Source organism: Mesorhizobium sp. WSM3859 (assembly GCF_002295065.1).
Taxonomy (GTDB): domain Bacteria; phylum Pseudomonadota; class Alphaproteobacteria; order Rhizobiales; family Rhizobiaceae; genus Mesorhizobium.
Window position 1 is genome coordinate 57672 of record NZ_NSGG01000011.1, and the last position, 169795, is coordinate 227466.

Genomic DNA, 169795 nt, shown 5'->3' on the forward strand with positions numbered 1-169795 from the left:
GCTTGATCGAGGCTCTCGACAAAGGCGCTGAAAACGTCGACCAGGAGGATGCCGCGAAACGCTGGCTGGTTGACAGCGTCACACTCAGCACCGCACTGGATACGTATTTCGAGCGGTTGGGTACCGGGCAATACACGCCGACAAGCGGGTCGATTTTCAAGCGACCGAAGCTGTGCTGGCTTCCAGAACCGCCTTCGGTCGACTTCCGCGTAGCCGTGAGCCCGGACATGGCGGTCAGCAAGACCGAAATCTCGCTCACCAACCGCGGGACCGGCCTGATAAAAAGGATTCCGGCATCCACAGCGGACCATCCTTATCAGGTAGAAATGCAAGCTGGTATTTATGAGCTGCTTGCCAAGTCCGACGGCACCTTTCCAGACCGCAGCGACTTTCAGCTTGTCAATCAGCAATTGCCGGTATGGTCGGTCGTGATGGGTTAGCCATGGGCAGGAAGCTCCGTCTCCAGGTACCAAAGGGCTTCGAAACCGTACGTGCGCTGGTATCGATCCTTGCGAGCGACCTCACGGTCAAGCGTTCGACCACGCTCAAAGAGGCGGCGGGCGGCATCGTGCTCGATCCAGGCGTCTATGCTGCACGCGCGGTGCTGGCGGATGGCCGCGTGCTGCAGGCGGCTTTCCAGCTGGACAAAGGCAGAAAGGAGGCAGTGGTCGAACTTGCCGCCATGCCGGCGCGACAGCCGCTTGCGGCTGCTGGTTCGTCATTGCAGCGAGGCGAGGAAAGCGATGTCCGTCAGGTCGACACGGTGCTGGAGAGCGCGGTTCTCAACCAGCTTGCGCGGCCTTTCGACGTACCGACGCTGGAGGTCCCCACAGATCTGATCTCTCCCCTCGAGCCGCCGTTGCTATCGCTGGCCACACTCGATCTTGACGGCAATACTGTCGGGGCAGAGTTTCCGTTGGTGGCGGATTCGGCAGGCAAGGCTGTCGTTTCGCGAGATGCCAGCCCCCGGTTTGTCAGAGCACGGTACCCTGCCGGCGAGTTGCTCGTCGCCGCACCTACCAGCTCCAGCGAGTCGGCGACGCTGGTGCTCACGCCTGGCAGTCCGCGGGAAGTCCACATCGACCTTGAGGACGACGATGCGGATCTTCTGCTCGCCTACCTCGACGGTCGTCGGGTCGAGCAGCTTTCGCAACTCGTCGAAGGCTACTGGGAGCGCTCGCGCGAACTCCTCGAGCACAAGTACGAACACCCGGTGGCAGCTGCTATCGGTGCGTATGTGATGGTGCTTGTCGGTTCGCCCCATCTAAGCGAGGCCGATTGCCTCTCGTCTGGCAACTGGTTGGATCGCTGGACCAGCAACCTGTTCTACGACTTTCCCTGGTTGGTCGACGGCCTATGCATTCGCGGCGAGATCCTGGCCAGGCGCGGCGAGCACGAGGAGGCTGTCGAGCTGTTTTGCCAAATGCCCGGGCGCGGATTGCCGATGTTCACATTCGGCTTCCGCTTTGCGCTCGACCGCTTGAGCGGCTATCGCAATGCCGCCGCCAAAGGGTTGCTAGCAAAGGACCACCTGACGCGCATTGACGTCGTCCTGAAGCGATTGCAAAGGCTCGCCGTGACGGTTGACTTCCGCCGCCCCGTGCTGAGTTCATGGCGCCCTTCTCCTGTAACTGGGCAGGCCGAGATGGGCACGCCAACAGCTGGTGACCCACCTAGTCAGGACGTCCCCCGGCGCACGGTTTCCGGCCCGACTGTCAAGGAATTGCAGCCTCGGTCATCCGCGACCGTGGGCCTGGCAGGCATCAACGCCGCATCACCAGAAGTGAGGGAAACTTCGATGACCGAGGCATTCGAGCGCGAACGCAGGCGCAATGCGCGCGCTTCGCGCAACGAGGAGTTCGTGCAGCGGCTGCTCGCCAGGCACTCCGAGGCGAGTGCACGCTACCGGGGCATGCTCCAGTCGGCTTCCGCGGTGGAAGAATCTGTGCTGGATGAAATGGACTCCGACGCGGCCGGGCCCTCGGCGGCGGGCCGCGAAGCTGTCCTGGAAACGATTGTGCGCAAAGAGCGCCCGGTGCTTTTTGTTTCCAACGATTGGCTGGACGTTGTCAACGTCACGACCTTCGGCGTCGAGGCGGAAGAACTGGTGCGCGACCTCAACGCGCGCCGCACCACCTTGCAGCCACTGATGCCGCTGGTCGGACGCATCGATGTGACCTCCTTCCCTGGCGCCGATTTCGTTGGCACGGGATGGTTCGTTGACAGCAACATCGTCGTCACCAATCGGCACGTGGCCGAGTTGATCGCCCACAGGGACGGCCGCAGATATGCTTTCACCCGCGGCGTCGGCGGAACGATCGCAGCCTCGCTTAATACTCTGCACGAGTTCGACGACCTCGCCGTCGACGCTGCGCGCGCCTTCGCGGTGGAGGAGGTGCTCTACATCGAGCGTGATCCGGCGATCGACATCGCATTCCTCAGAGTGCGTCGGCGCACCGACGGCGCGCGCCCAGATCGCATCGCAATTTCAGCAGCCGATGCGGTTCCGGATTCTTCGGTTGTGACCGTGGGTTATCCGGCGCGCGCCTCCAAACGTATCATACCCGACCAGCAGTTGATGGAGGATCTTTATCGCGGCCGCTATGACGTCAAGCGAGCGGCCCCCGGCCTGGCACTGCCGCGCGACGGTGCCTCCTGGCGCCACGATTGCACCACACTCGGCGGCGCCTCAGGCTCGCCTGTGCTCGATCCCACGACCGGGATGGCAGTAGGCCTGCATTTTGCCGGCCTCTACGAGGAGGCCAATTTCGCTGTCCCCGCTTCGATCTTGCGAGACTACGTGTCGAAGAAGCGCTGGACGACACCGCCGCCGGAAATCGAGACCTCCAGCCCGCCAAAGCCACAAATGGCGGCTAAAACGCAGGCGGCAGTCGGCGCCACATCCGCGCTCAGCGCGGGTGTAGTGAGCATCACCATTCCGCTCACCATCTCCGTCAGCCTTGGGCAGCCGGCTGCCGGAACCAACACAACCGCAGCTGTGGCCACGGTCGGCAATTCGGCCACCGAGGCCGAAGCCGCAGTCAAGGCGTTTTGGGCCGCCAGGCCAGACGGCGTGATCGCCGCACGAATAGGATTTGGCAGTGTGGCTGGCGCAATCGGCGATCAGCCTTACATCGCGGCCGCTGCGCCTGCGGACAAGTTGGCCGAGGTGACACGGCGTGGGCCGGCAAGCTTCGCTGGCTACGAGGTGCGCTATCAACCGGCCAACGCCACAGAGATGATCGACGGCCTGGCACTTGCCGAGTCGGTCGATAGCATTTCCTATGACGACGACGCCCGAACCGGACCGGCTTTCTCATTCGATCAAGTCAACGAAGAGATGACTGTCAGGGCACATGTGGGGCCGGAATATTCCTGGGACGAGCTCAAAGCCTTCCTGTCAGGTGACAGTAGCGAGCTTGTCTCGGCGATCTATGAATTCCACGCACCACAAATCAAGGACGCCATTGAGGTGCGGCTCGATAGCGGTGCGGCGCTGACACTGGTCTGTGACAACGTTACCTACGCTCCCGTCAAGAACCCCAGAGAGGAGTTCGATCGAGACCGCGTTTTCAACGACTGGAACAACCGCTTCCACGGACATTTTCAGCGCGTCGTGCCGCCGGAGGGCCGCGCGGGGCTGATTTCGGACGCTTACCACATCAAGGTAACCGTAAAAGACGATGAGAGCTTCTGGCTGTCTTCGGGGAACTGGAAGGCTGGTTCGAGCCAGCCCGTCATCACTCAGGCCCAGCGCGACGATGCGGCCCGCGTCGATCTGCCGGGTAATCGCGAGTGGCACGTGGTGATCGAAAACGCCAAACTGGCCGGCCGCTTCCGCAGCCACATCCTGCAGGATTTCCATCGTTCACAGGACCTCGGCGGCGGCGAGCGGCCGCGACAGCGCGAGGCGTCGGACATCCTTGTCGACGTGGCTCTCGACCAGCAAATCCTGGAGGAGCGCCCGCCGCCCAGCCGACTGCTCGAGCCCAGAACCTTCTCTGGCCGCATTCGGACTAAACCCCTGCTCACCCCCGACCAAGAAGGGGCCGTCTATTCAGAGGCGGTGCTGGAACTGATTCGGTCGGCACGCCAGAGCCTGCATTTTCAAATTCCCTATATCGCAATGCCATCGAACCCGAACGCGGATCGCGGCTTTATTGATCGGCTGATCGAAGCCCTGACAGACAAGCTCCTGTCGCTTCCGGACGCAAAGGTGATCCTGCGCTCGGGCGGGTCGAAATTCTCCGCCCCTACCCACGCTGCGTGGTTCTTCAAGTCGAAGGGCGTGGATATCGAAAATCGCCTCAAGCAGATTGAAAACCATCACACCAAGGGCATGGTCGTCGACGGTAAGCAGGTGCTGATCGGGAGTCACAACTGGAGCAAGCCGGGCGTGACGCTCAACCGCGACGCCTCGCTCATCTTCGCCGATCCTGACATCGCCAATTATTTCGAGGAGGCGTTCGATATCGACTGGCAGCGCGCCAGCCGTATTCGACCACGCGAGTTTAGCCGCGAATCCATCCGTGGGGCCGTTAGCGATGCCCCTCCCCAGGGGTTCATGCGGATTCCGCTGTCGGAGTTGCTCAAGGACGAGGACTAGGCACGAACGAAGGCGAGCGTCGCCGCCGCTTGTCTCCTTTTTGGGTCACGACTGGCGACGCTTTTCAGATCAAAGCCAACTTGGAGGGGAGCCCATGCCGCCTGTGATCACCGACAACAACTTCCCTGGATCCGATGACGGACTGGCCGTTCCCGTGCGGCGCCTTGTCGATGGCCCTTTCGGGCTTCGCATCGAAAATCTCGATCGAACCGATCCACCAACGCCCTACAAAGCAGGCGGCGTACCGCGCTCCGGCGCCTTTAACACCAACGTGCTGACGCTACCCGTCGGCGGCGGCATGCCCGAGCTTAAGGTGTTGTGCAAGATTTCCGGCTTTGATCCTTCCGCAACGCCGATCCTCTGGCGGCTGCAGACCAGGCATGTGCTGGGGCGCTTTCAGCGCAGTGGCGGCACGAAAAATGATCCGAGCTACAAGTCCAAGGTCGTGTCGCTCAGCGACGAATGGCGCGGCCAAAGTAGCGCACCAGGCTTCACGCTGTTTGCGAAGAGCGAGGCTGCGGCCGATCATGTCGGCGGCGGCCACGCCATCCTGAGCGTCGCGGTGAAGCCGCCGGGCGCGACCGCTTGGCTGCAGGATTTCACCCATTTGCGCATCGTCGGCGCCAATCCGGACCGTGATGCAGTGAAGGTTTATATCCGTGCAGCGTTACCCAAGCGCGACGCTAATCTCTGGTCGATGCTCGACGCGATCTTCGCCTGGGAGGCCGGCTACAAGCAGTTCCGTCCCAAGAGTTACTCCGGCGACATATACAAGGGTGTCTCGTTCAAGTGGCCGGCCGATCCTAGCTGGTTTCCGCTTTCATCTTTCGACTTCGGCGTCGGACTTTCTCAGTTCACCCACCCCGACCAGTTGACCGCATCGATCGCCTGGGACTGGCGCGACAACATGAGTTCGGGCATCAACATCTTTCTCGATGCGCTTCGCTCGAGCCACAAGCCGGGCGTCACCTGGATCGACTGGGCCATTGCCGGCTGGACACGCTATAACGGCAGTGGCGATTACGCTGCCAAGCGTGCCAAATCCGATGACGGCAAGCTGGTTTCGACCAAGGCCACTCCGAACAATCTCGATCTTAAGGCCCTCACGTCGAAACTGAAGCTGATCAAGGCACCGACTTGGCCGGCCTGGCCAGCCGATACGCTATTTGCCAGCACCACTGCAGTATTTGAAAGCGTTGCCGGGGTTTCGCGCTCAGGCGTCGAAGCGATCGTCGAAGCAGTCAGCGCCCGGGTGACTGACCGCGACACGCTCCTCTGGGTGTGGCCGCAAATCGAAGCTGAGGTACTCTCGTTCGATTCGCACTTGGAAACGCCTCTCTTTCCCGGCATCGACGCGGAACTTGTCGAAGATCTGCGCAGCCAACTCAGCCGAGCGGAACTTCAAAGCGCCCTGCAGCATGCACTCGTCACTGCCCTGCAGCAAATCGAGCGCTCAGCGAGCCGAGGAAGAATGTCCGGCCCAACGCTTGAGTCAACGATGGAATTGTCAGATGCCGCGGCCTCAGGCAGCGCGCAGGCCGAGTGGAACAAACTTTCGATATTCGTCAGGAAAAACATCGGACGCGGTTTTGCGGGATATATAGCGGTCCGAACGAACCTGCTGAGCCAATTCGGCGCACCCAATGATCCGGATAAGGCGATCAGGCGGATCAATGCTTATTATGGACAGTTAACCGGTGCCGCATTTCCAAAGCCCAACACGTCGGCGCCTGTACATCCGGATCTCAAGGCGCGCCTCGACAAAGGGAAGGCGCTGGCGGCGGCCAAAAATGCGTCGGCAGCGGTCGCATCCATCGGCAAGATCGGCGGATTCAATATCAGACCGAATGCCAACGATGGCAGCAAGCTGAGCTTCCACTCCTTCGGCTGGGCGGTTGATATAGACTGGGATTTCAACCCCAATATCAAGAGGGATGCCCTGCCCCTCGGTCTGATAAAGGCGATTACCGGTGTCGATCTCTACGGCCCCGAAAGCACCTCGCTGCGGACGCCTGCAGCGTATGACAAAATGTTACCTGCGGCTCAGGTCCTTTCCAAGGCCAACACGGATTTCAAGGCGGCCTTCGCGTCCGCGTCGGGTCTGAAAAGCGCTATGGGTGACGCCGTCAAGCGGCTTTGCGGGATCGCTCTATCCTCCGTTGACCTGATGACGATCAACGAATTCGCCACTGCACAGCCGCCTAAACTGGACAAGGTCCAAGGCGTACTCACAGGCCTCGGTGTGGCGTCGGCAAAAGCGAAAGCCGCCGCCAAGCTACTCGTCGATGCGGCAAATCTTTTCCGGCGTGCGGCAACTCAGCACACGCCGATCGCCAACGGGGCGACAGATGCGACAGTAGCCCATTACGGGTTCTTCAATCATGCGCCCGAGTTGGTGGCAGCACTGTCGAGTAGCGAAGGCGCGGGGCTGCGCTGGCTCGGCGCTGCGATTGGAACCAAGGACTACATGCACTTCGAGTTGTTCCCGCCAGATCAGCCGAAGCTCTTCTGAGCGCTGTGGGTTTTTGCGGCACAGATAGAGATGTGCCTTGGTCGCACTCAGGGAACCCTATCTTGAGACCCTTGGACCATGTCGCTAATCGCGCCGGCGGGCAACCAGTTCGCTGCCGCGATCATTCCTGAGAGATTAATAATCCTCATCATGCATCACTGGCTGGACCAGTTGCTCTACCGTCGCGGCCAGAACGGTGTCCAATGTTTAGGCGTCAGCGGAAAGAGCGGCGGCCTCGCCCAGTTGGATGGTGATTTGAAGCGGAACGGACAAGCGAACGGTGGCGCCTAGATCGGATAAACCGGCAGCGGCGATCGGTTGTTTCGGCTCGTTTCCCTTTCCTGAGCCGTTTCGCGCGGCAGTGGCCTGGACCTCCCCGGTGCGTTCCCAGTAGCCATGATATGGGCCGCCCTGTGGCTGCGGATTGCCTTCAAAAGTCACGCCGGCGTCGACAATCCGAGCATCCTTGGCCAGTTCACAGGCAGGCACACCGCAATTGAACTTGAGGTACTCGCCCGCAAAATGTAGTCCCATGACTTGACCGGATCCTGGATCGACGATCGCTGATCCTGAATTGCCGCCAAGCGTGGAAGCGTTGTGCAACATCGTGGGAACGAGCTTGTCGTAACTCTTATAGTCGAGGCGGGCTTGCCGGGCAGTTGCCCCCGAGCCGCCGATGGTTCCGGGCTGCAGGCGCTTGACTTGAAAGACACCGCCGAAGACCTGGTTCGTGACGTCGAGCGGATTGCGCGGGTCGGCTGCCGGATAGCCGATGACAACTATGTCTTGATCGAGCATGTCGTCCGGCGCCCGCAACGACAGCCGCAGCCGGTCATGCCCCTTGGGCAGATCGTCGATACGAAGCAAAGCCATGTCCCAATAAGGGTGGACCATGACGACCTCCGCGACCGGGAAGAGGCTTTGCTGCTTTTCGTCGACGTCGCTTTCCGCCTCACTTTCGGCTTCCCTGAGGAAGTCGACCTGCGTCTTCATGTCGGGAATGAGCGAGATCCTCCTGCGGCCAAGGCCGGAACTGAACAGCTCCGCCACGTGCCGGTTCGTCATCAGCAGCCCCTCGCCCACCAGAAAGCCTGTGCCGGCATAGGGAAGGCTCGGATGACCGGGGATCTCGATCCGGCAGACCGCGGCGATAGCCGGCTTGAGAACGGAACGCACCTTATCGCTGTCGATATGTTTCCAGGTGGCGTTGTCGATGCGGTAGTCGCCACCCTGTATCAGAAACGTGGGCCGCTTGTCGGGAATGATGATCGCCTCCAGGGCGAATGCCTCGGCCTCGTTGAGCGGCTGGCCCTCCACGATCTTGGTTGCCGCCGCTTCGGCGTGGACCTGCCAACTGCGTGGTATCGTGCCGGATGCCAGGGTGTCGCGCGCTTCAGCCGTGCCTTCAAGCGCGCCTTGCGGCACGATGGTTCTCAAAAATTCCCGAGCGTTGTCCTGACGTGCGTCCGACATGAATACTCCTCATCGAACCTTCTGTATTACCGCATCTTCGCCGCCGTTGTTTTGGCCCACACATTCTAGCTTGGTTGCTTGCCCTCGTCGTCAGAATAGTTAGTCCCATTGGCCGGACTGTATGGCTTTGATTGCGGGGTGAGCGGCCCAGGCTGAAAGCAGCACCGCCTCGTTTTGCATCCCCGGGCGACCGAAATAATGTAACCCTATCGGAACGGTGCTGCCCATCGCCACCAGCGGGCTGCCGGATGAGCCGTTGGTCGTGCTGCAATCATGCGCCAGCACATCGGCATCAAGCTGACCGATAAGCTTGCCTGGACTGAAGCGCTTCGTGCCGTCGAGAGCGCCGAAGGACAACGCGACGTTTGCGGCGTCGTCCTGGAGGTCCGCGATCGGATGCCCGACCGTATAGACTATCTTGCCGGACCGGTCTCCTTGCGTTGGCGGCACAAGCTCGAGCTTCAGAGGCTCGGGCATGGCGAACTCCGTCGACGGCGCGATTTGAAAGACGGCAAGGTCCGGATGCTGCGAGGTCTCCACGTGGAGCACATCTTCGATGGGCACGCTGATATGCTTGTTCGCATCGCCGATATTGCCGTGCTCGAAGCGGAAGGCTGCGGTGAAACATCGCCCGCTCGCCATGCGCCAGCGATCCCGCGGGTCGCTCGGCGACAGACCCGGCTTGCGGTAACAGAGGTTAAAAGCAACGTGGGCGTTGGTGACCAACGTGTTTGTCGCGGCAAGCCACCCGGTGCCGATCGGGGCGCCGTCGATCATGATCGCGGCGACGCTCGAGCAGACCTTTTTGACGCGCACGCGCTCGCCTTCGAACCTATCGCGCCAAAGACCGTCCAAACCATCGTCGATGGGGCGGATGTTGACTAGATAGTCGTCATCTTCGACATACCAAGAGACGCGCTCGACCGCATTGATGACAGCTTCGAGGTTGAGAAGTCCATCGGTACTGTCATCACCAAGTCGCCCCCCGCCCTCGGCGACGTGTCGAATTGCCTCGATGCCGCTTGCGACGATCTGCTCCAGTGAGGTCGCTGAAAGCGTGTTGGACGGACCGTCGAACGGAGAGGCGCGTCTTATCAACGAAGATCCGGCTGCCTCAATTGTCATCGATTCGCCATTCGGCTTTGTAAGCAACCCTCCCGGCGCGATCTGCTTAAGCCGTTCCTCTAGGCGCGCTGCTTTCGCATCCAGAGATTCTGGATGCCTTGGGCCGGAGCCGCGAGAGCTCATTGTTTGCCCCTCTGCAAGCTGTCTTGCAAAATGGCTTGGATCGGAATGCCTTGATTGTACCCTCCTGACCTGTTTGCTCCCTGATGCAGGGAGATCAACGAGCACTTAGGCAGCCGGTAGACGCCTGACCCTGACGTCCCCGCCTCTGTATCCGCGTCGTATCGCACACGCGTCTGTGCGCCGTCATTCTGGACTGTCTTTCCAAATGAAGCACTCAGACGCTCCTGGCCTGGATAATGCACAACCAATATCGGCACCCCCGCCTCGAATGGATCGATATTGGCTGGCTTTTCGAAACACCGCTTCTGGCCGTTCGTCAACGCCGGATGCGCCGCAAGCCTCACCAGGGCATAGTCCAGGTCCTTGGTGGGCGATGAAGCGGCAGCCTTGCCATTGGCAGCCTTCGGACTAAGGGCGATCACCCAGCTTTCACTGGCGGCAAGTGGAGCTACCACACTGGATTTATCAGTGCTTGAATAGCCGAACTCGCAGGCAAATCCTGCGGGGGGCATCATTCGCTTGCCAGTAAAATCAGGGCCAATCACGGCCTCAAGCACATGGCAATTGGTCAAGACGAGATCTTCGGCGACCAGAACGCCGGTGCCTATCGAGCTCCTACTCTCGCCCTGAGGTAGGATGAAGCGACAGGTTGCCTCCTTGATCTCCGCCAAGCGCTTCAAAAGATCATCGAAATCGACGATTCCGAGCCGGTTGGCGGCGCCCTGAAATTCGAAGCCCTGTATGCCGGAGATGGAAACCTCGGATGCTCCAACTTCCACCAGATCGGCTAGGTTGCGAAAGGTTACCGACCCAAGTTTGATCAGTTGCAGTCCTTTTACAAGAGACCCTAGCCGCTCATTTTCGACCGCCAGAGCAATGAGATCACTGAGCCGCTGCGCAGCACTCTCAGCCGCAGGCAGTTCACTATCTTTCCGTGTTAGGGTATCGAGACTGTCACTAGGCCGAAAGCCCATCGAGATAGCACGATCTATTTCGGTACGCTTGCAGTTGCGCAACAAGATGCCGGCCAGTACCTTTTGCTTGTCGGGATCGAGCGAATTCCAATCCATCACACCCTCCGTTGCTTACAAGACTTGCGCGACCGTTCCCATAGCGTTACACTTTTTAGTGCTACTATCCCAGGAGGGCGGTCGCGTGGTGGCCTGGTACGGTCCAAGTATTCAGAGTCAGTTCAGCCAGGTGCTGGAGCGGGCTTTCCCAGACATTGGCGTGTTTAATGCCATCATCAAAATTGAGCCACGCCCTCCCCTTAACCTTAGTTCAACTATCGCAAAGCCAGACGAGGATGGAAATTTCCAGGAAGTCGACCGGCCCGCAATTTTGAAAGATATTGCAGCTAAATCATATAAAAATCCGGAAAATATGCAGAAATGGTTGGAAGTAATTTCCGACAGATTTAAAGGCCAGCCTTTGGTCAAAGAAAAAATAGACAGGCAAATAGATTATCTTACAAAAGAGAAAGAAAAGGGAGCTTTGTGGATTATTGATGACAGTAATGGAAATATATCGGTATTAAAGAGTGAATTTTCAGACGCGATAAATCTTGAATTGTACGTTACTAAGTATTATAGAGAAGACGAGTTTACGTCGATTGCGGACCGAAAAGTCCAGGGAAGTTTCGACGACGAAAGGCCCGACTTTGAATACGCGAAATGCATTGTAATTTCTTGTATGCAAGGACTTGATGGTCCAGCGGGGCATGTGATCAGAAACATCTTTAATCTGGCTCTTGATGCCGCAAGTGACAGAAGATCGTATCCGAAGATAGCCTTTATCGGAGCCAACAAAGATCGATGCGATTCATTCTGGAACGAACTTCAGTTGAAATGGGATTTCCAAGTTTTACCGTTTCTATTTTTGTTTAACACCAAGAATCGGGTCGAGTTAAGAGCGCAGAAAGCGAAAGTGAAGAAATTTTTCTCGACAGCAGAACCAGATGAAGAAGGCGATATAGACATTAAAATACCATCAGGTTATGTAGAATTAGGGACAGCAGATGATCAGGTTTTGGCTAAAGAGGGGGTTGCACCGTCAGAGCTCGAGCCCATAGTCGCTTCGCCGCCAGGCGACCAGCATAGTCCAAAAGAAACTTTGGTTCCCGCGAATCCAAGCGCCGACACTTCAGGCGTAAAGCCCTTGCCCGCTGAGAACGACCTAGTCATTGTGGTGGGCGGAAAGATAACTGCCGAAGGCGATCTGGGGCGATTCAACGCGTTGAAGGAGGCGCTGGGCCAGGACAACTCGTTGGCGATCATCGACCCCTGGGATGACGGGGGTGAGGAATTAACACTTCATAGCGATCTCCAGGCGAAGTTCGATACGGCAAAAAATCCGCTGTTGATTGAGCATGTCGGCGAGAAGGATTTGGAAGACAAGGCAACTGCCTTTGAAGATTATCTCCATCTGTGCAGTTTAAGGCCGCTCGGTCTATTGAAATCATTGGTCGCCAGGGCCTCGGAGCGTCGATTGCTCTGGAAGCCCGACAGCACGCGATCCAGGAGGCAGGACGGAGTTGAAATTAATAATGATACTCCGAAGGACTTCGCACTACTGGTTCGTCGGCGCGCTGGACTGGAGAAGGCTGAAAGTCCGAAGGCCTTTGTCGCGGTAGAGGAGGTGATCGTCGACGGAAAGTTGGATACCAAGCTCAGGAAGGCGCTCAAGAGGCATCTCAGCCTTCTGGTGGGCGGCAACGGAGAACCGCCGGAGGACGAGTGCGTTGTGCCATTCTCATTCCAAGTCGCCGGAACCGATGACCCTTTGTACGAGGCCGCCCTAAATTTTGGGCGGCGCCCCCAGAAGAACATTGTTGCCACTTGTGATGTTAGCCGGGGGACACGGCGCCTTGAAGACTACCTTACGAGTATCACCGCCCGTATCCGCGACGGGGTGGCAAAGGGTTTCCGGGATAAGGGGGACCTGTTTCCAGATCGCATCTTGCACATACTTGTGATGATAGAAGGCAAACGGCTTGATACCGAACTGACTGACCGTGCCAATGGAAACTGGCGAGTGGTGAAGTTTCGGCAGGAGGCGGGTGAATATCAGCCCGACGAACGTGCTTTCAATGGGGCGAAGGCATGGATGAAAGCTCAATTGGACGCCTAGACGGGAAAGACAAAACGCGATTTCTCGCCAGATGACGATATCGGATGCCCTCATCAACGTGAACCAACGTTCGTCGTCAAGGAAGGCGGCTTTCCGCGCCAGCAAAGCCTTTCGCGCCAGGAAGGCCGCCTTCCGTGCCAAATGGCGTGAGGAGGCCAGTCGGCCACAGTCGACGAAGGTCAATCCATATCCCGGGCTGCGCAGCTTCAACGTTAACGAAGCTCACATTTTTCGTGCACGGACCAATCAAATCGAAGCATTGCGTGCGGCGCTCGGCGGGACTTCGGCAAATGGCAACGCCCGGCATGTGATCATGGTGATTGGCGGATCGAGTTCGGGCAAGTCTTCGATCGTCAAAGCAGGGCTGCTCGCCGACATTCATTCGCTGCGGATGAAGGATGGCGGGGGGAACTGGTATGTCGCCGAGTGTCGGCCCGCCGAACTCCCTATGCAGGAGTTTTTGTCTGCACTGGCGACGATGATCGTTGGCGCGATTTTCCGTGAGGTTCAGGCTCAGGAACCGAACCTTACCGAGAAAAGCCCAAAATTTGTGAAGAAAGTCAGGCGGGCGCTTGATGTGATCGAGGCGCATGTTGCTCCGTCGACAGGCCCTGGCGACCTTCGCGCTACCGCCACACAAAGTGTGGAAGCGCTCTTAAAGGTACGGCTGTGGAGCCCTCGTCATCAAAGGCAAACAACCTCGGTCGCGCCAGCTCTGGCTCTGTTTGTTCAGGAGGAACTGGAGAGGTTGGACCGTCACCTCCACCCACGTCGCGCCGGCCCCCCCCGTCTGCTGGTGAGCATCGATCAGTTCGAGGAGATATTCCGCTGTCCTGACAACTCGGAAAAGTCGGCGATTTTCGATTTCATCCGATTTGTCGATCAGGCCGAGCAGCAGGGAGCGCCTGAGCTTTATCTCGTTGCCTCAATGCGCAGTGAGGAACTCCACCGTTGCTCCGAGTTGGAAGGCATCTCGGACGTCGTCAATCGCTCTGTCCACCTTGTGGAACTGGTATCACATGACAATGTGAGGCAGGCCATCATAGAACCTGGCAGGCTGACCCTGCAAGGCTTTGATCTCTTAGACAGCCTGGGCGTCAACTGGCCTTACGAAGAGAAAGCCGTCGATGTCATTGCCGACTCCTACAATGAATTTGCCGGTGGCAAGGCGGACCACCGCGCCGACGCGCTCCCGCTCTTACAGCACTTCCTCAGACTGTTGTGGGACAGTTCGGTCGGCGCATGGCTGAACGAGGCGAATGACGACACCCGCCTCACAATCGATAGCGCGTCGTTGTCGGCCATCCCCGAATGGGAAGATCTAGTCCAGAGGAGGCCCGCAAAAAGAAGAACTGCGCTGCCCCCCGACGGCCCTCCCAAAGAGCAAAACCGCCTCGCTCGCGTCCTCAACAGCCGTGCCGATACGGTATACGGAAAGGCGATCAAAGCCTGGTGCAAGGTTGCCGGGGATCCGTCGCGCGAGACACAGGATTTGGCGCGGACGGTGCTCAAGGGCGCGTTTATTAGCATGGTTCGCCAGGATGATCGCCGCAGAGTGGTTCGCGATTGGCAATCGGTCGACGAGATGCTCTCGGTCTCGAGTGAAGTGGAAAGGCTCGTACCGCCCAACGGCGAAGGCCAGCAGGTTGAGCGAGCGGCCAGGTTCGAGAGGCCGCTCATCGCCGCGCTGAGGGAGTTTGAGTACGCTACCCTGATTGAGAAGCGGACCGACCCAGGCTCGCGTGAAAGCGGCGAACCTGTATCCAAATATTCTGTATTCCACGAATCTTTTATCCGCAATTGGAGGCAATACTCGGATTGGGTGGAGGAAGCGGGCAAGGCCTCCAACATTCTTCGTGTGGTCTACACAGCACTGAACGCCCCCCCGAAAGTTCCCGTGCCAGAGGATATCGTCACTGCCAGCGGCGAAGCGGACCTAAGCGCGGTGATCGGCGATATGGAGGGGGACGCGCAGCTGGCTGTCCCTCCGGTTGAGAAGTCTGCAGCATCTGAGCGGACCGTCACTCGATCCGGTTGGGCGAGCCAGGAATGGATCAGTAACGAGATCCGACGTTTCCAGACAGCCAGCATGCCGTTCGATGCATCCCGATTTCTCGCACAGCTTCATAGTGTTCGCACAGGTGCGAGCCAGGCCCGCAGGAAGCCCTTCGAATTGGCCACCCAAGCTGCTCTGGCTAACGAGAGAGCTGCGAAGGCCGAGACGGAGATGGCCGCGGCACAGACCAAAGCTGCCAACGCCGAAGCGGAAAGAGCAAGAGCCGAAAGCCGAGAAGCCGAGGCAAAGGCCAACGCCGCAAAGGCTGCGGCGGAGACGGCCAGCGCCTACGCAGCGACGGCTGAGGCCGAAAGGAAAGCGGCAGTAACCGAAAGGTTAAAAGCTGAGCGCGACAAGAAAATAAGTCAGAGACGTCTTGCTGTCGTTTCTGCCATTTCCTGTATTCTTGTATTTTGTTTCGCGGCAATATACTATCTAAATGGACAAAAAGAACTTAATCTATTTAGATTCACGATAGCAAAAATCGGACTGGTTGGGTTCGAGGCAACTGAGATAGGTGGGGGCATTAGCAGACCCCTGTATAGAGACCGTGACCTGTGGCTTGCGCTAAACGCACTCGAATCCAGCGACGACTGGAACGGCGCCGACAGCGAAATCGACAAAGAGCGCAACAAGATGCGGGGCAGAATCATGCATCGCGCGCGCCAGGTGCTGAGCGATCTCACTTTTGTGCCAGTTGACTCGACTTTCGCCCAGAGCACAAGCCAATCCCTTGGCGGAGGCAACTTTAAACACGAAAAGGCCACATGCCTGTCGCCTTCTGCCGGGAAAGAAGCGCTTTTCAGTAGAAAGGACGGGCGCACCGGACCCACTGAGGTGCGTTATACATTCCACAATGGCGTCCTGCAGTACGCGAGTGGGAAGTCTGAGGAGTTTCGCGATTTTGATGGTGTAAACGAGCTTGGATCGATTTCGGAGCTTTGTGCCTCCAGCGACTCAGCAACGATGTTGGTCATAAGCAATAAGGGCTCTCAACCTCTTCAACCATATGTCATATTAACTCAGTGGAACCAAACGACAGGTAATAGTCCGAGGTGGTATCTGCAGGCTTACGCAACTCGGCCGCTTCAATCATGGTCCTCCCTTGCATTGTTTACAGATTATCCGATAGATTTAACCAATATAGAAACATCATACTACGTAAGTAACGACACTGTGGTCGGCTTCGTTGTCCCTGTCAAAAGCATCCGCAAAGGGTCGCGCGAAGTGGCAAATGTCGGACCGCAGATGGGCGTCCTGTGGACGAATAGGGGCTACTCGACCCAGATGGTCGACTCGGATGCCTTTGGCAAATTTGAAACTCTCTCCCCTGCTTGTGGAGTAGGCGGATTGCCAGAAAGCCGGGAGTGCAGGATTGCGAAACAGGTGAGTACAGTTGAAAAAATCGTCGGAAAGTATACTGAACTCTCTTCAAACGACACGGCATGCGTCGACAACTCTGAGTATTGCCAGGTCCAGTTGCAGGTGTTTGAAGGTGATGATCCAAATCCGGTAGATGAGTTTAATTATATCGGTAGGCGACCTGTGAATTTTGATTCAGACGGAAATTACTTGTGGATTCAGAGCGACGATCGGATTGTACGGAAATTTGATCGGAGGCCCCAGGTGGCCAAGGATCTAATCGCTTCCCGGTGGCAGAACCTGACTTGCGAGCTAGGCCGTAATATTCTCGGGCACTTTAATGACACGTCGCTGGGTGTGAACGAGATTCCGCGCTTCTATCTGCAGAAACTTCCGCCATATCCAGACGGACAGGATTGTCATCCTGCTCAGGCAGGTTCCCCATGACACCGACACGCAGCCTCGCCCTGTTGGCCGCACTGGCGGCGATATCGACTGACGCCAGGGCCCGCGAGGCCGTAGACCCGCCGCCGACGCCGGCGGTCGAACGCCTGTCAATCATTCGCCAGCGCTACCTCGATACTCTCGGCTTGAAGCTGCAGCCACTAACCGACGAGGAGATGCAGCTGACGCAGTTTCCGAATTTTCCCAATTTCCCGAACTTCCCGAATTTCCCGAATTTCGCGAACTTCCCCAATTTCCCCAATTTCCCGAACTTCCCCAACTGGTTCAACGGATGGAGCAATTTCTGAAGGCGGGTGATTTTGCGGGCGTGACCAGGCTGCTGATCATGCAGCCGACGGCGTTTTGTAATGTCGACTGCGACTATTGCTACCTGCCGCATAGGGGCGACCGGCGGGTGATGAGCCATGAGACCGTAGCCGCGGCGGCCCACTTCATTTTCGAGGCCAATCTGCAGGCCCGCGACTTCACGGTAGTCTGGCATGCCGGCGAACCGCTGGTGGTGCCGCCCGACTGGTACGCCGAGGCTTTCGCGCGCGTGGCCGCCGAGGCGCCTATGGGCTCGTCCGTCCCGCACGCGATCCAAACCAACGGCATGCTCATCAACGATGCCTGGTGCGATCTTTTTCTGGCGCATGGCGTTCGCGTGGGCGTCAGCATCGACGGGCCCGCCTTTCTACATGACGCCCGCCGGCGCACCCGGTCGGGAGGCGGCACCCATGCCAAGGCGCTGAGAGGCTTGCGGCTGTTGAAGGCCCGGGGCGTCGCGCTGCATGTCATCTGCGTCATCACCAATGCCTCGCTCAGCCATGGGCGCGAGCTGATGGAATTTTTCCGCGACGAGGGCATCGAGGACGTTGGCTTCAATATCGAGGAGGTCGAGGGCGCGAATGCCGGCTCGAGCCTGGCGCGCCCGGGTGTGGTCGACGACTTCCGCGCGTTCTTCGAGACCGTGCTTGTGGAGTCCGACAGGATGGCGCCCCTATTGCGCGTGCGCGAATATCGAAACGTCCTGGCAATGCTGAGGCATCCAGGACTGGGCAGCGTGTCGGCGAATTCGCAGAACATGCCCTTTGCGATGGTGACAGTCGGCGTCGGCGGAGAGTTGTTCACCTTTTCGCCGGAGCTTGCGGGGCTATCCAGCAAGACCTACGATGACTTCATCATCGGCCGGCTGCCGGATGCGACGCTCGCATCTGTTCTCAAGAGCGCCTCCTTCGAGAAACTTCGCTCCGATATCTGGCAGGGAATAGCCCTCTGCCACCAGTCCTGTCGGTATTTCACAATGTGCCTGGGCGGCGCGCCCGTCAACAAACTGTCCGAGTGCGGCACCTTCATCGCCACAGAGACCCTGGCCTGCAAGCTGACGCAGCAGGTAATAACCGACGTCTCTCTCGAAAGGCTGGAGAAATCGCTGGCCAGCCCAGCGGCATAGCCCAACCTTCTTCCACCTATGTCCGTTCTTTTCATCATCTGGCCTCGACGTGAGGCAGGGCCAAGGTCCTAATTGTGTGGGCGCCTAAACCGTCGATTTGGCTTAGGTTATCGGTGACTTTGAAGTCGACGATCACCCGCGAGATGAAGCTGACTAGTAGTCAAACGTGCTTGGGAGGGAGCTGCTGGGCGATGTCCTTGGCTTGTCAATATGTCTGAGACGGGCACTGAGTTCGTCATTTGAATGGTGCGCAAAGCCAATCTAAGTGCATGTCCGGTTCTCGGTCACAAGATTTGTCTATCATTTGGGCGCGCTACGTCGGGCCGTAAAATAACTCTGTGGATAAGTGACTGTGACGGCCTTGTGTCGTATCAGGCAAGTGCGGATTGAGTATCGATAAGCAACTTGGCTTGGGGGTTTCATGAAGCGGTTGCTTGTTGGCGCGGCAGTGCTTGCCGCGGGCGTCGTCGGCGCGGATGTTTCTGTTGTCTCTTATATTAGCGAAAGTGCGGGCGCAGTAGCGGTTGCGCAGGAGCAGCAAAGCTCTCCGGGCAATACAGCTGCGCCGGCAAATGGCTTTGGCAATGGCGGGGCAGGGTTCGGATCGGGTGCGACGGTCCCTGATGGCTCAGGGGCATCCGATCAGTCTCAGGCCGCCGGTTCCGGCGGTACGCAGTCGAGCCCGGACGAAGCAGCCAAGATCGGCGCCGCGCCATCGGATGCAGCTTCGGCCGGCAATGGGGCGGACAGTGACGCCGCCAAGTCGGGCACGGCAGCGGCGAAGACCACCGATGGCGAGGCTGCGCCTGAGGAATCGTCCGCCGCAACGGCGGCGGCGACTGCAGCCGCAACAACCACGACAACCAGCGGCGATCCGGAGGCGATCGGGACGCCGAAGGTGGACCTGCCCAAGGCCGCCGGCAACGGCAACCTCGGCTATTCGATTGCGATCGATGCGCCGGCCTTCCACGACATCGAGCCGCAGATCGCGCTCAACTACAATTCCTCGCGCAAGACCAAGCTCGGCGGCCTCTACCAGGGCTGGCTCGGCTATGCCTGGGGGCTCGACGGCATCGATGTCATCGAGCGGGCAACACCCGGCTACGGAATGCCGGCCTACGATGCCAACGACATCTATCTGCTCGACGGCCAGGCGATGGTGGCCTGCGTTGCCGGCATGGTTTCTCCTTCATGCTCGACCGGCGGCACGCATGCGACGGAGAATGAGAGCTACCGCCGCATTGCGCTGAACAGCACCACCAATGAATGGAAGGTGACCGACAGGGACGGCACGGTCTCGACCTTCCGCTCGGTGGGTGCCGTCGCCAACCTCAATCCGGGAGCGGGAACGCCGGCCTACGATCTCGCCTTCAGTTATCGCTGGCTGCTGACCTCGGTCACCGACACCAACGGCAACACGGTCACCTACAGCTACACCTGCCCGGCCAGCCCCACCTGCTATCCGTCAAGCATCACCTATAACGGCGCCAGCATCCAGTTCTACTACGAGACCCGTCCCGACCTGATCCTGATGGGCAATGGCCGCGACATCTCGGCGACCGACAAACGCATCAAGACGATCGGCATCACGGTGTCCGGCGCGGTGCGCGGCGCCTACAAGCTCATCTACGACCAGGCGCCGTTCTCCAACACCTCGCGGCTGACCCAGGCCACCCGCTACGGCACCGATGCTACCATCGCCGCCGACGGGACCATAACCGGCGGGACGTCAAAGGTCATCGCCCAGATGACCTATCAGAATGCTGACGGAGTGTATGCGACGGTAAGTGGCGCGCCCACGAGGCTAGAACCGGGGCAGGTCGGCGATTTGGACTTTGATGGTCGGGACGAGGTCTTCGGTGTGTTGTCTAGCAGCACATACGACAGCGGTGGTCACGACGGTACGCCTAGCACGACCTACACACAGACAGAATACCTTTACAAATTCGCTGCTACCGGATCGCTGTCTACGACGAACAAGATTGTGCTCGGCTCACAAGCCGACAATCCGCCGAGCCTTTTCATCGAACCGGGCCGTTTCCTTGCGACAAAGAACACAATGGATTTCGCGGACTCCGTAACAACGTCGTACACAAACGGTGCAACAGGCCATACCACTACTACCACGACCAAAGCGATCGTTAAGACTGATGCTTCTCTGGCATTGACCAAGGCGGCCTGCTCGCCGACGGCGCCAACAGGTTACGAAGCGGTTTGTAACGCTGTTGCCGCCAGAGCAATAGTTGCGGACGCTGATGGAAACGGGGTTGATGCCGTAAACCCCAGCGGCTCCACTTACCGCGTCAACGGCGTCGGCGATTTCCTTGGCAACGGCAAACAGCAGCCGCTCTACTGGGGCCCCAACGGAACCTCAACGAAGGGTGTGCTGTCGAACGGCAAATGGCAGCCGGGCGGTACGTCGTATGGCATTGCATGCTCCGCCGGCGCCTACGATGGGGGCATAGGCAGTTGCGCGCTCGCCGACATCAATGGTGACGGGGCGACCGACGTCCTTCTCTACAACGGCACCAACGGCAACAGCCAAGTCTGGCTTTCGACCGGGGTTGGTTTCAAGAGCTATACGGTCTCTCCGATGGCAGGCGCCTCTGCTGTGGTGCGCGATTTCGACAACGATGGACGTACTGACGTCATCACCATTGGCGGCACAATAACGAGCCAGCCGGGTAGAACCGGCACGGTGAGAGTGTTCTCGCTGCGCCCCTCGTCGACAACGATGACGCCGGTGCAGTTCACACTGCCGGTTTCGCTGACGGCGGGCACTGTTGTCGGCGACTTCAACGGGGATGGGCTGCCGGACTTCACCAACTACAGCTCGATGATCATCTCGAACGCCGGGACGGGCAACCCGAACCTCATCAAGCAGATCGTGACGGAGCTCGGCGGGACGGTTGCGGTCGAGTACAGGCCGTCGTCCACCTGGACGAACAACTATCTGCCGCAGGTGGTGCATGCGGTGACGAAGCTGTCGGTAAGCGACGGCCGTGGCCAGACGGCGGTGAGCACCTACGCCTATTCGGGCGGCAAATACGATCCGGCGGCGCGCAAGTTTTTGGGCTTCGCCTCGATTGTCGAGACCAGGCCGCTGGCCAATGGCGAGACGGCGGCACCCACCGTGACGACCACCTATCGCCAGGATCTGGCGAGCTACGGCCTGCCGTCGCTGACAGTGTGGAAGGACGGTGCCGGCACCCTGCACAAGCAGGTGGCCGAGACCTATGCCGTCAACACGGCGACAAAACCTTACACCGTGCAGAACACGGCAACCGAGACAACGCTGACCGAGAATGTCACGCGCACGCTTCGGGTCGAGCGCGGCTTCGATGCCTATAACAACATCGTCAGCCTGAAGGACTATGGCCGCACCGATGTCAGCGGCGACGAGACCTGGACCGAGCGCTTCTTCTCGCCAAACACTACGGCCTATATCGTCTCTTCGCTGATTGCCGAGCGGACACATGCCGGGCTCACCGCCAGCGACCCCTATGTCGCCTACAAGCACAACTACTATGACGGCAGCACCGATGTCTGGGCGGTGCCCACCAAGGGCAACCTGACCTGGGTGCAGGCCTTCACTGATCCCGGCCTGACCAAGACGGTGAACCAGTATTTTGCCTACGACGCTTACGGCAACAAAATCGCGGCCACCAACGGTCTCGGCCACAAGACCGAGTGGGACTATGACGCGACCTATCATCTCTATCCGGTGACGGAGCGGGTGCCGCGCTATTTTGCCACCGGCGGCCAGTCTGCCGACACCCGCTTCGTCTCGACCGCGACCTTCAACCCGGTCTGCGGCCTGCCGGCGACCAAGACTGATGTCAACGGCCTGGTGAGGACCTTCACCTACGATCCCTTCTGCCGTCCCTACCAGGTCTCGCAGAGCGTCACCGGCGCCTATATCGCGACTCGCTTCGAGAACGAAGGCAATCCGGGCCTTCAATCAATCACCACATACACGCCGCTGCCCAACGACGCCGGTTCAGACTATCACCGCACGTACTATGATGGGCTCGGCCGGGTCTGGAGGCTGGAGAGCCCCGGAGAGACGGCGACAGGGCCGCAACGCATCACTGAGACCGCCTATGATGCACGCGGCAATGTTTTGCGCACCGCCTTCCCGCGCTTCAACGGCGATACGGCGCAGTGGACGACCAACTCCTATGACTGGGCCGACCGGTTGACGCTGACGGTCAATCCCGATGCCAGCCAGCGCACCTATCTTAACGAGCTCTCAACAGGCACCGGCGTCAACCCACGACTGAACGCGGTGACTGCTACCGACGAGCTCGGTCATCCGACCAAGACAGCATGGACAACGCATGGGGACATCGCGGCCATTGTCCGCGATGCCGGTGGGCTCAATCTGCCGGAGAACCGCAGCTACGACGCGCTCGGCCGGCTGATCGGGGTGACCGATCCGGGCGGCTCCAACTGGTCCTACAGCTACGACATGCTGGGCAACCGGCTGTCGGCAACCGATCCCGATCTCGGCAGCTGGACCTATGTCTACGATGCCGCCAATCGGCTCATCAGCCAGACCGACGCTAGGGGCACCGTCACCAACCTTTCCTACGACCAGATGGACCGGCTGACGCTGAAGACGGCAACACCTTCCGGTGGCAGCGCGGTGACGCTGACGCAGAACAGCTACGATCAGGCATCTGCCGGCTCCTACAACATCGGCCAGCTCACCACCTCGACCAATCCCGCCGCCACGCAAAGCTTCAAGTATGACGGTTTTGGCAAGGTTGCGCGCCAGGATGCCACGATCGGCACGCTGACCCATATCACCGTCACCACCCGCGATGCCTCAGGGCAGCCGATCGCCACGCAGTACCTGCCGGTTCAGCTCGACTTCGGCACTTCCGCCGCACCGCTGCAATACACGGCCTGTAACAAGCTTGCCTCCGCCTCCGGCTTCATCACCTCGACGCTCTATGAGGCCGATGGGCAGACGAAGGAGATCAACTACGCCAACGGCGTGAAAACCAGCTTCACCTATTCGCCGACACGGCGCTGGGTGACGCGTGTCACCACCTCGAAGGGCGCGACCGTCCTCCTCGACGATCAATATGCCCGCGACAACCTTGGCCGCATCACCGGCACGACGGGGCTCACCGCCTCCGACAGCTGGACCTATGGCTATGACAATGCCGACCGGCTGACCTCGTCGGACAATCTCGGCGACAACACGCTAGACGAAACTTTTGTCTATGCCGCCAACGACAATCTCACCTCGCGCACCCGTGTTGCGGGCACCTATGTCTATCCCGCCGCGAGTGCACCAAGGCCGCATGCGCCAATCAGTGTCGGCGCCAACGCCATGGCCTATGACGCCAACGGCAATCTGACTTCCGACGGCTCTCGCACGCTGACCTGGGACGAGGCCAACCGGCTGAAGACCGTCAGCCTCGCCTCCAACACCGTCAACCTCAGCTATGGTCCTGACGGCGCTCGAGCCAAGAAAGCCTCGACCTTCGCCACCACGCTCTATCCCGACGCTTCCGTCGAAATCGACCCCGCGACACCAGGAGCGGAGATCTACACCCGCTATCCGCATCCCGACATCAAGGTGGTCGGAGCGGCAAAATACTTCCTGCACCGCGATCACCTGGCCTCGGTGCGCATGGTCACCGACGGCGCCGGCGCCATCACCGAAGCCACCAACTATGCCACCTATGGCGAGCGCCTCAACTCAGGCTTCCAGACGCAGAAAGGATACATTGGCGAGCGCTTCGATCCGGAAACCGGGCTGCTATACCTCAATGCCAGATACATGGATCCTGTGCTGGGGCGCTTCATCTCGCCGGATGATTGGGACCCGACGCTGCCGGGCGTTGGTACCAATCGGTATGCCTATGCTCAGAATGATCCTGTCAACAAGAGTGACGCAAATGGACACATTATCGACACCGCATGGGATGCCGCTAACATAGCATACGATGTTGGGGTGATTGGCTATGGTTACTTCGCGGACGACAACGAATCTTGGCAGAATGGTTGGGTTGATTTAGGCGTCGATGCTGTTGCCGCTGCTATACCGGGCCTTCCGGCCGGATCGAGCAAGGTTGCGAGGGCTCTAGCAAAGGCTGAGGTAAAAACCGGAGTAAAGATTGCCGTCAAGGAAACCAAAACCCCGCCAAATCCTAATGGAAGCAAGGGGGCGATCGACCATCAGCAAAAGGTGAAGGACCTTGCAGACAAGGCACAGCAGGAAGTAGACAAAGGTCTACACCCTCCAGGATCTACGGTCGCTGTAGAGAGCCCTCTTGGAGGTTATGATTCAAACAGGCGACCAGACGTACAAGTGCAGGACGAAAACGGCAAGACACAGAAAGTTTTTGAAGCTGAACGTAGGCCGAATGGCAAAAGAAATCGTGCACGTGAAGACGAGTATGATCGCCTAGGCATCCCAAATGAAACCCACGGCGTCGGCCAAGGGCAAGGGAAAGGGAAATCCGATGGAAATAGCAACAAGGTAGAGCCTCCAGCCACTGACACATCAGGGCAGTAGGAGTGAACCGACTATTGGTGACGCCAAGGTAAGCAAGAAACAGGTTAATATGGCAATATGTGAATTTATCCTAATCGAAGAAGACTATCGAAAGATGCTTTCCCGCTTGCTCGCCTACGATTCGCAAATATGGTACATTCGAGCCAACTCAGATTCGGTAAAGAGTATTATTAGCAACGGTGTCGATGATCTAACTTCATCCGAAAATACATATATAGCTATCAAAAATCCTAGTTTTGCCCAAGATCTGCCAAAGGTAGCAAAGTTCGAAAAAGATGGCCATAAGTGGAGTATGTTCATCGAGCTGGAAGGCGACGGGCACTTAAAAATGAGATCGAGGAGGTTCGCTGCCCTCCAAGGATTTTTCTTCTACATTTCGATAGGATATACTACTTTTTTTGTAAGAAGCAACGGTGAGCACATACGTCCCCATGAAAACCTCATTGCGCTGTATAAAGATATTACCAATTTTACAAAAAATATTTCAAAAAGGGTGTCTTTTGGGAAAAGGACCGTGTACGTATCAAAAAGTGTACAAAGTAGCAATTTTGACTGGCATAGGGAGTTGAAAGAGAAGTCCGGTATTGTATAATACATATATGACACACATTAGTCGATTTGTGGAGTTGTAGCGACAGTGCACCCAGTCACCTGCCATGCTCGCTGTTGAAGTCCGTCGCCCCTGAACTAAGCATGTGGCTCGTCTTGCCCGGATCATCGTTCCCGGCCTGTCGCACGCAACGCAGCAATGGGGAGGACAATAATTACGGTGACGGTGCACTAATTGCCTGTCATGCTCGCAGTGGGAGTTCCTCGCTCCTGAATTGCGGTGACAGTGCACTTATTTCGGCGCTAACTGATTGAACCTCCTCAAAACCCCGCCTGATCCCGAAAAAGCTCCGCATTGTCGAGCTTCGAAACCTCGATCGCCGCCTGCGTCCTGCTCTACACGTTGAGCTTGCGCAGGATCTCCGAGACATGCGCCTTGACCGTCGTCTCGCCCGCCTGCAGCTCGTAGGCGATCTGCCTGTTGAGCATGCCTTGGTGCAGCATCTGCGGCACTCTCAGCCGCTGCGGAGTCAGCCTGACCAGCCGCAGCACCATGTCGGCGCGGCGGTGCTGTCGGGGTCCGGCGGCTGACCCTCGTACTTCTCCGGCACATAGACGGCGCCATCTATCACCGAGGATTACGGTGCCAGTGCAAACCTTTTTATCAGCCGATTTCTCATCGCCTCTCCCAAAATGCCTCGCGTCCGTGAGGCAGCGCACGCTCAGACTGGACTATTCCAAAAGGGCACCGTTGCAGTGGAAGAGGACCGTCTCACCGGCGGCATAGGTTAGCCTTAGCCCAGGCAGTCCGCGCTCGCCACAAACCTGTGATTAATAAGCCTCGTCCCCATCTTGTTTCACACGCGCGCCCAACACCGCCTGTAAACTACAAACGCACGCCCGGCCGAGAATCAGCCGCGGCTACCGGGTGGGGCGTCATGGCGACGTACAAGGCACAGGTCCTGGATGGGTTCGACTGGTGGCGCGATGAGCTTTGCGCTGCCTGGACGAGCCTTGCCCGCATGACAAGGCAGCCGAAACCTTCCGACTTCACCACTACCATTGCCGACGACGGCATCCGCGTGCATGCGGCGGGTGGGCCTGAATTCCAGTCGCCGCCGCTGCCGCTCGATGCCACCCCGGACGAGATCGCGGCACTCCTGCGCTCCGGCCGCAGGCATCCTTCTGTAGCCATCCGCGTCGACAGCGCGATTCTGCTTAAGCGGCAGCTTGGCGCGCGGCGGCTGCCCGTGCGGCAGGCGCGCGACATGGCCGAGCTCGACCTGATGGCCTCGACGCCGATCGACCTGTCGAAGGTCCATATCGTCTTTGCCGACAGGGCGGATGGCGGCTCGTCCTACCTCGTCGTCAAGAAGAGGACCGTGGCGGCGGCGCTGGAGGCGATCAAGGCGGTCGGCGGCGATCTCGCCTCGCTGAGCATCGCAGATGCTGGACAGATGCTGAGGCCCGACGCGCTCAGCCTGGCGGCGATCTGCCCCGCCCGCGCGCGCGATCGGTTTGCGCGGCGCGCCTGGACCGCTGCCGTCGCAACCGTCCTTCTTGGCTTTGTTGCGACCTATGGTCATGCGCAGTGGCGCAGCTGGCAGGCCGGCAGCGTGTTGGACGACGAGATCGCCAGGGCTCAGGTCGAAGCCCGGAAAGCGCGGGCCTCGCTGCAGAAGCGCCAGGCCGAGCTCGAGCAGACCGAAAAGCTGCGCGCCGAGAAGAAGAACGCGGTGCCTGTGGTGCGCATTCTGGCGGAGCTGACGCGGCTCCTGCCCGACAGCGCTTGGGTGAGCGATCTCTCCTCAAAGGGCGATCAGCTGACGATCACCGGCTTCTCCACCTCCGCCGCCGACTTGATCCAGCCCATCGACGCCTCGCCGCTGTTTTCCGCGCCGGAATTCTCCTCGCCGGTGACCAGGGTTCCGGGACAGACCGGCGAGCGCTTCACCATCACGGCCAAGGTGGAGGAGCCCTGAACCGATGCTGACCGCGATCCTCAACAGCCGCCTTTTGGTCCGCCGCTTCCTGGCCCTGACTATCGCCGCCTTCGGCGTGCTGATGGCCGGCTGGCTGATCTTTGCCGCGCTGGGCAGCATCGCTTCGGCAAGCGCCGACATCGACCAGAAACGCGAGACGCTGGGCCAGATCGAGGCCGTGGTGGCGTTGGCCAAGACGATGGAGGCCTCCGCCTCGCCGGCCGCGGCCGCCGGCAATGGCGAGTTCCTGTCCGGCGAGAGCGAAGCGGTCATTCGCGGCGCCCTTCAGACGAGGCTGAATGCGATGGCCGCCTCGAACAAGCTAGTGGTGCTGTCGGCCGGCAACGCGCCGGCGCTCAACGAGGACGGCGTCGCCTATCTCGGCCTGCGCGCCAATGTCTCGGGCACGGTAGAAGGCGTTCACGGCCTTATGCTCAGCCTCGAAACCACGCTGCCAGTGCTGTTCGTCCGCGAAGCCACCTTGCGGGTCACCAACGTCGTCCCATCCGAAACTCCGAACGTCGAGCCGGAGATCTTTGGCGAAGTGCTGTTCTATGGCGCGCTGCCGCCGGGCATAGCCACGGCCGCGGCAGGGGCGGCGCCATGATCCGGCTCGGGGTGGCGCTCGGTCTCGGTCTTGCCGCCGCCGCGCTGGCGCTCACCAATGTCTTGCTCTACGAAACGCCGGTCGACATCTCGCCGACCGCCCCATCTGCGCAGCGCAACATGCGCGAAGCACCGGCCGGCGCCCCGGGTCTGCCTGCAGCCGCAGATAGCACCGGCTTTGCCGAGACCTTCGCGCGCCCATTGTTCACGCCGACGCGGCGCAAATTCGTCGCCGTCGCCGAACGGGCGCCGGCGCCTGCCCAAGTGGCGTCGGATTCCACTCCGCCGGCCCAGCCGGTGGCGAGCGCGCCGCCCCTTCAGGCGCCCGCGCTGCTCGGCATCAGCATCAATGGCGCCAGTGCGCGCGCCCTGCTCAAATCGGCAGGCGCTGAAACGGCCAACTGGTACGGCAATGGCGAGACCATCGACGGCTGGACGGTGGCAAACGTCGAGAAGGATGCGGCGACCCTGGAGCAGGGCGGGAAATCGGCCCGCATCCTGCTCTACCCGCCGGCGCCGACGGCCACCGGAGGCGGCGATGGCCTTTGATCGGTACAACGATGCGGGTTTCGCGCTGGTTGCCGTGCTGGTGTTCATGCTGATCGTCTCCGCGATCGTCGCCCCCTTCGCGCTGACTGCGCGCGGCCGGCTGATGATCGCTGCCAACGAGACTGAGCAGCAGCGGCTCGCGATGGTCGCCGACGGCCTGGTCAATGTCGTGGCCAGTGAGTTGTTCGACGGTTCGGCGACGTCGAAATTGCCGCAAAATGCCCAGCCCGTGCGCTGCCATGCCGGACATTTCAGCTTCGAGCTCAGCGTCCAGGATCACCGCGGCCTGATCGATCTCAACGCCGCCACCGACGAGTTGCTGGCGCAAGGCCTTGCGTCGTTCGGCTTCGATCCGCGGATGGCGGGCGAGATCGCCAAGGCCATCGCCGCCTTCAGAAGCCCGCCCACCGCCTTTGCCGCCGGCACGCAGCCGCGCTCTTCGCTCGGCCCAAGTCAAAACAAGTTCGCGGCCTTCGAATCCGTATCGGAATTGCGGGAATTTTCCGAGCTCGCCTCGATCCCTTTGCGCGATCTCTACGCAATCTTCACCGTCGATCTCAAACAGGGAGCGATCCTTTTGGCCAAGGCTCCGAACAGGCTGCGCAATTTCGTCAACACGGCGTCGCAGGCCGAGCAGCCAACCGATCCGGACAAGAACGGCGGCAGCCTCTATACGGTCGAGGTCACCGCACGTCGCGACGATTCGGGCATTGCCGGCCAGGCCGGGCTCGTGGTCGAGAGATCGGCGCTGGCCGCCACGGGCTTCGTCCGGCTCTTGCGCATGCCCGCCGCCGGAATCGACAGCCCTGCCGCATCGGTGCCCGCCATCGGTTGCGACGGACTTTTTGGCACGACCGTGGCGCAGATATTGGCCCGCTGGAGCTAGACCATGAACGCCGCGCTCCAGACTTCCCGCATCGAAGCTTTTCTCGCCTTCCTGGAGAGCGAAAAAATCCTCACCGCGCACAGCGTCCAGCGGGCCCTGGGCGCGGCGAGCACATCGGGGCATCCGTTCGACACGGTGATGACCGAACTCGGCCTGATCGGCGAGCAGGAGCTGGCCAGCAGCCTATGTCGTTTCCTCGACGTGCCAATGCTTGCCGAGCTGCCGGAGGAGCTGAGGCCGCAGATTCTGGCCAGCGTGCCGCTCTCCTATCTCAAGGAAAACGCCGTGCTGCCGCTGGAGATGGACGAACGCCAGCTGGTCGTGGCGGTGGCGGATCCTTTTTCGTCGGCGACCATCGATGCGCTGGCCTTCCACTGGGAAAGGACACCGTCGCTGCGCGTCTTGCCGCGGCGCATGATCGGCGAATGCATCGACCGGCTGGAGCGCTCGGCGGCGGAAGCGGTATCGCTCGAAGCCGGCAGCGCCGGGCTGGCCGATTTCGGCTCGGACGATCTCGAGCGTCTGAAGGATTTCGCCCGCGAGGCGCCGATCGTTCGCTTCGTCGCCGACACCATCCACCGCGCCGTCGATGCCAAGGCGACCGATATCCATATCGAGCCGCTCGAGGACCACGTTCGCATCCGTTTCCGCAACGACGGCATGCTCTCCGTTGTCGACACGGCTCCGTCGGCGATGCTGTCCGGTGTCTCGACACGCATCAAGATCCTGGCGCGGCTGAACATCGCCGAGCGACGGCTGCCGCAGGACGGGCGCTTGCGCATTGCCGTGCGCGGCCGCGATGTCGATCTGCGCGTCTCGGTCATCCCGTCGATCCATGGCGAGGCCATCGTGCTGCGTATCCTCCACCGCGCAGGCGTCGAGCTGCGCCTGGAAAAGCTCGGCTTCGACGAAGCCGCACAGGCCAAGATCCGGCAGATGTCGCGTGGTGCCAACGGCATCGTGCTGGTGACCGGCCCGACCGGCAGCGGCAAGACGACGACGCTTTACTCGGTCCTGGCCGAGTGCTCCCGGCCCGATGTCAAGGTGTTCACCGTCGAGGACCCGGTCGAATACCGCATGGCCGGCATCACGCAGTTGCAGGTCAACCCGGCGATCGATCTCGATTTCGCCACGGCGCTGCGCTCGATCCTGCGCCAGGATCCCGACATCATCCTGCTCGGCGAAATTCGCGACCGCGAGACGGCGCAGATCGCCATCCAGGCGGCTTTGACCGGCCATCTGGTGTTTTCGACCTTGCACACCAACAGCGCGGCCGGCGCGCTGACGCGCCTGCGCGACATGGGCGTCGACGGCTATCTGCTCGGCGCCACCATTCGCGGCGTAATCGCACAGCGCCTGCTGCGGCGCGTCTGCCCGGCCTGCCGCGGCGCCGACAATGTCGCGTCCTGCAAGAGCTGCAACGGGTCCGGCTATAGCGGGCGCACGGTGACATACGAGATGCTGCAAGTTTCACCGCGCATCGCGGCTCTCATCGACGAGGGCGCCAGCGAGCTGGAGATCGGCAAGGCGGCTTCGGAAGCCGATCTGATACCGATGGCCGTGCACGTGGCCACGCTGGTCGAGCGTAGAGTCACCACATTAGAGGAAGTGCGGCGCGTCATCGACCTCGGTGGAGGCGGCTGATGCCGGCATTTGCCTATCGCGCCTATCTCGCCGATGGCGCCCGGGAGAGCGGAGTCGTCGAGGCGCCGACCAAGCAGGAGGCCGCCCGCAAGCTCGCCCAGCAGGGCCGCCGCTCCTACCATCTGGTGCCGGCAAGCGAGGAGAAGGCGCAGATCAGGCTGCCGGGCAAGGCCAGCCTCACGCTGACGCGGCGCGTCGATCTCAGCCGGCTTTTTGCCGAGCTTTCGGTGCTGCTCAATGCCGGTTTCACCATCGACCGCGCCTTGAACGCGGTGATTTCCGGCGAGGGCAACGCTGCCAGGCGCCAGCAGCTGCAGACCGTGTTGGACCTCACCACAGGTGGGCGCTCCATCGCCGATGCCTTCCTGACCTTGTCCGGCATCACGCCGGATGTCGCCGCCCTGCTTGCCAGCGGCGAGCGCAGCGGCAAGATGGCCTTTATCTGCCAGCGCCTGGCCGATGCATTCGAGGCCAGGGCCAAACGCAGGACTTCGATCATAGAGGCGCTGACCTATCCAGCCTTCCTGCTCCTGGTGATGTGCGGCGCCATGGTCATATTGGCGACGGTGCTGGTGCCGGCGCTGGAGCCGATCTTCGAGGGGTCTTCCGCCCGCAAGCCTTTCACCATGCGCATGCTCTCCGCCTTCGGCCGCGTCTTCAACGACTATCCGTTCGTCTTCCCGCTCGCTGCCTTGCTGGCGCTGCTCTTCTATCTCGCCCTCTCGAAGTCTCCCGCGGCGAAAAGCGCCTTCTCGCGCTGGCTTCTCAAAGTGCCGGTGATCGGCCCGCTGGTCCTCAACGCGGTGCTTGCCCGCTATCTCGAAACCATGTCGCTGCTGCTGGGTAACGGCGTCACGATGAGCGAGGCGCTGCGGCTGGCGACCAATGTTTCGCAGCAGGCATCGTTGAAAGCGAGCTTTGCCGCCATCGAGGAGGAAGTGGCGAATGGCGCGCGGCTGCACAATGCCGCCGCCAATGCCAAGCTGTTCGACAATGCCACAATGTCGCTGATCTCGCTTGGTGACGACGCCAACGCGCTTCCCGTCGTGCTCGACCGCGCCGGCAAAATGCTGCAGTCGGCGGTGACGCGTCGCATCGACACGCTGCTGAAGCTGCTGACGCCGGCGATGACGATCTCGCTCGGCTTCCTTGTCGGCAGCCTGGTTGTCTCGGTGATGACGACGATCCTCAGCATCAACGATCTGGCGCTGCAATGAGGACATTCGCCGCCGCGCCGCAACGAGCGGAGACCACTGCCGGCTTCACCTTGATCGAGATGATGGTCGTGCTGGCCATCATTGCCGTCCTCGCTGCAATAGCGGCACCCGGCATCGTCCAGCGATATCGGTCGGACAGTCTAGATACGCTATCGAACGAAATCGTTTCGCGCATGCGCATGTCGCGCATGCGCGCGATCGCCACGGCCCGGCCGCAGCAGATCGTCATCGATATCGGCGGCCGCACGATCCGGTTTGCGGACAGGCCTCTGCTCGGTCTGCCCGCGGATGTCAGGATGACCGTCACCACCGGCCACGAAACGGTGCAGGGCGACCGCCAGGCGGCCCTGACCTTCCTTCCCGATGGTAGTTCGTCTGGCATTGAAATCGACCTGCGGCGCGGCGGCCAAGCGTCGCATATCGCGGTGAACTGGCTGACCGGGCTCGCCAGCGGGACGATGAAGCCATGACGCCGGCGGACAGCGAAGATGGATTCTCGATCCTCGAAATGATCGTCGCCATGACCATTCTGGCGTTGGTCCTCGGCATCGCCAGCCAGACGATCGTGCTTGCCAGCCGCAGCATCGTGGCCGCGCGGGAACAGTTGGAAGCGGCACGCAAGGTCCGCGCCATCATGGCGCAATACGACGCCGATGCCGAAAGCGGCGGAACGGCCGGACTCGGCGCGCTCGCCCAATCCGGCTGGACGGTCAAGGTTCGGCCGATGGGGGATGGCAAGGCAAAGCTCGATGCCATCGTCATTGAAAAGAGCGGGACAGCGGCGGGAACATTTCTCACCTTCGTGCCTGCCGGGCGGCGGGGTCCGCAATGAGCGGCCTGTTTTCTCAGGCGACCTCGTTCCTCGCAGCTTCGTCCCATCGAAGGACGCAGCATCTCCAAAGGAAAGCGCCTACCGGGCGAACGCACCGGGCAACCGACCGATCTTCGATCGAGGGATTTGCGCTGATCGACGTACTGGTTGGCCTCGCCCTTGTGGGCGTGGTTTCCGCGCTGATGGTCACCTTTCTCGGCCATGCGCGAACGATGATACGTATCCAGAACGCCACCCAGATGCAGATGGAGGTGGACTCCGCGGCACGGTTTCTCGAAACCGCGCTCGGCAATGCCGAGGCCCTGCCTCTCATGCAGTCGACACCCGACGACGTGATCTATTTCAGCGGCGGACCCGACCGGCTGCAGTTCAACGGCATCATGGCGATCGGCTTCGGCTCGTCCGCGCTGAGGCAGATCGTGATCCAGCCCACCGGCAACAGCCTGACCGTCATTCAGATGCCGCGGCGGGGCGGCGCGGCGGGGGCCGATGACAAGACGGGCAATGTGACCGTGCCGCTGATCGCCGGCGTGACCGGCATGCGCTTCGAATATCTCGACGGCTCGAAGGGATCATGGTCAGCCGATTGGAAGCTCAACCGCCGCCTTCCGGCCGCCATCCGCTTCAAGATATCCGTCGCCAGGGATGGCGCGACCTATGCGTCCGACGGCTTTGCGCGGCTGAACCTGGCAAGCCTGCAGGGCGGGCGCGATAACTGACGGCAATCTCTTGTTCGCCCCGGCTCTGCCCGGCTCCAATCAGAACGCGTTCATCAGTTCGCTACGTCCTGATCCTCGCCGGCCCCGTCAGGGTTGCCGTCGCGGCCTAAGCTTCTGATCACGACACCGCTGGCATCGGCCTTGAGCTCATAGATATACGGCTTCCCCCACGGATCGGTAAGACCACTGGTCGTCTTCAGATACGGACCGTTCCAATGCGTTTCGCCGGGCGGCGCCGTCACCAGCGCCTTGAGGCCTTCGTCGTTGGAGGGGTATTTGGCGTTGTCGACATAGTAGAGTTCGAGCGCGCTCTCGATGTTCTTGATCTGCGCTTTGGCCGCGCTGGTGCGGGCGGAACCCAGATAGCGCAGCACCTGCGGCGCCACTAGCGTGGCGATCAGCGCGATAATGGCCAGCACGACCAAGAGCTCGACCAGGGTGAAGCCGGCTTCGCTATCGTGGGGCCGTTCGCTTTCGGTCCTGCCCCGTTTGTATCCGGTCAAGCCGATACGATGGAAAACCTGCATCACAGCATCCCCAAATTCAGTCCGAAAAATTGTTCGAGCATCCAGCTGCAAGCCAGTCCGAGCGCGATGAACGGCCCGAACGGAACACGCATTCGCGCCGCTGCGGGCCCAGCGGCAACGACTTGCCCGCCGACAAACAGCAGCGCGGCAGCGCTCGCGACGAACAGCAGCACCGGCGATAGCAAAGGGTTGATCCACAGCGCCGCCGCGCCCAGCATCTTCACGTCGCCAAGGCCGAGGCCGATCCTGCCCGTGAGCAGGAAATGACCGCGCCGCAGCGCCCAGAAGACGGCCAGCGTCAATGCGGCGATGAGCACCTGCATGACCGCATTGTCGCGCTGGACGCTCATCTGGAAACCAAACCCGCTCACCGCGAGCGCGATGTTGAGTGGGTCGGGAATGACCTGCCGCCTGAAGTCGACGACGGCAATGGCCATCAGGATGTTGGCCAGGACCAAGCCGGCGACGATCAGGATGGCGACATCCGTTTGCATCGTCAGTAGGCCAGTCTCTTCACATCCTGCCGCAGCTTGGTGCCGCCGCGCCGCTGCTGGATTGGCGTTTGCAGATTGATCTTCCCACGGAACTCTTCCGTCACCTCGCGGGCCTCGTTGATATCGCGAACGACATGCGGCTGGATGAAGATGATCAACTCGGTCCGCTTGATGCCGTCATCCTTCTGCTTGAACGCGTTGCCGATAACCGGAATGTCGCCGAGGATCGGCACCTGGGTGCGGCCGACGCTGTTTTTTTCCTGAATGAGGCCGCCAAGCGCGAGCGTCTCGCCATCATTGACCATTACGCGCGTTTGGACCTTGCGCTGCTGGATTGTCGGCGAATCAATGCCGGAGCTCCTCGTTGGGGTGGCGTCGCTGACCTCCTGCTGGATGTCGAGCATGACGCGACCTGCGTTGTTGATGCGCGGCGTCACCGTCAGGATGACGCCAGTGTCCTTCATCTCCACCGAGTTGATGATCGGCGCGGTGCCGTTGCCGGTGTCCTGGGATTGCTGGGTCAGGATCGGCACCTGGTCGCCGACCTGCAGGATCGCTTTCTGGTTGTTGAGCGCCATGATCGTAGGCGCCGAAATGACGTTGACGTCGGTTATCGAGGAGAGTGCGTTGAGCGTCACCTGGATGTTGTCGGTCGCGTAGCTCCAGCTGAAACCTCCCATGAAGGCGGAGGCGGCGCCCTTGGCCAGGTCGGACACCGAGACCTTGGTGCCGCCATTCTCGAAGAACCAGCGCAGGCCGTATTTCAAATCGTCGTCGAGCGTGACCTCGGCGATCACCGCTTCCAGCATGACCTGCGTCGGCAAGACGTCCACCTTGGCCAGGATCTGCTGGATGCGCTCATAGTCGCGCGCCGTGGTCTGGATCAGCAGCGCATTGTTTTCGACATCGGCGACGACCGTGGCATGGGCAGGGCCCTCGCTGTCCTGCTGAGGCAGTGAAGGCGATGGCCCGGTCAGCGGCGCCGGCGTGACGCCGTCCGACTGCATGGCGATCGGCGTCATGTCGGGCGACACATTGGAGCCGGCTGAGCCTCCTTCGGTCTTGACCGTGGTGCCGAGAACCGAACTCAGCACGGACGCCAGTTCCTTGGCCGGCCGGTTCTGGATCTGGTAGACGAAAAGCTGCTGCTCGTTGGTCTCGGCAAGCCGGTCCAGCTTGCCGATCCAGGTCGCGGCGCGCGCCAGATAGGCGGGACGCGACGTGATCACCAGCACCGAGTTCAAACGATCGTTGGGGATGAACTGGATCACCTTGGCGCCGGGACCGTCCTTGGTGCCGAAGATGGAATCGAGCTCCGTCGCCACGGCCTCCGGCTTCGAGGCCTTGAGCGGATGCAGCGCCACCGACATGCCCCGCATCCAGTCGACGTCGAACACCGAGACCGCCTCGCGGATTGCCGCGAGATCGGTGTTGTTGCCGGCGACGGTGATGAGGTTGCGCGTCGAATCCACCCGCAGCACTGAACCCTGCCGCGTGATCGGCTCGAGGATGGTCTTCATCTCATCGGCGGCGATGAACTGCAGCTGGATGACCTGTACTTTCACGCCGGGACCAGACGGCGAGACGGAGGGCACGCTGACCGCCGGCGTGCTCGACAAAGTCTCCGACAGCGGCACGACCTGGTAGGTGCCGGCGCGCTTGACGATGCCGGCGCCGTTCACGGCCAGCGCCGATTCCAGAATATCCGACAGTGCCTCCTTGGACACCGGCTTCGAGGTCTGCAGCGTCACCGTGCCCTGGACGCGCGGGTCGACGACGTAGTTAACCTGAAGCGCATCGCCAAGCACCGCCTTGGCCGCTTGCGCCACCGGCGCATTGACGAGGTTGAGCTCATACTTCCCGCTGCCGTCGCCCGTCACCTGGGCGACCGGCGCGGAGGAACCGACGAAGTCGCCTGACCCCTGATACTGCGCGCCATTGAAGCGCTGCGCCCGCTCCGCCGCCAAGCCGATGGTCGCGGGTCCGGTATAGCCCGCCCGCAGGGGCGAATTCTTGGCATGCAGGCTCTCGACGGTCTCGGTGAAGAAATCCCCGCCCGACGGCGACTGGCAACCGCCGATCGCCACCAGCAAGCAAAACACGACGCGACTGACTGACTTCCCTAGCATCCACCCGATTCCCCCGGTGGTTTACTTTAGGGCTTCGTGCGGGCGGATGTCGGGATTGATGGAGATGTTCGGAGTCTATCCACAGGGTTGGTGGGTTCAGGTCGGATTAGGGCAGTCCCTGTCAATAGAAACAAACTTTCGGTGCTCAGCTGCATTGTCGGGACCGCTAGTCCGGCCCCGGTCACGATCAAGCCGGCAAAGGCACAGAATTACTGTATCAACTTCTGCATAAATTTATGTTAAATTCAGGAAAGCTCGATACTGCCCAACGGTTCGAAGGAATCATATTTACCAAAATATAGCTTTAATTTATCTCCGATATTTACCACGGATGACGTATCAACTTTAACTGGCTCTCGAATATCGGTAGAGAACATCACGCCAATCCGACGCAACTCAGATTGTGCTCCTTCTGGCGTTCGCCAGATTTTGTCTATGTTAATCTTCAATGCGCTCTCAGTGAATTTTCCCCGCAATATTAATGCCTTTTTTGAGAATTTGAATGCTTTAAGTCGTATGAAATTGAAAATTCCTACGTTTCACGTGTCATTATATAAGCTTCAAGCGGTCCATATCCAATATAAAAGTTCAAAGCTCCTCCCGGCGAAAATCCCCAATGTTCGGGAGGGCCGACCTCGTTCCCAACTTCACTTAAATTCCTCCCTATTGAGAACGTGCCAATCGATGCATCATTGATGATATCACGCATTCCTATTTCATTTATTATTGGCATTGTTTCCGCCTTTGTCACTGTTGCCGCCGCCGCCGTCGTTGCCGTTTCCATTGCCATTATTGTTGTTGTTTTTTTGTCGGCCTTTACTAGCATCCAGCGGCCACAAGCACGCCTCAAGAAGAATTTTGATTACCATTGTTCGAACTTTTCGACCGCTGCTTCCATCAAAGTTGGACGACAAACCTTGCGATCAGGAAAGTCCATACTCAGTCCAGGTAACCTGAAGATAAGAGAGGCGCTTGAGGCGGGCCTAGCCAGCGCCGATATAGAATCGGAATTCGGGCGAATTGGGCCCCGGAACCATAAGGAACGATACGGGAAAATTCGCGTTTTGGTGCCCACGAAAAAGATAATAAAATCAGCTGCTTATTGACGTCCTCCGGGCCCACCAACTATTACGTATCAAAGCCTTACGCTTATTTCCTCGGGAATTAAGCGGGCGCTGCCAGATAAATTGATGAGTTTTGGATCGAATGATTTTGGGCCCGTTGGTTAATTTCTCCGTGGGCTATGCAAAGACCGCCTTCTATCACAGCCAGCGCGATCTCCCGCCGACGCAGTGGCGCGGGACGGGGCATTCTCTTGGATGTCCATTCGGACCCTCCGACGCGTGCTGAAGCCTGGTAACTCCAGTCTCCTCGGTCCGGTCCGAATAACCTCCTGAAGCCACGCCTAGATCACCGTCTCTCCTCCATCGATAACCAGAATCTGGCCCGTCATGTACGAGGACCGGTCGGACACAAGAAACAGCACCGCCTCCGCGATTTCCTCGACGCTTGCCCAACGACCAAGCGGCACTTTTTCGCGGATGTAGGCTTCGATGGCCTCCCGGCCTCCCATCTGGGCGATGAAAGGGCCATTGAAGGGCGTGTCGACCCAACCGGGGCAAAGCGCGTTGACGCGAATGCCGAAGCGGCCATAGTCGCCCGCCATCTGCTTCGTCATCGCGATCACCGCGTGCTTGGTCGTCGTATAGGCGATCATCTCGCGGTCGTAGAGCACGCCGGAACTCGACGACGTGTTGAGGATGACCCCGCGACCCTCCTTTTTCATGAACGGCATGACGATGCGGGCGCCGAGGAAGTGAGCACGCACGTTGAGCGTCCAGGACGTGTCGAAGCCTTTGACGCTCACACCGAGCACGTCACCCTCTACCTGTACGCCGGCATGATTGTGCAGGATGTCGATCCTGCCTTGTGTGTCGATGAAATTGCGGAAACAGGCTTCAAGCGCCTGATCGTCGGTCAGGTCGAACACAAGCGCTTTCGCTCGGCCACCAGCAGTAACAATCTGGTCGACGGTCGCGTTCGCGCTGTCAGCGCTGCGGTCCGCCACGCCGACCACCGCACCCTCGCGCGCGATAATCAGAGCTGCCGCCCTGCCGATGCCCGATCCTGCCCCGGTGACGATCGCGGTCCTGTCCTTCAGGATCATCTTTCAGCCCCTTTCTCCCTGGCCCGTAATCCTGCATCATCCGGCGAACGAGCCTCGCCAGCTTGGGTGCGCGCCGATCAACCTCTGGGGGAAAAAACAGGTATGTACGACTTCGGCCCCTTCAAGTTCGAGTCGAAGCAGGATTTTTTCGACAAGGCAATCCGTTTCTGGAATCCCGACAAGACCAGGTTCTGGCAGAAAGCCGGGATCGATCTGGTGATCGGCAGGCGGGAAGGTTATTTCCTCTACGACATGTCGGGCCGCCGCCTGATCGACCTGCACCTCAATGGTGGCACCTACAATCTCGGTCACCGCAATCCGGAACTGGTCGAGACGCTGAAGAGCGCGCTCGATTGTTTCGATATCGGCAACCACTGGTTTCCCTCCGTGGCGCGGACGGCGCTGGCCGAATCCCTCGTCAATGTCTCACCGGGAATGAGATATGCGATCTTCGCGCCGGGCGGCGCCGAGGCGGTGGACATCGCCATCAAGAGCGCTCGCTATGCCACCAAGCGGCGCAAGATCGTGTCAATCATCAAGGGTTATCACGGGCATTCGGGGCTCGCGGTGGCGACCGGTGACGATCGCTTCACCAAGATCTTTCTTTCCGACCAGCCGGAGACGTTCATCCAGGTTCCCTTCAACGATATCGACGCCATGGAGCAGGCGCTGAAGGGCGAAGACGTCGCGGCGCTGATCATGGAGACGATCCCCGCCACGTACGGCTTCCCGATGCCGAAGGACGGCTATCTCAGCGCCTGCAAGGCGCTGTGCGAAAAGCATGGCGTGATATACATCGCCGACGAGGTTCAGACCGGCCTGATGCGGACCGGCAGCATGTGGGGCTGGCAGGCCTATGGCGTCCAGCCGGATATCATGGTGACGGCAAAGGGCCTGTCCGGCGGCCTCTATCCGATCAGCGCGACGCTGGTGGACGACAGGGCCGGTGGCTGGCTCAGCGAGGACGGGGCGGCCCATATCTCGACGACCGGCGGGGCCGAACTCGGCTGTGTCGTTGCTCACAAGGTCATCGAGATGCTGCAGCGACCCGAGCTGGTGGCCAATGTCGGCACCGTGACCGAGTTCATGGCGCAGGCCATGCGCGAGATGCTGATTCGGCACGCCGACATCTTCACCGGGGTGCGCCAGAAAGGCGTGATCCTCGGCCTGGAATTCAGCAATCACAGCGAAGGTGCCGTCTTCGTGTCGCGTGCACTCTACGAGCAGGGCGTCTGGGCGATCTTCTCCTCGCTGGACAAGCGGGTGCTGCAGTGGAAGCCCGGCGTGCTTCTGGATCGCGAAACCTGCCAGGACATCATGGATCGTTTCGATGCGGCAATGCCGCGCGCCCGGGAGCTGCTGCATCAGGCAGGCAAGGCGAATTGACATGGTCCAAACCTAGTTGAAACTGCCAGGCCTCCAGTGCGGGCTGGCGGTTGGACTTGCTGGGATCGCAGGGTTCCGGCAGGGGACAAGGGTGCAAAGATAGGGCAGGACGGACAGTGACGGATTTCGACGCGCTCACCCATGACCAGCGACTCAGCATCCTGCAGGAGACGGCTGAGGCGGCCATCGCCAACTACGATCTGCCGGCGGACGTCTCCGTCGCGATGATCAACCTGTCGGAGAACGCAACCTATAAGGTTGCGGCTCCCGACGGCCGGCGCTGGGCGCTCCGCATCCATCGCGACGGCTACCATTCAAGGACGGCCATCCAGTCCGAACTGGCCTGGCTGACCGATTTGCGCCAGACCGGGATCGTGCCCACCCCCGTGCCGGTGGCGGGCAAGGATGGCGAGCAGATCCAGCGTGCCGGCCATGCCAGGCTGGCGCAACCCCGCAATGTCGTGCTGTCGCAATGGGAGACCGGTTCGGAGCCGGGCATAGGCGAAGCGCTCGCCGAACCTTTCGAGGTGCTTGGCGAGGTGACGGCTCGCATGCACATCCACGCCCGGCAATGGAAGCGCCCATCTTGGTTCACTCGCCATGTGTGGGATTTCGAGACAAGTCTCGGCGAGGAAAACCCCCATTGGGGGCGCTGGCGTGACGGCATGGGCGTCGACGCCGCGAAAGCCAAACTCTTTGGCCGCACCGCGGAGCTGATCTGCCGCAGGCTCGCCGCCTTCGGCAAGGGTCATGACCGCTTTGGCCTCATCCATTGCGACCTGCGGCTCGCCAATCTTTTGATCGACGGCAAGACGGTCAAGGTCATCGACTTCGACGACTGCGGTTTCGGCTGGTTTATGTACGACGCCGCTACACCCGTCTCTTTCTACGAGCATGAGCCGCAGGCAACCGATCTCATCCAGTCGTGGACGACCGGCTATCGCCGCGTGCTTGACCTGCCCAGGGCGGACGAGGACGAAATCCCGACCTTCGTGATGCTGCGCCGCCTGTTGCTGGTTGCCTGGATCGGCTCGCACGCTGAAACGGACCTCGCCAAGTCGATGGGCTTCCCATACACCGAGGGAACGGTCGGGCTGTGCGAGGCCTATCTGAGCAAGTTTTCCTAATGCATGTCGCCCAGAAGTGTGCGCGGTTCTGGTACAACGACATGCATCAAAACAGAGACTTAAAGCGCGTCTCCTGAATCCGGTTCAGCGCGACGCGCTTTAAGAGCAATTCCAGGAAAGTGTGAAACGGTTTTCGGTGCGGAATAGCGTCAAAAAATTGGAGATAGAGCGGTTCGCGACGAACAGCTTTATGCCAGGGCCTCCAAGCTCTCCGGCAGGATCTGGCCGCCATCGACGATGATCGTCTGTCCCGTCACGTATCCGGCTTCCTTCGACGCAAAGTAGAGTGCGGCGTAGCCGATGTCCTCCACGGTTCCAAGCCGCTTGAGCGGGACAGAGGCGGCCATCGTCTTCTGGTAATCATCGCCCAGGCCGACTAGGCCCTCGGTGATGATGTTGCCCGGCATAACGGCGTTGACGGTGATGCCGTATTTGGCCAGCTCGATGCAGGCGGTGCGCATGAAACCGAGCTGCCCCGCCTTGGTGGCGCCGTAGTGCGACCAACCGGGGAAGCCGGTGACCGGGCCGGTGATCGACGACGTCAGCACGATGCGGCCCTGGTCGGATCTCTTGAGGTAGGGAACGACTGCCTTGACCGCGTGGAAGGTACCCTTGAGGTTGGTGTCGACAACCTCGTCCCATTGTTTTGAAGTCATGTCCTCGAGCCGGGCCTGCGGGAAAATTCCGGCATTGGCGCACAACACGTCGATGCCCCCGTTTCTCCCGGCCACTGTCCCAAAAGCGCTCTCGATGCTGGCGAGCGAGGTGACATCGCCAACCACGCCAAAGGCGCCGTGGCCGATCTCGGCGGCAGCGGCTTCGGCCTGGTCGAGATGGCGCGCGATGATGGCGACCTTGGCGCCAGACAGCGCGAACACCCGCGATATGCCCTTGCCGATGCCTTTCGATCCGCCGGTAACAACGACGGACCGGCCCTTCAAAGACTGGGTCATGATCTGAAGCTCCAAAATGAGACGGGGACAGAGTGATACCCTGTCCCCGTTGTCGCAAGGATTTCTGGACGGTAGCGCTTTAGCCTTCGTTCACCATGTGACCGATGTTGTCGTACGCCTTGGGGTTGGCGGACTTCAGCACGAAGCCCCAGATCAGGCCGACGATAAGGATCGCAAGCCCGACATAGGGGATGCTCCTGGCGAAGCCATTGGTGCCGCCGAGCGTCGCGAGATTGGCCACCAGCGTGTAGACGAGGACCAGTTGGACCACGAGCGAGATCAACGGCGCGATGACCGTCGTCAGCATGCTGCCGCCGCCGTTCTTCTTGAACCACATGTAGATCGCCAGCGAGACAACGGCCTGCAGCACCAAAAGCAGTCCGGTGCCAAGCACAGCAAACAGCGTATAGACGCCAAGCCAGGCCTGTCCTGACGGATCGTCGAAGCCGTAGGCCAGACCGTAGAGCAGCACCCATACTGCCGCCAGCACCGACTGCAGCGCCGAGGCCTTGTGTGGGCTCTTGTGGTGATCATGCGTCTCTGCGATCGCCTGCGGCAGGACGCCTTCGCGCGCCAGCGAATACAAATAGCGTGAAGCGGTGTTGTGGAAGGCCATGCCGCAGGCGAAGGAACTGGTCAGGATCAGAAGCGACATCAACTGGTAGCCCCAGCTGCCGACAAAAGTCTGAATGGGCGTCAGGAAGAAGTTCACCCCGTCGGAGAAGGCCTTGGCCACCATGTCGGCCTCGGTGGGATAGGCCGCCACCGCGCACCAGCTGACGAAGGTGTAGAACAGGCCGAGGCCAATGACCGAGATCAGCAGCGATTGCGGAATGATGCGCTTGGGATCGCGGGATTCCTCGGCATAGTTCGGCGCCATCTCGAAGCCGACCCAGGACCAGAACGCCATGAAGATGCCGACGGCCGCCGCGCCCGCGGGGATGGCCACGGTTCCGACTGTCTGCTCGGCGACAGGCGTGAACACCTTGAACACATTCAGCGAGTCACCGGAAAAATTCGTCCCGCCATGAGCGAAAAGCACGCCCAGCGAGAAGATCACAAGCATGATCACTTCAAGAATGAGGGCGATCCCGAGCAGTCGTGCCGACACCTTCACGTCGCGATAGGCGAGTGCCGCGATGACCACGATCATGGCGAGCGCGAGCACGATCCACGGCACGTTGATGCCGAAGTGCTGGGAAATCCAAAGATTGCCGAAAAACGCAAACAAACCAGTGAGCGAGGCCTCGAACAGCGAGTAGCAGGCGAGCGAGCCAATGCCGGCCGACATGCCGACCTCGCGGCCGAGCCCTTGGCTGATGAATGAGTAGAAGCCACCGACGGACGATACCCGCGATGCCATCGCCGCATAGCCGACCGAGAAGATGGTCAGCACGATCGTCGCCATCAGGAAGGCGGCCGGCGTGTATTTGCCGATACCGTAGCCTGCCGCGAACGGCACATTGCCCAGCATCGCCGACATTGGCGCCGCGCCGGTGACGGCCAGAAAGAGCACCCCCGCAAGCCCCACGGCTTTCGAGTGCAAAAGGTTGATGCTGTTACTCTTCGAGACGTCGATCGTCCCGCTTGCAGTTTCCGTGACCATGAAGCCCTCTCCATTCGTGACAGCTGTATGCAGTTCCCCGCACGTGGCGGCCGATGTGTCCCGGCCTGCGAGTGCTGCATTGACACTACGGACGCGGCATCACTTTGCCAAGGCCATGATTTTGCAGAGCTCGGCGCTCGACATGACGTGGCAATAGATCATGTTGATGATTTCGAGCTCCTTGCGATGAAGCTCGTCGGTCGCCGCCGCGCAGCAATCCTCGATCACTATGACGGCAAAGCTTTCATCCGCCAGGCTGCGCACCGTCGAAGACACGCACTGGTCCGTGAAGATGCCGCAACAGATGACGTTCCTGATGCCGAGATTGTGAAGGATGAGGCGCAGATTCGTCCCGGTCAGCGCGGAATCGGTGGTCTTGGTCACCACGATTTCGTCGCCTGCCGGCTGAAGCTCGGCAACGAGCTGCGATGCCGCGTCGTTCTTTGGCAGCAGCAAATTGTTCCAGCCCGGCATTTTTTGGGAGAGCGAGCGGTCGCGCCCGTCCTTGGTATGGCAGGCGATGCGGGCGAAAAGGCATTCGATGCCATTTGCCCGTGCCAACTCCAGCAATCTTGCCGTGTTCGGTATGACCGCGCCGTGCATGCGCTCGTGGAACGGCGTCCACAGATCGTAGCGCTGCTGTTCCTGCGGTGAAAGCGACGCGCGATCCGGCCGTTCCAGGTAGGTGTTTTGAACGTCGATGATCAGGATGGCGGTCTGTGCCGGCACCAGCACCGGATCATCCGGCTCGGGTGCGCCGAGGTAGTAGAGCGAACGGAATCCGGTTTTCCAGCTCATGCGGTCCTTTCAGAAGCGGGCGGTCCTTCAGAAGCGGAACGTGAAAAGGCCGCGCGCCGCGTAGGTCTCGGCGGCTTCCTCGATGAAACGGGCGATGCGTTCGGCCTGGTAGGTCTCGCGCATCGTGGCGGCGGCCTCGAGCAATTCTTCCTTGGACTTGGCGCGGCCTGGGCGCAGCAGTTCGTAGACCTGCATGATGAAATCCTGCGGCACCTCGACCAGCTCTGCCCCGCGCTCGAAGTTGAGGGCGAGAGTCGGCCGGCCGACATCGCGCGCCACGTCGGCCTGCGCCTGCAGCGCTTGCGGCGTGATGCGAAGGTCTTCCATCGTCACCTCGCCGGCAAGCACCGCATCCAGCGTTATCTCCGGAAGCGCCTTGCCGTGCTTGCCGGTCACGGCGCCAGGCTGGGTTTCGGCGAGCGGATAGTCGGCACGCGTAAGGGTCACTATTTCGCTCCCGTCAGGACGACGTCGACCTCTTCGGGAGCCGCGCCGGCCTCGGTCAGCCCGGTTTCGATGGCGTAGATGAGGGCGACGCGCGCATGGTGGCGCGACCCCATGGCCTCGCCTCGCTGCGGCACCACGATGGGCTCCGGCATTTCGCCCAGCGCATAGGCCGCCGCATTGGCACCGAGAGCGCGATAGTGCTCGAGCCTGGTGATCGGGGCATTGGAAAACAGTTCCAGATTGTTGTGCGGCTGGCGGTCACGCTGATGGATGACGGCCGTGCCCTTGGCCTGGATGCCGATGCCGATGCCGCTGCCGGCAAGCCGGGCGGCGGACAGGCCAAGGAAGGAAGTATCGGCCGTATGGCGGAAGCGGACGACGCGCGCCTTGAGCCCGCGCGCGCGGATCGCATCCAGCATGGCGCCAAGCACTTCGGACAGCCGATGTCCGGCCGTCGTCCGGTAGAGCTTCAAGCCGAAGGCCGGGCTGATGCCGATGACCAAATCGTCGGTCGCCGACCCGTTGGCTGCCGGCCCAAGGTTGCGATAGCGGATGTGCCTTGCCTCGTCCTTCTCGTGCAGGGCCTCCGAGCGCAGCACTTCTTTCTGATCCAGCACATCGCGGATGTCGTTGAGCTGCAGGCGCCGTTCTTCGGACACGCGATAGCCAGAGCCGGGGCCGAGATAGTCGTTCGGGTCGTTGACCGCGCTGACGATCCGCCCATTGCGGATCATGGCCGAGGTCTGGAGATAGTCGCCGGAAAGGCGCAGCTTCACCACGTTCAGGAGGTTCTCGGCCTCTTCTCGGAAACCGCGGTTGGCCAGCGCCTTGATCGCGTCGATCACGGTGATGCCGCGCTCCTTGATGGCCTCGCTGATGAAGCTCACGTCGCGCGGCATCAGGCTGCACGTGTCGTCGGAACCGGAGGCATAAACCACGCTGGTCTTCATGTCCTCGGTCGGTGTCGACAGGCCGAGCTCCTCGAACACCGCGGCGATCGCCGCCACCGCCCGCTCGCGCAACTCTATCGCGCGGGACTCGGGCAGCGGCGTCAACCCGCCATCGGCCTCGAAATCGCGCTGCAGCACCAGATAGTCTTCCAGTTCCTCGCCGTTGATCAGCGAAGGGTTGAACGAATTGTCGTATTTCAGGATCGATCCCATCCCGGAGCAGATCAGGTCTGAGCCGGCAATCAGGTAGGGAAGGATCTTGGCGCCGACACGAATTTCCGATTCGGTGGAGCGCGCATCATTGCCTGATGCGCATTCGAGATCGAGCCAGACGGCGATGAGGTTCTCAGCCATCAACTCGCGGACGCCGCCAGGTATGGTGGCGGTCAAGGGCGCGCCGTCAATGCCGCCATTTTGTGTGCCCTGCACTCCCATGCCGCGCTGCAGGCAGAGGCAGCGCGCCTCCAAGTAAAGCAGCGATTTTGCTTCATGGAAGCCCATCAGCAATTCGGAGCCGGCACCCGACGTACACCGCATCTTGACGCCGCGCGAGGCATAGGCAGCGGCGAGAAATGCTTTGGACCACGGCGTATCGTCGCCATCGGTGAACGATTTTTCGGTGCCGTAGACGGAAACGGTTTCGGCATAGGACGTGAAGCCGGCCATGGCGATGCGCAGCTCCTCCGCCTCCTCGCTGGAGCATTGGAACAGCGTTCCCCAGCGGCCGACGGCGCCGCCCACCGCACACGCCACCGCGTTGGACCAGGCGTTGCGCGACACGCGCATCGTAGTCTCGATCTCGTCGAAGCCCAAGGCGACGGCGGTCGCGGCATCTGCGGCGAGCTGCAGCGGGTCGTCCTTGGCGTTGGTGACATGCGCCTGGTTACCCGGTGTTTTGCGTGCCCGCATCTTTGAGTAGGCGAAGGCGATCTCCAACGCGTTGAGCTGCGACACGACCTCGGCGAGTTTGGCGGGTGTCATGCCATGCGCGAGCCGCACCAGTGTTTCGCGCGGCACGTTCATGTCGACCAGCCAGCGTGCGACGGTCGCCGAGTCCAGCGCCATCGCTTCAGACGCCACCTCCGGGTCGATGTGATGGCGGGCTATGAAGCGGTCGATCATGTCGTAGTCGTGCTCGAGCACTCCATCAAGGGATACGACGCGCCCGCCCTTGATGCCGATGCCGGGTTTGGGGTCGGCCGGGCTGGAGAAGGCGGAGAAGCCGTTGGTAGGGTCTTCCGCCGCGAACTTGTCCAGCCGCAACGGCCGCTCGTCCCAGTCGGCGAAGCGCTTCCAGCGGTTCAGTTTCGGCGTCATGCGTGCATTCCTCGACCCAACGGAAAGACTATTGAATGCCCGATCGTCACACAATGGCCTGCATCGAATCTCGCCGAAGGGCTTGCCCTGGCTGCCATCACCACCGGAACCTTGGAGATAGGCGCGGCGCTCACGGAAATGAGTAACCGCCGGGATTTCGAGACCTGCCTACGACCTAGTCAAGATGTCAGTGCTCGCAGACAACATGCGCGGCTGTTGTTCAACTTGAGTGAACTTGCCCGATTTTGAGTGACTTGCCCGCTCTTCAGTGCCCTTTTTGGTTCATTTTGGGAGGCGTGTCTATTGGCGCAGGGCATAGGGTGGCAGCGAGAACCTACGGAACGATACGGGAAGGTTTTCGATTCTGGCCCGCGAAAAAAACAATGAAATCAAACTTCCCGCGGCATCCTCCGGGCCTACCAAATTTTGAATATCAGTCACTTCCCATCTACTTGCTTCACAAGAAGACGTAGCTCTCTCAGCCAACATCATAGCGTTCCAATGAAACTGGTTGGGCCTCTGTCCGTAAGTTTTCCTTTTCTTCGAAACCACTGGACGCAGACCTAACTCAAGAATTCTGGCTCCGAAAGACTTCGCTGCGATGCGTGCGGTGATCGGCGGCAATGACGTTCGAATAGGCGGGTTTCGACCCTAAGGCGGTCTTCGAGGCGATAGGCGACCACGGTGTCCGGTTGAATTATTTTGTCCAAACCCGCTCCCGACGAGATGCCCATTGAGCTAACATCGAATGTCTGAGGGCGCTGCAAGATGCTGGGAGGAAAAGAAGACGTTCCCGAGAAGCGGCGGCTGGTAGCCATAATGGCTGCCGACATCGTCGGCTACTCGCGGCTCGTTGAAGCGGACGAGAAGGCGACGCTCGACGCCATCCGTTCGCTGCGCTCCGAGGTGATCAATCCCCAGATCGTCGCGCATGACGGTCGCATCGTCAAGTTGATGGGCGACGGGGCCATCGTGGAATTCGGCTCAGTCGTCGACGCAGTGGCTAGCGCGGTCGCTATCCAGATGGGGGTGCGCGCGCGGCAGCGTGACAAGCTTCCGGATCGCCGCCTCACCCTTCGCATCGGCGTAAATCTCGGCGACGTCGTTGTTGAAGGCGATGATCTGATGGGCGACGGCGTCAATGTCGCGGCGCGGCTGGAACAACTCTGTCCGCCGGGCGGCTTGCTTGTCGCGGCTGCCGCGTACGACCAGCTGCAAGGCAAGCTCGACGTTACCTTCGACGATGCGGGCGAGCAGCAGGTCAAGAACATCGCGCGACCGGTGCACGTCTACAGCGCCCGGATCGATGGCGTGGCGCACGCGCTGCCGCGCAAGTCGCGGCAGCGTCGCCGGCTCCTGCCGATCGGAGCGACGGCCGTGCTGGCACTTCTTCTGGCGGCCGGCGGAACGTGGTGGTTTTGGCCAACTCCACCGGCCGACACGAAGCCCTCGGTCGCGGTGCTTCCATTCAATAACTATGCGGGTGACGAGGCTACGGGTCGCCTCGCTGACGGGCTCACAGAGGACATCATCACTGATCTCGCGCGCTATCCGGACTTCGAAGTCGTCGCCCGCAATTCGACAGAAGTCTACAAGGGCAAGCCGATCGATATTCGCGAAGTCGCGAGTGCGCTTCATATCAACTATGTGCTGGAAGGCTCGATTCAACGCCAAAACGGCCGGGTGCGAATTACTGCGCAGCTGATCAATGCAACGAGCGCCAACCATCTTTGGTCGGATCATTGGGACCGCCCGGACGAGGACGTCTTCGCCGTCCAGACCGAAATCGCTCAAGAGGTTTCCAATCAGCTCGGCGGTGGCGTCGGATTGATCAATCGGGCGGCGCGAGATGCGGCGCGGCGCAAGCGTCCCGGCAATCTTACGGCATATGAGTTGTATTTGCTGGGTGGCGAAAAGGTTGAACAGGGAAATAGCGCAAGCCTGAAGGAGGCTATCCCGCTCCTTACCCGGGCAGTCGAGCTCGACCCAGGACTGGCTCGCGCTTGGGTCAGCCTCTTCTTCGCCTACAACGTCTTGGCATTCGCTGGCGTTGATCAGGAACGCAATTGGAAGCTGGCCGGAGAAGCCGCAGAGCACGCCGTCAGCACGGATCCTGGCGACGCAATGGCACATGTTGCGCTCGGATCGAGTTTCGGAATCCAGAACGATCTCATCCGCGCCAAGGCGGAATTCGACACCGCCTTGCGCCTGGCGCCAAGCTCGGCTGAGGTTTTGATTCAGTATTCTTTTTGGGCCGCCACGCTCGGGCAGCCGAAGCAAGGTGGCGAAATGGCCGACCGGGCGATCAGGCTCGATCCGAATTATTCAATGGCGGCGGCAGGCCGATTCTCATATGCCTATTTTGCTGCGGACCGCTACGAGGACGCATTGAGCGTACTTGATCGCGCGACGCTGGATAGCTACTCGCCCGACAATTGGGTTGTACGCCCGTCAGCGCTGGCTGCCCTCGGCCGAATCGAGGAGGCGAAGCGTTGGGTCAAAGAAGCGCTCTCGCGCTCCGCGGACCTGACGATTGAAGGCTGGGCCAACCAACCTGGATACAGTGACGCCGAACGCCAGCGTTTTATCAAGACTATGGCGCTCGCAGGCTTTCCTGCCTGCGCTAAGCCAGATGTGCTGGCGAAAATTGCCAATCCTCTGCGCTTGCCAGAGTGCGCGAACCGGAGCCCGGCAAAATAGAGGAGGAATGAATAATACCCTAAGCGGGGCGCGAAGTCCGCTACTGGCGCGAAGGAGGCATAGGAAGATCGCGATTTGAGCGCGGCGGTGGCGAAACCATACGGAACTATCGATGCCGGAGCTGCGGCCACGACCATCCGATCACCGCCGAGGGGTATGACGATCGATCGATGCCTCGTGCCCAGCGTGCGGGACCGTGTTCGGCAATCGCGGAAACTTGGTCCGATACGCGATGTGGCTGGCGCTCGACGAGTGGACCTATGGGGAGCCGCAGCGCTTCAGGAAAAAGGACCAATGAGCGCCGAGCACATATCCCCATATCACGTGACCGGGTAGCGCCGGCGCACCACCCAGCAACGCTTTGCCAAGGATCCGGTCGTGGCCGCCTTCCTGGCACGTGGAGAACGCGGCACAGGGACCGAGCCGGTCGTGGCTTGTCCGCCAAAGGCACCGGTGCTGATCGACGGCGCAGCCGAGAAGGTCGAAGAGAAGGCCAATGCGTGAACAGGATCATATCGCCATCGTCGATGCCATGGCCGAGCTCTCTCACCTTGAAAACCGCAGTGGCCGCGCTGAGCCTATGAGAGTCGCCATTGCGCAAATGTGCGCAGGGGCACTATTTATCGAAGCGCAAGCCGGCAAGCAGCGGGCCGACCAGGTCATTGGCGCGCTCTGGCGCTCACAGCTGCAAGGCGATCCGGTTCCGCAGCGTTTCCCGCGCCCACGGCGGCAGACATGACGATCGTCACCTCGAGCTTTTTCACGCAGCTCCCGCCGCAGTTCGCGCCGATCTCGATCGCCCGCTGGGCGCCGCATCGATGCCGCGGCATTCCGACGATGCGCGAGTTGTCACCAGGCGAGTGGTTCAGGAGCGTCGACGCCGACGAATACCGCCGGCGCTACCTCGAGCAGCTCGACCGGCTGGATCCTGCCGAGACGGTCAGGAAAATCGAAGCGCTGTCGGCCGGGAGGCCGGCGGCGCTGCTGTGCTGGGAACGACCGAGAGACGCGCAGTTCTGCCATCGCGCCTACGTTTCGGTATGGTTGCACGACACGCTCGGGATCGAGGTGCCAGAGCTCGGCCTGGCCGGCTGCGGGCACTACCATCCGAACCTGCCGCCGGCTCACCGATCTGGGCCGGAGGAGCCTACGCTTTGTCCCGAAATGTGTCCTGATCGGCAAGGACATCGGATGGGAGACGGGATCTCGGCGCAACCCCTTGGAAAACTTGGTGCCGCTTGCGTGACTCGAACACGCGACCCCATCATTACGAATGATGTGCTCTACCAACTGAGCTAAAGCGGCCCGGGAAGCGAAGCGCTTCCAGAATGGGCTGGGTGATAGACTCAACCGCTCGCTAATTCAAGATGGGCAGCGGCGAATTCCGGCTCAGAGCCCGGCAATTCCCCTTTACGGTTAGCGCGCGACGGACGCGGCTAAAGGTTATGGCCGAGCGCAAGCCGACCTATGAACGAAGGCCCGGCCGATGGATTGCGGCGGCGCCTGCGAGGAAAAATGTTGATTCTTCAACAAAAAATGCCGAAATGGCGTTGAACGCGGCAAGGCAGCCGCTCGCCCGTTGATTGATCGGTCGCCTGCGGCTAACGATCGGGCGACCGGGAGCGGACGCTGAGAGGGAGCTCGCTTGGACCCCATCGAGAAAGCTATCCGCAATGCCTTCGAGAAAGGCAATGCCGAGGACCGGGCGTTCCGAGAGAAGGTCTATCGATCGGCCTTTGCCGCGCTGGACCGTGTGTTGCAGGCCAATCCGAACGTCACGGTCGAGGCCGCCATCGGCCGCCGCAAGGCGGTGCAAGCCAAGATCACCGAGATCGAATCAGAGTTCCTACCGGCCGTCCCCGATGTGACGCTGCCGCCGGAAAACGTCGTGCCGGCCGGCAATGGCGCGCCGGGGCCCCGCGTCGAGGCGCCGGCCGTTTCGGCCGCGCCTTCGGTCGATGCGCCGCTGCCGCCGTCGCAATCAGCACGCTCACCCTCGATCACCGTCGACGGGCCGGTGCAGCCGGATGCCTCGGACCAGCCGCGTTCGCGCGTGCTGCCGCGCGTGCCCGACATCATGCCGGACGAAACCGCGCTCCCCAACGCGCCGTCACTCGACGATTCGCCGGGCGCTCCCGTCGGCAACGGCGCCGAGGTCACGCCCGATCGCGACGAGCGGCGGATCAGGGGCCGGCGCCTGCCGCTGACCGCGATCTTCGTCGTCGCCACACTGCTCGCCGCCGCCGGCATCGGTCTCTACTTCGCCAAGCAGACCGGTGTCTTCAAGACGGCGGCCGAGCTCAACACCGGCCCGCCCGAACCGACACCGACGCTGGACGATGAGGACTCCTCGGAGCCGGCCGACACCGGCTCGCCGCAGAAGCCGGGCGAGGCGGACCAGTCGAAGAACTGGATCAACGTCTTCTCGCCCGCCGACCCGACTCATGTCAGTGCGCCATCCGACGCCGGCGCCGAGGTGATGAAGGACGACACCGGCCAGTTCCTGCGCATCCGCTCGGGCGCTTCCGGTTCGGCCATTGCCTTCGATGTCGGCCAGGGCGTGCTGGAGAAGCTTGTCGGCAAGCACGCCATGTTCGACGTCGTCGCTCGCTCGGAAGAGGGCAAGGAGACGCAGATATCGGTCGATTGCAATTTCGGCGATCTCGGCGATTGCGGCCGGAAGCGCTACGCCGTCGGCCACGAGCGCAATGAATATCTGTTCGACGTGCAGTTCCCGGACAAGCATCCGGGCGCCGCCGGCACCATCGCCATCAACTCCGATTTCGACAAGCAGGGCAAGTCGGTCGACATCTACGAGATACGCGTTTCGATCGCGCAGTGACCCGTGCGCTCTACCTATCAACGCTGGCGCTGCACCCCACCCGGCGCTTCACGCCGACCTCCCCATCGAGGGGAGGTAGGATGTAGCGCCAACCCCTACCTCCCCTTGATGGGGAGGTCGCGCCGCAGGCGCGGGTGGGTGAAGCGCCGACGTCGGATTTTTAGCCCTTAGCCATCCAGCAAGGCCTGCAGCGTCTCGATGCGGTCGGCTTCCGCCGCCGGCTTGTCCCAGCGCAGTCGCGAGATGCGGGGAAAGCGCATCGCCACACCCGATTTATGCCGGGTCGAGCGGTTAAGGCCTTCGAACGCCACTTCCAGCACCAGCCCGTTGCGGCGGTCGGCGCGCACCGAGCGCACCGGTCCGAAACGCTCTATCGTGTTGTCGCGTACATATTTGTCGATCTCTCTCAGCTCCTCGTCGGTGAAGCCGAAATAGGCCTTGCCGACCGGCACCAGCTCTTCCGAGCCCTCGGGGCCGGACCACACACCGAACGTGTAGTCGGAATAGAAGCTGGAGCGCTTGCCGTGGCCACGCTGCGCATACATCAGCACCGCGTCGATGGTGTGCGGGTCGCGCTTCCATTTGAACCACGGGCCTTTCGGCCGGCCGGCAAGGTAGGGCGAATCCCAGCGCTTCAGCATCACCCCTTCGATGATCGGATGCGGCGGCGCCTGGCGCAGCCGCTCCAGCGTCTCCCAATCGGAAAACGCGACAAAGGGCGAGAGATCGAAGCGGCTGGGATCGAGCGTCCCGACGAAGGCTTCGAGGCGGTTGCGGCGCTCCGCGAAAGGCAGCGCGCGCAGATCCTCGCCGTCGATCTGCAGCGCGTCGTAGCAGCGCATGAAAGCCGGATAGCGCTGCTGGATCTTTGGCGACACGCTCTTGCGGTTCAGCCGCTGCTGCAGGTCGGAGAAGGTTCCGGTCGCCTCGCGCGGATCGCCGACCAAAAGCTCGCCGTCGAGCGCCGCTTCGAAAGTCATCGCCGCGGCAAGGTCCGGGAAGGCGCCGGACACGTCGTCGCCGGTGCGCGAATAGAGCCGGCGCACGCCGCCCTCGCACACCGCCTGCACCCGGATGCCGTCCCATTTCCATTCAGCCACATAGTCGGCCGGTTCGAGCTTTTCGAGGTCGTTGTCGTCGACGGCGTTGGAAAGCATCACCGGCCGGAACAGCGCGAGCGCTGCGCTCCTCGGCTTTTCCGCCCGGCCTTCCAGCCAGGCGAACAGTTCGGTGTAAGGCGGCGCCAGCCCGTGCCAGAGCTCCTCGATCTCGGCGACGTCGACCTTGCCAAGATCGGCCAGAGCCTGTTTGGCGAGCCGCGCCGACACGCCGATGCGCAGGCCGCCGGTCACCAGCTTGATGATGGCGAAGCGCGCCGAGATGCTGGCGTCGTCGAGCAGCCGCGCCAGCACCTTCGGTCCGTCGGAACGGCTGGCGGCCTGCAATTTGCCGACCACCTCGGCAAGCGTCGGCACCTGGTTGGGAATATGCCTTTGCGGCTGCGGCCAGACCAGCGACACCGTTTCGGCGAGGTCGCCGACATAGTCGTAGGAATAGCCGAACAGCACCGGATCCATGCGCTCGACCACCAGCGCGCGCAGCATCGCCGGCTTCACCGCCGCGATGTTGAGATCGCCCGTGATCGCCGCCAGCGCCAGCCCGCGGTCGGGATCCTCGACGCTGTGGAAATAGTCTCTAAGGAGCGTCAGCTTGCCGTTGCGCGACGGCGTCAGCACCAGACGGTCGAGGAGCTCGGCGAACCGGTTCATGGCTGGGTAGGCCTGGTCAGTAGCGAAAGCCTGCGCGAGGCCCCCCTCTCTGGCCTGCCGGCCATCTCCCCCTCAAGGGGGGAGATCAGATGTCGCCACGGCTTTCGCCAATCTCCACCGCCGCGGGAGATGCGCCGGCGCTGAAGCTGCCAATCTCCCCCCTTGAGGGGGAGATGCCCGGCAGGGCAGAGAGGGGGGCCGTAGAACTCGACGGTGGCGATTGGCGAACACGGTCCCATCAATCGCCCTCGTCCTCGTAGCCCACCAGATGCAGCGGCCTTGCCGCGATCCCCTCCAGCTCGCACCAACGCACCAGCGCTTCCTCGCGGCCATGCGTGACCCAGATTTCCGCAGCACCCGTTTCCTTGATCGTGATGATCAGCTCGTCCCAGTCGGCGTGGTCGGAAATGATCAGCGGCAGCTCGACGCCGCCTTGCTTGGCGCGCTGGCGGATGCGCATCCATCCCGAGGCGAAGCAGGAGATCGGGTCCGGGAAACGCCGCGCCCAGCGGTCGGCGAAGGCGGAAGGCGGCCCGACGACGATGGCGCCGGCGAAGTCGGCTTTGGTCCCGCTCTCCACCGTCCCTGGCTCGAGCCGGCCAAGATCGATCCCCTGGCTCTGATAATATTCGCTGAGCTTGGCCAGCGCGCCGTGGATGTAGATCGGCTTGTCGTAGCCGGCGTCGCGCAACAGCCGCATCACGCGCTGCGCCTTGCCGAGCGCGTAGGCGCCGATCAAATGCGAACGTTCGGGAAACTGCGCCGCCGATTTCAGCACCCTCGCGATCTCCTCATGATCCGGCGGATGCCGGAACACCGGCAGGCCAAAGGTCGCCTCGGTGATGAAGACGTCGCACCGGATGGGCTCGAACGGCAGGCAGGTGGCGTCCTTCTGACGCTTGTAGTCGCCGGAGGCGACGATGCGCATGCCTTTGTATTCGACGCAGATCTGCGCCGAGCCCAGCACATGCCCGGCCGGGTGGAAGGTCACGGCGACGCTGTTTATGTCGAGTGTTTCGCCTGGCACTGCCGCCTGCGTCTTTCCGGCGAAATCCTCGCCATAGCGCAGCCCCATGATGTCGAGCGTCTCTTGCGTGGCGAGCACCGAGCTATGGCCGGAGCGCGCATGGTCGGAATGGCCATGCGTGATCAGCGCCCGCTCCACGGGCCGCACCGGATCGATGAAGAAATCGCCGGGCGGGCAATAGAGGCCCTCCGGCCGGGATTTGAGCAGGTCGCTGGCGCGCATGGCTTTGAACATAGTGGCTAAATTTGCTGCGGGAAGCCCGTTGCAAGAGACTGCTGACTCATCTTAAAGCCAGCCGCCGGCGGCCCCCGCCGGCAGGAAATTTGCGCAATGAAACCGCTTCAGGCCTCGTCCGGTGATTTGAACGCCGACCGTCGCGCCGATTTCGCCGAGATGCTGCTCGCCTCGGGCGAGCCGGCGCAGGCGGCGGAGCTTCTGCTCGGCGCCCTGGAGCTCGCGCCGCAATGGGCCGCCGGCTGGTTTCGCCTCGGCGAGATGCAGGAGGCGGCCGGCCTGCCCGACCAGGCCGCGCAGGCCTGGGTGATGGCGCTGAAGCTCGACCCCGCGGATCGCCTTGGCGCCGCGCTCAAGCTTCAACTGATCGGCAAGGAGCCGGCGGCCCCGGCGCCTCCCAGCGCCTTTGTCGAGACCTTGTTCGATCACTACGCCGACAGTTTCGAGGACTCACTTGTCGGGAAGCTGGGCTATCGACTGCCGGACTTCCTCAGCCAGGCCATCCGCAAGGCAAGGCCCGGACGGTTCCGGCTGGCCATCGACCTCGGCTGCGGCACCGGCCTGATGGGCGAAAGGCTGCGCCCGTTCGTCGACCGGCTGGACGGCTACGACATCTCGGCCGCCATGCTGAGGAAAGCGAAAGCCAAAGGCATCTACGACCTGCTGGCCAAGGCCGATCTTCAGCGTTTTTCCCACACCGGCGGGCGGGCCGACCTTGTGGTCGCGGCCGACGTGTTCATCTATCTGGGCGCCCTCGAACGCATCGTCGGCGCGGTCGCAAATATGCTTGCCCAGAATGGAATATTCGCCTTCTCGCTCGAGACGCTTGCCGGCGGCGATTTCGCCCTGCGGCCGTCACGGCGCTACGCCCATTCCGAGGCCTATGCGCGGCGCGTGCTCTCCGCCAGCGGGCTTGCGGTCCTGTCTCTCGAAAGCATGGTTATCCGGCACGACCGGCGTGATCCGGTCGAGGGCCTGGCCATCGTGGCCGGCTTCCCCGCCGCATTTGCCGAGGTGAGCAATCCGGCATCCGCATGAGCCCGACCTTGCTGCGAAAAAGCCTGAATGGCATGGTCGGGGTGGCTCGGGGCAGACATCACGAGGAGAAATCCATGCGCTGGACCATGGTTGTGTTGGCGTCCTGCCTGACGATCGCCGGCTGTGTCGGCGGCACGTCGATGGCCGAGCGCCAGGACGAGGATGTCCAATCCTCGTTGCAATATGACGATGTGCCTTGCGATCAATTGCTGGCGCAGCGCAACCAGCTGGCGCAGCAGAACAATCTGCCGATCACGGCCAAGCCGGGCTTCTCCAATCCGGCGATGGGCTTTGGCCCGTTCACGCCGGATATGCGCTCCAAGGCGCAGCGCACCAGCAACAAGGCGAGCGGCGAGATCGACGCCATGAACCGCTCGATCGAGCGCCGCGACTGCGGCAAGCCGAAGAAGAAGGAGACGTTCGGGCGGCCTGCTTCGAAACCGGCTTCGCCGCCTCAATAACCCGCTTCGCGGTCGACCAGGTTTTCGAGCTTTTGGCCGCGCTCGAAGGCAGCCATCTGGCGCAGCATGATCGGCACCAGATGGGCCGGGTCCGACGTCGCCGCCGCGTGCGGCGTGACGAACACTTTCGGATGGCTCCACAGCGGGCTGGTCTTCGGCAGCGGCTCGACCTCGAACACGTCGAGGCTCGCTTCCTTCAGCGTGCCGTCGTCCAGCGCGCGCAATATGTCGGCGTCCTTCTGCAGCCGTCCGCGTCCGGCATTGATCAGCACCGAGCCGCCGAGGCCATTGCGCTTGCGCAACTCCTTCAGCACGCCGTAGTTGACGATGCCTTTCGTGTCCGGCGTCAGCGGCAAAAGCACGACGAGGATGTCGGTGGCGTTGAGGAACGGGATCAGCCCGGTCTCGCCGGAATAGGTCGAAACGCCCTTCATCGGCCGCTCGCTGCGTGACCAGCCGTTGACGGCAAAGCCGAGCGACAACAGCGCCGAGGCCGCGGCACGGCCAAGACTGCCAAGCCCCATGATGCCGACGGAGATGTCTCCGGCCACCCGCTGCGGCGGCTCGTGCCATATCTTCTTCTGCTGCTGGCCTCGGTAGAGCATGGCCTGGCGATGGTGGTCGAGCACCCGCCAAACGACATATTCGACCATGTGCTGAGTGAGATTGTCGGCGACGATCTTGACGATCGGCACGTCGGGCAGGCCGGGATCGGCAAAGACGTGGTCGACGCCGGCGCCGATCGAAAAGATGACGCGCAGATTGGGCAGCGACGACAAAAGGTTGGGCTTCTGCTTCCACACCACCGCATAGGTGATCGACGGATCGTCGGCGCCATTCGGCTCCAGCACGACCTCGCGCTCGGCCGAGAGCAACTCATGCCAGCGCTGTGGGTGGATGCCGGTGAGAGCAAGCAGGATTTTGCCTTTTTCCATTCGCGGATTTTTCTTCCCTGTTTTGTCGGTCCCGAAACAATTCCGGGAAAAGTGTAGCGGTTTTCCGTCGGGAATTGCGCGAAATAGATAACTATTCGCTGACCACGCCGGTCGGCGCCGTCTCGATCTTGAAGGCCGCCGCCATCAGCGCCCGCGTGTAGTCGGTCTGAGGGCTGCTGAAGATCTGTTCGGAAGGTCCCGCTTCGACGACCTTGCCATTGCGCATGACGATGACGTCATTGGCAAGGGCGCGCACGACCTTGAGGTCGTGGCTGATGAAGAGATAGGCGAGATTGTGCTTGGCCTGCAGGTTGCGCAAAAGATCGACCACCTGCGCCTGCACGCTCATGTCGAGCGCCGAGGTCGGCTCGTCGAGCATGACGAAGCGCGGATTGAGCACCATGGCGCGCGCGATCGCCACGCGCTGGCGCTGGCCGCCGGAGAACTCGTGCGGGTAGCGATGGCGCGTTTCGGGATCGAGGCCGACCTCCTTCAGCACGGCGACCACCTTGTCGTCGCGCTGGTCGGGTGAGAGCTTCGGCTCGTGGATCTTCAAGCCTTCCTCGATGATCTCCGAGACCGACAGGCGTGGGCTGAGCGACCCGAACGGGTCCTGGAAAACGATCTGCAATTCGCGCCTGAGCGGCCGCATGGCGCTAAAGGAAAGCTGGTTGATGTCGCGGCCGTTGAAATTGACCGTCCCCGTCGAGGAGATCATGCGAGCCAGCGCCAGGCCGAGCGTGGTCTTGCCGGATCCGGACTCGCCGACGACGCCGAGCGTCTGGCCGGCCCGCACCGTGACGTCGATGCCGTCCACGGCCTTCACATGGTCGACGGTCTTGCGGAAGAAGCCCCTTTTGATCGGGAACCAGACCTTGATGTCCTTGCCCGTCATGACGGATTTGGCGCCCGGATCGGCTGCCGGCGGCTTGCCTTTCGGCTCGGCCGCAAGCAGATGCTTGGTGTAGGCATGCTGCGGATTGGCGAAGATTTCCCTGGTCGGACCGCTCTCGACGATCTTGCCCTTGGTCATCACGCAGACACGGTCGGCGATCTTCCTGACGATGCCGAGGTCGTGGGTGATGAACAGCATCGACATGCCCTTGCGGCTTTTCAACTCCGCGAGCAGTTGAAGGATCTGCGCCTGCACGGTGACGTCGAGCGCCGTCGTCGGCTCGTCGGCGATCAAAAGCTCCGGCTCGTTGGCGAGCGCCATGGCGATCATCACGCGCTGGCGCTGGCCGCCGGAGAGCTGGTGCGGATAGGCGTCGAGACGTTTTTCCGGCTCACGGATGCCGACCTCGTTGAGCAGCTCCAGCGTGCGCGCGCGGGCCGGCGCGTCGCGCATGCCTTGATGCAGCTGCAGCACCTCGACGATCTGCTGCTCGACCGTGTGCAGCGGGTTGAGCGAGGTCATTGGCTCCTGGAAGATCATGGTGATCTTGTTGCCGCGCACCCCGCGCAGCGCCTTCTCGTTCATTGCGAGCAGGTCTTTGCCACTGAACAGGATCTTGCCCGAGGGATGGCTGGCGGCGGGATAGGGCAGAAGCTTCAGCACCGACAGCGCCGATACCGATTTGCCCGAGCCGGATTCGCCGACCAGGGCAACCGTCTCGCCCTTGTCAATGTCGAACGAGATATGGTCGACGGCGATGGACTGCTTGCCGCCCTGCGCAAAGGCGACGCTCAGATCCTGGACGGACAGCAGGGCTTCGCTCATTTGAACGTCTTGCGCGGATCGAAGGCGTCGCGCGTCGCCTCGCCGATGAAGACCAGCAGGGACAGCATCAGCGAGATGACGATGAAGCCGGAAATGCCGAGCCAGGGGGCGTTGAGGTTGCGCTGCGCCTGTTTCAGCAACTCGCCGAGCGAGGCCGAGCCGGGCGGCAGGCCGAAGCCGAGATAGTCGAGCGAGGTCAGCGTCGAGATCGAGCCTGAGAGCAGGAAGGGCAGGAAGGTCAGCGTCGCCACCATGGCGTTCGGCAACAGGTGCCGGAACATGATGGTAAGGTTTGGCACGCCGAGCGCGCGCGCCGCGTTGACATATTCGAAGTTGCGGGCGCGCAGGAATTCGGCCCGCACCACGCCAACCAGGGCAACCCACGAGAACAGCAGCATCAGGCCGAGCAGGATGAAGAAGCCGGGCGGCAGGATGGCCGAGACGATAAGCAGTAGGTAGAGCACCGGGATCGCCGACCAGATCTCGATGAAACGCTGGAAGAGAAGGTCGGTCCAGCCGCCGAAATAGCCTTGCACCGCGCCGGCCGCGACGCCGATCAGCGATGAGCCGAGCGTCAGGATCAGCCCGAACAGAACCGAGATGCGGAAGCCGTAAAGCACGCGCGCCAGCACGTCGCGGGCTTGGTCGTCGGTGCCCAGCCAGTTCCAGTTGCCGACGGTGCAGTTCTCGTCGGCCTCGCCCTTCGGATACTGGCTGCAGCGCGTCTTCTTGTCGTAAAGCCAGGATGGTTTCGCCGGCGCCGGTTCCGGAATGGCGTTGTTGACCGTCTGATAGGAGTAACGGACCGGCGGCCAGATCATCCAGCCATTGGAATTGATCTCGTCCTGGATCACCGGATCGCGATAGTCGGTGACGGCATAGAAACCGCCGAACTTCTCCTCCGGATAGGCGACCAGGACCGGAAACAGGATCTCGCCCTTGTAGGAGGCGATGATCGGCTTGTCGTTGGCGATCAGTTCAGAAAACAGCGACAGCACGAACAGGAGAAGGAAAATCCAGAGCGACCAGTAGCCGCGCCTGTTGGCCTTGAAGTTCTGCAACCGCCGCTGGTTGAGCGGCGACAGGAATGGCCTGCGAGGCCTGGCCGGCGCGCTTTCGATTGCGGCCTCGGCCATCAGATGTCTCTCCGCTCGAAGTCGATGCGCGGATCGACCCAGGTGTAGATCAGGTCGGACAACAGGCCGACGAACAGGCCAAGCAGGGAGAAGATGTAGAGGGTGGCGAACACCACCGGATAGTCACGGTCGATCACCGATTTGAAGCCGAGCAGGCCGAGGCCGTCGAGCGAGAAGATGTTCTCGATCAGCAGCGAGCCGGTGAAGAAGGCCGAGATGAAGGCGCCGGGAAAGCCGGCGATGACGATCAGCATGGCGTTTCGGAAGACGTGGCCATAGAGCACCTTGCCCTCCGACAGGCCCTTGGCGCGCGCCGTCACGACATATTGCTTGCGGATCTCCTCCAGGAAGGAGTTCTTGGTGAGCAGGGTGGTCGTTGCGAAAGCCGACAGCACCAGCGCCGTCAGAGGCAGCGTCATGTGCCAGAAATAGTCGGCGATCTTGGCGGGCCAGGAGAGTTGATCCCAATTGTCCGACACGATGCCGCGCAGCGGGAACCAGTCCCAGAACGAACCGCCGGCGAACAGCACCATCAAAAGGATGCCGAACAGGAAGCCGGGAATGGCATAGCCGACGATGACGACGCCGCTGGTCCAGACGTCGAAGGTCGAGCCGTCCTTCACTGCCTTGCGGATGCCGAGCGGGATCGAGATCAGATAGGATAAAAGTGTGATCCACAGGCCGATCGAGATGGAGACCGGCATCTTCTCCAGGATCAGGTTCAGCACCGAGATATCGCGGAAATAGCTGTCGCCGAAATCGAAGCGGATATAGTTCCACAGCATCATGCCGAAGCGCTCGAGCGGCGGCTTGTCGAAGCCGAACTGCTTTTCGAGCTTCTTGATGAATTCGGGGTCGAGCCCCTGCGCGCCGCGATATTTCGAGCCGACATCGCCGGCAGCGTCGAAATTGGTGCCGCCCGCGTCGCCGCCACCGCCGCCGAGGCGGTCGTTGCCGCCCTGGTTGGTCAGCCGGGCAATTACCTGCTCGACCGGGCCGCCCGGCGCGAACTGGATGACCGCGAAGGAGATCGCCATGATGCCGAACAGCGTCGGGATCATGAGAAGAATGCGGCGCAGTATATAGGCGCCCATCAGGCGTCCGGCTCCGCGCAAACGTTCATGTCAGGCTTTGCCAATCTTTGCCGCCTTGCCTTTGTCGAACCACCACAGCGCCTCGACCGGAAAGCCGAAATCGGGCTTCTGTTCGGGGAAGCCGAACATGTCCCAATAGGCGCTTCGGTGATTCGCCAGATACCAACTTGGAATCCAATCGCGTCGCGCGCGCAAGGCCCGGTCCAACGCGCGCATGGCAGCGGTGAGGCTTTCACGGTCCTTGGCGGCGCCGACGGCATCGATCAGCGCATCGACGGCCGGGCTTGCGATGCCCGACAGGTTGCGCGAGCCCGATATTGCGGCGCTGCGCGAGTGGAAGAAGATTTCCAGGTCGTCGCGGGTCGGCGTGGCGCTGAAATTGAAGGCGGCCGACAGCAGATCGAAATCGAATGTCGATTGCCTGAGCTGGTACTGCGCAGAATCCACCAGGCGGATCGAGCCATCGATGCCGATGGCCTTCATGTTGGCGACCCAGGGCGAATAGACCTGCACGAAGGTTTCGTCGTCGACCAGGAATTCGGCGGTCAGCCGGCCGCCCTTGTCATTGAGCACGAAATCGCCGGAGCGCTTCCAGCCGGCCTCGGCGAGCAGCTTCAGCGCTGCGCTCAGTTGCTTGCGGTCTCGTCCGGATCCGTCCGATGGCGGTTGCATCACCGCCTCGCCGAAGGTCTCCGGCGGCAGTTGGTCGCGCAGTGGTTCCAGCAGCGCCAACTCCTGCGGCGTTGGCATGCCCGCGGCCCGGAAGTCGGATTTCTCGAAGCAGGACTGCGAGCGTTCATAGGAGCCATAGAAGAAGTTGCGCCGCGTCCATTCGAAATCGAAGCAGAGCGCGATCGCCTGCCGCACGCGCGGGTCCTTGAATTGCTCACGCCGCTGGTTGACCGCGGTGGCCTGCATGGAAGGCGTGGTTTCGGCCGAGAACTCATGCTTGATCACCTTGCCGGCGGTGAAGGCCGGAAAGTCGTAGGCCGTCGCCCAGACTCGTGACGTGAACTCCTCTCGGTAGAGGATCTCGCCCTTCTTGAAGGCCTCGAATCCGGCCGTGCGATCCTGGTAGAACTCGATGCGGATACGTCCGAAATTGTTCTGGCCGCGGTTGACCGGCAGGTCATTGCCCCAATAGTCGGCCACGCGCTCATATTCGATCCAGGCGCCCGCCGACCAGCGCCCGACCTTGTAGGCGCTTGAGCCGAGCGGCGGATTGAGCTGCGAGGAATCGAACGGGTTGGCCGTGAAGAAGGCTTTCGAAAGGATCGGAAAAACGACCACGTTGAGGATGGTGCGGGCCGATTGCTTGCCGGAGAATTTGAGCTCGACCGTGTGGGTGTCCTTCGCCACCGCATCATCCAGATGCGTCAACGACAGTGCGTAGTCCGGATGCCCTTTGTCCTTGAGCAGCTTGTAGGTGAAGGCGACGTCGTCGGCGGTGAGCGGCGTGCCGTCATGGAAACGCGCCTGCGGGCGCAGCGAGAAGGTGAAGCTGTTGCGGTCGTCCGAGATCGTGACGCCGTCGGCGATCAGCCCATAGACCGCGTCAGGCTCGTCGAGCGCCCGCACCATCAAGGAGTCGAAACACATTTCGATGCGCTGCGGGGAATCGCCCTTGGGGACGAAGGAATTCAGCGTGTTGAAGGTCTGCGGGCTCTGGTTCGCGCCCCAGTTGGGCGGTGAGAAGTTGAAGGTGCCGCCCTTGAGCGCATCGACATTGACATAGTCGAAATGCGTGAAGTCGGGCTTGTATTTAAGGTCGCCGAAGGCCGACAGGCCGTGCAGCTTGACGCCGGCCGGGATGTCGGCGAAGGCGCGGCCGGGCAGCAGCGCGGCTGCCGTCGCAGCGATGCCGAGCGCCAGGAAGTCGCGGCGAGGAAGCATAGTCCGCCGCTCCATCAATTGAGGCCCTTGTATTTGGCGGCTAGAGCCTTTTCCTTCTCGGGGTCGATCCACCAGGAATCGATATCGGCGCCGCGGTAGGTGGGCTGCTTGTCCGGCATGCCGAACTTGTTCCAATAGGCAAGCCACAACACTGCGCGGTAGTATTGCGGGACGACGTAGTAATTCCACAACAGCACCCGGTCGAGCGCATGGGTGGCCGCGACTAGATCGTCACGATCGGTGGCGAAGATGATGCGGTCGACCAGTGCGTCGACCACCGGGTCCTTGATGCCGGCATAGTTGCGCGATCCGGGCGAGTCGGCGGCCTTCGAGCTCCAGAAATCGCGCTGTTCGTTGCCCGGCGATTCCGACTGCTGCAGCAGGTTGGTGATGACGTCGTAGTCGAAATTGTTGACGCGGTTGACGTATTGGCTGGGATCGATGATCCGCAGCGTCGCATCGACGCCGATCTTGCGCAGATTGGCGATGTAGTTGCCCGCGAGGACCTGGTCCGTGTCGGACGTGCCGAGAATCTCGAATTTGAACGGCGCGCCGGTCTTGGCGTTCACCATCTTGCCGCCCTTGATCACCCAGCCTGCCTGGGCGAAGAGGTCCACTGCCTGCTTCAGATATTTCCGCTCCGCCTGCGGCGAGTCATAGACCGGCAGCTTGAATTCCTGGGTGAACAGTTCAGGCGGCAGCTTGTCGCGATACTTTTCCAGGATTTCGAGCTCCTTGCCTTGCGCCAGCCCGCTCGATGCCAATTCGGTGCCCTGGAAATAACTGTGCGTGCGCGTGTTGGAATTGAAGAACAGCGTGCGGTTCATCGTCTCGAAATCGTAAGGATAGGTCAGCGCTTCGCGCACCCGGCGATCCTGGAACAGCGGCCGGCGTTGGTTGAGCATGAAGGCCTGCATCGGCTCCGGCGAGGTTGTCTTGAATTCTTTCTTGATGACGTCGCCGGCGCTGATGGCGGGAAAATTATAGGCCGTCGCCCATCGCCTCGAGCTGTTCTCCGGCTTGATGTCGTCCAGCCCGCCCTTGGTGAAGGCCTGCCAGGAGGCGTTGTCGTCGAGGATGTAGGTGAACCGCTGGGTGTCGAAATTTTCGCGGCCGATCTTCACCGGCAGTTTGGCGCCCCAATAATCCGGGACGCGCTGCCAGACGATCTCCGAGCCCGGCTTGAAGCTGGCGATCTTGTAGGCTGCGGAGCCGAGCGGCGGCTCGAGCGTCGGCCTGGTGATGTCGCGCTTCTTGCCGCTTGCGTCCGTGCCTTCCCACCAGTGCTTCGGCAAAACGACGAGATCGCCGAGGATCTTGGGCAGCTCGCGGTTGCCCTTCTGATTGAAATGGAATTCGACCTCGCGATCGGAGATCGCCACCGCATCGGTGACGTTCTCGAAATAGCGGTTGTATTGCGGGCTGTTGGCCTTGAGCACCTGGAAGGACCAGATCACGTCGTCGACTGTGATCGGCTGGCCGTCATGCCATTTCGCGCGCGGATCGAGCCGGTAGGTCGCGGATGAATAATCGGAAGGGTATTTGTAGGCATCGGCAACCAGCGGGTGGCTGACGCTGCCCTCGTCGGTCGCCTGATCCATCAGCGTGTCGTAGAGCAGCCCGCCGCCGAACCCGACCAGCCCCGCGGCCGGCGATCCTTGCACGATATAGGGGTTGAAGCTGTCGAACGTGCCGGTGACCACGGAGTTGTAGCTGCCGCCCTTCGGCGCATCCGGATTGACGTAGTCGTAGCGCTGGAAATTCTCGCCGTATTTTGAAGGTCCGATCAGCGACGATGTCGTGCGCCATTCGTCGGCGAAGCTGGCCTGCAGACCCGAGGCTAAGGCAAGCGCGAATGCCGATGCGAAAAGCGTGCGGAAGCGGCCAACCTTCATGCGTTCTCCTCGTCGCTGGTTCCAACCACCCGCAATCTAGATCATTTGACGCTGGTGGAAACCGCAAGGGCCGGCTTTGTAGCGGTGCATGCAGGTTTCCTAACAGAAAAGCCGGGACGAACCCGGCTTTTCTGAGGATGCTTCGATTACAAATTGTTTATTGAGCGGGCGCCGCCGGCTTGGCCGGCGCTGCGCCTTCGGCGGGCTTGGCAGGCGCTGCACCTTCCGCCGGGTTCGCGGCTTCGGCCGGCTTCGCCGAGGCGTCGGCGGCGGCGCCCGGCTGAGGCAGCGGCTTCGGATTGTCCGACAGCGTGCGCAGATAGGCGATCACATTGGCCCGGTCTTCTTCCTTCGGCAGGCCGGCAAAGCCCATCGCCGTGCCCTTCACAAACTTCTTCGGCGAGGTGATGAAATGGTTGAGATTCTCGTAGGTCCAATGCTCCTGGCCGCCCTTGGAGAAATCCTTCATGCCGGACGAATAGGCAAAGCCCTCGTGCTCGGCGACGGGGCGGTCGACGATGTCCCAGAGATCCGGGCCGACCTTGTTCGGGCCGCCCTTTTCGCCGGAATGGCAGGCCTGGCACTTCTTGAAGATGGCGGCGCCCGCATCGGCGCTGGCGCTGGCAAGCAGGTCAGCGATCGGCTTTTCAGCCGCGGCAGGCGCGGCCGCGCCGCCTTCGGTCGGCTCCTGCGCCTCGATGGCGAAGCCGGGCTTCTCGGGGGCGGGCGAGGCAAACAGCCCGTCAGAGACGAGGCCTATCGAAAAGACGATGAAGCAGGTTCCCAGAAATCCGCCGAGCAGCTTGTTGACTTCGTTGGAATCCATACGCCCCTTGCTCCCTTTTCCGGCGGACAGTCCCGTCCACTCCGTCCGTCGGTATCGCGAACTGCCCTGAAAGGCCAGTCAAACCGGGCGGAAACTAGGTCTTTTGCTCTGGCGTTGCAACACCTATAAGGGCGCTTCCAGTGAGACCTTTTGCCACTTTTCCATCCCCGTTTTTCAACCGCTCCAAAATCCGATGTCAACCTTGATCCTGATCCCCGCCCGCATGGCCTCGACGCGCCTGCCGGGCAAGCCGCTGGCCGATATTGTCGGCGCGCCGATGATCGTCCATGTCGCCCGCCGCGCCGCCGAGGCCGGGCTTGGCCGCGTCGTGGTGGCGACCGACACACAAGCGGTCGCCGAAGCCGTACGATCCCACGGCTTCGAGGCGGTCATGACCCGTATGGATCACGAATCGGGCTCCGACCGCATCTTCGAGGCGCTGACCGCTCTCGACCCCGAAAAGCAGGTGGAAACGATCGTCAATGTCCAGGGCGACCTGCCGACAATCGACCCCGAGATCATCGGCGCGTCGCTGCGGCCCTTCGACGACAGATCGGTCGACATCGCCACGCTCGGCGTCGAGATCGTGCGTGACGAGGAGAAGACCAACCCCAATGTGGTCAAGATCGTCGGCTCGCCGCTGTCGTCGACACGGCTGAAAGCGCTCTATTTCACCCGCGCCACCGCGCCCTGGGGCGAGGGGCCGCTCTACCATCACATCGGCCTTTACGCTTATCGCCGTGCCGCGCTCGAACGCTTTGTCGCGCTCAAGCCCTCGCCGCTGGAGCGTCGCGAGCGACTGGAGCAATTGCGCGCGCTGGAAGCCGGCATGCGCATCGACGCCGAAATCGTCAAATCGCTGCCGCTTGGCGTCGACACGCCCGACGATCTTGAGCGCGCAAGACAGATCCTTTCAAACTGAGACGTCTCCATGACCGCCAAGACCAACAGAATCTCCTTCCAGGGCGAACCCGGCGCGAATTCCGACACGGCCTGCCGCAACATGTTCCCCACGATGGACCCGTTGCCCTGCCCGACCTTCGAGGATGCTTTCAACGCGGTCGAGACCGGCAAGGCCGAGCTCGCCATGATCCCGATCGAGAACACGATCGCCGGGCGCGTCGCCGACATCCATCACCTGTTGCCGGAATCGAAGCTGCACATCGTCGGCGAATATTTCCTGCCGATCCATTTCCAGCTGATGGTGTTGCCGGGGGTGAAGCGCGAGGAGATCAAGACCGTGCACAGCCACATCCACGCGCTGGGCCAGTGCCGCAAATACATCCGCAAGAACGGCTGGAAGCCGGTGGTCGCGGGCGATACGGCAGGTTCGGCCAAGATGGTGTCGGAGGTCAGGGATCGCACCATGGCCTCGCTGGCGCCGGCTCTGGCGGCCGAGCTCTATGGCCTCGACATTATCGAGAAGAATGTCGAGGACACCGATTCCAACGTCACCCGCTTCGTCGTCTTGACCAAGAACAAGCAATGGGTGGAGCGGCCCGCGCCGGACGCCAAGATGATGACGACCTTCATCTTCCGCGTCCGCAACGTGCCGGCCGCGCTTTATAAGGCGATGGGCGGCTTTGCTACCAACGGCATCAACATGACCAAGCTCGAGAGCTACCAGTTAGGCGCCTTCACCGCGACGCTATTCTACGCCGACATCGAAGGCCACCCGGACGATCCGCTGGTCAAGCTGGCGCTCGACGAGCTGCGCTTCTTCTCGCGCGAGATGCGCATCCTCGGCGTCTATCCGGCGAGCGCCTCGCGCGAGCAGTGGAAAGTGGCGGACTAGCGCCAGCCTCGACTACGAGATTGGCCGAGACGCTCAAGCTTCGTCATTCACGGGCGAAGCAAGGAGCGAAGCGACGCGCGCAGACCCGAGAATCCATGCCGTGACTTCGACGCGTTGCGGCGGTCCAGAATTCTGCACCGCTGCGTCTCTCGGCTGAGGTAACGGCATGGATTCCAGGGTCTGCGCTTCGCTCCGCCCTGGAATGACGACGTCACGGAGGTCTGCGCCAATCTCCGACGTCCGCGCTCAACTCAATCTCAGCCAAACCCCAGCGGCACGTAGTCTATCTCCAAGAACTTCTCGACCTCCGGCACCCAGCGGTCGCGAACGAAGGCGACGTGGTCGGGATGCTCGTTGTAGCGCGTGTAGGCCGCCTGGTCGGCGAACTCCATCGAGAAGCCGAACTGGTAGTCGTTCTTCGGGCTCACCTGCCGCAGCTGCTCGAAATGCGTGACGCCCTTGATCCCGGTCAGGATCTTCTTCGCGTCGTGCAGGAAGCGCTTTGTCTCCAGCGAATGCGGCTCGTGCTTCAGCGTGAACACCACGGTGTGACGGATCATTCTTGTGCTCCTATTCGCTGTCGACCCAGGCGCGGATGAGGTGATGGGCGATCGCCCCTTTCGGCGGCGTAATCAGGCCGTCGGCATGCGTCCTGTCCAGCATCGTGCGCACCTCGTCGCGGAAGAACCAGCGGCAGTCCTCCAGCTCGTTGAGGTCGGCCTGGATATCCTCATTCAGCGGCTCGCCGAAGCAGCCGATCATCAGCGAATAGGGAAACGGCCAGGGCTGGCTGGCATGGTAGACGACCCGGCCGAGCCGGATACCTGCCTCTTCCAACGTCTCGCGCCGCACCGCCGCCTCGATCGTCTCGCCCGGCTCGATGAAGCCGGCAAGCGCTGAATACATGCCCGGCGCGAAATGCCGGCCGCGCCCCAGCAGGCATTTTTCGCGCGTCGCCGTCAGCATGATCGCCACCGGGTCGGTGCGCGGGAAATGATCGGTGCCGCAGGCCGGGCAGTGGCGCCTGTAGCCGCCGGCGCGCATCTCCGAGCGGTTGCCGCATTTCGAGCAGAAGGCGTGGCTGGCGTGCCAGGCGAGCAGCGCCGCCCCTTGCGCCAGGGCGCCGGCGGCCGCCTCGTCGATCAGCCCCTGCATATAGACCGAGCGGTAATCGATCGCCTTGACCGTTTCGGGGAGATTTTCCGGCTCGATGCCCGCAGGGACGGCCACCACCGGGCCAGCGTCGGACAAGCCGAGCAGCACGCCATGGTCGAGCGAGACATCGAAGGCTTCGCTCTCGGCGACGTTGAACCAGGGGTCGAATTTGCCGTCGTCGAGTTTGAGATAAAGCCGGCCGGCATGCATCAGCATCAGCCGCGTGGTCCGGTCGGCGAGCGCCTTTTCGACCGCGTCGTCGGCGCGGTTCTCGGATTGCCGGTCGATCCGGTTGCCGGCGAAGCCGACAAACTGGCTCGGCTCGCGCAAGGGCGCGTCAAACAGGCGGAAGCTCATGGAGACTCGGAATGCGCTGGTGGACACTGGTCAGCTTATAGCGCCGCCTTGATCGTTTCGGCAAACCGCCTGATGTCGGATCGCTGATAGGGCTCGCGTATGCCGTGCCCCCAGACCGGACCCGGCCAGCCGGGATCGCCCTCGGAGCGGGCGACGACATGGACATGCAGCTGGCGCACGATGTTGCCCAGCGCGCCGGTGTTGATCTTGGTGCAGCCGGTCACCCGCTTCAGCGCCTGCGCCACCATATTGGTCTCGAAGGTCAGCATCGCCTGGTCGAGCGGCGTCATCTCGTGGATTTCCTCCACGCCGGGCCGCTGCGGCACCAGCACCAGCCAGGGCCAGCGGCGATCGTTCATCAATCTGAGTTCGCAAAGGCCAAGCCACATAAGCTGCTCGCTGTCCGCCTCCAGACGGGCGTCCAGCGTGAAACCGGCCTTGAGGCCAGGCAGCATGGGCGTTTCCTTTGTCTTTTGTATCATTCTTCAAACCAAGGAACGCTAGAGCGGCGGCAAGGTGGCTGCAAGCGATTCATTGACCGCTATTGGCGATTTGAATGACTTCCCGGTCTCCATATGGCACAGGTTTCGGCTCTCCCCTTGCATTTCGCCGCTGAATTGCCGATATGGAGCGCGGGAGGTTGGTGGTGGACGATCCACTCGCCAACCGGGTCAGGTCCGGAAGGAAGCAGCCCTAACGAGCCCGGAACGGGTCATTGTTCCAGCCTCCCGCCTCTTCGCCTTTCTCCCGCGACATTGACGGCGCCAAGCCGTGCGGGCGAGACTATGCGCAGGAATCGGCCGCCTTCCGTCGCGGTCCTGGGAGCTTTTGACGGCGAATGAGCGAAGCCGGAAATTCAGGGCCAGAAAGCCTGGAAACAGGAAAGGCCGGCGCCTATCGCGTCCTGGCGCGCAAATATCGCCCCTCGAATTTCTCCGAGCTGATCGGCCAGGAGCCGATGGTGCGCACGCTGACCAATGCCTTTGCCACCGGCCGCATCGCCCAGGCCTGGATGCTGACCGGGGTGCGCGGTGTCGGCAAGACGACGACCGCGCGCATCCTCGCGCGTGCCCTGAATTACAAGACGGCGACCGTCGACCAGCCCTCCGTCGACCTTTCGATCCCCGGCGAGCATTGCCAGGCGATCATGGAGGGCCGCCATGTCGACGTCATCGAGATGGACGCGGCCTCGCACACCGGCATCGACGACATCAGGGACATCATCGATCGCGTGCGCTACGCGCCGGTCTCGGCCCGCTACAAGGTCTACATCATCGACGAAGTGCATATGCTCTCCACCCAGGCCTTCAACGGCCTGCTGAAGACGCTGGAAGAGCCGCCGCCGCACGTCAAATTCATTTTCGCCACCACCGAAATCCGCAAGGTGCCGATCACGGTCCTATCGCGGTGCCAGCGCTTCGACCTGCGCCGCATCGATGCCGGCGCGCTGGTCACGCATCTGTCCTCGATCGCCGCCAAGGAAGGCATTTCCGTCGACGACGACGCGCTGGCGATGATCGCTCGCGCCGCCGAAGGCTCGGCGCGTGATTCGCTGTCCATCCTCGACCAGGCGATCGCTCATGGCAGCGGCACTGTCAGCGCCGATGCGGTGCGCGCCATGCTTGGCTTGGCGGACCGCGCCCGCATCATCGACCTGTTCGAGCATGTCATGAAGGGCGATGTGGCGGCGGCGCTCGCCGAATTCCGCGCGCAATATGATACCGGCGCCGATCCGGCCGCCGTGCTCACCGACCTTGCCGAGTTCAACCACCTCGTCACCCGCCTGCGCTTCGTGCCGTCGGCCGCCGACGATGCCTCGCTTTCCGAGGACGAGCGCCGGCGCGGCGCCGAGTTCGCCGGCACGCTCTCGGTGCGCGTGCTGTCGCGAACCTGGCAGATGCTGCTCAAGGGCATTCCCGAGGTGCAGTCCTCCAACCGGCCGGTCAGCGCCGCTGAGATGGTGCTGATCAGGCTGGCGCATGCCGCCGACCTGCCGACGCTGGACGAGGCGCTGAAATCGCTGGAAGGCGCAGGCCCGCTGCCGAATGGCGCGCCGCGCGCCAATGGCGCACCCGCAAATCCGGGCAATGGCGGCGCAAGCGCCGTCGCCCAGGCGCGGATGCCGGCCTCCACCGGCGGGGGCGCGCAGACGATGCGGCTGGTCGAGGCGCAGCCTGTGTCGGAGGCCTACGTTCCGGCGCCGGAGCCGGTCGCCGAAGCGCCCGTCGTTCCGGTGAAATCGCTGGCCGACATCGTCGCGCTCGCCGACGCCAATCGCGACATGGCCTTCAAGGTGTTGCTGAAACGCTGCGTGCGGCCGGTGCGCATCGAGCCTGGTCGTCTCGACGTCACCCTGACCGATGACGCGCCGAAGATGCTGCTCAACGACCTGACCTCAAAGCTGCGCGCCTGGACCGGCCGCAACTGGCTGGTGTCGCTGTCGAAGGAGGAGGGCGGCCAGACATTGGCCGAGATGGAGACGACGAAGCGCGAGAACGCCTTCTCCGACGCAAAGAGCGATCCGACGGTCGCCGCCATTCTGGCCCGTTTTCCCGGCGCCAAGATCATCGACGTGCGCATCCCGGACGTGCCGGACGTTGAAGAGGCCAAGGCCGAAGTGCCGGTCGAGCCCGCGGCCGACGACGACGAAATTTAGAGCATGATCCACGGCCGGTTCCGGTCGGATCACACCTGCGAGCAACAAAGAGGAACCACAAGGATGAAAGATCTTCTCGGCCTGATGGGCAAGGCAAAGGAAATGCAGGCCAAGTTCCAGGCCATGCAGGACGAGATCGCCACGCTCGAAGCCACCGGCCAGGCCGGCGGCGGCCTGGTCAGCATCACGCTCACCGGCAAGTTCGAGATGAGGGCGCTGAAAATCGATCCGTCGCTGATCAAGGCGGATGAAGCCGAGATCCTCGAGGACCTCATCCTGGCCGCCCACAATGACGCCAAAAATAAGGTCGAGCAGGTCATGCAGGAGAAGACCAAGGCGTTGACCGCGGGCCTGCCGATTCCCCCCGGAATGAAATTGCCGTTCTGAGGCGACGTCCGCCAGTTAATTGATTGTGAACGGAAATCGGTCCCGGGCGGCAATATTAACCGTTTTGCCGGCAATGCTCACGGGCTCATTTCGCGGCTTTCATAAAGTTTTACCCAAGTCCAGAAGTTGCTAACCTTATAGCCATCTTTTTGCCCGAAAGAGTCTCATTCTTGCCACATCTCGGGGCGGGCTGGCATCTTGGACATGAGGCTTTTTTGTTGATCGCGACGCGATGGAAGACGCCGCTGCTGCTTATCGGCATCGTCACTTCCCCCTTGCTCCTGGCCGGCTGCAGCCAGACCACTTCCTCCCATGGCATGTCGGTGGCGGGTCTGACCGACGCTCTCACGCCGAGTTTCCTCACCACCCGTTCAAGCCACTCGCTGAAGGACAAGGAATGCCTGCAAAGGGCGATGTTCTTCGAGTCCAACCGGTCGAGCCGCGACGGCATGATCGCTGTCGGCACGGTCGTGATGAACCGCCTGCGCTCGGGCCAGCATGGCAGCACCATCTGCGAGGTGGTCGGCGAGCCGGGCCAGTTCGCTCCGGGCGTGCTGACGCGGCCGATGAATTCTCGGGCGCTGCCCGATGTCGAAGCAGCGGCGGATGCCGTGCTCAAGGGCGAGCGCAAGGCCAAGCTCAAGAACACGATGTATTTCCACACCGCCGGCCTGCGTTTCCCCTACAAGAACATGCATTACACGATGGTAGCCGGCGGCAACGCCTTCTATGAGAAGCGCGGTCGCAATTGGCAGCCGCTGCCGGATGAGCCGATGGTCGCCATGGCCTCCGACAAACAGCAGAAGATCGACCCCGCCGCTCCGGTCCTGGTGGCTTCCGCCGAGCCGGTGGTCAAGACGATCGTGCGGCCGGATCCGGCCAAGGCGGCCGCCATGGCCGCGCGGACCGAGGCTGCTCCGGTCGAACAGACATATGTAACGGCTGCTGCGGCGCCGTCCGTCCCCTCCGCGAAGTCCAGCCGCCTCGCGCAGAAGCAGGTCGTTGTGGCGATGCAGGAACCGATGGCCGAACCGGACGCCTCGCGTTTCGGCGGCACGCTCAAGGGCCGCTACATCACCTCGGTGCCCAACGCGCCGCAGGAAGCGTCGATGGGCTTCCAGTCGACGCCTGAGAACACAGACGCCATCGGCGCGATGATCGCCAGCCAGGACCGGCCGCTGGAAACCAACTGAACCCGATTGCATCCAACGCAGGGCCCGTCATGGCAGCATGGCGGGCCCTGTGTCGTTGCGGCTGTTCCAAACCGCTCGGAAAAATCCTGGATCAGTCCGCCGTTTCACGAAACGACGAACTGATCCATCTTTTCGCTTTCACGCAATTCCGGACGGAAAACCGCTTCGCACTTTTCCTGGAATTGCTCTAGATCAAGGCGATGTCGAAGAGAATCGCCGGTCCGGAAATCGAACGCCTGATCCAGCTCCTGGCCAAGGTGCCGGGGCTTGGGCCGCGTTCGGCCAGGCGCGCCGCACTCCATCTCATCAAGAAGAAGGAACAGCTGCTCGAGCCTTTGGCCGCAGCCATGGGCGAGGCGGTCGACAAGGTGCGTATCTGCTCGACCTGCGGCAATGTCGACACCTCCGACCCTTGCATGATCTGCACCGATCCGCGCCGCGACGCCGGCACGCTGATCGTCGTCGAGGACGTCTCCGACCTCTGGGCGCTTGAGCGCGCGGCGGCCATGAATGTGCGTTACCACGTGCTCGGCGGCACGCTGTCGCCGCTCGACGGCATCGGTCCCGACCAGCTCAACATCCGCTCCCTGGTTGACCGGGTCGCCGGCGGCGAGGTGAAGGAGGTCATCCTTGCCGTCAACGCCACCGTAGAGGGGCAGACCACGGCACACTACCTCACCGACCAACTGTCAGGCTTCGAGGTCAAGGTGACGCGGCTTGCGCATGGCGTGCCGGTCGGCGGCGAGCTCGATTACCTCGACGAAGGAACGCTGGCAGCGGCGCTGCGATCGAGGACGGCGTTTTGAGGTTATTGGGGGGCAACCTGGAGATGACGGCATTCCTGCGCGTATTCGGCACCGTTTTCCTTTTGGCCGTCTTGGTTTTCTCTTTCACCATCCCCTCCCGCGCTGCACCTATCGACGACCAGTTCCAGGCCTGGCTTCAAACCGATCTCTGGCCCGAAGCCAAATCCAAAGGCATCTCGAAAAAAACCTTCGACGAAGCCTTCCTCGGCGTGAAGCCGAACCTCAAGCTGCCCGATCTCGTCCTGCCCGGCGAAAAGCCCTCGACGCCCGAGAAGCAGCACCAGGCCGAGTTCGGCCCGCCAGCCAACTATTTCGCCGAAAAAATCGTCCGTGCCGTCACCACGGGCGGGCGCACACGCGAGAGCGCCAATTCAAGGGTGCTCGGTCTGATCGAGAAGCGTTACGGCGTGCCGGGCGAGATCGTGCTGGCGATCTGGGGCCGCGAGACCGGCTTCGGCGCCGCCAAGATGCCTTACGATGCCTTCGAGGTGCTCGGCACCAAGGCCTTCATGTCGACGAAAAAGGATTTCTTCCGCACCGAGGTGCTGGCGGCGCTGGAAATCGTCGAGCGCGGCCTGGCGCCGGTCAATGCGATGAAATCGTCCTGGGCCGGCGCGCTTGGCCAGCCGCAATTCATGCCGACATCGTTCCTCAAGCACGCCGTCGACTTCGACGGCGACGGGCGACCCGACATCTGGAATTCGACGCCGGATGTGCTCGCTTCGATCGCCAACTACCTTGTCCACTACGGCTGGGTGAGGGGGCGCGGCTGGGGCGTCGAGGTGATCGTGCCGGCAAACGTTTCCTGTGCGCTCGAAGGTCCCGACCAGGGCAAGAAGATTTCCGACTGGGTGGCGATGGGCATCAGGCGCGCCGACAACAAGGCGTTTCAGGCCAGCGAATTGAGGGCCGAAGGCCTTCTGCTGATGCCGGCCGGGCGCAGCGGACCTGCTTTCATCGTCACGCCGAACTTCTATGTGATCAAGCAATACAATAACAGCGATCTCTACGGCCTGTTCATCGGCAATGCCGCCGACCGCATCGCCAAGGGCGACGCCAGCTTTGCCGGCAGTTGGGGGCCGGTCGGCGACCTGCACCGCTCCGACATCGCCGCGCTGCAGCGGGCGCTGGAAGCCAAGGGCTACGACGTCGGCAGCGCCGACGGCCTGCCCGGCTTCAAGACGCGCCGCTCGATCGGCGTCTGGCAGGCGAAGAACGGCAAGCCCGCCACCTGCTTTCCCGACGCAGGCTTGGTCGCGCAACTGAAATAACGGCTACTTCATGGCCAGGGACCCTGGCAAATTTTTCCGGATCGGTTGCTCCATTTAGTCGGCGCATGAGTCGACGGATCGCCACTCGTTCGGTCCGATATGCCGTCTCGCAAAATGCTTGTTGCGGAGGGGGGCACCGTCGAATAGGGAGTTGACCAACTGGACAAAAACCACGACGGTAAGTGGTCCAAGCCGCTGCCGGCTTCGCAAAGAATAATCAAACCCTGAGCCGGGAACTCAGGTCAACAAAAACAGGGAACGATCACAATGATGCTGGAAAAGTTTGCCGTCCGTAGCTTGCTTGCGGGTGTGGCGATGACTGCGCTTCTCGCAACGCCCGCTTTCGCGGTCACGCCCGCCGACACGCTGGTCGAGGGCTTCGCCATCGACGACATCATCTCGATGGATCCGGGCGAGGCGTTCGAGCTGTCGACGGCCGAAGTCACCGGCAACACCTATGATCTCCTGGTCCGTCTCGATCTCAGCGACACCTCCAAGGTCAAGCCCGACCTCGCCGAGAGCTGGACCGTTTCCGACGACGGCCTGACCTACACCTTCAAGCTCAAGCCCGGCATGAAGTTCGCGTCCGGCAATCCAATCACCGCGGCCGACGTCGCCTATTCCTTCGAGCGCGCCATCAAGCTCGACAAGAGCCCGGCCTTCATCATCAACCAGTTTGGCATCAGTGGCGACAACGTTACCGAGAAGGCCAAGGCGGTCGATGACACCACGTTCCAGTTCGTCGTCGACAAGGCCTATGCGCCGAGCTTCGTGCTCAACTGCCTGTCCGCCACCGTCGCCTCCGTCGTCGACGCCAAGCTGGTCAAGGAGCATGTCGCCGCCGCCACGCCGAGCGCGGACTATAAATGGGACAACGACTTCGGCAATGCCTGGCTGAAGACCGGCTATGCCGGTTCGGGCCAGTACAAGTTGCGCGAATGGCGCGCCAACGAAGCCGTAGTTCTGGAGCGCAACGACAACTACAACGGCGAGAAGGCCAAGCTCGCCCGCGTCATCTACCGCAACATGAAGGAAAGCTCGGCCCAGCGCCTGGCGCTCGAAGCCGGCGACATCGACGTCGCCCGCAACCTCGAGCCGAACGACCTCGACGCTATCGCCAAGAATGCCGACCTCACCACTACCAGCGCGCCGAAGGGCACCGTCTATTACATCAGCCTCAACCAGAAGAACCCGAACCTCGCCAAGCCCGAGGTGCGGCAGGCGTTCAAATATCTGGTCGACTATGACGCGCTGAGCACCACCATCCTCAAGGGCATCGGCGAGATCCACCAGTCCTTCCTGCCCAAGGGCGACCTCGGCGCCATCGACGACAACCCGTTCAAGCTCGACGTCGCCAAGGCCAAGGAACTGCTCGCCAAGGCCGGCCTGCCGGACGGGTTCAAGGTGACCATGGATGTGCGTGTCGGCCAGCCGACCACGGGCATGGCGGAATCGATCCAGCAGACGCTTGGCCAGGCCGGCATCCAGCTGGAGATCATCCCGGGTGACGGTAAGCAAACGCTTACCAAGTACCGCGCCCGCAACCACGACATCTATATCGGCAACTGGGGCCAGGACTACTTCGATCCGAACTCGAACGCCCAGACCTTCGCCTCCAATCCGGACAATTCCGACGCCGCTAAGATCAAGACGCTAGCCTGGCGCAACGCCTGGGATATCCCGGACCTGACCAAGCAGACCGAGGCGGCGCTTCTGGAAAAGGACTCGGGCAAGCGCGCCGACATGTACAAGGATCTGCAGAAGAAGATTCTCGACACCAGCCCCTTCGTCATCATCCACCAGCAGCTGGAAGTGGCGGGCTTGCGCAAGAACCTCAAGGGCTTCGCGCTCGGCCCGAGCTTCGACACCAACTTCGTCGGTCCGGTCTCGAAGGAATAGCGTCCGCGGACGCGCCTAGTGAGCGTAGCTGAAAACCAGGCGGCGGCAGGGCGCGGCAGCGCCCGTGCCGTCGCTATCCTATCCTCGCTCGGCCGCTTCCTGGTCGTCGCGGTGACGACCTATCTCGGTCTTCTCGCGGTTACCTTCTTCATCGGCCGCGTCATCCCGATCGATCCGGTGCTGGCCGTCCTCGGCGATCGCGCGCCGACCGCCGTCGTCGAGCGCACGCGCCGCGAGATGGGCCTCGATCTGCCCTGGATCGAGCAGTTCTATCTCTATGTCAAAGCAGCGCTGAGAGGTGACTTCGGCACCTCGGTGCTGACCACCAATCCGGTGATGTCAGACATCCGCCGGGTCTTTCCGGCAACCATCGAGCTGGCGACGCTGGGTACCCTGATCGGCGCCGTCCTCGGCGTGCCGCTCGGCGTGCTGGCCGCCGTCAAACGCGGCAGCCTGATCGACCAGATCGCGCGCATCATCGGCCTGATCGGCTATTCCGTGCCGATCTTCTGGCTGGGGCTGCTCGGGCTCGTCCTGTTCTACGCCAAGCTGCAATGGGTCGCCTTTCCGGCACGGCTCGACGTGGTCTACGAATATACCTTCACGCCGATCACCGGCTTCTACCTGCTCGACTCGGCCATGCAGGGCCAATGGGACGTCTTTTACGACGCCTACCGCCACATCATCCTGCCGGCGGCGCTGCTTGGCTATTTCGCGCTCGCCTATATCAGCCGCATGACCCGCTCCTTCATGCTGAACGAGCTGGCGCAGGAATATATCGTCGCCGCGCGCGCCAAGGGCCTGTCGGAGACGCGCATTATCTGGGGCCATGCGCTGCGCAACGCGGCGGTGCCGATGGTGACCGTGATTGCGCTTTCCTATGCCAGCCTGCTCGAAGGCTCGGTGCTGACCGAGACCGTCTTCTCGTGGCCCGGCATCGGCCTCTACATCACCAATTCCCTGACCAATGCCGACATGAACGCCGTGCTCGGCGGCACCATCGTCATCGGCTCCGTCTTCATCGCCATCAACCTTCTGTCGGACTTGCTTTACCGGCTGCTCGATCCAAGGACGAAGGTCGGATGAGCGCCGAGGCAATCCAGTCACGTCGCGAATGGTTGCTCAGCGACCGCCCGGCCTCGCGCCTGCAAGCGAAACTCGGCCGCGCCTATGTCGCCTGGCGGCGATTTTCCGCCAACCGGCTGGCTTTGGTCGGGCTGCTCATCATCCTCGCGCTGGTGGTGGTTGCCGCCCTTGCCGATGTGCTGGCGCCTTACTCGCCGACCGTCGGCGACCTGAAGAACGCCCGCCTGCTGGCGCCGAGCGCCGCGCATTGGTTCGGCACCGACGACCTCGGCCGCGACATCTATTCGCGCATCGTCTACGGCTCGCGCTGGACGCTTTATGTCGTCATCCTCGTCGCCATCATCGCCGCGCCCATTGGCCTTTTGGTCGGCACCGTCGCCGGTTACGCCGGCGGCTGGACCGACACGATCCTGATGCGCATCACCGACATCTTCCTCGCCTTTCCCAAGCTGGTGCTGGCGTTGGCTTTCGTTGCGGCGCTCGGCCCCGGCATCGAGAACGCCGTGCTGGCAATCGCCATCACCTCCTGGCCGCCTTACGCGCGCATCGCCCGCGCCGAGACGCTCACCGTCCGCAACTCCGACTACATCAAGGCAGTGCAATTGATGGGCGCCTCGCCCTTCCGCATCGTGCTGCGCCACATCATGCCGCTCTGCATCTCTTCGCTGATCATCCGGGTGACGCTCGACATGGCCGGCATCATCCTCACCGCCGCGGGCCTCGGCTTCCTCGGTCTCGGCGCGCAGCCGCCGCTGCCGGAATGGGGCGCGATGATCGCCTCCGGTCGCCGCTTCATCCTCGACCAATGGTGGGTGGCTGCCGCGCCCGGCGCCGCCATCCTCATCGTCAGCCTCGGCTTCAACCTGCTCGGCGATGGGCTGCGCGACGCGCTCGACCCCCGGAGTGGTGACCAATGAGTGGCGACCAATGAGCGACGCGCTCCTCGACATCGACGAACTGCGCGTCACCTTCCCGACCCGCACCGGCCTCGTGCAGGCGGTGCGCGGCGTGTCCTTCTCGCTGGGCCGCGAGCGTCTCGGCATCGTCGGCGAAAGCGGATCCGGCAAGTCGCAGACTGGCCGCGCCATCATGGGGCTGACCCCGCCGCAGGCCGAGGTTTCGGCCAAGAAGCTAGCCTTCGACGGCATCGACCTGCTCTCGATCTCGCCACGCCAGCGCCGGTCGCTCAGGGGAAACCGCATCGCCATGATCCTACAGGATCCGAAATATTCGCTGGATCCGGTGATGACCATCGGCCGCCAGATCGTCGAGACGCTGCGCACGCACGAAAAGGTCTCCAAGGCCGAGGCGCGGGAGCGGGCGCTGGCCATGCTGCAGGCGGTGCAAATCCGCGATCCGGCCCGCGTCTTCGACCTTTATCCGCACGAGGTCTCGGGCGGCATGGGCCAGCGCGCCATGATCGCCATGATGCTGATCACCGGACCCGAGCTGATGATCGCCGACGAGCCGACCTCGGCGCTCGACGTCACCGTGCAGCTCGACGTGCTCAAGATCCTCGACAAGCTCGTCGCCGAGCGCGGCATGGGGCTGATCTTCATCTCGCATGATCTGCGCCTGGTGTCGTCCTTCTGCGACCGCGTGGTCGTCATGTATGCCGGCAAGGTGGTCGAGCAGATCAAGGCGTCCGAACTGCGCGATGCCCAGCACCCCTACACGCGCGGCCTGCTCAACTGCATGCCGAGGATCGGCTTCGAGCGCCATCCGCTGCCGGTGCTCGACCGCAAGCCGGAGTGGGCTGCATGACCGCCGCGATCGCCATCGAGGGACTGGAAGTGGTCTTCGACCGTTTTCGCGCGCTGAAGGGCGTAAGCCTGGAAGTGCGCGAAGGCGAATCCTACGGCCTGGTCGGCGAAAGCGGCTCCGGCAAGTCGACGCTGCTGAAGGCGATCACCGGCCTTGCGCCTGTCGCTTCCGGCACCGTCACCGTCAACGGCAAGCCCCTGGGCAAGACGCGCGACAAGGCCTTCTACCGCGAAGTGCAGATGGTCTTCCAGGACCCGTACGGCTCGCTGCATCCGCGCCAGACTGTCGATCGCCTGCTGCAGGAGCCTTTGGCTATCCACGGCATTGCCGATGGCGAAAAGCGCATCGAGCGCGCGCTGGACGAGGTCGGCCTTGGCAAGGGTTTCCGCTTCCGCTATGCGCACCAACTCTCCGGCGGCCAACGCCAGCGTGTCGCCATCGCGCGTGCGCTGATCCTCGAACCTTCGATCCTTCTGCTCGACGAGCCGACCTCGGCGCTCGACGCCTCGGTGCAGGCAGAGGTGCTGAACCTGCTGGAAGAGGTGCGGCGGCGCCACAAGCTCACCTTCCTGATGGTCAGCCACGACCTCGCCATCATCACCCATATGTGCGAGCGGCTGATGGTGATGCAGAATGGCGAGGCGGTGGAAACGCTGACCGCAAGCCAGTTGATCGGGCATCGCGTCAGCGAGGATTATACGCGCAACCTGCTCAGGGCGAGCGAGGGGTTCGTGCGGACGGCTTGAGATGGTCCTGTTGGCGCATAGCCATTTAGGAGATTTCGCATGGAGCGATGGGACTTCGAAGACCCACCGAACGTCGCGGTCTTATCGGACACGGGCATATTCAGACACGGCGACTGGATCGCATACGTTGTGCATGAAAATGACGATGACGACGACGATAACGACAACGATGAAGGGGGCAGTTGGCAGTTCTACAGCAGCGACACGCGAGATCGGAATGAAAGCGACATGATGCTCGTAGGCTTGCGAGAGGTGGTTGACCGGGACAAAAGCATCCTGGAATTGGCCGATTTGCCAAAGGGTTGGCACGCTTGGCGCAGCTCAAAGTCATCGCCGTGGCAGCGCGCCAAGTCGCGTCCTCTCGGCCTACGCGATGACGAATGACGCCTTAGGTTGGGGTGGTCTGCGTCAGATCTCCGGTCTCTGAAACAGCCATGCTTTCCCTATTTTTCGGTTCCTTGACCCTGAACCACGTCACGTAAAGCGCCGGCAGGAAGAGCAGCGTGATCGCCGTGCCGGCGATGATCCCGCCCATCATCGCATAGGCCATCGGCCCCCAGAACACTTCGCGCGCGATCGGGATCAGCGCGAGACTGGCAGCCGCGGCCGTCAGCGCGATCGGCCGCATGCGATGCTCGGTCGCCTCGATCACGGCCGCCCAGCGGTCCTTGCCTTCCTTGACGAGATCCTCGATCTGCACGATCAGGATGACCGAGTTGCGGATCAGGATGCCGATCAGCGCCAAGACGCCGAGTATGGCGACGAAGCCGAGCGGCGCGCCGCTGGGCACCAGCGCCGCCACCACGCCGATCAGGCCGAGCGGCGCCACCGCCACCACAAGGAACAGGCGCTGGAAGCTCTGCAACTGGATCATCAGGATGGTCGCCATGACGAACAGCATCAGCGGCACCACCGCCGCGATCGGTCCCTGGCTCTTGGCGCTTTCCTCGACCGAGCCCGCGGTCTCGACCGAATAGCCGGGCGGCAGCTTGGCGATGAAGGCGTCGACCGACGGCTTCAACTCGTTGACGACCGTCGCCGGAAGCACGTCGCCGACCAGGCCGGCGCGTACGGTGATCGTCGGCGTGCGGTTGCGCCGCCAGACCGTCGGCTGTTCGAGGTCGTAGCGGAAGCTGGCGATTGCCGCCAAGGGGATCGACTCGCCGGTGCCGGTCGGCAATTGCAAGTTCTGCAGCGTCGAGATCGAGCTGCGGTCCGCCTCGCGCGAGCGCGCCACGACATCGATCAGATAGGTGGCGTCGCGCACTTGGGTGATCGTCGAACCGCCTACCGTGCTGTTCAGCGCGCTGGCGATGTCGGATGAGGTGATGCCGAGCTGGCGCGCCTTGTCCTGCAGCACGTCGACCCTCAGCACGCGCTGCGGCTCGTTCCAGTCGAAGGTCGGCGCGGCCAGCTTCGCATTGGCCGAGATCAGGCCGGCAAATTGCTGCGCGAGTTCCCGCACCGTCTGGATATCGGGGCCGCCGACGCGGTATTGCACGGGGCGACCAACCGGCGGGCCGAGCTCGAGCGGCTTGACGAAGGCGTCGGTGCCGACGAATTCCTCGCGCAGCAGCTTCTCCAGCGCCGGCTTCACCCGGTTGCGTGCCTCGATGCTCTTGGTGACGATCACGGTCTGGCCGAAATAAGGATTGGCCGGCTGCACGTCAAAGGCAAGCAGGAAGCGCACCGCGCCCTGGCCGATATAGGAACTGAAATGATCGATATCGGGATTGCCGACCAGCGCCCGCTGTTCAAAGCGCTCCATCTGGTCGCGTGTCTCGGTGATCGAGGAGTTCTGCGGCAGATTCCAGTCGACGATCAGCTCCGGCCGGTCGGAGGGCGGGAAGAACTGCTGCTGGACGAGGCCGAAGCCTGCGACCGAGGCGGCGAACAGAAGCACCGTCACGATGATCGTCAGCCAATGGCGGCGCACGGAGAAGACAAGCACGCGCCGGAACAGCGAGGTGAAGCGCCCGGGTTGGTCGTGATGTTTCTCCTTCATCGTCGCCGGCAGGATGGTGACGCCGAGCAGCGGCGCGAACAGCACCGCCACGATCCATGACACCAATAGCGACACGGCGATGACGACAAACAGCGTGAAGGTGTATTCGCCGGCGGCGCTTGAATTGAGCCCGATCGGGATGAAGCCGGCGACCGTCACCAGCGTTCCCGTCAGCATCGGAAAGGCGGTCGACGTATAGACAAAGGTCGCCGCCTTGCGCAGATTGTCGCCGACCTCCAGCCGCGCCACCATCATCTCGACCGCGATCATCGCGTCGTCGACCAACAGGCCGAGCGCGATGATCAAGGCGCCGAGCGAAATGCGCTGCAGCGAGATGCCGAGATATTCCATGACGGTGAAGGTGATCGCGAGCACAAGAGGTATCGACAGCGCTACGACGAAGCCGGCGCGCATGCCGAGGCTGACGAAGGAGACGGCGAGCACGATCGCGACGGCCTCGAACAGCGCCCGCGTGAAGCCCGAGACCGCTTCCTCGACAATTACCGGCTGGTCGGCCACCAGATGCACGCCGACGCCGACGGGCAGGTCGGCCAGCACCTTCTGCATCTCCTCATGCAGCGCCTCGCCGAATTTGAGCAGATTGGCGTTGGGCTTCATGCCGATGGCAAGGCCGATGGCATCCTGCCCGTTGAAGCGGAACAGGGTCGTCGGCGGGTCGACATAGCCGCGCCGGATCGTCGCCACATCGCTCAGCCGGAAGAAGCGGTCGTTGACGCGCAAATTGATGGCCCGCAGGCTCTCCTCGGAGGTGAACTGGCCGCCGACGCGCACGCTGATGCGCTCCGGTCCGGACTCGATGACGCCGGAGGGCGTGATCGCGTTCTGCGCCTGCAGGCTGGCGACGATTTGCTGCTGGTTGAGGCCGAGCGCCGCGATCTGCCGGCTCGAGAATTCGAGGTAGATCGCCTCGTCCTGCGCGCCGATCAGATCGACCTTGCCGGCATTCGGCACGGTCAGGATCTTGGTGCGGACATCCTCCACGTAATCGCGCAGCTGGCGCGGCGTCAGCCCGTCGGCGGTGAAGGCGTAGATGTTGCCGAAGACGTCGCCGAAGCGGTCGTTGAAGAACGGTCCCTGTACGCCTTGCGGAAGCTGCGCCTTGATGTCGTTGACCATGTTGCGCACCTGAAGCCAGTTCGGCACGACGTCGCGCGCCTTGGTGGTGTCCTTCAGGTTGACGAAGATGACGGTCTGGCCGGCGGTGGTGACGGATTTGGTATAGTCGAGGCTATCGAGCTCCTCGAGCTTCTTCTCGATGCGGTCAGTCACCTGCTGCACCGTCTCCTTGACCGAGGCGCCCGGCCAATTGGCCTGGATGATCATGGTCTTGATGGTGAAGGCGGGATCTTCCTCGCGGCCGAGATTGAGATAGGAGAAAATGCCGGCCACCACGAAGACCAGCATGAAATACCAGACCATGGAGCGGTGGCTGAGCGCCCAGTCGGAGAGGTTGAAGCCCTTCATCAGACGCCGCCCTCCGGCACTTTGACCTTCTGGCCCTCGGCCAGGCTGTGGGCGCCGGCGGTGACGACGCGCATGCCTGCTTCTAGTCCTTTCGCCACCGTGAAGGAGCCGCCATTTTTCGAAGCGACCTTGATCTCGCGCGCGCTCACGCTGGAGGATTGCGGATCGACGATCCAGACTTTCTCCGACCCATTCTTTTCGAGCAGTGCCGACATCGGCAGTTCGATCGTCGGCGCGACCTTGGTCATGCGCGTCGCGGTGATCGTCGAACCGAGCCGGAACGCCGTCGGCGGATCGACCAGCGTCAGCTTCACGCGCCGTGTGCGGGTAGCGCCTTCCGACTGCGGCGCGATCTCGCGCAGCTTGGCCTGCGTCTTGATCGTCGGCAGCGATTGCAGGACGATCTCGAAGGGCATGCCGACGGTGAGATCGCCGGTCAGCTGGTCGGGGATGTCGACCACGGCCTCGCGCGGGTCGGTGCGCGCCACGGTGACGACGGTCTGTCCCGGCGAAACGGTCTGGCCGACCTCGGCGCCGACCGCGGTGACGACGCCGTCGAAATCGGAGAACAGCCGGGCATAGCCGAGCTGCTCCTGCGACTTGGCCAAAGCGGCATTGGCGCGCTCGACGCCGGCTTCCGCCGCCTGCCGCGCCTGTTTGGCGGCATCGAATGTGGCTTGTGAGGTGTTGGCCGAGGCAAGCAGCTGGCGCTGGCGATCCTCGCTGGCGGCGGCGTTGACGAACTGTGCCTGGGCGTTCGACAGATCGGCTTTCGAAGCCTGGACGGCAAGCTCCAGTGCAGTCGGATCGAGCGCCGCGATGGTCGTGCCCTTGGTGACGAGATCGCCGACCTTGACGTCGCGCGAGACGACGCGACCGAGCAGGCGGAAGGCAAGGTCGGCGCTGTATTGCGGTTCGACCGAACCGGCGAAGCCGAAGGTCTCGACGGTCTTGGGCTCGATCACCACCGACAGCACCGGCCGTATGACCTCCGGAAGCTTCTCTTCCGAACGCGAGCAGGCGGCAAGCGTGGCAAGGATCAGCAAGGGAGCGATGCGCGGCAACCGGTTCATTGGCTGGCTCCAGCGACCTCGACGGTCTGTCCGGGGCTGAGCAATTGTCCGCCGGCGGTGACGACGCTCTGGCCCTCCTGCAAACCCTTGTCGACGGCGACCACGCCGGAATCGAAGGCGAGCACCTCGACCGGCGCCGTGCTTACAGCCTTGCTCGACGGATCGACGATCCAGACGGCGGGCTTGCCGGCGGTCGAAGTCAGCGCCTGCCAGGGCAACAGGATGGCCTTGACCGGCTTGGCGCTGACCGTGCCGATCACGGCCGCACCCAGCGGCATGCCTGCGGGCGTCTCGGGGATGCCGACCTTGACCCGGATCGACCCAGACTGGGTGTCGACCGCCGGCGAGACCTCGCGCACCTTGCCGGTCGCGCGCACCTGCGGGTCCGACAGAAGCGTGATCGTCACCGCCGGAGAAGGAGGTGTCTGGACAACCAGTGTCTCGTGTACGTTGAAGACAGCGTCGCGGTCGCCGTCCTCGGCGATGGTGAACACGGTCTGCGCCGCCTGCACCACCTGCCCGGCCTCGACCTGGCGCGCCGTGATGACGCCGGCGGCCCCAGCCTTGAGCTCGGTGTAGGACAGGTTTTCCTTGGCATTGGCCAAGGCGCTCTGCGCGGCATCGACGTTGCCCTGTGCCACTTTCAGCGTCTGGTCCGCGGTGTCGAAATCCCGTCTCGTCGTAAACCCTTGCGAAAGCAGCGTCTTTTGCCGCTGGTACGTGGCCGCGGCCTGGGTGAGCTGCGCCTGTGCGGCGTCGAGGTCGGCCTGCGCCGATCGCAGGTCCGATTGCTGTTCCTGCGGATCGATGCGGGCAAGCACCGCGCCCTGGTCGACATGCTGGCCGACATCGACCAGCCGCTCGGCGACGCGGCCGCCGACCCGGAACGACAGATTGTTGAGTGTGCGGGCCGCGATCACCCCGGTCAGCGAGGTCCGCGGCGCATAGTCGGCGAGCGCGACCGTCTGCGTGGTCACCAATACCGGCAATTTCTTCTCCGCCGCCTGCTGCTTTTGGCAGCCGGATGCCGAGATCGCCGCGCCGGCGCAGGCCAGCAGCAACAGCGTTTTTGAATGACAAAGAAGGCGGAGCGGCGAAGACCGCAACGCGGACGATGTCGCGTTCCTGTTCATGGTTCCCTCAACCCGTGGGAGTCGCTCCTGAGATTAATCGATGGGCGGGAAAAGGAAACCATTTCTGCGGTGCCTATCGGCAGGCTGGTTAAAGGCCTTTTCCGGGCCTGGCAGGCCCAATCGACTGGGCCATAGTGCCGACTTGAGGAAATCGTGAAATAAGGTCAGAAGGGTTTCGATCAACGGAACGGGGCCGATCTCGACGAGGGACGGCCCGATGAGGGACGCGATGAAGAATTCAGCCATTTCCGAACGCAAGAACCAGTCGATCTCGCGCGGCGTCGGCATGACGACGCAGATCTACGCCGATCGCGCCGAGAATTCGGAAATCTGGGATGTCGAGGGGCACCGCTACATCGACTTCTCCTCCGGCATCGCCGTGGTCAACACCGGCCATCGCCATCCGAAAGTCATCGAGGCGGTCAAGGCGCAGCTCGACCGCTTCACCCACACCTGCCACCAGGTCGTGCCCTACGAAAGCTATGTACGGCTGGCCGAGCGGCTGAACGGCATGCTGCCCGGCAAGTTCGAGAAGAAGACGGTCTTCGTCACCACCGGCGCCGAGGCGGTCGAGAACGCCATAAAAATCGCCCGCAACGCCACCGGCCGCCAGGCGGTCATCGCCTTTTCCGGCGGCTTCCACGGCCGCACCTTCATGGGCATGGCGCTGACCGGCAAGGTCGTGCCCTACAAGGTCGGCTTCGGCGCCATGCCCGCCGATGTCTTCCATGCGCCGTTCCCGGTCGCGCTGCATGGCGTTTCGGTCGCGGACTCGCTTGCCGCGCTCGACAAGCTGTTCAAGGCCGATGTCGATCCGAACCGGGTGGCCGCCATCATTGTCGAGCCTGTGCAGGGCGAGGGCGGCTTCTACGAAGCGCCGCGCGATTTCATGGCAGCACTGCGTAAGATCTGCGACCAGCATGGCATCCTGCTCGTCGCCGACGAGGTGCAGACCGGCTTTGCACGCACCGGCAAGATGTTCGCCATGGATCATCATGACGTGGCGCCCGACCTCACCACAATGGCCAAGAGCCTTGCCGGCGGCTTCCCGCTGTCGGCCGTCACCGGCCGCGCCGAGATCATGGACGCGCCCGGGCCGGGCGGGCTCGGCGGCACCTATGGCGGCAGCCCGATCGGAGTCGCCGCCGCGCATGCCGTGCTCGACGTGATCGACGAGGAAAAGCTCTGCGACCGCGCCAATGCGCTGGGCGCCCGGCTGAAGCAGCGGCTGGAATCGATCCGCGACGATGTGCCGGAGATCGTCGACATCCGCGGCCCGGGTTTCATGAACGCAGTCGAGTTCAACGACGTGAAGAAAGGCCTGCCGTCCGCCGAATTCGCCAATGCGGTCAGGTTGAAGGCGCTCGACAAGGGTCTGATCCTGCTCACCTGTGGCGTCTACGGCAATGTCATCCGCTTCCTGTCACCGATCACCATCCAGGACGGCGTGATGACCGAGGCGCTGGATATCCTGGAGAGCTCGATCCGCGACGCACGGGGGGCCTAACCAGCGGCTCTTGCCGGCTCGCTTTCGCTGAAGGTGGCAAGCGCGGCCTTCAGCGCATCCGGCCCGCCTCCCACCGTTTGCGGCGTCGGCGAGAAGCCCGCGCCGAGCATCTTGCGGCCAAGCATGTGGTCGGCCGGGCGGTTGACGGATTCGATGCCGAGCAGCCGGCTGCCGGCATAGTGGTAGATCGAGAATTTATTCTCGGCGGGATCGCCGAGCACCACGTGGCTGTCCCCGCCTTGCGTCAGGCCGACCATCTGCAGCTTCATGTCGCCGATATCCGACCAGAACCACGGGACGGCAGAGAAAGGCTCCACGTGCTCGAGGATGGTGCGCGCGGCGAGCCGCGCCTGGTCGGTGGCGTTCTGCACCGATTCCAGCCGCACGTCGCCGCCCGTGAACCAGTGCCGGTAGGAGGCCGCGTCGCCGATGGCGAGGATTTTGGGAACAGAGCTCTGCATGTGCTGGTCGACGCGGATGCCGTTTCCGATGGCGAGCCCAGCGGCCTCCGCCAGCTCGACATTGGGCACCACGCCGATGCCGATGATCACCATTTGCGCCGACAGGCGCTCGCCGCCGGATGTGATCGCGGCCGAGACGCGGCCGTTGTCGCCTTCCAGACGGGCAACGGTGGTGCCGGTCAGGATGCGTACGCCGATCGCCTCCAGGCGCTGGCGCACATGCGCGGCGATGACCGGCGCCACGGCGCGGCCGAGCAGCCGGTCGACCGCCTCGACGACGGTGACGTTGCGGCCCGCGGCCCTGAGCGTCGCCGCGATCTCAAGACCGATGAAGCCGCCGCCCAGAATGACCACGTCCTGGCTTTGCGCGCTGAACTCGCGGATCAGGCGCGCATCGGCCAGCGAGCGCAGCGAGACCACGCCGGCAAGGCCGACACCGTCGAGCTTGAGCAGCCGCGGCCGCGAGCCGGTCGCAAGCACCAGCCGGTCGAATCCGAGCGTTCCACCGCCTGCCACATTCAACCGGCCCAAGCCGGTATCGATGCTGTCGATGCGCACGCCTGGCCGGTAGTCGATGGTATTGCCCGTATAGAAGGCCTCGCCGCGCAAGGGCTGCGGCTTGGCTTCGGGGTCCTTGATGAAGGTCTTGGACAGCGGCGGTTTGTGATAAGGCAGTTCCTGCTCGTCGCCGATCAGGACGACGGGCCCTTCATAGCCCTCTTCGCGCAGGCTGGCTGCAGCCTGCACGCCGGCATGGCCCGCACCGACAATCACAACCCCGTTCGTCATCGCAATCCTTTTTTGCCTTGAAATCTAGGCTGTTGCGCCAAGTGGCGATTGTCTGCCGCCGCCGCAAGAGCCGCCGATCGGGTCGCACCCAGAACGGCTGTCTGTCAATCGAGCCACTGGCGAACTTTTCCTGCCTCGGCCGGCCTTAAAGTTGACATTTGTAGTTTAGAATAATTCTAAACTATTGTTTCAATTGAATTTTTCCTGTGGCGCCAGTTGACTTCCGGTCTTTCCATCGCTTTATGGAGAGCTGCGCGGAAAGCGCATCCCCTTTGATGTCTGGGCCTTGAACCCTTTCGATTGGAGGCAAGTGAGTGTCTTTTTATCGCGAACCGCGCATCGGCGCGGGCACCATTTTTCCCGGCATGCTCATGCCTCGGCGCGGGTGGACACATGCGCCTTTTGTCAAATTCCGAAAGAACTGGAGAAGCATAATGACGGCACGTAATGGCGGCAGGCTGGCTGCGATCTGCGCCACGGCTGCACTGACGGCGGCGGTGTTCGTGTTGCCGGCGAAAGCCGAGACCGACGCCAAAGCGGTGATCAAGACCTATGCCGACATCGCTTTGGCCAAATACGAGGATTCGCTGACCACCGCGCAGGCGCTGGACAAGGCGGTCGACGCGCTTGTCGCCAGCCCCTCCGCCGACACGCTGAACGCCGCGCGCGAAGCTTGGAAGGCGGCGCGCATTCCTTACCAGCAGACCGAGGTCTATCGCTTCGGCAACAAGATCGTCGACGACTGGGAAGGCAAGGTGAATTCCTGGCCGCTGGATGAGGGCCTGATCGACTATGTCGCCAAGAGCTACGGCACCGAGTCGGACGAGAACGCGCTCTACACGGCCAACGTCATCGCCAACAAGGAAATCGAGATCAACGGCAAGAAGGTCGACGCCTCGAAGCTGACGCCGGAATTCCTGTCCGGCACGCTGCAGGAAGCCGGCGGCGTCGAAGCCAATGTCGCAACCGGCTATCACGCGATCGAATTCCTGCTCTGGGGACAGGACCTGCACGGCACCGGTCCGGGCGCGGGCGAGCGGCCCTATACGGACTACGACCTCAAGAACTGCACGGGCGGCAATTGCGATCGCCGCGCCGAATATCTGAAGTCGGCGAGCGACCTTCTGGTGTCCGACCTGCAGGAGATGGTCGGCAACTGGAAGGAAGACGGCGCCGCGCGCAAGAACCTTACCGATGGTGACGCAAATGCCGGCATCTCCACCATCTTCACCGGCATGGGCTCGCTCTCCTATGGCGAACTGGCGGGCGAGCGCATGAAGCTTGGCCTCCTGCTGCACGATCCGGAGGAGGAGCACGACTGCTTCTCTGACAACACCTATAACTCGCATCTTTATGACGCCGTCGGCATCCGCGACGCCTATCATGCCAGCTACAAGCGGCTCGACGGCTCCGTGGTTTCCGGTCCGTCGGTGTCCGACATGGTGAAGGCCGCCGACCCGGCGATCGACAAGGAGCTGTCGGGCAAGCTCGACACCACCGTCGCCAAGATGGAGGCGATCAAGGCGCGCGCGCTGGCCGGCGAGGCCTACGACCAGCAGATCGCCGAGGGCAACACCGCAGGCAACGCCACAGTGCAGGCGGCGATCGACGCGCTGATCGATCAGACCAAGTCGATCGAGCGCGCCGTCGGCTCGCTGAAGCTGAACCAGATCGCCTTCGAGGGTTCCGACAGCCTCGACGCGCCTGACAAGGTGTTCAAGTAAGGTTTAGACGTAGCCGCTAGCCAAGCGGCGCCGGACCGGCGCCGTCAGCCAGAGCAAGTGAAAATGCTGATCTGCCATTGCAACATCATCACCGAGAAGGAGATCGAGCAGACGATCGTCGGCCTGCTGGATGAGGATCCCTGGCAGCTGATCGTGCCCGCGAAGGTCTACCACGCGATGCGCAAGCGCGGCCGCTGTTGCGGCTGTTTCCCAAATGTGGTGGAAACGATCATTCGGGTCACCGAGCACTACCACGCCCGCTCAGAGGTGGACGGCGTGGACATCGTTTCACACCTGGATCGCGTGCGAGGCTTGCGCGGCCAATACCGGAGCAGAACCCATGAAAGGCGAACCGCAGATCATCGAGCGGCTTAACGAAGCTCTGTTTCTAGAGCTTGGGGCCGTCAACCAGTACTGGGTGCATTACCGTCTGCTCGAGGATTGGGGCTACACCAAGCTGGCAAAGAAGGAGCGCGCGGAATCGATCGAGGAAATGCATCACGCCGACCGGCTGATCGCGCGCATCATCTTCCTCGAAGGACACCCGAACCTGCAGTCCGTCGCGCCGCTGCGCATCGGCCAGAATGTCAAGGAAGTGCTCGAATCCGATCTGGCCGGCGAATATGACGCGCGCAGCGCCTACAAGCGCTCGCGCGAGATCTGCCACGACGAAGGTGATTTCGTCTCGATGAAGCTGTTCGAGGACCTTTTGACCGACGAGGAAGGGCATATCGACTTCCTGGAAACGCAGCTCGACCTGCTTGCCTCGATCGGCGAGGAAAAGTACGGCCTGCTCAACGCCGACTCGGCCAACGAGGCGGAGTAAGGACATGCGGGAATGCGGCGCCCCGTAGATTCTTTGCGCCGCGCGTGGCGGGCCGCAATCGACGGCCTGCCGCTTCAGCAGACCCCGCGAGACCGTATTGGTCGCGGGGCTTCGCTTTTGCTGGCGACCATGCTTTCCATGCCTGTCTGGGCCGGCGAGCCGGCGGCTCTGCCGACGAGCCGCACCGATCTGACGCCGAAGGATCAGGCGCGGGTTCTGGCCGTCACCAGGCCAACGACCGACTTCACCAGGCCCGAGCCGTTCGAGCTGATGCAGGGCGGCGCCGGCACGTCGGAGAAGGACGTCAACCGCGATGCCTTCTCGCAATCCTCCGCCAACCTCACCTTCGAGGAGGAGGGCAATTTCAAGCTCGGCAATGCGCTGTTCCGCAAGAACTGGGTGTCGTCGCCGTCTTCGACCCAGGCTTCGGACGGCCTTGGTCCCCTGTTCAACGAGCGCGCCTGCCAGAACTGCCATTTGAAGGATGGCCGTGGCCGTCCGCCCGAAGGTGATGCCGGATCGACATCGATGTTCCTCAGGCTTGCGCGCGACGCGAGCAGCGCAGAGGAAAAAGCTGCGCTCGCCGACCACAAGGTGCTGAACTTTCCTGATCCTGTTTACGGCTCCCAACTACAGGAGCTCGCGGTCCCGGGCCTCAAGGGCGAAGGCACGATGCGCGTTGACTACCAGGAGCAGAAGGTCACGCTAGGCGACGGCGCAATCGTTTCGCTGCGCAAGCCGCGCTACTCGGTCGAAGATCTCGGCTACGGTCCGCTCGATCCGCGCACCACGCTCTCGCCGCGCCTGACGCCGCCGATGATCGGGCTCGGATTGATCGAGCAGATCGCGCCGACCGATATCCTTGCCAACGCTGATCCGGACGACCGCGACGGCGACGGCATTTCGGGCCGGGCGAACATCGTGCGCGACGAGCTGAGCGGCGCGGTGACCTTGGGCCGCTTCGGCTGGAAGGCGCAGACCGCCTCGATCCGCCAGCAGGCGGCCGATGCTTTTGCCGGCGATATCGGCATCTCGACCCCGGAAATGCCGAAGCATTGGGGCGATTGCACCGAGGCGCAGAAGGCTTGCCTTGCCCTGCCGAACGGTGTCCAGGAACGACTGGGCGCGGTGGAAGCGCCGCCGCCCGTAATGGACCTGGTCACCTTCTATTCGCGGAATCTCGCTGTGCCGGCGCGTCGCGACATCGACAAGCCCGACGTCCTTGCCGGCAAGAAGCAGTTCTACGGGATGGGCTGCGTTGCCTGCCACACGCCGAAATTCGTCACCACGCGAGGCACGCCCAACAAGGCGCAGGCCTTCCAGCTGATCTGGCCCTATTCCGACTTCCTGCTGCATGACATGGGCGAGGGCCTCGCCGACGGGCAGCGGGTCGGGGAGGCGACCGGCAGCGAGTGGCGCACCCCGCCGCTCTGGGGTATCGGGCTCACCGCGACAGTCAACGGCAACGCTTTCTATCTGCATGACGGCCGCGCCCGCACGCTTGCCGAGGCGATCCTGTGGCATGGCGGCGAGGGGCTGAAGGCCCGCGACCGCTTCGCCGGCGCCGCCACCGCCGATCGTGACGCGCTGATCAAATTCCTGGAGTCCCTCTGATGTCAAAACGCGTCGCTCTGATGTCGAAAAGCCTGGCCCTTGTTCTTCCGCTTCTTCTGGCCGCCGTGCTGCCCGCATCGGCCGCGGTCAAAGCCTCCGATGTTATCGGCCGTGCGATCGACGGGTTCGTTCGCCCGGCCTATGCCAGCCTCGACGAGCATGCGGTGGGGCTGACCAAAGCGATGCACCAGCTTTGCGAAGCACCGTCCGAACTGAATCTCGAAGCGGCGCGCTCTGCGTTTTCCGGCACCGTGGAGGCCTGGTCGGTGGCCGAGATCATCGCCTTCGGGCCGATCAAGGAAAGCAACCGGCTGGAGCGTATGCTCTACTGGCCGGACCGCAAGAGCATCGGCATGAGGCAAGTGCAGGCCACGATCGCATCGAAGGATCCGTCAGCCACCGATCCGGCGCAACTGGCGCAAAAGAGCGTCGCCATGCAGGGCCTCGGCGCGCTTGAATACGTGCTCTATGGCGACGGCGCCAACACGCTTGCCGGGAAGGACGATCCTTACCGCTGCGCCTATGGCGAGGCGGTTGCCGGCAACATCGAAACCATGGCCGCCGAGGTGCGCGACGCCTGGCAAAAGCCCGATGGCTTCGCTTCGCTCTGGGCCAATCCGGGGCCGGACAACCCGCTCTACCGCGACGGCAACGAGGCGGTGACGGAACTGGTCGGCGTCTTCATCAACGAACTGGACATGATCCGCGATGTGCGGCTCAAGGGCTTCCTTGGCGCCAAGCCGGACGCCGACAAGCCCAAGCAGGCAATCTACTGGCGCTCGCGGAACACGACCGTCTCGCTGGCCGGAAATCTCTCCGGCATCGACCAATTGTTCCAGGCCTCGAAGCTTGGCGATGCGCTGCCCGCCGATGCGCGATGGATGGCCGAGTCCATCCACATCCAGCTCGCCAACGGCGTGACAACAGCGAAATCGGTAGTCGGCCCGATCGACAAGGCGCTCGCCGATCCGGCGTTGCGCGACAAGCTCGAACACTTCGCGCTGATCACCTCCAGCCTGTCGACCCTGATCGGCACCAGGATGACCGCCGAGTTCGGCCTGACCGCCGGCTTCTCGTCGCTGGATGGGGACTGATGCCTTGAGAACCGCCCTCATCGACCGCCGCGATTTCCTGCGGGCTGCGGGCGCAAGCTTTGCCGCCGCCATGGCGCCGCGCGCCTGGGCCGAAACGCTGGCGGCGGACGCCGTCTTTGCCACGGCTTTCGTCAAGCGCGACGGGAGTTTTGGCGCCGCCGTGCTCTCCGAAGCGGGAAAAATCCTGCACACGGTCGACCTGCCCGATCGCGGCCATGACGTCACCTTCGATCCGGTGTCGAAACGCTCGGTGGTCTTTGCCCGTCAGCCCGGCACTTTCGCCGTCGTCTTCGACCATGCCGGCCGCGACAAGCCGCTGACCATCGCCAGCATCGCCGGCCGGCACTTCTTCGGCCATGGCGTGTTCTCGCCCGACGGCGCCTTTCTCTATGCGACCGAGAATGACTTCGACAATGCGGCAGGCGTCGTCGGCGTCTACGATGCGAAGGCAAGGTTCAACCGCGTCGGCGAGTTCCCGACCTATGGTATGGGTCCGCACGAACTGCTCCTGCTCGGCGATGGCCGAACGCTGGCTATCGCCAATGGCGGCATCGAAACCCATCCCGACTATGGCCGCGCCGAGCTCAACATCGCGACGATGAAGCCGTCCTATACTCTGGTGGACCGCGTGACCGGCGACCTGATCGAAAAGCATGAATTGCCGCCGGCGCTGCATCAGCTGTCGATCCGGCACATGGATCGCGACCAGGCGGGCACCGTCTGGTTCGGCTGCCAATATCGCGGGCCGGCGACAGACCGCCCGGCGCTGGTCGGCCGCGCCGCGCGCGGCAAGGAACTCGCGCTTCTCGAGATGCCGCAGGACGTGCTCTGCGGCTTTCGCAACTATATCGGTTCGGTCGCCGCCAATGCCGCTACCGGCACGGTCGCCGTCACCTCGCCGGAGGGCAATTCGCTGGCCGTTCTCGACGCCGTCAGCGGACGCGTGGTCGCGACCAGATCGCTGGCCGAGGTCTGCGGCCTCGCGCCCGATGGCGCTGGCTTCATGGCGACGACCGGCGCCGGTGAGATCGTAGGCGGCGCCGCCGCCCGTTCCGAGCCGGACTATGTCTGGGACAACCATATGCTGCGCATTGTCGCGACGGCGTGATCGCCGCGCCTAGAGCAATTCCAGGAAAAGTGTGAGCGGTTTTCCGTTCGGAATTGCGCCAAAACCTAGAGCAATTCCAGGAAAAGTGTGAGCGGTTTTCCGTCCGGAATTGCGCCAAAACAAAGAGATAGAGCGGCTCGCCGTTTCCGTGAAACGGTGAAACGCTCTAGAAGCAAAGCCGCTTAACATTTCTCCGCCCTGGCCCTTGCGGCGGCGGCACATGCCGGGCAGAGGGAATTGTGTTTCGATCCAGTTCGTCAATCGGCCTATGAAGCTGCCCGTATGAAGCTGCTTGCCATCGACTGCGCCGCCAATCTCTGCGCCGCCTGCGTTTATGACGCAGGCGCGGGTAAGGAGCTTGGCCGACAGGTGCGCGATCTCGGCAAGGGCCATGCCGAGCATTTGATGGCCGTCATCGAGACGGCCTTGCAAGGCGGTGGCCTCGGCTATCACGAGCTCGACGCCGTTGCCGTCTCGGTCGGGCCCGGCTCCTTCACCGGTCTGCGCGTCGGCGTCTCGACCGCGCGCGGCCTGGCGCTGGCGCTCAAGATTCCGGCGATCGGGGTGACGGCGCTGGAAGCCCTGGCGGCGGAGGGTGCGAACGCCTTTCCCGGGCGCGCGGTGCTTGCCGCGCTCGACGCCGGCCGCGAGGAAATCCACGCGGCGCTATACGATAAAGAGTTAGCGGAAACTTACGGAGCATCCGTAGCTACGCTTGCCGAGGCGGTGGCCATGGCTATCAGCGCCGAAGCGGTCCTTGTCGGAACCGCCGCGCCGCGGATTGCCCAGGCGGCAGGTCGCGCCTTCGACACCGGCCCGGTCGCTGCCACCGCCGATATTGCCACCTATGCCAGACTGGCCGCCGCAAGGGGACCCGGCGAGAAGCCGAAGCCGCTCTATCTGCGTGGCGCCGACGCCAAGCCGCAGGCGGGTTTCATCCTGCCAAGGCAGGACAAGGGAAGCGAACCCTGATGCGCATTCCGTTCTTTCAGCCGCGCCGCAGGGATTACGCGCTGGAACCGCTGACGGTCGCCGACAGCGCTGCTGTTTCGGTGCTGCATCGCGAGGATTTCGTGCGGCCCTGGACCGACGGCGAGTTTGCGGCACTCCTCGAACAGGACACGGTCTTCGGCTATGCCGCGCGGGAAACCGGCCAGGGCTCCAAGCCGCCGGTCGGCTTCGTGCTCGCCCGGCTCGCGGCCGGCGAGGGCGAGATCCTGACCGTGGCCGTCGCCCGTAGCCATCGCCGCCAGGGCCTTGGCTGGCGATTGATGGACGCTGTGCTGCGCGAGCTTCATGCGCAACGCGCCGAAGCGCTCTTCCTCGAGGTCGACGAGACCAATGCGCCCGCGATCGGGCTTTACCGCAGGCTCGGCTTCATCCAGGTCGGTCATCGCCCGAACTATTACCGTTCGACCGAGCACGGCTCGACCGGCGCGCTTGTCATGCGCCGCGATCTTCGCTAGCCAATCCGCGCGATACGGCATGATCCCGAAAAGTGGGAACCGGTTTTCGGAAAAGATCATGCTCCACAGAGAGTTAGATCAGGACGACGATTCAACGAAGCATCATCCTGATCTAGGGCCGGACCGAATGATCAAGAAATTGCGGATTTTCCTGGCGCTCTTCTATGTCGTCGTCTGTTCCCTGGTGCTGGTGCCGCTGCAGATCCTGTCGATGAAGACGGGGCTCTGGCCTGAGACCTTCATTCTGAAGATCTGGCACGGCATGATCCTGCGGGCGCTGGGCATGCGGGTGCATGTGAAGGGCGCGTTGGCCAAGGATCGTCCGCTGCTTGTGGCGGCCAACCACATTTCCTGGACCGACATCATGGTGCTCGGCTCCTTCGTCGATGTGAAGTTCATCGCCAGGGCCGACATGGAAGGCTGGCCCCTGATCGGCATGCTGTCCAAGCTGCAGCGCACCGTCTTCATCGAACGCGAGCGCAAGCGCACTTCCGGCGACCAGGCAAGCGAGATCGCCAAAAGGATGGCAAAAGGCGACGCCATGGTGTTGTTCGCCGAAGGCTCGACCGGCGACGGCAACCTCGTTCTGCCGTTCAAGAGCACGTTGTTCGGCGCGGCCTCGATGGCGATTTCGGAAGGCGCCGCGGAGCAGGTCTTCATCCAGCCCGTGGCGATCGCCTATACGCGCCTGCATGGCATGCCGATGGGCCGCCGCCATCGGCCGATCCCCGCCTGGATCGGCGATCAGGACCTGATGCCGCATCTGAAAACCCTGCTTGCCGAAGGCGCGATCGATGCCGAGGTGCATTTCGGCCAGCCGGTACCGTTCTCCAAGGGCTCGAACCGCAAGGAAACGGCGAGGCTGATGGAAGCCAAGGTGCGCGAGATGATGCAGGCCATCCTCGCCGACCCGGCCAAAAGCCGGTGAGTACGGGGCTGCGCGGCGCGTTTCGGGCAGAATCGTCTGTTTTTTGTCACGGAAAGGCGGTAGAAGCCGCCCAATGGAACTGAACACGATTGAAAGCCACGGCCTCGGCGCTGCCGCCGAGCGCTCGGCCGGCATTGACCGCACGGCAAAAAAGGTCTTCGTCAAGACCTATGGCTGCCAGATGAACGTCTACGATTCCCAGCGCATGACCGATGCGCTGGCCGCCGACGGCTATGTCGCCACCGACGCCGTCGAGGACGCCGATCTGGTGCTGCTCAACACCTGCCATATCCGCGAAAAGGCGGCGGAAAAGGTCTATTCCGAGCTCGGCCGCATTCGCGACATGAAGGCCGAGCGCGCCGAGGCTGGCCGCGAATTGCTGATCGGCGTCGCCGGCTGCGTGGCGCAGGCCGAGGGCGCCGAGATCATCCGCCGCGCTCCGGCGGTGGACCTGGTCATCGGCCCGCAGACCTATCACCGGCTGCCGGACGTGCTGGCAAGGGTGCGTGGCGGCGAGAAGATCGTCGAGACCGAATACGCCATCGAGGACAAGTTCGAGCATCTGCCGCAGCCGAAGCGCGCTGAGCTTGCCAGGCGCGGCGTCACCGCCTTCCTGACGGTGCAGGAAGGCTGCGACAAGTTTTGCACCTTCTGCGTGGTGCCCTATACGCGCGGCTCGGAGGTCTCGCGCCCGGTGGCGCAGATCGTCGCCGAGGCCGAGCGGCTGGCCGAGGCCGGCGTGCGCGAGGTGACGCTGCTCGGCCAGAACGTCAATGCCTGGCATGGCGTGGGCGAAAACGGCGAGAAATGGGGTCTCGGCCGCCTGCTGTTCCGGCTTGCGGAAATTCCCGGCCTGGCGCGGCTGCGCTACACCACCAGCCATCCGCGCGACATGGACGACGAATTGATCGCCGCGCATCGTGACCTGCCCGCCTTGATGCCCTATCTGCATTTGCCGGTGCAGTCGGGATCCGACAGGATTTTGAAGGCGATGAATCGTAGGCACACGGCACGCGACTATCTGGCGCTCATCGAGCAGATCCGCGCCGCCCGTCCCGATATCGCCATGTCCGGCGACTTCATCGTCGGCTTCCCCGGCGAGACGGAGGAGGATTTCGAGGCGACGCTGAAACTGGTGCGCGAGGTGGGCTATGCCTCGGCCTTCACCTTCAAATATTCCCCACGTCCTGGCACGCCGGGTGCCGAGATGGACGGCCATCTTTCCGAAACAGTGAAGGACGAACGGCTGCAGCGCCTGCAGGCACTGATCAACGAGCAGCAGCAGAATTTCATAGCCAGCGTGGTCGGCCGCACCGTCAGCACGCTGATCGAGAAGCCAGGTCGCCGCCCCGGCCAGGTTGTCGGCCGCTCGCCATGGCTGAACCCGGTGATTGTTGACGACAAGGCCGGTGGAATCGGTGACATTATTGATGTGCGAATCACGAAGACAGGCCCCAACAGCCTGTTCGCCGAGTTGGTCTGATGCATGTCGCCCAAAAGTGCCCGCGGTTTTGGGACAACGACATGCATAGCCACAAGCCTCGGCAGATGAGGAGAGACGGTTGAGCGCTGCTGAACTGAAGAATCCGCCCCAGAACCAGGCGTCCGGGGCTTCCGATATGGCGCACATCGTACTGACCTTCGACAACAACAAGCTAGCCAGCGCCCTTTACGGCCAGTTCGATGAGAACCTCGCCCGTCTGGAGCAGAAGCTCGGCGTCGATATCCGATCGCGCGGCAACCAGTTGACGATCAAAGGCTCGGCCGCTGCCGCCGAGCAGGCGCGCCGCGCGTTGGATACGCTCTACGGCATCCTGCAGAAGGGTGTCGACATCGGCCAGTCGGATGTCGACGGCGCCGTGCGCATGGCGATCGCCGCCGACGACCAGCTGACGCTGCCCACGATGGAGCGCAAGGGCAAGGTCTCGGCCGCCCAGATATCGACGCGCAAGAAGACGATCTACGCCCGCTCGCTCAACCAGGATGCCTACATGCGGGCGCTGGAGCGCTCCGAAATGGTCTTCGGCATCGGCCCGGCAGGCACCGGCAAGACCTATCTGGCGGTGGCGCATGCTGCGATGCTGCTCGAGCGCGGCATGGTCGAGCGCATCGTGCTGTCGCGCCCGGCCGTCGAAGCCGGCGAGCGGCTTGGCTTCCTGCCCGGCGACATGAAAGAGAAGGTCGATCCCTATCTGCGGCCGCTTTACGACGCGCTCTACGACATGATGCCGGCCGACAAGGTCGAGCGGGCGATCGCCGCCGAGGTCATCGAGATCGCGCCTCTGGCCTTCATGCGCGGCCGCACGCTGGCGCATGCGGCGGTGATCCTCGACGAGGCGCAGAACACCACGCCGATGCAGATGAAGATGTTCTTGACCCGTCTCGGCGAGAACTCGCGCATGATCGTCACCGGCGATCCGACCCAGATCGACCTGCCGCCCAACACCAAGTCGGGGCTGGTCGAGGCGCTGCGCATCCTCGACGGCGTGCCCGGCATCGTCACCGTCCGCTTCAACGAAGGCGACGTGGTGCGCCACCCGCTGGTCGCCGAGATCGTCAAGGCCTATGACCGCGACGGCAAGCTGGCGCGGGGCCTGGGCGCCGAAAGCTGATCAAAAGGCTATATGGCTGACAATCCAGCATCCAGCGGCGAGAAGCCGGTCGATATCGATATTTTCGTCGAGGCTGGCGATTGGCCTGCCGAAGCCGAGCTGACGCGGCTGGTCGATCGCGCCGTTGCAGCCGCCTTCGCCCAGACGGGCACGAACGGCACCTCCGAGCTCAGCGTCGTTTTTTCGGACGATGCTCATATCCGGACGCTCAACGCCGAATGGCGGGGCAAGGACAAGCCAACCAACGTCTTGTCTTTTCCGGCTTTTCCATTTCCGAAAGGCGGCAAGCTGCCGCCGATGCTGGGCGACATCGTGCTGGCTTCCGAGACGGTGGCGGACGAGGCCGCACTGGAAGACAAGCCGCTTGAGAACCATATCACCCATCTCGTTGTCCATGGCCTGCTGCATCTTTTGGGTCATGATCACGAGACCGACGCCGAGGCAGAGGAGATGGAAGCGATCGAGCGCGCCGCGCTTGCGAGGCTTGCCATTCCCGATCCCTACGCGTAACAAAAAAGCTCAATTGACCTGATGGCGATGAACGACACACCAGAAACTGCCGCCCGCCCGGACGCCGGCAGTGCTGCCAAGCCTTCCGAAAAGACGGAAGAGGGCTCGAGTCCGAGTATTCCCACCGGCAGCGCGGCGGCGGAGCCGACGCATGCCGGTCCTTCCCTCTTCGACCGCGTGCTCGGTCTGTTCCGGCACCGCAACGGCACCAGCCTGCGCGAGGAGATTGCCGGCGCGCTTGCCGAAACCGCGACCGATGCCGGCGCCTTCTCGCCCGGCGAACGCGCCATGCTCAACAACATCCTGCGCCTGCGCGAAGTGCGGGTCGAGGACGTCATGGTGCCGCGCGCCGATATCGAGGCGGTCGAGATCAACACCACGCTTGGCGACCTGCTCGGCCTTTTCGAGCAATCCGGTCATTCGCGCATGCCGGTCTATTCCGAGACGTTGGACGATCCGCGCGGCATGGTCCACATCCGCGACGTGCTCGCCCACATCACCAAGATCGCCCGCGTCAAGAAGGGCCGCGCCAGGGCGAAGGCGCCGGTGACGACGGCGCTCGACCTTGCGCAGGTCGATCTCGCGCGAACCATCGGCGATCTCAATCTGATCCGCCAGGTGCTGTTCGTGCCACCCTCGATGCTGGCCTCCGACCTCATGGGCCGCATGCAGACGACGCGCACGCAGATGGCCCTGGTCATCGACGAATATGGCGGCACCGACGGCCTCGCCTCGCTGGAAGACATCGTCGAGATGGTGGTCGGCGACATCGAGGACGAGCATGACGACGACGAGCCGATGATCACGCAGACCGGCGACGGCGTCTTCGTCGTCGACGGCAAGGCCGAGATCGACGAGGTCGCCAAGATGATCGGCGAGGATTTCGCCGCCGGCGAGCATGGCGAATATGTCGACACCATCGGCGGCATGATCTTCAACACGCTCGGCCGCGTCCCGGCCAGGGGCGAAGTCGTGCAGGCCATTCCCGGCTTCGAGTTCCATGTGCTCGACGCCGATCCGCGCCGCGTCAAGCGCGTGCGCATCGTGCAGAGCCCGAAGGGCGAACGTCAGCGTCGCCGCGCCGCCCGCACCGAACAGGCCTGACGTCGTCTGCATGCCGACCGACGATCCGTTCAAGCATGCGGTCCTGGGCTCAGGCGTTTTCTACCGCGATCCGCGCGCGGCTTTGTCCTTTCTGCTGGCGGCCTTCGGTTTTTGAGCCGAGCATGCTGGTGAGCGATGCCGACGGCCGGCTCGCGCATGCCGAAATGCGCTTCGGCGACGGCTATATCATCGTCGATTCCGAGTGGGCCGATCATGTCGCCAGTCCGGCCTCCGTCGGCGGCATGAACGCGCAAGCCGTCTATGTCCGTCTGCAACAAGACCTCGACGCGCATTGCGAAAAAGCACGCGCTGCGGGCGCGGAGATCGTCGAGGAGCCCGCTGATCATTTCTACGGCGAGCGCCAATATCGCGCCCGCGACCCCGAAGGCCATGTCTGGACATTCACCCGGACAGTGCGCGTCGTGCCGAAGGACGAGGCCGAGCGGCTGACCGGCCTGCGGATCGAAGGCTGGCATAGCTGAACATTTTGCAGCCAAGCGGAATCGCTTGGCGTTGCAGAAATGCGGCTAAACAAGGAGCTGTGGCGGGATACTTGTTCCCGCGATAGCGCGACCGTGTATCAGGCCGCCCCTATCTGGGTTTGGAACGCCGGGCCCAGCCTGTTAAACCTCTAGCTCCCTGATTCGCGCGACTTGGGAAGCTTGATGCAGCGCTTTGCCGGCCGGATAATTCTGCTGTGGGGGTGGCGGCGGGCGCTGGTGGCCTTTGCCGCCGGAGCGCTGGCGGTGGTTGCCCAGGCGCCGTACGACTTCTTCGCCGTCTGCTTCGTCTCGTTCCCGGTTCTGGTCTGGCTGCTCGACGGCGCCACCGGCGAGGCTTCCGATGGCTGGTTCAGGCGCCTGAGGCCGGCTTTCGCCACCGGCTGGTGGTTCGGCTTCGGTTACTTCCTGGCTGGCCTGTGGTGGATCGGCCAGGCATTGCTGGTCGAGGCCGACAGTTTCGCCTGGGCCTTGCCCTTCGCCGTCGTCGGCATCCCCTTTGCGCTCGCCTTCTTCTATGGCTTTGCCGCCGTCGTGGCGCGGCTGTTCTGGAGCAGCGATATCGGCCGCATCGCCGCCCTTGCCTTCGGTTTCGGCCTTGCCGAATGGTTGCGGGACTTTCTCTTCACCGGTTTTCCCTGGAACGCCGTCGGCTACGCGGCGATGCCGGTGCCGCTCCTGATGCAGAGCGTGTCGGTGACCGGCATGATCGGCATGAACGCGCTCGCGGTCTTCGTGTTTTCGCTCCCCGCGCTGGTTGCCGCGCGCCGGCATCTGAGGCTGGGCCTTGCCCTGTTCGTCATCCTGGTCGCCGGCCATGTCGGCTTCGGCTATGCCAGGCTCGCGGCCCCGGTCGAGCCGGCCCGCTCGATCGACGTTCGCATCGTCCAGCCATCGGTCGATCTCAGCGAAAAGTGGGACGCCTCGGTGCGCGACCGCATCTTCGCGACTTTGCTGGGGATATCGGGGAAAGCGCCGGAAGAGGGGCACGCCAAGCCGCAGCTCATCCTGTGGCCGGAAACATCGGTGCCCTTCCTGTTCACCGAGCGTCCGGACGCGCTGACGGCGCTGGGCGACATGCTGGCCGACGGCCAGATGCTGATTGCCGGCGTCGTGCGCGAGGAGGGCGGATCGGCGAATGCCGGCAGCCGCTATTACAATTCCGTTGTGGCGATCAACGACAAGGGCGAGATCGTCGATGCCGTCGACAAGGTGCACCTGGTTCCCTTCGGTGAGTATCTGCCCTTCGCCGATCTTTTCCAACGCTTCGGCATAGGCCAACTCGTTGCCGGACCGATGAATTTCGCCGCCGGCAACGAACGGCATCCGATCGGCTTGCCGGGCGGCCTGCGCGCCGCGCCATTCATCTGCTACGAGGTGATTTTTCCCGATCTCGTCGCAGCCGACTCTGAGTCATCTGACGTGATCGTGAACGTCACAAACGACGCCTGGTTTGGCGACACGCCAGGCCCGTACCAGCACTTCAGGCAGGCCCAGATTCGCGCGGTGGAGAACGGATTGCCGCTGCTGCGCGCGGCCAACAACGGCATCTCCACAGTCGTCGATTCACGCGGGCGCATCATCGATGCGCTTGCAGTCAACGCGCGCGGCGCCATCGACGCGCATGTACCGGTCTCTGGGCGCGCCCTTCTGCCTCCCGAACAGCGGCGAATTAACGGATTGCTGATCATGTTGCTGTTTGCGCTGGCGGCCTTCACATTGAATGTAAGGCAGCGGCTACGGGTGAATTGACAGTCGGCACATTAGAAACTCATACTGTAACGCCTAAAATTTTCTCGAAGTCGGTTGGAGGGTTCTGTTGGGGCAGGTGGCTCCGGCTTCATATGGGCGGAACAAAATAGAAAAAGCCGGAAAAATTCGGCGAGGAAAAAATGACAGAAGAGAACAAGAAGAAGCCGAATCCGATCGACATTCATGTCGGGAGTCGCATTCGGCTGCGCCGCAATATGCTTGGAATGAGCCAGGAAAAGCTGGGTGAAAATCTCGGCATCACCTTTCAGCAGATCCAGAAGTATGAAAAGGGCACGAACAGGGTTGGCGCGAGCCGTCTGCAGGCGATCGCCTCCATCCTGAGCGTTCCTGTCGCCTTCTTTTTCGAGGATGCCCCGGGCGAGGAGACCGGTGGCGGCAATCGGGGATTTGCCGAAGACTCCTCGATGGCCTTCGCCATCGAATTCTGTGGCAGTCCCGAAGGGCTTCAGCTCAACCGGGCTTTCGTCAAGATCGGCGACGTGAAGGTGCGCCGCCGGATCATCGATCTAGTGAAGGCGCTCTCCGCCGAAGACGCCGATTGATTTTTACCTATGCCGCCGGCAGCGCCTGCCGCCGGTGGCATAGCGGGCCTCGCCTACATTCATGCCAGATCCGTCGCCCCGCTTGACGAGCGGCGCCCGGCACCGCTAACACGTGGCGCGCCAAAAATCGGCAACCTGCCGATTTTTTTTCGAGAGGGGACACCCGTGACGCGGCAGAATTATCTCTTCACCTCGGAATCCGTCTCCGAGGGTCATCCCGACAAAGTTTGTGACCGCATCTCCGACGAAATCGTCGATCTGGTTTATCGCGAAGCCAAGAAGACAGGCATGGATCCGTGGAAGGTTCGCGTCGCCTGCGAAACGCTGGCCACCACCAACCGCGTCGTCATCGCCGGCGAGGTCCGCGTCCCCGACACACTCTTGAAGAAGGACAAGGCGGGCAACGTCCTCAAGGATGCGTCCGACCATCCCGTGGTCAATCCGACCAAGTTCAAGTCGGTTGCCCGCAAAGCTATCCGCGAGATCGGCTACGAGCAGTCCGGCTTCCACTGGAAGACCGCTAAGATCGACGTGCTGCTGCACGGCCAGTCGCCCGACATCGGCCAGGGCGTCGACAATGCCGCCGACCGCCAGGGCGAGGAAGGTGCCGGCGACCAGGGCATCATGTTCGGTTACGCCTGCCGCGAGACGCCCGACCTGATGCCGGCGCCGATCTATTACAGCCACAAGATTCTCGAATTGCTTGCCGCCGCGCGCCATGAAGGCAACGGCGAGGCCGGCAAGCTCGGCCCGGACGCCAAGAGCCAGGTCACCGTGCGCTATGCCGACGGCAAGGCGGCGGAAGTCACGCAGATCGTGCTCTCCACCCAGCATCTCGATGCCAGCTGGGACTCCAAGAAGGTCCGCAAGGTCGTCGAGCCCTATATCCGCGAGGCGCTTGGCGAGCTGAAGATCGCCGAGGACTGCAACTGGTACATCAATCCGACCGGCAAGTTCGTCATCGGCGGGCCTGACGGCGATGCCGGCCTCACCGGCCGCAAGATCATCGTCGACACCTATGGCGGCGCGGCACCGCACGGCGGCGGCGCTTTCTCGGGCAAGGACACCACCAAGGTCGACCGTTCGGCCGCCTATGCGGCGCGCTACCTTGCCAAGAACGTGGTGGCGGCCAAGCTCGCCGACCGCTGCACGATCCAGCTCTCCTATGCCATCGGCGTCGCCCAGCCGCTGTCGGTCTATGTCGACCTGCACGGCACCGGCAAGGTTGACGAATCGAAGCTTGAAGAGGCGCTGCGCAAGGTGATGGACCTGTCGCCGTCGGGCATCCGCCGTCACCTCGACCTCAACAAGCCGATCTACGCAAAAACCTCGTCCTACGGCCATTTCGGCCGCAAGGCCGGTCGCGACGGTTCCTTCTCCTGGGAGAAGACCGATCTCGCCAAGGCGCTCAAGGACGCCGTCGCCGCCTGACGCCAGCGAACGCAAAGGACAGGCCGAGCCGGGCGACCGAAGGATTCTTCGGCCGCCGGCACGGCAAGACCATACGCCCGCAGCAGGCGATCGCCCTCGAAAGCGGCTTGCGCGAATACCGGCTCGACCTGACGGCGCAAGCGCCGGCGGATCTACGGACCTTGTTCAAAGCCGAGGTTTCGGCTCTGCAGCTGGAGATCGGCTTTGGCGGCGGCGAGCATCTCCTGCACCGCGCCAAGGAAGCACCGGGGACCGGCTTCATCGGCGTCGAGCCCTTCGTCAACGGCATGGCCAAGATGATGACGGCGCTTGCCAAGGCCCCGCTTGGCAATCTGAGGGTCTATGACGACGACGCCACGCGCCTGCTCGACTGGCTGCCGTCGGGCTCGCTCGACGGCATCGACCTGCTCTATCCCGATCCATGGCCGAAGAAGAAGCACTGGAAGCGCCGCTTCGTCGGCGCTGCCAATCTCGGCCGCTTCGCCCGCGTCCTGAGGCCGGGCGGCAGGTTCCGCTTCGCCTCCGACATCGACAGCTATGTCAACTGGACGCTGCTTGCCTGCCGCGCTCACGGCGCCTTCGAGTGGCAGGCAGGAGAGGCTGCGGATTGGCATCGACCCTATGAGGGTTGGCCCGGCACGCGTTACGAGGCCAAGGCGATACGCGAGGGACGGCGGCCTGCCTATCTGACGTTCATCCGGAAATAAGCCACAAGATACCGAAGCAACCGCCTCAGTAGCGGCCGATCCTGTCGAAGGCGGCCGGATCGATGCCGAGCTTCCTCAGGTCACTGTGGCGCGGCTTGCGGCCGGCTTCGACGGCCCGCGCCGCGGCTGCTGCACTACCAAATGTGTTGAAGAAGTCACCGATGACGAAAAACAATCCACGTTCCATATGAATATCCTCGCGCGCCACCGCGCGCGTCCTTTCCTTTGCATTGCAACATAGATGGGCGCCGCCTGCGGCCCTTTACAAGGCAGCCGGCCGCATGGCCGCCATGCCCGGCACGCAACCCTGCGCCTCGGCACGAACCTCAGCCGGAGCGGAATGATTCAGCGTGTTCGACCCGAAATCTGAATCCGGTTCCAAATTGAAGCATGATCTCGTCCGAAAACCGCTTCACGCTTTCGGCATCGTGCTCCGCGCTGCCTGCAGGCTTGAAACGCCGGCGGCAATCGTCTATATCAGCGTCAAATTCTTGGTCGGTATGACGAAGAGTGGGTCCACCCGGTCCCGCTCTTTTTTGTTACCTGCCGGCCGGAAGCCAAGAAGCGACAGGGATCCGATGACTGCAGCGGCAGGCGAGGCCGACGACCGTATCATCCGCGAAAGCGGCATCGATGCGCGCATTGCGCTGATCGTACAGCCGGTGCTCAAGGCCATCGGCTTCCGTCTCGTGCGGGTGCAGCTGACCGGTCAGAACGGGCTGACGCTGCAGATCATGGCCGAACGCGAAGACGGCACCATGACCGTCGAGGATTGCGAAGAGGTCAGCCGTGCGGTGTCGCCGGCCCTCGATGTCGATGATCCGATCGAAAAGGCGTATCATCTCGAAGTGTCCTCGCCCGGTATCGATCGGCCGCTGGTGCGCAAGTCGGATTTCACCACCTGGACCGGCCATCTGGTCAAGCTGGAGACATCCGTCCTCATCGGCGACCGCAAGCGCTTCAAGGGCAAGATCGCCGAGGCCGACGCCGACGGCATCCTTATCGAACGCGACAAGGCTGCCTATGGCGAGCAGCCGACGGTGCGCGTGCCTTACGACGCGATCGCCGAGGCCCGGCTGGTGCTGACCGACGATCTCATCCGCGATGCCCTGTCGAAGGACAACCGGGCGCGCAAGGAAGCCAGGAAACGCCGCGGCGAAGCAGAAGACGCCGCCGAGGAAAACGAAACCGAACAGGAAAGTTGATAGCGCCGCCGGGCTGAAGTCCGAGGCGAAATCGGGAGAAAGACAATGGTTGTAAGCGCCAACAGGCTTGAACTGCTGCAGATCGCCGACGCGGTCGCGCGTGAAAAGTCGATCGACAAGTCGATCGTCATCGCCGCCATGGCCGATGCGATCCAGAAGGCGGCGCGCTCGCGTTACGGCCAGGAGACCAACATCCGCGCCGACATCAACCCGAACACCGGTGAGATGAAGCTGCAGCGGCTGATGGAAGTGGTCGAGAAGGTCGAGGACTACGCCACGCAGATCGCGCTTTCCACGGCGCGCGAGCGCAACCCCGACGCCCAGCTCGGCGACTTCATCGCGGAGCAGCTGCCGCCGATGGACTTCGGCCGTATCGCCGCCCAGTCGGCCAAGCAGGTCATCGTGCAGAAGGTGCGCGAGGCCGAACGCGATCGCCAGTATGACGAATACAAGGATCGCATTGGCGAGATCGTCAACGGCACCGTCAAGCGCGTCGAATACGGCAACGTCATCGTCGATCTCGGCCGCGGCGAGGCGATCATCCGCCGCGACGAGCTGATCCCGCGCGAGAACTATAAGTATGGCGACCGCGTCCGCGCCTATGTCTACGACGTGCGCCGTGAGCAGCGCGGCCCGCAGATCTTCCTGTCGCGCACGCATCCGCAGTTCATGGCCAAGCTCTTCACCATGGAAGTGCCGGAAATCTACGATGGTATAATCGAGATCAAATCGGTCGCGCGCGATCCGGGCTCGCGCGCCAAGATCGCCGTCATCTCGCGCGATTCCTCGATCGATCCGGTCGGCGCCTGCGTCGGCATGCGCGGCAGCCGCGTCCAGGCGGTGGTCGGTGAATTGCAGGGCGAGAAGATCGACATCATTCCGTGGTCGCCTTCGGCCGCTTCCTTCATCGTCAACGCGCTGCAGCCGGCAGAAGTCGCCAAGGTGGTGCTCGACGAGGACGCCGAGCGCATCGAGGTGGTGGTGCCGGACGACCAGCTCTCGCTGGCCATCGGCCGCCGCGGCCAGAACGTCCGCCTGGCCTCGCAGCTCACCGGCTGGGATATCGATATCCTGACCGAGCAGGAAGAGAGCGAGCGCCGCCAGAAGGAATTCGTCGAGCGTTCGGCACTGTTCATGGAAGCCCTCGACGTCGACGAGATGGTCGGCCAGGTGCTTGCCTCCGAAGGCTTCACCAGCGTCGAGGAAGTCGCCTATGTCGACTCGGGCGAAATCTCCTCGATCGACGGCTTCGACGAGGACACCGCTTCGGAAATCCAGACCCGCGCCCGCGAATATCTGGAGAAGATCGAGGCCGAGCATGACGAAAAGCGCAAGGCGCTGGGCGTCACGGACGAGCTGCGCGACATCCCCGGCGTCACCACCGCCATGATGGTGACGCTCGGCGAGGACGGCGTGAAGACGATCGAGGATTTCGCCGGCTATGCCGCCGACGACCTGATCGGCTGGAAAGAGCGCAAGGACGGCGAGACCAAGGTCTATCCGGGCGTCCTGGCCTCTCACGGCGTCTCGCGCGCCGATGCCGAGCAGATGGTGCTCGCGGCCCGCAAGCAGGCCGGCTGGATCACCGAGGAAGAACTTGCCGCCGAAGAGCCGGTGGCCGGCGAAACCGTCGGTGCGTGAGGTGACCACCAATCGCAAAGCCCGTGGACGAGATGAACGATCGCACTTGCATCGTTACGCGCAGGCAGGCCGAAGCGGATGAACTGATCCGCTTCGTCGTCGGCCCGGATTCGGCCGTCGTTCCGGACATCAAGAGAAATCTGCCCGGCCGCGGTTGCTGGGTCACCGCCGATCGCCTACATATCGAGAAGGCAGCGGCGAAGAACCTGTTTGCCCGCGCATTCAAGGCGCAGGTGACCGTTCCGGTCGATCTCGGCGGCATGGTCGACGGGCTGCTTTCCAGATCCGCTCTGGGTATGCTTGGCCTTGCCCGCAAGGCTGGCGCCGTCGTTCTTGGCGCCGCCAAGGTCGAGGGTGCGGTGCGCGACGGGCAGGCGCTGCTCGTGCTGCATGCGGCGGAGGCGTCGGACGACGGTGTCCGCAAGATCGGTCAGGCGCGGCGGGCGACCGTCCATCTTGGCGGTCCCGCTATCCTTGCCTACAAACTTTTCTCCGAGGCCGAGTTGAGCTTGGCATTGGGGGGTACAAATGTGATACATGCTGCCGTCCTCGCGCAGGACGCGGGACTGGCGGTTGAGAAGCGCGTTGTTGCGCTCGACCGATATCGGGGCGGTACCCCGAACGATCTGGCAATGCTTGCGGCCGTTGCCGACGAAGATGATGCCGCAGAGGATATGGAATGAACGATACGAAATCGGGCGACGACAAGACGTTGAGCGTTACGCCGAAGAAGACCTTGACGCTGAAGCGCCCCGGTCTCGAGCAGAGCACCGTGCGCCAGAATTTCTCGCACGGCCGCACCAAGTCGGTCGTCGTCGAGACCAAGAAGCGCAAGTTCTCGCTGCCCGGCGACAAGCCGGAGCCGGTGGCGCCGTCCGTGTTCACGCCGAAGCCCGCCGCGGCCGCTCCTGTCGCCGCCGCGCCTGTCGTGCAGGAAGCGCCGAAGGCGCCGCCTCCGCCGCCGGAACGTTCGGGCATGGTCCTGAACGAGCTGTCGCGTGGCGAGATGGAAGCGCGCCGGAGGGCCCTGGAGGGCTCCAAGGCCCGCGAGGCCGAGGATCGCCAGCGCGCTCAGGAGGATGCCAAGCGCCGCGCCGAGGAAGAGGAACGCCGCAAGCGCGAGCGCGACGAATCCGCGCGCCGTCAGGCGGAGGAGGAAGCGCGCCTGCAGGCCGAGGCCGAGTCGCGGCGTCGTGCGGAGGAAGAGGCTCGCCGTCGTGCGCCGCAGGCAGCCGATATCGCTACGGCCGATGACGAGGAAGAGGCCAAGCCGAGGCGCACGGGTGCCGGCGGTGGCGCGGGCGCCAGCGCGCCGCCGCGCCGTCTCGCGACCCCGGAAGTGGCCCGTCCGGCCAAGCCGACCAAGGGCGAGGAAGATCGCCGCCGTGGCAAGCTGACACTGAACTCCGCGCTGTCTGATGACGACGCGCGCGCCCGCTCGCTGTCGTCGATGCGTCGTCGCCAGGAAAAATTCAAACGCGCGCTCCACAACGAGCCGCGCGAGAAAGTCATGCGCGAAGTGATCCTGCCCGAAACCATCACCATCCAGGAACTGGCGCAGCGCATGTCCGAGCGCGCCGTGGACGTGGTCAAGTTCTTCATGAAGCAGGGCCAGATCCTGAAGCCAGGCGACGTCATCGACGCCGACACGGCCGAGCTGGTCGCTTCCGAATTTGGCCACACGGTCCGCCGCGTTGCAGAGTCCGACATCGAGGAAGGCCTGTTCAACATCGCCGACCGTCCGGAGGATCTGGTGTCGCGTCCGCCGGTCGTGACCATCATGGGCCATGTCGACCACGGCAAGACCTCATTGCTTGACGCCATCCGCAACGCCAATGTCGTCTCCGGCGAGGCCGGCGGCATCACTCAGCATATCGGCGCCTACCAGATCGAGAAGAACGGTCAGAAGATCACCTTCATCGACACGCCCGGCCACGCCGCCTTCACGGCCATGCGCGCCCGCGGCGCCCAGGTCACCGACATCGCCGTGCTGGTGGTGGCGGCGGATGACAGCGTGATGCCGCAGACGATCGAATCGATCAACCACGCCAAGGCGGCCGGCGTGCCGATCATCGTGGCGATCAACAAGATCGACAAGCGCGACGCCGATCCGCAGAAGGTTCGGACCGAACTGCTGCGCCACGAGGTATTCGTGGAATCGATGGGCGGCGAAGTGCTGGACGTCGAGGTTTCGGCGACCAAGGGCACCAATCTCGACAAGCTGCTCGAAGCGATCCTGCTGCAGGCCGAAGTTCTCGACCTCAAGGCCAATCCCGACCGCACCGCCGAAGGCGCGGTGATCGAAGCCAAGCTCGACAAGGGCCGCGGTCCGGTCGCCACCGTTCTGGTGCAGACCGGCACGCTGATGCCCGGCGACATCATTGTCGCCGGCAACGAGTGGGGCCGTGTGCGCGCGCTTGTCGACGACCGCGGCGAGCATGTGCCGGAGGCGCCGCCGGCGATGCCGGTCGAGGTGCTTGGCCTTCAGGGCACGCCGCAGGCCGGCGACCGCTTCGCCGTCGTCAACAACGAGGCCCGCGCCCGCGAGATCACCGAATACCGTCAGCGCCTGGCGCGCGACAAGGCGGTGGCCAAGCATGCCGGCCAGCGCGGCTCGCTCGAACAGATGATGTCGCAGTTGCAGACGAGCGGGCTGAAGGAGTTTCCGCTGGTCATCAAGGGCGACGTGCAGGGATCCATCGAGGCGATCAACGCCGCTCTCGAAAAGCTCGGCAACGACGAGGTCAGGGTGCGGATCGTCCATTCGGGCGCCGGCGGCATCACCGAAAGCGACGTCTCGCTGGCCGAGACGTCGGGTGCCGCGATCATCGGCTTCAACGTCCGCGCCAACGCGCAGGCGCGCACCGCGGCGGCCGCCGCTGACATCGAGATCCGCTACTACTCGATCATCTACAACCTCGTCGACGACGTGAAGGCGGCCCTTTCCGGCATGCTTTCGCCGGAACGCCGGGAGACCTTCATCGGCAATGCCGAGATCCTCGAGATCTTCGACATCTCCAAGATCGGCAAGATCGCCGGCTGCCGCGTCACCGAAGGCAAGGTCGAGCGTGGTGCGGGCGTGCGTCTGATCCGCGACAACGTCGTCGTCCACGAAGGCACGCTGAAGACGCTCAAGCGCTTCAAGGACGAGGTTTCGGAAGTACCAGCCGGCCAGGAATGCGGCATGGCCTTCCAGAACTACGAGGACATGCGCGCCGGCGACGTCATCGAATGCTTCCGCGTCGAGATGGTGAGCAGGACGCTCTAAATTCGGGTATACTTGCCGAAATGAAACGGGCGGCGGCCGCAAGGCTGCCGCCCAGACCGCTCATGCATTTTGAGACATGCGGCGTGGTCCCATCCCGCGCTTCACGATTTCAGGACCGAAGAAAATGTCCCGTTCGACAACGTCAGGCCCCTCCCAGCGCATGCTGCGCGTCGGCGAGCAGGTGCGCCATGCCCTTTCCGAAACGCTGCAGCGCGGCGAGATCATCGATCCGGTGATCGAGAACAGCGTCGTCTCGGTCTCCGAGGTGCGCATGTCGCCCGATCTCAAGATCGCCACCGCCTTCGTCTCGCCGCTTGGCGCGGGTGACGACAACGCCGTGGTCGAGGCGCTCAACAGGCACGCGAAATTCATCCGCGGCCGCGTCTCCGGCGCACTGAGGCAGATGAAGTACATGCCGGAGTTCCGCTTCCGGCTCGATACCTCCTTCGACAATTTCGCGAAGATCAATGAACTGCTGAAATCGCCCGAAGTGGCGCGCGATCTCGGCGACGGCAAGAACAGCGACAAGGACGAGGAATAGTGGCGCGCCGCGGCAAAAAGAAGGGTCGGCCGGTCTCCGGCTGGGTGGTGCTGGACAAGCCGGTCGGCATGGGCTCGACCGAGGCCGTCTCCAAGATTAAATGGCTGTTCCAGGCCGAGAAGGCCGGCCATGCTGGCACGCTCGATCCGCTCGCTTCCGGCATGCTGCCGATCGCGCTTGGCGAGGCGACCAAGACCGTTCCCTATGTGCAGGACGGCGCCAAAGTCTACCGCTTCACCGTCGCCTGGGGCGAGGAACGCTCGACCGACGACCTCGAAGGCCCCGTGACCAACAGCTCCGACCGGCGCCCGGCCGAGGCCGAGCTGCGGGCGCTGCTGCCGAAATACACCGGCGTCATCATGCAGACGCCACCGCAATTCTCGGCGATCAAGATCGCCGGCGAGCGCGCCTACGACCTTGCCCGCGACGGCGAAACGGTCGAGATACCCGCGCGGGAAATTGAAATCGGCCGTTTGGATATTATCGAGCACAGTGCCGACAAGACCGTCTTCGAGGTCGAATGCGGCAAGGGCACCTATGTGCGCTCGCTGGCGCGCGACATGGGCCGCGATCTTGACTGCTTCGGCCACATCGCTGAATTGCGCCGCGTCGAGGTCGAGCCGTTCACGCCGGACGATTTCGTCACGGTTGCCGAACTGGAAGCGGCTCGTTTTGGCGGCAAGACCGAAGAAGGTCCGGATGAGGCCGAGGCGCCCGTCGATTTCAGCGCCATCGATGCGCTGCTGGTCGAAACGGCGGCAGCGCTCGATTGCCTGCCGCAGGTCGCGGTCAGCGACGACGCGGCGACGAAGATCCGCCTCGGCAATCCCGTCATCATTCGCGGCCGCGATGCGCCGGTCGAGGCGGAGGAGGCCTGCGCCACCGCGCGCGGCAAGCTCGTCGCCATCGGCGCCATCGAGCAGGGCATGTTCAAGCCTAAGCGGGTCTTTGTCGGCTGAATCCGGCGCAAGTGTCTGTTATTTATCCAATTCCGAACGGAAAACCGCTGCACGCTTGTCCTGGAATGCTCTAATCTCGGCCGAGCGCGGAAGCCCGGGGAACTCATGGCCCCAGGAAGAACATGGCTGATACAGGCAACAAGAGGGCGCCGCTGCGAACCCGTCGGCCGCCGGTCGGGGCGTCGCCCGGCACGCTGATCGCCGATCCGGCGGCACGGCGCAGCGAGCTTCGGCTGACATTGATCTCGCCTCAGAAATACGAGACCATCGACAATGCCTCGATCGATGACCTCAACACCCATTGCCAGAAATGGCCTATCGTCTGGCTGGACTGCACAGGGCTTGCCAACATTCCGCTGATCGAGGAGATCGGCCGTATCTTCAATCTACACCCGCTGGCGCTGGAGGACGTTGTCAACACCGGCCAGCGGCCGAAGGTGGATTTCTTCGAGGACCATGCCTTCGTCGTCATGCGCATGATCGACGATGTCACCTCGCATCGCTACGAGCAGATCGCGCTGTTCTTCGGCCGGAATTTCGTCGTCACTTTCCAGGAACGCGAAGGCGATCCGTTCGATCCGGTGCGCAAGCGCATCGCGGCCGCGATGCCGAACCGGCTGCGCTCGCGCGGCGCCGACTATCTTGCCTATGCGCTGATCGATGCCATCGTCGACAGCTATTTCCCGCCGATCGAGGCGGCGAGTGAGCTGGTCGACGGCATCGAGGACGAGATGCTGAACAAGCCGCACAAGCATCAGATGCGGCAGTTGCATGAACTCAGGCGCGACGCCAACGTGCTCAAGGGCGTGCTGTGGCCGATGCGCGATGCGCTGGCGACGCTGATCCGCAACGACGTGCCCTTCGTGAAGGCCGAAACCAAGATCTTCTTCAACGACACGCTCGACCATTCGCTGCGGCTGATCGAACTGGTCGAGAACCAGCGCGACATGCTCACCGGCCTGATCGAGATGCATCTCTCGCTGTCCCAGGCCCGCACCAACGACGTCATTTCCTATCTGACGATCGTCTCGGTGATCTTCATGCCGCTGACCTTCCTGGTCGGCGTCTGGGGCATGAATTTCGATCCGGAAAGCTCGCCCTGGAACATGCCCGAGCTGAAGGCCTACTACGGTTACCCCGCGTCGCTCGTGTTCATGGTGATCATTGCGATCGGTCTGATCGCGTTCTTCAAATGGAAGAAGTGGCTGTAGCCTTTGCAATCTCCTGTTTTCGCAACCGGAACCTGCGACAAGCCGGCTTGACAATTGGGCTGGTGTTTTTTCCGGAATTGCACTATATGCGCCGCAGCTTCGCGCCCTGACGCGTCGCTTGCACTGGCCCCTGCTGGACGACATCCCGGCTGTGGGCGTCCCGTTTCCTCCAACAGATAAGGAAAAGCACGATGTCGATCACTGCCGATCGCAAGAAGGAATTGATGACCGAATACGCAACCGCAAAGGGCGATACCGGGTCTCCGGAAGTCCAGGTTGCCATCCTTTCCGAGCGCATCAAGAACCTGACCGAGCACTTCAAGGACCACAAGAAGGATAACCATTCCCGTCGTGGCCTGCTTGCTCTGGTTTCCCAGCGCCGCAGCCTGCTTGATTATCTCAAGCGCAAGGATGACGCGCGCTATCAGACGCTGATCGACAAGCTCGGTCTCCGTCGCTGACCAATTGACCGGCGGGCTCTCCAAGGGAGCCCGCCGGTCGCGCATTGGCGCATCGGATGGTCCGGTGTCTCGATGCTGGAGAAGGAAATTTCCCTCCGCGCGTGGCGCGTTCCGGAGACAGCGGTTTCCGGCGTCATGCGCAAGGCCGGCCGACCAATCGGCCAATCGGGTTCCGGACTTGCAGAGGGCTATCCGGAACCGCCCATGGACGGTCATGGGGCAGGATTGCAGGATGCTCGCTCGGCCTTGAGCCGGATCTGTCGAGCTTCCCGTTGTCTTGCCCGTGGCTGCCCGAAGGAAGCCAGGAAAGGGAGAACCCGCGACCGTCGAGACGGTGCGGCCCTTTCCGCATATGAAGGACAAGATATGTTCAATCATCACAAAGTGGAAATCGAATGGGGCGGCCGTCCGCTCATTCTGGAGACCGGCAAGATCGCGCGCCAGGCTGACGGCGCGGTGCTCGCCACCTATGGCGAGACCGTGGTTCTGGCCACCGTCGTCTCGATGAAGGAGCCGAAGCCCGGCCTCGATTTCTTCCCGCTCACCGTCAACTACCAGGAAAAGACCTACGCCGCCGGCAAGATCCCTGGCGGCTATTTCAAGCGCGAGGGCCGTCCGAGCGAAAAGGAAACGCTGGTTTCCCGCCTGATCGATCGCCCCATCCGCCCGCTTTTCGCCGACGGCTACAAGAACGACACCCAGATCGTTGTCACCGTCGTCCAGCATGATCTCGAGAATGATCCGGACATCCTGTCGATCGTCGCCACCTCCGCCGCGCTGACGCTTTCGGGCGTGCCCTTCATGGGCCCGATCGGCGGTGCCCGCGTCGGCTACATCAACGGCGAATATGTGCTCAACCCGCACATCGACGAGATGCAGGAATCCAAGCTCGACCTCGTCGTCGCCGGTACCGCCGACGCTGTGCTGATGGTCGAATCCGAGGCCAAGGAACTCTCCGAGGACCTGATGCTCGGCGCAGTCGTGTTCGGCCACAAGAGCTTCCAGCCGGTGATCGAGGCGATCATCAAGCTGGCCGAGGTCGCCGCCAAGGAGCCGCGCGACTTCACGGCGCCGGATTACTCCGCCCTCGAAGCCGAGATGCTGAAGATCGTCGGCGATGAGCTGCGCGAGGCCTACAAGATCACCGACAAGCAGAAGCGCTACGCCGCCGTCGACGTCGTCAAGGCAAAGGTCAAGGCCGCGTTCGCGCCGGCCGAAGGCGAAGAGGCCAAGCACACTTCCGAGCAGATCGGCTCGGTGTTCAAGGAGCTCCAGGCCAAGGTCGTGCGCTGGAACATCCTCGACACCGGCTCGCGCATCGACGGCCGCGACCTGAAGACGGTCCGCAAGATCGTCTCCGAAGTTGGCGTCCTGGCGCGCACCCATGGTTCGGCGCTGTTCACCCGCGGCGAGACCCAGGCGCTGGTCGTTGCCACGCTCGGCACCGGCGAAGACGAGCAGTATGTCGATTCGCTGACCGGCATGTACAAGGAGAAGTTCCTCCTTCACTACAACTTCCCGCCCTATTCCGTCGGTGAGACCGGCCGCATGGGCTCGCCGGGCCGCCGCGAAATCGGCCATGGCAAGCTCGCCTGGCGCGCCATCCGCCCGATGCTGCCGAGCGCGGAGCAGTTCCCCTACACGCTGCGCGTTGTTTCGGAGATCACCGAATCCAACGGCTCGTCCTCGATGGCCACCGTCTGCGGCACCTCGCTGGCGCTGATGGATGCCGGCGTGCCGCTGGCAAAGCCGGTCGCAGGCATCGCCATGGGCCTGATCAAGGAAGGCGAGCGCTTCGCGGTGCTCTCCGACATCCTCGGTGACGAGGACCACCTCGGCGACATGGACTTCAAGGTCGCCGGCACCGCCAACGGCGTCACCTCGCTGCAGATGGACATCAAGATCGATGGCATCACCGAGGAGATCATGGGCATCGCGCTTGCCCAGGCCAAGGACGGCCGCCTGCATATCCTCGGCGAGATGGCGCATGCGCTGTCGGGCGCCCGCGCCGAGCTCGGCGAGTTCGCGCCGCGCATCGAGGTCATGCACATCCCGACCGACAAGATCCGCGATGTCATCGGCTCCGGCGGCAAGGTGATCCGCGAGATCGTCGAGAAGACCGGCGCCAAGATCAACATCGAGGACGACGGCACGGTCAAGATCGCTTCGGCGAACGCCAAGGAGATCGAGGCGGCGAAGAAGTGGATCCACACCATCGTCGCCGAACCGGAAGTCGGAGAGATCTACGAAGGCACCGTCGTCAAGACGGCGGACTTCGGCGCCTTCGTCAACTTCTTCGGCCCGCGTGACGGTCTGGTCCACATCTCGCAGCTCGCCAATGAGCGCGTCGCCAAGACCTCCGACGTCGTCAAGGAAGGCGACAAGGTTTGGGTCAAGCTGATGGGCTTCGACGAGCGCGGCAAGGTTCGCCTGTCGATGAAGGTCGTCGACCAGGCGACCGGCAAGGAAATCGTCCAGGACAAGAAGAAGGCCGAAGGCGAGGAAGACGCCGCCTGATCGGTCTGGCTGGATAGTTTAAGACGGGCGCGCCGCGAGGTCGCGCCCGTTTTGTTTCACGAGCAGATGAATGACCGCGGAGCCATTGAAGACGCTGTTCTACCCTTTCGAGGCCGAGGCGCTGCCTCTGCCGCGAAAGGATGCCCGCGTCCTGTTTCTGGGCGCCGAACCCGGCTTCCGCTTGCCTGAAGGCTTCGATGCGGCGCTGCACCTCGTGCAAGGCTTCCGACCGCATTTCCGCGCCTTGCAGGCCTCAGGCCATGATGTGATGCCGCGCGCGGAAGGCGAGGGCTATGACATGGCTCTCGTGCTCGCCGGGCGGCATCGCGGGCAAAATGAGTTGCGCATCGCCGAGGCCATCGAGCGCGTCGCGCCGGGCGCGCTGATCGCGGTTGCGGGCGGCAAGGACGACGGCACCGATAGCCTGCGCAAGCGGATCAACGCGCTGGCGCCGCTCGACGGCCATCTTCCGAAACATCACGGCGTGGCCTTCTGGTTCCGTCGGACCGGCCCGGAGATGGCCGCAAGGCTGCGCGCCGGCAACCCCGACCTGGTCGTCGAAGGCGGCTTCAAGACCACGCCTGGCATGTTCTCTTTTGACCGAGTCGACGCCGGTTCAAAACTGCTCGCCGCGAACCTGCCCGACGATCTCAGAGGCAATGTCGCCGATTTCTGTGCCGGCTGGGGTTACCTGGCGATGGAAGTCCTGCAGCGCTCGCACGGTCTCACCGCGCTCGATCTCCATGAAGCGGATTTCGATGCCCTGGAAGCGGCCAGGCTGAATGTCCATGGCGCCATCGAGCCCCGCCTTTTCTGGATCGATCTTCTCACCGAGGCGGTCGAACGGCGCTACGACGCGATCGTCATGAACCCGCCGTTCCACAGCGGCCGCGCGGCAGAGCCCGGCATCGGCGCCGGCATCATCCGCGCGGCGTCGAAGGCGCTGAAGCCGGGCGGCCGCCTGTTCATGGTCGCCAACCGCCAGCTTCCTTATGAACAGGTGCTGTCCGCGGCCTTTGCCAGCCATGCCGAGATCGCCCGCGACGGCATGTTCAAGGTGTTTTCGGCGCGGCGCTGAAAGCAATTCCAGGAAAAGTGTGCTGCGGTTAGGCTCGGCGGCTTCGCCGTAGCCTTCCGTTCGGAATTGCGCCGGGAGAAAGCGCTCTACTGCAGGCTGACGATGCGGGCGGGCTCGCGCGCGTCGAAAGCGGATCGCGCTTCGCCGAGCTCGACCGTGAGCGGCGCCGGCCGGCCGAACAGATAGCCCTGGACCACCTCACAGCCCGCGGCCCTGAGCAGCGTGGCCTGGTTCTCGGTCTCCACGCCTTCGGCGATGATGCCGACACCCAGCGCCCGCGATAGACCGACAATGGTCGAGACGATCGCGCCGGAACTGGAGTCGGTGTCGATGCGGCTGACGAAGGAACGGTCGATCTTCAGCTTGCCGAAGGAGAAGTCGATCAGGTAGCTCAAATTGGAATAGCCGGTGCCGAAATCGTCGACGGCCACCGAAATCCCCATCTCGGCAAGCTGCTTCAGGATCGTGGCGGCGCGGTCGCGATCCTGCATCATCGCCGTCTCGGTGACCTCGAGCTCCAGCCGCGACGGCTTGATGCCGGTCGATTCCATCACCTCGCGCACGATGCCGACGAAATCCCTGGTCATGAACTGGACCGGCGAGATGTTGACGGCGACGAAGCAGTCCTGCGGCAGATGCTTGGCATCGCTGCAGGCCTTGCGCAGCACCCATTCGCCGATCGGGTTGATCATGCCGGTTTCCTCGGCGATCGGAATGAACTCCATCGGCGGGATCATGCCACGTTCCGGGTGCTTCCAGCGGATAAGCGCCTCGTAGCCGACGACACGACCACTCGGCAGATTGAGCTGCGGCTGGTAGTGGAGGCTGAAGTCGCCGCGGTCGAAAGCGGTCTTCAGCTCCGACTCGATCCATTGCCGATAGTCGGCCACGCGGCCCATGTCGGCGTGGAAGACAGACCAGTTGCCGACGCCGCTGGCCCGCGCATTCTGCAGCGCCAGATTCGAGCGGCGCAGGACCTGGACCGGGTCGACGCCGTCCTTCGGCATCGCCACGATGCCGACGGACAGGCTGACCGACTGCAGGTGGCTCTGCAACTGATAGGGTTCCATCATTTCGTTGATGAGCTTCTCGATGAGCCGCTCGATCGAACCACTGATGTCGCGGTCCGGCAGCAGCACTCCGAACTCGCCGGCGCCGATCCGCCCGATCACCGCATCTTTCGGCATGCTCTCCTTCAGCCTGCTGGTGAAGGCGCGGACAAGGTCGTCGCCATGGCTGTAGCCGATGGCGTCGTTGATCTGCTTGAAGCGGTCGATGTCGATGTCGATCAGGAACACCGGCTCGCCGGTTCGGATCGTCTCCGAGGCGGCATCGGCTATCTTGCCGACCATGGCCTGGCGCGACAGAAGTCCCGTCAGCTTGTCGAAATGGGTTTCCTTGACGACATAGGCCACCGATTCATCGACGCCGGCGAAGAACGACATCGCCGCGCCACCGGCGGCAAGCGCGCACAGCGCGGCAATGGCGCCGATCATCGTCTCGGCCGGCATGCCGGCCATGCCGTCGCCGAAGCCGAACCGCAGCCCCCATAATCCGAGGATGAAACTGCCCATGCCGGAGCTGGCGATGGTGATCAGCCGGAACAGCGGTGTTCGCTTCGGGTTACTGACTGCAGACATGCAAGGTCCCTGGATTAAGGGGCCTTATAGCGGAAATCTCCTTAAAATGAGTTTCCGCCGATGCATCCAATTTTACTGGAAAATACTCTTTGCCTTAGCGAACTATTCGCGACCACCGTCGTTCTGCTTCAGCTCCTCCAGCGACGGCATCGAAACGATGTGATAACCGGAATCCACATAATGGATCTCGCCGGTAACACCCGACGAAAGATCGGAGAGCAGGTAAAGCGCCGCGCCGCCGACTTCGTCGAGGGTCACGGTGCGCCGCAGAGGCGAATTGCGCTGCTGATAGGAGAACATATGGCGGGCGTCGGAAACGCCCGAGCCGGCCAGCGTGCGCACCGGTCCGGCCGAGATGCCGTTCACCCTGATGCCGCGCGGCCCGTAGTCATTGGCAAGATAGCGCACGCTGGCCTCGAGCCCGGCCTTGGCGACGCCCATGACATTGTAGTTCGGCATCACCCGCACCGACCCTGCATAGGTGAGCGTGATCATCGAGCCGCCATTGCCCATCAGCGCGGCGGCATTGCGGGCGACCTCGGTGAAGGAATAGCAGGAGATCACCATGGTGCGCACGAAATTGTCGCGGCTGGTGTCCGCATAGAGGCCCTTGAGCTCGTTCTTGTCGGAAAAGCCGATGGCGTGCACCACGAAGTCCAGCCCGCCCCAGGCCTTGCCGAGGGTCTCGAAAGTCGCGGTGACCGAGGCGCTGTCCTCGACATCGCATGGCACGACGAGCGAAGCGCCGAGCTTCTCGGCCAGCGGCTTGACCCGCCGCCCGAAGGCATCGCCCTGGTAGGTGAAGGCAAGCTCCGCCCCGTGCTCGGACAATTTCTTGGCGATGCCCCAGGCGATCGAGTGATCGTTGGCGACCCCCATGACAAGCCCGCGCTTGCCCTTCATCAACCCTTCCATGTGCGGCAGATCCTTATGCGGAATAGCGCTGGAAAATCAGCGTTGCGTTGGTGCCACCGAAACCGAAGGAATTGGACAAAACGGTGTCGATCTTGGCGTTGTCGATGCGCTTGCGCACGATCGGCATGCCCTCGAATTCCGGATCGAGTTCGTCGATATGGGCGCTCTCGCCGATGAAGCCGCCCTGCATCATCAGGATAGAATAGATCGACTCCTGCACGCCGGCCGCGCCCAGCGAGTGGCCGGTGAGCGACTTGGTCGAGGTGATGTAGGGCATCTTGTCGCCGAACACCTCGCGGATGGCGCCCATTTCCTTGGAATCGCCGACCGGCGTCGAGGTGCCGTGGGTGTTGATGTAGTCGACCGGGGTCGAGACGGTGGTAAGCGCCTGCCGCATGCAGCGGATGGCGCCTTCTCCCGAAGGCGCGACCATGTCATAGCCGTCGGAGGTCGCGCCGTAGCCAACGATTTCGGCATAGATCTTGGCGCCGCGCGCCTTGGCGTGCTCCAGTTCTTCCAGCACCAGCACGCCGGCGCCGCCGGCGATGACGAAACCGTCGCGGTTGACGTCATAGGCGCGCGAAGCGGCCGATGCCTTGTCGTTAAACTTCGACGACATGGCGCCCATGGCGTCGAACAGGTCCGACATCGTCCAGTCCAGGTCTTCGTGTCCGCCGGCGAACATCACGTCCTGCTTGCCCCACTGGATCAGTTCGTAGGCATTGCCGATGCAATGCGCCGAGGTCGAGCAGGCCGATGAGATCGAATAGTTGACGCCGTGGATCTTGAACCATGTGGCCAGGGTGGCCGATGCCGTCGACGACATCGCCTTCGGCACGGCGAATGGACCGATGCGCTTGGGGCTGTTGTTCTTGATCGTGGTTTCGGCCGCTTCGACGATGGTCCGGGTCGACGGGCCGCCGGACCCCATCACGATGCCCGTCCGCTCATTGGTGATATCGCTTTCGCTTAAGCCCGCATCGGCGATCGCCTGGTCCATGGCGACGTGGTTCCAAGCCGCGCCCTGGCTCAGGAAGCGCATGGCGCGGCGATCGATCATCGGGGTGGGATCGAGCGTCGGCGCGCCCCAGACCTGGCAGCGGAAGCCGTGCTCGGCGAAGGAATTGGAAAAGCTGATGCCGGATTTGGCATCGTAAAGCGAGCTCTGCACCTCGTTGGCATTGTTGCCGATCGACGACACAATGCCGAGCCCTGTCACTACGACCCGTCTCATTCGCAACTCCTTCCGGCGTATCCGGGCGGAAAACCTAGCCGGTTTTCACCTGTGATCATACGCAAATAAACTGACGTGGCGCCCATGGGTACGCGGACGCCGTGGCGAAAAACGGTCAGGCGGCCGACTGCTTGGACAAGCCGACCTTCAGATCCGTGGCGGCGTATATGGGTTCGCCATCCGCCTTAAGCCAGCCGTCGGCGATGCCGAGCACCAGCCGGCCGCGCATCACGCGCTTGAAGTCGACGCCGTACTCGACCTTCTTCACCGACGGCGTCACCATGCCCTTGAACTTCACCTCGCCGGTCGAGAGCGCCATGCCCTTGCCGGGTTCGCCCAGCCAGCCGAGATAGAAACCGGTCAACTGCCACATCGCGTCGAGGCCGAGGCAGCCCGGCATGATCGGATTGCCGATGAAGTGGCAGGCGAAGAACCACAGGTCCGGCTTGATGTCGAATTCGGCGCGGATGAAGCCCTTGTCGAAAGCGCCGCCGGTCTCGCTGATCTCGGTGATGCGGTCGAACATCAGCATAGGTGGGTAGGGCAGCTGGGCGTTGCCTGGCCCGAACAGGTCGCCGCGGGCGCAGGTGAGCAGTTCCTCGTAATCGTAGCTGGACTTTTGATCCGCCATCAAATTTCCGTCCCCGTGTTCTTCGCGGGCGGCAGGGCGCCCTTGTCGTTGGTTTCCTAACACACTCTGTTTGCGGCCGGAAACCGGCGTTTGCGCTTACCCCGTGCGCCTGCCCGGGTCAATGCGCGCTATTGATCGCATTCAGACTACAGAATATATGTCGGCTGATGTCCGGTTTTGGCTTTCGACGTCTTTTTGCCACTCTGGACCTGTTGGTGGGCTGGGCAACAAGCTTCGAAGCGAAGAGATGGATTCGGGCTACCGGAAGGAAAATGTCGCTGTGGACAAGCGGGTTCGCGAAGCCGGCCTGAGGCCGACGCGCCAGCGCATCGCGCTGGCCGATCTGCTTTTCGCCAAGGGCGACCGCCACCTTTCGGCCGAGGAACTGCATGAGGAGGCGATCGCCGCCGGTGTGCCGGTTTCGCTGGCGACGGTCTATAACGCGCTCCATCAGTTCACGGAGGCCGGCCTGTTGCGCATCCTGGCGGTCGAAGGCTCGAAAACCTATTTCGACACCAACACCTCCGACCATCATCACTTCTACGTCGAGGGCGAGAACCGGATTTTCGACATCGAAAGCGGACCGGTCACCATCTCCAACCTGCCGGCACCGCCGGAGGGCATGGAGATCGCCAATGTCGACATCGTCGTGAGGCTTCGCCCGAAGCGCGGCGACTGATCTCGTGGCGACGCGGCCCGTCGACCTGATCGTCCGGTTTGAGTGGGGCACCGTCGCCGCCTTGGCCGTCGTTTGCTACGCACTGGCCGGCTTTTCCTGGTGGCTGTTTGCGCTGCTTATCCTGGCGCCGGACCTGTCGATGCTGGGCTACCTCGCCGGGCCGCGCGTCGGCGCCGTTACCTACAACGCCTTGCATATCCTGATTGCCCCGCTCGTCCTTCTGCTCGCGGGCGCGTTGCTCGCCGGCCCGCTCACGACCGCCGTGGCGCTGATCTGGATAGCGCATATCGCGATCGACCGCGCCCTGGGTTATGGGCTGAAGCTGCCGACAGGCTTCCAGGATACGCATCTCGGCCGCATCGGCCGCGACCGCAGCGGCGCGACCGACTGAGGCGTATCGAGATTCAGGTCAGGCCGAGTCGAGAATGATGGTTTGCGAAAACCGGCCTTCGCCGGCCGTAGCCTGCATCGGCGGAAACACTTATGAGGCTTCGGCCGGCGAAGGCGGGAAGCGCCGTAGGCCGGCCTCACCTGAATATCGACACGGACCTTAGTTCTTGAACTTCTCGCCCGGATAGGCGCCCCAGACCTGCGACTGGGCCATCCAGCCGGTGTGGCCGTCAAAGGTCATTTCGCACCATTGGCCGTCGCATTTCTTGATCGAGCCGATCACGCCCGGCTCGATGATGGCGATGACGCCGGCATCCTTGTCGGGCTCGTCAAGCAGGTTCACCTGCCCGCCCTTGCCACGCTGCCAGGGCGCGACGATGGCGGTGCGACGGCCGGAGAGCAGCGACTGGTTGATCCAGCCTTCCGAGCCGTCGGCATCGCGCACGCGGCGCCAGGTGTCGAATTCCTGGATGACTTCCATCGGCAGGCCGGCCTTCATGTACATCCAGTTGACGGAATAATTGGCGCCGGGGCCGACGCGCGAATTGACGCGGGCCGGTTTCAGGCTGACGAAGCGCGGCAGCGGCAGGCCGCTCGGGCCAAGCGTTATGGTTTGTGCCGGCGCGGCCGCGCTTTGCGCGAATGCCTGCGGCGCGCAAAGGAGGGCGCCAAGGATGGCTGCGCTGAAGGCCAGGCGAAGCGACGCGAAACCAGACACTTTCGTTCCTTTCGGCGCCGGTCCGTCGGATGAGCGCCCCTTTTTCTTTGTCTTCGGCGGCACCGCTTGTTACAGGAGTGGGCTGATGCCGCGACTGGCTACAAGTTTCGCCGGTCTTGGTTAAAGAGGTCTCAACGAGATCGGTTTCGAGAGCATGATCCCGAAAAGCGGGAACAGGTTTTCGGAAAAGATCATGCTCCAAAAAAGAGTAGGATCAGGATGACGATTCAACGAAACGTCATCCTGATCGAGGAAGCTTCGGGGATAAAATGCCAGGCAAAAAACGGCCCCTCGTCGTCATCACGCGCAAGCTGCCCGACCCTGTCGAGACCCGCATGCGCGAGCTGTTCGACGCAAGGCTGAATGTCGAGGACCGGCCGATGACCCAGCCTGAGCTGGTGGCGGCGGTCAAGGAAGCCGACGTGCTGGTTCCCACCATCACCGACCACATCGACGCGGCGCTGATCGCCCAGGCCGGCGAAAACCTGAAGCTGATCGCCAATTTCGGCAACGGCGTCGACAAGATCGACGTCGCGGCGGCCGCCAAGAAAGGCATCACCGTCACCAACACGCCGAATGTGCTGACCGAAGACACCGCCGACATGACCCTGGCGCTGATGCTTGCCGTGCCGCGCCGGCTCGCCGAAGGCGCCAATGTGCTGACGGGCGAGAAGAAATGGGCCGGCTGGTCGCCGACCTGGATGCTCGGCCGGCGCATCTGGGGCAAACGTCTCGGCATCGTCGGCATGGGCCGCATCGGCACGGCCGTCGCCAGGCGGGCCAAGGCCTTCGGCCTCTCGATCCACTACCACAACCGGCACCGGGTGCTGCCGGCGGTCGAGGAGGAGCTTGAGGCAACCTATTGGGAAAGCCTCGACCAGATGCTGGCCCGCATGGACATCATCTCCGTCAATTGTCCCTCGACGCCGGCGACGTTCCACCTTTTATCCGGCCGTCGGCTGGCGCTGATGCAGCCTTCGGCCTACCTCGTCAACACCGCGCGCGGCGACATCATCGACGAGGAAGCGCTGATCAAGCTGATCCACGACGGCAAGATCGCCGGCGCCGGGCTCGACGTCTATGAGCACGAGCCGGCGCTGAACACCAAGCTGTTGAAGCTTGCGGCCAAGGGCAAGGTGGTGCTTCTGCCGCATATGGGCTCGGCCACGCTCGAGGGCCGCATCGACATGGGCGAGAAGGTGATCATCAACATCCGCGCCTTCTTCGACGGCCACCGCCCGCCGGACCGCGTTCTGCCGCTGAGGGCCTGAAGGCCTAAACGGCCACGGCAACCGCGCCGTCCGCGCCGACGCTTACCGCGCCTCCGCGGTAGGCATCGAACGCGCCGCGGTCGAGCCGCACCGCGATTGGCGTTTCCCAGCTCATCTCGCGGGCGACGATCAGGCCGAGCAGCAGGATGGCGTCCGGCTCGTGCAGCACCAGGGCCGCCGGCGCGCGGCCGTTGTGGACCAACTCCATCAGTACCGCCGAAGCCGATGATGAGCCGATCGTGCCCGGCAGGAACAGCACTTTGCCTGCAATGACCTCGCCATGCTGCGGATGGCGGACATCGGCGATGCGGCCCGTCTTCGGGTTGACGCCGCCCCAGAAGCTGATTGGCGCCGTCAGCACCAGCGCCTCGCCTTCGCCCGCTCTGCCCGGCACCAAGATCTCGGCTGCTGCGCTCATGCGGCGATATCCGTGAAGACCGGTCTGCCGAGGACTGCGCTTTCGACGCAGTCGGCGAGCGAGGCGTAGAGCACCGCATAGCCGGTGTTGCCCGGCGCGTAATGCGCGAACTTGCCCGAATTGGTCATCAGCACGCCATTGCCGATGTCTGGCATGATCGGCGTCACCACCACGCATGTGTCGGCGACGATGACCACGCCGCTGGCCTCGAGCCTTTTGCGCCGGCCGTCCTTGTCTAGCGAGGCAAGCGCGTGACGGCCGGTGCAGGCATAGATCGGCACGGCTAGCCGCCGTCCAGCGATCAGTCGCTCCAGGCTGTCGAATTCGATGGCTGACAAATGCGGGCTGCCGATTGCCACCGCATCGATCGTCTTGGCCGCCGCCGCGGTGGACAAGCCGGCGCGCGCCTTGGCAACCATCTGAGGCGTCACGCGGATCACCGCCTCCGGCTCCGGTCCGGCCAGAATGGTTGCGACGTCGGGAGCCTCGGGCGTGACGCCGGCGATGTGGAACAGGCCGACCGCGCCGGACGATGCGGCCGCCGCGCCGAAGGCTTTCAGCGCGTCCTCGCCGGGATGACCGGCCACGCCCGTGACGACACCGATCGCGTTGCCGACCTCGCGGCCGTAGAGGCTGCCCAGGACAGGCCAGGCGATCTCCGAGGCAAGGAAGGAAGGCGACAGGCACGAGACATCGAAAATGAGCCGCCCCCGGCGATTCTCGGGCCGGTGCAGCCCGTAATCCGGGGCGCGGCCGACAATGGCGCAGGCAATGTCGAGAAAATCGCCATAGCGGTTGGTGCGCGCGCCCAGCACCGAGTTGCAGAAGACGACCGCGTTGGACTCGCCCCAGGCCACGTCGCTGCCGAGTGCTGGCCTGTGTCCGGCCTGATAGGGCGCGCAGGTCCAGCTCTGCTCGCAGCCGAGCTTGCGATAGGCCTCCATCATCCGCCGCGCCATGCCGCGCTGCGGCTCTTCGAGACGAATGCGCGAGCAGCCCATCAGGTCGAGCGCTCCGACATTGAGCGTCGAGCGCACCGCGACCTTCGCGCCGCCTTCGACCAGTTTCTCGGCAAACAACGTGCCGGAATCGCCGTGATAGAGCGCCCCGTCGATATGCGCGGACGCGATCGGGATGAGTCGCGGCGCGCCGAGCAGCCTGGCGCTTTCGGCGACGATGCGCATCGCCATGCTCGCGCCGTCCTGGCCAGCGGCGATCGCCTGTTCTTCCGGGCTAAATGAAAGGCTCAAGTTAGCACCTTGCGCATGGTGATTGAGGTCGGCCTGTCATACCCCGCATGCGCCGTGCGCCCGGTCTCGCGAAAGCCGAGCCGGGCGAAGGTTGCATGGTTCGCGGTCAGTTCGATGCGGGTCTGCAACTCGATCGCATCCTTGCCGCGTTCGCGGGTAAGATCCTCGACCCCTTGCATCAGCCGGGCTCCGACGCCTTGACCCTGGAGCGCTGGTTCGACCGCGAGCTTGCCGACATAGAAATCCCGCGCCCGCTCCAGCGCGAAGACGCAGCCGACGATGCGGTCGTTCTCGACGGCCAGAAACCCCGTCTCCTTCTTCGCTTTCTCGGCAAGGCTGTCGGCGCTCAGAAGATGTGCTGAGGATGGCGGGTCGATGACGCCGTCCATAGAGGCAAAGGCGCGGCGAATCAGCGCGAGCAAGTCGCCCCATCGGTCGAAATCCGCGGGAAGGCCGATTATGGAGATGCCGACGGTCTGGTCCATGCGCTCAGACGGCCTTGTAGCGGATGGTGTCGAAGCGGGCCGTGAGCCCGTCATAGAGCAGCAGCCTGCCGATGAGCGGCTCTCCTATGCCGGTGATCAGCTTGATCGCCTCCATCGCCTCCAGCGCACCGATGACGCCCGTCAGCGCCCCGACGATGCCGGCAACGGCGCAGGACGGCACCAGCCCTTCGGGCGGGGCTTCCGGGAACAGGTCGCGATAGCTCGGATTGCGCCTGCCGTCGGCGCCAGTCTCGAACGGTTTCAGCACCGTCACCGAGCCGTCGAAACGGCCGACGGCGGCGGTCACCAGGGGTTTCTTCTCGCTGGCGCAGGCATCGGCGACCGCGTAGCGCGTCTCGAAATTGTCGGAGCCGTCGACAACGATATCGTAACGGGCGACGAGGGCAGGGGCGTTCTCCTCCGTCAGCCTCAGGCGGTGCGCTTCCACCGTGACGTTGGAGTTGATGCGCATGATCGCTGCGGCGGCGCTGTCGGTCTTGGCCAGGCCGATCGTGTCGCTGCCATGGATCACCTGCCGCTGCAGGTTGGACAGGGAAACCGTGTCGTCATCGACGATGCCGAGCGTGCCGACGCCGGCGGCGGCAAGATATTCGAGCACCGGAGCGCCGAGCCCGCCGGCGCCGATCACCAGCACCCGCGCCCGTTTCAGCTTCTGCTGGCCCGGCCCGCCGATCTCGGGCAGCACGATGTGCCGGGCATAGCGTTCGAGCTCTTCGTCGGTGAGGGCGGCATCGGTCATGGCTGGACTTTATCGCTGGCGCAGAGCCTTGTCAGTAAGCGCAAGGCAAAGCCTTGTGGTCCACATGACGAGGCAAAGGTTTGGCATGACGCAAGGCAAAGCCTCGTGGCGCAGTGCCGAAATAGCTTCACCGGCTAGCCGGTCGGCTCGACGCTGCCATGATGGACCGTGAGGAACTGCGCCTGGCTGGCGAGGCTCGAAAACAGGGCGGCATCCGTGCCCGTCATGAAGGCCTGGCAGTTGAGCTCCTCGAGGATGGAGAACAGAGCCGCGCGCCGGCGTGCATCGAGATGCGCGGCGATCTCGTCCAGCAGCAGGATCGGCGTCAGGCCCGACATCTCGCCTGTCAGCCTGGCATGCGACAGCACGATGCCGACCAGCAGCGCCTTCTGCTCGCCGGTCGAGCAAAGTTCCGCCGGCATCGACTTGGGCCGGTGCCGCACCACGAGGTCGGAGCGGTGCGGGCCGTCCAGCGTGCGGCCGGCGGCGCGGTCGCGCTCACGACCATTGGCAAGAGCGGCACGATACCGCTCCTCGATATCGACCGCCGGTGCGCTGCCGAGCGCGCCCTCCAGGTCGCCCGCGAGGCTGATGTCGGCCTGCGGAAACGGGCCGCTGCCGGGCAATCTGGCGATCATGGCGGCAAGCAGCCGCACCAGCTCGGCCCGCGCCGCGGCGATCGCCACGCCGGTTTCGGCCATCTGCGTCTCGATCGCGTCGAACCAGGAGCTGTCCCGCGAGCCTTCGGTAAGCAAACGGTTACGTCCGCGCATGGCCTTCTCATAGTCTAGCGTGCGCTGGCCATGGCCTGGATCGATCGCCAGCACCAGCCGGTCGAGGAAGCGGCGGCGGTCCGCCGCCGGCCCGGGAAACAGCCCGTCCATCGCCGGCGTCAGCCAGACGACCCTAAGCCATTCCAGCATCTCCTCGGCCGACCGCGCCGGCGCGCCGTTGATCCGCACCTTCCTGCCGCCTTCGCCGGCGGCGTCGCCGCCGGAAATGCCGGTACCGATCTCGACCTGTCCTTCCGGTCCCTCGCTGCGCGCATGCAGGGCGAAGCCGCCATCGCCGCCTTCGCGCGCTACATCCGCATAAGGCGCGCGGCGCAGCCCCCTGCCAGGCGTCAGGAACGAGATCGCTTCCAGGAGATTGGTCTTGCCGGCGCCATTGTCGCCCGACAGCACCACCGCGCCGGGCGCAAGATCGAGCGAAAGCGCCGCATAGTTGCGGAAATTAGTAAGCGTTAACTTACTTATATAGCTTTGCTGCCGAAGCTGTTTCGCATCCGCGGTCACGGCGACACATCAGGCCCGCTGGAGCAATTCCAGGAAAAGTGCACGGCGGTTTTCCGTCCGGAATTGCGACAGACAAGAGCGCAATTCCAGGAAAAGTGCACGGCGGTTTTCCGTCCGGAATTGCGACAGACAAAAGCGCAATTCCAGGAAAAGTGCACGGCGGTATTCCGTCCGGAATTGCGTCGACAAGAGACCTAGACCCGCATCGGCATCAGCACGTAGAGCGCGGTTTCGTCGGCCATGTCGTGGATCAGCGTCGGCGAGCCGGCATCCGCCAGCATGAACTTGGCCTCCGACCCGGTGAGCTGGGCCGCCACGTCGAGCAGGTATTTGGCGTTGAAGCCGATCTCGATCGGATCCGACGAATAGTCGGCCGCCAGTTCCTCGGTGGCGCTCCCCGAATCCGGATTGTTGACCGCGAGCGTGAGCTGGCCGTCATTGATCGACAGCTTCACGGCCCGGCCGCGTTCCGAGGAAATGGTCGAAACGCGGTCCACCGCGGCTGCGAAGCTCTGGCGGTCGATGATCAGCTTCTTGTCGTTTCCGGTCGGGATGACGCGCTGATAATCGGGGAAGGTGCCGTCGATCAGCTTCGACGTCAAAACGACGCTGCCGATGGTGAAGCGGATCTTTGTGTCCGACAGTTCCGTGGTCACCGCGACATCGGGGTCGTCCACCAGCTTCTGCAGCTCGCTCACTGTCTTGCGCGGAATAATGATGCCCGGCATGCCTTCCGAACCGGCCGGCGCGTCGATCTCGGCGCGCGCCAGGCGGTGTCCGTCGGTGGCGACCGAGCGCAGCTTCAGCTTGCCGCCGACCTCAACGGCGTGCAGGTAGATACCGTTGAGGTAGTAGCGCGTTTCCTCTGTCGAGATGGCGAACTGGGTCTTGTCGATTAGCCCCTTCAGCGCCGCCGATTCCAGCCGGAAGATATGCGAGAACGAGCCGGCAGAAAGCTCCGGGAAGTCGGATTGCGGCAGGCACTGCAGGCGGAAGCTCGAACGTCCCGAGGTGACGGTCATCGCGTTGCCGTCCTCGTCCGTCTTCAGCATCACCTCTGCGCCATCGGAAAGCTTGCGCACGATGTCGTAGAGCAGATGCGCCGGCACCGTCGTCGCGCCGCCACGCTCGACCTTGGCTGGTGTCGCCTCCGTCACCTCGAGGTCGAGGTCGGTCGCCTTCATCTCGAGGCTCGCGCCCTCGGCGCTGAGCAGCACGTTGGAGAGGATCGGGATGGTGTTGCGCCGCTCGACCACGCGGTGGACGTGGTTGAGGGACTTCAGGAGATTTGACCGTTCCAGGATAACACGCATGACGAACAGGCTCGCTTCAATGAATGAACGGGTCACCGTCAGGCGGCATCCCGCGAAAGCCCTGAAAGGCTTCCAGAATCTCAGTAAGCTGACAGTAAAAAGCCTGCGAAGGCAAGCCCGCGGCACCGGTTCCGGCCGGTTGCGCGGGCTTTCTGGGGATAAAGCCGGCGATGCGGGTCGCCGGCCATTTTCGCATTGCCTCAGGCCTGGTCGTTGATCAGCCTTCTGAGCAGTTCGAGCTCCTGCGCCAGCGTGTTGTCGCCGCCCGAGAGATCCTCGATCTTGCGCACGGCATGCAGCACGGTCGTGTGGTCGCGGCCGCCGAAACGCCGCCCGATCTCCGGCAGCGAGCGCGGCGTCATCACTTTCGACAGGTACATGGCCACCTGCCGCGGCTTGACGATGGTGCGCGTGCGCCGGTTGGACAGAAGCTCCGTCTTCGACACGTTGTAGTGGCGCGCCACGATGCGCTGGATGTCCTCGATGCGCACCCGCTTCGGCTCGCCCGAGCGATAGATGTGGCCGAGGATCTCGTCGATGCGGTCGATCGTGATCTGCGGCTCGAAGGACTGGCGAAACAGAAGCTGGTTGAAGGCGCCTTCAAGCTCGCGCCCGCTGCCGGTGACGGTACGGGCGACATGCTCCAGGATCTCGTCCGAGATGTCGAGCGAGGTGTCATCGGTCTTGGCGGTGCCGCGGCGCAGCTTCAGCATGCCGAGCCGCATGGCGAAATCCGGCGCCGACATTTCCAGCGCCACGCCGCCATTGAGGCGCGAACGCACGCGCGGCTCCAGCGATTCCAGTTCCGACGGCGGCCGGTCGGCCGCCACCACCACCTGCTTGGCGCTGTCGAGCAGCATGTTGATGAGGTGGCAGAATTCGTGCTGGATCGACTTGCCCTGCAAGAACTGCATGTCGTCGATGATCAGCAGATCGATGTCGCGAAGCTGCTCTTTCAGCGTCAGCGCGTTGTTGTCGCGGATCGCGGTGGCGAAGCGCCACATGAAATACTCCGCCGTCAGATAGACGACGCGCGATTTCGGATTGTGCCGAAGCGATTCCGCCGCGATCGCCTGCAAGAGGTGCGTCTTGCCGAGTCCGACGGTGGCATGCAGGAAAAGCGGGTTGAAACGCACCGCGCTCGACTGCGATTCCGCCACGGCTCTCGCCGCCGCGAAGGCCACCCTGTTGGACGGTCCCTCGATGAAGGAGGCGAATGTGTAGCGCGGGTCGAGCGGCGACCCCAGAACATTGTGGCGGAACTCCGGTTCCACGGGTGCGCCCTGGCGGGGCGCCGGTGCCCGTTGTTCCACGCGTCCGGCGCTCGCGGTGCCGTTGGCGAGCGCGGTGTGCGTCTGCCTGGTCATCTTGCGGGCCGGCACGATTTCCGGCTCGACATGGTTGCGCCCCTGGCGCGTCGCGGTGCGCACGACGATCTCGATCTTGAGGACGTCGGGATCCTCATGCCGCCACAGCTCCGCGATAAGCTCAAGATAGTGGCCGTTGATCCATGACCGCAGGAAGGCGGTCGGCACCGAGATGCGGACAATGCCGCGGGAGGCCTCGGCGACCTTCATGCGACCAAACCAACTCGAATAGACCTCGGCCCCGAGACGCGCCTTCAGCTGGGTCTTGACCCGCTCGAACCTCTGTTCCGCGTCGTTGGATGCCGCCACGTCGTCCCCTCCGACAAAAGTTGCTGAAAATGGGAGCTCGCCCGCTATTTCCCTCTCGATGCCGCCCTGCATGATCAAAGTTCCTTGTCTTCTCGTACCCTTTTCCCGCCGGGGATGCGCCTCCTGCATCCTTGGTCCGGCGACCTCATTCGCTGCGCTGCCGATGCCGCCGCCGGCAAACGGTCGTCGCAACTCGCGCAAAGGACCAGCCGCCGGCTCCGCGCGCCGGCTTTCGACAAAGACAAGGCAATACGCCACCCTCCGGCGAAAACGCCGGCGAGACATCGACCGCCAATGTACAATTACGCCAGTCCCCTACCGCACCGAAGAGACAAACCAAGCCACGCGCGGAATTGCTCCACGTCATGAATTCTGCCATTTTGTGCTGGCCGATTCAGGCTGGGTCAGGGGCTAGAGCCCGTCCCTTCGATGGATGGACATTACCGAAATCGCTGTGGATAGGGCAAGGCCACATCTAACGGTTTTTTAACGAATCTGGTTACCGGAAGGGGCTTGAATTCGGGTGCCGCCACGACACGTTTTGACAAAGCCATTGTGATTCAAACCCTTTTCCGGCGAATATGAAAAAGGCCGCCCGAAACGAAATATTCTGAAATAATTCTCTTGACAGCTACTTCTCCCCCGCCGTCCGACCGCGCGTTGAATAAGCTGTGGATGACCGCGTGTAAGCCTTTGAAAAAAATGCAGAATTTCTGACAGGGGAATTTGGGCAGCTGCCGCAGCGGAGGCGCGCAGATATAAGCGGCACTGTATATGCCGGCAAAACATTACCGGCATTTGAATCGCCTCACAAGTGCAGCTTCCGGGCAAACTTTTTAAGTACTTGCCGGCAAACGAAAAAACCCGGCCTGTACGGCCGGGTTCAATATCGACGGAGTGAAAGAGGGAGTCGGTCAGGCCGACAGCGTCTTGACCCGCTGGGCCAGCCGCGAAACCTTGCGGGAAGCCGTGTTCTTGTGGACGACGCCCTTGGTGGCGGCGCGCATCAATTCCGGTTCGGCAGCCTTGAAGGCTTCCACCGCAGCGGCCTTGTCGCCGGCGGCCAGCGCCTCTTCGACCTTGCGGACATAGCTGCGGACGCGCGAGCGGCGGTTCTTGTTGACCGCAGCGCGGCGGGCGATCTTGCGCGTAGCCTTTTTGGCCGAGGAAGTATTGGCCATGATGCCTCTCTTCTGATCTGGTGAACGCCAGCGATGTCGCAGGGCGCAAAAAACAAACGGGCAGCCACGGGCCGCCTCGGTTGGTGCGGCTTATAGTTCAGCTTTTCCGACGCGTCAACGCCGCTTTGCGGTCTTTTTGGGCCTCGATGTCGTGTCCCGCAAAATCGCGGCCACTTGGCCCACGCGCCTAGCGGTTGGTGAAATTCGGCTTCCGCTTTTCGACGAAGGCGGCCATGCCTTCTTTCTGGTCGTCGAGCGCAAACAGCGAATGGAACAGCCGGCGCTCGAAGCGTAGCCCTTCGGCGAGCGTCGTCTCGTAGGCGCGGTTGACGGCTTCCTTGGTCATCATGACCGACGGCAGCGAGAACTCGGCGATCTTCGCCGCTGCCTTCAGCGCCTCGTCGAGCAGTTCGGCGACCGGGACCACCCGCGACACCAGTCCGCAGCGCTCGGCCTCGGCCGCGTCCATCATCCGGCCGGTCAGGCACATGTCCATCGCCTTGGACTTGCCGACGAATCGGGTCAGCCGCTGCGAGCCGCCCATGCCCGGCATGACGCCGAGCGTGATTTCGGGCTGGCCGAACTTGGCATTGTCGCCGGCGATGATGAAGTCGCACATCATGGCCAGTTCGCAGCCGCCGCCGAGCGCATAGCCCGCGACCGCCGCGACGATGGGCTTGCGCATGCGCGTGAATTCCTCCCAGCCGACGAAGAAATCCTGCGTGTAGGCGTCGGCGAAGGAGATCGCCTGCATTTCCTTGATGTCGGCGCCGGCGGCGAACGCCTTTTCCGAGCCGGTGAGCACCATCGCGCCGATCCCCGCATCGGCGTTGAACGCACCCGCCGCCGCCACCACCTCCGCAAGGACCTGCGAATTCAGCGCATTGAGCGCCTTGGGCCGGTTCAGCGTGATCAGCCCGACCTTGCCGCGTGTCTCTGCGAGAATGGTTTCATAGGTCATGGCGTACGTCTCCTCGCTTCTCTTGGAGAGACCGGTCTAGCTCACCGCTGACAGGTGCGGCAATAGAAGGTAGAGCGGCCGCTCTGCACGATGCGCTCGATATGGCCGCGGCAGCCCGGTTTCGGACATGGCTCTCCCTCGCGATCATAGACCGCGAAGGAATGCTGGAAATAGCCGAGCGATCCATCGGCCTGCACATAGTCACGCAGCGAGGAGCCTCCGGCGGCGATCGCATCGGCGATGACCGAGCGGATCGCCTCCGCGAGGCGCCCGCTTTGCTCTTTCGCCCTCTTGGCCGACCCGGCAATGGTACCGGCTTCGCGCAGCGGCGACAGGCCGGCCCGCCACAAGGCCTCCGCCACATATATATTGCCAAGCCCGGCGATCAGCCGCTGGTCGAGCAGCGCCGCCTTGAGCGGTGATCTGCGATCCTTGAGCAGTGAGGCGAGCAGGGGGCCGTCAAGCGCGTTGCCGGTCGGCTCGACGCCGAGTCCGGCCAGCATCGGATGCGTGTCCGGCGCGCCTTCGGCAAACAGCATGAAGCCGAAGCGGCGCGGGTCGTTGAAGATGACGCTGGATCGCATGCCCTTCGGCGAGACGACGTCGAACACGACATGATCGTGCGCCGCACTTTTCGACCGCTCGTGATGGAAGGCGCCGGGGACGCCGCTGCTCCCAGTGGTTTCGACCCGGATTGATCCTGACATGCCGAGGTGGCAGATCAGCACCGGACCATCCTCGATATGCATCGTCAGATATTTGGCGCGCCGGCCAAGCGCCGTCACGGTCTTGCCGGTGAGCCGCTCCGAAAAGCGTTCGGGAAAAGGAAAGCGAAGGTCGGGCCTGCGCGCTTCGACCTTGACGAGCCGCGCCCCCTCCAGGACCGGCTGCAGTCCGCGCCGGACGGTCTCGACTTCGGGCAGCTCAGGCATGGCCGCCTATCGTTGCGAGGAAGGATGTTCCATGGCGGCCCGCTGCCAGGCCAAGGTGATCCGCAACGGTTTCGCCGATATCGGCGAAGGTCGGCCTGAGCCCGATGTCGCCGCCCTTCAGCCCCGGCCCGATGCCGATCACCGGAACGCGCTCACGCGTATGGTCGGTGCCGCGCCAGGTCGGGTCGTTGCCGTGATCGGCTGTGAGGATGAGAAGATCGCCAGGCCTGATGCGCGACAGCGCCTCGGGCAGCCGGCGGTCGAAGGCTTCGAGCGCCGCCGCATAGCCGGCGACATCGCGCCGGTGGCCGAACTCGGTGTCAAAATCGACGAAATTGGCGAAGACCAGGTCGCCTTCGCCGGCATCGTCCATGGCGCCGAGCGCCTTGTCGAACATCGCCATGTTGCCGCCGGCCTTGCGCACTTGCGAGATGCCGCGATGGGCGAAGATATCGCCGATCTTGCCGACCGCGATGACCTTGCTGCCGCGCGCCGTCAGCCGGTCGAGCAGGGTCTCCTCCGGCGGCGGCACCGCATAGTCGCGGCGGTTGTGGGTGCGCTGGAAGGTGGCGGGCGTCTCGCCCACGAAAGGCCGCGCGATCACGCGCCCGATCTTGAGTGGATCGACCAGCCGGCGCACCGTGAGGCAAAGCTCATAAAGCCTCTCCAGGCCGAAATGCGTTTCATGCGCGGCGATCTGCAGCACCGAGTCCACCGAGGTGTAACAGATCGGGCTGCCGGTGCGGATATGCTCTTCGCCGAAGCGTTCGATGATCTCGGTTCCCGGCGCATGGCAATTGCCGAGGATGCCCGGCACCTTGCCTTCACGGATGATCTTCTCGGTCAGCTCGGGCGGGAACGCCGGCAGGGTATCGGGAAAGTAACCCCAGTCGAAGCGCACGGGCAGGCCTGCGATCTCCCAATGGCCCGACGGCGTGTCCTTGCCGCTCGACACCTCCTGGGCGGCGCCGTGGAAGGCCGAGGCGATCAGCGGCGCATCGATGCCGGTTCTGTGCCCAGTCGCGGTTTGCGCCGCCCGGCCAAGCCCGAGCGACATCATGTTGGGCACGGCGAGCGGTCCTTTGCGCAGACCCTCCCGATCGGCGCGGCCTTCGGCGCAGGCCTTGAAGATGTGCCCGAACGTGTCGGCGCCGGCATCGCCATAGCGTTCGGCGTCGGCCGCGCCGCCGATGCCGAAAGAATCGAGAACGAACAGGAACGCGCGCGCCATGGGTGTCATTGTTGTCAGTCCTGGTCGCCAGACATAAGGTTCCCTCGCGGCGTTGGCAAATCGGAAACCAAACCGCAACCGCTTCGCGCCATAGTTGCGATGAGGCGTGACTATGGCGGGAGCAAAGCAAGCATGGCGAGGCGCGGCAAAACCGCGGCAAGGCAGGCCGTGAAAATGTGCGCGGCCACTCTCCTGGCGTCCGGCGCCGCCGCATGGCCGGCACACGCCGACTGGCGTGACGACATCGGCACATTCCGCATCGGCATCGTTGCCGAGCCGGGCGGCGGCAACACCGTCCCCGGACTTGCGCGTCTGACCGAAGCCTATGCCAATGCGCTCGGCATGAAGGTCGAGTTCGTCGTTGCGCGTGACTATGCGGCGCTGATCGAGGCGCAGGCGAGCGGGCGCGTGCAATACGCGGTCTATTCGGCGCTTGCCTATGCCACGGCCTTGGAGCGCTGCGGCTGTGTCGAACCGCTGGTGGCGCCGGTCGACGACGACGGCGCCGTCGGCATCCGCTCCGTCCTGGTGACACGCGACGGCAGGCTTCAGGATCTTGCGGCCATGGCTTCGCATCGGATCGCGATTGCACCGGCCGATAATGTCGGCGGCGCGCTGCTGCCACTGGCGGCCCTTTCCGCCGCAGGGGTCAAGATTGCCCAGGATTCGCCGTTCCTGGCACGCGCCGCGTCGGCCACGGCGGCCGAGACGATATTGAGCGACGGCGATGCGGATGGCCTGTTCGGATGGGAGCCCGCCGATGCCGACGGCCGATCCACCCATTCCGGCGGTACGGTCGCGCGGCTGGAGGCTGCCGGCATCCCCGGGGCATCGCTTAGGGTGCTATGGACCTCCGACCTGTTGCGCTACGGGCCGCATGCCGTCCGCAGCGATCTCGATCCCGAGGCGAAACGACGGCTGACCGTCTTTCTGACCAATCTCAAATCACAGACGCCTGATGTGTACGACCTTCTGGAGGCGACGCATTCCGGTGGCTTCGTGCCGGCAACGTCCAAGGATTACGCCATGGCGATGGGCATTGTGCGGCAGGCATTGGATGGCCGCGAATGACCGTCAGCAGTCGCTGCAAGGGATCGTCGGACTCCGGCGAGGCCTGAGATAATAAGTCTCGCTCATGTTTATGTTGCTGAAGGTCGACAGCAATCCAAACGATTTCGCTTTTTCATCGGTCGCGCTCCAGGCGATGACCGGTGTATAGCCGAGATCACTTTCCACACGGATTAGGAAAGTGTTGCGGATTTTCAGCGTCGACGGGACAGTCGTGGTGTCGCCGGGCTTGGCATCGGCGCTGTAGGTGCTGCCTACCAGCTTGCGCGACCACACCACCTTCACTGTCGGCGACGCCTCGTCCGACATCTGTATGGCGGTGATGATGATCTTGGGATCCGAGCGGTGGTAGGGCAGAAGCGTCGTGCTGCCGATCTTCATGATGGCATCGAGGTTCGCCTTCATGACCGTCTGCTGCTGCGTGACGAGGTCGGCCACCATGCTGCCGATGCGGCTGACCTTCTTGCTGGTCTCGATGGCTTGCGAGGCTTCCATCGTGATGAAATACATGATGAGCAGCACCGGCGCGATGAACGCAAACTCGATCGCGGCGACGCCGCGCCGATCGTGGCCGAACCGCCTCGCTCGCGCCACGATGGCCGAAATCCCCCAATGTGCCCCCGCACGGTACATCCTATCCCTCCAAGCCGCCCCAGTCTCAGCCGTCCGCTGGCCTTAGTTGTCGTCGAATGGTTCGTTCTGCCAGGTCACGGACGCAAAATGCAGCGTGGTGCCGTCGCTGAAATTCTGCATCTGCTTGGCCAGCAGATCCGTCATCACCGGCCATTTGTAGAACACCCGCAGCATGTTGATGGATTCTGCCAGGCCGGGCGTAACCGCGAAGGTCATGTCGCTTCCGGACTGCGTCAGCACGATGTCGTTGCCGACGATCTTGTAGCCTGCCGTGGCGGCCTGCGCAAAACTCGAATATTCGCGCAGATCGACCTTCAGCCCCGGGCAGTTCTGGGCGACCATGATCTGCAGGCGGCTGCAGATCGCTTGCTTGATGGAAGCTTCGGTGACGTTCGACTTCTGCAACTGCCCGGTGCGCAGCTGGCGGGCGACGTCATCCGTGGCGTTGGCCATCACCTCCTGGCCGGCAAACGAGATGCAGCTCTCGAGGATAGCGAAGACGAGAAGCGCGAACGGGATGGCCAGCATCGCAAATTCCATTGCCGTGCTGCCGCGTCTGTCGCTGAAGAAGCCGGGGCGGGATTTGGCGCGCGCCGTGCTGTCCATGCCGTTGCCGGATATGGCATCCTTGCTCATTTGCGTTCCTGCCGATCCCCTTGCGGTACCGGCGGCAAGGTAGCGAAAACCCGTTGAGGTCCGGTTTGGATGATCGTTAAATTCGCCGGGCAGGCTTTAAGCTGTCCTTAACGCCTGCTCCAACGCTCTCTTCGGGCTTAGTGCGTGGCGCTCATTTCGGTCTCGGAAGCCTTCTCGGCGTCGGTCTTGTAGGCGCTCTCGCAATAGGGCGTGCAAGACATGGTCTGGACTTCGGCACGCCTGTAGATGCGCACCGAGGAAGCGGCCTGTCGCACGACGGTCACCTGCTCATCGATGATCGGGGTGCCGTCCGAGTCGAGCACCACCAGGTTGGTGACGCCAAAACCTTTGCCGGTGAGAACGATGGTCGAGGCGTCCTGCACCGAGGCGTCGGCGATGGCCGGGTTGCCGATGACGACGGTGTCGGCCGCGCGGGACAATTTGACGATCTTTGCCTGGTTCATGGTCACTTCGACACCCGCGCCGGCCCTGGCCGGCATCACCAAGGCGGCAGCCGCCAGCAGCGCGGCGACTGGAGACAGTGATCTCGACAACGTCATGGAACAGCTCCCCGGCAGGCGGATTCTTCAACGGAACATGAACGAGATTGGTGAAGCAACGGTTAAACCGGACCTTGTCGCGAAGGGGGATCGGTTAGCCGATGCCTCACATATCCATTGTGCCCGCTGTTTTAGCAAGATTGCGGGAGCCGCTGGTTTCCGCTGTTTTGCGGGGGGCGCACGTTGGCCGATGGCGTTTAGGCCGCGGTTAACCACGCAGCGCGTTCACCCCCGGAAAGGAATCGGTAAGGCTGTTTATTAAGCCGATCGAAACGGCTTCTCCCTAGATTCGCAGCATCCGATCAACCGCAAAGAGAAGTTGACGGAAGTGCTGTAACACGTGGAGTAGGAGCTCTCGAATGTCTAATCTCATTGCACGTTTCGTGAAGGACGAATCCGGCGCGACCGCCATCGAATACGGTCTGATCGCCGCCCTCATCGCGCTCGCCATCATGGTCGGCGCTTCGCAGCTCGGCGGCGCGCTGAACGCCAAGTTCACCGCCATCGCAGGCGCGGTCAACACCGGCACCGCTCCGTGATGAACGGAACTATTCTTGTCTAGGAAAAGGGGCCGCCGTTTGGCGGCCCTTCTTCATGAAGGCAACCAATGCTGTCGTTCGGATGCGGGCAGCGATCTTGCCCCGCGATGAGAGATGCATCCAGCAAGCGCTTGAACCGCATCGCCCGCACCCGCTTCGTTGCGGCGCACGTCAGCAGTGTCCCGTCTCACCGATTGTTAACGGGATGTGCTTAAGTTCCAAACCGAGCTTCCACGGGTGCCGCTTCAATGCTTGAAGCCGTTATCTTCGTCGTCTTCCCATTCTGCATGCTGTTTGCTGCGATCTCCGACACGTTGTCGATGACGATCGCCAACCGCGTTCCGGTACTGTTGGTGGCGACATTCGCGCTTGTCGCGCCGCTCACCGGGATGGACTGGGCGACCTATGGCTGGCACTTCGCCGCCGGCGCCCTCGTGCTTGCCACGACATTCGGCCTCTTTGCGCTCGGCGGCATGGGCGGCGGCGACGCCAAGCTGCTGGCCGCGACCGCTCTATGGATGGGCCTCAACATCAACTTGATCGGCTATCTGGTGACGTCGGCTTTCATCGGGGGCCTGCTGACCATCGCAATCCTGGCTTACCGGAAATCGCCGCTGGCCGCGTATACCGGCCACAGCCGATTCCTGCGCTACTTTGCCGACGAGAAAGTGGGTATTCCCTATGGCATCGCGCTTGGCGCCGGTGGACTGATCACGTTCCCGGATTCGCCGCTGATGGTCTGGGCGCTGCAGAGGCTCACGGCATAGGTTTTGGTGACAGCGATGTCGGCGACCGAAGGCGGCGAGGCCGCCCTTTTTTGTTAACGGCGGGCCGTTCGATCTAATTTGAGTAAACCTTAAATTAATCACGATCGTAAGCATTACATTAACCTTGTTTTGACGATTGCAGCTGCAAAGTCCGGCCAGGCGTGGGTGGTTTGCCACGAGGCGAAGGGTTTCGGACGAATGCCAGCATCCCGATTGATTATTCTGGGCGTGGCTGCGGTCGCGGCGGGTGGCGCGGGCTATGTGGCCAAGAACATGGTCGTGGCGCCGCCAGCGCAGGTCGTTGTCAATGCGCCCGCGCAGCCGGCGGTCGCATTGCAGGACGTTCTGGTGCTTTCCGGCGACGTGGCGATGGGCAGCCAGCTCGGCAACAACATCAGCTGGGAAGAATGGCCGGCCGACGGCGTCAACGCCAATTTCATCACGCGCGCCGCCGAACCTGACGCGGTCGAAAAGCTCAAGGGCTCGGTCGCGCGCGTCGCCATGTATACGGGCGAGCCGCTGCGCCGCTCCAAGCTGGTCGGCGAGGGGCAGAGCTTCATGTCCTCGATCCTGCCTTCGGGGATGCGCGCTGTCGCCACCGCGATATCGGCCGACACCTCCGCCGGCGGCTTCATCCTGCCCAACGACTTCGTCGATGTCATCATGACCCGCCGTGCCGACACCGGCAACGGCGGCAGCGGCTTCAACACCTCGACCATCCTCAAGAACATCCGCGTGCTGGCCATCGACCAGACCATCCAGGAAGACGAGGAAGGCAAGAAGACCAGGGTCGGCCAGACCGCGACGCTGGAACTGACGCCGCAGCAGGCCGAGATCATCACCGTGGCGCAGCAGATGGCGGACCGCCTGACGCTCGCGCTGCGGCCGATTACCGACATCCATGAAAAGAGTACGGACGAAGCCGACTATCTGGTCAACGGCAATGGCCGGCACGGAACAGTGCGTCTGATCAAGTCGGGCGAAGTTTCCGAGGTTGGAGCAAGGAAATGAGGCTAAACGGTAAACTGCTGCCCTTCCTGGCGGCCGCGGCGATCGGCCTGCTCCTGATTGGCACCAACGCTTCGGGACTGGTCGAAGCCAAAGCCGCGAGCGCCGGCGTATCGGCTTCCGTCGCCACGCAGCGCGTCAAGCTCGGCCTCAACAAATCCGTGGTCATCGATCTGCCGAACGACGCCTATGACATCCTAGTCGCCAATCCGGCGGTTGCCGACGCGGTGACGCGCACGGCGCGGCGCATCTACCTGTTCGGCAAGGCGGTCGGCGAAACCAACATCTTTGTCTTCGGCCCCAACGGCGAGCAGATTGTCAGCCTCGACCTGGCCGTCGAGCGCGATGTCGCCGGGCTGGAAGACTATCTGAGGCGCTTCATCCCGTCCTCGCAGATCAAGGTAGAGCTGCTCAACGACAACGTCGTGCTGACGGGCATGGTCGACACGCCGCTCGATGCCAAGCGCGCCGTCGACCTTGCAACCATCTTCGTGTCCGGCGGCGAAGCGACGACCGGTCAATATTCGCAGACCGCCGCCGGCGGCTCCGTCAATGGCGGCGTCGACATCAACAACCCCGACCAGGAGCGCCGGACCTCCAAGATCGTCAACCTGTTGCAGATCATCGGCGACGACCAGGTAACGCTCAAGGTGACGGTCGCCGAAGTCAGCCGCTCGGTGATGAAACAGCTCGGCGTCAATATGCTCGCCAGCGGCGGCAGCAACGGCATTTCCTGGGCGGCGCTCAGCGACCCCTACACGGGTCTTGGCAAACCGCTGTCGAACGCGGGCCTCTCTATCAGCTCGTCAGGGCTGCAGTCCTATATCAACGCAATGGAACAGTCGGGGGTCATGAAGACCCTGGCTGAGCCGACTTTGACCGCCGTATCCGGGGAAAAGGCGACCTTCAAGGTCGGCGGCGAGTACAATATTGTGAAGAGCGTTTCCGCCAACGTGTCCACCGACAACCAGACCGGTCTGAAGAACTATTCGGTCGACAAGATCGAGTACGGTATCGGGCTGGAGTTCCAGCCGGTTGTTCTGTCGCCCGGTCGCATAAGCCTGAAGGTTAGGACGTCGGTTTCCGAACCGACAACCGAAGGCTCCGTGTCATCATCCACGGACAATCAGAGCATCGGCATGAACGCTTTGTCGCTGCGCAAGCGCCTGGCCGATACGACGGTGGAGCTGCCTTCCGGTGGCTCGATGATGATCGCGGGCCTCGTGCGCGACGATCTCAGGCAGGCTGTCACCGGATTGCCCGGCCTGACCAAGATCCCCGTGCTCGGGACGCTCTTCCGCAGCCGCGACTTCGTCCGCAACGAAAGCGAGCTCGTCATCATCATCACGCCTTACCTGGCGCGGCCGGTCGCGCGCAACGACCTGGCCAAGCCGGATGACAACTTCAATGCGGCGAGCGACGGCGCCGGAATGTTCCTCGGCCGCGTCAACCGCGTCTACGGCACCATGCAGACCGACAGGCCGCCGGGCCGCTATCACGGCGTCGTCGGCTTCATCTACAAATGAGTGGGAATGCGGATATGTCCAAGTCAGCATCGAAGGTCATGACGGTCCGGACAGCATCCGGCATCGCAAGGATACGCCGGCAGGTGGTCCCGGCACTGGCGGTCGCGCTTGCGGCGTCGCTCGCCGGATGCGCCAATCGCGACAGCGTCACGGTCGGAGCGATACCGGACGACTACCGCACGACGCATCCCATCGTCATTGCCGAAAAGAACCTGAAGATCGACCTGCCGGTCGGCGCCGGCGATCGCGGCATGACGGGCGCGCAACGCGACGCGCTGCTCGGTTTTCTCGACGGTTACGACAAGAGCGCCGCGCCGGCGCTGACGATCGCGATGCCGGCCGGCTCCGCCAACGAAGTTGCCGCCCGCGCGGCCGGTCGCGATTTCGCCAGGCTTGCCATGGCCGCGGGCGTCAAGCGCAACCGCATCGTCATGACATCCTATCAGTCGGCCGTGCCGGAGGCGTCCGCGCCGGTGCGCGTCGCCTTCGTCGCGGTGCGGGCCCAGACCAACAAATGCGGCCGTTGGCCAGATGATCTGGCGGAGACGTCCGAGAATAAGCACTATGCCGACTTCGGCTGCTCCTACCAGAACAACCTCGCGGCCCAGGTCGCCAATCCCAACGATCTGATCGGGCCGCGCAAGCAATCCGAAATCGACGCCGAAAATCGCGGCGCGGTGATCGATGTGTACCGGGCAAGAGGCATCTCCGACGAGTTCCTGGGCAATTCTGAAGTGACGTACTGAACCGCCGGACGACGAAGAGAGCAGTCACGGAAAGAGCATGACGATGAGCAATCTTGCCTACGACACGCCCGCGGAAACCGGCGACCTTTCGCAGCAGGACATCGCCGCCATGCAGGCGCTGCGCCCTGTGCCGCGCATTTCGATCCAGGCTTTCTGCGAGACCGAAGGGGTCGCCAGCCCCGTGGAGCGCGCCGGCGAGGATCGCCGGATGGCCAAGGCCCATCTCAAGGTCCACATGGGCGGCGTGCCGACCGCGATCGAGTTCTACCAGTCCGCGCCGACGCCGAACCTGATCCTGCTGGAATCGCGCAGCGAGCCGAAGCAACTGTTAGAACAACTCGGCCAGCTTGCGGAATATTGCGATCCGTCGTCCAAGGTCGTGGTCATCGGCCACTACAACGATGTCGGGCTCTACCGCGAGCTCATCCGTTCCGGAATTTCCGAATATGTCATCGCGCCGGTCTCGATGACCGACATCGTCAGCGTCGTGTCGTCGATCTTCGTCGATCCGGAATCGGAGCCGATCGGCCGCTCGATTGCTTTCATCGGCGCCAAGGGCGGAGTCGGCTCATCGACCATTGCTCACAATACCGCTTGGGCGATGTCGTCGCTGTTCAAATCCGAAGTCGTCATCGCCGATCTCGACCTCGCCTTCGGCACCGCCAACATCAACTTCGACCAGGATCCGGCCCAGGGGGTCGCCGAGGCCGTGTTCTCGCCCGAGCGGGTCGACGAGGTCTATCTCGATCGCCTGCTCGCGCAATGCGCCGAGCATCTGTCCCTGCTTGCGGCCCCCTCCACCTTGGAGCGCGTCTATGATTTCGACGCCGAGGCGTTCTCGCAGGTCATCGAGATGGCGCAGCGCAGCGCGCCCCTCCTGGTTCTCGATATCCCTCACATCTGGAGCGGGTGGACGAAGAACACGCTGATCAAGGCCGACGAGATCGTCATCACAGCCACGCCCGAGCTCGCAAATCTTCGCAACACCAAGAACATGGTGGACATGCTGAAGCGGCTGCGTCCGAACGATCCACCGCCGAAGCTGGTCATCAACCAGGCAGGTGTGCCGAAACGGCCGGAGATAGCGCCTTCCGATTTCGCCGAGCCGCTCGGCATCACGCCCATGGCGGTGATCAATTTCGAACCGGTGCTATTCGGCAATGCCGCCAACAACGGCCGCATGCTCTCCGAGATGGACGCCAAGAACCCGGTCGTCGCCACCATCAATGAGATAGCGCATGTGCTGACCGGACGTAGCGAAATCAAGACGAAGAAGAAGGCGGGCCTGGGTTCGATCCTCGGCAAGCTCTCGCGCAACAAGAAGTGACGCTGTTTGAGCGGCATCGGGTAGTCGATCATGTTTGGTAAGAGAGGCAAAGACGACGGCAACCGGGTGACGCCCGAATTCCGTCCGCCGGTATCGGCGCCCGCCGCTCCCGCTTTGACGGGAACGATGACGGCCGAGCGGCCGCCGGCCGCGCCGGCGTCCGGCGCGCCGCCTGCGCCGTCCGCGCCGCCGGCTCGCCGTCCCGTCGAGGCTCCGCCGATGGCGCCCGAGCCGCCAAGAAGGGTCCAGCGCGAGCGCAGCGAGACCTATTACGACACCAAGAGCCAGGTTTTCTCCGCGCTCATCGACACGATCGACCTGTCGCAGCTCGCCAAGCTCGATCCCGAGAGCGCGCGCGAGGAAATCCGCGACATCGTCAACGACATCATCGCGATCAAGAATTTCGCGATGTCGATCTCCGAGCAGGAGGAGCTGCTCGAGGATATCTGCAACGACGTTCTGGGCTATGGGCCGCTGGAGCCGTTGCTTGCCCGCGACGACATCGCCGACATCATGGTCAACGGCTCCAAGAACGTATACATCGAAGTCAACGGCAAGGTCGAACAGACTGGCGTCCGCTTCCGCGACAACCAACAACTGCTCAACATCTGCCAGCGCATCGTCAGCCAGGTCGGCCGCCGCGTCGATGAGTCGAGCCCGATCTGCGACGCGCGCCTGCCCGACGGCTCGCGCGTCAACGTTATCGCGCCGCCGCTCTCCATCGACGGCACCGCGCTCACCATCCGCAAATTCAAGAAGGACAAGCTGACGCTGGACCAGCTGGTCAAGTTCGGCGCCATCTCGCCGCAAGGTGCGGAAATCCTCAAGATCATAGGCCGGGTCCGCTGCAATGTCGTCATCTCTGGCGGCACCGGCTCCGGCAAGACGACGCTGCTCAACTGCCTGACCAACTATATCGACCGCGAGGAGCGGGTCATCACATGCGAGGACTCGGCCGAACTGCAGCTGCAGCAGCCGCATGTGGTCCGTCTCGAAACGCGGCCCCCCAATCTCGAGGGTGAGGGCGAGGTGACCATGCGCGACCTCGTCAAGAACTGCCTGCGCATGCGGCCCGAGCGCATCATCGTCGGCGAAGTGCGCGGACCGGAAGTGTTCGACCTTCTGCAGGCGATGAACACCGGTCACGACGGCTCGATGGGAACGATCCACTCGAACAGCCCGCGCGAATGCCTCAACCGTATCGAATCGATGATCGCCATGGGCGGCTATTCGCTGCCGCAGCGCACGGTGCGCGAGATCGTCGTCGGCTCGATCGACGTGATCATCCAGGCCGCCCGCCTGCGCGACGGTTCGCGCCGCATCACCCACATCACTGAGGTGGTCGGCATGGAAGGTGACGTCATCATCACCCAGGATCTCGTCCTCTATAACATCAAGGGTGAGGACTCGAGCGGCCGGCTGGTCGGCGAGCACGTGTCGACGGGCATCGGCCGCCCGCATTTCTGGGATCGCGCCCGCTATTATGGCGAGGAGCAGCGCCTCGCCAATGCGCTCGAGGCGATGGAGAAACGCGCTGACTGATTTGTCTGGAGGTCTGACGCAATTCCAGGAAAAGTGTGAAGCGGTCGGGTTCGGCGACTTCGCCGTAACTTTCCGTCCGGAATTGCGTCTAAACAAAGAGATAGGGCGGTTCGCCGTTTCTTTGAAACGGCGAAAGGGCCTAGGGGCACCGGTCGATGTTCGGAATTGACACCACCGTCCTGGCGTTCATCGTGCTTGCCGGCTTCAGCGCCGGCGCGGTGGCCTATGCTTTCCTGTTCACGCGCCTCGACAATGAGAAGCAGGCCGGCAAGCGGCTTCAGACCATCAAGACGGCCGAAACCGACCGGTCGGTGGTAAAAGCCACGCGCGATCGCGCCGCGGAGGCGGTCAAGCGGCGCAAAAGTCTCCAGGACTCGCTCAAGCAGCTCGACGAGAAACAGAAGACCAACGACCGCAACGTCAAGAAACCGCCGTTGAAGGTTCAGATCCGCCAGGCCGGCATGCAGGTCCCGATCGAGCGCTTCTACATGTACTCCGCCGTCTGCGGCATCATCCTGACGGCCCTTCTCTTTTTCGTCGGAGCGCCCCTGTTGGCGCTGCCCGGCGCCCTGCTGGTGGGCGGGCTCGGCCTGCCGCGCTGGTACGTTTCGTTTCGCCGCACACGTCGCGTCAAGGCCTTCCTGGAAGAGTTTCCGAACGCGCTCGACATCATCGTGCGCGCGGTCAAGTCCGGTCTGCCGCTCAACGACGCGATCCGCCTGATCGCCAATGAATCGCCCGAACCGGTCCGGTCGGAGTTCCGCCGCATCGTCGATTCCCAGCAGATGGGCATGTCGGTCCCCGACGCCGCCATGCGCATGTCCGAGACCATGCCCTGCAGCGAGGCCGGCTTCTTCGGCATCGTCATCCAGATCCAGTCGCAAGCCGGCGGCAACCTGTCCGAGGCGCTGGGCAATCTTTCGCGCGTGCTGCGCGACCGCAAGAAGATGAAAGCCAAGGTCCAGGCGCTGTCGATGGAAGCGAAGGCATCCGCCGTCATCATCGGCGCCCTGCCTTTCGTCGTCGCCTTCCTCGTCTATCTGTCGAGCCCGACCTATATCATGCCGCTGTTCACCACCAGTGTCGGCAACCTGATCCTCGGCTGCTCGGGCGTCTGGATGTCGATCGGCATCCTGGTGATGCGCAAGATGATGAACTTCGAGGTGTAGGGGCGCGGATCCGGTGACAGAACAGGTCGTCAAAACACTCACCGACCCTTCCTTCCTGATCGCGATGCTGGTCGGCATCGCTGTGTTCGCAACCGTGTTCACCCTCATGCCGGCGTTCGGCGGCACGTCGCTAAAATCGCGCATGAAGTCCGTGGCGCTTGAACGCGACAGATTGCGCGCCGAGCAGCGCGCGCGGCTGGCCAGCGAGGCGGACCGTCGCCGCAAGGGCCTGCGCGAGGAACAGTCCGTCGGCATGCGCAACATCGTCGACCGCCTGGACCTGAAGCGCGCGCTTGCCGACGAAAGCACGATCCAGAAGCTCAAGGTCGCGGGCTTCCGCGGCCAGAACCCGCTGACGCGCTTCCTGTTCTTCCGCCTCGTCCTGCCATTCGTGGGTTTTGCGCTGGCGGCCGTCTACCTGTTCGTGCTCGGCGGCCTGCCGCAGCAGCCGGCTTTCATCAAGCTGTTCGTCTGTGTCGTCGTCGCCTATGGCGGCTTCTACGCGCCGATCCTCTACGTCAACAACCGCGCGACCAAGCGCAAGCAGTCGATCCAGCTGGCGTGGCCGGACGCGCTCGACCTGATGCTGATCTGCGTGGAATCCGGCATGTCTGTGGAAGCGGCCCTGCGCAAGGTCGCCGACGAAATCGGCGCGCAGTCGGTCGCGCTTGCCGAGGAATTCGTGCTCACCAATGCCGAGCTGTCCTATCTGCAGGATCGCAAGATCGCCTATGAGAACCTGGCAAGCCGCACCGGCCTGGAATCGGTCAAGTCGGTGTCGCAGGCCCTGGTCCAGGCCGAACGCTACGGCACGCCGGTGGCGCACGCGCTGCGCGTGCTCGCCTCGGAAAGCCGTGACATGCGCATGAACGCGGCCGAGAAGAAGGCCGCAGCACTTCCGCCGAAGCTCACCGTGCCGATGATCCTGTTCTTCCTGCCGGTGCTGTTCGCCATCATCCTTGGCCCGGCCGGCATCCAGGTCAGCCAGCGCGGCATCTTCGGCGACCAGCACAGCTCCTCGAGCCAGTAGGTTATCGGTTGGCCTCATTCAAAAAGCCGCGCGGATCTGAACTGACCCCATAAAGTTGGACGGTTCATTGAGCTGGTGGATTTAAGGGCTGTGTCCTGTATTGCACAGGGCTCAGCCCTTAAATCCACCAGCTCAATGAACCGTCCAACTTTATGGGGTCAGTTCACTTTCGCCTTGTTCTTGTCCTGATCCTTCAACTGGGTCCAGGCGTTCTGCTGAGCAAGCATCTGGCGCAGATAGGCGACGTTGGCCTGCGCCTGCTCGGGCGACAATTCCTGCGAGGCGATCTTCTCGGCCTCGTCGAAGCGGCCCTGCAGGCCCACCACCAGCGCCAGGTTCTGCCGCACCCGGCTGTCGGCGCCGGGCTGCTGCGCGGCCGAGCGCATATAGGTCTCGGCCGTGCGCAGATCGCCTTCGAGCACATAGGACATGCCGAGATTGGACAGCACCGAAGGCTCGTTCGGTTTGAGCTCCAGCGCCTTGCGGTAGTCCTGACGCGCCTCGTCCTTCTGGCCCATCTGGTCGAGGATCGCGGCTTCCGCCGACACCAGCTTCCAGTCCGGATATTCGGGCGTCTGCGCGCGGCGCACGGCGTCGAGCGCCGGCTCGAACTGACCGTTGGCGGCGAGCGCCTTGCCATAGGCGGCAAGCACCTCGCGATCCTTGGGATAGGCGATCGCCAGCTTGCGCATCACGGCGAGCGACTGATCGGCGTCGCCGTCCATCTGCAGCGCCGCCGCGAAATTCATCGCCATGTGCTTGTCATTGGGATTGTGAGCGTAGGATTCGCCAAGCCTGGACGTGGCCGTGTGCAGTTCGCCGGCCGACATCGTTTCCAGCGGCCTTCTGTCGGAGCGCGAGATCGAGCCGGTGGTCATTTGGCTGGTGCTGCCGCAACCTGCCACGCTGGCTGCCAGTGCCGCCATGAAGGCCGTGCTGATCAGACGCCTGGCTCTATGGTTCAACGCTTTGATCGGCATCGGCGCCCGGTCTCCATTCCTGTGCGGCCATAGGCTGGCCGTCTTCCCTCCCGCAGAAATATTCTGTTAACCCTAACGGACCGTTAAGAAGCCGACTCGTCCTGTTCGGCCGGAGATCATCGCATGCCTGTCGAACTCGTCGAACAAAAGCCGCAAGGCGCCTTGCCTGTCTATCTGGTGGCAAAGGACGCCCTTGAAGCCGCGGCATTGCCGCCGCCAGCCATCGCCTGGGCAAGGGCCAACGCTTTTTCCGGCGAGGCGGGACGCACCCTGGTCCTGCCCGGCGAGGGCGGTGGTCTCGCCGGCGCGCTGTTCGGCACCGGCGACGGCGAAAGCGCGCTTGCCCTCGGCGCGCTCGCAAGGGCGCTGCCGGAAGGCGACTGGTATTTCGCGTCGGGCCTGGCACAACCCGAACTCGCAGCGCTCGCGCTTGACCTGGGCGGCTATGTCTTCACCCGCTACGGCAAGAAGCCCGGCAAGGCCTTGCGCTTTGCGCTTCCGGAGGGCGCTGACGCCGCGCATGTCCGCCACGTCGCCGACAGCGTGTTCCTGACACGCGACCTCGTCAACACGCCGACCAGCGACCTCGGTCCGGTCGAGCTGGAAGAAGCCGCCCGGCAACTGGCGGCCGCCCATGGCGCCGAGATTTCCGCAATCCACGGCGACGATCTTCTGGCGCGGAATTTCCCGATGATCCATGCCGTCGGCAGGGCTTCCGCCGATGCGCCGCGGCTGATCGACATGAACTGGGGGCCCAGCGATGCGCCGAAGGTGACGCTCGTCGGCAAGGGCGTCTGCTTCGACACCGGCGGCCTCGACATCAAGCCGTCGTCCGGCATGCTTTTGATGAAGAAGGACATGGGCGGCGCCGCCAATGTGCTGGGCCTCGCTTCCATGATCATGGCGGCGAAACTGAATGTCCGGTTGCGCGTGTTGATTCCGGCCGTCGAGAATTCGATCGCCGGCAATGCCTTCCGGCCCGGCGACGTGCTCAGGAGCCGCAAGGGCATCACTGTCGAAATCGGCAACACGGACGCTGAAGGGCGGCTGATCCTGGCCGACGCGCTGGCGCTGGCCGATGAGGAGAAGCCCGATTTGCTGGTCGACATGGCGACGCTGACCGGAGCCGCGCGCGTCGCCCTGGGGCCTGATCTGCCGCCCTTCTACACCGCCGATGAGACGCTGGCTGCCGACATTGCCGCCGCGTCCGTCGCCGTCGAGGATCCGCTGTGGCGGATGCCGCTGTGGCGTCCTTATGACACAAAGCTTTCCTCGAAGATCGCCGACATCAACAACGTCACCACCGACGGCTTTGCCGGATCGATCACCGCGGCGCTTTTCCTCAAGCGCTTCGTCGAGAAGACCCACAGCTGGGCGCATTTCGACATCTTCGCCTGGAACCCGGCCGACCGTCCGCACGGTCTCACCGGCGGCGAGGCGCAGGGCATTCGCGCGCTGGAGCGGGTTATCGCCGGGCGTTTTGGTTAGACCATGATCCCGAAAAGTGGGGAACCGGTTTTCGGACAAGATCATGGTCCAACAAACGAGTCTCCACTGAAACGGAACCGAAACAATTTGCCGGCATGCTTGGGCGATGTCGATCTCGATGCGCCCGAGCCAGGCCTTGCGACTGTGGCAGCAGGTGATGCTGGCCCAGGTGCGCGATGGCGAGCCCGATCTCACCATGCGCCAGACGGCGATCCTGTTCACCATCTACCTCGATCCGCCGCCGCATACGGTGCGCGGGCTGGCCGCCAGGCTCAACGTCACCAAGCCGGTCATCACCCGGGCGCTGGACACGATGGGCGCGCTGAAGCTCGTCTCGCGCCATCGCGACGAGCTCGACAAGCGCAATGTGCTGATCCGGCGCACGGTGGAAGGCGCGCTCTTTGTCGAGCGCTTCGGCGATGGTATCGTCGCCAGGGCGCTCGAACTGCCCATCTAGAGCATGATCCCGAACCGAAGGACCGCGTCAGCGAAAAGTGGGAGCCGGTTTTCGGATAAGATCATGCTCCAACAAAAACTAGAGCATGATCCCGAAAAGTGGGAACCGGTTTTCGGACAAGATCATGCTCCAACAAAAAATTGACTGGATTATCGATTTGACCGCCAGGGATGCCCGCCTTCACGCCTTCCGCTCCGACCTTGCCGACGCAAGGCTGAAAGGCGAGGTCGCCGCCGACCGCTTCGTCACCGGCCGCCCGGCGCGGATCACGGCGTCGGTGGCCGACCTGCGCAAGGCGCCGCGCCCCGATGCGGGCGTGAACACGCAGGCGCTGTTTGGCGACGACGTGCTCGTCTTCGAGGACACGGAGGGCTGGGCCTGGGTGCAGGCCGAGCGCGACGGCTATGTCGGCTATGTCGCGGACAATCTTCTTGGTGCGCGAGACCACGCGCCGACCCACATCGTCTCCGTGCCGCGCACCTTCCTCTATCCCGGGCCAGATCTGCGCTTTCCGACCAGCGGACAGCTGTCGATGGGTTCGACGGTCACGGTGACCGGCTCGGCCGAGACGCGCGGCACGCAATATGCGCTGCTGCCCTCCGGCCAGGCGATCATCGCGCGCCATTTGCGCCTCATCGGCGAACTCGCGGAGGATTACGTCACCGTCGCCGAAGGCTTCCTGGGCACGCCCTATCTCTGGGGTGGCATCTCCGGCTTCGGCATCGACTGCTCCGGTCTCGTGCAACTGGCAATGCGCATGACGGGCAAGGACGTGCTGCGCGATTCCGACATGCAGGCGGCGTCGATCGGCACGCCGCTCGAGCCGGGCCCGGACTATACAGGGCTTCGGCGCGGCGACCTCGTCTTCTGGAAAGGCCATGTGGCGATCATGACCGACGCAGAAAACATGATCCACGCCAACGGGCACACCATGCTGGTCTCGCGCGAAGGGCTGAAAGAGGCGGTCGAGCGCATCAGCTATCTCTATGGCGGCCCGACGGGGTTCAGGAGGCCGTAGCGCCCTTTACCTCTCCCCTTGTGGGAGAGGTCGGATTGTCCCGATTTGCCCTTTGCAAATCGGCTGGCAATCCGGGTGAGGGGTAGCTTGGCGCCAAGCTGGAACACCCCTCATCCGTCTCGGCGTTGCGCGCCGATCCACCTTCTCCCACAAGGGGAGAAGGGAAAGCGATCCCCTTTTGTTCCGATTTTCCTTGGCGAGCGCGCGCCGTCGCGCTACCTGTTGCGCGTGACCGAGCAGCCGCGCCTTGCCGAACAGAATGCCGCCGTCCTGCTGCCTGAACCGTTCGTCAAATGGTTCGGCGAAAAGGGCTGGTCGCCGCGCGTCCATCAGCTCGAGCTGCTGACGAAGGCGCAAAGCGGGCAATCGGTGCTGCTGATCGCGCCAACCGGCGCCGGCAAGACGCTGGCCGGCTTCCTGCCGTCGCTGACCGAGCTTGCCAACCGATCCAGGCGCAAGCCAGGCCAGGCGCATCGCGGCATCCACACGCTCTACATCTCGCCGCTGAAAGCGCTGGCCGTCGATATCGAGCGCAATCTCGGCAAGCCGGTCGAGGAGATCGGTCTTCCCGTCACCATCGAGACCCGCACCGGCGACACGCCCTCGCACAAGCGCCAGCGGCAGAAGCTGGCGCCGCCCGACATCCTGCTCACCACGCCCGAGCAGCTCGCGCTTCTGATCGCGTCGAACGACGCCAAGCGCTTCTTCGAGGATCTGCGCTATGTCGTGCTTGACGAGCTGCATTCGCTGGTTACCTCGAAGCGGGGCCATCTTCTGGCGTTAGGCTTGGCGCGTTTGCGTGCTTTTGTCCCCGACCTCCAGACCATCGGCTTGTCGGCAACCGTCGCCGAGCCCGATGAGTTGCGGCGCTGGCTGGTCAGTCAGGCTTCTCCGGGCGCCATGTCCGAGCTCATCGTCGTCACGGGCGGCGCGAAGCCCGACATATCGATCCTCGATTCCGAAGAGCGCGTTCCCTGGGCCGGCCATTCGGCGCGCTACGCCACGCCGGAAATCTATCGCGAGATCAAGCGGCACAAGACCACTCTGCTCTTCGTCAACACGCGCAGCCAGGCCGAGCTGCTGTTCCAGGAGCTATGGCGCGTCAATGAAGACACGCTGCCGATTGCGCTCCATCACGGCTCGCTGGATGTCGCCCAACGCCGCCGCGTCGAGAAGGCCATGGGCGAAAACGCGTTGCGCGCCATCGTCGCCACCTCGACGCTGGATCTGGGCATCGACTGGGGCGACGTCGATCTGGTCGTGCATGTCGGCGCGCCGAAGGGGGCGAGCCGCCTTGCGCAGCGTATCGGCCGCGCCAACCACCGCATGGACGAGCCGTCGAAGGCTATTCTTATCCCGGCAAACCGCTTCGAGGTGCTGGAATGCCGCGCCGCGCTGGACGCAAATTATCTCGGCGCCCAGGACACGCCGCCATTGGTCAATGGCGGCCTCGACGTGTTGGCGCAGCATGTGCTCGGATGCGCCTGCGGCGCTCCGTTCCATGCCGATGCCTTGTTCGATGAAGTGAGGACGGCCGCGCCTTACACCAGCCTTGATCGGCCGACATTCGATCGGGTCATCGACTTTGTCGCCACCGGCGGCTACGCGCTCAGGAATTACGAGCGCTATGCCCGCATCCGGCAGACCAAGGAGGGCTTGTGGCGGGTTTCAAATCCGGCCGTCGCCCAGCAATACAGGCTCAATGTCGGCACCATCATCGAAGTGCCGGCGCTCAATGTGCGCTACGTCCAGGCTGGCAGCAGGGGGGCAGCCTCGCGCGGCGGCAGGGTGCTGGGAAAGATCGAGGAAGCATTTCTGGAGACTTTGACCCATGGCGACACCTTCATGTTCGCCGGCAAGATCCTGCGCTTCGAAGGCATTCGCGAGAACGAGTGCTTCGTCTCGAACGCGCCGGGCAGCGACGCGAAAGTGCCCTATTATGGCGGCGGCAAATTCCCGCTTTCGACCTACCTGGCCGAGCAGGTTCGAGCCATGCTCGACGACCCGCAACGCTGGAGGAAGCTGCCCGAGCAGGTCGCGGATTGGCTGCGGTTCCAGGCGGACAAGTCCGTTCTGCCGAAACGCGACGACCTGTTGATCGAGACCTTTCCGCGCGGCAATCGCTACTACCTCGTGGCCTATCCGTTCGAGGGCAGGCTTGCGCACCAGACGCTCGGCATGCTGCTCACCCGCCGGCTGGATCGGGCGGGCGCGAAGCCGGTCGGCTTTGTGGCCACCGACTATTCGCTGGCCATCTGGTCGCTGGCCGATATGGGCTGGATGTTCAAGAACAGAAAACCCTCGCTGGCCACGCTGTTCGATCAAGACATGCTGGGCGATGATCTAGAAGCCTGGTTTGCCGACAGCTGGCTCTTGAAGCGCACCTTCCGCAACTGCGCGCTGATTTCCGGACTGATCGAAAAGCGCCACCCCGGCAAGGAGAAAAGCGGCCGCCAGGTGACCATTTCGACCGACCTGATCTATGACGTGCTGCGCAGCCACGAACCCGACCATATTCTGCTGCAGGCCACCCGTACGGATGCCGCGACGGGGTTGCTCGATGTCAGCAGACTTGCCGAGATGCTCTCGCGCATCCATGGTCGAATCATGCATAAGAATCTCGAACAGATATCGCCGCTCGCCGTGCCGATCATGCTCGAAATCGGCAAGATGCCCGTGAATGGCGAGGCGGACGAAACGCTGTTGATGGATGCCGCCACCCTCGTCGAAGAGGCCATGGGTCCCGAGATGACGGACTGAAAGTGAGAGCCGAGAGGGGATGAATTTTTCGCTGTCGCGCGCAACGCTGATCGCCGAGGCCGACCTCGTTGGCATCGCCGGCGAGCGCGCTGTCTGCGACCGGCGTGGCGTTCTCTACTTCCCCGATCTGCGGCTGCTCGCGGTCTCCGACCTGCATCTCGAAAAAGGCTCGTCCTTCGCCAGGCGCGGCGCGCTGATTCCACCTTACGATACCGGCGCGACCTTGCTGCGGCTGCAGGCGGTGATCGCCGACTACCAGCCGCGGATCGTCGTCAGCCTCGGCGACTCCTTCCATGACGGCGGCGGTGCCGAGCGCATGCATTCGAGCTTCCGCGGCCAGTTGCAGGCGATGATGGCCGGCCGCGACTGGTTCTGGGTCGCCGGCAACCACGATCCCGAGGCGCCTGCCGATCTGCCCGGCGAGACGGTGCGGGAACTTGCCATCGGCTCGCTGCTCTTCCGGCATGAGCCCTCGAAGACCCGCGTCGAAGGCGAGATATCCGGCCATCTCCATCCATGCGCGCGCATCGTCCAGCGCGGCCGCTCGGTCCGGCGGCGCTGCTTCGCCGGCGACGGTGGACGCATGATCATGCCTGCCTTCGGCGCCTATACCGGCTCGCTCAACGTGCTCGACCGAGCCTATGCCGGCCTGTTCCGCCTGGAAACGCTTGTTGCATACATGCTGGGCACCGAGCGCATTTTTGCTATTTCCGGCTCGATGCTCAGGCCAGGCTGAACCTTACTGCCTGCCGTAATAGAGCGTGACTGTGTGCTTGGCCTCGGCGAAGAACAGCCAGCGCTCGACCAGCATGCCGGCGAACTGACAAACAGCTGCAAGCACCGAGGCAATCGCCGCGAACGGCCAAGGCAGGGCGAAGGCGATGGCCAACAGGATAGCCGGCGCAATGAATGCCAGTGCCTGCGTGATCCGCCTCAGCTTCGCGCTATGCTTGCGGGCAATGCGAAAACCCATTTCCTTGAGCAGGTAGTTTTCTTCTGTATGCGGCCATTCGATCGACCGCACGGTACCACCTGCGAGCCCGGTCGCGGTGTTGGCGTTGGTCGGGATTTCAAGGCGATCATTGTAGCGCCAGGTCGCGAGTTTCCAGACCCAGCCGGCGAGCGTGGCAAGCAGAGCGAGCGCTAGTATAGCGCTGGACCCAACGCTGAAGCTTTGAAGGAGAGCGTTGGCGAGAACGCTTCCGGTCATCGCCGCGAAAATCAGATAGGCCGGCAGCGTATAGCGGCTGTGCCACTGCGCGATCGGCTTCAGCGAGGCATAGATCATGCCCGTCGTGCAGACAGTCACCACGGCACCTGCCGCTGCCAGCACCCCGGCGGCGGCCACCCAGCCACCGCTCTTGCCGAGAAGCACCCAGCCGATACCGAAGATACTAGCCGGGATGAAGGTCGCGACCGACGCCACGCCTTCGCGTGACAGCCAGGAGCTGCGCCATTGCGAGAAGGCCCGCCAGGCTCGCTCAGGCCGGCCGAGATGACCGGTGGAGGACAAAAGCCCGGCCACGATCAGCCCGAGCGCCAGCGCCATGCCGACAAGGCCAAGCCAGAAATCGGCGGGAATGAACTCCAACCCGCCAAGCAGGCCGAGCAGCGCCAGTAGGCCGTAGCCGGCGCCGGTGGCGGTGGTGAAGAAGACGACCGAGAAAGCGGGATGCATGATCAGTTCGAAAGCATGCGGTCGATCCAGCCGAGGAAGCCGCCCTCGGCCTTGATTGGCTCCAGCGCCGGCGCGTCGACCTTCGCCGCCCGTTCGCTGCGGGCGCGCGGCGGCAGATAGCGGTTGGTCGGCTTGTAGCCGAGCTCCGGCATCAGGGCGACTCCGCCGCGCTCCTCGACCAATTGCGAGATCGCTGAGGCCGGATCGCCGAGATCGCCGAAATGCCGGGCGCTGGTCGGGCAGGCGGCGACGCAGGCGGGCACGCGGTCTTCTTCGGCCAGATTGTCGTTGTAGATGCGGTCGACACAGAGCGTGCATTTCTTCATCACGCCGACATCCGCGTCGAACTCGCGCGCGCCATAAGGGCAGGCCCAGCTGCACAATTTGCAGCCGATGCATTTATCCTCGTCGACCAGCACGATGCCATCGGAGGCGCGCTTGTAGGAGGCGCCGGTCGGGCAGACGGTGACGCAGGCCGGCGTCTCGCAATGCAGGCAGGAGCGCGGGAAGTTCACTGTGCGGCTGCCGCTCTCTGTCGTGTGTTCGTAACTGTGCACGCGGTTGAACCAGACGCCGTCGACATGCCCGCCATAGGGATCGACATCGGTCAGCGGCGCCATATGACCGCCGGTGTTCCACTCCTTGCAGGCGGTCACGCAGGCCTGGCAGCCGACGCAGGTGTCGAGGTCGATGACGAGGCCGAGCTTCTTGTCGGTTTGGGCGGGAAGGCAGGTCATTCGGCCGCGTCCCTCTTCATGCGAAACGCGGCGCCGACGCGAAGTATTTCCGGCGGCGCCTCCATATGGGGTGGCTGTGCAAAGCGCTCGAATTGCGGCTCGGTGAAGCCGGCTTCTTCGCGAGCGCATTTGACGATCCGCACGCGCACGTCGAACCATGCCGCCTGTCCGGTGACCGGGTCTGAATTGGAGTAGCGCTTGCCGTTGGCGTCGGCCTCGGTCTGGTCGCCGATGATGTGATTGAGCAGGAAGCCGCGATTGCTCTCCGCCGCATCGTCCTTCAGCCCCCAACTGCCGCGCCGCTTGCCGATCGCGTTCCAGGTCCACACCGTATCCGGATTTACGCCCTCGATCAGCTTGATCTGGCCCTTCACCCTTCCGTTGATGCTTTCGATCCACACCCAGTCATCGTCGGCAAGGTCTAGCCGGGCGGCCGTCTGGTGATGCACGAACAGCCGGTTCTGGCTGGTGATCTGCCTGAGCCACGCATTCTGCGAGCCCCAGGAATGGTACATGTGCATCGGCCGCTGCGTCAGCGCGTGCAGCGGGTATTTTTCGAGGTCGACGGTGTCATCCTCGAAGGGCGCATACCAGAAGGGCAGCGGGTCCATATGGGCCTCGATGCGCCCGCGCTCGGCCTCCGGTGGCTGCGCCTTGCCATGGCCGCGCGCCGCCAGCCTGAACCGCTGCATCGGCTCCGAGTAGAGCTGGAAGACTATGGGCTCGGCCTTGGCGATGAAACCCATCTCCATCGCGAAATCGAGATAGCTCCGGTTGCCCATCTTGTAGTAGCGCTGGTCGTCGGAAAAGTCGTGGTGCCAGAAGCCGCCATTGTCGATGTAGCGCTGCAACTGGTCGGGGTTGGCGTCGCCCTTGCCGATCGATGCGCCATCCTTGCCGCGCCAGCCGGCTAAAGGGCCGATGCCGGGCGTGCGCTCGTGGTTGACGATGTAGTCGGCATAGTCGCGATATTTCGCCGAGCCGTCCTCGTTGACGAAGCCTGGCAGGCCAAGCCGTGCGCCAAGCTCGATCAGCACCGACTGGAACGGCCGCACGTCGCGGTCCGGCTGCACCACCGGATGGCGAATGGCGTCGCCCGGGCCGTCGGCATGGCTGATCGGCCGGTCGAGCAGGCTGATGCAGTCGTGCCGCTCGAGATAGGTGGTGTCGGGCAGGACCAGATCAGCGAACGGCACGGTCTCGGAATAATAGGCGTCGGAATAGATGATGAAGGGGATCTTGTACGCGCCATCCTCGTCCCTGTCGGTCAGCATGTGAATCGTCTCGACGGTGTTCATCGAGGAATTCCACGCCATGTTCGACATGTATATGAACAGCGTGTCGATCGGATAAGGATCGCCGGCCCAGGCGTTGCGGATCACCGTGTGCATCAAGCCATGCGCGGCCAGGGGCGCTTCCCAGGAATAGGCCTTGTCGATGCGAGTGGGCCGGCCGGCTTCGTCGACCAGAAGATCGTCCGGGCCGCAGACAAAGCCGAGAGGCATGCCATCCAGCGGCGTCATCGGCTGGGCGTTTTTTCCGCATGGCTTCGGCCCCGGCGGCGCGCAGCGCGGGTAGGGGGGCTTGAAGCGGAAGCCGCCTGGAACGTCCACCGTGCCGAGCAGAACCTGCAGCAGGTGGATGGCGCGGCAGGTGTGAAAACCGTTGGAATGGGCTGAGATGCCGCGCATGGCATGCATCGAGACCGGCCGGCCCTTGATCGTTTCGTGTCTCCGTCCCGCCCAGTCGGTCCAGGCGACCGGCAGTTCGATCGCCTGTTCGAAGGCGACATGCGCCAGCTCCGCCGCGATGCGCCTGATCGCTTCGGCGCTGACGCCGCAACGCTCCGCCACGGCATCCGGCGAATGGCTCTCGTCGAGATAGCGCTCGGCCATGAGCTGGAACACCGGCACGCAGCGTCGCCCGACTACCTCATAGCTGCCGGTCAGCGCTGGCTTAGCCTCGGGGCTGGCAGCGTTGATCGGCTGCTTCGCCACACGGTCCCACGCAAGCAGGTTGCCGTCGGCGTCGCGCACAAACAGTCCGTCATTAGCGGACCCGGGCTCCTGTACAACCAGCACCGGCGCGTTGGTGTAACGCAGCAGATAGTCGAGGTCGACGCGCCCGGCCTTGAGCAGTTCATGGATCAGCGCCAGCACGAACAGTCCGTCCGTGCCCGGCCTGATGCCGATCCAGTCGTCGGCGATGGCGTTGTAGCCGGTACGGCAGGGGTTGATCGAGAGAACCTTGGCGCCCCGCGCCTTGAGCTTGCCCAGCCCGATCTTGATCGGGTTGGAATCATGGTCCTCGGCGACGCCGAACAGCATGAAGTATTTCGTGTTGTCCCAGTCGGGCTCGCCGAACTCCCAGAATGAGCCGCCGATCGTATAGAGCCCGCCGGCCGCCATGTTGACCGAGCAGAAGCCGCCATGCGCGGCGCAATTGGGTGTGCCGAATTTCGACGCCCACCAGCCGGTCAGCGATTGCGACTGGTCGCGTCCGGTGAAAAAGGCGAGTTTTTTCGGATCGGTGCGGCGGATCGCCGACAGCCGTTCAGTGGCGATGGTCAGCGCCTCGTCCCATTCGATCTCGCGGAATTCGCCCGAGCCGCGCGGCCCTGTCCTCAGCAGCGGTTTCTTCAGCCGCGCCGGGCTGTAATGCTGCATGATGCCGGCGCTGCCCTTGCCGCAGATCACGCCGCGGTTCACCGGATGGTCCTTGTTGCCGTTGATGTAGCGCACCTTGCCGTCCTTGATGTGGACGTCGATGCCGCAGCGGCAGGCGCACATGTAGCAGGTGGTCTTGGCGATACTGTCGGAGACGGTTGGCGAGGTTTCGACGCCGTCGCCCTCGTCCGGCGCGCGGCTGTCGGCCAGCGGCCGTTGCGAGGGTGCGGAATTGGCGCCACGCGGCGCGGCTTTGCTCATGGTTGGCGAACGCTCTTGCCGTTCGTCATCTTGGCCTTGGTCTTCGGTCCCGGGCCGCGCATGTAATGAAGTTCAGGATGATAGCGCTCACCGGCGAACTGCCGCTTCAGTCGGCGGCTCCAATGCGCGAATAGGGATTTGAAGCGCCCTGCCATTTCCCACTCTTGGCCTCTGGCGACCAATTTTTTCCAACTCCAGCTAAAAACTTAGAACAAAGCAATTGATCCGTCTAACAAGCAGCCCTTGTAATTCCGATCGATTTTGCTTCTTAGTTGCGCCATGACCCTCGATCAGTTGCGCATCTTCGTCGCCGTCGCCGAGCATGGCCACATGACCAAGGCGGCCGAGCGGCTCGGCATCTCGCAGTCGGCTGCGTCGGCGGCCATCCGCGCGCTCGAAACCCAGCACGACGTGCGCCTGTTCAACCGGGTCGGCCGCAACATCGAATTGGCAGAGACCGGTCACCGCTTCCTGCCGGAGGCGAAGGCTGTCCTGGACCGTGCCGCCGCCGCCCGCGGCGTTCTGGAGGACGTCTCGCAGACCATCGCCGGCAGCCTGTCGATCGCGGCCAGCCAGACCATCGCCAGCTACTGGCTCCCGCGCCGGCTTGCGTCCTTCCATGAGGCCTATCCCGCTGTGAAGCTGAGCGTGACGATCGGCAACACCAGGCAGGTCGAGACCAATGTGCTGGACGGCCGCGCCGATTTCGGCCTGGTCGAGGGCCGCACCGAGTCCGACATCCTGCGCCGCGCCACGGTCGACGAGGACCGCATGATGCTGGTGGTGGCGCGCTCACATCCCGAGATTCCGATGACGCGAGCGGGCAATCTCGACATCAGGGCGCTGCGCTGGATCATCAGGGAAGGCGGGTCGGGCACGCGCGAGGCGCTGGAGGATTTCGCGCATGGTCAGGGCGTCCCGCCGGCCGAGCTGCAGATTTTTCTCGTCTTGCCGAGCAACGAGGCCGTGCGTCAGGCGGTCGAGGCCGGCGCGGGCGCCACGATCATCTCGGAGCTGGTGGTCGCGCGCTCCCTGGCCGAGGGCAGCCTCAGGGCCGTGCCGGTCGAACTGCCGAAGCGCGACTTCGCCATGATCACGCACCGCGACCGCCAAGCCAGCCTCGCCCAGATGGCGCTGAAGGCGCATCTCACCGGCAAGGCGGAGGCGCCGGCAAGCGCGGAATAGTCAGGAGTATTTGCGCTGCGCGTCGAGCGCGAGGCCGAGGCCGACCGAGCCGAACATGTCGCCTTCGATGACAGCGGCCTGCGGCACCAGCGACAGGATTTCGCGCTTCGCCAGCGGGATGGCGGTCGAGCCGCCGGTGAGGAACACGGCGGTGATGGCGGAGGCTGGAACGCCGGCGTCGGCGATCGTGTGTTTGACCGTCGCGGCCACGCGTTCGATGTCGCCGGCGATGGTCTCCTCGAGGCCCGCGCGCGTGATCTCGGCCGCGAAGCGCGCGCCGGGTAGCGACACCTTCACTTCGGCCGAAGGCTGGTCGGTCAGCGCGATCTTCGCCCTTTCGACCAGCCCCGCCATCGCATGGCCATAGCGATGCTCGACGACATGGATGAAGCGGTCGACCAGGTCGGCACGCTCGGCCTCGTAGCGGATCTGCCTCAGATCCGACATCGCCTTGGCGGTATAGACGAGGTTGATGCGCTGCCAGGTCGCGAGATCGATGAAATAGGCCGCGGGCAGATTGCGCTTGTGGTCCTTGGTCCGCGTCAGATAGCCGAGCTCGGGCATGACATGGGCGATGCTGAGCAGCCGGTCGAAATCGGTGCCGCCGATATGGATGCCGCGATTGGCCAGGATGTCGGCCTTGCGGTCGCTTAAGCGCGCGCGCTCCGGCGAGACCCGCACGATCGAGAAGTCGGATGTGCCGCCGCCCATGTCGACGATCAGCGCCAGCTCTTCGCGGGTGACCTTCTGTTCGTAGTCGAGCGCCGCCGCGATCGGCTCGAACTGGAAGGCGATGTGCTTGAAGCCTTGCGTGCGCGCCGCCTTCTCCAACTCGCCCTGCGCCTTCGCATCGGCGGCAGCGTCGTCGTCGACGAATTGCACGGGCCGGCCCAGCACCACGTTCTCGACCGTCCCGCCGGCGTCTTCTTCGAGCCGCTTCTTCAAATGGCCGACGAACATGCCGACAATGTCGATGAAGCCGATCTGGCGCGCCTTGATCCGCGTCTTCTCGTTAGCGAGCGTGCTGCCGAGCACGCTCTTCAGCGAGCGCATCAGCCGGCCTTCGATACTGTCGGTATAGTCACTGATCGCGCGGCGGCCGAAATAGGTGTAGCCGTCCTCGAAATTGAAGAACACGGCGCTCGGCAAGGTGGGCTGTTCGCCCTCCAATGCCACCAGTCGAGCCCGGCCGTCGCGGATCACGCCCACGGTGGAATTGGACGTGCCGAAATCGATGCCGCCGAATGCCGATTGCATCGCAGCCTCCTGTCGTTGCTTCATGCCGGCAGAACTGCCAGCGACGCGTTGCGCGCCGTCATCCGGAAAGCCGGACCGCTCTGCCGAAAATCGAAATGTGTGTGCTTGTCCCTAGGGCTGGGAGGCGGCGATGTATCGCAAAACCGGGAAAAGGGAAACCCTCTTTTGAAGGGAAATGGGGTGCTCCCATTTCCCCGAAGCATCAATCCTTGCGGAAAATGATCCGGCCTAGCCAGCCGGTCAGCATGGCGAGCGATATGGCGAACACGCCGTAGAGGAAGGAATAGTCATGCGCGACGCGAAAGACCGATTGCTCGAAACCGGACTTGCGGATCTCGAGCTGGGCCGAGCTTTCCTTGACGAACATGCCGCTCTTGAACAGGAAGGCCCGTGCTTTGTGGGTGCCGACCGGCACGTTGGGCGCGAGCCGCACGGTGGCGCGAAACAGGTTCTGCGACAGGAACTGCACGCCGCCGACATTCTCGCTGTAGAGGCCCGTCGCCGCCTTACGCTCGCGAAGTGCAGCGGTGAATTCCTCGATGGTCGCCGGGCTGTCGGTCTCGTCGGCGGGTTTCATGTAGAGGTTCTGCGCCCCGAGCGAGAGCTGCTTGTATTTGGCAGGGTCGGCGATGTCCTGCAGTGGCCGCGTCGTCGCGACGGAATAGGAGACCGGCACGTTCTCGAACGTCTCCGAGTCGAGGTTGATCCAGACGCCGAGCACGCGGTCCTTGCGCCGGACGACCACGGGTCGTGGGGGACCTTCGAGCACCACGACCACGTCGTAGCGCCCCTGGCGCGCGATCAGCGGATCGGGATTTTCCAGCGATCCGAAAATCGTCAGATCGGCGCCGGAGAACCCCGCCGTGATGGAAATGGCGTCGGTGGACAGCCCGATCTGGATGTTTTCGGTCGGCGGCGTCTGCGCCGTTGCCGGTGAAAAGGCAAAGAGCATCGACAACGGGACGGCGGCTGCAAACGCTCTCAATCCCGCCATCAGTTGAGGCCCGCGGCGGACAGCGAATAGAGATTGGGCGGCGTCACGAAAAGATCGACGGCGAGGCGGATGGCGACGGCCAGCACCAGCATTGCCAAAAGCGCGCGCAGCTGCTCGCCGCGCAGCCTCTGGCCGGCCTTGGCGCCGTACTGCGCGCCGGCGACGCCGCCTGCCATCAGCAGGAACGCCAGGATCACGTCAACGGTCTGGTTGGTCGTGGCATGCACAAGCGTGGTGTAGGCCGAGGTGAAGATGATCTGGAACAGCGAGGTGCCGATAACGACATTGGTCGGCACCTTGAGCAGATAGATCAGCGCCGGCACCATGATGAAGCCGCCGCCGACGCCCATAATCGACGACAGGAAGCCGATCCCGGCGCCCAGCCCGAGCACCGGGATGACGCTGACGAACAGCTTCGAGGCACGGAAGCGCATCTTGAACGGCAGCCGGTGAATCCAGTTGTGCTGCCCGGATTTCTTGAGCACGGGTGCTGCGCCGCTGCGGCTGGCGCGCAGCGCATTGAGGCTTTCGACCAGCATCAGCCCGCCGACGGTGCCGAGCAACACCACATAAAGCAGCGAGATGAAGAGGTCCAACTGGCCGAGCCGGCGCAACAGCGCGAAGACGTAGATGCCCGCCGTCGAGCCGACGATGCCGCCTGCCAGAAGCACGCCGCCCAGCTTGAAGTCGAGCGTGCCGCGCTTGAAATGCGACAGCGCGCCTGAAAAGGAGGAGGCGATGACCTGGTTTGCGCCGGTGGCCACCGCGATCGCCGGCGGGATGTTGTAGAAGATCAAAAGCGGCGTGATGAGGAAACCGCCGCCGACCCCGAACATGCCCGACAGGAAACCCACCGCCGCGCCCATTGCCAGCAGCACGAAGACGTTGACGGAAATTTCCGCGATCGGGAGATAGATGCCCACCCGTCTGTCTCGATCAGTTTGCCTGTCGGCGCAAGTGCCGTTTCCGGACAATAAAGCACCGAAAAGCCAATTTTTTATTGCGCCGGCGGGGGGGGGGGGGGGGGCGCCCCCCCCCCGCCCCCCAAAAAAAAAAACAAAAAGATATTTAACGAGAAAAATTGTGTGGCGGGGCGGGTGGTGGACGCGCGCCGGCGTTTAT

General features: G+C 63.0%; 144 protein-coding genes, 1 tRNA gene, 1 other RNA gene and 1 pseudogene (1 of these 147 running past the window's edge). 88 read left to right on the top strand and 59 right to left on the bottom strand.

The window, feature by feature from the left end; all coding sequences use genetic code 11:
* The 3 genes from CK230_RS32620 to CK230_RS21955 all read left to right on the top strand — a co-directional run.
* Positions 1-440 carry the 3' end of a hypothetical protein gene (locus CK230_RS32620; protein ID WP_141246070.1) on the top strand. 799 nt of this gene lie to the left of the window's left edge, so the window shows 440 of its 1239 coding nt (coding positions 800-1239); the start codon falls outside the window, past its left edge; it ends in the stop codon at positions 438-440.
* 2 nt (positions 441-442) lie between these two features.
* Positions 443-4606 carry a phospholipase D-like domain-containing protein gene (locus CK230_RS21950; RefSeq protein ID WP_176480174.1) on the top strand — a complete coding sequence of 1388 codons (4164 nt, stop codon included), beginning with the start codon at positions 443-445 and terminating at the stop codon, positions 4604-4606.
* A 94-nt stretch (positions 4607-4700) separates the two neighbouring features.
* Positions 4701-7118 (top strand): hypothetical protein, encoded by a 2418-nt coding sequence (locus CK230_RS21955; protein ID WP_095819240.1) that lies wholly within the window; start codon positions 4701-4703, stop codon positions 7116-7118.
* 207 nt (positions 7119-7325) lie between these two features.
* Here the strand turns inward: CK230_RS21955 and CK230_RS21960 are convergent, their stop codons facing one another.
* The 3 genes from CK230_RS21960 to CK230_RS21970 all read right to left on the bottom strand — a co-directional run bounded on the left by CK230_RS21960 (position 7326) and on the right by CK230_RS21970 (position 10909).
* Positions 7326-8591 (bottom strand): serine protease, encoded by a 1266-nt coding sequence (locus CK230_RS21960; RefSeq protein ID WP_095819241.1) that lies wholly within the window; start codon positions 8589-8591, stop codon positions 7326-7328.
* Positions 8592-8690: 99 nt separating this feature from the next.
* Positions 8691-9839, bottom strand: coding sequence for a trypsin-like peptidase domain-containing protein (locus tag CK230_RS21965; RefSeq protein WP_095819242.1), 1149 nt, complete (start codon positions 9837-9839; stop codon positions 8691-8693).
* Positions 9836-10909, bottom strand: a complete 1074-nt coding sequence (locus tag CK230_RS21970; RefSeq protein WP_095819243.1) for a serine protease — start codon at positions 10907-10909, stop codon at positions 9836-9838. The genes CK230_RS21965 and CK230_RS21970 overlap by 4 nt, the downstream gene beginning before the upstream one ends.
* An 85-nt stretch (positions 10910-10994) precedes the next feature.
* On the opposite strand from CK230_RS21970, the gene CK230_RS21975 reads away from it, so the two are divergent.
* The 5 genes from CK230_RS21975 (at position 10995) to CK230_RS33185 (ending at position 24818) form a co-directional block, all read left to right on the top strand.
* Positions 10995-12968, top strand: a complete 1974-nt coding sequence (locus tag CK230_RS21975) for a hypothetical protein (protein ID WP_141246071.1) — start codon at positions 10995-10997, stop codon at positions 12966-12968.
* Between the two features lie 31 nt (positions 12969-12999).
* Positions 13000-16833, top strand: a complete 3834-nt coding sequence (locus CK230_RS21980) for a hypothetical protein (protein WP_095819245.1) — start codon at positions 13000-13002, stop codon at positions 16831-16833.
* Positions 16830-17138, top strand: coding sequence for a hypothetical protein (locus CK230_RS21985; protein ID WP_095819246.1), 309 nt, complete (start codon positions 16830-16832; stop codon positions 17136-17138). Before CK230_RS21980 ends, CK230_RS21985 begins: the two co-directional genes overlap by 4 nt.
* Positions 17123-18283, top strand: coding sequence for a cyclophane-forming radical SAM/SPASM peptide maturase GrrM/OscB (grrM, locus tag CK230_RS21990; RefSeq protein WP_095819247.1), 1161 nt, complete (start codon positions 17123-17125; stop codon positions 18281-18283). Before CK230_RS21985 ends, grrM begins: the two co-directional genes overlap by 16 nt.
* Positions 18284-18704: 421 nt before the next feature.
* Positions 18705-24818: an RHS repeat-associated core domain-containing protein gene (locus tag CK230_RS33185; RefSeq protein ID WP_176480175.1), complete on the top strand. Its 6114-nt coding sequence runs from the start codon at positions 18705-18707 to the stop codon at positions 24816-24818.
* A gap of 870 nt (positions 24819-25688) precedes the next feature.
* Here CK230_RS33185 and CK230_RS22010 read toward each other — a convergent pair.
* Positions 25689-26002: pseudogene (locus CK230_RS22010) on the bottom strand (LuxR C-terminal-related transcriptional regulator); the annotation flags it as partial.
* A gap of 303 nt (positions 26003-26305) precedes the next feature.
* Here CK230_RS22010 and CK230_RS22015 point away from each other — a divergent pair.
* From CK230_RS22015 to CK230_RS22055, 9 genes are all read left to right on the top strand, one after another.
* Positions 26306-27349, top strand: coding sequence for a PilN domain-containing protein (locus CK230_RS22015; RefSeq protein WP_095819249.1), 1044 nt, complete (start codon positions 26306-26308; stop codon positions 27347-27349).
* A 4-nt stretch (positions 27350-27353) separates the two neighbouring features.
* Positions 27354-27956: a type II secretion system protein GspM gene (gene gspM / locus CK230_RS22020; RefSeq protein WP_095819250.1), complete on the top strand. Its 603-nt coding sequence runs from the start codon at positions 27354-27356 to the stop codon at positions 27954-27956.
* Positions 27953-28504 carry a hypothetical protein gene (locus tag CK230_RS22025; RefSeq protein ID WP_095819251.1) on the top strand — a complete coding sequence of 184 codons (552 nt, stop codon included), beginning with the start codon at positions 27953-27955 and terminating at the stop codon, positions 28502-28504. The genes gspM and CK230_RS22025 overlap by 4 nt, the downstream gene beginning before the upstream one ends.
* Positions 28494-29390, top strand: coding sequence for a hypothetical protein (locus CK230_RS22030; RefSeq protein WP_095819252.1), 897 nt, complete (start codon positions 28494-28496; stop codon positions 29388-29390). The genes CK230_RS22025 and CK230_RS22030 overlap by 11 nt, the downstream gene beginning before the upstream one ends.
* Before the next feature lie 3 nt (positions 29391-29393).
* Positions 29394-31034 (top strand): GspE/PulE family protein, encoded by a 1641-nt coding sequence (locus CK230_RS22035; protein WP_095819253.1) that lies wholly within the window; start codon positions 29394-29396, stop codon positions 31032-31034.
* Positions 31034-32251, top strand: coding sequence for a type II secretion system F family protein (locus CK230_RS22040; protein WP_095819254.1), 1218 nt, complete (start codon positions 31034-31036; stop codon positions 32249-32251). Before CK230_RS22035 ends, CK230_RS22040 begins: the two co-directional genes overlap by 1 nt.
* Entirely contained in the window at positions 32248-32721 is a 474-nt protein-coding gene (locus tag CK230_RS22045) for a GspH/FimT family pseudopilin (protein ID WP_095819255.1), read from the top strand. Before CK230_RS22040 ends, CK230_RS22045 begins: the two co-directional genes overlap by 4 nt.
* Positions 32718-33083: a prepilin-type N-terminal cleavage/methylation domain-containing protein gene (locus CK230_RS22050; RefSeq protein WP_095819256.1), complete on the top strand. Its 366-nt coding sequence runs from the start codon at positions 32718-32720 to the stop codon at positions 33081-33083. The genes CK230_RS22045 and CK230_RS22050 overlap by 4 nt, the downstream gene beginning before the upstream one ends.
* Positions 33084-33295: 212 nt before the next feature.
* On the top strand, positions 33296-33802 hold the full coding sequence (locus CK230_RS22055; protein WP_245430016.1) for a type II secretion system protein GspJ: 507 nt from the start codon (positions 33296-33298) through the stop codon (positions 33800-33802).
* A gap of 53 nt (positions 33803-33855) precedes the next feature.
* Here the strand turns inward: CK230_RS22055 and gspG are convergent, their stop codons facing one another.
* The 4 genes from gspG to CK230_RS32625 all read right to left on the bottom strand — a co-directional run bounded on the left by gspG (position 33856) and on the right by CK230_RS32625 (position 37401).
* Positions 33856-34329: a type II secretion system major pseudopilin GspG gene (gene gspG, locus CK230_RS22060; RefSeq protein ID WP_095819258.1), complete on the bottom strand. Its 474-nt coding sequence runs from the start codon at positions 34327-34329 to the stop codon at positions 33856-33858.
* Complete coding sequence (locus CK230_RS22065) at positions 34329-34823, bottom strand: A24 family peptidase (RefSeq protein WP_095819259.1); 495 nt, start codon at positions 34821-34823, stop codon at positions 34329-34331. The genes gspG and CK230_RS22065 overlap by 1 nt, the downstream gene beginning before the upstream one ends.
* Before the next feature lie 2 nt (positions 34824-34825).
* Complete coding sequence (gspD, locus tag CK230_RS22070; protein ID WP_095819260.1) at positions 34826-36952, bottom strand: type II secretion system secretin GspD; 2127 nt, start codon at positions 36950-36952, stop codon at positions 34826-34828.
* Positions 36953-37197: 245 nt separating this feature from the next.
* Positions 37198-37401 (bottom strand): hypothetical protein, encoded by a 204-nt coding sequence (locus CK230_RS32625; RefSeq protein WP_141246072.1) that lies wholly within the window; start codon positions 37399-37401, stop codon positions 37198-37200.
* A 246-nt stretch (positions 37402-37647) separates the two neighbouring features.
* Between CK230_RS32625 and CK230_RS33190 the strand changes: the two genes are divergently transcribed.
* Positions 37648-38058, top strand: a complete 411-nt coding sequence (locus CK230_RS33190) for a hypothetical protein (protein WP_176480176.1) — start codon at positions 37648-37650, stop codon at positions 38056-38058.
* A gap of 299 nt (positions 38059-38357) precedes the next feature.
* On the opposite strand, the gene CK230_RS22075 is transcribed toward CK230_RS33190, so the two are convergent.
* Positions 38358-39119: an SDR family oxidoreductase gene (locus tag CK230_RS22075; protein WP_095819261.1), complete on the bottom strand. Its 762-nt coding sequence runs from the start codon at positions 39117-39119 to the stop codon at positions 38358-38360.
* A gap of 102 nt (positions 39120-39221) precedes the next feature.
* On the opposite strand from CK230_RS22075, the gene CK230_RS22080 reads away from it, so the two are divergent.
* The gene (locus CK230_RS22080; protein ID WP_095819262.1) at positions 39222-40505 is read left to right on the top strand and encodes an aspartate aminotransferase family protein; all 1284 of its coding nucleotides are present in this window, start codon (positions 39222-39224) and stop codon (positions 40503-40505) included.
* 116 nt (positions 40506-40621) lie between these two features.
* A complete protein-coding gene (locus tag CK230_RS22085; RefSeq protein WP_095819263.1) occupies positions 40622-41632 on the top strand; it encodes a phosphotransferase enzyme family protein in 1011 nt (336 codons plus the stop codon).
* A 188-nt stretch (positions 41633-41820) separates the two neighbouring features.
* On the opposite strand, the gene fabG is transcribed toward CK230_RS22085, so the two are convergent.
* The 5 genes from fabG to CK230_RS22110 form a co-directional block, all read right to left on the bottom strand.
* A complete protein-coding gene (gene fabG / locus CK230_RS22090; protein WP_095819264.1) occupies positions 41821-42585 on the bottom strand; it encodes a 3-oxoacyl-ACP reductase FabG in 765 nt (254 codons plus the stop codon).
* Positions 42586-42664: 79 nt separating this feature from the next.
* Positions 42665-44191 carry an APC family permease gene (locus CK230_RS22095; protein WP_095819265.1) on the bottom strand — a complete coding sequence of 509 codons (1527 nt, stop codon included), beginning with the start codon at positions 44189-44191 and terminating at the stop codon, positions 42665-42667.
* A 99-nt stretch (positions 44192-44290) separates the two neighbouring features.
* Positions 44291-44989, bottom strand: a complete 699-nt coding sequence (locus CK230_RS22100) for a cysteine hydrolase family protein (protein ID WP_095819266.1) — start codon at positions 44987-44989, stop codon at positions 44291-44293.
* A 27-nt stretch (positions 44990-45016) separates the two neighbouring features.
* On the bottom strand, positions 45017-45436 hold the full coding sequence (locus tag CK230_RS22105; protein ID WP_095819267.1) for a diol dehydratase small subunit: 420 nt from the start codon (positions 45434-45436) through the stop codon (positions 45017-45019).
* The gene (locus CK230_RS22110; protein ID WP_095819268.1) at positions 45436-47703 is read right to left on the bottom strand and encodes a propanediol/glycerol family dehydratase large subunit; all 2268 of its coding nucleotides are present in this window, start codon (positions 47701-47703) and stop codon (positions 45436-45438) included. The genes CK230_RS22105 and CK230_RS22110 overlap by 1 nt, the downstream gene beginning before the upstream one ends.
* A gap of 768 nt (positions 47704-48471) precedes the next feature.
* Between CK230_RS22110 and CK230_RS22115 the strand changes: the two genes are divergently transcribed.
* The 3 genes from CK230_RS22115 to CK230_RS22120 all read left to right on the top strand — a co-directional run bounded on the left by CK230_RS22115 (position 48472) and on the right by CK230_RS22120 (position 51142).
* A complete protein-coding gene (locus CK230_RS22115; RefSeq protein WP_095819269.1) occupies positions 48472-50403 on the top strand; it encodes an adenylate/guanylate cyclase domain-containing protein in 1932 nt (643 codons plus the stop codon).
* 378 nt (positions 50404-50781) lie between these two features.
* Positions 50782-50907, top strand: coding sequence for a hypothetical protein (locus CK230_RS34030; RefSeq protein ID WP_280952559.1), 126 nt, complete (start codon positions 50782-50784; stop codon positions 50905-50907).
* A complete protein-coding gene (locus CK230_RS22120) occupies positions 50900-51142 on the top strand; it encodes a hypothetical protein (protein ID WP_095819270.1) in 243 nt (80 codons plus the stop codon). Before CK230_RS34030 ends, CK230_RS22120 begins: the two co-directional genes overlap by 8 nt.
* 110 nt (positions 51143-51252) lie before the next feature.
* Here CK230_RS22120 and CK230_RS22125 read toward each other — a convergent pair whose 3' ends face one another.
* Together CK230_RS22125 and CK230_RS22130 are read right to left on the bottom strand one after the other, a co-directional pair.
* On the bottom strand, positions 51253-51510 hold the full coding sequence (locus tag CK230_RS22125; protein WP_141246073.1) for a hypothetical protein: 258 nt from the start codon (positions 51508-51510) through the stop codon (positions 51253-51255).
* A 122-nt stretch (positions 51511-51632) separates the two neighbouring features.
* Positions 51633-51708: transfer RNA gene (locus tag CK230_RS22130), tRNA-Thr, on the bottom strand.
* Positions 51709-52048: 340 nt separating this feature from the next.
* Between CK230_RS22130 and CK230_RS22135 the strand changes: the two genes are divergently transcribed.
* Positions 52049-53245, top strand: coding sequence for a hypothetical protein (locus CK230_RS22135; protein ID WP_095819272.1), 1197 nt, complete (start codon positions 52049-52051; stop codon positions 53243-53245).
* Between the two features lie 167 nt (positions 53246-53412).
* Here CK230_RS22135 and CK230_RS22140 read toward each other — a convergent pair whose 3' ends face one another.
* Positions 53413-55014, bottom strand: coding sequence for a cisplatin damage response ATP-dependent DNA ligase (locus CK230_RS22140; protein ID WP_095819273.1), 1602 nt, complete (start codon positions 55012-55014; stop codon positions 53413-53415).
* A 238-nt stretch (positions 55015-55252) separates the two neighbouring features.
* Positions 55253-56263: a ligase-associated DNA damage response exonuclease gene (locus CK230_RS22150; protein WP_095819372.1), complete on the bottom strand. Its 1011-nt coding sequence runs from the start codon at positions 56261-56263 to the stop codon at positions 55253-55255.
* 108 nt (positions 56264-56371) lie between these two features.
* Here CK230_RS22150 and CK230_RS22155 point away from each other — a divergent pair, with 108 nt between their 5' ends.
* Positions 56372-57313, top strand: coding sequence for a methyltransferase domain-containing protein (locus tag CK230_RS22155; protein WP_095819274.1), 942 nt, complete (start codon positions 56372-56374; stop codon positions 57311-57313).
* A gap of 74 nt (positions 57314-57387) precedes the next feature.
* Positions 57388-57774, top strand: coding sequence for a hypothetical protein (locus tag CK230_RS22160; protein ID WP_095819373.1), 387 nt, complete (start codon positions 57388-57390; stop codon positions 57772-57774).
* Here CK230_RS22160 and CK230_RS22165 read toward each other — a convergent pair.
* The 7 genes from CK230_RS22165 to CK230_RS22195 all read right to left on the bottom strand — a co-directional run bounded on the left by CK230_RS22165 (position 57768) and on the right by CK230_RS22195 (position 67273).
* Positions 57768-58709, bottom strand: coding sequence for a glyoxylate/hydroxypyruvate reductase A (locus tag CK230_RS22165; protein WP_095819275.1), 942 nt, complete (start codon positions 58707-58709; stop codon positions 57768-57770). The genes CK230_RS22160 and CK230_RS22165 overlap by 7 nt on opposite strands.
* Before the next feature lie 91 nt (positions 58710-58800).
* Positions 58801-60429, bottom strand: coding sequence for an ABC transporter ATP-binding protein (locus CK230_RS22170; protein ID WP_095819276.1), 1629 nt, complete (start codon positions 60427-60429; stop codon positions 58801-58803).
* A complete protein-coding gene (locus tag CK230_RS22175) occupies positions 60426-61565 on the bottom strand; it encodes an ABC transporter permease (protein ID WP_095819277.1) in 1140 nt (379 codons plus the stop codon). The genes CK230_RS22170 and CK230_RS22175 overlap by 4 nt, the downstream gene beginning before the upstream one ends.
* On the bottom strand, positions 61565-62659 hold the full coding sequence (locus CK230_RS22180) for a microcin C ABC transporter permease YejB (RefSeq protein ID WP_095819278.1): 1095 nt from the start codon (positions 62657-62659) through the stop codon (positions 61565-61567). Before CK230_RS22180 ends, CK230_RS22175 begins: the two co-directional genes overlap by 1 nt.
* Before the next feature lie 30 nt (positions 62660-62689).
* Positions 62690-64552, bottom strand: a complete 1863-nt coding sequence (locus CK230_RS22185) for an extracellular solute-binding protein (protein ID WP_245430018.1) — start codon at positions 64550-64552, stop codon at positions 62690-62692.
* Positions 64553-64566: 14 nt separating this feature from the next.
* On the bottom strand, positions 64567-66447 hold the full coding sequence (locus tag CK230_RS22190; RefSeq protein ID WP_095819280.1) for an extracellular solute-binding protein: 1881 nt from the start codon (positions 66445-66447) through the stop codon (positions 64567-64569).
* A gap of 157 nt (positions 66448-66604) precedes the next feature.
* Positions 66605-67273 (bottom strand): cytochrome c family protein, encoded by a 669-nt coding sequence (locus CK230_RS22195; protein WP_095819281.1) that lies wholly within the window; start codon positions 67271-67273, stop codon positions 66605-66607.
* 193 nt (positions 67274-67466) lie between these two features.
* Here CK230_RS22195 and CK230_RS22200 point away from each other — a divergent pair, with 193 nt between their 5' ends.
* Both CK230_RS22200 and CK230_RS22205 read left to right on the top strand, forming a co-directional pair.
* Positions 67467-68195, top strand: a complete 729-nt coding sequence (locus tag CK230_RS22200) for a 3-deoxy-manno-octulosonate cytidylyltransferase (RefSeq protein ID WP_095819282.1) — start codon at positions 67467-67469, stop codon at positions 68193-68195.
* Between the two features lie 9 nt (positions 68196-68204).
* Complete coding sequence (locus CK230_RS22205) at positions 68205-69068, top strand: prephenate dehydratase (RefSeq protein WP_095819283.1); 864 nt, start codon at positions 68205-68207, stop codon at positions 69066-69068.
* Positions 69069-69325: 257 nt separating this feature from the next.
* On the opposite strand, the gene CK230_RS22210 is transcribed toward CK230_RS22205, so the two are convergent.
* The 3 genes from CK230_RS22210 to CK230_RS22220 are packed head-to-tail and all read right to left on the bottom strand — an operon-like array spanning position 69326 to position 71035.
* A complete protein-coding gene (locus tag CK230_RS22210; RefSeq protein WP_095819284.1) occupies positions 69326-69628 on the bottom strand; it encodes a Dabb family protein in 303 nt (100 codons plus the stop codon).
* A gap of 10 nt (positions 69629-69638) precedes the next feature.
* Positions 69639-70580 carry an NAD(+) diphosphatase gene (nudC, locus tag CK230_RS22215; protein ID WP_095819285.1) on the bottom strand — a complete coding sequence of 314 codons (942 nt, stop codon included), beginning with the start codon at positions 70578-70580 and terminating at the stop codon, positions 69639-69641.
* A 35-nt stretch (positions 70581-70615) separates the two neighbouring features.
* Positions 70616-71035: an HIT family protein gene (locus CK230_RS22220; protein WP_040994488.1), complete on the bottom strand. Its 420-nt coding sequence runs from the start codon at positions 71033-71035 to the stop codon at positions 70616-70618.
* 180 nt (positions 71036-71215) lie between these two features.
* Between CK230_RS22220 and ffs the strand changes: the two genes are divergently transcribed.
* The 12 genes from ffs to CK230_RS22280 all read left to right on the top strand — a co-directional run bounded on the left by ffs (position 71216) and on the right by CK230_RS22280 (position 82772).
* Positions 71216-71312, top strand: an RNA gene (gene ffs, locus CK230_RS22225) — signal recognition particle sRNA small type.
* 106 nt (positions 71313-71418) lie between these two features.
* On the top strand, positions 71419-73236 hold the full coding sequence (locus tag CK230_RS22230; RefSeq protein WP_095819286.1) for a DNA polymerase III subunit gamma/tau: 1818 nt from the start codon (positions 71419-71421) through the stop codon (positions 73234-73236).
* 63 nt (positions 73237-73299) lie between these two features.
* Positions 73300-73623 (top strand): YbaB/EbfC family nucleoid-associated protein, encoded by a 324-nt coding sequence (locus CK230_RS22235; protein ID WP_095819287.1) that lies wholly within the window; start codon positions 73300-73302, stop codon positions 73621-73623.
* A 218-nt stretch (positions 73624-73841) separates the two neighbouring features.
* Entirely contained in the window at positions 73842-74816 is a 975-nt protein-coding gene (locus tag CK230_RS22240; protein WP_095819374.1) for a cell wall hydrolase, read from the top strand.
* 200 nt (positions 74817-75016) lie between these two features.
* The gene (gene recR / locus CK230_RS22245) at positions 75017-75622 is read left to right on the top strand and encodes a recombination mediator RecR (RefSeq protein WP_040985994.1); all 606 of its coding nucleotides are present in this window, start codon (positions 75017-75019) and stop codon (positions 75620-75622) included.
* A 23-nt stretch (positions 75623-75645) separates the two neighbouring features.
* Positions 75646-76893, top strand: a complete 1248-nt coding sequence (locus CK230_RS22250) for a lytic murein transglycosylase (RefSeq protein ID WP_095819288.1) — start codon at positions 75646-75648, stop codon at positions 76891-76893.
* Between the two features lie 267 nt (positions 76894-77160).
* A complete protein-coding gene (locus tag CK230_RS22255) occupies positions 77161-78792 on the top strand; it encodes an ABC transporter substrate-binding protein (protein ID WP_095819289.1) in 1632 nt (543 codons plus the stop codon).
* A gap of 18 nt (positions 78793-78810) precedes the next feature.
* Positions 78811-79878, top strand: a complete 1068-nt coding sequence (locus tag CK230_RS22260; RefSeq protein ID WP_095819290.1) for an ABC transporter permease — start codon at positions 78811-78813, stop codon at positions 79876-79878.
* On the top strand, positions 79875-80795 hold the full coding sequence (nikC, locus tag CK230_RS22265) for a nickel transporter permease (protein ID WP_095819291.1): 921 nt from the start codon (positions 79875-79877) through the stop codon (positions 80793-80795). The genes CK230_RS22260 and nikC overlap by 4 nt, the downstream gene beginning before the upstream one ends.
* 10 nt (positions 80796-80805) lie before the next feature.
* The gene (locus tag CK230_RS22270) at positions 80806-81642 is read left to right on the top strand and encodes an ABC transporter ATP-binding protein (RefSeq protein ID WP_095819292.1); all 837 of its coding nucleotides are present in this window, start codon (positions 80806-80808) and stop codon (positions 81640-81642) included.
* Complete coding sequence (locus tag CK230_RS22275) at positions 81639-82388, top strand: ABC transporter ATP-binding protein (RefSeq protein ID WP_095819293.1); 750 nt, start codon at positions 81639-81641, stop codon at positions 82386-82388. The genes CK230_RS22270 and CK230_RS22275 overlap by 4 nt, the downstream gene beginning before the upstream one ends.
* 39 nt (positions 82389-82427) lie before the next feature.
* On the top strand, positions 82428-82772 hold the full coding sequence (locus CK230_RS22280) for a hypothetical protein (RefSeq protein WP_095819294.1): 345 nt from the start codon (positions 82428-82430) through the stop codon (positions 82770-82772).
* A gap of 4 nt (positions 82773-82776) precedes the next feature.
* Here the strand turns inward: CK230_RS22280 and CK230_RS22285 are convergent, their stop codons facing one another.
* Genes CK230_RS22285 through CK230_RS22295 form a run of 3 tightly spaced genes read right to left on the bottom strand, consistent with a single transcriptional unit; the run spans position 82777 to position 88012 of the window.
* Positions 82777-85878 (bottom strand): efflux RND transporter permease subunit, encoded by a 3102-nt coding sequence (locus CK230_RS22285; RefSeq protein WP_095819295.1) that lies wholly within the window; start codon positions 85876-85878, stop codon positions 82777-82779.
* A complete protein-coding gene (locus CK230_RS22290) occupies positions 85878-86951 on the bottom strand; it encodes an efflux RND transporter periplasmic adaptor subunit (RefSeq protein WP_095819296.1) in 1074 nt (357 codons plus the stop codon). The genes CK230_RS22285 and CK230_RS22290 overlap by 1 nt, the downstream gene beginning before the upstream one ends.
* Positions 86948-88012, bottom strand: coding sequence for an efflux RND transporter periplasmic adaptor subunit (locus tag CK230_RS22295; RefSeq protein WP_245430019.1), 1065 nt, complete (start codon positions 88010-88012; stop codon positions 86948-86950). Before CK230_RS22295 ends, CK230_RS22290 begins: the two co-directional genes overlap by 4 nt.
* Before the next feature lie 301 nt (positions 88013-88313).
* On the opposite strand from CK230_RS22295, the gene CK230_RS22305 reads away from it, so the two are divergent.
* Positions 88314-89591 (top strand): 4-aminobutyrate--2-oxoglutarate transaminase, encoded by a 1278-nt coding sequence (locus tag CK230_RS22305; RefSeq protein ID WP_095819299.1) that lies wholly within the window; start codon positions 88314-88316, stop codon positions 89589-89591.
* Here the strand turns inward: CK230_RS22305 and CK230_RS22310 are convergent.
* Complete coding sequence (locus CK230_RS22310; RefSeq protein ID WP_095819300.1) at positions 89588-90841, bottom strand: FAD-dependent oxidoreductase; 1254 nt, start codon at positions 90839-90841, stop codon at positions 89588-89590. The genes CK230_RS22305 and CK230_RS22310 overlap by 4 nt on opposite strands.
* Positions 90842-91275: 434 nt before the next feature.
* Between CK230_RS22310 and CK230_RS22315 the strand changes: the two genes are divergently transcribed.
* From CK230_RS22315 to CK230_RS22400, 18 genes are all read left to right on the top strand, one after another.
* Complete coding sequence (locus CK230_RS22315; protein WP_095819301.1) at positions 91276-92565, top strand: imelysin family protein; 1290 nt, start codon at positions 91276-91278, stop codon at positions 92563-92565.
* Positions 92566-92628: 63 nt separating this feature from the next.
* Positions 92629-92940 carry a (2Fe-2S)-binding protein gene (locus tag CK230_RS22320; protein WP_095819302.1) on the top strand — a complete coding sequence of 104 codons (312 nt, stop codon included), beginning with the start codon at positions 92629-92631 and terminating at the stop codon, positions 92938-92940.
* Positions 92906-93391, top strand: coding sequence for a bacterioferritin (gene bfr / locus CK230_RS22325; protein WP_095819303.1), 486 nt, complete (start codon positions 92906-92908; stop codon positions 93389-93391). Before CK230_RS22320 ends, bfr begins: the two co-directional genes overlap by 35 nt.
* Before the next feature lie 129 nt (positions 93392-93520).
* Positions 93521-95005: a di-heme oxidoredictase family protein gene (locus CK230_RS22330; protein WP_245430020.1), complete on the top strand. Its 1485-nt coding sequence runs from the start codon at positions 93521-93523 to the stop codon at positions 95003-95005.
* A complete protein-coding gene (locus CK230_RS22335) occupies positions 95005-96099 on the top strand; it encodes an imelysin family protein (RefSeq protein WP_176480177.1) in 1095 nt (364 codons plus the stop codon). The genes CK230_RS22330 and CK230_RS22335 overlap by 1 nt, the downstream gene beginning before the upstream one ends.
* A gap of 4 nt (positions 96100-96103) precedes the next feature.
* Complete coding sequence (locus CK230_RS22340) at positions 96104-97207, top strand: DUF1513 domain-containing protein (protein WP_095819305.1); 1104 nt, start codon at positions 96104-96106, stop codon at positions 97205-97207.
* A 282-nt stretch (positions 97208-97489) separates the two neighbouring features.
* Positions 97490-98179 (top strand): tRNA (adenosine(37)-N6)-threonylcarbamoyltransferase complex dimerization subunit type 1 TsaB, encoded by a 690-nt coding sequence (tsaB, locus tag CK230_RS22345; protein ID WP_095819306.1) that lies wholly within the window; start codon positions 97490-97492, stop codon positions 98177-98179.
* Positions 98179-98673, top strand: a complete 495-nt coding sequence (locus CK230_RS22350; RefSeq protein WP_095819307.1) for an N-acetyltransferase — start codon at positions 98179-98181, stop codon at positions 98671-98673. Before tsaB ends, CK230_RS22350 begins: the two co-directional genes overlap by 1 nt.
* A gap of 127 nt (positions 98674-98800) precedes the next feature.
* On the top strand, positions 98801-99601 hold the full coding sequence (locus CK230_RS22355) for a lysophospholipid acyltransferase family protein (RefSeq protein ID WP_095819308.1): 801 nt from the start codon (positions 98801-98803) through the stop codon (positions 99599-99601).
* A gap of 73 nt (positions 99602-99674) precedes the next feature.
* Positions 99675-101084: a tRNA (N6-isopentenyl adenosine(37)-C2)-methylthiotransferase MiaB gene (gene miaB, locus CK230_RS22360; RefSeq protein WP_095819309.1), complete on the top strand. Its 1410-nt coding sequence runs from the start codon at positions 99675-99677 to the stop codon at positions 101082-101084.
* A 136-nt stretch (positions 101085-101220) separates the two neighbouring features.
* The gene (locus CK230_RS22365; protein ID WP_245430023.1) at positions 101221-102213 is read left to right on the top strand and encodes a PhoH family protein; all 993 of its coding nucleotides are present in this window, start codon (positions 101221-101223) and stop codon (positions 102211-102213) included.
* Between the two features lie 12 nt (positions 102214-102225).
* The gene (ybeY, locus tag CK230_RS22370; protein WP_095819311.1) at positions 102226-102723 is read left to right on the top strand and encodes an rRNA maturation RNase YbeY; all 498 of its coding nucleotides are present in this window, start codon (positions 102226-102228) and stop codon (positions 102721-102723) included.
* 27 nt (positions 102724-102750) lie between these two features.
* Positions 102751-103827, top strand: coding sequence for a hemolysin family protein (locus CK230_RS22375; RefSeq protein WP_095819376.1), 1077 nt, complete (start codon positions 102751-102753; stop codon positions 103825-103827).
* 122 nt (positions 103828-103949) lie between these two features.
* Entirely contained in the window at positions 103950-104309 is a 360-nt protein-coding gene (locus CK230_RS22380; RefSeq protein ID WP_245430021.1) for a VOC family protein, read from the top strand.
* A 183-nt stretch (positions 104310-104492) separates the two neighbouring features.
* Positions 104493-106079: an apolipoprotein N-acyltransferase gene (gene lnt, locus CK230_RS22385; RefSeq protein ID WP_095819312.1), complete on the top strand. Its 1587-nt coding sequence runs from the start codon at positions 104493-104495 to the stop codon at positions 106077-106079.
* A gap of 140 nt (positions 106080-106219) precedes the next feature.
* The gene (locus CK230_RS22390; RefSeq protein ID WP_095819313.1) at positions 106220-106642 is read left to right on the top strand and encodes a helix-turn-helix transcriptional regulator; all 423 of its coding nucleotides are present in this window, start codon (positions 106220-106222) and stop codon (positions 106640-106642) included.
* Positions 106643-106807: 165 nt separating this feature from the next.
* Entirely contained in the window at positions 106808-108073 is a 1266-nt protein-coding gene (gene metK / locus CK230_RS22395) for a methionine adenosyltransferase (RefSeq protein WP_095819314.1), read from the top strand.
* On the top strand, positions 108070-108780 hold the full coding sequence (locus CK230_RS22400) for a tRNA (guanosine(46)-N(7))-methyltransferase TrmB (RefSeq protein ID WP_095819315.1): 711 nt from the start codon (positions 108070-108072) through the stop codon (positions 108778-108780). The genes metK and CK230_RS22400 overlap by 4 nt, the downstream gene beginning before the upstream one ends.
* A gap of 25 nt (positions 108781-108805) precedes the next feature.
* Here the strand turns inward: CK230_RS22400 and CK230_RS22405 are convergent, their stop codons facing one another.
* A complete protein-coding gene (locus tag CK230_RS22405) occupies positions 108806-108988 on the bottom strand; it encodes a hypothetical protein (RefSeq protein ID WP_141246074.1) in 183 nt (60 codons plus the stop codon).
* A gap of 370 nt (positions 108989-109358) precedes the next feature.
* On the opposite strand from CK230_RS22405, the gene rimP reads away from it, so the two are divergent.
* From rimP to CK230_RS22455, 10 genes are all read left to right on the top strand, one after another.
* Positions 109359-109985, top strand: coding sequence for a ribosome maturation factor RimP (rimP, locus tag CK230_RS22410; protein WP_095819377.1), 627 nt, complete (start codon positions 109359-109361; stop codon positions 109983-109985).
* A 45-nt stretch (positions 109986-110030) separates the two neighbouring features.
* The gene (nusA, locus tag CK230_RS22415; RefSeq protein ID WP_095819317.1) at positions 110031-111626 is read left to right on the top strand and encodes a transcription termination factor NusA; all 1596 of its coding nucleotides are present in this window, start codon (positions 110031-110033) and stop codon (positions 111624-111626) included.
* Positions 111627-111658: 32 nt separating this feature from the next.
* Positions 111659-112309, top strand: a complete 651-nt coding sequence (locus CK230_RS22420) for an RNA-binding protein (protein WP_095819318.1) — start codon at positions 111659-111661, stop codon at positions 112307-112309.
* Positions 112306-114894, top strand: coding sequence for a translation initiation factor IF-2 (infB, locus tag CK230_RS22425; protein WP_095819319.1), 2589 nt, complete (start codon positions 112306-112308; stop codon positions 114892-114894). The genes CK230_RS22420 and infB overlap by 4 nt, the downstream gene beginning before the upstream one ends.
* Before the next feature lie 124 nt (positions 114895-115018).
* A complete protein-coding gene (gene rbfA, locus CK230_RS22430) occupies positions 115019-115435 on the top strand; it encodes a 30S ribosome-binding factor RbfA (RefSeq protein ID WP_095819320.1) in 417 nt (138 codons plus the stop codon).
* Positions 115435-116394 (top strand): tRNA pseudouridine(55) synthase TruB, encoded by a 960-nt coding sequence (gene truB / locus CK230_RS22435; protein ID WP_095819321.1) that lies wholly within the window; start codon positions 115435-115437, stop codon positions 116392-116394. The genes rbfA and truB overlap by 1 nt, the downstream gene beginning before the upstream one ends.
* Before the next feature lie 122 nt (positions 116395-116516).
* Complete coding sequence (gene corA / locus CK230_RS22440; RefSeq protein WP_095819322.1) at positions 116517-117605, top strand: magnesium/cobalt transporter CorA; 1089 nt, start codon at positions 116517-116519, stop codon at positions 117603-117605.
* A 149-nt stretch (positions 117606-117754) separates the two neighbouring features.
* Positions 117755-118066, top strand: a complete 312-nt coding sequence (gene rpsO / locus CK230_RS22445; protein ID WP_280952563.1) for a 30S ribosomal protein S15 — start codon at positions 117755-117757, stop codon at positions 118064-118066.
* Between the two features lie 366 nt (positions 118067-118432).
* Entirely contained in the window at positions 118433-120583 is a 2151-nt protein-coding gene (pnp, locus tag CK230_RS22450) for a polyribonucleotide nucleotidyltransferase (RefSeq protein WP_095819324.1), read from the top strand.
* 70 nt (positions 120584-120653) lie between these two features.
* Positions 120654-121661 carry a class I SAM-dependent methyltransferase gene (locus CK230_RS22455; protein ID WP_095819325.1) on the top strand — a complete coding sequence of 336 codons (1008 nt, stop codon included), beginning with the start codon at positions 120654-120656 and terminating at the stop codon, positions 121659-121661.
* Between the two features lie 86 nt (positions 121662-121747).
* Here CK230_RS22455 and CK230_RS22460 read toward each other — a convergent pair whose 3' ends face one another.
* The 4 genes from CK230_RS22460 to fabA all read right to left on the bottom strand — a co-directional run bounded on the left by CK230_RS22460 (position 121748) and on the right by fabA (position 126081).
* Positions 121748-123301: a bifunctional diguanylate cyclase/phosphodiesterase gene (locus tag CK230_RS22460; RefSeq protein ID WP_095819326.1), complete on the bottom strand. Its 1554-nt coding sequence runs from the start codon at positions 123299-123301 to the stop codon at positions 121748-121750.
* 102 nt (positions 123302-123403) lie between these two features.
* The gene (gene fabI, locus CK230_RS22465) at positions 123404-124216 is read right to left on the bottom strand and encodes an enoyl-ACP reductase FabI (RefSeq protein WP_095819327.1); all 813 of its coding nucleotides are present in this window, start codon (positions 124214-124216) and stop codon (positions 123404-123406) included.
* Between the two features lie 13 nt (positions 124217-124229).
* Positions 124230-125450 (bottom strand): beta-ketoacyl-ACP synthase I, encoded by a 1221-nt coding sequence (gene fabB, locus CK230_RS22470; protein WP_095819328.1) that lies wholly within the window; start codon positions 125448-125450, stop codon positions 124230-124232.
* A 115-nt stretch (positions 125451-125565) separates the two neighbouring features.
* Positions 125566-126081, bottom strand: coding sequence for a 3-hydroxyacyl-[acyl-carrier-protein] dehydratase FabA (fabA, locus tag CK230_RS22475; protein ID WP_095819329.1), 516 nt, complete (start codon positions 126079-126081; stop codon positions 125566-125568).
* Between the two features lie 247 nt (positions 126082-126328).
* Between fabA and irrA the strand changes: the two genes are divergently transcribed.
* Together irrA and CK230_RS22485 are read left to right on the top strand one after the other, a co-directional pair.
* Complete coding sequence (gene irrA / locus CK230_RS22480; protein WP_095819330.1) at positions 126329-126760, top strand: iron response transcriptional regulator IrrA; 432 nt, start codon at positions 126329-126331, stop codon at positions 126758-126760.
* A 4-nt stretch (positions 126761-126764) separates the two neighbouring features.
* The gene (locus CK230_RS22485) at positions 126765-127151 is read left to right on the top strand and encodes a DUF4260 domain-containing protein (RefSeq protein ID WP_095819331.1); all 387 of its coding nucleotides are present in this window, start codon (positions 126765-126767) and stop codon (positions 127149-127151) included.
* A 159-nt stretch (positions 127152-127310) separates the two neighbouring features.
* On the opposite strand, the gene CK230_RS22490 is transcribed toward CK230_RS22485, so the two are convergent.
* Positions 127311-127868, bottom strand: a complete 558-nt coding sequence (locus CK230_RS22490) for an SH3 domain-containing protein (protein WP_095819378.1) — start codon at positions 127866-127868, stop codon at positions 127311-127313.
* A gap of 269 nt (positions 127869-128137) precedes the next feature.
* Between CK230_RS22490 and CK230_RS22495 the strand changes: the two genes are divergently transcribed.
* A complete protein-coding gene (locus CK230_RS22495; protein WP_095819332.1) occupies positions 128138-129139 on the top strand; it encodes a D-glycerate dehydrogenase in 1002 nt (333 codons plus the stop codon).
* A gap of 4 nt (positions 129140-129143) precedes the next feature.
* Here CK230_RS22495 and CK230_RS22500 read toward each other — a convergent pair whose 3' ends face one another.
* The 11 genes from CK230_RS22500 to CK230_RS22555 form a co-directional block, all read right to left on the bottom strand.
* Positions 129144-129557, bottom strand: a complete 414-nt coding sequence (locus CK230_RS22500; protein WP_095819333.1) for a DUF126 domain-containing protein — start codon at positions 129555-129557, stop codon at positions 129144-129146.
* Positions 129554-130807, bottom strand: coding sequence for an aconitase X catalytic domain-containing protein (locus tag CK230_RS22505; protein WP_095819334.1), 1254 nt, complete (start codon positions 130805-130807; stop codon positions 129554-129556). Before CK230_RS22505 ends, CK230_RS22500 begins: the two co-directional genes overlap by 4 nt.
* A complete protein-coding gene (locus CK230_RS22510; protein ID WP_095819335.1) occupies positions 130804-131292 on the bottom strand; it encodes a GNAT family N-acetyltransferase in 489 nt (162 codons plus the stop codon). Before CK230_RS22510 ends, CK230_RS22505 begins: the two co-directional genes overlap by 4 nt.
* Positions 131293-131296: 4 nt before the next feature.
* The gene (locus tag CK230_RS22515; RefSeq protein ID WP_095819336.1) at positions 131297-132052 is read right to left on the bottom strand and encodes a molybdopterin-synthase adenylyltransferase MoeB; all 756 of its coding nucleotides are present in this window, start codon (positions 132050-132052) and stop codon (positions 131297-131299) included.
* A 134-nt stretch (positions 132053-132186) separates the two neighbouring features.
* On the bottom strand, positions 132187-133347 hold the full coding sequence (gene recF, locus CK230_RS22520) for a DNA replication/repair protein RecF (protein ID WP_095819337.1): 1161 nt from the start codon (positions 133345-133347) through the stop codon (positions 132187-132189).
* A 194-nt stretch (positions 133348-133541) separates the two neighbouring features.
* Complete coding sequence (gene dnaN / locus CK230_RS22530) at positions 133542-134660, bottom strand: DNA polymerase III subunit beta (protein WP_095819339.1); 1119 nt, start codon at positions 134658-134660, stop codon at positions 133542-133544.
* Positions 134661-134860: 200 nt separating this feature from the next.
* A complete protein-coding gene (dnaA, locus tag CK230_RS22535; RefSeq protein WP_095819379.1) occupies positions 134861-136408 on the bottom strand; it encodes a chromosomal replication initiator protein DnaA in 1548 nt (515 codons plus the stop codon).
* Positions 136409-137250: 842 nt separating this feature from the next.
* Positions 137251-137517, bottom strand: a complete 267-nt coding sequence (gene rpsT / locus CK230_RS22540) for a 30S ribosomal protein S20 (protein WP_095819340.1) — start codon at positions 137515-137517, stop codon at positions 137251-137253.
* A 187-nt stretch (positions 137518-137704) separates the two neighbouring features.
* Positions 137705-138478: an enoyl-CoA hydratase gene (locus tag CK230_RS22545; RefSeq protein ID WP_095819341.1), complete on the bottom strand. Its 774-nt coding sequence runs from the start codon at positions 138476-138478 to the stop codon at positions 137705-137707.
* Positions 138479-138519: 41 nt separating this feature from the next.
* Positions 138520-139410: a bifunctional DNA-formamidopyrimidine glycosylase/DNA-(apurinic or apyrimidinic site) lyase gene (gene mutM, locus CK230_RS22550; protein ID WP_095819342.1), complete on the bottom strand. Its 891-nt coding sequence runs from the start codon at positions 139408-139410 to the stop codon at positions 138520-138522.
* Positions 139403-140641, bottom strand: coding sequence for a phosphopentomutase (locus CK230_RS22555; RefSeq protein ID WP_095819343.1), 1239 nt, complete (start codon positions 140639-140641; stop codon positions 139403-139405). Before CK230_RS22555 ends, mutM begins: the two co-directional genes overlap by 8 nt.
* Before the next feature lie 132 nt (positions 140642-140773).
* Here CK230_RS22555 and CK230_RS22560 point away from each other — a divergent pair, with 132 nt between their 5' ends.
* Entirely contained in the window at positions 140774-141712 is a 939-nt protein-coding gene (locus CK230_RS22560; protein ID WP_095819344.1) for a PhnD/SsuA/transferrin family substrate-binding protein, read from the top strand.
* A gap of 3 nt (positions 141713-141715) precedes the next feature.
* On the opposite strand, the gene CK230_RS22565 is transcribed toward CK230_RS22560, so the two are convergent.
* The 3 genes from CK230_RS22565 to CK230_RS22575 all read right to left on the bottom strand — a co-directional run bounded on the left by CK230_RS22565 (position 141716) and on the right by CK230_RS22575 (position 143538).
* Positions 141716-142342, bottom strand: coding sequence for a TadE/TadG family type IV pilus assembly protein (locus tag CK230_RS22565; RefSeq protein ID WP_095819345.1), 627 nt, complete (start codon positions 142340-142342; stop codon positions 141716-141718).
* Positions 142343-142384: 42 nt separating this feature from the next.
* Positions 142385-142948, bottom strand: a complete 564-nt coding sequence (locus tag CK230_RS22570) for a TadE/TadG family type IV pilus assembly protein (protein ID WP_245430024.1) — start codon at positions 142946-142948, stop codon at positions 142385-142387.
* Between the two features lie 167 nt (positions 142949-143115).
* Positions 143116-143538 (bottom strand): pilus assembly protein N-terminal domain-containing protein, encoded by a 423-nt coding sequence (locus tag CK230_RS22575; protein ID WP_095819347.1) that lies wholly within the window; start codon positions 143536-143538, stop codon positions 143116-143118.
* Positions 143539-143897: 359 nt separating this feature from the next.
* Here CK230_RS22575 and CK230_RS22580 point away from each other — a divergent pair, with 359 nt between their 5' ends.
* The 9 genes from CK230_RS22580 (at position 143898) to CK230_RS22620 (ending at position 153192) form a co-directional block, all read left to right on the top strand.
* The gene (locus tag CK230_RS22580) at positions 143898-144077 is read left to right on the top strand and encodes a Flp family type IVb pilin (RefSeq protein WP_095819348.1); all 180 of its coding nucleotides are present in this window, start codon (positions 143898-143900) and stop codon (positions 144075-144077) included.
* A gap of 248 nt (positions 144078-144325) precedes the next feature.
* Positions 144326-144844 (top strand): prepilin peptidase, encoded by a 519-nt coding sequence (locus CK230_RS22585; RefSeq protein ID WP_095819349.1) that lies wholly within the window; start codon positions 144326-144328, stop codon positions 144842-144844.
* Positions 144845-145042: 198 nt separating this feature from the next.
* Positions 145043-145855, top strand: a complete 813-nt coding sequence (cpaB, locus tag CK230_RS22590) for a Flp pilus assembly protein CpaB (RefSeq protein WP_095819350.1) — start codon at positions 145043-145045, stop codon at positions 145853-145855.
* On the top strand, positions 145852-147378 hold the full coding sequence (locus CK230_RS22595) for a type II and III secretion system protein family protein (protein WP_095819351.1): 1527 nt from the start codon (positions 145852-145854) through the stop codon (positions 147376-147378). Before cpaB ends, CK230_RS22595 begins: the two co-directional genes overlap by 4 nt.
* Positions 147379-147392: 14 nt before the next feature.
* Positions 147393-148124 (top strand): CpaD family pilus assembly protein, encoded by a 732-nt coding sequence (locus tag CK230_RS22600; protein ID WP_095819352.1) that lies wholly within the window; start codon positions 147393-147395, stop codon positions 148122-148124.
* 43 nt (positions 148125-148167) lie between these two features.
* Entirely contained in the window at positions 148168-149451 is a 1284-nt protein-coding gene (locus tag CK230_RS22605; protein ID WP_176480178.1) for a CpaE family protein, read from the top strand.
* Between the two features lie 30 nt (positions 149452-149481).
* On the top strand, positions 149482-150993 hold the full coding sequence (locus tag CK230_RS22610) for a CpaF family protein (protein WP_095819354.1): 1512 nt from the start codon (positions 149482-149484) through the stop codon (positions 150991-150993).
* 155 nt (positions 150994-151148) lie between these two features.
* A complete protein-coding gene (locus tag CK230_RS22615; protein WP_095819355.1) occupies positions 151149-152162 on the top strand; it encodes a type II secretion system F family protein in 1014 nt (337 codons plus the stop codon).
* 13 nt (positions 152163-152175) lie between these two features.
* Positions 152176-153192 carry a type II secretion system F family protein gene (locus tag CK230_RS22620; RefSeq protein ID WP_095819356.1) on the top strand — a complete coding sequence of 339 codons (1017 nt, stop codon included), beginning with the start codon at positions 152176-152178 and terminating at the stop codon, positions 153190-153192.
* A 158-nt stretch (positions 153193-153350) separates the two neighbouring features.
* Here the strand turns inward: CK230_RS22620 and CK230_RS22625 are convergent, their stop codons facing one another.
* The gene (locus tag CK230_RS22625) at positions 153351-154172 is read right to left on the bottom strand and encodes a tetratricopeptide repeat protein (protein ID WP_095819357.1); all 822 of its coding nucleotides are present in this window, start codon (positions 154170-154172) and stop codon (positions 153351-153353) included.
* A gap of 123 nt (positions 154173-154295) precedes the next feature.
* Here CK230_RS22625 and CK230_RS22630 point away from each other — a divergent pair, with 123 nt between their 5' ends.
* The 5 genes from CK230_RS22630 to pdeM all read left to right on the top strand — a co-directional run bounded on the left by CK230_RS22630 (position 154296) and on the right by pdeM (position 160631).
* Entirely contained in the window at positions 154296-155660 is a 1365-nt protein-coding gene (locus CK230_RS22630; RefSeq protein ID WP_095819358.1) for a leucyl aminopeptidase family protein, read from the top strand.
* Between the two features lie 106 nt (positions 155661-155766).
* Positions 155767-156117 (top strand): MarR family winged helix-turn-helix transcriptional regulator, encoded by a 351-nt coding sequence (locus tag CK230_RS22635; protein WP_095819359.1) that lies wholly within the window; start codon positions 155767-155769, stop codon positions 156115-156117.
* A 157-nt stretch (positions 156118-156274) separates the two neighbouring features.
* Entirely contained in the window at positions 156275-157135 is an 861-nt protein-coding gene (locus CK230_RS22640; RefSeq protein WP_176480180.1) for an NlpC/P60 family protein, read from the top strand.
* A 228-nt stretch (positions 157136-157363) separates the two neighbouring features.
* Positions 157364-159895: a ligase-associated DNA damage response DEXH box helicase gene (locus tag CK230_RS22645; protein ID WP_095819381.1), complete on the top strand. Its 2532-nt coding sequence runs from the start codon at positions 157364-157366 to the stop codon at positions 159893-159895.
* Positions 159896-159914: 19 nt separating this feature from the next.
* The gene (gene pdeM / locus CK230_RS22650) at positions 159915-160631 is read left to right on the top strand and encodes a ligase-associated DNA damage response endonuclease PdeM (protein WP_095819360.1); all 717 of its coding nucleotides are present in this window, start codon (positions 159915-159917) and stop codon (positions 160629-160631) included.
* Between the two features lie 3 nt (positions 160632-160634).
* On the opposite strand, the gene CK230_RS22655 is transcribed toward pdeM, so the two are convergent.
* Genes CK230_RS22655 through CK230_RS22665 form a run of 3 tightly spaced genes read right to left on the bottom strand, consistent with a single transcriptional unit; the run spans position 160635 to position 165237 of the window.
* Entirely contained in the window at positions 160635-161573 is a 939-nt protein-coding gene (locus tag CK230_RS22655; protein ID WP_095819361.1) for a DmsC/YnfH family molybdoenzyme membrane anchor subunit, read from the bottom strand.
* A gap of 2 nt (positions 161574-161575) precedes the next feature.
* Positions 161576-162310 (bottom strand): 4Fe-4S dicluster domain-containing protein, encoded by a 735-nt coding sequence (locus CK230_RS22660; protein WP_095819362.1) that lies wholly within the window; start codon positions 162308-162310, stop codon positions 161576-161578.
* The gene (locus CK230_RS22665) at positions 162307-165237 is read right to left on the bottom strand and encodes a molybdopterin oxidoreductase family protein (RefSeq protein WP_095819363.1); all 2931 of its coding nucleotides are present in this window, start codon (positions 165235-165237) and stop codon (positions 162307-162309) included. Before CK230_RS22665 ends, CK230_RS22660 begins: the two co-directional genes overlap by 4 nt.
* Positions 165238-165516: 279 nt before the next feature.
* On the opposite strand from CK230_RS22665, the gene CK230_RS22670 reads away from it, so the two are divergent.
* The gene (locus tag CK230_RS22670) at positions 165517-166422 is read left to right on the top strand and encodes a LysR family transcriptional regulator (RefSeq protein WP_095819364.1); all 906 of its coding nucleotides are present in this window, start codon (positions 165517-165519) and stop codon (positions 166420-166422) included.
* On the opposite strand, the gene CK230_RS22675 is transcribed toward CK230_RS22670, so the two are convergent.
* From CK230_RS22675 to CK230_RS22685, 3 genes are all read right to left on the bottom strand, one after another.
* Complete coding sequence (locus CK230_RS22675) at positions 166423-167679, bottom strand: Hsp70 family protein (protein WP_095819382.1); 1257 nt, start codon at positions 167677-167679, stop codon at positions 166423-166425.
* A 202-nt stretch (positions 167680-167881) separates the two neighbouring features.
* A complete protein-coding gene (locus CK230_RS22680) occupies positions 167882-168673 on the bottom strand; it encodes a TIGR02186 family protein (RefSeq protein WP_095819365.1) in 792 nt (263 codons plus the stop codon).
* Positions 168673-169596, bottom strand: a complete 924-nt coding sequence (locus CK230_RS22685) for a sulfite exporter TauE/SafE family protein (RefSeq protein WP_095819366.1) — start codon at positions 169594-169596, stop codon at positions 168673-168675. Before CK230_RS22685 ends, CK230_RS22680 begins: the two co-directional genes overlap by 1 nt.
* Positions 169597-169795: the final 199 nt, after the last annotated feature.

What these genes read in the sequence shown, in the direction of transcription:
- dnaN (WP_095819339.1), bottom strand. Translation starts at nt 134,660, where the DNA reads ATGCGTGTTATCCTGGAACGGTCAAATCTCCTGAAGTCCCTCAACCAC.
- CK230_RS22095 (WP_095819265.1), bottom strand. Translation starts at nt 44,191, where the DNA reads ATGGTCACGGAAACTGCAAGCGGGACGATCGACGTCTCGAAGAGTAAC.
- CK230_RS22275 (WP_095819293.1), top strand. Translation starts at nt 81,639, where the DNA reads ATGACCGCCGCGATCGCCATCGAGGGACTGGAAGTGGTCTTCGACCGT.
- CK230_RS22375 (WP_095819376.1), top strand. Translation starts at nt 102,751, where the DNA reads ATGAACGACACACCAGAAACTGCCGCCCGCCCGGACGCCGGCAGTGCT.
- recR (WP_040985994.1), top strand. Translation starts at nt 75,017, where the DNA reads ATGTCGAAGAGAATCGCCGGTCCGGAAATCGAACGCCTGATCCAGCTC.
- fabG (WP_095819264.1), bottom strand. Translation starts at nt 42,585, where the DNA reads ATGACCCAGTCTTTGAAGGGCCGGTCCGTCGTTGTTACCGGCGGATCG.
- miaB (WP_095819309.1), top strand. Translation starts at nt 99,675, where the DNA reads ATGGAACTGAACACGATTGAAAGCCACGGCCTCGGCGCTGCCGCCGAG.
- CK230_RS22040 (WP_095819254.1), top strand. Translation starts at nt 31,034, where the DNA reads ATGCCGGCATTTGCCTATCGCGCCTATCTCGCCGATGGCGCCCGGGAG.
- CK230_RS21965 (WP_095819242.1), bottom strand. Translation starts at nt 9,839, where the DNA reads ATGAGCTCTCGCGGCTCCGGCCCAAGGCATCCAGAATCTCTGGATGCG.
- CK230_RS22545 (WP_095819341.1), bottom strand. Translation starts at nt 138,478, where the DNA reads ATGACCTATGAAACCATTCTCGCAGAGACACGCGGCAAGGTCGGGCTG.
- CK230_RS22595 (WP_095819351.1), top strand. Translation starts at nt 145,852, where the DNA reads ATGAGGCTAAACGGTAAACTGCTGCCCTTCCTGGCGGCCGCGGCGATC.
- CK230_RS22035 (WP_095819253.1), top strand. Translation starts at nt 29,394, where the DNA reads ATGAACGCCGCGCTCCAGACTTCCCGCATCGAAGCTTTTCTCGCCTTC.
- CK230_RS22110 (WP_095819268.1), bottom strand. Translation starts at nt 47,703, where the DNA reads ATGACGCCGAAACTGAACCGCTGGAAGCGCTTCGCCGACTGGGACGAG.
- CK230_RS22200 (WP_095819282.1), top strand. Translation starts at nt 67,467, where the DNA reads ATGTCAACCTTGATCCTGATCCCCGCCCGCATGGCCTCGACGCGCCTG.
- nikC (WP_095819291.1), top strand. Translation starts at nt 79,875, where the DNA reads ATGAGCGCCGAGGCAATCCAGTCACGTCGCGAATGGTTGCTCAGCGAC.
- fabI (WP_095819327.1), bottom strand. Translation starts at nt 124,216, where the DNA reads ATGGAAGGGTTGATGAAGGGCAAGCGCGGGCTTGTCATGGGGGTCGCC.
- CK230_RS22205 (WP_095819283.1), top strand. Translation starts at nt 68,205, where the DNA reads ATGACCGCCAAGACCAACAGAATCTCCTTCCAGGGCGAACCCGGCGCG.
- CK230_RS22310 (WP_095819300.1), bottom strand. Translation starts at nt 90,841, where the DNA reads ATGACGAACGGGGTTGTGATTGTCGGTGCGGGCCATGCCGGCGTGCAG.
- gspM (WP_095819250.1), top strand. Translation starts at nt 27,354, where the DNA reads ATGCTGACCGCGATCCTCAACAGCCGCCTTTTGGTCCGCCGCTTCCTG.
- rbfA (WP_095819320.1), top strand. Translation starts at nt 115,019, where the DNA reads ATGTCCCGTTCGACAACGTCAGGCCCCTCCCAGCGCATGCTGCGCGTC.
- gspG (WP_095819258.1), bottom strand. Translation starts at nt 34,329, where the DNA reads ATGCAGGTTTTCCATCGTATCGGCTTGACCGGATACAAACGGGGCAGG.
- CK230_RS22570 (WP_245430024.1), bottom strand. Translation starts at nt 142,948, where the DNA reads ATGGACAGCACGGCGCGCGCCAAATCCCGCCCCGGCTTCTTCAGCGAC.
- bfr (WP_095819303.1), top strand. Translation starts at nt 92,906, where the DNA reads ATGAAAGGCGAACCGCAGATCATCGAGCGGCTTAACGAAGCTCTGTTT.
- CK230_RS22030 (WP_095819252.1), top strand. Translation starts at nt 28,494, where the DNA reads ATGGCCTTTGATCGGTACAACGATGCGGGTTTCGCGCTGGTTGCCGTG.
- CK230_RS22575 (WP_095819347.1), bottom strand. Translation starts at nt 143,538, where the DNA reads ATGACGTTGTCGAGATCACTGTCTCCAGTCGCCGCGCTGCTGGCGGCT.
- CK230_RS22165 (WP_095819275.1), bottom strand. Translation starts at nt 58,709, where the DNA reads ATGGAAAAAGGCAAAATCCTGCTTGCTCTCACCGGCATCCACCCACAG.
- CK230_RS22495 (WP_095819332.1), top strand. Translation starts at nt 128,138, where the DNA reads ATGCCAGGCAAAAAACGGCCCCTCGTCGTCATCACGCGCAAGCTGCCC.
- CK230_RS22235 (WP_095819287.1), top strand. Translation starts at nt 73,300, where the DNA reads ATGAAAGATCTTCTCGGCCTGATGGGCAAGGCAAAGGAAATGCAGGCC.
- CK230_RS21980 (WP_095819245.1), top strand. Translation starts at nt 13,000, where the DNA reads ATGACGATATCGGATGCCCTCATCAACGTGAACCAACGTTCGTCGTCA.
- CK230_RS22280 (WP_095819294.1), top strand. Translation starts at nt 82,428, where the DNA reads ATGGAGCGATGGGACTTCGAAGACCCACCGAACGTCGCGGTCTTATCG.
- CK230_RS22210 (WP_095819284.1), bottom strand. Translation starts at nt 69,628, where the DNA reads ATGATCCGTCACACCGTGGTGTTCACGCTGAAGCACGAGCCGCATTCG.
- CK230_RS22350 (WP_095819307.1), top strand. Translation starts at nt 98,179, where the DNA reads ATGCGCATTCCGTTCTTTCAGCCGCGCCGCAGGGATTACGCGCTGGAA.
- CK230_RS22420 (WP_095819318.1), top strand. Translation starts at nt 111,659, where the DNA reads ATGAACGATCGCACTTGCATCGTTACGCGCAGGCAGGCCGAAGCGGAT.
- CK230_RS33190 (WP_176480176.1), top strand. Translation starts at nt 37,648, where the DNA reads ATGATATCACGCATTCCTATTTCATTTATTATTGGCATTGTTTCCGCC.
- CK230_RS22115 (WP_095819269.1), top strand. Translation starts at nt 48,472, where the DNA reads ATGCTGGGAGGAAAAGAAGACGTTCCCGAGAAGCGGCGGCTGGTAGCC.
- CK230_RS22100 (WP_095819266.1), bottom strand. Translation starts at nt 44,989, where the DNA reads ATGAGCTGGAAAACCGGATTCCGTTCGCTCTACTACCTCGGCGCACCC.
- CK230_RS22050 (WP_095819256.1), top strand. Translation starts at nt 32,718, where the DNA reads ATGACGCCGGCGGACAGCGAAGATGGATTCTCGATCCTCGAAATGATC.
- CK230_RS22625 (WP_095819357.1), bottom strand. Translation starts at nt 154,172, where the DNA reads ATGCCGATCAAAGCGTTGAACCATAGAGCCAGGCGTCTGATCAGCACG.
- fabB (WP_095819328.1), bottom strand. Translation starts at nt 125,450, where the DNA reads ATGAGACGGGTCGTAGTGACAGGGCTCGGCATTGTGTCGTCGATCGGC.
- cpaB (WP_095819350.1), top strand. Translation starts at nt 145,043, where the DNA reads ATGCCAGCATCCCGATTGATTATTCTGGGCGTGGCTGCGGTCGCGGCG.
- CK230_RS22185 (WP_245430018.1), bottom strand. Translation starts at nt 64,552, where the DNA reads ATGCTTCCTCGCCGCGACTTCCTGGCGCTCGGCATCGCTGCGACGGCA.
- CK230_RS22065 (WP_095819259.1), bottom strand. Translation starts at nt 34,823, where the DNA reads ATGCAAACGGATGTCGCCATCCTGATCGTCGCCGGCTTGGTCCTGGCC.
- CK230_RS22140 (WP_095819273.1), bottom strand. Translation starts at nt 55,014, where the DNA reads ATGAACCGGTTCGCCGAGCTCCTCGACCGTCTGGTGCTGACGCCGTCG.
- CK230_RS22150 (WP_095819372.1), bottom strand. Translation starts at nt 56,263, where the DNA reads ATGCGCGCCAGCGACCTGCTCAAATCCCGGCCGGAGGGCCTCTATTGC.
- grrM (WP_095819247.1), top strand. Translation starts at nt 17,123, where the DNA reads ATGGAGCAATTTCTGAAGGCGGGTGATTTTGCGGGCGTGACCAGGCTG.
- CK230_RS21970 (WP_095819243.1), bottom strand. Translation starts at nt 10,909, where the DNA reads ATGGATTGGAATTCGCTCGATCCCGACAAGCAAAAGGTACTGGCCGGC.
- CK230_RS21955 (WP_095819240.1), top strand. Translation starts at nt 4,701, where the DNA reads ATGCCGCCTGTGATCACCGACAACAACTTCCCTGGATCCGATGACGGA.
- CK230_RS22515 (WP_095819336.1), bottom strand. Translation starts at nt 132,052, where the DNA reads ATGACCGATGCCGCCCTCACCGACGAAGAGCTCGAACGCTATGCCCGG.
- gspD (WP_095819260.1), bottom strand. Translation starts at nt 36,952, where the DNA reads ATGCTAGGGAAGTCAGTCAGTCGCGTCGTGTTTTGCTTGCTGGTGGCG.
- CK230_RS22455 (WP_095819325.1), top strand. Translation starts at nt 120,654, where the DNA reads ATGACCGCGGAGCCATTGAAGACGCTGTTCTACCCTTTCGAGGCCGAG.
- CK230_RS22585 (WP_095819349.1), top strand. Translation starts at nt 144,326, where the DNA reads ATGCTTGAAGCCGTTATCTTCGTCGTCTTCCCATTCTGCATGCTGTTT.
- CK230_RS22580 (WP_095819348.1), top strand. Translation starts at nt 143,898, where the DNA reads ATGTCTAATCTCATTGCACGTTTCGTGAAGGACGAATCCGGCGCGACC.
- CK230_RS22250 (WP_095819288.1), top strand. Translation starts at nt 75,646, where the DNA reads ATGACGGCATTCCTGCGCGTATTCGGCACCGTTTTCCTTTTGGCCGTC.
- CK230_RS22655 (WP_095819361.1), bottom strand. Translation starts at nt 161,573, where the DNA reads ATGCATCCCGCTTTCTCGGTCGTCTTCTTCACCACCGCCACCGGCGCC.
- CK230_RS22665 (WP_095819363.1), bottom strand. Translation starts at nt 165,237, where the DNA reads ATGAGCAAAGCCGCGCCGCGTGGCGCCAATTCCGCACCCTCGCAACGG.
- CK230_RS22220 (WP_040994488.1), bottom strand. Translation starts at nt 71,035, where the DNA reads ATGCTGCCTGGCCTCAAGGCCGGTTTCACGCTGGACGCCCGTCTGGAG.
- rpsT (WP_095819340.1), bottom strand. Translation starts at nt 137,517, where the DNA reads ATGGCCAATACTTCCTCGGCCAAAAAGGCTACGCGCAAGATCGCCCGC.
- CK230_RS22555 (WP_095819343.1), bottom strand. Translation starts at nt 140,641, where the DNA reads ATGGCGCGCGCGTTCCTGTTCGTTCTCGATTCTTTCGGCATCGGCGGC.
- CK230_RS22390 (WP_095819313.1), top strand. Translation starts at nt 106,220, where the DNA reads ATGACAGAAGAGAACAAGAAGAAGCCGAATCCGATCGACATTCATGTC.
- CK230_RS22190 (WP_095819280.1), bottom strand. Translation starts at nt 66,447, where the DNA reads ATGAAGGTTGGCCGCTTCCGCACGCTTTTCGCATCGGCATTCGCGCTT.
- CK230_RS22170 (WP_095819276.1), bottom strand. Translation starts at nt 60,429, where the DNA reads ATGAGCGAAGCCCTGCTGTCCGTCCAGGATCTGAGCGTCGCCTTTGCG.
- CK230_RS22565 (WP_095819345.1), bottom strand. Translation starts at nt 142,342, where the DNA reads ATGTACCGTGCGGGGGCACATTGGGGGATTTCGGCCATCGTGGCGCGA.
- CK230_RS22460 (WP_095819326.1), bottom strand. Translation starts at nt 123,301, where the DNA reads ATGTCTGCAGTCAGTAACCCGAAGCGAACACCGCTGTTCCGGCTGATC.
- infB (WP_095819319.1), top strand. Translation starts at nt 112,306, where the DNA reads ATGAACGATACGAAATCGGGCGACGACAAGACGTTGAGCGTTACGCCG.
- CK230_RS22160 (WP_095819373.1), top strand. Translation starts at nt 57,388, where the DNA reads ATGCGCTGGACCATGGTTGTGTTGGCGTCCTGCCTGACGATCGCCGGC.
- CK230_RS21960 (WP_095819241.1), bottom strand. Translation starts at nt 8,591, where the DNA reads ATGTCGGACGCACGTCAGGACAACGCTCGGGAATTTTTGAGAACCATC.
- nusA (WP_095819317.1), top strand. Translation starts at nt 110,031, where the DNA reads ATGGTTGTAAGCGCCAACAGGCTTGAACTGCTGCAGATCGCCGACGCG.
- CK230_RS22680 (WP_095819365.1), bottom strand. Translation starts at nt 168,673, where the DNA reads ATGGCGGGATTGAGAGCGTTTGCAGCCGCCGTCCCGTTGTCGATGCTC.
- CK230_RS22510 (WP_095819335.1), bottom strand. Translation starts at nt 131,292, where the DNA reads ATGGACCAGACCGTCGGCATCTCCATAATCGGCCTTCCCGCGGATTTC.
- CK230_RS22155 (WP_095819274.1), top strand. Translation starts at nt 56,372, where the DNA reads ATGAAACCGCTTCAGGCCTCGTCCGGTGATTTGAACGCCGACCGTCGC.
- CK230_RS21985 (WP_095819246.1), top strand. Translation starts at nt 16,830, where the DNA reads ATGACACCGACACGCAGCCTCGCCCTGTTGGCCGCACTGGCGGCGATA.
- CK230_RS22290 (WP_095819296.1), bottom strand. Translation starts at nt 86,951, where the DNA reads ATGAACCGGTTGCCGCGCATCGCTCCCTTGCTGATCCTTGCCACGCTT.
- CK230_RS22635 (WP_095819359.1), top strand. Translation starts at nt 155,767, where the DNA reads ATGTCGATCTCGATGCGCCCGAGCCAGGCCTTGCGACTGTGGCAGCAG.
- CK230_RS22320 (WP_095819302.1), top strand. Translation starts at nt 92,629, where the DNA reads ATGCTGATCTGCCATTGCAACATCATCACCGAGAAGGAGATCGAGCAG.
- CK230_RS22285 (WP_095819295.1), bottom strand. Translation starts at nt 85,878, where the DNA reads ATGAAGGGCTTCAACCTCTCCGACTGGGCGCTCAGCCACCGCTCCATG.
- CK230_RS21950 (WP_176480174.1), top strand. Translation starts at nt 443, where the DNA reads ATGGGCAGGAAGCTCCGTCTCCAGGTACCAAAGGGCTTCGAAACCGTA.
- CK230_RS22380 (WP_245430021.1), top strand. Translation starts at nt 103,950, where the DNA reads ATGCTGGTGAGCGATGCCGACGGCCGGCTCGCGCATGCCGAAATGCGC.
- CK230_RS22630 (WP_095819358.1), top strand. Translation starts at nt 154,296, where the DNA reads ATGCCTGTCGAACTCGTCGAACAAAAGCCGCAAGGCGCCTTGCCTGTC.
- pdeM (WP_095819360.1), top strand. Translation starts at nt 159,915, where the DNA reads ATGAATTTTTCGCTGTCGCGCGCAACGCTGATCGCCGAGGCCGACCTC.
- CK230_RS22255 (WP_095819289.1), top strand. Translation starts at nt 77,161, where the DNA reads ATGATGCTGGAAAAGTTTGCCGTCCGTAGCTTGCTTGCGGGTGTGGCG.
- CK230_RS22270 (WP_095819292.1), top strand. Translation starts at nt 80,806, where the DNA reads ATGAGCGACGCGCTCCTCGACATCGACGAACTGCGCGTCACCTTCCCG.
- CK230_RS22230 (WP_095819286.1), top strand. Translation starts at nt 71,419, where the DNA reads ATGAGCGAAGCCGGAAATTCAGGGCCAGAAAGCCTGGAAACAGGAAAG.
- CK230_RS22025 (WP_095819251.1), top strand. Translation starts at nt 27,953, where the DNA reads ATGATCCGGCTCGGGGTGGCGCTCGGTCTCGGTCTTGCCGCCGCCGCG.
- CK230_RS22675 (WP_095819382.1), bottom strand. Translation starts at nt 167,679, where the DNA reads ATGCAATCGGCATTCGGCGGCATCGATTTCGGCACGTCCAATTCCACC.
- CK230_RS22180 (WP_095819278.1), bottom strand. Translation starts at nt 62,659, where the DNA reads ATGGGCGCCTATATACTGCGCCGCATTCTTCTCATGATCCCGACGCTG.
- corA (WP_095819322.1), top strand. Translation starts at nt 116,517, where the DNA reads ATGGCTGATACAGGCAACAAGAGGGCGCCGCTGCGAACCCGTCGGCCG.
- CK230_RS33185 (WP_176480175.1), top strand. Translation starts at nt 18,705, where the DNA reads ATGAAGCGGTTGCTTGTTGGCGCGGCAGTGCTTGCCGCGGGCGTCGTC.
- pnp (WP_095819324.1), top strand. Translation starts at nt 118,433, where the DNA reads ATGTTCAATCATCACAAAGTGGAAATCGAATGGGGCGGCCGTCCGCTC.
- CK230_RS22610 (WP_095819354.1), top strand. Translation starts at nt 149,482, where the DNA reads ATGTTTGGTAAGAGAGGCAAAGACGACGGCAACCGGGTGACGCCCGAA.
- CK230_RS22605 (WP_176480178.1), top strand. Translation starts at nt 148,168, where the DNA reads ATGAGCAATCTTGCCTACGACACGCCCGCGGAAACCGGCGACCTTTCG.
- mutM (WP_095819342.1), bottom strand. Translation starts at nt 139,410, where the DNA reads ATGCCTGAGCTGCCCGAAGTCGAGACCGTCCGGCGCGGACTGCAGCCG.
- rimP (WP_095819377.1), top strand. Translation starts at nt 109,359, where the DNA reads ATGACTGCAGCGGCAGGCGAGGCCGACGACCGTATCATCCGCGAAAGC.
- CK230_RS22660 (WP_095819362.1), bottom strand. Translation starts at nt 162,310, where the DNA reads ATGACCTGCCTTCCCGCCCAAACCGACAAGAAGCTCGGCCTCGTCATC.
- CK230_RS22670 (WP_095819364.1), top strand. Translation starts at nt 165,517, where the DNA reads ATGACCCTCGATCAGTTGCGCATCTTCGTCGCCGTCGCCGAGCATGGC.
- nudC (WP_095819285.1), bottom strand. Translation starts at nt 70,580, where the DNA reads ATGAGCTTCCGCCTGTTTGACGCGCCCTTGCGCGAGCCGAGCCAGTTT.
- CK230_RS22355 (WP_095819308.1), top strand. Translation starts at nt 98,801, where the DNA reads ATGATCAAGAAATTGCGGATTTTCCTGGCGCTCTTCTATGTCGTCGTC.
- CK230_RS22600 (WP_095819352.1), top strand. Translation starts at nt 147,393, where the DNA reads ATGTCCAAGTCAGCATCGAAGGTCATGACGGTCCGGACAGCATCCGGC.
- CK230_RS22365 (WP_245430023.1), top strand. Translation starts at nt 101,221, where the DNA reads ATGGCGCACATCGTACTGACCTTCGACAACAACAAGCTAGCCAGCGCC.
- CK230_RS22315 (WP_095819301.1), top strand. Translation starts at nt 91,276, where the DNA reads ATGACGGCACGTAATGGCGGCAGGCTGGCTGCGATCTGCGCCACGGCT.
- CK230_RS22055 (WP_245430016.1), top strand. Translation starts at nt 33,296, where the DNA reads ATGATACGTATCCAGAACGCCACCCAGATGCAGATGGAGGTGGACTCC.
- CK230_RS22500 (WP_095819333.1), bottom strand. Translation starts at nt 129,557, where the DNA reads ATGAGCGCAGCAGCCGAGATCTTGGTGCCGGGCAGAGCGGGCGAAGGC.
- ybeY (WP_095819311.1), top strand. Translation starts at nt 102,226, where the DNA reads ATGGCTGACAATCCAGCATCCAGCGGCGAGAAGCCGGTCGATATCGAT.
- irrA (WP_095819330.1), top strand. Translation starts at nt 126,329, where the DNA reads ATGGATTCGGGCTACCGGAAGGAAAATGTCGCTGTGGACAAGCGGGTT.
- CK230_RS22045 (WP_095819255.1), top strand. Translation starts at nt 32,248, where the DNA reads ATGAGGACATTCGCCGCCGCGCCGCAACGAGCGGAGACCACTGCCGGC.
- CK230_RS22015 (WP_095819249.1), top strand. Translation starts at nt 26,306, where the DNA reads ATGGCGACGTACAAGGCACAGGTCCTGGATGGGTTCGACTGGTGGCGC.
- CK230_RS22615 (WP_095819355.1), top strand. Translation starts at nt 151,149, where the DNA reads ATGTTCGGAATTGACACCACCGTCCTGGCGTTCATCGTGCTTGCCGGC.
- lnt (WP_095819312.1), top strand. Translation starts at nt 104,493, where the DNA reads ATGCAGCGCTTTGCCGGCCGGATAATTCTGCTGTGGGGGTGGCGGCGG.
- CK230_RS22080 (WP_095819262.1), top strand. Translation starts at nt 39,222, where the DNA reads ATGTACGACTTCGGCCCCTTCAAGTTCGAGTCGAAGCAGGATTTTTTC.
- tsaB (WP_095819306.1), top strand. Translation starts at nt 97,490, where the DNA reads ATGAAGCTGCTTGCCATCGACTGCGCCGCCAATCTCTGCGCCGCCTGC.
- dnaA (WP_095819379.1), bottom strand. Translation starts at nt 136,408, where the DNA reads ATGCAGGGCGGCATCGAGAGGGAAATAGCGGGCGAGCTCCCATTTTCA.
- CK230_RS22560 (WP_095819344.1), top strand. Translation starts at nt 140,774, where the DNA reads ATGGCGAGGCGCGGCAAAACCGCGGCAAGGCAGGCCGTGAAAATGTGC.
- CK230_RS22125 (WP_141246073.1), bottom strand. Translation starts at nt 51,510, where the DNA reads ATGGTAGTGCCCGCAGCCGGCCAGGCCGAGCTCTGGCACCTCGATCCC.
- CK230_RS22335 (WP_176480177.1), top strand. Translation starts at nt 95,005, where the DNA reads ATGTCAAAACGCGTCGCTCTGATGTCGAAAAGCCTGGCCCTTGTTCTT.
- CK230_RS22120 (WP_095819270.1), top strand. Translation starts at nt 50,900, where the DNA reads ATGCGTGAACAGGATCATATCGCCATCGTCGATGCCATGGCCGAGCTC.
- CK230_RS22305 (WP_095819299.1), top strand. Translation starts at nt 88,314, where the DNA reads ATGAAGAATTCAGCCATTTCCGAACGCAAGAACCAGTCGATCTCGCGC.
- CK230_RS22330 (WP_245430020.1), top strand. Translation starts at nt 93,521, where the DNA reads ATGCTTTCCATGCCTGTCTGGGCCGGCGAGCCGGCGGCTCTGCCGACG.
- fabA (WP_095819329.1), bottom strand. Translation starts at nt 126,081, where the DNA reads ATGGCGGATCAAAAGTCCAGCTACGATTACGAGGAACTGCTCACCTGC.
- CK230_RS22175 (WP_095819277.1), bottom strand. Translation starts at nt 61,565, where the DNA reads ATGGCCGAGGCCGCAATCGAAAGCGCGCCGGCCAGGCCTCGCAGGCCA.
- CK230_RS22195 (WP_095819281.1), bottom strand. Translation starts at nt 67,273, where the DNA reads ATGGATTCCAACGAAGTCAACAAGCTGCTCGGCGGATTTCTGGGAACC.
- CK230_RS22075 (WP_095819261.1), bottom strand. Translation starts at nt 39,119, where the DNA reads ATGATCCTGAAGGACAGGACCGCGATCGTCACCGGGGCAGGATCGGGC.